195 protein-coding genes, 1 tRNA gene, 1 other RNA gene and 1 pseudogene are annotated in these 219036 nt (G+C 61.2%); 98 read left to right on the plus strand and 100 right to left on the minus strand.

Annotated elements, in window-relative coordinates; all coding sequences use genetic code 11:
• From NAV32_RS06420 to pilG, 6 genes are all read right to left on the minus strand, one after another.
• Positions 1 to 3637, minus strand: a 3637-nt coding sequence (locus NAV32_RS06420; RefSeq protein ID WP_256052154.1) for an Hpt domain-containing protein, incomplete at its 3' end; no start/stop codon positions are given.
• Between the two features lie 11 nt (positions 3638 to 3648).
• On the minus strand, positions 3649 to 4515 hold the full coding sequence (locus tag NAV32_RS06425; protein ID WP_256051973.1) for a CheR family methyltransferase: 867 nt from the start codon (positions 4513 to 4515) through the stop codon (positions 3649 to 3651).
• A gap of 60 nt (positions 4516 to 4575) precedes the next feature.
• A complete protein-coding gene (locus tag NAV32_RS06430) occupies positions 4576 to 6624 on the minus strand; it encodes a methyl-accepting chemotaxis protein (protein WP_256051974.1) in 2049 nt (682 codons plus the stop codon).
• A gap of 76 nt (positions 6625 to 6700) precedes the next feature.
• The gene (locus NAV32_RS06435; protein ID WP_256051975.1) at positions 6701 to 7237 is read right to left on the minus strand and encodes a chemotaxis protein CheW; all 537 of its coding nucleotides are present in this window, start codon (positions 7235 to 7237) and stop codon (positions 6701 to 6703) included.
• Positions 7238 to 7277: 40 nt separating this feature from the next.
• A complete protein-coding gene (gene pilH, locus NAV32_RS06440) occupies positions 7278 to 7643 on the minus strand; it encodes a twitching motility response regulator PilH (RefSeq protein WP_021206021.1) in 366 nt (121 codons plus the stop codon).
• A gap of 44 nt (positions 7644 to 7687) precedes the next feature.
• The gene (gene pilG, locus NAV32_RS06445) at positions 7688 to 8095 is read right to left on the minus strand and encodes a twitching motility response regulator PilG (RefSeq protein ID WP_256051976.1); all 408 of its coding nucleotides are present in this window, start codon (positions 8093 to 8095) and stop codon (positions 7688 to 7690) included.
• 235 nt (positions 8096 to 8330) lie between these two features.
• Here pilG and gshB point away from each other — a divergent pair, with 235 nt between their 5' ends.
• The 7 genes from gshB to NAV32_RS06480 all read left to right on the plus strand — a co-directional run bounded on the left by gshB (position 8331) and on the right by NAV32_RS06480 (position 14213).
• The gene (gene gshB / locus NAV32_RS06450) at positions 8331 to 9281 is read left to right on the plus strand and encodes a glutathione synthase (RefSeq protein ID WP_256051977.1); all 951 of its coding nucleotides are present in this window, start codon (positions 8331 to 8333) and stop codon (positions 9279 to 9281) included.
• A 138-nt stretch (positions 9282 to 9419) separates the two neighbouring features.
• Positions 9420 to 10316, plus strand: a complete 897-nt coding sequence (locus tag NAV32_RS06455) for an energy transducer TonB (protein ID WP_256051978.1) — start codon at positions 9420 to 9422, stop codon at positions 10314 to 10316.
• A gap of 69 nt (positions 10317 to 10385) precedes the next feature.
• Positions 10386 to 10955 carry a YqgE/AlgH family protein gene (locus NAV32_RS06460; protein WP_256052155.1) on the plus strand — a complete coding sequence of 190 codons (570 nt, stop codon included), beginning with the start codon at positions 10386 to 10388 and terminating at the stop codon, positions 10953 to 10955.
• A complete protein-coding gene (gene ruvX, locus NAV32_RS06465) occupies positions 10952 to 11380 on the plus strand; it encodes a Holliday junction resolvase RuvX (protein WP_256051979.1) in 429 nt (142 codons plus the stop codon). Before NAV32_RS06460 ends, ruvX begins: the two co-directional genes overlap by 4 nt.
• A 22-nt stretch (positions 11381 to 11402) precedes the next feature.
• Positions 11403 to 11915, plus strand: coding sequence for a bifunctional pyr operon transcriptional regulator/uracil phosphoribosyltransferase PyrR (pyrR, locus tag NAV32_RS06470; protein WP_256051980.1), 513 nt, complete (start codon positions 11403 to 11405; stop codon positions 11913 to 11915).
• A 10-nt stretch (positions 11916 to 11925) separates the two neighbouring features.
• Complete coding sequence (locus tag NAV32_RS06475; protein WP_256051981.1) at positions 11926 to 12942, plus strand: aspartate carbamoyltransferase catalytic subunit; 1017 nt, start codon at positions 11926 to 11928, stop codon at positions 12940 to 12942.
• The gene (locus NAV32_RS06480) at positions 12942 to 14213 is read left to right on the plus strand and encodes a dihydroorotase (RefSeq protein WP_256051982.1); all 1272 of its coding nucleotides are present in this window, start codon (positions 12942 to 12944) and stop codon (positions 14211 to 14213) included. The genes NAV32_RS06475 and NAV32_RS06480 overlap by 1 nt, the downstream gene beginning before the upstream one ends.
• Positions 14214 to 14259: 46 nt before the next feature.
• On the opposite strand, the gene NAV32_RS06485 is transcribed toward NAV32_RS06480, so the two are convergent.
• Positions 14260 to 14658, minus strand: coding sequence for an NINE protein (locus tag NAV32_RS06485; protein WP_256051983.1), 399 nt, complete (start codon positions 14656 to 14658; stop codon positions 14260 to 14262).
• Between the two features lie 161 nt (positions 14659 to 14819).
• Between NAV32_RS06485 and NAV32_RS06490 the strand changes: the two genes are divergently transcribed.
• Complete coding sequence (locus tag NAV32_RS06490) at positions 14820 to 16028, plus strand: putative DNA modification/repair radical SAM protein (protein WP_256051984.1); 1209 nt, start codon at positions 14820 to 14822, stop codon at positions 16026 to 16028.
• Complete coding sequence (locus NAV32_RS06495; RefSeq protein WP_256051985.1) at positions 16028 to 16861, plus strand: TIGR03915 family putative DNA repair protein; 834 nt, start codon at positions 16028 to 16030, stop codon at positions 16859 to 16861. Before NAV32_RS06490 ends, NAV32_RS06495 begins: the two co-directional genes overlap by 1 nt.
• Here the strand turns inward: NAV32_RS06495 and NAV32_RS06500 are convergent.
• Together NAV32_RS06500 and NAV32_RS06505 are read right to left on the minus strand one after the other, a co-directional pair.
• Positions 16858 to 18003 (minus strand): PilT/PilU family type 4a pilus ATPase, encoded by a 1146-nt coding sequence (locus NAV32_RS06500; protein ID WP_256051986.1) that lies wholly within the window; start codon positions 18001 to 18003, stop codon positions 16858 to 16860. The genes NAV32_RS06495 and NAV32_RS06500 overlap by 4 nt on opposite strands.
• A 74-nt stretch (positions 18004 to 18077) precedes the next feature.
• The gene (locus NAV32_RS06505) at positions 18078 to 19112 is read right to left on the minus strand and encodes a type IV pilus twitching motility protein PilT (protein WP_256051987.1); all 1035 of its coding nucleotides are present in this window, start codon (positions 19110 to 19112) and stop codon (positions 18078 to 18080) included.
• 66 nt (positions 19113 to 19178) lie between these two features.
• On the opposite strand from NAV32_RS06505, the gene NAV32_RS06510 reads away from it, so the two are divergent.
• The 10 genes from NAV32_RS06510 to NAV32_RS06555 all read left to right on the plus strand — a co-directional run bounded on the left by NAV32_RS06510 (position 19179) and on the right by NAV32_RS06555 (position 27745).
• On the plus strand, positions 19179 to 19901 hold the full coding sequence (locus NAV32_RS06510; RefSeq protein ID WP_256051988.1) for a YggS family pyridoxal phosphate-dependent enzyme: 723 nt from the start codon (positions 19179 to 19181) through the stop codon (positions 19899 to 19901).
• A 3-nt stretch (positions 19902 to 19904) separates the two neighbouring features.
• Positions 19905 to 20729 (plus strand): pyrroline-5-carboxylate reductase, encoded by an 825-nt coding sequence (proC, locus tag NAV32_RS06515; protein ID WP_256051989.1) that lies wholly within the window; start codon positions 19905 to 19907, stop codon positions 20727 to 20729.
• Between the two features lie 9 nt (positions 20730 to 20738).
• Positions 20739 to 21329 carry a YggT family protein gene (locus NAV32_RS06520; RefSeq protein WP_256051990.1) on the plus strand — a complete coding sequence of 197 codons (591 nt, stop codon included), beginning with the start codon at positions 20739 to 20741 and terminating at the stop codon, positions 21327 to 21329.
• A 108-nt stretch (positions 21330 to 21437) separates the two neighbouring features.
• Entirely contained in the window at positions 21438 to 23393 is a 1956-nt protein-coding gene (locus NAV32_RS06525) for a dynamin-like GTPase family protein (RefSeq protein ID WP_256052156.1), read from the plus strand.
• Positions 23394 to 23472: 79 nt separating this feature from the next.
• The gene (gene metX / locus NAV32_RS06530; protein WP_256051991.1) at positions 23473 to 24612 is read left to right on the plus strand and encodes a homoserine O-succinyltransferase MetX; all 1140 of its coding nucleotides are present in this window, start codon (positions 23473 to 23475) and stop codon (positions 24610 to 24612) included.
• Between the two features lie 10 nt (positions 24613 to 24622).
• Positions 24623 to 25252, plus strand: coding sequence for a methionine biosynthesis protein MetW (metW, locus tag NAV32_RS06535; RefSeq protein ID WP_256051992.1), 630 nt, complete (start codon positions 24623 to 24625; stop codon positions 25250 to 25252).
• Complete coding sequence (locus tag NAV32_RS06540) at positions 25249 to 25671, plus strand: DUF4426 domain-containing protein (RefSeq protein ID WP_256051993.1); 423 nt, start codon at positions 25249 to 25251, stop codon at positions 25669 to 25671. The genes metW and NAV32_RS06540 overlap by 4 nt, the downstream gene beginning before the upstream one ends.
• Complete coding sequence (rdgB, locus tag NAV32_RS06545; protein ID WP_256051994.1) at positions 25668 to 26264, plus strand: RdgB/HAM1 family non-canonical purine NTP pyrophosphatase; 597 nt, start codon at positions 25668 to 25670, stop codon at positions 26262 to 26264. The genes NAV32_RS06540 and rdgB overlap by 4 nt, the downstream gene beginning before the upstream one ends.
• Complete coding sequence (hemW, locus tag NAV32_RS06550; protein WP_256051995.1) at positions 26261 to 27412, plus strand: radical SAM family heme chaperone HemW; 1152 nt, start codon at positions 26261 to 26263, stop codon at positions 27410 to 27412. The genes rdgB and hemW overlap by 4 nt, the downstream gene beginning before the upstream one ends.
• 9 nt (positions 27413 to 27421) lie before the next feature.
• The gene (locus NAV32_RS06555; protein ID WP_256051996.1) at positions 27422 to 27745 is read left to right on the plus strand and encodes a DUF3392 domain-containing protein; all 324 of its coding nucleotides are present in this window, start codon (positions 27422 to 27424) and stop codon (positions 27743 to 27745) included.
• 114 nt (positions 27746 to 27859) lie between these two features.
• On the opposite strand, the gene trmB is transcribed toward NAV32_RS06555, so the two are convergent.
• The 4 genes from trmB to NAV32_RS06575 all read right to left on the minus strand — a co-directional run bounded on the left by trmB (position 27860) and on the right by NAV32_RS06575 (position 30180).
• Positions 27860 to 28570 carry a tRNA (guanosine(46)-N7)-methyltransferase TrmB gene (gene trmB / locus NAV32_RS06560; RefSeq protein WP_272890184.1) on the minus strand — a complete coding sequence of 237 codons (711 nt, stop codon included), beginning with the start codon at positions 28568 to 28570 and terminating at the stop codon, positions 27860 to 27862.
• A gap of 74 nt (positions 28571 to 28644) precedes the next feature.
• A complete protein-coding gene (locus NAV32_RS06565) occupies positions 28645 to 29439 on the minus strand; it encodes a thiazole synthase (protein ID WP_256051997.1) in 795 nt (264 codons plus the stop codon).
• 83 nt (positions 29440 to 29522) lie between these two features.
• A complete protein-coding gene (gene thiS / locus NAV32_RS06570) occupies positions 29523 to 29723 on the minus strand; it encodes a sulfur carrier protein ThiS (protein WP_256051998.1) in 201 nt (66 codons plus the stop codon).
• 82 nt (positions 29724 to 29805) lie between these two features.
• Positions 29806 to 30180 (minus strand): DUF423 domain-containing protein, encoded by a 375-nt coding sequence (locus NAV32_RS06575; RefSeq protein WP_256051999.1) that lies wholly within the window; start codon positions 30178 to 30180, stop codon positions 29806 to 29808.
• A gap of 68 nt (positions 30181 to 30248) precedes the next feature.
• Here NAV32_RS06575 and mtgA point away from each other — a divergent pair, with 68 nt between their 5' ends.
• From mtgA to NAV32_RS06590, 3 genes are all read left to right on the plus strand, one after another.
• Positions 30249 to 30947 (plus strand): monofunctional biosynthetic peptidoglycan transglycosylase, encoded by a 699-nt coding sequence (mtgA, locus tag NAV32_RS06580; protein ID WP_256052158.1) that lies wholly within the window; start codon positions 30249 to 30251, stop codon positions 30945 to 30947.
• Between the two features lie 165 nt (positions 30948 to 31112).
• Positions 31113 to 33032, plus strand: a complete 1920-nt coding sequence (gene dibA, locus NAV32_RS06585) for a phosphodiesterase DibA (RefSeq protein WP_256052000.1) — start codon at positions 31113 to 31115, stop codon at positions 33030 to 33032.
• A 75-nt stretch (positions 33033 to 33107) separates the two neighbouring features.
• Positions 33108 to 35672 carry a hybrid sensor histidine kinase/response regulator gene (locus NAV32_RS06590; RefSeq protein ID WP_256052001.1) on the plus strand — a complete coding sequence of 855 codons (2565 nt, stop codon included), beginning with the start codon at positions 33108 to 33110 and terminating at the stop codon, positions 35670 to 35672.
• 237 nt (positions 35673 to 35909) lie between these two features.
• Here the strand turns inward: NAV32_RS06590 and rpoH are convergent, their stop codons facing one another.
• The 4 genes from rpoH to ftsY all read right to left on the minus strand — a co-directional run bounded on the left by rpoH (position 35910) and on the right by ftsY (position 39857).
• The gene (gene rpoH, locus NAV32_RS06595) at positions 35910 to 36764 is read right to left on the minus strand and encodes an RNA polymerase sigma factor RpoH (protein ID WP_256052002.1); all 855 of its coding nucleotides are present in this window, start codon (positions 36762 to 36764) and stop codon (positions 35910 to 35912) included.
• Between the two features lie 110 nt (positions 36765 to 36874).
• Positions 36875 to 37897, minus strand: a complete 1023-nt coding sequence (gene ftsX, locus NAV32_RS06600) for a permease-like cell division protein FtsX (protein ID WP_256052003.1) — start codon at positions 37895 to 37897, stop codon at positions 36875 to 36877.
• Positions 37894 to 38565 (minus strand): cell division ATP-binding protein FtsE, encoded by a 672-nt coding sequence (gene ftsE, locus NAV32_RS06605; RefSeq protein ID WP_256052004.1) that lies wholly within the window; start codon positions 38563 to 38565, stop codon positions 37894 to 37896. The genes ftsX and ftsE overlap by 4 nt, the downstream gene beginning before the upstream one ends.
• Positions 38562 to 39857: a signal recognition particle-docking protein FtsY gene (gene ftsY / locus NAV32_RS06610; RefSeq protein WP_256052005.1), complete on the minus strand. Its 1296-nt coding sequence runs from the start codon at positions 39855 to 39857 to the stop codon at positions 38562 to 38564. Before ftsY ends, ftsE begins: the two co-directional genes overlap by 4 nt.
• Before the next feature lie 237 nt (positions 39858 to 40094).
• On the opposite strand from ftsY, the gene NAV32_RS06615 reads away from it, so the two are divergent.
• From NAV32_RS06615 to NAV32_RS06630, 4 genes are all read left to right on the plus strand, one after another.
• Positions 40095 to 41447 (plus strand): M16 family metallopeptidase, encoded by a 1353-nt coding sequence (locus NAV32_RS06615; RefSeq protein ID WP_256052006.1) that lies wholly within the window; start codon positions 40095 to 40097, stop codon positions 41445 to 41447.
• The gene (locus NAV32_RS06620; protein WP_256052007.1) at positions 41440 to 42972 is read left to right on the plus strand and encodes a M16 family metallopeptidase; all 1533 of its coding nucleotides are present in this window, start codon (positions 41440 to 41442) and stop codon (positions 42970 to 42972) included. The genes NAV32_RS06615 and NAV32_RS06620 overlap by 8 nt, the downstream gene beginning before the upstream one ends.
• On the plus strand, positions 42972 to 43571 hold the full coding sequence (gene rsmD / locus NAV32_RS06625) for a 16S rRNA (guanine(966)-N(2))-methyltransferase RsmD (RefSeq protein WP_256052008.1): 600 nt from the start codon (positions 42972 to 42974) through the stop codon (positions 43569 to 43571). Before NAV32_RS06620 ends, rsmD begins: the two co-directional genes overlap by 1 nt.
• 177 nt (positions 43572 to 43748) lie before the next feature.
• The gene (locus NAV32_RS06630) at positions 43749 to 45179 is read left to right on the plus strand and encodes a coniferyl aldehyde dehydrogenase (protein ID WP_256052009.1); all 1431 of its coding nucleotides are present in this window, start codon (positions 43749 to 43751) and stop codon (positions 45177 to 45179) included.
• Positions 45180 to 45235: 56 nt separating this feature from the next.
• Here NAV32_RS06630 and NAV32_RS06635 read toward each other — a convergent pair whose 3' ends face one another.
• The 4 genes from NAV32_RS06635 to NAV32_RS06650 are packed head-to-tail and all read right to left on the minus strand — an operon-like array spanning position 45236 to position 51060.
• The gene (locus NAV32_RS06635; protein WP_256052010.1) at positions 45236 to 46249 is read right to left on the minus strand and encodes an HlyD family secretion protein; all 1014 of its coding nucleotides are present in this window, start codon (positions 46247 to 46249) and stop codon (positions 45236 to 45238) included.
• A gap of 9 nt (positions 46250 to 46258) precedes the next feature.
• Positions 46259 to 48340: a TolC family protein gene (locus NAV32_RS06640; protein ID WP_256052011.1), complete on the minus strand. Its 2082-nt coding sequence runs from the start codon at positions 48338 to 48340 to the stop codon at positions 46259 to 46261.
• Positions 48340 to 49668, minus strand: a complete 1329-nt coding sequence (locus NAV32_RS06645) for a glycosyltransferase family 2 protein (protein ID WP_256052012.1) — start codon at positions 49666 to 49668, stop codon at positions 48340 to 48342. The genes NAV32_RS06640 and NAV32_RS06645 overlap by 1 nt, the downstream gene beginning before the upstream one ends.
• Positions 49669 to 51060 carry a diguanylate cyclase domain-containing protein gene (locus NAV32_RS06650; RefSeq protein WP_256052013.1) on the minus strand — a complete coding sequence of 464 codons (1392 nt, stop codon included), beginning with the start codon at positions 51058 to 51060 and terminating at the stop codon, positions 49669 to 49671.
• Positions 51061 to 51369: 309 nt separating this feature from the next.
• Here NAV32_RS06650 and coaD point away from each other — a divergent pair, with 309 nt between their 5' ends.
• Both coaD and NAV32_RS06660 read left to right on the plus strand, forming a co-directional pair.
• Positions 51370 to 51852 carry a pantetheine-phosphate adenylyltransferase gene (gene coaD / locus NAV32_RS06655; protein WP_256052014.1) on the plus strand — a complete coding sequence of 161 codons (483 nt, stop codon included), beginning with the start codon at positions 51370 to 51372 and terminating at the stop codon, positions 51850 to 51852.
• Positions 51853 to 51955: 103 nt separating this feature from the next.
• A complete protein-coding gene (locus tag NAV32_RS06660) occupies positions 51956 to 52207 on the plus strand; it encodes a YfhL family 4Fe-4S dicluster ferredoxin (RefSeq protein ID WP_021206077.1) in 252 nt (83 codons plus the stop codon).
• A 54-nt stretch (positions 52208 to 52261) separates the two neighbouring features.
• Here NAV32_RS06660 and NAV32_RS06665 read toward each other — a convergent pair whose 3' ends face one another.
• From NAV32_RS06665 to NAV32_RS06700, 8 genes and pseudogenes are all read right to left on the minus strand, one after another.
• The gene (locus tag NAV32_RS06665; RefSeq protein ID WP_256052015.1) at positions 52262 to 54106 is read right to left on the minus strand and encodes a Na/Pi cotransporter family protein; all 1845 of its coding nucleotides are present in this window, start codon (positions 54104 to 54106) and stop codon (positions 52262 to 52264) included.
• A gap of 99 nt (positions 54107 to 54205) precedes the next feature.
• A complete protein-coding gene (locus NAV32_RS06670) occupies positions 54206 to 54547 on the minus strand; it encodes a multidrug transporter (protein WP_256052016.1) in 342 nt (113 codons plus the stop codon).
• 121 nt (positions 54548 to 54668) lie between these two features.
• Positions 54669 to 55481: a bifunctional DNA-formamidopyrimidine glycosylase/DNA-(apurinic or apyrimidinic site) lyase gene (mutM, locus tag NAV32_RS06675; RefSeq protein WP_256052017.1), complete on the minus strand. Its 813-nt coding sequence runs from the start codon at positions 55479 to 55481 to the stop codon at positions 54669 to 54671.
• 78 nt (positions 55482 to 55559) lie between these two features.
• Positions 55560 to 57002 carry a sigma-54-dependent transcriptional regulator gene (locus NAV32_RS06680; RefSeq protein WP_256052018.1) on the minus strand — a complete coding sequence of 481 codons (1443 nt, stop codon included), beginning with the start codon at positions 57000 to 57002 and terminating at the stop codon, positions 55560 to 55562.
• The gene (locus NAV32_RS06685) at positions 57002 to 58570 is read right to left on the minus strand and encodes a phospholipase D-like domain-containing protein (protein WP_256052019.1); all 1569 of its coding nucleotides are present in this window, start codon (positions 58568 to 58570) and stop codon (positions 57002 to 57004) included. The genes NAV32_RS06680 and NAV32_RS06685 overlap by 1 nt, the downstream gene beginning before the upstream one ends.
• The gene (locus tag NAV32_RS06690; RefSeq protein WP_256052020.1) at positions 58570 to 59706 is read right to left on the minus strand and encodes a hypothetical protein; all 1137 of its coding nucleotides are present in this window, start codon (positions 59704 to 59706) and stop codon (positions 58570 to 58572) included. The genes NAV32_RS06685 and NAV32_RS06690 overlap by 1 nt, the downstream gene beginning before the upstream one ends.
• A complete protein-coding gene (locus tag NAV32_RS06695) occupies positions 59703 to 62399 on the minus strand; it encodes an AAA domain-containing protein (RefSeq protein WP_256052021.1) in 2697 nt (898 codons plus the stop codon). Before NAV32_RS06695 ends, NAV32_RS06690 begins: the two co-directional genes overlap by 4 nt.
• Positions 62400 to 62756: 357 nt before the next feature.
• A pseudogene (locus NAV32_RS06700) lies at positions 62757 to 63307 on the minus strand (HDOD domain-containing protein); the annotation flags it as partial.
• Positions 63308 to 63532: 225 nt separating this feature from the next.
• Between NAV32_RS06700 and NAV32_RS06705 the strand changes: the two are divergent.
• The 3 genes from NAV32_RS06705 to NAV32_RS06715 all read left to right on the plus strand — a co-directional run bounded on the left by NAV32_RS06705 (position 63533) and on the right by NAV32_RS06715 (position 68807).
• Entirely contained in the window at positions 63533 to 64729 is a 1197-nt protein-coding gene (locus tag NAV32_RS06705; RefSeq protein ID WP_256052022.1) for a class I SAM-dependent rRNA methyltransferase, read from the plus strand.
• 299 nt (positions 64730 to 65028) lie between these two features.
• On the plus strand, positions 65029 to 66867 hold the full coding sequence (gene ilvD, locus NAV32_RS06710; RefSeq protein ID WP_256052023.1) for a dihydroxy-acid dehydratase: 1839 nt from the start codon (positions 65029 to 65031) through the stop codon (positions 66865 to 66867).
• A gap of 389 nt (positions 66868 to 67256) precedes the next feature.
• Entirely contained in the window at positions 67257 to 68807 is a 1551-nt protein-coding gene (locus tag NAV32_RS06715; protein ID WP_256052024.1) for a nucleobase:cation symporter-2 family protein, read from the plus strand.
• Positions 68808 to 69023: 216 nt separating this feature from the next.
• Here NAV32_RS06715 and NAV32_RS06720 read toward each other — a convergent pair whose 3' ends face one another.
• A complete protein-coding gene (locus NAV32_RS06720; RefSeq protein WP_256052025.1) occupies positions 69024 to 69383 on the minus strand; it encodes a DUF1090 domain-containing protein in 360 nt (119 codons plus the stop codon).
• A gap of 144 nt (positions 69384 to 69527) precedes the next feature.
• Here NAV32_RS06720 and NAV32_RS06725 point away from each other — a divergent pair, with 144 nt between their 5' ends.
• Together NAV32_RS06725 and NAV32_RS06730 are read left to right on the plus strand one after the other, a co-directional pair.
• A complete protein-coding gene (locus NAV32_RS06725; protein WP_256052026.1) occupies positions 69528 to 70910 on the plus strand; it encodes a nucleobase:cation symporter-2 family protein in 1383 nt (460 codons plus the stop codon).
• A 69-nt stretch (positions 70911 to 70979) separates the two neighbouring features.
• On the plus strand, positions 70980 to 71435 hold the full coding sequence (locus tag NAV32_RS06730; RefSeq protein WP_256052027.1) for a metallophosphoesterase family protein: 456 nt from the start codon (positions 70980 to 70982) through the stop codon (positions 71433 to 71435).
• Between the two features lie 12 nt (positions 71436 to 71447).
• Here NAV32_RS06730 and NAV32_RS06735 read toward each other — a convergent pair whose 3' ends face one another.
• Complete coding sequence (locus NAV32_RS06735) at positions 71448 to 71963, minus strand: dihydrofolate reductase (RefSeq protein ID WP_256052028.1); 516 nt, start codon at positions 71961 to 71963, stop codon at positions 71448 to 71450.
• Between the two features lie 104 nt (positions 71964 to 72067).
• Here NAV32_RS06735 and NAV32_RS06740 point away from each other — a divergent pair, with 104 nt between their 5' ends.
• Together NAV32_RS06740 and NAV32_RS06745 are read left to right on the plus strand one after the other, a co-directional pair.
• Positions 72068 to 73462 carry a DUF2868 domain-containing protein gene (locus NAV32_RS06740; protein WP_256052029.1) on the plus strand — a complete coding sequence of 465 codons (1395 nt, stop codon included), beginning with the start codon at positions 72068 to 72070 and terminating at the stop codon, positions 73460 to 73462.
• A gap of 93 nt (positions 73463 to 73555) precedes the next feature.
• Entirely contained in the window at positions 73556 to 74929 is a 1374-nt protein-coding gene (locus NAV32_RS06745) for a GTPase/DUF3482 domain-containing protein (RefSeq protein WP_256052030.1), read from the plus strand.
• Between the two features lie 57 nt (positions 74930 to 74986).
• Here NAV32_RS06745 and phoU read toward each other — a convergent pair whose 3' ends face one another.
• From phoU to NAV32_RS06770, 5 genes are all read right to left on the minus strand, one after another.
• Positions 74987 to 75715, minus strand: coding sequence for a phosphate signaling complex protein PhoU (gene phoU / locus NAV32_RS06750; protein ID WP_256052031.1), 729 nt, complete (start codon positions 75713 to 75715; stop codon positions 74987 to 74989).
• A gap of 140 nt (positions 75716 to 75855) precedes the next feature.
• Entirely contained in the window at positions 75856 to 76683 is an 828-nt protein-coding gene (gene pstB / locus NAV32_RS06755; RefSeq protein WP_256052032.1) for a phosphate ABC transporter ATP-binding protein PstB, read from the minus strand.
• A 102-nt stretch (positions 76684 to 76785) separates the two neighbouring features.
• Positions 76786 to 78456, minus strand: a complete 1671-nt coding sequence (gene pstA, locus NAV32_RS06760; RefSeq protein ID WP_336604860.1) for a phosphate ABC transporter permease PstA — start codon at positions 78454 to 78456, stop codon at positions 76786 to 76788.
• A gap of 63 nt (positions 78457 to 78519) precedes the next feature.
• Positions 78520 to 80796: an ABC transporter permease subunit gene (locus NAV32_RS06765; protein ID WP_256052033.1), complete on the minus strand. Its 2277-nt coding sequence runs from the start codon at positions 80794 to 80796 to the stop codon at positions 78520 to 78522.
• 304 nt (positions 80797 to 81100) lie between these two features.
• Positions 81101 to 82066, minus strand: coding sequence for a PstS family phosphate ABC transporter substrate-binding protein (locus NAV32_RS06770; protein ID WP_256052034.1), 966 nt, complete (start codon positions 82064 to 82066; stop codon positions 81101 to 81103).
• 218 nt (positions 82067 to 82284) lie between these two features.
• Between NAV32_RS06770 and NAV32_RS06775 the strand changes: the two genes are divergently transcribed.
• Positions 82285 to 82686, plus strand: a complete 402-nt coding sequence (locus NAV32_RS06775) for an acyl-CoA thioesterase (protein ID WP_256052035.1) — start codon at positions 82285 to 82287, stop codon at positions 82684 to 82686.
• A 79-nt stretch (positions 82687 to 82765) separates the two neighbouring features.
• Positions 82766 to 83674 carry an AEC family transporter gene (locus NAV32_RS06780; protein ID WP_336604861.1) on the plus strand — a complete coding sequence of 303 codons (909 nt, stop codon included), beginning with the start codon at positions 82766 to 82768 and terminating at the stop codon, positions 83672 to 83674.
• Between the two features lies 1 nt (position 83675).
• Here the strand turns inward: NAV32_RS06780 and NAV32_RS06785 are convergent, their stop codons facing one another.
• The 4 genes from NAV32_RS06785 to recC form a co-directional block, all read right to left on the minus strand.
• Entirely contained in the window at positions 83676 to 84128 is a 453-nt protein-coding gene (locus tag NAV32_RS06785) for a hypothetical protein (RefSeq protein WP_256052037.1), read from the minus strand.
• A gap of 168 nt (positions 84129 to 84296) precedes the next feature.
• On the minus strand, positions 84297 to 86132 hold the full coding sequence (gene recD, locus NAV32_RS06790) for an exodeoxyribonuclease V subunit alpha (RefSeq protein ID WP_256052038.1): 1836 nt from the start codon (positions 86130 to 86132) through the stop codon (positions 84297 to 84299).
• A gap of 169 nt (positions 86133 to 86301) precedes the next feature.
• Positions 86302 to 89847: an exodeoxyribonuclease V subunit beta gene (recB, locus tag NAV32_RS06795; RefSeq protein ID WP_256052039.1), complete on the minus strand. Its 3546-nt coding sequence runs from the start codon at positions 89845 to 89847 to the stop codon at positions 86302 to 86304.
• The gene (gene recC / locus NAV32_RS06800; protein WP_256052040.1) at positions 89844 to 93089 is read right to left on the minus strand and encodes an exodeoxyribonuclease V subunit gamma; all 3246 of its coding nucleotides are present in this window, start codon (positions 93087 to 93089) and stop codon (positions 89844 to 89846) included. The genes recB and recC overlap by 4 nt, the downstream gene beginning before the upstream one ends.
• A gap of 207 nt (positions 93090 to 93296) precedes the next feature.
• On the opposite strand from recC, the gene NAV32_RS06805 reads away from it, so the two are divergent.
• On the plus strand, positions 93297 to 94187 hold the full coding sequence (locus NAV32_RS06805) for a cache domain-containing protein (protein WP_256052041.1): 891 nt from the start codon (positions 93297 to 93299) through the stop codon (positions 94185 to 94187).
• A 65-nt stretch (positions 94188 to 94252) separates the two neighbouring features.
• Here the strand turns inward: NAV32_RS06805 and NAV32_RS06810 are convergent, their stop codons facing one another.
• Together NAV32_RS06810 and NAV32_RS06815 are read right to left on the minus strand one after the other, a co-directional pair.
• The gene (locus tag NAV32_RS06810; protein WP_256052042.1) at positions 94253 to 96802 is read right to left on the minus strand and encodes a TRAP transporter permease; all 2550 of its coding nucleotides are present in this window, start codon (positions 96800 to 96802) and stop codon (positions 94253 to 94255) included.
• Between the two features lie 123 nt (positions 96803 to 96925).
• The gene (locus NAV32_RS06815) at positions 96926 to 97891 is read right to left on the minus strand and encodes a TAXI family TRAP transporter solute-binding subunit (protein WP_256052043.1); all 966 of its coding nucleotides are present in this window, start codon (positions 97889 to 97891) and stop codon (positions 96926 to 96928) included.
• A gap of 506 nt (positions 97892 to 98397) precedes the next feature.
• Here NAV32_RS06815 and NAV32_RS06820 point away from each other — a divergent pair.
• The gene (locus tag NAV32_RS06820) at positions 98398 to 99987 is read left to right on the plus strand and encodes a methyl-accepting chemotaxis protein (RefSeq protein ID WP_256052044.1); all 1590 of its coding nucleotides are present in this window, start codon (positions 98398 to 98400) and stop codon (positions 99985 to 99987) included.
• A gap of 37 nt (positions 99988 to 100024) precedes the next feature.
• Here the strand turns inward: NAV32_RS06820 and NAV32_RS06825 are convergent, their stop codons facing one another.
• The 4 genes from NAV32_RS06825 to NAV32_RS06840 all read right to left on the minus strand — a co-directional run bounded on the left by NAV32_RS06825 (position 100025) and on the right by NAV32_RS06840 (position 102545).
• The gene (locus tag NAV32_RS06825; RefSeq protein WP_256052045.1) at positions 100025 to 101254 is read right to left on the minus strand and encodes a nucleoside recognition domain-containing protein; all 1230 of its coding nucleotides are present in this window, start codon (positions 101252 to 101254) and stop codon (positions 100025 to 100027) included.
• A 191-nt stretch (positions 101255 to 101445) separates the two neighbouring features.
• Positions 101446 to 101616, minus strand: coding sequence for a DUF1328 domain-containing protein (locus NAV32_RS06830; RefSeq protein WP_003282841.1), 171 nt, complete (start codon positions 101614 to 101616; stop codon positions 101446 to 101448).
• A 70-nt stretch (positions 101617 to 101686) separates the two neighbouring features.
• Entirely contained in the window at positions 101687 to 101923 is a 237-nt protein-coding gene (locus tag NAV32_RS06835) for a hypothetical protein (RefSeq protein WP_256052046.1), read from the minus strand.
• 187 nt (positions 101924 to 102110) lie between these two features.
• Positions 102111 to 102545, minus strand: a complete 435-nt coding sequence (locus tag NAV32_RS06840) for a PA2169 family four-helix-bundle protein (protein WP_256052047.1) — start codon at positions 102543 to 102545, stop codon at positions 102111 to 102113.
• 310 nt (positions 102546 to 102855) lie between these two features.
• On the opposite strand from NAV32_RS06840, the gene algB reads away from it, so the two are divergent.
• Positions 102856 to 104202: a sigma-54-dependent response regulator transcription factor AlgB gene (gene algB, locus NAV32_RS06845; RefSeq protein WP_256052048.1), complete on the plus strand. Its 1347-nt coding sequence runs from the start codon at positions 102856 to 102858 to the stop codon at positions 104200 to 104202.
• Entirely contained in the window at positions 104199 to 105986 is a 1788-nt protein-coding gene (locus NAV32_RS06850) for a KinB sensor domain-containing domain (protein ID WP_256052049.1), read from the plus strand. The genes algB and NAV32_RS06850 overlap by 4 nt, the downstream gene beginning before the upstream one ends.
• Positions 105987 to 106019: 33 nt before the next feature.
• Here the strand turns inward: NAV32_RS06850 and NAV32_RS06855 are convergent, their stop codons facing one another.
• The 5 genes from NAV32_RS06855 to NAV32_RS06875 form a co-directional block, all read right to left on the minus strand.
• Positions 106020 to 106796: an N-acetylmuramoyl-L-alanine amidase gene (locus NAV32_RS06855; protein ID WP_256052050.1), complete on the minus strand. Its 777-nt coding sequence runs from the start codon at positions 106794 to 106796 to the stop codon at positions 106020 to 106022.
• Positions 106797 to 106801: 5 nt separating this feature from the next.
• A complete protein-coding gene (locus NAV32_RS06860; protein ID WP_256052051.1) occupies positions 106802 to 108697 on the minus strand; it encodes a GGDEF domain-containing protein in 1896 nt (631 codons plus the stop codon).
• Positions 108694 to 109563, minus strand: a complete 870-nt coding sequence (locus NAV32_RS06865) for an endonuclease/exonuclease/phosphatase family protein (RefSeq protein ID WP_256052052.1) — start codon at positions 109561 to 109563, stop codon at positions 108694 to 108696. The genes NAV32_RS06860 and NAV32_RS06865 overlap by 4 nt, the downstream gene beginning before the upstream one ends.
• 7 nt (positions 109564 to 109570) lie before the next feature.
• Positions 109571 to 110200: a thiol:disulfide interchange protein DsbA/DsbL gene (locus NAV32_RS06870; RefSeq protein WP_256052053.1), complete on the minus strand. Its 630-nt coding sequence runs from the start codon at positions 110198 to 110200 to the stop codon at positions 109571 to 109573.
• A 185-nt stretch (positions 110201 to 110385) separates the two neighbouring features.
• A complete protein-coding gene (locus NAV32_RS06875; protein ID WP_256052054.1) occupies positions 110386 to 111018 on the minus strand; it encodes a c-type cytochrome in 633 nt (210 codons plus the stop codon).
• Between the two features lie 301 nt (positions 111019 to 111319).
• Here NAV32_RS06875 and yihA point away from each other — a divergent pair, with 301 nt between their 5' ends.
• Entirely contained in the window at positions 111320 to 111973 is a 654-nt protein-coding gene (gene yihA, locus NAV32_RS06880; RefSeq protein ID WP_256052055.1) for a ribosome biogenesis GTP-binding protein YihA/YsxC, read from the plus strand.
• A gap of 237 nt (positions 111974 to 112210) precedes the next feature.
• Here the strand turns inward: yihA and gcvP are convergent, their stop codons facing one another.
• The 9 genes from gcvP to NAV32_RS06925 form a co-directional block, all read right to left on the minus strand.
• Entirely contained in the window at positions 112211 to 115087 is a 2877-nt protein-coding gene (gene gcvP / locus NAV32_RS06885) for an aminomethyl-transferring glycine dehydrogenase (protein WP_256052056.1), read from the minus strand.
• Between the two features lie 59 nt (positions 115088 to 115146).
• A complete protein-coding gene (gene gcvH / locus NAV32_RS06890) occupies positions 115147 to 115536 on the minus strand; it encodes a glycine cleavage system protein GcvH (protein ID WP_256052057.1) in 390 nt (129 codons plus the stop codon).
• 65 nt (positions 115537 to 115601) lie between these two features.
• Positions 115602 to 116684 (minus strand): glycine cleavage system aminomethyltransferase GcvT, encoded by a 1083-nt coding sequence (gene gcvT / locus NAV32_RS06895; RefSeq protein WP_256052058.1) that lies wholly within the window; start codon positions 116682 to 116684, stop codon positions 115602 to 115604.
• A gap of 143 nt (positions 116685 to 116827) precedes the next feature.
• The gene (locus tag NAV32_RS06900; RefSeq protein ID WP_256052059.1) at positions 116828 to 118438 is read right to left on the minus strand and encodes an ABC transporter permease subunit; all 1611 of its coding nucleotides are present in this window, start codon (positions 118436 to 118438) and stop codon (positions 116828 to 116830) included.
• 105 nt (positions 118439 to 118543) lie between these two features.
• Complete coding sequence (locus tag NAV32_RS06905) at positions 118544 to 119545, minus strand: extracellular solute-binding protein (protein ID WP_256052060.1); 1002 nt, start codon at positions 119543 to 119545, stop codon at positions 118544 to 118546.
• 106 nt (positions 119546 to 119651) lie between these two features.
• Entirely contained in the window at positions 119652 to 120872 is a 1221-nt protein-coding gene (locus tag NAV32_RS06910) for a 2-octaprenyl-3-methyl-6-methoxy-1,4-benzoquinol hydroxylase (RefSeq protein WP_256052061.1), read from the minus strand.
• A 64-nt stretch (positions 120873 to 120936) separates the two neighbouring features.
• On the minus strand, positions 120937 to 122115 hold the full coding sequence (ubiH, locus tag NAV32_RS06915) for a 2-octaprenyl-6-methoxyphenyl hydroxylase (protein WP_256052062.1): 1179 nt from the start codon (positions 122113 to 122115) through the stop codon (positions 120937 to 120939).
• 3 nt (positions 122116 to 122118) lie between these two features.
• Complete coding sequence (gene pepP, locus NAV32_RS06920; RefSeq protein WP_256052063.1) at positions 122119 to 123450, minus strand: Xaa-Pro aminopeptidase; 1332 nt, start codon at positions 123448 to 123450, stop codon at positions 122119 to 122121.
• 16 nt (positions 123451 to 123466) lie between these two features.
• A complete protein-coding gene (locus NAV32_RS06925; RefSeq protein ID WP_256052064.1) occupies positions 123467 to 124021 on the minus strand; it encodes a YecA family protein in 555 nt (184 codons plus the stop codon).
• A 123-nt stretch (positions 124022 to 124144) separates the two neighbouring features.
• Here NAV32_RS06925 and NAV32_RS06930 point away from each other — a divergent pair, with 123 nt between their 5' ends.
• The 4 genes from NAV32_RS06930 (at position 124145) to NAV32_RS06945 (ending at position 125507) form a co-directional block, all read left to right on the plus strand.
• A complete protein-coding gene (locus NAV32_RS06930; RefSeq protein WP_256052065.1) occupies positions 124145 to 124354 on the plus strand; it encodes a TIGR02449 family protein in 210 nt (69 codons plus the stop codon).
• Positions 124351 to 124662: a cell division protein ZapA gene (locus tag NAV32_RS06935; protein ID WP_256052066.1), complete on the plus strand. Its 312-nt coding sequence runs from the start codon at positions 124351 to 124353 to the stop codon at positions 124660 to 124662. Before NAV32_RS06930 ends, NAV32_RS06935 begins: the two co-directional genes overlap by 4 nt.
• A gap of 33 nt (positions 124663 to 124695) precedes the next feature.
• Positions 124696 to 124874: non-coding RNA, 6S RNA (gene ssrS, locus NAV32_RS06940), on the plus strand.
• Positions 124875 to 124880: 6 nt separating this feature from the next.
• Positions 124881 to 125507, plus strand: coding sequence for a 5-formyltetrahydrofolate cyclo-ligase (locus NAV32_RS06945; protein WP_256052067.1), 627 nt, complete (start codon positions 124881 to 124883; stop codon positions 125505 to 125507).
• A 27-nt stretch (positions 125508 to 125534) separates the two neighbouring features.
• Here the strand turns inward: NAV32_RS06945 and NAV32_RS06950 are convergent, their stop codons facing one another.
• Positions 125535 to 125684, minus strand: coding sequence for a hypothetical protein (locus tag NAV32_RS06950; protein ID WP_256052068.1), 150 nt, complete (start codon positions 125682 to 125684; stop codon positions 125535 to 125537).
• 194 nt (positions 125685 to 125878) lie between these two features.
• Here NAV32_RS06950 and NAV32_RS06955 point away from each other — a divergent pair, with 194 nt between their 5' ends.
• Positions 125879 to 126328, plus strand: coding sequence for an EVE domain-containing protein (locus NAV32_RS06955; RefSeq protein ID WP_256052069.1), 450 nt, complete (start codon positions 125879 to 125881; stop codon positions 126326 to 126328).
• Between the two features lie 17 nt (positions 126329 to 126345).
• On the opposite strand, the gene NAV32_RS06960 is transcribed toward NAV32_RS06955, so the two are convergent.
• Positions 126346 to 126750 carry a flagellar basal body-associated FliL family protein gene (locus NAV32_RS06960; RefSeq protein WP_256052070.1) on the minus strand — a complete coding sequence of 135 codons (405 nt, stop codon included), beginning with the start codon at positions 126748 to 126750 and terminating at the stop codon, positions 126346 to 126348.
• A 163-nt stretch (positions 126751 to 126913) separates the two neighbouring features.
• Between NAV32_RS06960 and NAV32_RS06965 the strand changes: the two genes are divergently transcribed.
• Positions 126914 to 127894, plus strand: coding sequence for an NADPH:quinone oxidoreductase family protein (locus tag NAV32_RS06965; protein WP_256052071.1), 981 nt, complete (start codon positions 126914 to 126916; stop codon positions 127892 to 127894).
• 88 nt (positions 127895 to 127982) lie between these two features.
• Here NAV32_RS06965 and secB read toward each other — a convergent pair whose 3' ends face one another.
• The 3 genes from secB to NAV32_RS06980 form a co-directional block, all read right to left on the minus strand.
• Positions 127983 to 128483 carry a protein-export chaperone SecB gene (gene secB / locus NAV32_RS06970; RefSeq protein ID WP_256052072.1) on the minus strand — a complete coding sequence of 167 codons (501 nt, stop codon included), beginning with the start codon at positions 128481 to 128483 and terminating at the stop codon, positions 127983 to 127985.
• Between the two features lie 101 nt (positions 128484 to 128584).
• Positions 128585 to 128839: a glutaredoxin 3 gene (gene grxC / locus NAV32_RS06975; protein WP_256052073.1), complete on the minus strand. Its 255-nt coding sequence runs from the start codon at positions 128837 to 128839 to the stop codon at positions 128585 to 128587.
• A 2-nt stretch (positions 128840 to 128841) separates the two neighbouring features.
• A complete protein-coding gene (locus tag NAV32_RS06980; RefSeq protein WP_256052074.1) occupies positions 128842 to 129255 on the minus strand; it encodes a rhodanese-like domain-containing protein in 414 nt (137 codons plus the stop codon).
• A 120-nt stretch (positions 129256 to 129375) separates the two neighbouring features.
• On the opposite strand from NAV32_RS06980, the gene gpmI reads away from it, so the two are divergent.
• From gpmI to NAV32_RS07000, 4 genes are all read left to right on the plus strand, one after another.
• On the plus strand, positions 129376 to 130914 hold the full coding sequence (gpmI, locus tag NAV32_RS06985; protein WP_256052075.1) for a 2,3-bisphosphoglycerate-independent phosphoglycerate mutase: 1539 nt from the start codon (positions 129376 to 129378) through the stop codon (positions 130912 to 130914).
• Between the two features lie 135 nt (positions 130915 to 131049).
• On the plus strand, positions 131050 to 132309 hold the full coding sequence (locus NAV32_RS06990) for a murein hydrolase activator EnvC family protein (RefSeq protein WP_256052076.1): 1260 nt from the start codon (positions 131050 to 131052) through the stop codon (positions 132307 to 132309).
• A 39-nt stretch (positions 132310 to 132348) separates the two neighbouring features.
• Positions 132349 to 133686, plus strand: a complete 1338-nt coding sequence (locus NAV32_RS06995; protein WP_256052077.1) for a S41 family peptidase — start codon at positions 132349 to 132351, stop codon at positions 133684 to 133686.
• Positions 133687 to 133688: 2 nt separating this feature from the next.
• Complete coding sequence (locus NAV32_RS07000; RefSeq protein WP_423836420.1) at positions 133689 to 134507, plus strand: divergent polysaccharide deacetylase family protein; 819 nt, start codon at positions 133689 to 133691, stop codon at positions 134505 to 134507.
• A gap of 120 nt (positions 134508 to 134627) precedes the next feature.
• Here the strand turns inward: NAV32_RS07000 and hisF are convergent, their stop codons facing one another.
• The 5 genes from hisF to hisB all read right to left on the minus strand — a co-directional run bounded on the left by hisF (position 134628) and on the right by hisB (position 137766).
• On the minus strand, positions 134628 to 135398 hold the full coding sequence (gene hisF, locus NAV32_RS07005; RefSeq protein WP_256052078.1) for an imidazole glycerol phosphate synthase subunit HisF: 771 nt from the start codon (positions 135396 to 135398) through the stop codon (positions 134628 to 134630).
• Between the two features lie 95 nt (positions 135399 to 135493).
• A complete protein-coding gene (gene hisA / locus NAV32_RS07010; RefSeq protein WP_256052079.1) occupies positions 135494 to 136237 on the minus strand; it encodes a 1-(5-phosphoribosyl)-5-[(5-phosphoribosylamino)methylideneamino]imidazole-4-carboxamide isomerase in 744 nt (247 codons plus the stop codon).
• Between the two features lie 37 nt (positions 136238 to 136274).
• Positions 136275 to 136535, minus strand: a complete 261-nt coding sequence (locus NAV32_RS07015) for a DUF2164 domain-containing protein (protein ID WP_256052080.1) — start codon at positions 136533 to 136535, stop codon at positions 136275 to 136277.
• A complete protein-coding gene (hisH, locus tag NAV32_RS07020; protein ID WP_256052081.1) occupies positions 136535 to 137173 on the minus strand; it encodes an imidazole glycerol phosphate synthase subunit HisH in 639 nt (212 codons plus the stop codon). Before hisH ends, NAV32_RS07015 begins: the two co-directional genes overlap by 1 nt.
• The gene (hisB, locus tag NAV32_RS07025) at positions 137173 to 137766 is read right to left on the minus strand and encodes an imidazoleglycerol-phosphate dehydratase HisB (protein WP_256052082.1); all 594 of its coding nucleotides are present in this window, start codon (positions 137764 to 137766) and stop codon (positions 137173 to 137175) included. The genes hisH and hisB overlap by 1 nt, the downstream gene beginning before the upstream one ends.
• Positions 137767 to 137926: 160 nt before the next feature.
• Between hisB and panM the strand changes: the two genes are divergently transcribed.
• The 7 genes from panM (at position 137927) to NAV32_RS07060 (ending at position 144536) form a co-directional block, all read left to right on the plus strand.
• Positions 137927 to 138325, plus strand: coding sequence for an aspartate 1-decarboxylase autocleavage activator PanM (gene panM, locus NAV32_RS07030; RefSeq protein WP_256052083.1), 399 nt, complete (start codon positions 137927 to 137929; stop codon positions 138323 to 138325).
• 78 nt (positions 138326 to 138403) lie between these two features.
• Positions 138404 to 140623, plus strand: a complete 2220-nt coding sequence (locus NAV32_RS07035; protein WP_256052084.1) for an AsmA family protein — start codon at positions 138404 to 138406, stop codon at positions 140621 to 140623.
• Complete coding sequence (gene mutY, locus NAV32_RS07040) at positions 140620 to 141687, plus strand: A/G-specific adenine glycosylase (RefSeq protein ID WP_256052085.1); 1068 nt, start codon at positions 140620 to 140622, stop codon at positions 141685 to 141687. Before NAV32_RS07035 ends, mutY begins: the two co-directional genes overlap by 4 nt.
• Entirely contained in the window at positions 141684 to 141956 is a 273-nt protein-coding gene (locus tag NAV32_RS07045; protein WP_256052086.1) for an oxidative damage protection protein, read from the plus strand. The genes mutY and NAV32_RS07045 overlap by 4 nt, the downstream gene beginning before the upstream one ends.
• A gap of 155 nt (positions 141957 to 142111) precedes the next feature.
• Positions 142112 to 142187 (plus strand) — tRNA-Phe (locus NAV32_RS07050).
• Between the two features lie 209 nt (positions 142188 to 142396).
• Positions 142397 to 143605 (plus strand): tyrosine-type recombinase/integrase, encoded by a 1209-nt coding sequence (locus NAV32_RS07055; RefSeq protein WP_256052087.1) that lies wholly within the window; start codon positions 142397 to 142399, stop codon positions 143603 to 143605.
• A 103-nt stretch (positions 143606 to 143708) separates the two neighbouring features.
• Positions 143709 to 144536: a hypothetical protein gene (locus NAV32_RS07060; protein WP_256052088.1), complete on the plus strand. Its 828-nt coding sequence runs from the start codon at positions 143709 to 143711 to the stop codon at positions 144534 to 144536.
• Between the two features lie 113 nt (positions 144537 to 144649).
• Here NAV32_RS07060 and NAV32_RS07065 read toward each other — a convergent pair whose 3' ends face one another.
• The 6 genes from NAV32_RS07065 to NAV32_RS07090 all read right to left on the minus strand — a co-directional run bounded on the left by NAV32_RS07065 (position 144650) and on the right by NAV32_RS07090 (position 152557).
• Positions 144650 to 144784 carry a hypothetical protein gene (locus tag NAV32_RS07065; RefSeq protein ID WP_256052161.1) on the minus strand — a complete coding sequence of 45 codons (135 nt, stop codon included), beginning with the start codon at positions 144782 to 144784 and terminating at the stop codon, positions 144650 to 144652.
• Positions 144781 to 146547 carry a hypothetical protein gene (locus NAV32_RS07070; protein ID WP_256052089.1) on the minus strand — a complete coding sequence of 589 codons (1767 nt, stop codon included), beginning with the start codon at positions 146545 to 146547 and terminating at the stop codon, positions 144781 to 144783. The genes NAV32_RS07065 and NAV32_RS07070 overlap by 4 nt, the downstream gene beginning before the upstream one ends.
• Positions 146548 to 146866: 319 nt before the next feature.
• On the minus strand, positions 146867 to 147076 hold the full coding sequence (locus tag NAV32_RS07075; protein WP_256052090.1) for a hypothetical protein: 210 nt from the start codon (positions 147074 to 147076) through the stop codon (positions 146867 to 146869).
• Positions 147073 to 147840 (minus strand): hypothetical protein, encoded by a 768-nt coding sequence (locus NAV32_RS07080; RefSeq protein WP_256052091.1) that lies wholly within the window; start codon positions 147838 to 147840, stop codon positions 147073 to 147075. Before NAV32_RS07080 ends, NAV32_RS07075 begins: the two co-directional genes overlap by 4 nt.
• Complete coding sequence (gene mobF / locus NAV32_RS07085; protein WP_256052092.1) at positions 147840 to 152216, minus strand: MobF family relaxase; 4377 nt, start codon at positions 152214 to 152216, stop codon at positions 147840 to 147842. The genes NAV32_RS07080 and mobF overlap by 1 nt, the downstream gene beginning before the upstream one ends.
• Positions 152216 to 152557: a hypothetical protein gene (locus NAV32_RS07090; RefSeq protein WP_256052093.1), complete on the minus strand. Its 342-nt coding sequence runs from the start codon at positions 152555 to 152557 to the stop codon at positions 152216 to 152218. Before NAV32_RS07090 ends, mobF begins: the two co-directional genes overlap by 1 nt.
• Positions 152558 to 152872: 315 nt before the next feature.
• Here NAV32_RS07090 and NAV32_RS07095 point away from each other — a divergent pair, with 315 nt between their 5' ends.
• From NAV32_RS07095 to NAV32_RS07120, 6 genes are all read left to right on the plus strand, one after another.
• A complete protein-coding gene (locus NAV32_RS07095; RefSeq protein ID WP_017335993.1) occupies positions 152873 to 153373 on the plus strand; it encodes a hypothetical protein in 501 nt (166 codons plus the stop codon).
• Positions 153374 to 153382: 9 nt separating this feature from the next.
• Positions 153383 to 154174: a hypothetical protein gene (locus NAV32_RS07100; protein WP_256052094.1), complete on the plus strand. Its 792-nt coding sequence runs from the start codon at positions 153383 to 153385 to the stop codon at positions 154172 to 154174.
• Complete coding sequence (locus NAV32_RS07105; protein WP_256052095.1) at positions 154171 to 154899, plus strand: hypothetical protein; 729 nt, start codon at positions 154171 to 154173, stop codon at positions 154897 to 154899. The genes NAV32_RS07100 and NAV32_RS07105 overlap by 4 nt, the downstream gene beginning before the upstream one ends.
• A gap of 36 nt (positions 154900 to 154935) precedes the next feature.
• The gene (locus tag NAV32_RS07110; RefSeq protein WP_256052096.1) at positions 154936 to 155475 is read left to right on the plus strand and encodes a hypothetical protein; all 540 of its coding nucleotides are present in this window, start codon (positions 154936 to 154938) and stop codon (positions 155473 to 155475) included.
• A 332-nt stretch (positions 155476 to 155807) separates the two neighbouring features.
• A complete protein-coding gene (locus NAV32_RS07115) occupies positions 155808 to 156191 on the plus strand; it encodes a hypothetical protein (RefSeq protein WP_256052097.1) in 384 nt (127 codons plus the stop codon).
• Between the two features lie 75 nt (positions 156192 to 156266).
• On the plus strand, positions 156267 to 156824 hold the full coding sequence (locus NAV32_RS07120) for a GNAT family N-acetyltransferase (protein WP_256052098.1): 558 nt from the start codon (positions 156267 to 156269) through the stop codon (positions 156822 to 156824).
• Positions 156825 to 156853: 29 nt separating this feature from the next.
• On the opposite strand, the gene NAV32_RS07125 is transcribed toward NAV32_RS07120, so the two are convergent.
• The 9 genes from NAV32_RS07125 to NAV32_RS07165 form a co-directional block, all read right to left on the minus strand.
• On the minus strand, positions 156854 to 157204 hold the full coding sequence (locus NAV32_RS07125) for a histone-like nucleoid-structuring protein, MvaT/MvaU family (RefSeq protein ID WP_256052099.1): 351 nt from the start codon (positions 157202 to 157204) through the stop codon (positions 156854 to 156856).
• A 17-nt stretch (positions 157205 to 157221) separates the two neighbouring features.
• Positions 157222 to 158637, minus strand: a complete 1416-nt coding sequence (locus tag NAV32_RS07130; protein ID WP_256052100.1) for a DUF6035 family protein — start codon at positions 158635 to 158637, stop codon at positions 157222 to 157224.
• Positions 158638 to 158744: 107 nt separating this feature from the next.
• The gene (locus tag NAV32_RS07135) at positions 158745 to 160937 is read right to left on the minus strand and encodes a hypothetical protein (RefSeq protein WP_256052101.1); all 2193 of its coding nucleotides are present in this window, start codon (positions 160935 to 160937) and stop codon (positions 158745 to 158747) included.
• Positions 160930 to 161466, minus strand: coding sequence for a hypothetical protein (locus NAV32_RS07140; protein ID WP_256052102.1), 537 nt, complete (start codon positions 161464 to 161466; stop codon positions 160930 to 160932). The genes NAV32_RS07135 and NAV32_RS07140 overlap by 8 nt, the downstream gene beginning before the upstream one ends.
• Positions 161453 to 161644, minus strand: a complete 192-nt coding sequence (locus NAV32_RS07145) for a hypothetical protein (RefSeq protein ID WP_256052103.1) — start codon at positions 161642 to 161644, stop codon at positions 161453 to 161455. Before NAV32_RS07145 ends, NAV32_RS07140 begins: the two co-directional genes overlap by 14 nt.
• On the minus strand, positions 161634 to 161795 hold the full coding sequence (locus NAV32_RS07150) for a hypothetical protein (RefSeq protein ID WP_256052104.1): 162 nt from the start codon (positions 161793 to 161795) through the stop codon (positions 161634 to 161636). Before NAV32_RS07150 ends, NAV32_RS07145 begins: the two co-directional genes overlap by 11 nt.
• A gap of 298 nt (positions 161796 to 162093) precedes the next feature.
• The gene (locus NAV32_RS07155) at positions 162094 to 162450 is read right to left on the minus strand and encodes a hypothetical protein (RefSeq protein WP_256052105.1); all 357 of its coding nucleotides are present in this window, start codon (positions 162448 to 162450) and stop codon (positions 162094 to 162096) included.
• Positions 162451 to 162464: 14 nt separating this feature from the next.
• A complete protein-coding gene (locus NAV32_RS07160) occupies positions 162465 to 162998 on the minus strand; it encodes a DotI/IcmL family type IV secretion protein (RefSeq protein ID WP_256052106.1) in 534 nt (177 codons plus the stop codon).
• A gap of 1 nt (position 162999) precedes the next feature.
• The gene (locus NAV32_RS07165; protein WP_256052107.1) at positions 163000 to 163428 is read right to left on the minus strand and encodes a hypothetical protein; all 429 of its coding nucleotides are present in this window, start codon (positions 163426 to 163428) and stop codon (positions 163000 to 163002) included.
• 301 nt (positions 163429 to 163729) lie between these two features.
• On the opposite strand from NAV32_RS07165, the gene NAV32_RS07170 reads away from it, so the two are divergent.
• From NAV32_RS07170 to NAV32_RS07180, 3 genes are all read left to right on the plus strand, one after another.
• Complete coding sequence (locus NAV32_RS07170; protein ID WP_256052108.1) at positions 163730 to 164464, plus strand: TraX family protein; 735 nt, start codon at positions 163730 to 163732, stop codon at positions 164462 to 164464.
• 588 nt (positions 164465 to 165052) lie between these two features.
• Positions 165053 to 165253, plus strand: coding sequence for a helix-turn-helix transcriptional regulator (locus NAV32_RS07175; protein WP_193679260.1), 201 nt, complete (start codon positions 165053 to 165055; stop codon positions 165251 to 165253).
• 22 nt (positions 165254 to 165275) lie between these two features.
• Complete coding sequence (locus NAV32_RS07180; RefSeq protein WP_256052109.1) at positions 165276 to 166226, plus strand: plasmid replication initiator TrfA; 951 nt, start codon at positions 165276 to 165278, stop codon at positions 166224 to 166226.
• On the opposite strand, the gene NAV32_RS07185 is transcribed toward NAV32_RS07180, so the two are convergent.
• Complete coding sequence (locus NAV32_RS07185) at positions 166223 to 167548, minus strand: tyrosine-type recombinase/integrase (protein ID WP_256052110.1); 1326 nt, start codon at positions 167546 to 167548, stop codon at positions 166223 to 166225. The two genes, NAV32_RS07180 and NAV32_RS07185, sit on opposite strands and share 4 nt — an antisense overlap.
• A 729-nt stretch (positions 167549 to 168277) precedes the next feature.
• Here NAV32_RS07185 and NAV32_RS07190 point away from each other — a divergent pair.
• The 26 genes from NAV32_RS07190 (at position 168278) to NAV32_RS07315 (ending at position 192832) form a co-directional block, all read left to right on the plus strand.
• The gene (locus NAV32_RS07190; protein WP_256052111.1) at positions 168278 to 169075 is read left to right on the plus strand and encodes a nuclease-related domain-containing protein; all 798 of its coding nucleotides are present in this window, start codon (positions 168278 to 168280) and stop codon (positions 169073 to 169075) included.
• A 139-nt stretch (positions 169076 to 169214) separates the two neighbouring features.
• Positions 169215 to 170276, plus strand: coding sequence for a DUF262 domain-containing protein (locus NAV32_RS07195; protein ID WP_256052112.1), 1062 nt, complete (start codon positions 169215 to 169217; stop codon positions 170274 to 170276).
• A 2-nt stretch (positions 170277 to 170278) separates the two neighbouring features.
• Positions 170279 to 170941 carry an MAE_28990/MAE_18760 family HEPN-like nuclease gene (locus NAV32_RS07200; protein WP_256052113.1) on the plus strand — a complete coding sequence of 221 codons (663 nt, stop codon included), beginning with the start codon at positions 170279 to 170281 and terminating at the stop codon, positions 170939 to 170941.
• A gap of 612 nt (positions 170942 to 171553) precedes the next feature.
• Entirely contained in the window at positions 171554 to 173344 is a 1791-nt protein-coding gene (locus NAV32_RS07205; RefSeq protein WP_256052114.1) for an SLC13 family permease, read from the plus strand.
• 93 nt (positions 173345 to 173437) lie between these two features.
• On the plus strand, positions 173438 to 174715 hold the full coding sequence (locus tag NAV32_RS07210; RefSeq protein WP_256052115.1) for a bifunctional O-acetylhomoserine aminocarboxypropyltransferase/cysteine synthase: 1278 nt from the start codon (positions 173438 to 173440) through the stop codon (positions 174713 to 174715).
• Between the two features lie 125 nt (positions 174716 to 174840).
• Positions 174841 to 175275: a thioredoxin TrxC gene (trxC, locus tag NAV32_RS07215; RefSeq protein ID WP_256052116.1), complete on the plus strand. Its 435-nt coding sequence runs from the start codon at positions 174841 to 174843 to the stop codon at positions 175273 to 175275.
• Positions 175276 to 175476: 201 nt separating this feature from the next.
• A complete protein-coding gene (locus tag NAV32_RS07220; RefSeq protein WP_256052117.1) occupies positions 175477 to 176193 on the plus strand; it encodes a beta-ketoacyl synthase chain length factor in 717 nt (238 codons plus the stop codon).
• Positions 176169 to 176978 (plus strand): lysophospholipid acyltransferase family protein, encoded by an 810-nt coding sequence (locus NAV32_RS07225; RefSeq protein WP_256052118.1) that lies wholly within the window; start codon positions 176169 to 176171, stop codon positions 176976 to 176978. The genes NAV32_RS07220 and NAV32_RS07225 overlap by 25 nt, the downstream gene beginning before the upstream one ends.
• Positions 176959 to 177222, plus strand: coding sequence for a phosphopantetheine-binding protein (locus tag NAV32_RS07230; protein WP_256052119.1), 264 nt, complete (start codon positions 176959 to 176961; stop codon positions 177220 to 177222). The genes NAV32_RS07225 and NAV32_RS07230 overlap by 20 nt, the downstream gene beginning before the upstream one ends.
• Positions 177223 to 177234: 12 nt before the next feature.
• Entirely contained in the window at positions 177235 to 177492 is a 258-nt protein-coding gene (locus NAV32_RS07235; protein WP_256052120.1) for an acyl carrier protein, read from the plus strand.
• Positions 177493 to 177569: 77 nt separating this feature from the next.
• Positions 177570 to 178148 carry a hypothetical protein gene (locus NAV32_RS07240; RefSeq protein ID WP_256052121.1) on the plus strand — a complete coding sequence of 193 codons (579 nt, stop codon included), beginning with the start codon at positions 177570 to 177572 and terminating at the stop codon, positions 178146 to 178148.
• Positions 178145 to 179824, plus strand: coding sequence for an AMP-binding protein (locus NAV32_RS07245; RefSeq protein WP_256052122.1), 1680 nt, complete (start codon positions 178145 to 178147; stop codon positions 179822 to 179824). The genes NAV32_RS07240 and NAV32_RS07245 overlap by 4 nt, the downstream gene beginning before the upstream one ends.
• The gene (locus NAV32_RS07250) at positions 179821 to 180627 is read left to right on the plus strand and encodes a glycosyltransferase family 2 protein (protein ID WP_256052123.1); all 807 of its coding nucleotides are present in this window, start codon (positions 179821 to 179823) and stop codon (positions 180625 to 180627) included. Before NAV32_RS07245 ends, NAV32_RS07250 begins: the two co-directional genes overlap by 4 nt.
• Positions 180624 to 181577, plus strand: a complete 954-nt coding sequence (locus NAV32_RS07255; RefSeq protein ID WP_256052124.1) for a glycosyl transferase — start codon at positions 180624 to 180626, stop codon at positions 181575 to 181577. The genes NAV32_RS07250 and NAV32_RS07255 overlap by 4 nt, the downstream gene beginning before the upstream one ends.
• On the plus strand, positions 181558 to 183102 hold the full coding sequence (locus NAV32_RS07260) for an HAL/PAL/TAL family ammonia-lyase (protein ID WP_256052125.1): 1545 nt from the start codon (positions 181558 to 181560) through the stop codon (positions 183100 to 183102). Before NAV32_RS07255 ends, NAV32_RS07260 begins: the two co-directional genes overlap by 20 nt.
• 95 nt (positions 183103 to 183197) lie before the next feature.
• Positions 183198 to 183623 carry an acyl-CoA thioesterase gene (locus NAV32_RS07265; protein ID WP_256052126.1) on the plus strand — a complete coding sequence of 142 codons (426 nt, stop codon included), beginning with the start codon at positions 183198 to 183200 and terminating at the stop codon, positions 183621 to 183623.
• On the plus strand, positions 183620 to 184228 hold the full coding sequence (locus NAV32_RS07270) for an outer membrane lipoprotein carrier protein LolA (protein ID WP_256052127.1): 609 nt from the start codon (positions 183620 to 183622) through the stop codon (positions 184226 to 184228). The genes NAV32_RS07265 and NAV32_RS07270 overlap by 4 nt, the downstream gene beginning before the upstream one ends.
• On the plus strand, positions 184212 to 186572 hold the full coding sequence (locus tag NAV32_RS07275; RefSeq protein ID WP_256052128.1) for an MMPL family transporter: 2361 nt from the start codon (positions 184212 to 184214) through the stop codon (positions 186570 to 186572). The genes NAV32_RS07270 and NAV32_RS07275 overlap by 17 nt, the downstream gene beginning before the upstream one ends.
• Positions 186559 to 187803, plus strand: a complete 1245-nt coding sequence (locus NAV32_RS07280) for an NAD(P)/FAD-dependent oxidoreductase (protein WP_256052129.1) — start codon at positions 186559 to 186561, stop codon at positions 187801 to 187803. The genes NAV32_RS07275 and NAV32_RS07280 overlap by 14 nt, the downstream gene beginning before the upstream one ends.
• A complete protein-coding gene (locus NAV32_RS07285; protein WP_256052130.1) occupies positions 187790 to 188311 on the plus strand; it encodes a DUF3261 domain-containing protein in 522 nt (173 codons plus the stop codon). Before NAV32_RS07280 ends, NAV32_RS07285 begins: the two co-directional genes overlap by 14 nt.
• Positions 188308 to 189495, plus strand: coding sequence for a beta-ketoacyl-[acyl-carrier-protein] synthase family protein (locus NAV32_RS07290; protein WP_256052131.1), 1188 nt, complete (start codon positions 188308 to 188310; stop codon positions 189493 to 189495). The genes NAV32_RS07285 and NAV32_RS07290 overlap by 4 nt, the downstream gene beginning before the upstream one ends.
• Entirely contained in the window at positions 189492 to 189941 is a 450-nt protein-coding gene (locus NAV32_RS07295; protein ID WP_256052132.1) for a hotdog family protein, read from the plus strand. Before NAV32_RS07290 ends, NAV32_RS07295 begins: the two co-directional genes overlap by 4 nt.
• The gene (fabG, locus tag NAV32_RS07300) at positions 189938 to 190666 is read left to right on the plus strand and encodes a 3-oxoacyl-ACP reductase FabG (RefSeq protein WP_256052133.1); all 729 of its coding nucleotides are present in this window, start codon (positions 189938 to 189940) and stop codon (positions 190664 to 190666) included. The genes NAV32_RS07295 and fabG overlap by 4 nt, the downstream gene beginning before the upstream one ends.
• Entirely contained in the window at positions 190666 to 191892 is a 1227-nt protein-coding gene (locus NAV32_RS07305; RefSeq protein WP_256052134.1) for a beta-ketoacyl-ACP synthase, read from the plus strand. Before fabG ends, NAV32_RS07305 begins: the two co-directional genes overlap by 1 nt.
• A 27-nt stretch (positions 191893 to 191919) precedes the next feature.
• On the plus strand, positions 191920 to 192357 hold the full coding sequence (locus NAV32_RS07310; RefSeq protein WP_256052135.1) for an excinuclease: 438 nt from the start codon (positions 191920 to 191922) through the stop codon (positions 192355 to 192357).
• 178 nt (positions 192358 to 192535) lie between these two features.
• Positions 192536 to 192832: a hypothetical protein gene (locus NAV32_RS07315; RefSeq protein ID WP_256052136.1), complete on the plus strand. Its 297-nt coding sequence runs from the start codon at positions 192536 to 192538 to the stop codon at positions 192830 to 192832.
• Between the two features lie 303 nt (positions 192833 to 193135).
• Here NAV32_RS07315 and hemE read toward each other — a convergent pair whose 3' ends face one another.
• From hemE to NAV32_RS07370, 11 genes are all read right to left on the minus strand, one after another.
• On the minus strand, positions 193136 to 194203 hold the full coding sequence (hemE, locus tag NAV32_RS07320) for a uroporphyrinogen decarboxylase (protein ID WP_256052137.1): 1068 nt from the start codon (positions 194201 to 194203) through the stop codon (positions 193136 to 193138).
• A 208-nt stretch (positions 194204 to 194411) separates the two neighbouring features.
• The gene (locus tag NAV32_RS07325) at positions 194412 to 195830 is read right to left on the minus strand and encodes an FAD-dependent oxidoreductase (RefSeq protein WP_256052138.1); all 1419 of its coding nucleotides are present in this window, start codon (positions 195828 to 195830) and stop codon (positions 194412 to 194414) included.
• Between the two features lie 111 nt (positions 195831 to 195941).
• Complete coding sequence (gene gltB, locus NAV32_RS07330) at positions 195942 to 200390, minus strand: glutamate synthase large subunit (protein WP_256052139.1); 4449 nt, start codon at positions 200388 to 200390, stop codon at positions 195942 to 195944.
• A gap of 170 nt (positions 200391 to 200560) precedes the next feature.
• Entirely contained in the window at positions 200561 to 202123 is a 1563-nt protein-coding gene (locus NAV32_RS07335) for an SPOR domain-containing protein (RefSeq protein ID WP_256052140.1), read from the minus strand.
• Positions 202124 to 202139: 16 nt separating this feature from the next.
• Positions 202140 to 203237 carry a 3-dehydroquinate synthase gene (aroB, locus tag NAV32_RS07340; protein WP_256052141.1) on the minus strand — a complete coding sequence of 366 codons (1098 nt, stop codon included), beginning with the start codon at positions 203235 to 203237 and terminating at the stop codon, positions 202140 to 202142.
• A gap of 25 nt (positions 203238 to 203262) precedes the next feature.
• The gene (aroK, locus tag NAV32_RS07345; RefSeq protein ID WP_256052142.1) at positions 203263 to 203808 is read right to left on the minus strand and encodes a shikimate kinase AroK; all 546 of its coding nucleotides are present in this window, start codon (positions 203806 to 203808) and stop codon (positions 203263 to 203265) included.
• Between the two features lie 7 nt (positions 203809 to 203815).
• Entirely contained in the window at positions 203816 to 205960 is a 2145-nt protein-coding gene (pilQ, locus tag NAV32_RS07350) for a type IV pilus secretin PilQ (RefSeq protein WP_256052143.1), read from the minus strand.
• Positions 205961 to 206013: 53 nt separating this feature from the next.
• Positions 206014 to 206541, minus strand: a complete 528-nt coding sequence (pilP, locus tag NAV32_RS07355; protein WP_256052144.1) for a type 4a pilus biogenesis lipoprotein PilP — start codon at positions 206539 to 206541, stop codon at positions 206014 to 206016.
• Complete coding sequence (gene pilO / locus NAV32_RS07360; RefSeq protein ID WP_256052145.1) at positions 206538 to 207161, minus strand: type 4a pilus biogenesis protein PilO; 624 nt, start codon at positions 207159 to 207161, stop codon at positions 206538 to 206540. Before pilO ends, pilP begins: the two co-directional genes overlap by 4 nt.
• Positions 207158 to 207730: a type 4a pilus biogenesis protein PilN gene (gene pilN / locus NAV32_RS07365; protein ID WP_256052146.1), complete on the minus strand. Its 573-nt coding sequence runs from the start codon at positions 207728 to 207730 to the stop codon at positions 207158 to 207160. Before pilN ends, pilO begins: the two co-directional genes overlap by 4 nt.
• Positions 207730 to 208794 (minus strand): type IV pilus assembly protein PilM, encoded by a 1065-nt coding sequence (locus NAV32_RS07370; protein WP_256052147.1) that lies wholly within the window; start codon positions 208792 to 208794, stop codon positions 207730 to 207732. Before NAV32_RS07370 ends, pilN begins: the two co-directional genes overlap by 1 nt.
• 184 nt (positions 208795 to 208978) lie before the next feature.
• Here NAV32_RS07370 and NAV32_RS07375 point away from each other — a divergent pair, with 184 nt between their 5' ends.
• Positions 208979 to 211417: a penicillin-binding protein 1A gene (locus NAV32_RS07375; RefSeq protein WP_256052148.1), complete on the plus strand. Its 2439-nt coding sequence runs from the start codon at positions 208979 to 208981 to the stop codon at positions 211415 to 211417.
• Positions 211418 to 211562: 145 nt separating this feature from the next.
• On the opposite strand, the gene NAV32_RS07380 is transcribed toward NAV32_RS07375, so the two are convergent.
• The 3 genes from NAV32_RS07380 to rpmE all read right to left on the minus strand — a co-directional run bounded on the left by NAV32_RS07380 (position 211563) and on the right by rpmE (position 214036).
• Positions 211563 to 212831 (minus strand): malic enzyme-like NAD(P)-binding protein, encoded by a 1269-nt coding sequence (locus NAV32_RS07380; RefSeq protein ID WP_256052149.1) that lies wholly within the window; start codon positions 212829 to 212831, stop codon positions 211563 to 211565.
• 171 nt (positions 212832 to 213002) lie between these two features.
• Complete coding sequence (locus NAV32_RS07385; RefSeq protein WP_256052150.1) at positions 213003 to 213800, minus strand: thermonuclease family protein; 798 nt, start codon at positions 213798 to 213800, stop codon at positions 213003 to 213005.
• A 23-nt stretch (positions 213801 to 213823) separates the two neighbouring features.
• Positions 213824 to 214036, minus strand: coding sequence for a 50S ribosomal protein L31 (gene rpmE / locus NAV32_RS07390; protein ID WP_003283472.1), 213 nt, complete (start codon positions 214034 to 214036; stop codon positions 213824 to 213826).
• Positions 214037 to 214263: 227 nt separating this feature from the next.
• On the opposite strand from rpmE, the gene NAV32_RS07395 reads away from it, so the two are divergent.
• The 3 genes from NAV32_RS07395 (at position 214264) to NAV32_RS07405 (ending at position 219017) form a co-directional block, all read left to right on the plus strand.
• On the plus strand, positions 214264 to 216483 hold the full coding sequence (locus tag NAV32_RS07395; protein WP_256052151.1) for a primosomal protein N': 2220 nt from the start codon (positions 214264 to 214266) through the stop codon (positions 216481 to 216483).
• A 125-nt stretch (positions 216484 to 216608) separates the two neighbouring features.
• Entirely contained in the window at positions 216609 to 218348 is a 1740-nt protein-coding gene (gene argS / locus NAV32_RS07400; RefSeq protein WP_256052152.1) for an arginine--tRNA ligase, read from the plus strand.
• Positions 218349 to 219017 (plus strand): SPOR domain-containing protein, encoded by a 669-nt coding sequence (locus tag NAV32_RS07405; protein ID WP_256052153.1) that lies wholly within the window; start codon positions 218349 to 218351, stop codon positions 219015 to 219017. It begins immediately after the preceding gene.
• Positions 219018 to 219036 lie beyond the last annotated feature (19 nt).

Consider the following 219036-nt stretch of genomic DNA (forward strand, 5'->3'; position numbering starts at 1 on the left):
GCGGGGCTTCGGCTTCGGCTTCGGCTTCGGCTTCGGCTTCGGCTTCGGCTTCGGCTTCGGCTTCGGCTTCGGCTTCGGCAGGATCGTCGGCGTCGGCCTCAAGAGCTGCAACATCCTGTGATTTGTCATTGATCGATATGGCATCCGCCTCAGCCAGCAAGGCCTCGAGGCGCGCAACCAGTTCCGGCTGTGCACTGACCTGCAAGCCTGCCGCAACCTGATCCATCATGCCAACCAGGGCTTCATGACCCTGCTCGACATCAGAGAAAAAGCGTTCGCTAACGGCGAGGCGACCATCCTGTACGACCGCGTAAAGGTTGAGCAGCACCTGGCACAGCGCATCGATCTGTGGCAGATCCGCCATCTGCGCGCCCAGCCCAAGGGTGGTCAACTCTTCCAGCAAGGCCGTCAGTTCCTGGCGCTCCGCCGGGTGCTCACGCCAGCTATGCAGAAGATCCTCGGCATCCAGCAGGATGTTCATGCCTTCCGACAGGAACAGCGCAATCATGCCCGGATCCCGGGCCTCGCCCTGATCCGTTTCGCCACGCGCCCCGGCAGCAGCCAAACGCTCCTGATGCAATGCCTGCACCTGGGCGATGAACGCCTCGGCACCCTCGATGGGCGCCAGCGGATCATGGTCCAGATTCTCCAGCCCACGACGCAGCAATTGCTCCGCGGTGTGCAGGAGTTGCGCATCGGCCAGATCCAGGGCAATCAGGTTGGCCTTGAATTCCTTGGCCATTTTCTCCAGCGGCGTGGCAATCTCCGCCATGGGCAGGATGCCTGCCATATGGGCGCTGCCCTTGAGCGTATGAAGGGCACGCTGCAAGTCGTCGGTGACCGGCTGCGGAAGGCGCTGCGCGCAATCGGCCAGAAAATCGACCAGGGTTGTGAGGTGAGCATCCGCCTCGTTACGGAAAATCTCCAGTAACTGCGGGTCCAGCACTTCTTCCAACACGGCCTGCTCCGGCACCGGCGTCTGGACAGACTCGACGCCCGTCGCCGGCGCGCAAGCGACAGGCTGACCCTTGGCAAGCGCATGGGCATCAGCCGCAAGTCGGTCGACATCATCGCGCTGGTGCTGGGTTCTGGCGGCGAATTCTTCGACCAGCTCTGGCATCAGCAGGACCACATCGTCGACGACTTTGCCCACCGACTCACTTGCCTCAATGCTGCGATCGAGGATCCGGTTGAACAGATTTTCCACAGACCACGCCAGCTCACCGATAATCAGCGCACGAACCATGCGCCCGCTGCCCTTGAGCGTGTGGAAGGCGCGGCGCACTTCGGTCAGGGCTTCGTTGTCGTCGTGATTAGCGTGCCAGCGAGGCAGGTACTCGCCAATCGTCTCAAGCACCTCGGCGGCCTCCTCGATGAAGACCTCAAGCAGCTCTTCATCAACCGGCTCCTCATCTTCCGGAGGCGGCAACAGACTCGGAGGAACATCTTGTGCAGGTGGATTGATGGCGATGACGGGAGCGGCCATTACATCATCGAGACTGACTGCCGGCTCGCTGCCTGGCAGAGCCACCACGAGCTCCGGCAAGACGACTTCGGGCATGCCCAGCCCGGTCATCTCGGCTTCGCTCCACTCCATCAAGTAGTCGAGCGACTCCGTGTGTTCCTGCTGCTCCGATTCAGCAACTACAGGCTCGACAGCCGGTGCTTCAGCAAAGGACGGATCCTTTTCGGTATCGACTGTCTGTACCCAGCCATCCAGCCCGTATTCGAGTGTTTCGACGATCCCTGCTTGCGCATCAAGGTCGTCAGCAGGCGCCTGCTCAAGCACCGGAGAGACGATGGCAAAGCTATCTGCAGCCGATTCCAATTCATCGCGGACAGGCACATCGACGGGTGACTCCGGTAGCAGAACTTCTATCTCGTCCAGCGGATTGGCCAGTGCGAAATCTGGCGCGCTGTTTGTCGACTCCAGCTCGAGCGGCATACCAGGCTCGCTCAGCGGATAACCCAGCGCCTCAAGACTCTCCTGTGCCACATCGAGAATCAGGTCGCCCTGGGAGCCGCAGTCTTCGCTTAGGCGTTCCAGGTAGTACTCGACGCTGGTGATTGCATCAGCGAGCATATCCAGACTCTGCCAGTCCGGGATCGCCTGGTGCGCCAGCAATTGTTCCTGAATATAGCGGTTGCAGGCATCCAGCAACGCTGCTGCACGCGCCAGGGGAATCATCGCCAGCCCGCCACGGGACTGAGTCAGCAGCTCAGGTACACGCGCCAGATGTTGGTGATTCCATTGCGAGGCAATGAACTCGATGATGGCGTCCTTGGCCTGCTCGAGCCCGGTACGCGCTTCGCGAATAACCAACTGGTGAATCTGCGCCACATCCGTGGTCGGCAGGTGACTGCCCTCGCCTTGCTCCTCAGAGGTGCCACCGACCATGCCAGCCAACGTCGCCTCGACGTACAGCAACGCACCGGCAACATCCATCAATACGGCGTCGTCCGCTTTCCGCTGACCACGGGCCAAGGCTTCGACCACTTCAATCTGATCGAGAATGATCCGCCGCGGCTGGCCAAAACCCAGCACCGCGAGGGTATCGGCAATCTGCTTGAGAGGTGTCTGCAGCGCGCCGAGATCAGCAATGCCCATACGATCACTGCGCACGAACAGATCCAGACTGTCTTTCACCCGAACAAGCTCTTCGCACAACGCCGCCACTACGGAGCGCATGGCGCCGCGATCCGGACCTGCCAGCTGAGCACGCTCTTCGTCCACGACATTGCTGTCGGGTAGAGCCTCGTCCAGGCTGTACTCGGCCTTGAGTGCCTGAATACGTGCAGACTGAGCAGGCGCCTTGGCGACGTAGAAGAGCAGGTTCTTGGTCAACTCATCAGGGGCGGCCTGGTTGATGCCGTCTGCACCCTGTTCGACGAGACGCTTGAGCTCCTTGTCGACCTGGCGCAGCAGGGTACGAATCGTGGTTCCATGGGCGACCCCACCACTGGCCAGCCCTTCGACCACGCCCGATGCAATCTGCCACAGCGGACCAAGTGGTGCGTCCTTGCAGAGTATCTCCAGGCGTGCGAACACCCGCGCCATATAGCCCAGGTTGGTTGGCAGATCCTGATTACGAATGATCCCGACCAGCGCAACCTGAAGCATCTGTCGCATCTTGCGCAGCAGCGCTGGCAAATCGGCGGTTTGCCGTTGCGCAAGATACTCACCCGAAAGCGCCGGACGACGGGCTGACATATCCGGTGAAAACAGGCTGGTCTCCGACAGCAGCTTCTCACCACGCGCCGCACGCAGGTCATTGAGTAGCGGCAGCACGACCATGGGCAGATCACGACGCGCGCTCTGGATACGGTCAAGGTAGGCCGGCATCTGCAGGATCGCCTGCATCAGCACTTCCAGCGCTTCGGTCTGGCTGGCGACACGCTCCTCCAGCAGGGCGCGTGCGAGCTGCTCCATTTCCTCGGCCAACAGAGCCGCACCATAGAACTCGACCATCTGCAGGGTGCCATGTACCTGATGCACATAGGTCAGGCAGAAGCGCATGCGTGTCGAGTCCTGCGGGTTTTCGACGAACGCTTCCAGGGCCTGCCGCGCCTGCTTCAGCGTTTCGGCAATTTCGCCCTTCACCCATTCCAGAGCGACATAATCGTGCCGATCACCCATAGCGACTCCGCTCATAAACTTTTCCGGGTAAAGGCCAGAACCTGACTATCGGCCATCGGCACCAGCTCCGGGTGCTGCCAGCCAGCCACTTCGCCCACACCGATCACCAGCAACCCCCCAGGCGCCAGGCGCTCGGCCAGGTGGTTGAGGATTTCGCGGCGACGCCAGCGGCGGAAGTAGATCAATAGGTTCTGACAAAAAATGACGTCCATATCGGACATTGGCGCACCGGCCAGCTCCAGCACATTGAGTCTGGCAAAGCACACACGTGCCGCCAGGCTGGGTACCACTTGAAATCGATCATTCGGAATGGGCTGAAAGTAGCGCTCACGTCGCTCCGGCTCCACGTGCTCAAGCCGCCGCCGACCGTAGATGCCATCACGTGACCGGCTTAGGGCGCTAAGGCTGATATCCGTGCCAGTCACGCCATAACAGGTTTCACCGCCTGCGTCAGCCAGTGCTTCATCGGCACAGATCGCCAGCGAATAAGCTTCCTCGCCACTGGAACAACCGACACTCCACAGCGACCACGGCAAGGCTGCATCACGAGACGCCTGGCGCTGCCTGATGTATTCGGAAAGCAGAGCGAACGAAGGAGAGTGACGGAAGAAGCGGGTTTCCTGCACGGTCAGTCGGTCCATCAGGGTCGACCACTCAACAGCGCCACGGGCCCCGGCAGTGACCTTGAGGTAGTAACTGGCGTAATCGGCAACGCCGACTTCTCGCATGCGACTGCTCAGATTGGCCTGCAGAAATGTCCGACGCTGCTCGGAAACCACCATGCCGGAACGCTCTTCGAGCAAGGCCTGCCAATCGCGAAACTCCGCTGATGACATATCGGCCAAGGGTCTCAGTGACCAGTCAACGCTTGGCTGCATGCCCTGCCCCTCACTCATGTACGTCCACGGCGGCCACTAGCGACCGCCGCGCCCCAGTCGTCAGGCCTGATCCTGAGTTTCCGGCAAGGTGAAGCCGGAAACCGAATGGCGCATCTCGTTGGCCATCTTCGCGAGATTACCAATGCTTTTGGCCGTCGCGGTGGTGCCCGAAGAGGTCTGCGAGGTAATTTCCTGAATCACGTTCATGGTGTTGGAAATATGGCCGGCCGAGGACGCCTGCTGCCGAGCGGCGTTGGAAATGTTCTGAATCAGTGCCGCGAGGCTCTTGGATACCTTCTCGATCTCTTCCAGAGCGACACCGGCGTCCTGCGCCAGGCGTGCACCACGGACCACCTCGGAGGTAGTCTGCTCCATCGAAATGACCGCCTCGTTGGTATCGGTCTGAATCGTCTTGACCAGCGCTTCGATCTGCTTGGTTGCAGCGGAGGAGCGCTCAGCAAGACGCTGTACTTCGTCCGCAACCACCGCGAAGCCACGACCTGCGTCACCGGCCATGGAGGCCTGAATCGCGGCGTTCAGTGCGAGAATGTTGGTCTGGTCGGCAATATCGTTGATCAGGCTTACGATGTCGCCAATTTCCTGGGACGACTCACCCAGGCGCTTGATCCGCTTCGAGGTGTCCTGGATCTGCTCACGGATGTTATCCATGCCGGTGATGGTGTTGTGTACGACCTCGTTGCCCTTGTTGGCAATCGCTACGGAGCGTTCCGCTACCGCAGAGGATTCGGCGGCGTTGGCTGATACCTGGTCAATCGATACGGCCATTTCGTTGATGGCCGCAGAGGCGCCGGCAATCTCCTGCGCCTGGTGCTCGGAAGCTTCGGCCAGATGCATCGCGGTGGCCTGGGTTTCCTGAGCGGCACCGGATACCTGAACGGCAGTCTGGTTGATCGTTTCGACCAGATCACGCAGTTGGTCGATGGAGTAGTTGATCGAGTCGGCGATGGCACCGGTGAAGTCTTCGGTCACCGTTGCAGCCACGGTGAGATCACCGTCGGCAAGGTCACCGATTTCGTCGAGCAGACGCAGAATCGCTGTCTGGTTGCGCTCGTTCTTTTCCGCCGTTTCACTCAGTCGGCGACGTGCCTCCTGAACCATAACCAGCCCGATCAGCAGGATCGATGCCAGCGCCAGGGCACCGAGCACATAGCCTGCAAGGGTGTTCATGTAGCGGGCGTCCGCACGCCCCTGCAAGCCCTCGGTCAGCACCGAAGTCTTATCAAGTAGCGTCTGCGAAACTTCAAAGATGCTGTTGGACGATTCACGTACCTGGAACAGTTCCGGCGAGGTTTCCAGAATCTCGTCCACGGAGCCGGAAACAAACTGGAACAGTTCGGAAATCGCACCCAGGCGATCCAGCGCTTCGTCATCGCTGACGCTGGTAATACCCATGGCTTCGTTGCCGTCGACCATCGCATTCAGTACGCGACCGAACAGACTGGCATCACGCCCGAACATGTCGGCTGCCTGAACCGAGTCCTGGTCACCGGAAAGCACCTTGTTTACCGAACCGAGAATACGTTCGGCCAGCAGCGACTGGCGCTGTGCAACAGCAACCTGAGCAGCGGGGGCGCCACCTTCGATCAGGATATCGACCACTTCCTCATATTCCACCTGTAGCTGCGGAATGGTTTCGGCGAGGGTGGCTGCGACCTGATGCAGGGAAAGAACAGTCTGCTCACTGGCCAGAATGGCGTCGGTGTTCTGCCGCAAGGTATCCCAGTCCTGCTGCACTGCAGCAATCTCGTTCTGCAGCGAGCGAGGCACGGCAGGCAGGCCGATACTATCGTCCCCCTGGGACAGATAACCCCAGCGCCGGCTGAAATCGTTGCGCGCATCCTTCAAGGAGTCGAAGGCCTCTGATGTACCTCCAGCCGCTTCCACCGCGTTCTTCGCGATGTGCTGGGAAAGAACTCGCAGCTCGCCCGCGTGTCCGATGTATTCACTGTCGTAATCGGCCTGGGTGCTGACGTAGGCGAAGTTGGCGAACAACAGCACCATCGATACGATCAGGAGAATAAACAGTCCAGCGATCAGCGTATTGCTACGCACGCCGGCAAGCAGCGCATTTGCGTTCATTTTTTTCATTATCCGGCCCCCGCCTGGACCACCCTTCCGTTTCCTTTCAAGTACCAAAAGGCCGGCGCCTGCCGACCCGCCTAAATCAATACGCTACGTCCAGAAATGCCTGATGCGAAGCCAGCGCATGCGGACTGAAGACCAGCCAGGGCTGCTCGCGCTGGAAGACACCATGGATAAAGGGTTGAATCGATGCTTCCACCGGGGGCAACTGTTCGGAAAAGGCATCGACTGGAAAGTGCTGCATACCGAACACCTCGTCGATCGTCAGCCCGGCGAAGACGTCCTGATGATCAACTACCAATACCCGTCGCTGCTTGCGCAATGGCGACAATTCCAGCCCGAAGTATCCACAGAGATCCATGATCGGCAGCAGCCTGCCGCGCACGTTGGCCACACCTTTCACCCAGCTCTTTACGCCGGGCAGAAGCGTGTAACGTGGTTCATGCAATATCTCGCCGACTTCCCCCATCGGCGCGACGAACAACCGCTCACCCATCCGAAACCCGATGCCCGCCCAGGTCTGAACGGCTTCCTGCTGGGAAGGCAGACCGGCTGCAAGCGCCCGGCAGCGTGCATCGATTTCCAGAAGTCGCTGAAACGGTGTAGGCCTATCCGACATGCTGCCACTTCCCTTTATCCGGTTTGCAGATTTGCCAGATCTAGCCCGCAAGGACGGCGTTAAGGGTCTTCAGCAGTGTTGCTTCGTCCACGGGCTTGGTCAGGTAATCCTTGGCCCCCTGACGCTTGCCCCAGACCTTATCGGTTTCCTGATCCTTGGTGGTCACAATGATTACAGGAATGTGACTGGTTTCAGCATCTTTGGTCAGTTGGCGAGTAGCCTGGAAACCATTGAGGCCGGGCATCACGATATCCATGAGAACGGCATCGGGTTTTTCCTGGCGGGCAAGCGCCACACCGTCTGCGCCATTTTCGGCCTTGAGCACGACATGACCATGCTTTTCCAGCATGGCAGTCAGTTTGTACATTTCAGTCGGCGAGTCATCAACAATCAGAACGCGAGCCATGGTTTCTCCGTAGGAAAGGCTTCAGCGGCACACAGGGCCGAACTTCAGGATACTTGCTCTATAGGCGCAAAGTCAGGCACGTGAGCCTTGATCGCACCAAGCAACTCTTCTTTGCTGAACGGCTTGGTAAGGTATTGATCCGACCCCACGATGCGCCCCTTGGCCTTGTCGAACAAGCCATCCTTGGAGGACAGCATAATCACCGGGGTGGACTTGAAGGAACTGTTGTTCTTGATCAGCGCACAGGTCTGATAACCATCAAGCCTGGGCATCATGATATCGACGAATATGATACGCGGGTGGGTGTCCGCTATTTTGGCGAGCGCATCAAAGCCATCCACCGCCGTGATCACATCACAACCTACTTTTTTCAGCAGTGTTTCGGCGGTGCGACGAATCGTTTTCGAATCGTCGATCACCATGACTTTCAAGCCCTCGGTGTGCTGTTCCATTTCGCCCTACCATCGCCTCGGTGAGTCGTAGTTTATCGTTATGTCAGTGCGCTACAGGCCCTGCCATCGATGGGCTGCACCCAATCGCCGGACCTTTTTAGCACACTCCTGATGCCCATGCTATCGACCGGGAAAGGAGCTGAATTTTCCTTGACCCAGCGCACAACCGAAGCCAATCTGCGCCGACATTCCAAGCCCCGCAGCTTCGTACTGCCTTTTCGCCGGAGACCGCCACATGACTGTTCGCGTCGGGATCATCATGGATCCGATTGCGCGGATCGCTTTCAAGAAGGATAGCTCCCTCGCCATGCTGCTGGCTGCCCAGGCCCGCAGCTGGGCACTCTTTTACATGGAGCAGTGCGATCTTTATCAACTGGGCGGCGTAGCCCGCGCACGAATGCGCGCACTGCAGGTGTTTGACGACCCGCAGCACTGGTACGAGACTGGCGAAGAAGTCGATATCCCCCTGGGCGAGCTCGACGTGATCCTGATGCGCAAGGACCCACCCTTCAACGGCGAGTACGTCTACAGCACCTACCTGCTGGAAATGGCCGAGCGCGCAGGAGCATTGGTCGTCAACAGTCCGCAAAGCCTGCGGGACTGCAACGAAAAGTTCTTCGCCACACAGTTCCCGCAATGCACGCCACCGACCCTGGTCAGCCGGCGCTCGGACATTCTCCGCGAGTTCGCCCGCGAGCAGCGTGACGTCATTCTCAAACCCCTGGACGAAATGGGCGGCGCCTCGATCTTCCGCCATCGCGAAGGTGACCCCAATCTCTCGGTGATTCTCGAAACCCTGACCGAACATGGCGCCCGACAGATCATGGCGCAGCGCTATATCCCGGCAATCAAGGACGGCGACAAGCGCATCCTGATGATCGACGGCGAACCCATTCCCTATTGCCTGGCTCGCATCCCTGCCGCTGGCGAAACCCGCGGCAATCTTGCAGCCGGCGGTCGTGGCGTGGCGCAACCGCTGTCAGATCGCGACCGCGAGATCGCAGCCATTGTCGGCCCGGAACTACGACGGCGCGGCCTGCTTTTCGTAGGCCTGGATGTAATCGGCGATTTCCTCACCGAAATCAACATCACCAGTCCGACCTGCATCCGCGAAATCGACAACGCCTTCGATACCCGTATAGGGGATCGCCTGATGGATGCCATTGCGGACAAGCTGCAGCGATGAAACCCGCCCACCGGGTCGGCAAGGCGTGACCGACCCAGCCGCCGCTTTTATGACCGACCTAACAGCTTTGCGCTTGAAGCTTGCGACCGCAGGCGCAAAGTCGGCAGACTGCGCGCACTTCTAAGCGACTGAAATGCGATGAACGCTGCTACACGCCAACCTGTTCCCGTCAGCCCCGGTGTCCGTCCTGCGGACCGCCTCGGCTTTACCCTGTTTATCGCCGCCGTGCTGCATGTCGCGCTAATACTGGGTCTCGGCTTTACCCTGGCCGAGCCCAACCAGATCAGCAAGACACTGGAAATCACCCTTTCGACTTTCAAGAGCGAAGACAAGCCCAAGGAAGCCGATTTCATCGCCCAGGACAACCAGCAGGGCAGTGGCAGCCTGGAGCACAAGGCAGCACCGAAAACCAGCGAACAGGCTCCCTTTCAGGACACTGAAGTACGCAAGGTTTCACCTGCAGCCGCACCGCCGCCCAGCAACCGCAGTGAAACACCGAAAACCGCCGTCGCGACGCGCGCACCGCAACCGGAAAAAACACCGGACAAGCCGCAGAAGAACAAACCGCAACCCCAGAGCCAGCCTGCGCCGACCTTCGACAGCTCGCAGCTGAGCGCCGAGATCGCCAGCCTGGAAGCGCAACTGTCTCAGGATATCCAGCAATACGCCAAGCGCCCGCGTGTCAGCCGCCAGAACACAGCTGCCACCATGCGTGACATCAGCGCCTGGTATCGCGACGAATGGCGCAAGAAGGTCGAGCGTGTCGGCAACCTCAATTACCCTGAAGAAGCGCGACGCCAGCGCATTCATGGCAGCCTGCGGATGCTGGTGGTCGTAGACCGCAACGGCAGCGTGCAGGAGCTGCGGGTACTGGAGTCCTCCGGGCATACCGTCCTAGATGAGGCTGCCATGCGGATTGTCAGGCTCTCGGCCCCCTTCGCGCCCTTCGCCGGGGAACTTGCAAAGCATTTCGACCAGGTGGAAATCATCAGGACCTGGCGTTTTGAGCGCGGCGACCGACTGTCGAGCCAATAAAGCAGTCGCGGGCAGCACGCGGCTTTCATGAAGCTTGAAGCCGCCGCGCCGAAGCCCGAAACTAGCGGCATGAAAAACGTCACCCCCACTTACCTGAAGCATCATTTCCTGATCGCCATGCCGCACATGGGTGACCCTCGTTTTGCCCAGACGCTGATCTATCTGGTCGAACACAATCAGGATGGTGCCATGGGCCTTATCGTCAACCGCCCCAACGGACTGAACCTGGCCGATATCCTCGAACAACTGCGCCCTGATGAGCCGCCGACGACGCTCAGCCGGGCGCTGCCGATCTTTGCCGGCGGCCCGGTGCAGGTCGATCGCGGTTTCGTGCTGCACCCGATTGATGCCCGGTTTCAGGCCACTCTCACACTTGGCACGCTGGGCATGACCACCTCCCAGGACGTACTGTTCGCCATCGCCGACGGCCAGGGCCCGCAGCAGCATCTTATTGCGCTTGGCTATGCGGGCTGGGGGCAGGGCCAGCTTGAAGCGGAGCTGGTGGATAACGCCTGGTTGAGCTGCCCTGCGCAGCCGCACATTCTCTTCGACCTTCCCCATGAGGAGCGCCTGAACGCCGCAGCCGCTTCACTGGGCGTTGATCTCAGCCGGCTCAGCAGCCAGGTCGGTCACGCATGAGTACGCCACGCCTGCTGCTTGGCTTCGACTATGGCACCAAGCAGATCGGCGTCGCCGTCGGCCAGATGATCACCGGCCAGGCTCGAGAGCTTTGCGTACTCAAGGCACGCGATGGCATACCCGACTGGAATCAGATCGAGGCGCTGCTGCGCGAGTGGCAACCCGATGCGCTGGTGGTGGGTCTGCCGCTCAACATGGACGGTACGCCCAGCGAAATGAGCGCCCGCGCGGAGAAGTTCGCCCGGCGTCTCAATGGCCGCTACAACCTGCCCGTGCATACCCACGACGAGCGCCTGACCACCTACGAAGCCAAGGGCGAGCGTCTGCGTGCAGGTCAAAGCAACGGCTTTCGCCAACGCCCGGTGGACGCACTCGCCGCGGCACTTTTACTGGAAGGCTGGCTGACTGCGCAGCCCAAGGCCTGAAACGGCTTTTCAAGGAGAAATCATGACCCTGCCCAATCCCGAACAGCTGCTACCCGAAATGGCCGCCGCGCTTGATCTGCACCTGAGCAGCCACCGCATCGAGCAACCCCGTTTCATCGGCATCCGTACCGGTGGCGTCTGGGTTGCCAAGGCCCTGCTGGCATTGCGTGGCAAGGACGAGGCATTGGGCATTCTCGATGTTTCCTTCTATCGCGACGACTTCACCCAGAACGGCCTGCATCCACAGGTTCGCCCGTCCGAACTGCCCTTCGAGATCGAAGGCCAGCACTTGGTGATCATCGATGACGTGCTGATGAGTGGCCGCACCATCCGTGCCGCGCTCAACGAGCTGTTCGACTATGGCAGGCCCGCCAGTGTCAGCCTGGTCTGCCTGCTAGACCTCAACGCCCGCGAGCTGCCGATCAGGCCGGACGTGGTCGGCGCAACCCTGTCGCTGCCGCCCGAGCAGCGTGTCAAGCTGCTCGGCCCGACGCCACTTGCTCTCGAATACAAGACCCTCGCTTCCGCCAACTGAGACACTTTCGATGACGCCTATCGACGCCAAGCGACCCCTGCAACTGAACGACAACGGTCAGCTGCGCCACTTCCTGTCTCTGGATGGCCTGCCGCGCGAACTGCTGACGGAAATTCTCGACACCGCCGACTCCTTTCTCGAGGTCGGTGCCAGAGCGGTGAAAAAGGTCCCGCTACTGCGCGGCAAGACCGTCTGCAACGTGTTCTTCGAGAACTCCACACGCACACGCACCACCTTCGAACTGGCAGCCAAGCGCTTGTCGGCGGACGTCATCACCCTGAATGTCTCGACCTCCTCGACCAGCAAGGGCGAAACCCTCACCGACACCCTGCGCAACCTTGAGGCCATGGCCGCGGACATGTTCGTCGTGCGCCATGCCGACTCCGGGGCGGCGCACTTCATCGCGGAGCACGTCTGCCCCGACGTCGCGGTGATCAACGGCGGTGACGGACGCCATGCCCACCCAACCCAGGGCATGCTCGACATGCTTACTATCCGCCGCCACAAGGGCGACTTTGAAAAGCTTTCAGTGGCCATCGTCGGCGACATTCTGCATTCGCGCGTGGCGCGCTCAAACATGCTGGCGTTAAAGACCCTGGGTTGCCCGGACATCCGCGTGATCGGCCCGAAAACCCTGCTGCCGGTCGGCCTGGAGCAGTACGGCGTGAGCGTCTACAACGACATGCACGAAGGCCTGCGCGATGTCGACGTGGTGATCATGCTGCGTCTGCAACGCGAGCGCATGCAGGGTGGACGCCTGCCCAGCGAAGGCGAGTTCTATCGCCTCTACGGCCTGACCACACAGCGCATGGCACTGGCCAAACCGGATGCCATCGTCATGCATCCGGGGCCGATTAACCGGGGGGTGGAAATCGAATCGGCCGTGGCCGACTCCGCCCAGTCGGTCATTCTCAATCAGGTCACCTACGGCATTGCCATCCGCATGGCGGTGCTGTCCATGTCGATGAGCGGCCAGAACGCTCAGCGCCAACTCGAAAACGAATACGCTGCCGAGGAGCAGAACTGATGCCAATCGAAGTCCTCGGTGCCCGCCTGATAGACCCGGCCAGCGGTCGCGACGAAATCACTAACCTCTACTGCCGCGACGGCCGGATAGTCGCTATCGGCCAGGCGCCGGCCGACTTCGCACCGGCGCAAAGTATCGATGCCCAGGGACTTGTTGCCGCGCCCGGCCTGGTCGATCTGTCCGTCGCCCTGCGCGAGCCCGGGTACAGCCGCAAGGGCACCATCGCCAGCGAAACCCTGGCTGCCACCGCCGGCGGCATCACCAGCCTGTGCTGCCCGCCGCAGACCCGACCAGTACTGGATACCGCTGCCGTTGCCGAACTGATCCTCGATCGGGCGCGCGAGTCCGGTCATGCCAAGGTCTTTCCCGTCGGCGCGCTGACGCGTGACCTGGCCGGTGAACAGTTGTCGGAACTGGTCGCGCTGCGCGATGCAGGCTGTGTGGCCTTCGGCAACGGCCTGGCGAACATCACCAGCAATCGCAACCTCAGTCGCGCCCTGGAATACGCCGCAACCTTCGACCTCACCATCATCATCCATTCCCAGGACAGCGACCTGGCCGAGGGCGGACTGGCGCACGAAGGCCCAAGTGCGACCTTCCTCGGCCTGGCTGGCATTCCGGAAACCGCAGAAACCATTGCCCTGGCCCGTAACCTGCTGCTGGTGGAGCAGGCCGGTGTACGCGCGCACTTCACCCAACTGACCACCGCACGCGCCGCACAGATGATCGCCGAGGCACAGGCACGCGGTCTGCCGGTCACTGCTGACGTGGCGATGTACCAGCTGATTCTCACCGATGAAGCGCTGCACGGCTTCTCCAGCCTGTATCACGTACAGCCGCCACTGCGCAGCGCCGCGGATCGCGAAGGGCTGCGTCAGGCGGTGAAAAGCGGCGTGATTTCGTCGATCTCCAGCCACCATCAGCCTCACGAAATCGATGCCAAGCAAGCGCCCTTCGGCGAGACGGAGCCGGGCATCAGCAGCGCCGAAATATTGCTGCCGCTGGCCATGACACTGGTGGAAGACGGCTTGCTGGATCTGCCGACGCTGCTGGCACGCCTGAGCAGCGGACCGGCTGCGGCACTGCGCCTCCCGGTCGGACAACTGGGCGTGGGTGCGCCCGCTGATATCGTGCTGTTCGATCCGCACAGCTCAACCCTGGCCGGCGAAACCTGGTACTCGAAGGGTCGCAACTGCCCCTTTATCGGCCACTGCCTGCCGGGTTCGGTGCGCTACACCATCGTGGATGGGCGGGTCAGTTATCGGGCTTGAAGGCTGACGCCCGGAGGCTGCGATTGTCATCCAGCCTCCAGCCTGCTTATCGGCTCTTTTCGGCGTTCCTGATCGACACCTGGGTATTCAGCGTCCAGAAATCGTAGAGCACACCGATGAAAAACAGCCCGCCGCTGCACAGATAGAGGATCCCGGTGATCCACTTGCCCTGGTACATGCGGTGCACGCCGAAGATGCCGAGGAAGGTCAGCAGAATCCAGGCCACGGTGTAGTCGATCGGCCCCGGCTGGAAGCGCAGATCGGCCTCACGATCCATCGACGGGATCAGGAACAGGTCGATGATCCAGCCGATGAAGAACAGGCCCAGAGTGAAGAACCAGAGGGTGCCGGTGATCGGCTTGCCGTAATAGAAACGGTGGGAACCCAGGAAACCGAATATCCACAACAGATAGCCGATTAGAACGCTATGGGTGTTTTGCTGCATCTGAACCTCACTGTCTGGTAGCAGGCCATTGAAACCTCCTGCGTTGTATTGCTGCGCTGATCTTATCTGATCCCGCCCGGTTGCAGCGTTCTGCCGAGCGGGCGCCGCGTTATCGCGCCGCCGTGATACTGTATATGCAAACAGTATCACGGTCTCTTCCCATGCAGTTGATTGATAAACTCAGCGTACTTGCGGACGCCGCGAAGTACGACGTGTCATGCGCCAGCAGCGGCGCACCAAAGCGCAGCTCCCAAGGCCGCAGCGGGCTTGGCGCCACTGACGGCATGGGTATCTGCCATAGCTTCACACCCGACGGCCGCTGCGTGGCCCTGCTGAAGATTCTGCTGACCAACTTCTGCCTGTACGACTGCCAGTACTGCGTGAACCGCCGCTCCAGCGACGTGCCGCGTGCGCGCTTCACACCCGAAGAGGTGGTGACGCTGACGCTGGATTTCTACCGTCGAAACTGCATCAGCGGGTTGTTCCTCAGCTCAGGCATCATCCGCTCGGCGGACTACACCATGGAACAGCTGATTCGCGTGGCAAAACGGCTGCGTGAGGAGCATGAGTTTCGCGGTTATATCCACCTGAAAACCATCCCGGACGCCGACCCGCTGCTGATCGCCGAGGCCGGGCGCTATGCCGACCGGCTCAGCGTCAACATCGAACTGCCCACCGAAAGCAGCCTCATCCGCCTGGCCCCGGAAAAGCAGGTGGTCTCCATCAAACAGACGATGCACTCGATCCACCAAGGCGAGACCGAGGCCCGCGCGGAAAAGCGTGCGCCACGCTTCGCACCCGCTGGCCAGAGCACCCAGATGATCATCGGCGCCGACACCACGGATGACAGCACCATCCTCCACACCGCACAGTCGCTGTACGGGGACTACCGCCTGCGGCGTGTGTATTACTCGGCCTTTAGCCCCATTCCCAACAGCCCGTCCAGCGTGCCCTTCGAAGCGCCGCTGCTGCGCGAACATCGCCTGTACCAGGCCGATTTTCTTATGCGCGGTTACGGTTTCAGTGCCGGCGAACTGCTCAGCGGCCCGGGCAACCTACCTTTGGATATCGACCCGAAGCTCGCCTGGGCGCTGGCCAACCGCGAGCATTTCCCCGTCGACCTGAACCGTGCCGAGCCCTCGCTGATCGCACGCATTCCCGGCATCGGAATACTCAGCGCCAAGCGCCTGGTCGCCCTTCGCCGGCAAAAACGCATCCGCTTTGAAGACCTGACACGGCTGCGCTGCTCACTGGAGAAAGCCAAGCCGTTCGTCATCACCCAGGATTACCGACCGAGCCTGGCGAATCGCGACTCCGCGACCCTGCGCCAGCAACTCAGTGAAGGCCCCCAACAGATGGCGCTGTGGTGATGCGCCAGGTGCGCTTCGACGGCAGCTTCGAGGGCTGGCGCGACACTGCCCGCGCCCTGCTTGGTGAAGGTATTGCACCCCATCAGCTGGAGTGGCTGGCTGGTGACGTCCCGGGCGGCCTGTTCGAACAGTGTGCCGCGCCCGAGCCGACAATCTCGTCATCCCCCATACGCATCCCACGACAATTGCTGGGCGAGTTGGAGAGTGCGGCACGCTTTCGCAGCCATGATCGCTGGAGTCTGCTCTATCGCATTCTCTGGCGAGTCGCCCAAGGTGATCGAGCTGCCCGTCTGGTCGGCGATGTGGATGGCAGCGAACTGCACGCACGGATCAAGGCGGTGCGCCGCGAAGCCCACCATCTGCATGCCTTTGTGCGTTTCAGCCCATCGGGGTCGGACAATGCACCGGACTACGTGGCCTGGTTCGAGCCTGCGCACGACATCCTGCCCAGTGCGGCCCCGCACTTCGCCGAACGAATGGGCCTGCATTCCTGGCTGATCGCAACGCCCGATGATGCGGTGCTATGGGACGGAATGGCCATGCACTATGCCAATCCCTGCCCGCTTGCCTGGCGACAGCTAGCGCAAGGCGCGCAGGACCACGGCACCGAGCTGTGGATGACCTATTACGAAAGCACCTTCAATCCGGCCCGGCTCAACCGCGAAGTGATGCAAAACAATCTGCCGGTGCGCTTCTGGAAGAACCTGCCGGAGGGCTCGCTGATTCCGCAGCTCATGAGCCGCGCCCGCGCCGGAGGCCAGCGCGATGGCCAGGCCGAGCGCGTGGCCAACCGACCAGGCAAGCGTATCGGCCCGCCTCGGCAACCGGACTAGCGGAAGCTGCGCCCCGGATCGTCATCGCTGACTTCCAGTGTCAGACCCTGGGAAACGCTGCTCAGGTGCTCGCTGTCGGTTTCCGAACCCAGCTTGATCATCAGGCGCAGGTCGTTTGAGGAGTCAGCGTGCAGCAGAGCGTCTTCGTAGGTGATTTCGCCCTGCACATAGAGGTTGTACAGCGCCTGGTCAAAAGTCTGCATGCCGAGGTCGGTGGAACGCTTCATCAGGCTCTTGAGCTCATGCACTTCGCCCTTGCGGATCAGGTCGGCGGCCAGTGGCGTGTTGATCAGGACCTCGATTACCGCCCGGCGGCCCTTGCCATCGGGTGTCGGAATCAGTTGCTGGGCGACGATGGCTTTCAGATTCAGCGAGAGGTCCATCCACACCTGATTCTGACGGTCGGCGGGAAAGAAGTTGATGATGCGGTCCAGCGCCTGGTTGGCATTGTTGGCATGCAGCGTGGCCAGGCAGAGGTGTCCGGTCTCGGCGAAAGCCACGGCATAATCCATGGTTTCCCGGGCGCGGATCTCGCCGATGAGGATCACGTCCGGCGCCTGGCGCAGGGTGTTCTTCAGCGCCACTTCGAAGGAGTCGGTGTCGATGCCCACCTCGCGCTGGGTAACGATGCAGCTCTGATGCTGGTGGATGAACTCGATGGGATCTTCGATGGAGATGATGTGGCCGCTTGAATTCCTGTTGCGGTAGCCGACCATCGCCGCCAGCGAGGTGGACTTGCCGGTGCCGGTGGCGCCGACAAAGAGCACCAGCCCACGCTTGGTCATGGCCAGATTCTTGAGGATTTCCGGCAGCTTGAGGTCATCGATGGTGGGGATATTGGTTTCGATGCGGCGTAGCACCATGCCGGCCAGGTTGCGCTGGTAGAACGCACTGACGCGGAAACGACCGATGCCGCGTGCGCTGAGGGCAAAGTTGCATTCGTGGTTTTCGGTGAACTCGCGACGCTGCTGCTCGTTCATTATCGCGTGCACGGTTTCGCGGGTCATTTCCGGTGACATCGGCGTCTTGCTCACGGGCATGATCTTGCCGTTGACCTTGATCGACGGCGGCACGCCGGCAGTAATGAACAGGTCGGAGCCGCCTTTTTCCACCATCAGGCGCAACAGTTTCTCGAATTCCATCGTTGTACTCGCAGTCGTGGCGAAACCGTATCGGGCGGCGCCCCTGGGTGATTGTCAGAACCGTGTCGGATAGATCAGAAGTTTTCCGGCTGCTTGGCCTTCTCCTTGGCGCTGTCACGGGAAATGATGCCCTTGGCGAGCAGGCTCTTGAGGCAGGAATCAAGCGTCTGCATGCCCAGCGAACCACCGGTCTGGATCGAGGAATACATCTGCGCCACCTTGTCTTCGCGGATCAGGTTACGGATCGCCGGGGTGCCAATCATGATTTCGTGAGCCGCCACGCGCCCGCCACCGACCTTTTTCATCAGCGTCTGGGAAATCACCGCCTGCAAGGATTCGGAAAGCATCGAGCGAACCATGGACTTTTCCTCGGCAGGGAACACGTCCACTACACGGTCGATGGTCTTGGCCGCCGAGGTGGTGTGCAGTGTGCCGAATACCAGGTGCCCGGTTTCCGCTGCGGTCAGCGCCAGGCGGATGGTTTCCAGGTCACGCATCTCGCCTACCAGAATAATGTCCGGATCCTCACGCAGGGCCGAGCGCAGCGCTTCGGAGAAGCCCAGGGTGTCACGATGCACTTCGCGCTGGTTGACCAGACACTTCTTCGATTCATGGACGAATTCGATAGGGTCTTCAATGGTGAGGATGTGCTGGTACTTGGTGCTGTTCAGATAATCGAGCATGGCCGCAAGCGTCGTGGACTTGCCCGAGCCGGTGGGGCCGGTGACCAGCACCAGCCCGCGTGGTACATCGGTGATCTTGCGGAAGACCTCGCCCATGCCCAGGTCTTCCATGGTCAGCACCTTGGACGGAATGGTCCGGAACACCGCACCGGAACCGCGATTCTGGTTGAAGGCGTTGACCCGGAAACGCGCGACACCCGGCACCTCGAAGGAGAAGTCGGTTTCCAGAAACTCCTCGAAGTCCTTGCGCTGCTTGTCGTTCATGATGTCGTAGATCAGCGCATGCACCTGCTTGTGGTCCATCGCCGGAAGGTTGATCCGCCGCACATCACCATCAACGCGGATCATCGGCGGCAAACCGGAAGAAAGGTGCAAATCCGACGCACCCTGCTTGGCACTGAAGGCCAGCAGTTCTGTGATATCCATGGGACTCCCCAATTACAAGCAAGCAGGTAGAATGCCGCGCAGACCCTAAGCTGGCGGCGCAGGTAAATGTCCACGATAGCGAAGAATATTGCAAAGGTCGCAACACGTATCCGTGAGGCGGCGCAAGCTGCGGGGCGCGATCCAGACTCGGTCGGGCTGCTGGCTGTCAGCAAGACGCAATCGGCACAAGCCATTCGCGAAGCCCACAGCGCCGGCCTGAACGATTTCGGCGAAAATTATCTGCAGGAAGCCCTGGAAAAACAGGCCGACCTTGCCGACCTTGCCCTCACTTGGCATTTCATCGGCCCCATCCAGTCGAACAAAACCAAGGCCATCGCCGAGCATTTCGACTGGGTGCATTCGGTGGATCGCCTGAAGATCGCTCAGCGCCTGTCGGATCAGCGGCCCGCCGAATTGCCACCACTGAATATCTGCCTGCAGGTCAACGTCAGTCTGGAATCCAGCAAGTCCGGCTGCGCACCACAGGAGGTCGCCGAACTGGTCCGCGCCATCGCCATTCTGCCCAATCTGCGCCTGCGTGGCCTGATGGCCATTCCCGAACCCACCAATGATACCGCCGAGCAACACGCCGCCTTCGCCCGCGTACGCCAGTTGCAGCAGGAACTCGACGCGGAACTGGACACCCTGTCCATGGGCATGAGCCAGGACCTTGAAGCCGCCATCGCCGAAGGTGCCACCTGGGTGCGCATCGGCACTGCCCTGTTCGGCGCCCGCGCTTACCCATCGCATACTGCCAAGACAGCGCCCACGCATGACCAAAGGAAATAACAGATGAGCACTCCCCGGATCGCCTTTATCGGCGGCGGCAACATGGCCGCCAGCCTGATCGGCGGGCTGCGCGCCCAGGGCATCGCTGCCGAAGCCCTTTGCGCCAGCGACCCCGGCGCAGACAGACGCGCCGCACTCGGCACCGAGCATGGCATCGAGACCTTTGCCGACAATGACCAGGCCGTGAACGATGCCGACGTGGTGGTACTGGCGGTCAAGCCACAGGTGATGCAAAGCGTCTGCCGCGAGCTGGCCGGGCATCTGCAAGCGCACCAGCTGATCGTTTCGATTGCCGCCGGCATCAGCTGCGACAGCCTGCAGAACTGGCTCGGCCCGCAGCCTCGCGCCATCGTACGCTGCATGCCCAACACGCCATCGCTGTTGCGCCAGGGCGTCAGCGGCCTGTATGCCAATGGCCAGGTCAGCGCTGAGCAAAAGCAGCAGGCCGAGCAACTGCTGTCCGCGGTCGGACTGGCCTTGTGGCTGGATGACGAAGCGCTGATCGATGCCGTCACGGCGGTTTCCGGCAGCGGCCCGGCGTATTTCTTCCTGCTGATCGAAGCCATGACCGCCGCTGGCGAGCAGCTCGGTCTGCCTCGCGAAACAGCCAACCGATTGACCTTGCACACCGCGCTGGGCGCCGCACGCATGGCCTGCGAAAGCGATATCGAAGCGGCCGAATTACGCCGCCGCGTCACCTCACCGAACGGTACTACCGAAGCGGCGATCAAAGCCTTCCAGGCGGGCGGCTTCGAGGCGCTCGTGCAGCAGGCTCTGAATGCAGCCGCGCAACGCTCGGCCGAACTCGCCGCACAACTGGGCAACTAAGGAACCTTCATGTCACAACTCTCGCAAGCCCTGATCCTCATCATCCAGACACTCGGCAGCCTCTACCTGCTGATCGTACTGCTGCGCTTCATCCTGCAACTGGTACGCGCCGACTTCTACAACCCGCTGAGCCAGTTCATCGTCAAGGTCACGCACCCGCTGCTGCGACCGCTACGCCGGGTGATCCCCAGCATCGGCAGCCTCGACCTGTCCTCGCTGGTGCTGGCGCTTATCGTGCAGATACTGCTGATGGCGACCATCCTGATGCTGACCTACGGCAGCATTGGCAACCCACTGCAGCTTCTGGTCTGGGCCATCATTGGCATCACCGGGCTGTTCCTGAACATCTTCTTCTATGCCCTGATCATCAGCGTAATTCTGTCCTGGGTCGCACCGGGCAGCCACAACCCTGGCGCACAACTGATCAGCCAGATCACCGAGCCGGCACTGGCGCCCTTCCGTCGCCTGCTGCCCAATCTGGGCGGCCTGGATCTTTCGCCGATCTTCGCTTTTCTGGCGATCAAGCTGCTGGAAATGCTGGTGATCAACAACCTGATCGTGATGACCAACATGCCCAACATCCTGCGCGGACTGGTCTGAATGGCTGGCCCTCGATCACCTCTTTTGGGTTTGGGGGCCAGTTCACAGCGACCTGATTGACCTGCACGGGCCGACGGGGATAATCGGCCCATCGCCTTTCAGGAAACGCTGATCATGGAACGACTTGACCGGCAGGTGGATGCCTATGTCACCTGGAAACGCGATCTGATTCGCGAGATCACCCGCTATCGCAGCTGGCTGGTCCACAACCGCCTCAACTCCAGTGCCGTGGATGCGCGCCTGGAGCGCGCCCTCAAACAGCTGCGCACTGACCACATCACCCTGGCCTTCGTTGGCGAATTTTCCCGCGGCAAGACCGAATTGATCAATAGCCTGTTCTTCTCCGGCTACGGTCAGCGCATCCTGCCTTCGCGTGCCGGTCGCACCACCATGTGCCCGACCGAACTGTTTTTCGATCCACGCACGGAACGCTCCTTTATTCGCCTGCTGCCAATCGAATCACGTCTGGAAGACACCAGCATCGCCCAGCTCAAGCGCACGCCCCGATTCTGGCTGAACCTGCCACTGAATCCGGACGATCCTGACGGCATGATCGAAGCCTTCAGCCAGGTAGCGGCAATCAAGTCGATTCCGGTGGAGCAGGCCATTCAGCTCGGCTTTCATCCGGACGCGCTGGAAAGCTCCGATACACCCGGCGAAGTCCTGGTGCCGGCCTGGCGGCATGCCATGGTCAATTTCGACCATCCGTTGCTGCGCCAGGGCCTGCGCATTCTCGATACGCCCGGCCTCAATGCGCTGGGCAGCGAACCGGAACTCACGCTATCGATGTTGCCCAGCGCCCAGGCGATCATCTTCCTGCTGTCGGCCGATGCCGGCGTCACTGCCAGCGACATGGGCATCTGGCAGCAGCATATCCGCCAGCTCGACGACGGCCAGCAACGCCTGTTCGCCGTCCTCAACAAGATCGACGTGCTGTGGGACGACGTCGGCGGCGAAGCCTTCGTGGCGAGTGCCATCGAGCAGATTCGCGCCAACACAGCGCAGCAGCTGGGCATCGCTACCGAGGATGTGCTGCCACTGTCGGCCAAACAGGCCCTGCGTGCCAGAATCCATGACGACTCTGCATTGCTTGAGCGCAGCCGCCTGGCAACACTGGAACAACTGCTCTGCGAGCGCATTCTGGCCCGCAAGGAGCAACTGCTCGAACAGCAGGTGGTGCGCCAGGTCCTGGCGCTGCTGCAGAACAGCCAGAACATCCTCGACCTGCGCCTGAACAAGGTGCGCGAACAGAGCGAGCTGCTCGACAGCCATCGTCAGGACAGCGGTCAGATGCTGCTGGAACTGACCGCCCGCACCCGCCACGACCACAACCAGCACCACAAGCGCCTGCTGCAGCTGAAAACCAATCAGCGACTGTTGCAGCGTCAGGGCGAGCTATTGCGCGCCACTGTACGCGCCGAGCGTCTGGAAGAGCACCTGGCGCGCCTGCACCGCAGCCTGAGTGGCAGCCTGACCACACTGGGCATCAACCTCAGCATTCTGCATTTCTTCCGTTCGGTGGACCAGGATCTGGGCGTACTGGAACAGGAAGCGGCACTGGCCAATAAAATGCTGGTCGCCATCTACAGCCGCCACAACGAAGAAAATCCCCTGCTGGGAGCAGACGCTCCGCTTTTCCAACTGGCCCCCTACCAGCGGGAACTCAAGGACCTGCAGAACAAGGCCGATCAGTTTCGCCTGCAACTCAAGACCCTGCTCACCGAACAGCGCACCCTGACCCGACGTTTCTTCGCCACGCTGGTGCAGGAAGTGATTGCCATGCACCAACGCCTGCGCCAGGAAGCCGAACACTGGGCCGCCGAAGCCCTGATACCGCTCATGCAGCACTCACTGGAGCACAAGCAGCAGCTGGAGACGCATATGCTGCGCCTCAAGAGCCTGGCCCAGGACAACCAGCAAAACAGCCAGCGCAGCCGTCAGCTGGCGCACTACGAGCTCGAACTGCGGCAACAACTGACCCAGGCCGGCGAAATGCTGCGCCTGCTGCGCCGCCCGGCACCCACCCGTCGCCAGGGCAAGGTGGTCAGCATCGTCGCAGGCTGAGCCGGCGTTGCGATTGAGGGTGAATTGAGCCGCGCTAACCTTTAGACTTCGTGCCTTCTTTTCGCAAGAGCCAGGGTCGATGCCCACTGCTATTCCAGCCGATTCCGTTGGTCTGGTGAGTCCGAAGGTCGTGCATTTCGCCGAACCGCTGGCACTCGCCTGCGGCCGCACGCTGCATGACTACCAACTGATCTACGAAACCTACGGCAAACTCAACGCCAGCCGCAGCAATGCCGTGCTGATCTGTCATGCCCTATCCGGCCATCACCATGCTGCCGGCTACCACAGCATGGAAGACCGCAAACCGGGCTGGTGGGATGCCTGCATCGGGCCGGGCAAGGCCATCGATACCAACCGTTTCTTCGTGGTTAGCCTGAATAACCTCGGCGGCTGCAACGGCTCGACCGGCCCCAGCAGTCTCAACCCGCAGACCGGCAAGCCCTACGGTGCGGATTTTCCGGTGGTCACCGTCGAGGACTGGGTTCACAGTCAAGCGCGCCTGGCCGACATGCTCGAAATCACGCAATGGGCGGCAGTAGTGGGCGGCAGCCTGGGCGGCATGCAGGCGCTGCAGTGGACCATCAGCTATCCCGAGCGAATTCGGCACTGCGTGGCAATTGCCTCGGCACCCAAGCTTTCCGCGCAAAATATCGCCTTCAATGAAGTGGCGCGCCAGGCCATCCTCTCGGACCCCGAGTTTCACGGCGGGCATTTCCAAGAGCAGGGCGTGATCCCCCGGCGAGGGCTGATGCTGGCGCGCATGGTCGGCCACATCACCTACCTGTCCGATGACGCCATGGGCACCAAGTTCGGTCGCGGCCTGAAGAGCGAGAAGCTCAACTACGACTTCAACAGCGTTGAGTTTCAGGTCGAAAGCTACCTGCGTTACCAGGGCGAAGAGTTTTCCGGTCGTTTCGATGCCAATACCTACCTGCTGATGACCAAGGCGCTGGATTACTTCGACCCGGCCGCCAACCACGGCGATGACCTGGCCGCAACACTGGCGGGCGCCAAGGCCGACTTCTGCGTGATTTCCTTCACCACCGACTGGCGCTTCTCGCCGGAGCGCTCGCGGGAAATCGTCAAGGCGCTGATGGCTGCACGCAAGAACGTCTGCTACCTGGAAATCGATTCGCCTCAGGGCCACGATGCCTTTCTGATCCCCATCCCGCGCTATCTGCAGGCCTTCAGCAGCTACATGAACCGCATCGTTCTATAAGGAGCTCACCATGCGCGCCGATCTGGATATCATCCAGGACTGGATCCCCGCTGGCAGCCGGGTGCTCGACCTTGGCTGCGGCAATGGCGAGCTGCTGGCCTGGCTGCGCGACCACAAACAGGTCAGCGGCTACGGCCTGGAGATCGACCCCGACAATATCGCCGCCTGTGTCGAAAAAGGCGTCAACGTCATCGAGCAGAACCTGGACCTGGGCCTCGGCAACTTCGCCAGCGACAGCTTCGACATGGTGGTGATGACGCAGGCGCTTCAGGCCGTCCACTACCCCGACCTGCTGATGAAGGAAATGCTGCGCGTCGGTCGTGAATGCATCATCACCTTCCCCAATTTCGGCCACTGGCGCTGCCGCTGGTATCTGGCCAGCAAGGGCCGCATGCCGGTTTCGGAGTTTCTCCCCTACACTTGGTACAACACGCCAAACATCCACTTCTGCACTTTCGAAGACTTCGAGCGACTGTGCCGGGAGCGTGGCGCCAGCGTGCTCGAACGCCTGGCAGTGGACCGCGACCACAAGCATGGCTGGGGTAGCCGCCTGTGGCCGAACCTGCTCGGTGAGATCGGCATCTACCGTGTCACCGGACCGGGCAGACAACCCGTTTCACCTCTGGAGGAAACACCATGAAATCCAGCCTGATCGCACTGCTCGCACTGCTACTGGCGATGCCTGCCTGGGCCGAGCGCAAGCACAGCTTTGGCGAATACGACATCCATTACATCGCCTTCAACTCCGGTTTCCTGCAACCGGAAATCGCCTCCGCAGCCGGCCTGGTGCGCAGCAAGACCCAGGGCGTCCTCAACATTTCCGTGCTCAAGGCCGGCAAGCCGTCCGCGGCGCTGGTCAGCGGCACCGTCAAGAACCTGCTGGGCCAGGATCGCTCCCTGACCTTCAAGCAGCTCAAGGAAGGTGAGGACGCCATCTACTATCTGGCGCAGTTCCCGTTCGACTCGCGCGAAACGCTGCGATTCTCCCTGACCGTGCAGCCCATGGGGGCCGATCCGGTCAGCTTCGACTTCACTCAGGAATTCTTTCCCGACAAATGATGCCTTTCAAAGAACTGGTCCTAGCCAGCCACAACGCCGGCAAGCTCAAAGAGCTGCAGGCCATGCTGGGCGATGCTGTGCACGTGCGCTCAGTGGGCGAATTCAGCGACGTGGAGCCGGAAGAAACCGGCCTGTCGTTCATCGAGAACGCCATCCTCAAGGCACGTAACGCCGCACGTGTGTCCGGCCTGCCGGCGCTGGCCGACGACTCGGGGCTAGCGGTCGATCACCTCGGCGGCGCGCCGGGCATCTACTCGGCGCGCTATGCCGATGGCCAGGGCGATACAGCCAACAACGCCAAGCTGCTGAACGTGCTGAAAGGCGTCCCCGACGCCGAACGCGGCGCCCAGTTCGTCTGCGCGCTGGCGCTGGTCAGGCATGCCGAGGATCCGCTGCCGATCATCTGCGAAGGCCTCTGGCAGGGCCGCATCCTGCATGCACCGCGGGGCGAGCAGGGCTTCGGTTACGACCCGCTGTTCTGGGTACCCGAACGCGAGTGTTCCAGCGCCGAACTCACACCTGTGGACAAGAACCAGCTCAGCCACCGTGCCCGCGCCATGGGGCTGCTCAAGGCGCGGCTGGGGATCGCTTGAAAGCCCCAGGCTTCGAGCTGCCACCTCTGGCGGCCTATATCCATATCCCCTGGTGCGTGCGCAAGTGTCCGTACTGTGACTTCAACTCCCATGCCGCCGGGCCGCAGCTGCCGGAAGACGAGTATGTTGCGGCGCTGCTCGCCGATCTCGATGACGACTTCGATCAGGCCCAGGGTCGGCGACTCAGCTCGATTTTTTTCGGCGGTGGCACACCCAGCCTGTTTTCTGCGCAGGCGCTGGATCGGATTCTTGAAGGGCTGGAGCGGCGCCTTGGCTTTGCCGAGGACATCGAAATCACCCTGGAGGCCAATCCGGGCACCTTCGAGCAGGCCAAGTTCCGTGACTACCGCAGCCTCGGCATCAACCGGCTGTCCATCGGCGTACAGAGCTTCCAAGCGGAGAAACTGAAGACTCTGGGCCGCATCCATGATGGAGGGGAAGCCATCCGCGCCGCCGACATGGCCCGCGCCGCCGGCTTCGAGAACTTCAACCTGGACCTGATGCACGGCCTGCCCGAACAGAGCCTGGAGGATGCACTGAGCGATCTGCGCATTGCCATTGCGCAGAAGCCGACGCACCTGTCCTGGTATCAGCTCACCGTAGAGCCGAATACCGAATTCTGGAGCAAGCCGCCGCAGCTGCCCGAAGACGACACCCTCTGGGACATCCAGGAAGCGGGCCAGGCGCTGCTGGCCGAACAGGGCTACGCGCAGTACGAGACCTCAGCCTACGCACAGCCCGGTCGCCAGGCGCGGCACAACCTCAACTACTGGACCTTTGGCGATTTTATCGGGCTCGGTGCGGGCGCCCACGGCAAGACCAGCCAGCCCGACGGGCAAATTCTGCGCAGCTGGAAAACCCGCCTGCCCAAAGACTATCTCGACCCGACCAAGCGCTTTCGTGCCGGCGAAAAGTCGTTGCAGGCCGAAGAACTGCCCTTTGAATTCCTGATGAATGTGCTGCGCCTCACCGACGGCGTGCCCGCGCTGTTGTTCACTCAGCGCACCGGCTTGCCGCTGCAGCAGTTGGCCCAGGCCCGGCACGAAGCCGAAGCCCGCGGCCTGCTGCTTGCCGACCCGCAACGTCTGGTCGCAACGCCCAGGGGCCAGCTTTTTCTCAATGATTTGCTGCAACTTTTCCTGCCCTAAGGACCCCGCATGGACCTCGTACTTGACCTGATCGCCACCCTGTCGCGCTGGAGCCGCAGCCATCTTTCCGATATTTCCCTGGCAATCATGGCAACGCTTTTCGTGCTGTTCGGGCCGGTGCTGAACACCTGGGTGCAGAGAAACATCGACGGGCTGAACTTCATCCTGCGCACCCTGCTGTTCGTGGTGTTCTGTGCCCTGGTCTACGGCCTCGGCATCATCTATCTGAGCCCCTGGCTGGCCAAGGGCCTGGCACAGTTCAACAACTACACCCTCGCGCCCGTGTTGCTGCTGGTGCTGTTCATCATTGGGGTGGTTGCCGACCGCAATTGACGGTTGCCAGCCACTCACCCTTGGGCCAGCTGACGCCACATACGAAAACGCCCTGCTATTGGCAGGGCGTTCTTCGAGTCAGCAGATCGGGTTGATCGTGACGGAACGTTGTCGTCAGTCGATGCGCTCGAACTTGAGGTCCCAGACGCCATGACCCAAGCGTTCACCACGGCGTTCAAACTTGGTGGTTGGCCGCTCCTGCGGACGTTCGACATACTGCCCGCTTGCGGCCTGATTGCGATAACCCGGCGCGGCGTTCATGACTTCGAGCATGTGCTCGGCATAGGCTTCCCAGTCGGTCGCCATATGCAGCACACCGCCCACCTTCAGCTTGCGCCTCACCAGCTCGGCAAATGCCGGCTGGACGATACGCCGCTTGTGGTGCCGGCTCTTGTGCCAGGGATCGGGGAAAAACAGCAAGACCCGATCCAGGCTCGAATCGGCCACGCAGTCACGTAGCACTTCCAGCGCATCGCAGCTGTAGACACGGATATTCGTCAGGTTCTGCGCCATAACTCCGGACAGCAGCGCGCCCACACCCGGCGAATGCACTTCCACGCCGATGAAATCCTGTTCGGGTGCTGCCGCCGCCATTTCCAGCGTGGAGTGGCCCATGCCAAAACCGATTTCGAAGGTGCGCGGGGCCTGGCGTGCGAAGACCTCGTCGAAATCCCGCAAGCCATCGGCCAGCTCCAGGCCGAAGCGTGGCCAGCCCTGGTCCAGCCCGCGCTGCTGACCTTCGGTCATGCGTCCGGCGCGCATCACAAAGCTTTTGATGGTGCGCATACGCCGTTGACCCTCGGCCGGGGTGGAAATGTCACTCATGAACGAACCTGCGAATAAATGATGGCCGACCGCGCAATCAGGTGATTGCGCAGCGGAAAACGACGGCAATAACGTTAGCGGATCAGCCCTTCCAGCGGCGACGAGGCGCTGGCGTAGAGCTTCTTCGGCATGCGCCCGGCGAGATAGGCCAGACGACCGGCCTCGATGGCATACTTCATCGCCTCGGCCATCAGCACCGGCTTCTGCGCATGGGCAATGGCGCTGTTCATCAGCACCGCCTCGCAGCCCAGCTCCATGGCGATGGTCGCATCGGACGCTGTGCCCACACCAGCATCCACCAGCACCGGCACCTTGGCTTCCTCGAGGATGATGCGCAAGTTGTAGGGGTTGCAGATGCCCAGGCCGGTACCGATCAGCCCGGCCAGTGGCATCACCGCGATGCAGCCCATCTCGGCCAGCTGGCGCGCGATGATCGGGTCGTCACTGGTGTAGACCATGACGTCGAAGCCCTCTTTGACCAACACTTCGGCGGCCTTGAGGGTTTCGATCACATTGGGGAACAGGGTCTTCTGGTCCGCCAGCACTTCCAGCTTGACCAGCGAACGACCATCGAGCAGCTCACGAGCCAGCCGACAGGTGCGCACCGCGTCTTCGGCGTCATAGCAACCGGCGGTGTTGGGCAGGATGGTGTAGCGATCCGGAGAAATGACATCCAGCAGATTGGGTTCACCCGGGTTCTGCCCGATATTGGTGCGGCGCACCGCGACCGTGACGATCTCGGCGCCCGAGGCTTCAATGGCGGCGCGGGTTTCGTCGAGGTCTTTGTATTTGCCAGTGCCCACCAGCAGGCGCGACTGATAGGTGCGACCGGCGAGGGTGAAGGGCTTGTCGTGCGGAACTGGGCTCATGGGGCCATCCTGTTCACGTGATTTAGCTGGAAGTTGCCGCCGCGCGGGGCAGCAGCCGGTAATGGGCGACGCGACGAGCAGCCTTAGCCGCCACCAATGGCATGGACGATTTCCACCTGGTCGCCATCGCTGAGCAGGGTCGTCGCATGCAGGCTGCGCGGCACGATATCGCGATTGAGTTCGACTGCCAGCCGGCGCCCCGTTAGCTCCAGACGCTGCAGCAGATCGGCCACCGACTGACCGTCGGGGAGCGCGTAGCCTTCGCCGTTCAACTGAATCTGCATAGTGCTCGCCACCATTGCCAAGGGGGTCAGCATTCTAGCCTGATCGACCCGAGCCACCCAAACCATTCATCCGCACAGCGGGTCAGCGACGAAGCTTCCAGCCTGCCAGCAGCAGACAAAGCCAGCCCGCCAGAAAGGCCGTGCCGCCCAAGGGCGTGATGATTCCAAGCTTGCCGACACCCGTCAGCGTGAGCAGATACAAGCTGCCGGAAAACAGCAACACGCCCAGCGTGAACAGAGCGCCTGCCGCCACCAACAGCCGACTCGGCGCATGCAACGCAAGCAGGGCAACGCCGAACAACGCCAGCGCATGAATAAGCTGGTAGTGCACCGCCGTCTGGAACACTGCCAGGTAGTCGGCGCTGAGCTGACTTTTCAGGCCATGGGCGGCGAAGGCGCCGAGGGCAACACCGGTGAGCCCGAAAAAGGCTGCCAGCATCAGAAAGGGACGAATCATGGGTGACTTCCGCTCAGGAAATTTCAGCGCCGCTATAATGCCTGCTCTCCCTGGCCACCACCATGCCCATGCTCCGTACCCTGCTGCTGCGTCTTACCAAACTGCTGCTCTTGCTGGCCACGCTTTCCGTGCTGCTGGTCCTTGTGCTGCGCTGGGTGCCACCGCCCTTCACCGCCCTGATGATCGAGCGCAAGCTGGAGTCCTGGCACAGCGGTGAGCACATCGACCTGCAACGCAGCTGGCGACCCCGGACAGAACTGCCGGACGATCTGAAAATGGCCGTCATCGCCGCCGAGGACCAGAAATTTGCCGAGCACTGGGGCTTTGACATCGCCGCCATTCGCGCCGCACTGAACCATAACGAGCGGGGCGGTTCACTGCGCGGGGCCAGCACCCTGAGCCAGCAGGTGGCCAAGAATCTGTTTCTCTGGTCCGGCCGCAGCTGGGCACGCAAGGGGCTGGAGGCCTGGTTCACCGGCTGGATCGAATTGCTGTGGCCCAAGCAGCGCATTCTCGAGGTTTACCTGAACAGCGTGGAATGGGGCAACGGCATCTTCGGCGCCGAGGCGGCGGCGCAGTACCATTTCGGCGTTGCAGCGCCCTATCTTTCGGCCCGTCAGGCCAGCCAGCTGGCGGCAGTGCTGCCAAACCCGCGCGCCTGGAGCGCCGGCCAACCCAGCGCATACGTGAACAATCGCGCCGCCTGGATACGCCAGCAAATGCGACAACTGGGTGGTAACGGTTACCTGAACGGCATGCGAGAATAACCGGCCAAAAAGCCGATCGCTCCCCCGAGCCGCCCTCGTCGATAGAAATGTCGTCTAGACTGCCACTATATCGCTATCGCTCTACGCCCACGCGAACCGCCTGACCCAGGTCACACCCGGTTCAAGATTTCGTTCTCTTCATGTAGTACTCGGTGAGTAAAAGAGATGAATACCCAACTGCGGCGACTCTGCCTGGCCTATCTGACGCTGGCCACCCTCTGGGTACTGCTTGGCGAAGTCCTGCTGCATTCGTTTGACCGGGCTTCGCAGCCCATTTCCATGTTGCAGGTCGGCAAGGGGATGGCCTTCGTCATCTTCAGCACCCTGCTGATGTACGCCCTCGGACGTCACTACCTCGTGCGCCTGGACCGGCATCAGCAAGAACAGAGGGTCATTCGCAGCAGCCTGCGTCAGGCCGAGGCGGTCTTTGCCAGCACCCAGGAAGGTGTATTGATCAGTGACGCCCAGCAACACATCCTGTACGTAAACCCTGCTTTCAGCCGCATTACCGGCTACAACCTGGAAGAGGTTGTGGGACAGACGCCCAAGCTGTTTGCCTCGGGCCAGCACGACGCCAGTTTTTACGGCCAGATGTGGCAGGACCTGCAAGACAAGGGTATGTGGAGCGGCGAAATCTGGAACCGCCGCAAAAGCGGGGAGGTGTACTCACAATGGCAGAACCTGCGGACCATTTGCGACGAACACAACAAGGTCACTCACTACGTGGCGGTTTTTTCGGACTTGTCCGCCCTCAAGCGCTCGCAGGAAGAGCTGGACTATCTCGCCCACTATGACCCCCTGGTCGCCCTGCCCAATCGGCTGCTGTTCAGTGAGCGTGCCAAGCACGATCTGGAACGAGCCAGAATGGACAAGCGCTGTGGTGCGCTGTTGATGATCGACCTCGATCATTTCAAGGATATCAATGAAAGCCTGGGCCACAGCCAGGGCGACACCCTCTTGCTGGCCGTGGCCCGGCGCTTGGGCGTACACCTCGAACAAGGCATGACACTGGCCCGCCTTGGCGGCGACGAGTTTGCGCTGCTCTGCGAACAATGCAACGCCGGTCAGGCAGCTGCGCTGGCGCTGCGTCTGCTCGACAGCCTTGCCCTGCCCTTTCAACTGGGCAGCAACGAGCTCTTCATCACGGCCAGCATCGGCATCGTGCTCTATCCAGACGACATCGAAAATGTCGAACAGTTACTGCGCAATGCCGATTCGGCACTGTTCAAAGCAAAGGGCAGTGGCCGCTCAACCTATGCCTTTTACACACAGGAGCTGACCAGTCAGGCGCAGCAGCGGGTCGAACTGTCCAGCGCGCTGCGTCAGGCCCTCGAACAGAACCAGCTACAGCTGCATTACCAGTCGATCCATAAACTGCAGAACGAGCGCATCATTGGCTTCGAGGCGCTGGTGCGCTGGCGTCACCCGGAGCAAGGGCTGATTTCGCCAGCCAGGTTCATTCCCATCGCCGAGGAAAACGGCCTGATCACCGCCATTGACCGCTGGGTACTTGCCCGCGCCTGCCGGCAGATGCGTCGCTGGCTGGACAGCGGCCTGTCGCTCGACTTCATTGCAGTGAACATTTCCAGCCGAATGTTCAGCCAGGGCGAGCTGGACATTCTCGTTACCGACGCCCTTGCCGAGAGCGGCCTGGAGGCAGGTCGCCTGGAGCTGGAAGTCACCGAAAGCGCCATCATGCAGGACCCTGATGCAGCCATAGAGCAGCTCAGCCGCCTGCGCGCACTGGGCGTGCGTCTGGCCATCGATGACTTCGGTACGGGCCACTCCTCGCTGCTGCGACTCAAGCGCATGAATGTCCACAAGCTGAAGATTGACCAAGGCTTCGTCAAAGGCCTGCCCGGCAGCCGGGAAGATGCCGCAATCACCCGCTCGGTCATTGCCCTGGCGCACAACCTTGACCTGCAAGTCGTCGCAGAAGGCATCGAAACCGCAGAGCAGGCCGACTTTCTGCGGACCCATGGCTGCGACTATGGGCAAGGCTTTGGCTTTTCACGTCCGCAGGAGGCTGCGAAAATCGACTGGCAAGCAACCCTGAGCCGCGAAACCCACTCCAACGGTGCATAATGCCGACATGCACGCAGGCTTGAAGCGTCCTGTGCCTTTCCTACCTTCGCCCCACGAGCGCATGGCAGCGATAGCATGAGCGAAACTGCAACCCTCTACAGCGCCCCCTCAAACCGGGTGCGACAATTCTTGAACTGGCGCAACAGCGTTGCCTGGCTTGTCCTGATATTCACGCTGCTGGTGCAGCTGGTGATCCTGCAGCACCTGCGCAACAACGAAACGCGCGCAGCCAATGCCCAGTTCGAGTTTTTGGTGGAAAAGACCGCCGAAGCCATCAACAAGCGGCTGATCGACCACGAACAGATCCTCTATGGCGCCGCCGGACTGTTCGACACCAGCGGTGACGTTTCACGCGAGCAGTGGCGGCTTTACAACGAGCGCCTGCAACTGGCCGAGCGCTATCCAGGTATTCAGGGCGTCGGTTTCGCCCAGGCGGTCCTGCCGCACCAGCGCCAAGCTCACATCCAGACAGTGCGTGAAGAGGGTTTTACCGACTACGACATCTACCCTTCCGGGGATCGTCCGCTCTACATCCCAATCCTCTATCTCGAACCCTTCGAAGACCGCAATCTCGCCGCATTCGGTTATGACATGTATTCCGAGCCTGTGCGCCAGCAGGCCATGTCGACGGCTGCCGAAACCGGGCAGGCGCGCCTTACCGGCAAGACCAGGCTACGCCAGGAAACCCATGGCGAGGTGCAGGCCGGGGTATTGATGTATGTGCCGGTATACCGGCAGGGTGAGCCTATCGACTCAGCGGAGCAGCGCATGCAGGCACTGCGCGGCTTCGTCTACAGCCCCTACCGGGTAGGCGACCTGATGCGCGGAATTCTCGGCGCGACCGATCCCACGCTCAGCCTGCGCATCTATGCCGGCCCGCATGAGCACAGCGACCAGCTCATCTTTGCCAGCCGCGAACAGCCACACGAACGCCGTCCGCACTACAGCAGAACACTGCACCTTGAACTGTATGGGCAAACCTGGACCCTGCACCTGGAAAGCCTGCCGGAGTTCGACGCCTACTTTCACAACAATGACAGCCTGGTGATCGGCCTCGGGTTCGGCCTGAGCATGCTGCTGTTCTTCCTGACCTCCTCATTGTCGCTGCGCCGCAGCCGCGCCGAGGCACTGGCGCAGCAGATGACCGAACACATCCGCGAGAACAAGCGCGCCCTGCAACTCAGCGAAGAGCGCCTGAGCCTGGCGTTCAAAGGCAGTAATGACGGGTTCTGGGACCTCAATCTGGAAGCCGATACCCTCTACGCCTCCCCACGCGCCTGGCACATGCTGGGCTATCGTCCCGGCGAGCTGCCCTCGGACCTGAAGCTCTGGGAGCGCGTGCTGGTAGCCGACGACCTGCCGCGTGCCAAGGCGCAACTGGCTCAAACCATGCTGTCAGCAGTTGACCACTTCACCACCGAAATGCGCTTTCAGCACAAGAGCGGCAAGATCGTTCCCATGCTGGTACGCGGCTATATCCAGCGTGACCGCAACGGCCAGGCACTGCGCATCAGCGGCACCAGCATGGACCTGACCGAGCACAAGCGCGTCGAACAGATGAAGGATGAATTCGTCTCTACCGTGAGCCACGAACTGCGTACTCCGCTGACATCCATCAGTGGCGCGCTGGGACTGGTGATTGGCGGTGCACTGGGAACGATTCCTGCCAGCCAGCAGCAGATGCTGGAGATCGCACATCGCAACAGTATGCGCCTGGGTTATCTGATCAACGATCTGCTCGACATGGAAAAGATTGCAGCCGGCAAGATGTCCTTCGACATGCGCGAGCACTCGCTTGGCCGTCTGCTTGAGGAAGCCCGGTTCAGCAACCAGGCCTTCGCCACTCACCTTGGGGTGAACTGCGTCCTGCGCAAACCACCCGAAGTACATGTCTGGGTCGATGGAATGCGACTGCAGCAAGTGCTCAGCAACTTCATTTCAAATGCCATCAAGTACACGCCCGAAGGCGGAGAGGTGACGCTGCACTGCAACCTTGCCGATGACACCTGTGTGCGTATCAATGTCACCGACCAGGGGCCGGGCATCCCGCAGGGCTTCAAGTCACGTGTCTTCGAGAAATTCGCCCAGGCAGATGCCTCGGACAGCCGACAGAAGGGTGGCAGCGGCCTGGGGCTGGCGATATCCAAAGAGTTTATCGAGCGCATGGGCGGCAGGGTCGGCTTCGACAGCAGCGAAGGCCAGGGAACGACCTTCTGGTGCGAGCTGCCGCTGGCCGAGCCTTCTTCGTCTGCAACATCGGCGGATCAGTCGATGCTGCGCCTGCTGGTAGTCGAGGATGAACCCGACACGGGCCGCCTGCTGCTGCTTATGCTGCGTGACGCCGGCTATGCCGTTGACCGCGTGCAAAGCCTGCATGCGGCCCGTGAAAAGCTCGCCAGCACGCGGTACGAAGCCATGACCCTCGACATGCACCTGCCGGACGGCAGTGGCCTAGAGTTGATTGAGGAGGTGCGCAAAAATGCCGGGACAAGGAATATGCCGATCATTGTGATATCCGCCGTCAGCCAGTTCGAGCGTCATGACCAGGATGCCGGCATCACCTGGCTGCACAAGCCCATCAGCGCTGCGCAACTGCTGATTGCCCTCACCGACGCTCTGGCTGGCCCCAGGCATCACTGAGCAGCGGCAAGCCTGTAGTTGGATTAATTCAAGCGCTTTTGTGGGAGGGGGCTTGCCCGCGAGCTTTTAGCCGAGAGACGCAAAGCCAATACTTGCGGCCAAGGCCCCTCCTATACAGGGGGCTTTGACCCATAACTGGACATAGCCAATTTATTCGGCCCTACGCCCAAGTTTCTACAGGCACAAAAAAGGCGCTACCGGATAATCCCCGGCAGCGCCTTTTTCACATCGACGATATCAAGCCTGGATAGAACCCTTGAGCTTGTTCATCGCGTTCTTTTCCAGCTGCCGAATACGCTCGGCAGAAACGTTGTACTTGGCAGCCAGGTCATGCAGAGTGGCTTTTTCGTCACTCAGCCAGCGCTGCTGAAGAATATCGCGACTGCGCTCATCCAGCTTTTCCAGTGCAGCGTGCAGGCTGGAATTGGAGCTGTCGCTCCAGTCTGCATCCTCAAGCTGGCGCGCCGGATCGTAGCGATGATCCTCAAGATAATGCGCCGGCGATTGATAGGCGCTGTCATCATCGGCATCCGCCGAGGGGTCGAAGGCCATGTCGTGACCGGTCAGCCGGCTTTCCATCTCGCGCACTTCCCGCGCTTCGACGCCGAGGCTGTCGGCCACACGCTCGACTTCCTCGTCGTTCAGCCAGGCCAGACGCTTTTTCTGGCTGCGCAGGTTGAAGAACAGCTTGCGTTGCGCCTTGGTGGTGGCGACCTTGACGATGCGCCAGTTGCGCAGGACGAATTCGTGAATCTCGGCCTTGATCCAGTGCACCGCGAAGGACACCAGGCGTACGCCCATTTCCGGATTGAAGCGTTTGACCGCCTTCATCAGGCCGACGTTGCCTTCCTGGATCAGGTCGGCCTGAGCCAGGCCGTAGCCCGAATAGCTGCGAGCGATGTGCACGACGAATCGCAGGTGGGCAAGAACCATCTGGCGAGCGGCTTCGAGATCCTGCTGATAGAACAGGCGTCCGGCCAGATCGCGTTCCTGCTCGACCGTTAGCAGCGGAATGCTGTTGACCGTCTGCACATAGGCTTCGAGATTGCCTCCCGGAACCAGCGCGTGAACAGGTTGCAGAGTAGATGTCATGCAGTTCCTCCGATAGTGAAGCTGCAGCAGTTTAACATTGCCCGATAAGACTGCAAGCCTGCGGAAAAGTTCCCTTAAAGACTAAAAACTCTTTTAATAACAAACCGTTATCAGCGTGGCGCCAGCTCTCGCAGGTGCCGCGCCACCGCCAACCAGGCGCCGATATAACCCAGCAGCAAGGCGCCGAGTACCAGTGACAGCGCATCCTCGGTTGGCACGCCGGCCAGCCCGAAATCACTGCCGTAGAGCCCAGCCAGATCCATCACCGCCTCATTCAGCCAGCCAAGACCGTAGGCCAGCAGCAGCCAGGCGATCAGGCCCGCACCGAGACCATAGAGCGCGCCCATATAAAGGAATGGGCGACGCACGTAGCCGTCGGTACCGCCAACCAGCTTGACCACCTCAATCTCGGTGCGGCGATTCTCGATGTGCAAACGGATGGTGTTGCCGATCACCAGCAGCAGGGTCGCGATCAACAGCAGCGTCAGGCCGAAGACAAAGCGGTCGCCCAGCTTGAGAATCGCGGCGAGACGCTCGACCCAGAGCAGATCCAACTGGGCCTGTTCGACGCCTGGGAGCGCTGCCAGCTGCTGGCGCAGCGCTTCGAGTTTTGCCTTGTCAATTTCATGGGGTGTAACCACCACGACACCGGGCAGCGGGTTTTCCGGCAGTTCACGCAGCGCCTCGCCCAGACCCGACAGCAGCTGGAATTCCTCCAGCGCCTGCTCGCGGCTGATCCATTCGGCATCGGACACATCCGGCATCGCCAGGATCTGTTCGCGCAGCGCCTGGCCGGCGTTGGCGTCGGTTTCCAGCTGCATGTAGAGCGAAATCTGCGCCGCACGCTGCCAGGAGCCGCCGAGACGCTCGACGTTATCCAGCAGCAGTGCCAGGCCCATGGGCAGGCTCAGCGCAACAGCCATCACCAGGCAAGTAAAAAAGCTGCCGATCGGCTGCTTGAATAAACGACTGACGCTGTCGACCATGCTCGCGCGATGACTTTCCATCCAGGCATGGAACAGGGTCTTGAAATCCGGCTCGTCGAGACTGCCCTGCGGCCCTTTATTCACCGTTCCGCCCACGCGCTCGGCGGTACCGGGGTTCGATTTTGAGCTTGGTTTGCGATCGCTCATCGAGCAGCCTCCCCGTCACCGATCAGGCGGCCACGCTGCAAAGTGAGCATTCGATGGCGCATGCGGGCGATCAACGCCAGGTCGTGACTGGCGATCAGCACCGTGGTACCGAGGCGGTTGATATCTTCGAACACGCCCATGATTTCTGCCGCCAGCCGCGGGTCGAGGTTGCCGGTAGGCTCATCGGCGAGCAGCAATGCAGGACGATGCACCACGGCGCGGGCGATACCGACGCGCTGCTGCTGGCCGGTAGACAGATCCGAAGGATATTGCAGCGCCTTGTCCTTGAGGCTGACCCGTTCCAGCGCGGTCATCACCCGCTGGCCGATCTCGCGCTTGTTGAGACCGAGGATCTGCAACGGCAACGCGGCGTTGTCGAAAACGGTGCGATCGAACAACAGCTGGTGATTCTGGAACACCACGCCGATCTGCCGACGCAGGAAGGGGATCTGTGCATTGCTGATACGCGACAGGTCCTGGCCGGCCAGCAGCAGCTTGCCGGTGGTAGGCCGCTCCATTGCCAGCAGCAAGCGCAACAGGGTGCTCTTGCCTGCGCCGGAATGACCGGTGACGAAGAGGAATTCGCCACGCTGCACCTGAAAGGAAAGTTCGTGCAACCCGACGTGACCGTTGGAGTAGCGCTTGCCGACCTGTTCAAAGCGAATCATGACGGCGGATTACCTGCGTTCGTTCCTTTCTCGGCGAACAGGGCGCTGACGAAGGCATCCGCCTCGAAGGCGCGCAGATCGTCAATGCCTTCACCGACACCGATATAGCGGATCGGTGTGCCGAACTGCTTGGCCAGGGCGAAGATCACCCCACCTTTGGCCGTACCATCGAGCTTGGTCAACACCAGCCCGGTGAGCTCGACCGCCTGATTGAACTGTTTGGTCTGGTTGATGGCGTTCTGGCCGGTGCCGGCATCGAGCACCAGCAGCACTTCATGGGGTGCGCTGTCATCGAGTTTGCCCATCACCCGGCGGACCTTCTTCAGCTCTTCCATGAGGTTGTCCTTGGTGTGCAGGCGGCCCGCAGTGTCCGCGATCAACACATCGATCCCCCGTGCCTTGGCGGCCTGCACGGCATCGAAGATCACCGAGGCAGAGTCGGCGCCCGTGTGCTGGGCAATAACGGAGATGTTGTTGCGCTCGCCCCATATCTGCAACTGCTCCACCGCCGCCGCACGGAAGGTGTCACCGGCAGCAAGCATGACCTTCTTGCCTTCGAGCTGCAGTTTCTTGGCCAGCTTGCCGATGGTGGTGGTCTTGCCAACACCGTTGACGCCGACCACCAGAATCACGAACGGCTGCTTGCCGGCCTCGATCCGCAGCGGCTGCTCCACCGGCTTGAGCAGGCTCGCCAGCTCTTCCTGCAGCGCCTTGTACAGCGCACCGCTGTCGGCCAGCTCCTTGCGCGATACACGCCGGGCGAGGTTCTGCATGATCGCCGTGGTGGCCTCAACGCCAACGTCCGCGGTCAGCAGACGGGTTTCCAGCTCATCCAGCAGGTCGTCGTCGATAGCCTTCTTGCCCAGAAACAGGCTGGCCATGCCTTCGCCAATACTGGCGCTGGTTTTCGACAGCCCCTGTTTGAGGCGGGCGAAGAAGCCCGGCTTGGCGGGTGCTTCTACCGCAGAGGGGGCCGATTGCGGCTGTACCGGAGCTGCCGGCACCTTCACAGGCGGGACGATCTCGGCTACCGGCTCGGATTCAAGCTGCAATGCGACTTCGGGCTCGATCTCCGTTTCAGTGATCGGCTCGGGCTGCGTGGCCTCGATCTCGGCCAACTGCTCTTCGGCTCGCTCATCGGACTGATCGGCGAACGGCTGGCTGTCTTCCAGCGGCTCGGATGGGAGCGGTTCGGCTGCGGGCGACTGCGGTTTCTTGCGCAGCCAGCCAAACAGACCTTTCTTCTCGCCAGCCTCGGCCGGCGTCTTCTTATCGTCGTTGGAACCAAACATGGAGAAGATTTTCTCAAGAGGGCGAAACGCCAGCAGCCACGCCACCAGCCAGACGGTGGCTATCCTAGCACCGCACAACCGACTGCGCTAAGCGTGGCACTGCGCCTCTGCGTCATATATCGATGCAGTTCTAGCCCGACCCCGCTTTGCCCCGGCCACAATGCCCCAGTACCATGCCACGCATGTTCCCGCCGGCAGCTTCAGGCCGCGGGACTCATTTCCGAGCGAGTCTTCACTATGCCCCCGATGCTACGCCGCGCCGCCCTGCTGTTTGCCGCCGCCCTGTACCTGCCCCAGGCAGTCGCCGAGGCACAGCCCACGCACGAATTCTTTCTCGACAACGGCCTCAAGGTGATCGTCCGCGAGGACCATCGCGCCCCCGTAGTGGTTTCCCAGCTCTGGTACAAGGTCGGTTCCAGCTATGAATCTCCCGGCCAGACCGGGCTGTCACACGCCCTGGAACACATGATGTTCAAGGGCAGCCGGACGCTTTCCGCCGGAGAGGCTTCGCGCATCCTGCGTGAACTCGGCGCGGAGGAAAACGCCTTCACCAGCGATGACTACACCGCCTATTACCAGGTACTCGCCCGTGATCGCCTTGCCGTCGCCTTCGAGCTTGAGGCCGACCGCCTGGCCAGCCTCAAGCTGCCGCCGGACGAAGTTGCCCGCGAAATAGAGGTCATCAAGGAAGAACGCCGGCTGCGCACCGACGACAAGCCCAGCGCCCTGGCTTACGAACGCTTCAAGGCCATGGCCTACCCTGCCAGCGGCTACCACACCCCGACCATCGGCTGGATGGATGACCTCGATCGCATGACCGTCGAGGACCTGCGCGCCTGGTACGAGGCCTGGTACGCCCCCAACAATGCGACCCTGGTGGTGGTGGGTGATGTGACGCTCGATGAAGTGCGCACCCTGGCCGAGCGTTATTTCGGCCCTGTCGAGAAGCGCCCGATCCCCAGCGCCAAGCGCCCGCTGGAACTGGACGAGCCCGGCGAGCGCCGCCTGACCCTGCACCTCAACACCCAGGTGCCGAGCATGATGATGGCCTTCAATACGGCCAGCCTGGCGACCGAGACCGACAACCCCCGGCGAATCCATGCGCTGCGACTGATCACTGCGCTGCTCGACGGCGGCTACAGCGCACGCCTGCCCCGACAACTGGAGCGCGGCGAGGAACTGGTGAGCAGCGCCTCGGCCTGGTACAACGCCCACGCCCGCGGCGACAGCCTGTTCGTCCTCAGCGCGGCGCCCAATACGCAAAAGGGCCGCACTCTGGACGAGGTAGAGGCCGGCCTTTGGGCGCAACTGGAGCAACTCAAGCAAACGCCGCCTACACCCGAGGAACTTGAGCGCGTCCGTGCCCAGGTCATCGCCGGGCTGGTCTACGAGCGTGACTCCATTACCCAGCAGGCCACCACCATTGGCATGCTGGAAACCGTGGGCCTGTCATGGCGGCTGATGGACGAAGAACTCGCTGCGCTGGAAGCAGTAACGCCGGAAGACATCCAGCAGGCCGCCCGCACTTATTTCACCCGCTCGCGCCTGAGCGTGGCCCATGTTCTGCCCGAGGAATCTGGCGATGAGTGATCGCACCTTTATGCGCAGCAGTCTGCTCAGCCTGCTCCTGCTCGGCACCCTCAGCCTGGTCGCCTGTGACAGCGAAACCGGCGATGCTGTCGCCACCATCCCGCCCGCGCAGAACGTCGCAACACCGGTCGAATCAGGCCAGGCAATCGCCCGCGCCGCACAAGGCCAGCCGCGCCTGCAATCGCTGGCCGAACTGGACGACCAGCCGTTGCCGCGCCGCAATCTGGATATTCAGAGCTGGCAGACCGAAGGCGGCGCCAGGGTATTGTTTGTCGAAGCCCGTGAGTTGCCGATGTTCGACCTGCGCCTGACCTTTGCCGCCGGCAGCAGCCAGGACGACGGCGTGCCGGGACTGGCGATGCTGACCAACGCCATGCTCAATGAAGGCATCGCAGGCCGGGACGTCACCGCCATTGCCGAAGGCTTCGAAGATCTGGGGGCGGATTTCGGTAACGGCTCCTACCGCGACATGGCCATCGCCAGCCTGCGCAGCCTGAGCGCAGCGGACAAGCGTCAACCGGCACTGGAACTGTTCAGCCAGGTGGTTGGCCAGCCGAGCTTCCCTGATGATTCGCTGCAACGCATCAAAAACCAGATACTGACCGGCTTCGAGTTCCAGAAGCAGAGCCCCGGCAAGCTGGCCAGCCTGGAGCTATTCAAGCAGCTTTACCAGGAACACCCTTACGCACACCCCAGCGAGGGCACCCCGGAGTCCATCCCGGCCATCGATATCGCCCAGCTGCGCGACTTTCACGCCAGGGCCTACGCTGCCGGCAACGTGGTGATCGCACTGGTCGGCGACCTCAGCCGCGAGGAAGCCGAGGCGATTGCCGCGCAGGTCTCCGCTGCCCTGCCGCAAGGCGCTGCACTGTCTGCGCCGGCAGCCCCGGCCCTACCGCCAGCAACGCGCGAACACCTCGATCATCCGTCCAACCAGACTCACCTGCTGCTGGCTCAACTCGGCATCGAACGTGGCCATCCGGACTACGCTGCGCTCTACCTGGGCAACCAGATCCTCGGCGGCGGCGGTTTCGGCACACGACTGATGGAAGAGGTACGCGAGAAGCGCGGGCTGACTTATGGGGTCTATTCCGGCTTCAGCCCAATGCAGACCAACGGTCCCTTCATGATCAACCTGCAGACCCGTGCCGACATGGCTGAAGGCACGCTGCAACTGGTGCAGCAGCTGGTGAGAGAATTTCTCGAACAAGGCCCGACCGAGGCCGAGCTGGAGCGCAGCAAACGCCAGACTGCCGGTAGTTTTCCGCTGTCCACGGCGAGCAACGCCGATATCGTCGGCCAGCTGGGCAGCATCGGCTTCTACAACCTGCCGCTGACCTATCTGGAGGACTTCATGCAACAGGTCCAGACGCTGTCGGTCGAAGACATCAGGACGGCGATGAACAGGCATCTGAATGCGGACGGTTTCGTCATCGTCACGGCAGGCCCTGAGGTCGAGCAGCAGCCGTTGCCCGCACCCAGCGACAAACCTCTCGAACAACCCAGCGGCGTCCCGGAGCACTGATGGCCAACCCACCCATTCGCCCTTCCGCCCACGGCGGCCAGGGCCAGCTTCGCATCATCGGGGGCGAATGGCGCAGCCGACGCCTCGACTTCCCCAACGCCGAAGGCCTGCGCCCGACACCGGACCGGGTACGCGAAACCCTGTTCAACTGGCTCGCGCCCTACATCTCCGGGGCGCGAGTACTGGACGCCTTCACCGGCAGTGGCGCGCTGTACCTGGAAGCCCTGTCCCGAGGCGCCGGCATGGCACTGGCGCTGGATGTAAATGCCACTGCCATCGCCAGCCTGCGCAAGCATCTGGATACGCTCAAGTGTGGTCAGGGCCAGCTGCTGCAGAGCGACACCCTGCGCTATCTGGAAACCCAGACACCCACGCCCTTTGACCTGGTATTCCTCGACCCGCCATTCAGCAAGAACCTGCTGCAACCGGCGTGCGAGCTACTGGAAAGCAAGGGCTGGCTGGCCAACAACGCCTGGATCTATACCGAAAGCGAAGCCGTGCCTTCCAGCCTCGGCCTGCCCGCCAACTGGCGGCTGCACCGGGAAAAGAAGGCCGGCAACGTCCACTATGCGCTGTGGGAGCGCAGCGGCGAGCAGTAGCAGGTCTGGAACCTCTGAGGCGCAACCGCCCGCCGGGGTAATCACAGGGCAATTCGGTCAGACGATGGGCTCGGCAGGTCAATGCAGTGCTTTTAGCGCCAGCTGGCCGGCAATGGCCTTGGCAGGCTCACCTGCAAGCGAGAACAATGCGGATCACGCCTTCACCGGAATGTCAGCATGCCCGCCACTGCCGCCCATCTGGATCAGACGAACTCCGAGTTCGAGCGCCTGCAGTCGCTGCTCGAACAGCAGCGCCGCGCCTTCCTGGCCGATCCCTATCCGAGCGCGGCAGATCGCGTGCAATGGCTCGACGCCCTGCATCGACTGCTCGCCAGCAACCAACAGGCGATCATCGAAGCCATCAGCGCAGATTTCGGCAATCGCTCGGCGGACGAAACCCGACTGGCGGAAATCATGCCCAGCCTGCACGGCATCGACTACGCCAGACGACGCCTGCGCCGCTGGATGAAGCCTTCGCGGCGCAGCGTTGGGCTGGCCTTTCAGCCCGCCAGCGCGAAGGTGGTGTATCAGCCACTCGGCGTCATCGGCATCATCGTGCCCTGGAATTACCCGCTCTATCTGGCCATCGGTCCGCTGATCGGCGCACTGGCGGCGGGCAACCGGGTGATGCTGAAGATGAGCGAGTCGACCTCGGCCACCGGACTACTGCTGAAGGATTTACTGGCGCAGGTTTTCCCGGAGGATCAGGTAGCCGTGGTGCTTGGTGAGGCGGACGTGGGCATCGCGTTTTCGCGCCTGCCCTTCGATCACCTGCTGTTCACCGGCAGCACCAGCATCGGGCGGCAGGTGATGCGCGCCGCAGCGGAAAACCTCACACCCGTAACTCTTGAGCTGGGCGGCAAGTCACCGGCCATCGTCTCGGCGAACGTGCCGCTGGCCGATGCCGCCGAGCGCATCGCCTTCGGCAAGACGCTCAACGCCGGCCAGACGTGCGTGGCACCCGACTACGTGCTGGTGCCCAGGACGCGGATCGAAGGCTTCATCGAGGCCTATAGCCAGGTCGTCCGCCGCTTCTACCCGCAACTTTCAGACAACCCCGACTACACCTCGATCATTAACCCGCGCCAGCAGGCCCGCCTGCAGGATTATCTGGACGATGCCCAGGCCAGGGGCGCGCGCCTGCTGCCGCTGTTCGAGCAGAGCCAGGACCGGCGCATGCCGCACCATCTGCTGCTGGATGTGAGCGACGAGATGCGGGTGATGCAGGACGAGATCTTCGGCCCGCTACTCCCCATCGTGCCCTACGACAACTTGGAGCAGGCGCTGGCCTACGTCAACGCCCGCCCGCGGCCGCTGGCGCTCTACTATTTCGGCTACGACAAGGCCGAGCAGCAGACCGTGCTCGAACGCACCCATTCTGGCGGCGTTTGCCTCAACGACACGCTGCTGCACGTGGCCCAGGACGACCTGCCCTTCGGCGGCGTCGGCCCGTCCGGCATGGGCCACTACCACGGGCACGAAGGCTTTCTGACCTTCAGCAAGGCCAAGGGCGTATTCATCAAGCAGCGCTTCAATGCCTCACGACTGATCTATCCACCCTATGGCAAGGCGTTGCAGAAGCTGGTCTACAGGCTTTTCATGCGCTAGGCAAAGCGCCTTCAAACGGCCCTTGAAGCCCAAATCGGGTCTGCACAAACCGCTCGCTAGCCGCCCCCGAGACGCCAGGCATGCGGGAAGCGGGCCTTGAGACCGAGACGGTCGATACGCCACGCCTCCGGCAGGTCATCCACCCGTGCCAGCACCCGCAGGCTGCGCTCCGGGGCGCTGAACGGAGGCCGTAACTCGGTCGGCACCTGCGCGGCATTATCTACAGCCTGAACCACCACTGCCGGGCGCTGGCTGCCATCAGGAAAAATCAAGCTCAGAGGCTGACCGACGGCGGCATTGGCTGCATGGCGCGGGTGCAGATAGATCCACACCTGGGCCTCACCCGCGCGCTCCAGACGCAACAGGGGCATGCCGGGGCCAACGTTCTCGCCCGGCGCAACCATGATCTCGCCGACCTTGCCGTCTGCTTCGGCACGCAATTCGAGCCCCTGCAGGCGACTGTCCAGCCAAGCGAGCTCCAGTTCGCGCTGACGCTGGTCCGGGTCAAGGGTCGGCTGACGGCGCTGCTCAAGCTGATAGATGTCGCGCAACCGTGCGTCACGCTGATCGGTCGCTGCCAGCAGCTCACCACGAGTGGCCGCACCGGCCTCGTACAGACGCTGCGTCTGCTCCAGCCGCACCCGTGCGCGCTCAAGCAGAGCCTGCAACAACGCACCCTCGCGCTCCAGCGCCGATCTGTCGTATTCGCTCGGCGCACTCTTTGCGGCCTCCAGCAGAAAACGCCGCGCCCGCCATTCCGGATTATCCAGCCGGACCAGCACATCACCCGCCAGAACGCGCTGGCCCGGCTGCACCAACACCTGCTGCACCTGTGCCCCGTCCCGTGCGCGCAGCTCGCCACCCGGCAGATGCAGCTGTGCGGGGGCTTCGATCAGCCAGAGCGCCAGCATCCAGCGCCCCAGCAGCCATAACAGCGGACTGACCACCGTCAGCAGGATGAGGTACCAGCGCAGCCGGAAAGCCAGGCGTTTGCCGGGCGCATAAAGCACCTGCAACCCCTGCTCCTGAGTCGGCTGCTGTTCCTTGGCGCTGGAAAACTTGATCTTCATGCTCGGTGCTCAATGGGGATAAAAGGACCAGTCCTGCCAATCGATGCCGCCAACGGATACGGCTTGCAAACGCTGCCGCCAGCGCTCGACCTGTGCCTGCAACTGCACATGACCTGTGCCACTCCAGGTTTCCTCTGCAGCCAGTTGCGGTTCCAGGCTCTGTGCCAGGCGGAACCTCAGCGCCGGCCAGCGCCGGGCGATACCTTCGGCCAGCTCGGCGCTGCGCTCGGGGTTGCGCGTATAGATCATCAGGCTCACCTGCTGCACGCCCACCTGTTGCAGGTGACAGGGCACGCAGTACTCGCCGGGGCGCCGCGCAACGAACCAGCGATGGTGACTGGACAGCTCCAGCGGCCAGGGGCTGACGCGCACCACCTGCGCCAGCGTATCCACCCAGTCCTGCAGGCGCTCTCGGGGAACCGGCCAGCCCAGTTGCTCGACTTCCAGATCCAGATGCAGAGCGTCGAACGGCTGCGTCGCCAGTTCGGTCAATAGATCGAGCAGCCCCTGGCGCGGCCCCGGCAAGAGCCACTGCGGATCACCGAGCAGCAGTGCCACCTCCAGCCCGAGTTCGTGTGCCTCATTCAGCGTCAATCTGAGCCCTTCGCGCAGTCGCTCGGGCTGGGCAACCTGCGTGGCGCTGACGCCGAGATAGATGCGCTGCATGCCGGCCTCGCGCAAGGCACTCAATGCCTGGCGCCGGCTCTTTTCATCGAGCAGCTGCCGGCTGTCCCAGACATAGGCGCCTTGACGCCACACCGTCGATTCGACCGACGCCGGCCGTGGCGCATTCGGCAACAGCTCCTGCCAGCCCAGCGTCAGCGGACCGAGCAACGGTGAGCGCTGGTCGCCGTCAACCAGCAGACGCAGCGCCGCATCCTGCAACCAGAGCGCGTGCCATGCCGCGATCAGCCGCAATCCGGCATAGCCGTGTTCGAGCTCCGCCGTCAGCGTGCCCAGGAATGCCTGGTCGATCTGGCTGTCACGACGCAAGCGTTGCTCATGCATGGCCAGGGCCGCCGACTCCAGTTGCTGGCGCGATGCCGACAGCTCTTCGGTGGCCAGCCGCCGTGTCCGCAACGCCTGCGCAAGCCCTTGCGCCAGCTGCTCACGCTCGGCATCCAGCTGCGCCACTGCTGCCTGATAACGCGCCGCGCCAAGATTGTCACGCGCCTGACCGTAGGCCAGCGGATCAAAGGGCGCCGAGAGGCTGATGCTGGCAACCAGGCCATTTCCCGGTTTGCTGCCGCCGTTTCGCTCCTCAAAGCTCTGCGCGATGCTGAAATTCGAGTCGACACCGGCATACCAAGGACTGTCCCGGTTCTGTTCAGCCAACTGCAACTGCTCGCGACGTTCCAGCAAACGCGGATGCGCTTCCAGAGCCTGCAACCATGCATTGAGGGGCTGTACGGTGTCGGCCAGCATTTCGGCCTGTGCCTGATCCTGCGAGCCGACAGCCTGGCCGGACAGGGCCTGCAGGCTGTAGCGGGTTTCATCCAGTACCAGCCGAACTTCTGTACAGCGTCGCTGCAAGGCCTGCCAGCGACCATCCAGCAGTCCGGCTTCGGAGGCCAGCAACCAGCCACCCCGCAAACGCTCCGCCAAATGTTGCCGGGCCTTTTGCGCACCTTCGGCAAGCCCTTCACACCAGCGTTGCTCCTGCTGTGCACGCCACCAGTCGGCGTAGGCACTGCGCAGCGCCAGACGCTGCTGGGCCTGGTACAGAAGACGCCGTGCAGCCTGCTGCTGACGCTCGGCATCCACACTGCGCACCGCTCCCAGCTGTCGGTGCAGGCTGCCCAGCAAGGGGTGACGCAAACCCAGGGCAAGGTCGCGCCCGTAATAGTCGTCACGCAGCTCCTCGGTCACCAGTTCGCGGTAACGTCCGACGCCAGCCGAGGCGAACCATTGCCAGCCAGCCTCGGCCTCACGCTGCTGACGAAGCGCATCCAGCGCGGACATCTCGGCTTCGACGGCACGCAGCGCCGGTGCCGCGACACTGTTGTCGAGCAAGGTCGCCAAGGGCAGCACATCGGCCCGGCAGGTCGCGACCAGCCACGACAGTAGGAAAAACGTACAGAAACGCAGCATCAGAACCTCTTCGCCTTGCGCAACACCCACCAGGGCGCCATTGCCGTTTCCTCATGCCCGCGCCGGATCAGCTCGTTGAGAATCGCCACGGCGCTCCAGCAACGCATGACGAACATGAACAACGGAAACAGCGGCACCGCCCAGCACAGCCGGAGGTCTTCCCGAGGCCGCTCGGACACCATCGCCAACAGCGCAAAATAGGCCAGCAGGGTGTTGGCCAGATAGACCAGATAAACCAGCAGTGCCAGCACCAGAAAGGTCGACAGCGTCAGCGCATACAGCCCGACGAAGAAGTAGCCGAGGATGATGAACGGCAGCACCAGCTGAAAGAAAAACCCGGTCAGCAGCACGACCAGAAAGTTTGGCCAGCCCAGCAGGCGCGGAGTGAAACTGTGCCGATGCTTGCGCACATAGAGGAAGAACAGGTCGCCATCCCAGCGCAGACGCTGCATGAGAAACTGGCGGAATGTCACCGGCGCGTCGGTATGCCCGATGGCGCACGGCTCAAAGGGAATACGCAACGGTCTGCGACCGAAGTAGTTCTTGATACGCAGGGTGAGATCCAGATCCTCGGCGGTGTGGGTGTCCCAACCACCGATCTTTTCGAGAAAGCTGCGACGAAAGGCCCCGAAAGCACCTGAAACATTGTTCACGACGTTCCACTCGCTGAGGCCGATCTTGGCCATCTGGATCGACAGCAGATACTCCAGTGCCTGCATGGCCGTGCTCAGCGAAGCCCGCGCGTTGCGCACCCGCAGGCTGCCGGCGACGGCAGGCACGTCGGGGTCCTGGAAATGCCGGACCACATTGACCAGCATGTCGTTGTCGAACGAGGTATCGCCATCCAGGGCCATGACGATCTCGCCAGTGCTGTATGCCAGCCCTGCGTTCAGTGACGAAACCCGACCTCCACGCTGCCATTTGGCTATCGGGCGCAAAAAGCGGCGCGGGTATAGGCGTGCATCGACACGAAAATCCCGCACGGCCTGCATGGTCGAGTAGTTGAGCGCCGCACCATCGACCACCGGGATCATCTCCACCTCGCCGCGATAGGTTTGCTCGCACAGGCTGAGTAGCGTGGTCTGCACATCGCGGCCTTCGCTGTAGCAAGTAATGATGCAGGACACGCGCGGCAAGTAGCTGTTGCCTTCGGGCACCACGAATGGCTTGCGCACGAACCAGCGCAACACGCCGAACAGGATTACCAGATTGATCGGCACCTCCAGCAGCAGAAATGCCGGAAACAGCATGACCAGCAGGTAGCCCAGGCCATCAGGCTTGTCGAGTTCGCCGAGGATACCCAGCCACTGCAGCCAGAAGCCTTCCATTCAACCCAGCTCCCCGCCCAGTCGCGCCAGCAGCAAGGCCGCATCCTCCTGTTCAAGCAGATCATCCGGCGCGGTGAAGCTTGCCTGCCGCAACTGCAGACGCCCGATATGCTCACTGGCCAGTCGCTCAACGTTGTGAGCCAGCCGCTGGCGCACGACCGCAACGCCCGATGCATCGGTGTGCGGCATCATGATCCAGAGAATCTCCTCACTGACTCGGCTGCAGCGATCCGTGTCGCGCACTGCCTCCTGCAGATGCTCGACCAGACCATCCACCAGCGCATGGCCTCGCAGCTCTCCAAGCTCGCTGATGGTCGCCGCCAGATTGACGAACCGCAGCCCCAGCAATGAAAACGCCGGTTGCTTGTAGCGACGCACCTGCTGCAGCTGCCAGTTGAGCAGCTCATGGAAAGCCTTGCGGGTCAGAAGGTTGAGCTGGCTGAACTGATTGGCCTCAACCGCATTGCTGCCGTATCCCTGACGACAACGCAAACGCCCGGCCTCGGCCAGTCGATAGTTACGCACTTCACGCACGCGCAGCTTGTCCGGAGCATGGGCGAGACCACAGTCCAGACAGCGGGCCTCGATGTCCGCGTCGACAAAGAACGACTGGCAGCTGCGGCAACGGTAATTTTCCAGAGGGCGGTCATAATCGCTGCCAATATGACGCAGGCGGCTGAGGCAGTTAGGACAGAGCAGCAGCCCGTCTTTCAGAAAATGCTCCTGCGGCCCGACATGCCCGCAGGTGAAGCAGTGAAGCGACGGCTGGCGGGCGATTTCCAATGTCTGGCACTCGGGACAGACATCCACATAATTCAGCCGCCCCGAGCCGCAACCGACACACAGGCGCACCCGGTCGAGCAGCTCGGCTTCCTCCAGCCAGCCCTGCTGGGTCATCAACTGCAGCCAGGTAAAGGCGTTTGGTGTCTCATCGTCCCCCAGCGCTTCAAGCAGAGGATAGTGATAATGCTGCGCTACGCTCACACTGCGGACGGCATACACCGCGCTCTGTGGCCGCAACCACAGCCAGGCCAGCACCCGCGCCTCGAACCGCTCAGGCAACGCGCCCCGATTGAACAGTCCAAAACGCTCGTTCCACAGCTGCCACAATGACGCCAGAGCGCCCAGGTCTGACGGCGGAGCGCCATCACCCAGCGCCACACAGCAGGCATCCTGATCCTGGCAGCAATAGATCAGACTGAACCGATAGCGCCGGTCCATACGCAGCGCGCGCAAGGCCTCGCCAGCACGTGCCCCCGGCAAATCCAGCAGCAGAACGTCATACGCAGGAGCATCGCGAAGGTCGGAAAGCGCGGCAAGGCGCTCGACTTCAATCGAGCTATAGGAGGCTTGTGAAACACCCAGCACAGCAATACGTGGCGAAGAGGACATGGCGGCACAACCAGTAGCGCATGGATATCAAAGAGCCACTATTGTATTGCAACGCCTTCTGCAATTCGCCAGATAATCGTCACTTTTTAAATATTTTTATGCGCCACTAAAAAGATAGTCAATTATCCGTCATATCTGGATTGATTCGACTACCCGCCCCGCTATAAGCACCCCCGCGTAGAGCCTGCGCGACTCGTCGCCGGAAAACACACTCGCCACACCATCAGATACCACTTGGCCACTCAGGCTTTACGCTGCCAACACCAAGCCGCTACCATCCACCCCCCACGCATGCGTCAGGACGCCGCGATGAATCGAGTGCTGTATCCGGGAACCTTCGATCCGATCACCATGGGTCATACCGACCTGATCGAACGCGCCTCGCGCCTGTTCGACGAAGTGATCATCGCGATTGCTGCCAGCCCGCACAAGAATCCTCTGCTTCCGCTTGAACAGCGTGTCGCACTGGCCAAGGAAGTCACGGCGCATCTGCCCAACGTCAAGGTACTGGGCTTTTCCACGCTGCTGGCACATTTCGTTGTTGAACAGAAAGCCAATGTGCTTCTGCGCGGGCTGCGGGCGGTTTCGGACTTCGAATACGAGTTCCAGCTGGCCAACATGAATCGCCAGCTGGTACCGGATGTGGAGAGCCTGTTCCTCACCCCGTCCGAGAAGTTCTCCTACATTTCCTCGACCCTGGTACGTGAAATCGCCCGGCTCGATGGCGATGTCTCCAAGTTCGTTCACCCTTCGGTCGTGAAGGCACTGGCGGAACGTTACGCCAGCAAGTGAATCCGCCCGCGACAACCGCAGCGTGCGCCGAGCGGGCTGCTGCGGCAAAATTGGCGCATCGTTCCTGGTAATCTGCGGCCCGCGCCGCCGCTGGAGTTAACAGATGTCCCTGATAATCACCGATGACTGCATCAACTGCGATGTGTGCGAGCCCGAGTGCCCGAACAGCGCCATTTCCCAGGGTGAGGAAATCTACGTCATCGACCCCAACCTGTGTACCGAATGCGTCGGCCACTACGACGAGCCCCAGTGCCAGCAGGTCTGCCCGGTAGACTGCATTCCGCTCGATGCGAACAACGTCGAGAGCAAAGATGAGCTGATGCAGAAGTATCTGATCATTACCGGCAAGGCCTGATCCCGCTCTTGCCGTTTCCGCCTGGAGCGCCTGAAAAGGCACTCCAGTCTCGCGTCAGACGCCCAGAATCAGCGACTCGTCCTGGTCGTCTTCATTTTGCAGCAGTCGCGTCAGCTCCTCCCCCGCACCCAGCAGCAGCGCGTTGCGCAAGCTCTGAATGATGCGGCTGGCATAACCCAGATCGTTCATCAGCGAGCTGGTCTGCAGACCATCGAGTTGTTTGTTGCGCACCGCCATGAAGAGGCGCTTGCGGAACTCGCCATCGAAACCGGCGGCACGGTCATCCAGCCATTGCAGCCGTTCACGCCACAGGGTTTCAGGCAGCTCGGACCGGTGCAGTGCGCGCAACTCGCGCAAGGTCTCCAGCAGGTGGCGACGCAGCTCGACGTAGCTCTTGCGCACGATCGATTCGTCCTGACGCAGGTAGTGACCGAGGTTCTTCTGCAGGTGCTTGGCATCCTTGACCGCATCCACCAGCTGCAGCGAAACGACCTGGCAGTTCATCCAGAACGTCTGATGCGCCTCATCCTGCGGCAAATGCATTCTGCCCATGAAGCTCAACAGGTCGCTGTACACACCCTTGATGTGGCGCTGATAGAGCACATCGGCATCCAGCGCATGGGCATCCGGCGGCGCGTGCAGCAGATGCTCGTCAATAGGCACCGGCTCAAGCTGCTCCACCGGCAGATAGAGCGCATGACAGATCACCTCCATGCTCAGGCGCCCCAGATGACGCAGCTCGCGCGTCACCGCACTGGCGGCGGCATCCACCGAATCCAGCGCTTCCTCTTCGAGGTAACGGGCACGCGTCGAGGTCATCTCCAGTTGTTGTTCGGGAACAACCAGCTCGGCAATCAGAACCTGAGGCTCCTCCGGCTCAGGCAACCAGCGCAGCAGCAGAATGGCCAGGCGTTCCTGCCAGAACCAGAACAGCAACACGCCAAATGCATTGAACAGGGTATGGAACAGGGCCAGTTGCAGCAGGCTGTTGCCGCCCAACCCCACCAGGCCACTCGCCCACAGCACCAGCCAGTTCAGCGGCTGGAGCAAGGCAAACGTCACCAGCGCCGTACCCACGTTGAACAGCACATGCACCAGTGCCAGACGCTGGCCACTTCGATTGCCGCTCAGCGCCCCCACCAGCCCCGTCGTCACGGCAGTACCGACGTTGGCGCCGATGGCGATCGCCAGGCTCTGAGCCAGATCCACCTGACCGCTGGCCAGAGCCGCCAGCGTCAGCATCAGGGTGGCGTGGCTGGACTGCAGCACCATGGTCAGCACGGCTCCCACGGCCACGAACAGCAGTTGCCCGCTCAGGCCGTCGGCCCGGTATTCGGTCAGATCCATGCCGGCACCGAAGGCATCGAAGCCCTCCTTGATGCCGTCGATACCCAGAAAGATAAAGGCAATACCCAGCACGATGCGCCCAGCCGCCCGGCTCTTGGGCCCGTTGAAGCCGGCCAGCACGCCGAACACCAGCAGCGGCAGCGCCAGCGGACTGAGGCTAATGTTCTGTCCGGCCAGGGCCAGCAACCAGATACCGAAGCTGGCACCCAGATTGGCGCCGAACAGAACGGCAATGCCACCCGCCAGCTGGATCAACCCGGTACTGATAAAGGCAATGGTCAGCAGCGAAACCAGCGTGGTGGACTGCAACAGCATGGTGCCGCCGATGCCGAACAACAGCGCCTTGCCGGGTGTCGAGGTGCTTCGCCCCAGCAGCGCTTCCAGCTTGCCGCCGGCAAGCTCACGCAAGCCCTCTTCCAGGCACTGCATGCCGAACAGGAACAGCGCCAGGCCGGCGCAAAGCTGCAACCAGCCCTGGCTGGACCAGAATGACCAGGATAGGACCAGCAACCCAAGAACGGGTATAGAGAGTTTGAGAAATCGACTGGACACGTTTTCCGGCTTCGCTCGCAGATTAAGGGCGACGAAGCCTACGCCAAGCACACGCAGGCCGGAAGCCCTTGCACCCCCGACCTTTGTGGAGCGCGCGGATCAGTCCTGGCGGTTGTAACCGACGCGGGTGCAGCCCAGGCAACGGGCAAAAGCCGCAGCGCCAGGCTCGACCACCAGGGCGTGTCCGGTTTCCTTGATGCCGCCGCCCATGGCAGAGAACGGCAGACTGACAACAAACACACCCGCTCCGATGACGGTTGCAGCAATCAGCAGGGGCCGTGCGATCAGCAGGTCGCCGACGATTGAAAAGGCCTTGGGCGCCTCGACGGTATACATCGGGTCGCCGCTGGCATTCTGGTGCGCCGATTGGGCATGAGCCGGCATCGCCAGCAGGCCGGTAGTCAGAGTCAGGACAACGGCAGTGGAGCGAAACACTTTCATGGTGTGATCCTTCAACTGGGCGAAACGGGGCAGTTTATTGTCGTGCCGGTCACTATAGCAGCGGCCACCGCCTGCTGATCGTGAACGCCGTCAATGCCTGCAGTGTTGATACAGGTCGCGTTTAACGCTGACAGCGGAGGCAATGGACGCTGGCGCGCTGCCCCAGCCGGGTTTCGCGCAGGGTCGAACCACAGGTCTTGCAGAACTCACCGCCTCGTCCGTAAACGAAAAGCTCCTGCTGAAAATAGCCCGGCTTGCCATCGCCACCGACGAAATCGCGCAGCGTGGTGCCTCCGCGCTCGATGGCGTAAGCAAGGATGCGCCTGATTTCCAGCGCCAGTTTCAGATAGCGCGCCCGCGACACCGCACCGGCGGCGCGACGTGGGTCGATGCCGGCGGCGAACAACGCCTCACTGGCGTAGATGTTGCCAACCCCGACCACCACGGCGTTATCCATGATGAACGGCTTGATCGCCATGCTGCGCCCACGCGACAGGCGGAACAGCCGGTCGCCGTCAAAAGCATCACCCAGTGGCTCCGGGCCGAGACTGGCCAACAGCTTGTGGCTGAGCGGGTCGTCGCTCCAGAGCAGCGCACCGAAGCGCCGCGGATCGGTGTAGCGCAGCGCCAGACCCGACTCCAGAACGATATCGACGTGCTCGTGCTTGCCCGCCACAAGCTCGCCGTCCACCAGCCGCAGGCTGCCGGACATCCCCAGATGAGCGATCAGCGTGCCCACTTCGGCCTTGATCAACAGGTACTTGGCCCGTCGCTCGACCGCCTCGATACGCTGGCCGGACAGGCGCACGTCAAGGTCCTCCGGGATCGGCCAGCGCAGCCGCCGCTCACGCACGATCACGCGGCTGACACGCTGGCCGACAAGATGCGGTTCGATACCGCGACGGGTGGTTTCGACTTCAGGAAGTTCGGGCATGGTGGTCACCGGCAGAGATCCGAGGCCGGCAAGCCTGCCGCAGACGGCGCAGGGTGGCAAGCAGGGTGGCAAGCAGGGTCAGGTATCGGTCTCCTGCCCCTGCTTCATATCCTCTCTCAAAGTTTTCTCGTCACAGCCCAGAGCCTTTGCCGCACGCGCCCAAGTGCCGTAATGCTCTTTAGCCCATTGTGCAAGCTGGTGGCGGAACCAGTGAAGGCGCTCCGTGCGCGAACCTTCGCCATATGCAACCTGTGGAGTATCCATGGGGCCAGACTCCAGCCACTCATCCAGCGCACGATCCAACCCGTGTCCAGCATCCCCCGGTGATTGCCAGGCCATGCACAGCAGCGCCAGCTTCTGCAAGTCACGCATGTTGCCGGCCAATGGTTGGCACCGCAGCTCTTGCTGCAACTTCGAAGACCAAGGGGCTTGCTCCGGCAACTCATCAGTCTGGCGCAACTCTTGCCATACCCTGTGCCAGTCATCTTTCAGATCCTCCCGGCACTCGCGCAAAGGGGGCACGGTCACTGTCAGATGGCTCAGCCGGTCGTAAAGATCCGCGTCCAGTCGCTTGCGAAGTTCGGCCTCCGGCAAGTTGGAAGCACAAACCAGCTCGACATCGACACTTTCTTCCCTGTCGCTGCCCAACGGACGGTAACGACGATGCCGATCCTGAAACACCCGCACCAGCTTGCGCTGGATGGTAGCCGGCAGGTCCTGCACCTCATCCAGAAACAGGATGCCCTTGTCAGCCTCTGCCAGCAGCCCGAGGCGCTTGGTAGCCGCTCCGGTAAAGGCCCCCTTGCTGTGGCCGAACAACAGACTCTCAGCCAGAGAGGAATCCAGCCCGCCACAGGGCACAGTAACCACCTTTGCGCGTCCCTTCAGCACAGCAATAAAGGACTCCACCAGGCGGGTCTTGCCAGTGCCTCGCTCGCCAAGGACCAGCAGGGGAGCCCCCGCAACGCCCGCATATCTACGCAGCCGCTCCATGGCTGCCCGTCGCGCGGCGGAACGCGCATCAGGGACATAGGTTGCATCGTCCGGCCTGAGCTGAGCATGGCGCTGGATCTCGCTCAGATAGGTCGAAATCTCGAAGTCCACGGCATCCAGCCGGGTTTCGTTGGCTTCGGAGACAAACTGGGTTGACCACAGCCTGGTATCTGCTGGAAGACGCCCACCGGCATGCAGCAACAGCCAGATGCTGTGCATGGCCGGGGTGCCCGGTGAGAGGTTGATGTGCAGCATTCCCTCCAGCCGGTGGAGCTCCGGAAGCACCTGACTGCACACCTGCCCATACACTTCCCGATGATTCGTCGGATCGACCAATCGTATCCGGATCGCATCGATGCTTGCACCCTGCAGACTGGATGGCGGATCGTCATAGCGGTCGGGCTGCACCAGATACAGCACACGCCCGATTTCCACTCCCCTTTCACCTAGCCGGGTCAAAGCCTGCCTGAGTACATCAATGCCTGCTCGCTGGGCATGCCAGCAAAGCAGTACGCCCTGCTGCTTCATCAGTGCTCTCCCTTGACCACAATCCTGCTGGCCTTGACCTCTACCAGCACCTTGCGGGCTGCCGCCATCTGGCTGGCATCGGTGATGGCGACGACCAGCTCCCCCTGTGGCTGACGATAAACCGGCGGACTGTAGGGCACCTTTGCGGAAGGCTGCCTGTCCTTCTTGCCCTGCTTGCCGGCCTTATCAGACTCCGTCTCGGGCTGCGGTCGGTATTGCTCCTGCGCCCTGGCATGCAGGCGTGGCGCCTTGATGACCCAGTGGTGGTGAACCTCATGCACAGGCTCCTGCAGCGGATCGGATTTCGGTACAGCCGGTTGCCTGGCCTCCAGGAGTTCGGCACTGGCAGCATCCACACTGCCCAAATCGATACCGCGCTTCAGCCGGACATCGACCTCGCGAAGCTCCTTGCCATTCCATAACCTGGCCTTACCACTGACGGCTCCCAGCTGGGCATCCACTTTCAATACCCAGGGCGCAGTCTCGATCCAGCCCTGCAGGCGCTCATGCAACTCGGCAACGCGCCCATCATGCAGGCACAGACCTAGCTCGAATCCCTCGTCAAGGCCATTCTGTTGCAGGTTCGCTGACATCAGCAGTCCCTGCCGGCGATCCGTCCAGATGGCCTTGGCATGCAGCCAGTTGAAGGCATATACGGCGGCACCGGCCTTGGCCAGCGCAATCAGCGCCGGCATGGCTGCAGGACGCACCCGCGCCAGCACGATCACCTGCAAGCCAGCCTGCGCCCTGGCGCACAACAGCTTGACCACCTCGTGCTCGGCATCCCATCCGAAGCTGCTGACGATGATCTGCTCACGAGCCTCGCGAATCAGGCGCACAACCTCCTGGCGCAGAGTATTGCTGCCGGCTGTGGTTGCGACGATGGCTGTCGTAGCTGCAGGGTGTTTCACCTTACCCAGCGGCTTCACGGCCCTGAAACGATCCCTGGGGTCGACCATTTCATGCTCGGCAGACTCCCACATTGCCCAGCGCAGGTAGCTGGCCATTTCCAGCACCTCATCGCGGTGCAACTGCACACCCAGCTCCTCGTTACGCTCCAGCGCCTCCGTGGTGAGGTTGGCAGTCAGCAGCATGCCCTGCGACTCCAGATCCTCGAAGGGGTCGGCAAGCACGACCTTGGCATGGAAATGCGAAGCCGAGCGGAACAGGGCATGACCAGCCAGTCGATTGAGCATGGCCTTGTGCTGTTCCAATACCTTACGCTCGAACTCTCCATCCCCTGCCTCGCGGCCAAGGCGAGCTTCGGAGGCCAGCAGGATGTAAACCCGTACGCCTCGCCCGGCAGCCTCGACAATAGCGTCTTCAATGGTCTGATCGGCCAGCAGGAAGCTGGAAATAACAGCCACATACTCGGCACGCTCCAGCAGAGATACGGCATGGCTGGCCATGACACGCTGGCGACCGGACTCGAACAGGAAGTCTCCCTGCTCAACACGCGAACGCTGGCGACCGGCAGTGATCCAGACTGGTGGTAATTCAACCTCGCGCAGGCTCTCGACGAGGCTGCAGTGCTTTTCCCAGCTGGAAATATCAATCTTGCTGTTCATTACAGGCTCCAGTCTTCAGCGGCCAGCAGGTACCAGTCTTGAGCGGCCTGCCTCTCGGACTCATCATCCAGCACCGCCTGAGCCAGCTCGGCTCGCTCGGGCATGGTCAGATCAAATTCAGTGAATGGGGCTGTGGCCTCCTGCTGCCAGGTGGCAAAACGCTCACAAGTGGCGTAATCCCTGACGCGCTCAATCAACCGCCACTCCGCCCATTCCTCGGCATCCTCAAAAGAGGCTGCCAGCAGTGGCACCTGGCGAATCTCTGTCGCCCTGAACGCCCCCAATCCCTTGAGCTGTGGCTGAGAGATTCGCAATACACGCTGCATCGGCTCACGCTCGCTCGGCTCGGTCTCAGCGAAGCTGACCTGCAGAGCGGACAGAACCTGATCCCAGCTGCCCCATAGTCGCTGCTGCTCCAGCAGTTGCTGCCACGCCTGCGCAGCCGTCAGCCGAGGAGCCGGCAGCACGGTATCCACCGACGCCTGAACGCAACTGCCCTTGAGATGCAGAGTGCCGGCACTGATATCCCAGCTCATCCGCAGCTGACTGTCGGCATCGACCTTTTCGCCCTTCGCCTCCAGCCTGTCGAGTCGCAGGGCGTTGCCTGCAGCGGCAGCAGGTTTGCCTGAGTGACCAATACATCGTTTCAACCAGCCGGGCAGCTCTTCAGGTTGACGCTGCTCCTGGTTGGCCTTGCCCCGCACCTCCTCGCGCGCAGCAGGCTCCCGCCACGGCTCGACCCTCAGCACCGGATAGTCCAGCAATGGATCGTCACTGGCCCAGACTGTCCAGACTCCCGCCTCAGGGATGAATACCTGACCGGACTGCAAGGCCACGCGACCACTGTCGGTCAGGATGTAGCTGCGCTCGTGCTTCTCCAGCAGGCGATAGGCTTCGGCGATCTGCAGCAGCCGCTGACCCACCACCGTGCGGGACTGCTCGTCGAACAGCAGATGACAGGCAATATCTCTGGCATCGGTGCCACGCTCGCCCTGCTCGGCAGCGCGCTGCAGTATGGTCATCAGCTCGGAGCGCTTGCCGGCTTTCGCCACCTCACCGATGACCCGGTAGCACTGCACCTGGATATCCCGCTCCAGCTGGATACGGGGAGTAAAAATGGTGTTGCTCGTTGTCATGAGGCGTTACGCTCGCTGATGTACTTTTCCCAAGGCTCGTCCTTGGCCAATCGGCCAAGCAGGCTGTTTTCGGCCCGCAACATGGCATGACGATCCCCGACGATGATCCGTTGATAGCGTGCCCGGGTGAGCGCCACATTCAGTCGGTTGGGGCTTTCCAGAAAACTGGTCGCATGGCGGCTGGCAATGCTCAGAATGACCAGATCGGCCTCGTGCCCCTGAAATCGATCCACCGTGCACAGCTCTATGGCCAGATACGGTCGCTGCCTGTCGCCACGATGAAAGTGGCGCATCGCATGAGGCTGCTGGCTCCAGCGCCGCAGATGATTGCGCACCTCGCGCTCCTGACCTCGATAGAAGGTGAGCACCGCCACCTCCCAGGGTTGCCCATCCTCCCGCGGGTGCTGCGCTGCCCAGCGCTCGAACTGGCGCAACTCATCGATCACAGCAACCGCTTCATCCCGGTTGGCATTGGCCTGGCCATTGAAGCGCCCCTTCACGTCCAGCCATATCGAACGATGGTCATGGCGCTGAAAACTCCAGGCGCGCTTTGCAGCCATATCCACCGGACTGAATAGTGCCTCGCACCCGTAGACATGCTGGTGCGAGAACTTGGCAATCTCTGGATGCATGCGATGCTGGGTACTCAGCAGCACCTTGCGTTGCGCCAGCGCCTCCTTCGGCAGCCCATCGGTCAGCGCGCTGCCATCCCGCTCCCGTTGCCCCCGGCCAAAACCTTCGCACAGCGACTCCAGAATGGAGGGCAGGGCAATCCGCCGTACTTGCTCGATCTTGTCCTGCGCTTTCTCGACCGAGCCAACAACCCCTTCCACGGGTAGCAGCCGCTGGATCTCATCATTCAGCCGCTGCGCAGTAGTCCGCTTTTGCTGGCCCTCTTCACCTGGCTGTGCGGCAAAACGCTGCTCGTACAATCGTGCCATGCGCCAGCCCAGCTCGTTGGCCCAGTCCGGCAGCGCCTCGCGAGAACAGTCCTGATGACCACGCCAGGCAGATGCCTGACGCTGCATCTGATCCAGTGCAGCCGCCGGGGCACGCACATGGGCAAGATCCAGTGGCAGCTCGACAGAGCGATGCTCCAACTGCTCATGGGTGCCGATGACAATCTCAGCTCGCCACAGCTCGCCAGTGCTCCCCGCATCCGCAAGCGCGACCCCAAGCGCCTGAGCCTGCACCCGATAGCGCTCACTCGCAGTCTCCGTATCCAGGGCTACGGCCATCACACGACGCTTCTTGCCGGAGGGGTGTCCCGCGACAAAGACATCGACGCAGGCATTGCGCGCAGCAGCCTCCGGCATGCAGGCCTGGACATTGACGGCCATTGCGGTGTCGTCCACATAGGGCGACAACTGCTTGGGATCACCGACGATCACCCAGCGCCTGGCCAGCATGGCCGGCACCATGAACTCCTGGAAGGTGGTTTTCGAGGCCTCATCGAGAATCAGCACATCGAACAGCGGCGAAGTACGCGAACTGTCCTTGATGTCCGGATGCTGCAGGATGCCAATGGTGGTGCCACACACCAGATTGGCCGAGTCCAGCACCATGCGCTCAATCGCCGTGTTGCCATGCTGAATGGCATCCAGCAGTTCCTGTTGCGAGCCCGTGCGCGAGCGCTGCCCCTGCAGGGCACGCAACAGCCGCTCACGCTCGGTCTTGATGAAACGCTCCAGCTGCCAGCCACTGGCCTTCTCGGAAACATTACTCCGATCACCCACCCGAACTGGAATCACCAAGTCACGATGGACATTGCGCTCATCCATCAGGCGCTCAAGCACATTGTCCACCGCCACATGGGTAGAGGCGCACAGCAGCACTCGCTTACCCTCTCCAGCCAACTGCAGAATCAGCTCGCAGATCGCCGTGGTCTTGCCTGAGCCCGGAGGCCCCTCCAGCAAGGCGAAATCCGGTGTTTCCATGGCTATCGCCACAAACTCGCGCTGCTCGTCAGTTCCGGGCCGTGCGACATCGGTCAGCACCTTCCAGTCAGCATCGGCGATGTAACGAGGCTCGAAGTCTGGCCAACGGGCATGGCTGGAAGCCTCCAACAGCCTCAGCAATGGGCGCTGCGCAGAGGCAGGCTGGTCCTGCAGCGCCTGCAAGGCATCAATCTGCCGCTTCAGCGTCAGGGTGTTCGGACGCAGCAGGAGCTGGAACCCCGCTTCAGGAAGGCGCTCCAACTGCAACTGGCTGGTTTCCGGATCACGATCCAGCACCCGGATCTGACACTCTCGAGCAAAGGACAGCGTGCCGCCACGCCCCATCCTGAGCGGCTGCCCATCCTCGTCGCAGGCCAACTCAAAAACCTCCCTGACGTTTTCATCCATGAAGTCGCGGAAGGTTGACTCCGGCTCATTGCGCCGATCCTTCGGCTCCTCCAGGGCGACCCAGAACCCAGCATCCGCTACCGGCTTGTGCCTGTTTTGTTTGTTGGCTTGAGCAGTCTTTTTCCGCTCCCGTTCAGGCGCAGAACCGGGAGCCCAGGCCAGTCGCAGTACGGCAGCATCCGTCTCCATGTAGCTCTTGGTGGCAGAGAGGAACTCATAGAAGGGCCTGAGTCCATAGAACGCTCTCTGCATGAGGACATCAGAGCGATGAACCCCCATGTTCCAGTAGTGCAATAAGGCCATGTCGATCTCCATTGGTTTGGCCGCGACCAGACCGTATGTGGTCACTGCCCTCTCAATGTTTCCATAGCGATATACATGCCAACTTATAAACCACTGTTTTAATTGGACTTATATATAAATACACAACCTTGAGCGGGTGTTTCAGCCCAGTTTCGGGTGGTTTCACCCGCATAAAATTTCGCTACAGGCCGCCGATTATATCCCTGGTTCCTGCGCAGCCAACGCTGACCCGTCTGCACGCTGGCCACCGGTGGCGTCTACAGCAACGAGTGGGTGTGACGACCAACCCCTCCCAGCCTGTTTCAGCCGGGCGTCCCGGGCGGTGGCCAGCGGCAAGGCGCTGGCCACCGTCGCGATCAGCAGATACTTGGCGCACCGCTCGACGCGCCCGATACCGCAACACTCGTGGCCCTCCGGCTGCCCGCCCAACACTCGGTGACATGCGCAGATGTGCTCGCACAGCGGCAGCGGCAGCGGCAGCGGCAGCGGCAGCGGCAGCTTCCACGACCTGGCGATATAGCAGCCGACCACCGCATGATTGGTCTTGAACAGCCGGCTCTCGATGCCGATGCTCTTGGCCAGCGTCAAGCAGGTCATGGCGACGTCTTGCGCGGTATCCAAAAACGATAGAGGGCGAGGATGGTATCGTTGCTCATCTCACCCCGGATCGATTGTGCATTGATCAGGTTGATCACCGAATTGCAGCCCAGCAGGTTGACCGCCTGCTGGATGGAGGCGATGCGGTTCGCCAGGCCGAAGAACGGTGAATTGACCGCTTTCAGCAACCCGCCGGCAAGCCTTGGGTCCTGGCTGATCAGCTTGGCCATGGTGCGCAGATCAGGCTCGGGCATGACCTGCTGCATCTGCCGGTCGACCATGATTTGTGGCTGCAGCGGCACACTGATGCCCTGCAGTACGTAGCGGATCTGCTCGTCGGTCAGCTCAGTGGCCATGGTAAGACCCGGCAAAAGCGCGACGACACAAAGCCACAACGAAAAACAAGGGACGGACCTTGTCCAACAACAGGGTCGGATTTCAAGTGAATTGCACCTGCAAGACCTGCATTACACACTAAAGCAGGCCACGCGTGGGCGACGGCGCCTCGTTTTTTCCAGGCTTCCGCTTGTGGCGTGCCGCTTGCCGCTGCTTTAATCGCGCCCTTTACCGGAGCCCCGCCGATGACCCTGCCCAGCCTGCGCCTCAAAGCCAACGCCGATCGCCGCCTGCGCGCCGGTCATCTGTGGGTCTACAGCAACGAGGTGGACACTGCTGCCACGCCGCTCTCCGGTTTTGCTGCTGGCGATCAGGCCATTCTCGAAGCTGCGGGCGGCAAGCCGCTAGGTATCGTCGGGGTGTCACCGAACAACCTGATCTGCGCGCGGCTGCTGTCGCGCGATCTCAAGCACAGCCTGGACAAATCGCTACTGGTGCATCGCATTCAGGTCGCACTGAGCCTGCGCGAGCGCCTGTTCGATCAACCCTGCTACCGCCTGATCTATGGCGACTCCGATCTGCTGCCGGGGCTGGTGGTGGATCGTTTCCACGATCATCTGGTGGTACAGCTGGCCTCGGCGACGATGGAGCGCAACAGGGACGCTGTGCTGGAAGCCCTGGTGCAGGTAATCAAGCCGCGCGGCGTGCTGTGGAAGAACGACTCCGCCGCGCGTGATGCCGAGGGCCTGGAGCGTTATGTCGATACCGCCTTTGGGGTAGTGCCGGAATGGCTCGACCTGGAAGAGAACGGCGTGAAGTTTCAGGCACCGGTACTGCAGGGTCAGAAGACCGGCTGGTTCTACGACCACCGCATGAATCGCGCGCGCCTGGCGCCCTATGTCAAAGGCAAGCGCGTGCTCGACCTGTTCAGCTACATCGGCGGCTGGGGTGTTCAGGCAGCCGTGTTCGGCGCCAGCGAAGTGTTCTGCGTCGACGCCTCGGCCTTTGCCCTCGACGGCGTCGAGCGCAATGCCGCACTCAACGGCGTGGCGGAGAAGATGACCTGCATTGAGGGCGATGTCTTCGAGGCCATGAAGGAGCTGAAGAACTCCGAGGAACGCTTCGACGTGGTCCTCACCGACCCGCCGGCCTTCATCAAGCGCAAGAAGGACCTGAAGAACGGCGAAGCCGCCTACCGCCGCCTCAACGAGGCCGCGATGCGCCTGCTCAACAAGGACGGCATCCTGGTCAGCGCCAGCTGTTCGATGCACTTGCCTGAAGACGACCTGCAAAACATCCTGCTCGGCAGCGCCCGCCATCTGGACCGCAATATCCAGCTGCTCGAACGCGGCGGCCAGGGCCCGGATCATCCAGTGCACCCGGCGATTCCAGAAACCCGCTACATCAAGAGCCTGACCTGCCGGATCCTGCCGAACAGCTGATGACATTGCGGGCGGTGGGTATAAAAAAGCGACATCCCGTGGAAAGCCGTGAAGGTTTTCCACCCCCCTCACACCGATAACCGCAGCATCTGACCATCAGCCTTCCCCACCCCCGCCGCCGCGCGTAGAATCGGGCCATTCCTCGCCACCACCCCGGCGGGCCCGTGAGCCGGGCCGCACGAGCGATATCCGCCTCGTTCCAGCCCCTGCGCCAGCACAGCCACCTGCCGTTGCACGCGGTACAGATGACGCTCACCATAAGCACCACTCGATTAGCCGATCAGCCGCAGGAATCCCTCATGCCCGATTACCGCTCGAAAACCTCCACCCACGGTCGCAACATGGCTGGCGCCCGCGCCCTGTGGCGTGCCACCGGGATGAAGGACGAAGACTTCAAGAAGCCGATCATCGCCATCGCCAACTCCTTCACCCAGTTCGTACCTGGCCACGTGCACCTGAAGGACATGGGCCAGCTGGTCGCCCGCGAGATCGAGAAGGCCGGCGGCGTGGCCAAGGAATTCAACACCATCGCGGTCGATGACGGCATCGCCATGGGCCACGACGGCATGCTCTATTCGCTGCCGAGCCGCGAGATCATTGCCGACTCGGTCGAATACATGGTCAACGCCCACTGCGCCGACGCCATCGTCTGCATCTCCAACTGCGACAAGATCACCCCCGGCATGTTGATGGCCGCCCTGCGCCTGAACATCCCGGTGGTGTTCGTCTCCGGCGGACCGATGGAAGCCGGCAAGACCAAACTGGCAGCCCACGGCCTGGACCTGGTCGACGCTATGGTCGTCGCCGCCGACGACAGCTGTTCGGACGAAACCGTCGCCGAATACGAGCGCAGCGCCTGCCCGACCTGCGGCAGTTGCTCCGGCATGTTCACCGCCAACTCGATGAACTGCCTGATGGAAGCCCTGGGCCTGGCCCTGCCGGGCAACGGTTCGATGCTGGCCACCCACGCCGACCGCGAGCAGCTGTTCCTGCGTGCCGGTCGCGTCGCCGTCGAGCTGTGCAAGCGCTACTACGCTGAAGGCGACGAGTCGGTACTGCCGCGCAACATCGCCAACATCAAGGCGTTCGAGAACGCCATGACCCTGGACATCGCCATGGGCGGCTCCACCAACACCATCCTGCATCTGCTGGCCGCCGCCCAGGAAGGCGAGGTGGACTTCGACCTGCGCGCCATCGACGCGCTGTCGCGCAAGGTGCCGCAACTGTGCAAGGTGGCGCCGAACATCCAGAAGTACCACATGGAAGACGTGCACCGCGCCGGCGGCATCTACTCCATCCTTGGCGAACTGGCCCGTGGCGGCCTGCTGCACACCGACGTGCCCACCGTACACAGCAAGACCCTGGCTGAAGGCATCGCCCAGTGGGACATCACCCAAACCACGGACGAAGCCGTACACACCTTCTTCAAGGCCGGGCCGGCAGGCATCCCGACGCAGACGGCGTTCAGCCAGGCGACCCGTTGGGACAGCCTGGACGACGACCGTGAAAATGGCTGCATCCGCTCCGTCGAACACGCCTATTCCCAGGAAGGCGGCCTGGCCGTGCTCTACGGCAACATCGCCCTGGACGGCTGCGTGGTGAAGACCGCCGGCGTGGACGAGTCCATCCACGTGTTCGAAGGCACGGCAAAGATCTACGAGAGCCAGGACAGCGCCGTGAAGGGCATCCTTGCCGACGAAGTGAAGCCGGGCGATATCGTCATCATTCGCTACGAAGGCCCGAAAGGGGGTCCGGGCATGCAGGAAATGCTTTACCCGACCAGCTACCTGAAATCCAAGGGGCTGGGCGCGGAATGCGCACTGCTCACCGACGGTCGCTTCTCCGGCGGCACCTCGGGCCTGTCCATCGGCCACGCCTCGCCGGAAGCCGCTGCCGGCGGCGCCATCGGTCTGGTGCGTGACGGTGACAAGGTGCTGATCGACATTCCCAACCGCAGCATTCAGCTGCAAGTCAGCGATGAAGAGCTGTCCCACCGCCGCATCGAGCAGGACAAGCTGGGCTGGAAGCCGGCACAACCGCGCGCGCGCAAGGTCTCCACTGCGCTCAAGGCCTACGCCCTGCTCGCCACCAGCGCCGACAAGGGCGCGGTGCGCAACAAGGCGCTGCTGGACGGCTGACCCCAGCTCCCTGCTTCACTCCGGGCCCGGCATATGCCGGGCCCGCTGTTTATGGTCCGGTTCGGCGCCCTGAACTCCAGCACTCCACGGAACAGATTTTCTATCGCCCTTCCCCTGCCAGATTTCCCTGCAAACGGCCCTTACCGGGTCCGCCTTGCGTGCCAGAATGCCCACAGAAACACGCTCTTTCTTTCCTGCATTTCGTCAGAAATCAAAAATAAGCAAAAACTTATTTTTTGAAATTAGCCGACAAACAACACTTTTTAGACAGCAATCACCGCAATTCGCTGAATGTTCTCAACAATCTACAGTGTATACAAAACGCTGGTAAATACACCGCGTTTTTGTCTACATTGTCTGGAACAAGAACAACAGCGAGAAAGCTCACCATGACAGTCTCATCCGCAAGTACCCCTTCGGAGAAGCGTCCAGAGGACGAGAACCTCGGCGTCGGTGCCAACCTGGCCTATGGCCTGCAACATGTGCTGACCATGTACGGAGGCATCGTTGCGGTGCCTCTGATCGTCGGACAGGCAGCGGGTCTGTCGCCCGCCGAAATCGGCCTGCTGATCGCCGCCTCGCTGTTCGCCGGCGGCGCAGCCACCTTGCTGCAGACGCTGGGCCTGCCGTTCTTCGGCTGTCAGCTGCCGCTGGTGCAGGGCGTATCCTTCGCGGGTGTGGCAACCATGATCGCGATCATCGGCAACGACGGCGCTGGCGGCCTGCCGGTGGTGTTCGGCGCGGTGATTGCCGCCTCGCTGATCGGCCTGCTGATCACACCGGTGTTTTCCCGCATCACCAAGTTTTTCCCACCGCTGGTAACCGGGATCGTCATCACTACCATCGGCCTGACCCTGATGCCCGTCGCCGCACGCTGGGCCATGGGCGGTAACAGCCAGGCACCCGACTTCGGCAGCATGGCCAACATCGGCCTGGCAGGCTTCACGCTCGCCTGCGTGCTATTGCTGAGCAAACTCGGCAGCTCCACCATTTCTCGCCTGTCGATTCTCCTGGCCATGGTGATCGGCACCCTGGCCGCAGTGTTCTTCGGCATGGCCGATTTCTCCGGCGTACTGGAAGGCCCGGTGGTGGCCATGCCCTCGCCCCTGCATTTTGGCGCGCCGGTATTCCAGTTTGCGGCGATCCTGTCGATGCTGATCGTGGTCATCGTCACCCTGGTGGAAACCTCCGCCGACATCCTCGCCGTCGGTGAAATCATCGACACCAAGGTCGACTCCAAGCGACTGGGCGACGGCCTGCGGGCAGACATGATCTCCAGCGTGTTCGCCCCGATCTTCGGCTCCTTCACCCAGAGCGCCTTCGCCCAGAACGTAGGCCTGGTGGCCGTCACCGGCATCAAGAGCCGTTACGTGGTGGCCAGCGCCGGCCTGATTCTGGTGACGCTCGGCCTGCTGCCGGTGATGGGTCGCCTGGTAGCCGCCGTCCCCACTGCAGTGCTCGGTGGCGCCGGCGTCGTGCTGTTCGGCACCGTGGCCGCTGCGGGAATCCGCACCCTGGCGCAGGTCGACTACCGCAACAACATGAACCTGATCATCGTCGCCACCTCCATCGGCTTCGGCATGATCCCCATCGCCGCACCGAGCTTCTACCATCACTTCCCCGCCTGGTTCGAGACCATCTTCCACTCCGGCATCAGCTCGGCGGCGATCATGGCAATCCTGCTCAACCTGCTCTTCAATCACCTGACCGCAGGCAACTCGGATCAGCAGTCAGTATTCGCCGCCGCCAGCGAGCGCACCCTGCGCTATCAGGACATCGCCGTGCTGCACGACGGCGACCATTTCCGCGACGGCAAGCTCTTCGATGCCCAAGGCAACGAAGTGCCGGTAGTGAGCAGCGATGATCACGGCGCTTCCTCACGGAAAACTCCGAAGACACCGCGCGCCAAAGTGACAACGGCAGTTCCGAGCAGCGGTTAAGGGTCGACCCCAATCCGACAAAAACCGTGCCCGCCTCATAGAGGCGGGCACGGTTTTATACGGTTCGCGCTGCCGGTACCGTCACGCCGAGCGCCGAAGCCATAGAGGCCGGGTCAAGGGCCGAAGAAGTTCAGCCCGGTAATGCCTTTCACTCAGGAGAAACGCAACCCGAAGGGCTGGGTTGCGTCGAGAACGCAGCAAAACGGGACCAAACACCTAGTCCTTCAATATCTCGCGTAACGCTTCCCTGGCTTCGGCCAGTTTGCGCTCGCGCTTTTCGATCTTCTTCGAATCACCATCACGCAACGCCTCCTGCAGATCGGCTTCACGTTCGCGGACTTCCTCACGCGCTTCGTCGATCTCTTCCTGCCGTTCGGTCTGTAGCCCTTCATCCGTGCAATGCTCGCGAACCTTGCCGAGCGCGGTTTCCAGTCCACCAATGCGTCCGGCATTGCCCTGTTCACGGGCGTGCTCCAGCTGGCGCAGGATGTCTGCCTCCTTGCTGGCACAGCTTTCCTGGGCGTGGGCCAAGCCGGTGACGAGCGACAGCAGTGTTATTGCAACGACAATTTTCATTCGGGGTATCCTCGGCTGGGTTTCGGTGATTGTAGTGCCTGTATCAATGCCGCCGGGTGCGCAATGGGAGCCATGACAGCACCTGCCACTGTCCGCGGCGCATCCTGGTCAGTAGAATCGCGCTCTTTTGCTGAAAGGCCGGCCATGAGCGCTCTCGAGAATCACACCGCCCCCGAAACGCCGGACGAACTGGTCTACGGGCTCAACGACCGTCCGCGCCCCTGGGTCGCCTTCCTCGCCGCGCTGCAGCATCTGCTGGCGATCATCGTGCCCATCGTCACCCCAGGTCTTTTGATCTGTCAGGCCATCGGCGTATCGCCACGCGATACCAATATCATCGTCTCGATGTCGCTGGTGATTTCCGGCATCGCCACCTTCGTGCAGTGCAAGCGCTTCGGTCCGTTCGGTGCAGGGCTGCTGATCGTGCAGGGCACCAGCTTCAATTTCGTTGGCCCGTTGATCGCCGGCGGCGTGTTGATGGTCGGCCAAGGCACGCCGGTGGAAGCGGTGATGGCGGCGATTTTCGGCGTGGTCATCGCAGGTTCCTTCATCGAAATGGGTGTATCGCGCGTCCTGCCGTTCATCAAGCGCCTGATCACACCGCTGGTCACCGGCATCGTGGTGCTGATGATCGGCCTCACCCTGATCAAGGTCGGCCTGATCAGCATGGGCGGTGGCTACGCAGCCATGGGCAACGGCACCTTCGCCAATGGCGAGAATCTGCTGCTGTCCGGCGTGGTGCTGGGCGCCATCGTCGTGCTCAACCGCCTGCCGGTGGTCTGGATGCGCAGCTGCGCCATCGTCATTGCCCTGGCCATCGGCTATGCGCTGGCCGCATACATGGGTCGTCTGGATTTCACCGGCATGCGCGAAGCCGAGCTGTTCCAGGTGCCGATGCCACTGCATTTTGGCCTGGGCTGGTCCTGGAGCCTGTTCATTCCGATGGTAGTGATTTATCTGGTGACCTCGCTGGAGGCCATCGGCGACGTCACCGCCACCAGCAAGATTTCCCGCGAGCCGGTGGAAGGCCCGCTGTGGATGCAACGGATCAAGGGCGGCGTACTGGTCAACGGCGCCAACTCGCTGCTGGCGGGTTTCTTCAATACATTCCCCAGTTCAGTGTTCGCGCAGAACAACGGCATCATCCAGCTCACCGGCATCGCCAGCCGCTACATCGGCATGTGGCTGGCCGCCATGCTGGTCATCCTTGGCCTGTTCCCGGCAGTGGCCGGCGTGCTGCAGGCGGTGCCCGAGCCGGTCCTGGGTGGCGCCGCGCTGGTGATGTTCGGTGCTGTCGCAGCGGCGGGCATCAACATCCTCGCCGGCATCCAGCTGGATCGCCGCGCGCTGTTGATCATTTCGGTATCGCTGGCCCTTGGCCTGGGCTTCTCGCAAGTGCCGGAATTTCTCGCGCACATGCCAGCCGGCCTGCGCAGCGTGCTGGAGTCAGGTGTGGCCACCGGCGGGATCTGCGCGCTGGTGATGAACTGGTTTTTGCCGGAGTCACCTGACCACTCAGAAGCCTGATCGCCAGCGCGGCCAAACCTGGGGCGCTGAGCGCAGTCAAAAAGGCTTTCGCCCCCAAGGCAGACATCCATGCACATCGGCCTGATCTCCGACACCCACGGCTTGCTTCGCCCCGAGGCGCTGGCCGCTTTGCAAGGCTGCGCGCGCATCATTCACGCCGGCGATATTGGCAAGGCGGCGGTGCTGGATGGCTTGAGCGCGCTCGCACCGCTGGATGTGATTCGCGGCAATATCGACACGGCAGACTGGGCACAGGCATTGCCCGAGCGCCTGGACCTGCGCATCGACGGCCTGCGCCTGCATGTGTTGCACGATCTCAAGGAGTTGGACGTCGATCCGGTCGTTGCCGGCATCAATGTGGTGATCGCCGGCCATTCGCACCAGCCGTGCATCGAAAGGCGCGACGGCGTGCTCTATATCAACCCCGGCAGCGCCGGCCCGCGACGCTTCCGGCTGCCCATCAGCGTGGCACTGCTACGACTGGAAGACGGTGATGCCCAGGCCGAACTGATTCGCCTCGACTGAACTGAAAGTCGATCAGCCGCGCTGCCAGGTTTCGAAACGATACGCCGGCGCCTCGCCGGAAGCCGGATGCGCCTGGCTATCGATGCGCTGCCAGCGGGTTTCATCGAACTGTGGGAAAAAGGCATCGCCTTGAGGGCTGGCTTCGATCCGCGTCAGATACAGGCGCTGGGCGCGGTCCAATGCCTGGGTGTAGAGCTGCGCACCGCCGATCAGCATGATCTCGTCCGCACCCTGTTCCCGCGCCCAGGCTTCGGCACGCTGCAAGGCGTCATCCAGGCTGGTAAAGGTTTCCGCACCTTCGAGCTGCAGCCCAGGCTGCCGGCTGACCACCAGATTCAAGCGCCCCGGCAGCGGGCGACCGAGTGAATCCCAGGTCTTGCGACCCATGATGATCGGCTTGCCGAGGGTCATCGCCTTGAAGTGCTTGAGATCCGCCGGCAGATGCCAGGGCATTTTGTTGTCGAGTCCGATGACGTGGTTTTCCGCCAGTGCGGCGATCATCGCGAGGGGAAGAGAGGTCTGATTCATGGTCGCGAGAATAACAGAGGGCCGAAGCGACCGTCAGCGGCGACTTTTCCGCATTGGCCCGGCAGAAGGTATTCTCACAGCTGCTTTCACGACCGAGATAACGTGTGACCGCCCATCTCCCACCAACGCTTACCTCCCTCGACCGCCTCTGGCTGACCGAAGCCGTGCGCCTGCGCGAAGAACATGCCGGTCCGCTGGACGACGACGAGGCCAATCGCAGGGCACGCGCCGAGGGCGGCGAACTGCATCAGCTGATCGAACGCCGCGCACTCTGGCTGGCCCGCCGCGACGGGCTGGTCGAGGCGCTGCAACACTGGCGCCAGGGCGCTCGGCTGGCGGCTTTGGCACTGCTGCTGTTCGCGCTGCTCAGCGGTGCGGGCCTGGCCTGGGCGGCGCTGGGGGACGGGGCACGTCCGGTCAATGTGTTCTGGGCGCTGGGCAGCCTGCTCGGACTGAACCTGCTGATGCTGCTGGGCTGGCTGCTGGGCTTTTTCTTCGCCGGCGACAGCGGCGGCGCGCTGGGCCGGCTATGGCTGTGGCTCAGCGAAAAACTCGCCCGCGATGCACGCGCCGTACAGCTGGCGCCGGCGCTGCTGGCCGTGCTGCAACAGCGCCGACTCGGTCGCTGGCTGCTGGGGCTGAGCGTGCATGGCCTGTGGTCGCTGGCGATGCTCAGTGCTCTGTTGACGCTGCTGGCCCTGCTGGCCACCCGTCGCTACGGCTTTGTCTGGGAAACCACCATCCTCGGTGAAAACGCCTTTGTCGGGCTGACCCAGGGCCTCGGCGCGCTGCCTGCGCTGCTCGGTTTCAGCATGCCGGACATCGGGCAGATTCGCGCCAGCGGAACCCTCGCCAACGACTTCGACAGCGCCCGCCAAAGCTGGGCCGGCTGGCTGGTGGGCGTGGTGCTGATCTACGGCCTGCTGCCGCGCCTGCTGCTCGCGCTGTTCTGCCTGTGGCGCTGGCGTAGCGGACACTCGGCGCTGTGCCTGGATCTGCAACTGCCGGCCTACCGCCTGCTGCGTGAACGCCTGCAACCGGCCAGCGAGCGCCTCGGCATTCAGGATGCAGCACCCGCCCATCTGCATAAGCCCGATAGCGGCATTCAGCCTGTAGAGGGCGAAGGCGCGGTGCTGGTGGCCATCGAACTGGAGCCGAACCGCGACTGGCCGCCCCCACTGCCCAGCGGCATCGCCAATGCCGGTGTGCTGGATGATCGCGAGCAGCGCCGACGCTTGCTTGAACACCTCACGCGGGAGCCTGCACAGCGCCTGCTGATCGCCTGCGATCCACGCCGTTCGCCGGATCGCGGCACCCTGGCGCTGATCGGCGAGCTATCACGCTGCGCTGCCGCCACGCGAATCTGGTTGCTGCCGGCCCCGCCCGGTGGAGTTCTGGACGACAGGCGTCTGCAGGACTGGCAACAGGCGCTGGACACGCTGGGGCTTACACACGGCGATATTGCACCGCTGAGCTGGTTGGAGACGGGCCATGACTGAACGCACTCATTGTAGGGTGGATGTCGCTTTTTACATCCACGGTTGGCAGCGGTGGATGGGTGAAGCGTCATCCACCCTACGGAGGCCCGCACAATGAGCGCGCCCCTGAAACTCGCTCTGGTCGGCCACACCAATGTCGGCAAGACCTCATTGCTGCGCACCCTGACCCGAGATATCGGCTTTGGCGAGGTGTCGCACCGCCCCAGCACCACCCGTCATGTCGAGGGCGCACGCCTGTCGGTGGATGGCCAGCCGCTGCTGGAGCTCTACGACACCCCCGGCCTGGAGGATGCCATCGCCCTGCTCGACCATCTTGAGCGCGTCGAACGCCCTGGCGAGCGCCTGGACGGCCCGGCACGCACCGCACGTTTTCTTGAAGGCAGCGAGGCACGCCAGCGTTTCGAGCAGGAAGCCAAGGTGCTGCGCCAATTACTCGCCAGCGATGCCGGCCTCTACGTGATCGACGCCCGCGAACCGGTGCTGGCCAAGTACAAAGATGAACTGGCAGTGCTCGCCGGCTGCGGCAAGCCGCTGCTGCCGGTGCTCAACTTCGTCGCCCAGCCCGATCACCGTGAAAACGAATGGCGTGAGGCCCTGGCCCGGCTCGGTCTGCATGCACTGGTGCGTTTCGACAGCGTGGCGCCACCTGTCGATGGCGAGCGGCGCCTGTACGAAAGCCTGGCGCTGCTGCTGGAGTCGTCAAGGCCGCAATTGCAGCGATTGGTCGAGGATCACGAAGCTCAGGCTGCCGCACGTCTGGCCGCAGGCAACCAGCTGATCGCCGAGCTGTTGGTGGATGTAGCCGCCTGCCGGCGCAGCGTCACGGCGCAGCCGGAGCTGGAGCGCGGCGCGATACGTGAACTGCACAACGTCGTGCGCGCTCGCGAACAGGCGTGTGTCGAAGCGCTGCTGCGCCTCTACGGCTTTCGCCCGCAGGATGCAGCAGCAGCCGACCTGCCGCTGCTGAACGGACGCTGGGGCGATGACCTGTTCAATCCGGAAACACTGAAGCAGCTAGGCGTAAAAGTCGGTGGCGGCATGGCCGCGGGTGCGGCTGCCGGTGCCGGGGTCGATCTGATGGTGGGCGGCATCACCTTGGGCGCTGCCGCCCTGCTCGGCGCCATCGCCGGCGGCGGTGCGCAGACGGCGCGGCATTACGGCAATCGCCTGCTGGGCAAGCTCAAGGGCCAGCGTGAGCTGACGGTCGATGACAGCGTGCTGCGCCTGCTCGCCCTGCGCCAGCAGCTATTGCTGACAACCCTCGCCGCGCGCGGACACGCCGCACAACAGACCATCGAGCTGGCAATGCCGCAGGCGCAGGGCTGGCGCGACGGCAAACTGCCCGAACCCCTGCAGCGCGCCCGCGCCCGTCCCGAGTGGTCGTCGCTCAACCCCGGCGCACATCTGGAGCAGCGTGAACGACAGGCGTTGCTCGAAGCACTGCAAGCAGAGCTGAGCCATGCCTGAGCCCTGCAGGGTGGAAAATCGCGTTACGGTTTCCCACCCTGCGTTCGATACGACGTCTCAGCGATCCCTGCCGCTTTCCACCTCTTCGGCCATGCGCTTGAGGCCGATATGGCGCACGTCGGTACCGCGAACCAGGTAGATCACCAGTTCGGCGATGTTTCGCGCGTGGTCGCCGATGCGCTCCAGCGAACGCAGCGCCCAGATCACGCTGAGCACGCGGGAGATCGAGCGCGGGTCTTCCATCATGAAGGTGACGAGTTCACGCAGGGCGGTCTTGTATTCGCGGTCGACGGTCTTGTCGTACTGCGCCACTGACAGCGCCAGATCGGCATCGAAGCGGGCGAAGGCGTCCAGCGCCTCACGCACCATCTTGCGCACCTGGTCGCCGATATGACGTACCTCGACATAGCCGCGCGGCGACTCGCCCTCTTCGCACAGCTGGATGGCGCGGCGGGCGATCTTGGTGGCTTCGTCGCCGATGCGTTCAAGGTCGATCACCGACTTGGAGATGCTGATGATCAGCCGCAGGTCGGAAGCCGCTGGCTGGCGACGGGCGAGAATGCGCACGCATTCCTCATCGATGTTGCGCTCCATCTGGTTGATCTGCTCATCGACTTCGCGCACCTGCTCGGCTAGCCCGGAATCGGCCTCGATCAGCGCGGTCACCGCATCGTTGACCTGCTTCTCCACCAGCCCGCCCATGGCCAGCAGGTGACTGCGAATCTCTTCCAGCTCGGTATTGAACTGCTGGGAAATATGTTGGGTGTGGCTGTCTTTACTGATCATCTGTCGAAATCCTCGTAACCGATCGTATTTGGCGATGCATGGTCCTTGGCAGAGCGTGTCGGGCAAGGCGGCGAAGCGCAGACAGTACGATTAGTACGGCAAGCTTCGCCAACGCAGCCCGGCGCGCTATGACATGGCCATCAACCGTAGCGACCGGTGATGTAGTCTTCGGTCTGCTTCTTGGCCGGGTTGGTGAACAGGGTGTCCGTATCGCCATACTCGATCAGTTTGCCCATGTACATGAACGCGGTGTAGTCGGAAACCCGTGCCGCCTGCTGCATGTTGTGGGTCACGATGACGATGGTGTAGCGGGACTTGAGCTCATAGATCAGCTCTTCGACCTTCAGCGAGGAGATCGGGTCCAGCGCCGAGCTGGGTTCGTCCAGCAGCAGCACTTCAGGCTGCACGGCGATGGTGCGGGCGATGACCAGACGCTGCTGCTGACCGCCGGACAGGCCCAGCGCCGACTCGTGCAGACGGTCCTTCACTTCTTCCCACAGCGCCGCACCCTTGAGCGCCCATTCGACGGTCTCGTCGAGCACGCGCTTCTGCTTGATGCCCTGGATGCGCAGGCCGTAGACCACGTTCTCGTAGATGCTCTTGGGAAACGGGTTGGGCTTCTGGAACACCATGCCGACGCGGCGACGCAGGTCGGCCACGTCTTCGCCCTTGCGGTAGATGTTGGTGCCGTCGAGGTTGATGGCGCCCTCGATGCGGCAGCCGTCTACCAGGTCATTCATGCGGTTGAAGCAGCGCAGCAGCGTGGACTTGCCACAGCCCGACGGGCCGATAAAGGCGGTCACGCGCTGCTTGGGGATGTTCATCGCGACGTTGAACAATGCCTGCTTCTGACCGTAATAAAGGTTCAGATCCGGCACCTCGATGGCCACCGGCTCATCGGCCAGACTGAGGCTGCGCTTGTCGCGGCCAAGGGCGGAAATGTCGATGGAATGGGTGTTCGATTGCATGTGTTCGCTCCGTTCGCAGCCTCGGGCTGCAAGCTACAAGCTGCGCGTTCAGGCCGACGCCTCGTTCTTCCCGAGGCTGGCGGCCTGAGCCCGCGGCTTCAATCAATGATCAAGCGCCTTGTACTTCTCGCGCAGATGGTTGCGGATAACGACCGCACTGAGGTTGAGCGTCGCGATCACCAGCACCAGCAGCAGGGCCGTGGCATAGACCAGCGGACGCGCGGCCTCGACGTTGGGGCTCTGGAAGCCGACATCGTAGATATGGAAGCCCAGGTGCATGATCTTCTGATCCAGATGCAGATAAGGGTAGTTGCCATTGAGCGGCAGCGAAGGCGCCAGCTTGACCACGCCCACCAGCATCAGCGGTGCCACTTCGCCGGCGGCGCGGGCCACGGCGAGGATCAGGCCGGTCATCATCGCCGGGCTGGCCATGGGCAGCACCACTTTCCATAGCGTCTCCGACTTGGTCGCGCCGAGCGCCAGCGATCCTTCGCGGATCATCCGCGGAATGCGCGCCAGACCTTCTTCGGTGGCGACGATCACCACCGGCAGCGTGAGAATCGCCAGCGTCAGCGACGCCCACATCAGACCCGGTGTGCCGAACACCGGAGCCGGTGCCGCTTCGGGATAGAAGATCCGGTCCAGCGAGCCGCCCAGCACGTAGACAAAGAAGCCCAGACCGAACACGCCATAGACGATGGAAGGCACGCCCGCGAGGTTGTTCACCGCGATGCGGATGATGCGTGTCAGCAGGCCCTGCTTGGCGTATTCACGCAGGTAGACCGCTGCAATCACGCCGAACGGGGTGACGATCACCGCCATGATGATGGTCATCAGCACGGTGCCGAAGATCGCCGGGAAAATCCCGCCCTCGGTGTTGGCCTCGCGCGGCTCGTCACTGACGAATTCCCAGATCTTGGCTGCGTAGAAGCCGAGCTTCTGCGGCACCGACATGGCGTTCGGCTGATAGGCACGCACCACCTTGCCGAGGCTGATGTCCTGCTCACGCCCATCCAGGGTACGCACGCTGACGCTGTCGCGATTGAAGTCCTGATAAAGGGACATCAGACGGCCTTCCAGCGCCTGGTACCTGCTGTCCCAGTCAGCGCGCTCGGCGTCCAGCTCGGCCTGGGCGGCAGCATCCAGTTTGCCATCCAGTTCCAGCTTGCGTGTCTTCAGCCGCAACCGCTCGAGACCGTGGTTGATGCGTCCGATATCGACTTTTTCCAGTTGGCTGATTTGCCCATGCAACTGGTCGATACGCTGAATACGGCGCTGCAGCTCGGCCCAGGCGGTTTCGCCCTCGGCGACCAGGTTGCCGTTTTCCTTGACGCTGAGCAGTTCGCCATAGAAGTTGCCCCACTCGCGGCGTTCCAGCACGACCAGGTCTGCGGGGGTGCGCTCGTTGCTCAGCCACTCGCCGACGACCCAGGTGAAATCCGCACCGTAGACTTCACGGTTGCCGACCTTGAGCAGCTCGCGGGTCATGAATTCACCGCCCGCTTCGGCCACCGGCAAGCCACTGGCCGCCAGACGCGCACGCGGCACTTCCTCGGCTTGCACACGCTCACCGGCGAGCACGCGAGGCTCGCCGCCGGGCACCTGGTAATCAGCGACGATGACATCCGCCGGCCAGAAATGCGCCATGCCTCGCACTGCGATCACCGACAGCAAGCCCAGGGTCATGATCACCGCGATGGACACCGCACCGGCGTTCATCCAGATCCAGGGAGTGCCGCTCTTGATCCAGTTTGTCAGGGAATCCTTTTTCACGGATCGATACCTTTAACGAAATCTCTTCGCAGCCCATTCGGCTGCATTCTTGCCGATGCCCGCTTACAGGCTGGCGTATTTGCGGCGCAGGCGCTGGCGAATCAGCTCGGCCAACGTGTTCATCACGAAGGTGAAGATCAGCAGCACCATCGCGGCGAGGAACAGCACGCGGTAGTGAGTACCGCCCACTTCCGACTCGGGCATTTCCACCGCGACGTTGGCCGCCAGGGTGCGCATGCCTTCGAAGATGTTGGCTTCCATGATCGGTGTGTTGCCGGTGGCCATCAGCACGATCATGGTTTCACCCACCGCGCGGCCCATGCCGATCATCAGCGCCGAGAAAATACCGGGGCTGGCGGTCAGCAGCACCACGCGGATCAGCGTCTGCCAGGGCGTGGCACCAAGGGCCAGGGAACCCAGGGTAAGGCTCCTGGGCACACTGAACACGGCATCTTCGGCGATCGAATAGATGGTCGGGATCACCGCAAAACCCATCGCCAGGCCGATTACCAGGGCGTTGCGCTGGTCGAAGGGAATGCCCATCTCGTTGGTCAGCCACAGGCGCATGTCGCCGCCGAACCACCAGTTCTCCATGTGACCGCTGACTTCCAGCGAGCCGAAACCCACCAGCAGAATCACCGGAATCAGCATCAGCGCCTCCCAGCCATCCGGCACGCGCAGGCGAATGCTTTCCGGCAGGCGGCTCCAGAGGTAGGCCGCCAACAGGATGCCGAGTGGCATCAGCAGCAACAGGGCGAAGATGCCTGGCAGGTGATTTTCCAGGTAAGGCGCCAGGAACAGGCCAGCGAAGAAGCCGAGGATTACCGTCGGCAGCGCCTCCATCAGCTCGATCACCGGCTTGACCTTGCGGCGCAGTGCCGGGGCCATGAAGTAGGCGGTGTAGAAGGCCGCACAGATGGCCAGCGGAGCCGCCAGCAGCATCGCGTAGAACGCAGCCTTGAGTGTGCCGAACGCCAGCGGGGACAGGCTCAGCTTGGGCTCGAAGTCGGTATTGGCCGAGGTCGACTGCCAGACATAATCAGGTTCGGGATAGCTTTCGTACCAGACTTTGCTCCACAGGGCGCTCCAGGAAATTTCCGGGTGCGGGTTGTCGATCACGAAACGCTGCAACTGGCCATCGGACTCGACCAGCAACCGCGTGGCACGCGGTGACAGAGTGGCAATGGCAGCGCCTTCGGCGACAGACTGTGTGAGCAGGGTGCGGTGCGCGGTGCTGTGGAAAAGGCCCAGGCTGCCGCTGTCGTCCAGCGCAAGAAAGCCCTTGCGACGCTCTTCCGGCAGAATCTGCGTGATGGGGCTGTCGCCCAGCTGGAAGTTGCGCACGTTCTTCAGCTCGGCCTGACCATCAGGACTGCGCACCATGAACCATTGGCCGATGCCACCGTTGGTGTCGCCTACCAGCAGCGAGATGCCGCCCAGCAACGCGGTCACGTTGGTGACTTCGCCTGTGCCGTTCAGCAGCTTGTAACGACCATTGAGCTGCTTGCGGCGCAGATCGAAGACATCCGCATTGGCCTTGCCACTGACGGCATAGAGCCACTGGTGGCGCGGGTCGAGCAACAGCTTGCGGATCGGCTCGTTCACCTGCGGAAGATTCAGGCGCTCCTGCTCGATGCTGCTTTCGCCCGTCAGCAGGTTTTCCGTGGTGGCGATACGCAGGGCATGCAGCGCACTATCGGTGGAGGCGGCGACCAACAGGGTCTTGCCGTTGCGGCTGATGGCGACATGGTCGAGGGCGCCGCCCTGGGCATCAAGCGCCAGAGGCGTCTCGCCGAAGGGATAGTCGATCCGTGGCGAGATGGTCTTCTGGTTGTTCGGGTAGCTGAGCCTGTAGTTGTGCTCCAGCACCAGCGCCTGTCCATTATCCAGGCCCAGCACCAGCAGCCGGCTACCAGGCGTGTCCTGGGCTATGGCGGTGATGCGGGCTTCGGCCGGAAGCGGCAGGCTGATGCTGGCCAGCTCGCGCCCGTCCTTGAGGCCGAAGAAGCGCACCAGGCCATCAGCGCCCAGGCGCATCGCCACCTCGTTCTGCTCCTCGATGGTCAGCAGCAGCGGCTCACCGGCCTTGGCCAGCCAGGCCGGCTGCTGAGCATCGCGTGCGCGCAGCTCGGCGCCCTGGAACATCGGCATCACAACCTGGGCAAGGTAGAAAAAGATCAGGCAAATGGCGCCAAGTACCGCCAGGCCGCCGATGGAGACATACCAACGCGCCAGATGGTCCTTGAGCGCGCGAATGCGCCGTTTACGCTGCAACGCGGGAGTATTGAAGTCCAGCCGTTGCGCATCGGTGTTCGCAGTCATGGGCTCTATATCATTCATCAAGAGGGTTCCTGAGCCGCCGGGCTCTGACAGGCCGTTGAAAACTACCTGCGTTGGCAATACTTCGTTAAAAACAGGCTCGGAATGCTCATTTAGAACACTAAACTCCGCTTCCTCGCCTGTTTTTGCCTCGTCCTGCCTGCCTCGGCTACGTTTTCCAACAGCCTGTGAAGGCGCCTAATCTAATCAAGCCATGTGACAGAAAAATTACAGCACGTAAAAACGACGAAGCCCGCCAGCGCATTTCGCGTGGCGGGCTTCGTGCCGCAGGCCTGACGGCGAGCGCCGTCAGGTCAGCAAGTGCTTACAGGCCCAGTTCCTTCAGAGCCTTGTCAGCCACATTCTTCGGCAGCGGGATGTAGCCATCCTTGACCACAACGTCCTGGCCTTCCTTGGACATCACCAGCTTGATGAACTCGGCATCCAGCGGGCTCAGCGGCTTGTTCGGCGCCTTGTTGACGTAGACGTAGAAGAAGCGTGCCAGCGGGAACTTGCCAGCCAGTGCGTTCTCTTCGTTGGCTTCAAAGGCTTCGCCACCCTTGGACAGCGGCACGGCGCGGACGCTGGAGGTCTTGTAGCCGATGCCCGAGTAGCCAATGGCGTTCAGTGTGCTGGAGATCGACTGCACCACCGAGGCCGAACCCGGCTGTTCGTTGACGTTGGATTTGAAGTCACCCTTGCACAGGGCTTCTTCCTTGAAGTAGCCGTAAGTGCCGGATACCGAGTTACGACCGAACAGCTGGATCGGCTTGCCGGCCCACTCACCGGTCATGCCCAGATCACCCCAGGTCTTGATGTCCTGCTCGCCACCGCACAGACGGGTGCTGGAGAAGATGGCGTCAACCTGCTCGATGTCGAGCGACTTGATCGGGTTGTCCTTGTGCACGAACACCGCCAGGGCGTCGATGGCCACCGGCACTGCTGTGGGCTTATAGCCATACTTTTCTTCGAAGGCCTGGATCTCGTTGTCCTTCATGGGGCGGCTCATCGGGCCCATGTTGGAGGTGCCTTCGGTCAGAGCCGGCGGCGCGGTGGAGGAGCCGGCAGCCTGGATCTGGATATTGACGTTCGGGTAGCTGCGCTTGAACTCTTCAGCCCACAGCGTCATCAGGTTGGCCAGCGAGTCGGAACCGACGCTGGACAGGTTGCCGGAGACACCGGAAGTCTTCTCGTAGCTCGGCAGGGCCGGATCAACAGCCGCAACCGCGCTGGCTGCGCCTACACCAGCGGCTACAAAGGTCAGGGCCGCCATCAAACGATTCAATTTCATACCATGCTCCTAGCAGGGTTGTGTTCGAGTGTGTTGGAACGGGGGCCATTGTCTGCAGGCCGTGTGAACACTCTATGAATCGAATGTGACAATCTGGTGACGGTCAACCTTGATCCTTATTGGTCGCTGCTGTCATATACAGCCGCTATACTCGGCTCCGCCCGCGCTACTGCGGGCCTCTTCGCGCCAGAACAACAACCGCGCCGCGAGCTCAGCCGATGAAAGATTACGAACAGGAAGATCCGATTCCCCAGGGCGACCTGGCCCTGCAACTGACAGCCCTGCCGCGCGAAACCAATGGGTTTGGCGACATCTATGGCGGCTGGCTGGTCTCGCAGATGGACCTGGCCGGCACCGCCATGGCCAGCCGCGTGGCCTCAGGCCGGGTGGCAACCGTCTCCATCGACCGCATGGCCTTCATGGTGCCGGTGGCCGTTGGTGCGCAGCTGTCGTTCTACACCCAGACACTGGATGTGGGCCGCAGCTCGATCCGCATGCTGGTGGAAGTCTGGAGCGACGACCCGGTTTCCAGCGAATGGCGCAAGGTCACCGAAGCAGTATTCGTCTTCGTCGCCATCGACAGCACCGGCCGCACCCGTTCGGTAACGCCCCGCCGCTGATCATCCGCGGCGCAGAACACTTGCGTGCCGCCTGGCGAGCCGCCAGGATTTCGGCAAACCTGCATTGATGGATGTATCCGTGATCGCGCTCCTGCTCGCCCTCTGGCCCCTGTTCGCCCTGATCGTCGCAGGCTACTTCATGCGCCTGCACGGTTTCCCCAACGACGCCTTCTGGCCCGGCGCCGAGCGGATCAACTACTTCATCCTTTTTCCCGCCCTGCTGTTCAGCAGCCTGGCCACCGCGCCGCTGGACAATCCGGCCTTGCCACATTTGGCAGCCGCCGTGCTGTTGGCCCTGGGTCTGGCCTGGCTCGCCCTGCTAATCGCCCGACGCCTGCGCGGCTGGTCGGCAGCACGCTTCGGCGCCATCGCCCAGGGCACCCTGCGCTTCAATACCTATCTGGGCCTTGCAGCCGTCGGCAGCCTGTTCGGTGCTGAAGGTCTGGCGCTGGCGGCGCTGATGCTGGCACTGATGGTGCCGACGGTGAACGTGATGTCGGTCTGGGCACTGACCGCCGAGCGCGGCGTCAGCGTCCGCTCGCTGCTGCTGCCGATCATCAAGAACCCGCTGATTCTCGCTTGCCTGACCGGCGCACTGGTCAACCTGTCCGGCCTCGGCCTGCCCGGCGGAACCGACCGCCTGCTCGGCCTGCTGGCCGCCGCCAGCCTGCCGCTGGGCCTGCTGTGCGTAGGCGCGGCACTGAAGCCCCAGGAACTGGGCGGTGAAGTGCCCGCGCTGGGCTGGAACAGCGCACTGCGCCTGCTGGCCGTGCCGCTGCTGGCTTATGGCGTCGCTCTGACACTCGGGCTGCCTGCAATGGAAACAACAATCCTGGTGCTGTTCTTCGCCCTGCCCACCGCTCCAACCGCCTATGTCCTGACCCGGCAACTGGGCGGTGACAGCCATCTGATGGCCGGCATCATCACCCTGCAGACCCTGCTGGCTGCGGCAAGCCTGCCACTGGTGCTGACGCTGCTGGGCAGCTGATTCAGTGAACCACCTGCGTCTTGAGCAGCCGTACGAGCCCCGCGACCATCATCGCAGCAAAGACCAGCATCACCAGCATCGGCCCCGCATGCCCGACCTGCTCCTGCAAACCAAGCAACCCCTGGCGCACCAGCGCAAGGGTGAGGCGCACACGCCCGTCATCCTCAACCACATAGGCGCCCCGCTCCCACACCTCATACGCTGCCTGTAGCGGCAGCAACGCAAGCGGCAGGACGATCAGGCACAGCCAGTAACCCCCACGCCGCCGCGGCCCCAACAAGCCCCAGGGCCGATAACAGGCATGGATCAGCTGAAAAAAGCAGAACGCGTAATAGCCTGCCAGCACCACCAGAAAGCCACTGCCCCAGCCCGGCGTCACCCAAGCGGCAAAAACTGCGATCCCGACCACCAGCAAACTGAGCAGCGCCCAGGTCGCATAAAAGATGTTTTTCATTTCTGTCCCAAACCGTCGATTCGCGGCAAAGGCGCATCGGAACAGAAATATCCAGGCGAATCATTCAACGACTTCACGGAATTCGTGTTTCTCTACTTAAGAGATACCGTGCATGTGCGCGCTTTTGATACCCATTGACCGAGTTGAGGCTGGTGCAACGAGCCATCCCTAGAACAGCCCAAGCTGCTCTCCCTGCCCGGCACCCTTTTCCACGTCACTGACCTCTGTCTCCCGCTCATTCAATTCCAGCCGCTGCGCCAACCCGGCGGCGCGTTCGGCACGGGTGGTTACGGCTTCCTGCAGGCGCGCCGGAAGGGCCCAGATCTCGACCTTGCTCCGGGCACGGGTGATGCCGGTGTAGAACAGCGAGCGGGTCAGCAGCGGGCCGGGCTGTTCCGGCAGTGCCAGCAGCACCTCATCGAATTCCGAACCCTGGCTTTTGTGGACAGTCATGGCGAAAGCGCTGTCGTGGCTGGGCAGGCGCGCGGGTGCGAAGGCGCGATAGCCTTCGTCACCCTCGAAGTAGACGCGCAGGCCCTGCGCGCTCCTCAAACACAGGCCGATATCGCCATTGAACAGGCCGAGGGCGTAGTCGTTCTGCCGCACCATTACCGCACGTCCCTGATACCAGCGTTCGCGCGCGGCCACCTTGAGCTGGCGCTTGAGTCTTGCTTCCAGCGCTTCGTTGAGGCCAGTGACGCCGAACGCACCTTCCCGCTGGGCGGTCAGGGCGCGAAAGCCGTTGAATGTGGCGAAGGCCGAAGCCGGATCGGCCTGCCGGGCGGCCTGCAGATAGGGTGCGTAGCCCTGTTCGAGGCGTTCGACGAGAGCCGTGGCGTTGGGCGACGGATTCCAGGTCAGATCCGTGCGGTTTTCCTGCAGCAACGCGACGGCGCCCTTGGCATCACCGTCATTGATGCGCCGCGCCAGTTCGCCGATGCCGCTGTCGCCGGCGAAGCGATGGCTGTGGGTCAGCAGCACCACGGCATCACCCAGCCGCGAAAGCGGCGCCTGCTGCGGTACGGGCTGACCGGTGATGCGTTGCAGATCGCGGGCGGCCCGGGCATCGAAGCCGCGCCCTTCGCAGAGTTCGGCGAACACCGCGCCAGCTTCCACCGCCGCCAGCTGATCCTTGTCGCCGAGCAGGATCAGCCGCGCCTTGGGTGGCAAGGCGGCGACCAGCTTGGCCATCAGCGCCAGATCGACCATCGAGGCTTCGTCCACCACCAGTACGTCCAGTGGCAGAGGGTTAGCCGCGTCATGACGCACCCTGGGACTGTCGCCGCGACTGCCGAGCAGCCGGTGCAGGGTGCGCGCCTCGTCGGGCAGCGCCGCCTTGATCGCATCGCTGACCGGCAGGTTGGCCTTGGCGTTGCGGATTGCTTCGGCCATGCGCGCCGCCGCCTTGCCGGTGGGCGCAGCCAGGCCGATGGCCAGACGCTCACTGCCCGGCTGCTCCAGCAGCGCCGCCAGCAGGCGCACCACGGTGGTGGTCTTGCCGGTGCCGGGGCCGCCGGAGATCACCGCCAGCCGTCTGCGTACCGCCTGCGCCGCCGCCAGTCGTTGCCAGTCAGGGTTCTGTTGGTTGAAGGCGAACAGCCGCGCCAGACTGTCGCTCAGTTGCGCTTCGTCCACGGCGGGCACATCCGCGGTACGCGCCAGCAGCTGTCCGGCGAGTTGCTGTTCGTAGGCCTGGTAGCGGGCGAGATACAGGCGATCTGCGTCGAGGATCAACGGCGCGTAGTCGCCCGGCCCACCAACCAGTGACGAGCCCTGGAGTTGTTTGCGCCAGGCATCCAGCGAGGGCAGGCTCGATTCGCGCTCGGGCCAGGGACGCCTGCCGGCGAAGCGCACCAGCGGCAGACAGACGTCGCCCCGGCTCAGCGCCTCGCAGCACAGCGCGGCGGCGATCAATACCGCCTCGGGCGCATCGGGATCCAGGCGCTGCAGGCTGTCGACGAAGGCACGCTCCAGCGGGCCGAGAGGGAGTGCAGCAAGCGTCATGGGCGCACCCTCGCAAAGCAGCCGCGCATAGCCGCGCATCGGCGGGTTACACCCGCCCTACAAAAGCACGCTGTTGCCGAGCGTAGGGCGGGTGCAACCCGCCGGTTGCGCTGGCGGGTTGCCCTGCAGGTGGCCATCGACAGCATCGTAGTGACGCAAGTCAGGCGCATCATTTGCCCTCCTCGAACAGCCGGTCCAGCGCATCGAGCAGTGTGTCATCGGGCCGGGCGTAGTAAACCCCGGCTTCGGGCATGCCGCGCAGGAACAGATAGAAAGCGCCGCCCAGTTGCTCGTCGCGAAAATCGGCCAGACGCTGACGCAGGAAGCGCCGCAACGCGACCAGGTAAATCAGGTATTGCAGGTAATAATGTTCGCCCGCCAGCGTCTGCAGCAGCCGTTCGCCGCCGTAGTAACTGGCGTCCGGGCCGAGCCAGTTGGACTTGTAGTCGGCGATGTACCAGCGGCCGTCATGCTCAAAGGTCAGGTCGATAAAGCCCTTGAGAAAGCCGCGCAGGGTGTCGAACTCCAGGCGTGCCGCCGCCTCGCGCAAGGGCTCGGGCAGGCCACTGGCCGGATCGCTCAGCAGCGCCCGCAACCGCGTCACGTCGAGCTGAAGCACCGGAAAGGTGAAGCTCAGTTCCGGCAAGCGCCGCTCCGGGCGCAGGCTGGCCAAGGTCATTCCCGCACCATCCAGATCGGTATCCAGCACCTGCTGCAGCTGACGACAGGCAACCTCGGCCCATTCGGCTGGCAGTCCATAGGCTTGCAGGCCCGCTTCGACCCGTTCCGCCAGCGCGCCTTTGCCCCGCACCCACTCTTCCAGAATCGCGTGCAGACAGGTGCCGGCGCGCGCACCACGCGGAAAGGCGAAGAAACCACTGCCCGGCTCGGAGGCGTCGGGCATGGCCAGGGCATCACGGTCCGGTGCCTCCATGTGCATCCCGGCGGCCAGACCGGAGAAGCTGCCGATGCGCCAGGCGCTGTAAAGGCTGCGGTTCAGCTGCGACAACTGTCGGGGCGCTGATGCACGGCCCGGCCCTTGGGCACTGCTTTCTCGGGTTTCCAGCGCTACGCAGGCCAGCGTGCCCTCGCTCTCGCTGACCAGACGCTCGATGGCGGTGCGCAGGCTGGCGCAATTCAGATCGGCCAGGTGCGTGCCCAGCTCGGACAGCGGCTGATCGCCAGGCAGGCCGCGACCGTGCAGCAGCCAGGCCAGGGCGCTGGTGTGCAGCCCTTCGTCCGGCAGGCTGCCGTCCTTCTTCGCTTTCGGTAATGCTACCGGTCCCCAGTGCAGCCAGAGTCGATCACGCGCACGGGTCAGCGCCACATAGGCCAGGCGCAGCTGTTCGGCGAAGATTTCCCGGCGCGCGCGCTGCAGGTTTTCCTCCAGTGCATCGCTGCCAAGATCCAGCAGCGGCTGGCCCTGCTCGTCATGGCAGCGGGCGCTGTCGCGGTGCTTGCCCAGCAGCCTGCCGTCCCAGAGGAAGGGGCAGAACACCAGTGGGTATTCCAGACCCTTGCTGGTGTGGATGGTGACGATCTGCACCCGCTCGGCATCGCTTTCCAGTCGCAGCAGCGCATCCTCACCGGCCCCCTCGCTGCCGCATTGGGCGTTGAACCAGCTCAGCAGGGGTTCAAGGCCGGGGCGCAGCAGGCTTTCAGCCTGCAGCAATTCACCGAGATGCAGCAGGTTGGTCAGCCGCCGCTCACCATCGATCCGCGCCAGCAGCCGCTCGGCCACAGCCTGTTCGTCCAGCCAGGCGCGGAACACACGCATGAAGCCCTGCTGCTGCCAGAGCTGGTGGTAACGCTCGGCGGCTTCGCGCTCGGCATCCCACTGCTGCTGATCATCCTGGCAGCGGGCGAGATCGGCGGCGCTGCGACCCAGCAAGCGCGTGGCCAGGGCGTAGCGCAGCAGGCCTTCGCGGCCCGGCTCGGCATAGGCGGCCAGCACGGCAGCCAACTCGCCCGCCTCCTCGCTGCCCCAGACGCTGTCGCGCCCACGCCGCACGCTGGGCACGCCACGCGCGGCCAGCTCATCGGCGATCATCCCGGCCTGGCGATGGTTGGCCACCAGCACGGCGATATCACCGCCCTTGAGCGGCGTGAACTGGCCGTCCTTGTCGAAGCCGGCACGGCCCTCGGCGGCAGCCGCCAGTTGCAGGGCGATGCGTCGGGCGCAGTCACGGGCCGCCAGTTCGGCAGCCGCGCCCTTGGTCAGGGCATCGTCATCGAGCCAGATCAGCGACAGCGGCGCTGCGGCATCCTCTTCATCCAGGCGCAGGGTCGCCCGCGGTTTGTCGGCAGCACCAACCGGCGGATATTGCAGGTCCACCTGGGCAAACGGTTGCGGATGATCGAACAGCAGGTTCAGTGCATCGATCAGTTGCGGCGTCGAACGGTAATTGGTCGGCAGGTTGTAGGGCTGTTCGGCCTGTTCGCGGGCCTGGATATAGGTCGCCAGATCGGCGCCGCGAAAGGCATAGATGGCCTGTTTGGGATCGCCGACAAAACACAGCGAGGCGGTGCTGCCCTTGGCATAGATACGGTCGAAGATGGCGTACTGGATCGGGTCGGTGTCCTGAAACTCATCGATCAGCGCCAGCGGGTAGGTGCTGCGCAGGGAAGCCGCCAGCTCATCGCCCACCGGCCCCTGCAGCGCCTGGTCGAGGCGGTTGAGCAGGTCGTCGAACGCCAGCAGACGCTGCGCCGCCTTGCGCTCGGGCAGCTCCCGATTGAGCCGTTCGAGCAACGCGACCTGCAGCGCGATCAGCCGTTGTTTGCCTGCCGGCAACGCTTCGGCCAGCGCATCACTTAGCGTATCCAGTGCTTCGGCGAGTTCGCACAGCGGCGCTGCGTGGCCCTTCTTGCAGGCCTTACCCAAAGCACGGGCACCGAACTTGAGCAAGCCATCGGGAGCATCGTAGATCGCCGCCGGGTCGGCGAACCAGGCATCCAGCTCGTTCGCCCAAGGCCCGAATTTGATGGTCTTGTGTGTGCTCTGGCTGAGGCCACCGTGGGCGTGCAGCTCGTCTATCCAAACCCGGCCCGTCGCCTGCCAGAGCGCAGCGGCGCGCTGCCAGGCCGGTTCGATCCCCGACAGGTCGACCGCTGCCTGCGGCTCGCTCGGTTCGACCCGCAGGTAGGGCTTGCCCAGATGGCTGCGCAGGCGATTGCGCAGCCACACCGGCGTGATCTTCTGTTTGACCAGAAAGCGTGCCCAGGCCGGGTCGGCATCGGCCAGTTCGCTGCGCCAGGCATCAACCAGCAGCGCGTCGATGATCTCGCGGTCATCGGCGGTCAGTTCGCTGTCGAAATCACCCCCCGCCTCGAAGGCGGCATCCTGCAGGGCGCGCTGACAAAAGCCGTGAATGGTGAAGATCGCCGCCTCGTCAAAACCATGCACCGCCAGCAGCAAGCGCCGCCGCGAGGCCTCGTCGGGGTAGCGGGCATGCAGGCGATTGAGAAAGGCATCCTCACTTGGCGTGCCCTCGTAAACCGCCAGCAGCTCGGCCAGCCGCGCACGAATGCGCTCGCGCAACTCGGCGGTGGCGGCAGTGGTGTAGGTAACCACCAGAATCTGCCCCACCGACAATTGCCGTTCCAGCAACAGGCGGGCATAGAGCGCGGTGAGCGTCCAGGTCTTGCCGGTGCCGGCACTGGCTTCGATCAGCCGGCGACCATCAAAGGGCGAATCGAGCAGATCCAGGCTCATGCGTCGTCCTCTTCATCAGCGGCCAGGGCATCCAGAATCGGCCCGATCAGTTGTTCGGCGAGCGCCTCGAAACGTTCGTCCAGCGGCTCACGGTCGCGGAAGGCCAGGGCATTCCAGGGGTCTTCGCATTCCGCGGCGATGGGGCTGAATTCGCCTCCGAGCCAGGCTTCGCGGGCGCGTTTGCGCGCGGTATCGAGCGGTTCGCTGCCTCGGCTGGGATGGCGCCAGCCTTTGGCGAAGGCATGGCTGCTGCGCGGCAACAACGGCAGCGGTTCACAGATGGCGTCGCGATAGGCCAGTAGCCAGGGCTCCAGCAGCTCGGCGGCGTTCGCCAACGGCCCCAGTTGCCAATCCCCAGTCGGCGACAGCATCAGGCTGTTGCGCTCGATGCCCGGCGTGGCGGACAGGTTGAGCAGCAGATGACGCAACCAGAACGGTGCCAGATCCCATTCGCCGAGGCGACCGAGCTTCCAGCCGAACAAGCCACCCGGCGTGACACCATCGAGCCAGCCGTGGATGCGCACCCCGGCCAGCGTGATATCCACCGGCAGCGGCTCCGGCACCTCACTCGGGCGCAGCTCGAACAGCCGTGGGGCGAAGGCGCGCACCGGGCCACGCAGCTTGCCCCACAGCGCCTGGCCGACCTCGCCGGGCGGCAGCCAGCCGGCGGCGCAGGCCATGCGGCGTTCTTCAGCATCACTCCAGCCGTGCTCCAGCGCTTGCAGCGACAACCGCCGCAGGCCGTTCCATGCGGGCATTTCCAGCTCGAAAGGCTCGTCGCTGGCCAGCGTTTCACGGCTGTCGGCCAACCGCAGGCCGAGACGCTGCTCCAACAGAAAGCGCGACGGATGACGGAAGCACTGCAACAGCTGCGAGGGCTCGATGGTCAGCCAGGCGGCATCCGGTTCGGCCAGCCGGCTGGTGAATGGCGGCGGCAGCTGTGGCGGCTCGGCCAGACGCTGGGCGGCACGGAACCATGAACCCGAGAAGCCGCCGCTGGCGAAATTCCCCGGCGCAAAGGGCTGCAATGGATGGGCGATGCTGATGCGTTCGCTGGCCTTGCCGCCATCAGGTAGAACGGCGGTCAGATCGACGGCTTCCAGCACCTCGCTGAGCAACACCGAGGGCGGCAGCTGGGCATTGTCACGCGGGTCGCGACCCACATAGGAGAGGTACAGGGCGTCACGCGCCGAGAGCAGGGTTTCCAGCAGCAGGTAACGATCATCCAGCCGTCGCGCCCGGTCGCCACGGCGCGGATGACGACCGATCAGATCGAACCCCGACGGCGGCGTGCGGCGTGGAAAGACCCCGTCATCCAGGCCGAGCAGACAGACCAGGCGGAACGGCAGGCTGCGCATCGGCACCATGGTGCAGAAGGTCACCGCGCCGGTGAGAAAACCCGAGGCGCCACCACCCTGTTGCAGCACGGCACTGAGCTGCTGATGCACCAGTTCCAGTTCGATGGGCCGGGTCAGCTCGGCAGCGAGCGCCTGCTCACGCAGCGCGGTGCAGGCCTGGGACAGTACCAGCAGGGTGTCGCCGGCTTCGCGCTCATCGAACAGGCTGTCGATCAGCAGTTGCAGATCATCCGCCCACTCGGCCAGCGGTCGTGGCCGCGCCAGCTGGTCGGCGAGCTGGCCGAGTCGCTCGACGAACGCCACCAGCCGCCCAAGCAACTGCCCGCGCGCGCCTTCCAGGGCATCCAGCGGCCAGTGTTCGCCCAGCAGCGGCGCACGGTCACCAGCCAGCTGCGGCGGTGCGGCAAAGCCCAGCAGCAGGCGGTCCAGCCCCTGGCGCCAGGTGAAGGCCGCCTCATCTGGCAGCCCCAGACGCGCCCGCTGCCCACCATCACGGCCCCAGCGCACGCCGGCCTCGCGCAGCCAGTCGCGCAATAGCGGCAGGTCTTCGCTTTCGATGCCGGCACGACGGGCAATGGCCGGCTGCTCCAGCCAGGCAAGGATTTCCTCGGCGGCGAAGCGGCTTTGCGCCAGCATCAGCAGCTCAAGGAACGCCTCGATCAGCGGCACCTCGGCACGCAGACTGCGGTCAGCCAGGCTGTAGGGGATGCGCGGCACGCCTTCACGGGCGGCAAACACGGCTTCGATAAAGGGTGCGTAGCGTTCGATATCAGGCGTGAGCACCACCACCTGATCCGGGCTCAGGCTCGGGTCGGCGGCGAATCGTGCCAGCAACTGGTCGTGGAGAATTTCCACCTCGCGCAGCGGCGAGTGGGCGATATGCATCTCCAGCGAGCGGTCATCGGCGGCCAGCTGCAAGCGCTCATCCGGGTGGCGCGTGCGCAGGCGCAGGATGTCGTGCTGCAGGGCATGCAGCAGGCTGTTATCGCGCAGGTCTTCGTCGGCGGAATACAGCCCGAACTCCTGGCCGTCGAGGCTGAACAGTGCATCGAAGAAATCGCGACCCTGCTTGCCCAGGCTGGCCAGCAAAGGGTGGCCCACATCCAGATACCAGTCATCGGCGCCGCTGTCAGGCTGGCGCGCCAGCTCGCGGATATCACGGATATCGCCCCAGGCCTCGCGGCTCGGGTTGAGGGCGCAGACCACCACATCAATATGCCGCGCCAGGCCGTCGAGCACACGCAGGTGGTGTGGCGGCAGGCTGCTGATACCAAACACCAGCAGGCGTTCGGGCAGGCCGGACAGCGGCTCGTCGCGGTACAGCCGCTGCAGCAGGTCGCCCAGCAGGCGCGCACGATGCGGGTGGCCATCCTTGGTCAGTTCATGCCAGAGCAGCGCCTGCCAGCCCTCATCGGGGCCGAGCTCGAGAGTTTCGCCGCGCTCCCAGGCGGCCAGCCAGTCGTCGCGGTAGAGCAGGTACTGGTCGAAGGTATCGGCGATCTTCGCTGACAGCGACAGCCGCCGCCGCTCGTCGCCACCGTCCAGGTACTGCGCCAGACGCGGCGTCAGGTCGAGATTGGCCGGTTCACACAGCCAGTCATAGAGGCGCCAGGTCAGGGTTTGCGGAGCGAAGGCCGACTGCTCGGGAAGCTGGCCAAGCGCCGTGCGGCTCAGGTCCCAGACGAAGCGGGCCGGCAGCTGCGTTTCCAGCTGCATGGCGATGCCCTGTTTGCGCGCCAGTTCCAGCGTCAGCCAGCGCCCCATGCCCTGGCTCGGCACCACCACCAGCGCCGGCGCGAAGGGGTCGGCCAACGGCTTGGCCAACAGTGTGGTGGCCAGTTCCCCAAGGGTTTCCAGATCGGGAGCGTGATAGAGGCTGAGCATGGGCGGCGGCTTCGCTGAAATCAGTGCGCAAGGGTAGCAAGAAGCGTTGTGTCAGCGGGCTTGTGATCAGCGCCATGGCAGCCAATAAAAGCGCCCTACTCCTTTCGCACTGCCTTTCCTGTTCTTGCGATCAATACCAATTCTCCTATGGGGCAATAGGATGAATTCAGGTAGTCCCATCACCGGTCTTATGGCCAGGAGCAATCGATGAAATTGAATAACAGGAACCTGCTGATCCTCTCGCTCGGGGCGTTACTGAGTGCTGCGCCGCTCGCCCAGGCCATCGCCGACACTCCCCAGGCCAAGGGTTCGGTCGAGCGCAACGAGGCCCGACAGGCCGGCAACCTGCTGGACCGTGCTGTCGCGCATCTGCAACGCAATGGCCCCGAGCAGTCGCTGGCAGCGTTCAATGACCGCAAGGGCAGCTTTGTCGATGGCGAGTACTACCTGTTCACCCTCGGTCTCGATGGCACCATGCTTTCCAGCAATGGCGCTTCCCGCGCACTGGTCGGCTTGAACGTACTGGACCTCAGGGACGCCGCCGGCAAGCCGTTCATCAGCGAAATCATCGACAAGGCCAGAACCGCCGATAACGGCGTGGTTGCCTATCACTGGCTCAATCCGGTCGACAACAGGGTGGAAAACAAGGTGAGTCAGTACCGTAAGGTCGGCGAGCATATTCTTGCCGTCGGCTATTACATCCCGCGCGCCTCGGCCGAACAGGCACGCAGGATGCTCGACAAGGCTGTTGCGCTGATGAAGCACACGGACGCCGAGCACGCGTTTAAAACCTTCAATGACCCCCAGGGCGGCTTCGTGACCAACGACGAGTATGTCTTCGTCATCGGCCTGGAGGATGGCAAGTACCGGGCCAGCGGAGCTTCACCAAACCTGGTCGGCGTCGACGTGCGCGAAGTCAGCGACGCCGCCGGCACCCCGCTGTTCAAGCAGATGATCGCGCTGGCCAGGGACAAGGGCACCGGGACCGTCGATTACGTCTGGCGCAACCCGGCCACCAATGCCGTGGAGCAGAAGCACACGCTGATCCAGCGCTTCGACGACGTCCTGCTGGGCGTGGGCTATTACTCGCCCAACTGAGTCCGCAGGCCGCAAAGAACAACCCCCGGCAAGCCGGGGGTTGAAGTGCAAAACCTGCAGCGCTGTCAGCGTTTCAACCGCCGCCGCTGCATCCACACGATGATGCCGAACAGCAGAAGCCCCGGAATCCACATCCATTCCTTGGCCCAGCGGTCAGTCGGCGCGCGCACCCTGAGAATCTCCTGATCGAACTCCAGCCCCAGGTCGGCGGCAGTGCTGCCGAAGGCCACGCTGTCGACCAGAACCTTGCCCTCTTCCTGGTATAGCGACAGACCCAGCTTCTCCAGTTTCTGCTCACCGCTCTCGCCATCGGGGATGGCCAGCAGCAGCGTGAACTCGCGCGGATCGCCTACCGCATCCTCGCCACGAATGCGCAGGCGCAACTGGCTGTCGTCATCCACGACCTCCAGCGCCTGGACCAGCTCCGCAGGTGGAATGTTCCGGTAGGGGTCATGCACGATGTCCATCCAGAAGCCGGGACGGAACAGGGTGAAGGCCACCAGCAGCAGCAGCACGCTCTCGTACCAGCGGCTGCGCGTCAGGAAATAGCCCTGGGTGCCGGCGGCGAATATCAGCATGGCGATGGTCGCCACGATGAAGATCAGCACGCCATGCCAGAAGTCCACGTTGATCAGCAGCAGATCGGTATTGAAGATGAACAGGAACGGCAAGGCGACCGTGCGCAGGCTGTAGTAGAACGCCTGGATGCCCGTCTTGATCGGATCACCCTTGGAGACCGCCGCCGCCGCGAACGAGGCCAGCCCCACCGGCGGCGTCACGTCAGCCATGATGCCGAAGTAGAAGACGAACAGATGCACGGCGATCAGCGGCACGATCAGGCCGTTCTGCTGGCCAAGCGCGACCACGACCGGTGCCAACAGGCTGGACACGACGATGTAGTTGGCCGTGGTCGGCAGGCCCATGCCGAGGACCAGACTGAAAATGGCAACCAGCACCAGCATCAGCAGCAGGTTGCCCATCGACAGTATCTCGACCAGATCGGCCAGCACCAGCCCGACGCCTGTCTGCGACACGGCACCGACGATGACGCCCGCGGCAGCAGTGGCGATGCCGATACCGATCATGTTGCGCGCGCCGGCGATCAGGCCTTCACGCAGGTCGACCAGGCCTTCACCAAAGCCGCCATGCACCGCACCGCCATCACCGCGCATCCAGGTCAGCAGCGGACGCTGGGTGAGCAGAATGATCACCAGCATTACCGTACCCCAGAATGCCGACAGGCCGGGTGACAGCCGCTCGATCATCAGGCACCAGACCAGCACCACGACCGGGAGCAGGAAATGCAGGCCCGAGAGCAGCACAGCACGCATCTGCGGCAGCTTGTCCAGCGGCTTGTCCGGGTCTTCCGGGGGCAGCGGCGGATTGCTTGCGGCGACCTTCAGCAAACCCAGATACACCAGAGCCAGCAGCACCCCGATTCCCGGCAGGGCATAGTCGCCCAGCGCAGGCTTCAACCAGCCAAGACCGAAGTACACCGCCAGCGACAAACCCGAGATCAGCGCAGCGCCAAAGGCAAAGCCGGTCAGGCGGCGCAGCCAGGGTTTGGGCTGATGATTGCCGATGGGCTGCATGTCCTGCTTGAGCGCTTCCAGGTGGACGATATAGAGCAGCGCGATATAGGAAATCGCCGCCGGCAGAAAGGCATGCTTGATGATTTCGACATAGGGAATGCCGACATACTCGACCATCAGGAAGGCCGCTGCACCCATCACCGGCGGCATGATCTGGCCATTGACCGAAGAGGCCACTTCCACCGCGCCAGCCTTCTCCTTGGAGAAGCCAACCTTCTTCATCATCGGAATGGTGAAGGTGCCGGTGGTCACCACGTTGGCGATGGACGAACCGGAAATCAGCCCCGTCATACCAGAGGCAACCACGGCTGCCTTGGCCGGCCCGCCACGCAGGTGACCCAGCATGCTGAACGCCAGCTGGATGAAGTAATGGCCGGCGCCGGCGCGGTCAAGCAAAGCCCCGAAGAGTACGAAAAGAAACACGAAACTGGTCGAGACACCCAGCGCAATGCCGAACACACCCTCAGTGGTGATCCACTGGTGATTGGCCATCGCCGTGAAGCTGACGCCGCGGTGCGCCAGCAATCCCGGCATCCAGGGGCCGGCCAGGCTGTAGACGATAAAAATCAGCGCGATGACGGTCAGCGGTGGCCCGAGGACGCGCCGGGTAGCTTCGAGCAGCAGCGGAATGCCGATACAGGCGGTCACCAGATCAGCCGTGGTCAGGCTGCCCGGACGCATGGCCAGGTCCTGATAGAAGATGAACAGATAAGCAGCGCTCGCGGCAGCCACCAGGCTTAACGCGATGTCGATCAGCGGTACGCGATTGCGCGGCGAGCGCTTGAAGGCCGGATAGGCAAGAAACGCCAGCAGCAACGCAAACGCCAGGTGAATGGCTCGGGTTTCGGTGTCGTTGAGTACGCCGAAACGCAGCATGAACGGCAAGGGCGAGGCGATCCAGAGCTGGAACAGCGACCATGCCAGCGCCAGCCCGGCGATGACATGCGCCATCACGCCCTGGGGCAAACGCGCACCGACGTCCTGAGCGATCAGTTCTTCGGTGGAAAGGTGTTTGTCTTGCATGAAGAGAACCTGTTCATTTCAGGTAACGAAAATCGCGAAAACCCGTGGCATGGTGCTCACGGGTTTCCCAGGCGACTGCCGCGACGAAGCGTCACGGCATCGATGCATAGCCTGAAAGGGCGATTACATCCAGCCGCGTTCCTTGTAGTAACGCTCGGCACCTTCATGCAAAGGTGCGGACAGGCCGACCTTGATCATGTCTTCCGGCTTGAGATCCTTGAATGCCGGGTGCAGACGCTGGAAGCGGTCAATGTTCTCGAATACCGACTTGACCAGCTGATAGACCACTTCGGCATCGACCTTGCTGGTGGTGGACAGAACAGCCTTGCCGCCAATGGACTGAGTTGCGCCATCGTTACCCTTGTACAGACCGCCAGGGATCTCGGCCTTGGTGTAGTAGCTCTTCTGCGCCAGCAGTTCGTCGATTTCCGGCCCGGTTATCGGCACCAGCATGGCATCGACGGTGGTGGTGGCTTCCTGGATCGCGCCATTGGGATGACCGACGAAGTAAGTCATGGCATCGATATTGTTGTCGCTCAGAGCGCTGGCCTGCTCGGCCGGCTTGAGTTCAGCAGCCAGGGTGAACACCGATTGGTCCCAGCCTTTCACCTGCATGATCTCGTCGAGCGTGTCACGCTGACCTGAACCGGGGTTGCCGATGTTCACACGCTTGCCCTTGAGATCATCCAGTCCCTTGATGTTGGCATCGCGGCGCGCCAGCACGGTGAAGACTTCGCTCTGCAGCGAAAAGACTGCACGGATATCCTCCATCGCGCCTTCGCTGGTAAAGGGCGCAACGCCCTCCATCGCCTTGTACTGATGGTCCGACTGCATGATGCCGAAATTGAATTCGCCGCTGCGCAGGCCGTTGACGTTGGCCACACCGCCACCGCTGGCCGGCGCGTTGCACTTGAGATTATCGGCATTGCGATTGACGAAGCGGCAGATCGACTGACCGGCCACGTAATAAACGCCGGTCTGGCCACCGGTACCAATGGTGACAAAACGCTCTTGTGCCTGTGCCATGCCGCTCAAACCGGTTCCCGCCAACGCGGCGGAAAATATCCATGCCAAGGATTTGCCTTTCATGGATCCACTCCTTTATTGATTATTTTGGATTGTCTCGCCCCGCCTCGTGAGCCATGGCGATAAGGTCGGAGTCTAGCAGGCCATCAACGTTTTACGACCACCCGATCGACTCCTGATCGCACACTTTTCAGGCGTGAGCTGCATACGCTATCGCCCCCACCTACGCACTATGACTCTGCCATCCAGACTGCCGTTCCCCACGCGGGCGCGGCCCTAAAAGACCACCAAAGTTCACATTCAACACAAATGACGCCATAAATCTGACACCCCGTGACATGAACTGCGCCGATATACGTAAAACCGTCATAAAATTTCTTTAAGTTGAAACAAAAAAAGATGATGATGCGCGTGAAATCGGTGCTGGCTGAAGGCCACCTGCCTGATTCGAGAAGCACAGGCTTCAAAGCAACATCGAATACATAAAAGATCACGCACCCCATTCGGGCCAACGTGTCATGTGAACCGCCTTGCATTCGTCCTCCTCCATCCATGGAAGGTAGCGCAACATGCGAGTAAATCAGCCCGTAAGCGGGCACGAAATCAGCGTCAGCGATAACGCCAATATCCTTTCGACCACCGACCTCAGGGGTCATATCACCTACGCCAACCCGGACTTTATCGAGATCTCCGGTTTCAACGAAGCCGAGTTGCTCGGCCAGCCGCACAACCTGGTCAGACACCCGGACATGCCGGCAGAAGCCTTCAAAGGTCTGTGGCAAAGCGTCCAGGCGGGACATTCCTGGATGGGCGTGGTGAAGAACCGCTGCAAGAACGGTGATCACTACTGGGTCAGCGCCTTTGTCACGCCGATCAGCCGCGACGGCAAGGTAGTCGAGTACCAGTCCGTACGGGTCAAACCGAAACCCGAGCAGATCCGCGCCGCCGAAGCGCTCTATAGCGACTTGCAGAACAAGCGCCGGCCACGCGCCCTGCGCCCCCGCTGGATGCCGGGCTTCTGTGGCAGGGCCAGTCTTCTGGCCGCCCTCGGATCTGCCACTGGTATCGGCGCTGGTGCAATCCTGGGTGGTTTTGCGGTATTGCCCGCACTCCTCAGCGCCGCTGCCGGTGGGCTTTTGGCTGCCGCACTGGTGGCGCAATCGCTGGCACCCCTGCGGGGGCTGGTGGCACAAGCGCGCCAGATCGGCAGCAATCCTTACAGCCAGTGGGTCTACACCGGGCGCAAGGACGAGATTGGTGAAATCGCCTTTGCCATGAAGCTGATGGAAACCGAATCCGGCGCCATGGTCGGTCGCATCACGGACGCCAGCCATCGACTGAACGAAAACGCCAATACATTGCTGGCCGCCATGCAGAGCAGCAGCCAGAGCGCATCACGCCAGCAGCAGGACACCGATCAGGTGGCTACCGCCATCGAGCAGATGGTTGCCAGCGTTCAGGAGGTCGCCAACAGCATGCAGCTCACCGCCGAGGTCACGGCTCGGGCGCACGACGAGTCGGACGCCGGTCGCCAGGTCGTCAGCCGCACTGGCAGCAGCATCAACCGTCTGGCCAATGACATCCAGCAGGCCGCCGTGGCCATTCAGGAGGTCGAGACCCGCAGCCTCGATATCAGCCGCATGCTCGACGTGATTCGCGGTATCGCCGAACAGACCAACCTGCTTGCACTCAACGCAGCGATCGAGGCGGCACGTGCCGGTGAACAGGGTCGGGGCTTCGCGGTAGTGGCCGATGAAGTGCGCGGACTGGCCTCACGCACCACCTCGGCCACCGCCGAGATCCAGACCATGATCGCCACGCTGCAGACAGGCTCGCGACATGCAGTGGACGTCATGCAGCGCAGTCGCGAACAAGCGGAAAACAGCGTCGTCCAAGCCGGCGAGGCAGACCAGGCATTGCAGGACATCAATGCCCGGGTGGGTGAGATCAGCGCCATGGGCGCACGCATCGTCGCCGCCGTGCAGCAGCAAAGCACGGCCAGCGAGGCGATCAATCAGAGTGTCGCCAGCATTCGCCAGAGCACGGACAATCAGGTCGTAACGGGGCTGCAGAGCCAGGAATGTGCAGCTGATGTTGCCTTGCTGGCCGAGCGCATGCAGGGCCTCGCGCTGCAGTTCTGGGGGCGTCGACGCGCCTGAAACAAGGCCTTCCTGCATGGCTGGAAAACACCTTGTTTCAACCGAAGAACCAGTAGCAGACCAGAATCGCCGCCACCACGCCGGCGAAGTCGGCCACCAGCGCACAGCCCACGGCATGCCGTGCACGCTGGAGACCAACCGCACCGAAATAGACGGCCAGCACGTAGAAGGTGGTTTCGGTACTGCCCTGCAGGGTGGCCGCAACCAGTGCCGGGAAGCTGTCGACGCCATGGCTCTGCATGGTTTCGATCAGCATCGCCCGCGCCGCGCTGCCGGAGAACGGCTTGACCAGCGCGGTGGGCATCGCATCGACAAAACGGGTATCCCAGCCGAACGCTTCGACCAGCCAGCGAATGCCATCAAGACCGAACTCCAGTGCGCCAGAGGCGCGCAGGGCGCCAACTGCCACCAGCATGGCGACCAGATAGGGCAGCAGGCTCTTGGCTACATCGAAGCCCTCCTTGGCGCCCTCAACGAAGCTTTCGTACACCTGCACCTTGCGCAACGCGCCCACCACCAGAAAGGTGATGATCAGGCCGAACAGCGTCAGGTTGCCCAGCAGTGACGACAGCTGGGCCAGCGCCACCGATGACAGGCTGGCCAGCAGGCCCATGAAGGCGCCCAGCAGCAGCGCACCCGGGATCAGATAGGCCAACACCACCGGATCCCACAGGCGCAGGCGCTGCATCAACGCCACAGACAGCAGCCCGGCCAGGGTAGAAGCACTGGTGGCGAGCAGAATCGGCAGGAACACCAGAGTCGGGTCCTCAGCCCCCTGCTGCACGCGGTACATGAAGATCGATACCGGCAGCAGCGTCAGGGAGGACGTATTGAGCACCAGAAAGAGAATCTGCGCGTTACTCGCCGTGGTACTTGAAGGATTGAGTTCCTGCAGTGAACGCATGGCCTTGAGGCCGATGGGGGTGGCGGCATTGTCCAGACCCAGGCCGTTGGCAGCGAAGTTCAGCGTGATCAGCCCAAGCGCCGGATGCCCACGTGGAACCTCGGGCATCAACCGGGCAAACAGCGGACCGAGCGCGCGACCCAGCAGCTCGATCAGTCCGGCCTTCTCGGCAATACGCAGAAAACCCAGCCACAGCGTCAAGGTGCCGAACAGCACGACCATGACTTCCACGGCCAGCCTGGCCATGGCGAACAGGCTTTCCACCAGCGCCGCGAACACCGCTGGATCGCCCCCCACCAGCCAACGCAGCAGCGCGGCCAGTGCGGCGATCAGGAAAAAGCCTAGCCAGAGGCCGTTGAGCATGTCGTGTTTCTCCGCAAATCAGCACCGCAGGGATTGCGCGCGATGATAGCGGCGCACAAGGACAACGGCCATGCGCACGGGTATCGACAGTGCATCAGGGAGAAAAACAAGGAACGAGCCAACAGGCCCAGGAAGACGGCCTGTCGGATTACTGCGGGGATTGCAGCCGCCCTTGCGGGCGGCTCATTGCATCAGACACGCGGCCCGCGACCCCGACCGAAGATCAGCGATGCTACAAACAGCACCAGAAAAACCACGAACAGAATCTTGGCGATACCTGTCGCAGTACCTGCGATACCACCGAACCCAAGCACGGCAGCAATGATGGCGATGATCAGGAATGTAATGGCCCAACTCAGCATGGTGTGACTCCTCTTCGGCTCAGAAACATCTTCAGCGAGACCGCCAACTGACGACGGCTGGCTCTACGACTCAGAAAACCCAGCGCTGCCCCGGTTGCAACTGCAGGGCATCACCCCTGTTCGCTGCCGGTCCGGTTTGCACGATTCCTATTGGTTGAGCGTCGTACAGGCGAATTCGTTCCACAGATTCATGGGGTGTCTGGCTGAACGGTTGCGACATGGGCTGTTCGGCACCAATGATCAGCGTGACCACCGCAGCAGCAAGAAACCCTTTACCAACCAGTGAGAAGCGCGCTTGACGATTCATCCTCAACTCCCTCCAGGCATGCGTGCAAACCATCTGCGTTCAGGTGTTGTATTGCAGACCTCATGCCAGCTCGAATAAGTTATTTTTTCTTTATTTATCAAATAGTTATCAAAGCAAATAACAAACCTTCCAACTTATATTGCACGATGACTCAATTGCCTTCGTGCGCTTTGCATGACTGTCTTATCTAGCCCTTCTCGCCATGATTGAGCCGGTGCATACGCTCGTGGCAGGCGCGGATTTTGGGCAGCTCGATGGCCAGCAGCGCACGCACATCAGGCTCTGCGCTTTTCAGCGCATCCTCGAAGGCGGTGAGGATGCGTTCCTCGGTCTGATCCAGCTGATCCACATAGACCGCATCGGCATGGCCAAGCCGCGCCTTGGTGTCGGCGTAGATTTCACGCATTTTTCCGGCCATAGTGCCGCCCTGTGCAGGCTGCTGTTGCTGTGCTGCAACCTTTACCGACAACGCCTGAATAATGTGTGTTTTGGCCTGCGCCATATCACGAAACAGATGCTGCAATTCGACATCCTTCACCTCCTCCATCGCATGCTGGTAGAAGTGCTGGCCGTCGCGCGTTATTTCGATGAGCTCGTTGAGTTGCGTCATGTTCTGGTTCATGGATCCTCCGAATACGAGTGCAGATACGCGGTACACGCGCATCACTTTCGGATTCGCAAGCTGCATGCCAGCTGAAAGATAAAATCTTTGCTATGAAAATCAGAGACTTGCTTTGCCGTTTCGCTTGAAAATGGATTGCACGGTGCGGGAAAGACCCATTTACACCGTGCAACTTGCAAGGCTTTTCGTAGACTAACGCAGGCGTCAGGGTCGCTTGCCGTTTCGTCGCGCCCGCGCCGGAGCCAACAGCTCCGAGCACTTCCACCCGATTAGCCAGGCAGCAACGTGCTGCTGCCTGTCTGGAGCATTCATGGATCAAACGACCGACACCGGTGGCCGCATTCTTCTGGTTGATGACGAAGCCGCCATTCTGCGTACGTTCCGCTACTGCCTGGAGGACCGTGGCTACACCGTGGTGACGGCAGCCAGCGCCGCGCAAGCCGAAGCCGTGCTGCAACGGCAGGTGTTCGATCTGTGCTTTCTGGACCTGCGCCTGGGCGAGGACAACGGCCTCGACGTCCTGCAGCAGATGCGCACCCTCGCGCCCTGGATGCGCGTGGTGATTGTCACCGCGCATTCGGCAGTGGATACCGCGGTGGACGCCATGCAGGCGGGCGCGGCGGATTATCTGGTCAAGCCCTGCAGCCCGGAGCAGTTGCGCCTTTCCGCCGCCAAGCAGCTCGAAGTGCGACAGATGGCGGCGCGCCTGGAAGCGCTGGAAGGCGAAATGCGCAAGCGCAACGATGCGCTGGGCTCGCACAGCCCGGCCATGATGGGTGTGCTGGAGACTGCCCGGCAGGTAGCCGATACCGATGCCAACATCCTGATTCTCGGGGAATCCGGCACCGGCAAGGGTGAAGTGGCGCGGGCGATCCACACCTGGAGCCGGCGCTCGAAAAAAGCCTTCATCACCATCAACTGCCCTTCCCTCTCCGCCGAACTGATGGAAAGCGAGCTCTTCGGGCACAACCGCGGCGCCTTTACCGGCGCCACCGAAAGCACTCTCGGACGGGTCAACCAGGCCGATGGCGGCACGCTGTTTCTCGATGAAATCGGCGATTTTCCCTTGGCCTTGCAGCCAAAGTTGCTTCGTTTCATTCAGGACAAGGAGTATGAGCGGGTCGGTGATCCGGTCACGCGCCGGGCCGATGTGCGCATTCTTGCCGCCACCAACCTGAACCTCGAAGAAATGGTTCGCGAAGGACGTTTCCGCGAGGACCTGCTTTATCGCCTCAACGTCATCACCCTGAACCTGCCGCCCATGCGCGAGCGTCCCGAAGACGTGCTGGCGCTGGCCGAGCGCTTCCTGGCCTTCTTCGTCAAGAACTATGGCCGACCGGCCCGAGGCTTCAGCGACGCCGCCACAGCCGCTCTGAAGAGCTATCGCTGGCCCGGCAACGTGCGCGAGCTGCGCAACGTCGTCGAGCGCGCCAGCATTATCTGTCCGCAGGAAATGATCGAGGTCAGCCACCTGGGCCTGGCCGAGCAGGCCGTTGGCAGTGCGCCGCGCATCGGTGAAGCGATGAGCCTCGAAGCACTGGAAAGGGCGCACATTGCCGGGGTGCTGAGCAGCAGCGACACCCTCGATCAGGCCGCCCGAACACTGGGCATCGATGCCTCCACCCTGTACCGCAAGCGCAAGCAATACGGCCTATGAAACTTCAGATGAAGCTGAGAACCCGGCTGTTTCTGGGTTTTTCGGCGTTGATGACCGTTGCACTGCTGGGGTTGGTGCTGGCACTGGTCAGTGTCGTGCAGATGGCCAAAAGTCAGGAAAAGCTGATTCGCGAAAATTTCGGTGTCATCGAAGTCAACCAGCAACTCCGCCAGGCGCTCGGCAACCACCTGCTTATTCTGGTGCGCGAGCAGCGCAGCGGCGAAGCGCTCGGCGAATCCAGCCGGGCCTTTCAGAGCGCACTGGCCAAGGGACTGGCAGAGGCTTCGCAGGAAAGCGACTATCAGAACTATCAGGCCATCGGCAACGCCTACGCCAACTTCCTCAACGAACTGCAGTCCGGCTCCGCTGCGGATCTGACGCTGCTCGAAGACAATCCGCTGAGCCGCGCCTTCAATCAGGTGCGCGAGCTGATGGTCGCCATGCAGCAGAGCGCTTACGACCAGATCCGCGATACCGAGCTGCGGAGCCGTGAGCGCTCGCAGTTGCTGGCCGGGCTGCTGGGCCTGACCGGTGTTGCGGTACTGCTGATCGGCTTCGTCACCGCGCATGGTTTCGCACGACGCCTGGGCGATCCGATCGAGCAGTTGTCCCGGGTCGCCGATCAGATCGGTCGCGGCGACTTCAACATCAGCCTGCCGGCCACGCCCATCGCGGAACTGTCTACGCTGACCCGGCGCTTCGGCCTGATGGCGCAGGCTCTGCACCAGTTCAAGCAAACCAATGTGGAGGCCCTGATCAACGGTCAACAGCGCCTGCAGGCACTGCTCGACAGTATCGATGACGGTCTGCTCATCATTGACCGTCAGGGTCGGCTGGAGCACGCCAACCCGGTTGCACAGCGCCAGCTGGCCTGGGAAGACGAACACATCGGTTCGACACTGGGCGAGGCGCTTGGCAATCCTGAACTGGACGTGGCGGCACAGCAGGTTCTGGCCGACAGGCCGCTGACCGACCCGCCGCAGGACCTGATCATCGAAGCCGATGGCGAACGCCGGCTGCTGGCATGGCGCATAAGCCCGGTGAATCATCACAATGGCAAGATCAGTGGCGCCGTGATGGTGCTGCACGACGTCACCGATCAGCGCACCTTCGAGCGTGTGCGCAACGAATTCGTGTTGCGCGCCTCGCATGAACTGCGCACCCCCGTGACCGGCATGCAGATGGCCTTCAGCCTGCTGCGCGAGCGCACGCAGCTTCCGCCGAGCAGCCGCGAAGCCGAGCTGTTCGAAACCGTGCATGAAGAGATGCAGCGATTGGTCACCCTGATCAACGACCTGTTGAATTTCTCGCGTTATCAGAGTGGCCAGCAGAAACTCGAACCTGCCCCCTGCGCTCCCGACCGGCTACTCAGCGAGGCCCGTCAGCGCTTCCTGGCCACGGCGGCACAGAACGACATCGAGATTACCCTGGAGCTGCAATCCCCGCTTCCCACGCTGCTGCTCGACCGCCAGCAGATGGAGCGGGTATTCGACAACCTGCTCAGCAACGCGCTGCGCCATACCCCGGACGGCGGCGAGATACGCCTGCTCGCCCGGCACCATGGCGAGCGGGTGATTCTGAGTGTGGAGGACAATGGCGAAGGTATTCCCTACAGCCAGCAGGCACGGATCTTCGAGCCCTTCGTGCAGATCGGTCGTCGCCGCGGCGGCGCCGGCCTGGGTCTGGCGCTGTGCAAGGAAATCGTCCAGCTGCACGGTGGCCGCATCGGCGTGCATTCGCGAATCGGTCACGGGACGATTTTCTACATGGCGCTACCGGTATAACAGGCCGCCCCTGCGCCGGGAATTCAACAGGGATCAGGGCGTCGCGCCCAGCGCCGCCAGGATTGCCGCTGTTTCGGCATCAGGCTCACCATCGAAACGTGCCGGCCGGTATTTCATCTGGAATGCCGCGATAACGTTGCGCGTCTCCGGGTCCAGATGACCATGCTCCGGCACCTTGTAGCCCTGCGCAGCGAGTTGCGTCTGAAACCAGGCTACATCCGGCAATTGCAGTGCATACAGACTGCGCTGTCGGGCCATCACGGCGGCATCCGGCCAGGGCACCAGCCCGGCATCGGCCAGGCGCTTCCAGGGGAACAACGGACCAGGATCGACCTTGCGCTGTGGCGCGATATCGCTGTGGCCGACGACCACGCCGGGCTTGAGTCCGTGGCGTTGCATGATGTCCTTTAGCAGAGCGATGAGGGCATCGATCTGCTCATCCGGGTAGGGATACCAGAGCCGCCCCTGCTCGCCTTCGATATAGCCCCGATTGACCAGTTCGATACCGATAGAGCTGGAGTTGAGCCAGGTCCGCCCCTGCCACTGGCTGTCGCCGGCATGCCAGGCCCGCCGATCCTCATCCACCAGCCGGTAGATGGTCGCCGGTGACTCATCGATCAGATAATGGCTGCTGACGCCATCACCCTTGAGGATATCCAGCGAGCGCGCCAGGTCGCTGGAGGTGTAATGCACCACGATGAACTGCACACGGCTGTCATGCCCCACAGAAGCATGACGCGTATCGATGTGCGGACCGGTGGCGCAGCCCGCCAGCAGCATGGAGAAAGTCAGGGCAATCAGCAGCTTCATCGGTATCAGGCCATTTCGATTCGGTTACGCCCGGCACCTTTCGCCCGGTAGAGCGCGCGGTCGGCACGCTCGAACACCTGTTCTGCGCGCTCCGTCCCGACAAAGGCTGCAAGCCCGCCCGACAGGGTGACCTCGGTGCGCTCACCCTTGAAGTGAAACGGGCAGTTCTGAATGCCTTCACGCAGACTCTCGATCAACCGCTGCCCGGCATCAAGCGGTGTTTCGGGGAGCAGCAGGGCAAATTCCTCACCGCCGAAACGGGCGATAAAATCGGTCTTGCGCAGACGCTTGCGCAGCTCGTTGGCGATAATCTTCAGAACCCGGTCGCCGGCCAAATGACCAAAGCTGTCATTGATACGCTTGAAGTGATCGACATCCAACACGGCCAGCAGCAGCTGCCCGCCGTAGCGCTGCTGCCGCGCGACTTCCATTTCCAGCCGCTCATCCCAGGCTGCCCGGTTGGGCAAGTCGGTCAGCGGATCGCGCAGCGCCCTGTTGCGCTGCTCCTGAATATGCTGTCGCATACCGGTGGCGGCCTGTTCAAGACTCGCGACTCGTTCGACCAGCGTATTCAGGCGCTCACCCACCTGCTTTTCATGCTCGCTGCGCTGGCGCTCATAGACATCGACCGTTTCCAGCAGGCCATCCAGCCTCGCCTGCACGGCCCGCTTGAGACTGGGCAGATCACTGGCTTCGAGCATGCTGCTTTGCAGCCCGCCAACCTGCTGGCGCAACTCCTCATCCAGTGACTGCGCGGCTTCCTTGCTGCGGGCATGCCCGTCATGGGTCGCCCCAAGGCTTTCCTGCATGCTGGCCAGACGCTCGTTAAGCAGCTGCAGATAGCTTTCAAACTCACGCTGCCCCTGGTTCGCCACTGCGATCATCAGTTGCGCCAGGTCGTCCAGGACCGGGACCAGCTCGTACCAGTTCAGGCCACGCTGAATGCGCTCGCGCAGCGCCAGAACCTGCGCCTGCTGCGGCTCGCATTGCTGCAGATCGTCGAGCAGGCCGAACAGCATCGACTCCACGCGCTCGGCAATGGCACTGTAAGCCTGCTCCGGCGTTGCAGGCAGCACATAACCCTCCGCCTCCCCGGCAACGGCAGGCAGATCTGCGGCCTGACTTTCCGCTTGCATCGGCGCAGACGGCTCGCCGGAATCGGCATTGGCCTGCAACTCAAAGACCTCACCGTAATCATGCAGCACCGGCAAGGGCTCAGGATTGGCCGGCAGTTCTTCTTCGCTTGCAAGCCGTTCTGCTCCAAGCGACGGCGTCGTCGCAGGGGCTACTGCGGCTGTTTCCTGCGCAACCTGCGAATCGGCATCGAGGGACTCTGCAACGGCTGTATCCATCACAGCCACAGAAGCGGCGACTTCGGCTTCACGCTGACCGAACAACCTGCCGAACAAACCCACCGCGCGCGGGGCGCCCGCCATTTGCACCGTCAACGCCCGATCCTGCAGTTCGCCCAGCTCACCCAGCAGGCCGGGCAGCTCACGCGACTGCGCCGCACGCGTGCGCACCGTGCGTGCGTAGGCTTTCAAAGGCTTGCGTACTTCACTGGGCAACGGCAGCGCCAGCAGCTGCGCAGTCAGACGCTGAAACCCCTGAGCCAGGCGTTCGATACGCGCCTGCTTGTTACGCTCGGTATCCAGCACGGCACGCTCGAGTCGCGGCACCAGCGACGCCAGGCCATGATCCAGATCATCGTCGCGCAGCACTTCGCGCAGGTCGCGCATGCATTGCTCAATCACGGGGTCTGCACCCTCGACCGCAAAACTGCTGCGCACCAGACTGCGCCGCAACAGATCGAGACGGATATTCCAGCGGGCTTCGAGCTGCTCCTGCTGCTCCAGCGAAGCCAGATATTTTTCCTTCCAGCGTGAAGCTTCGTCGTTCATTTGATCCCATCCACCGGGATTGGCCAGGCATTGCCGTGCAGCGCATCAGGCAGGCGGATCTCCACCGCTACCGGCAGGTGATCGGAGGTCGCCTGCGCCAGCACATCGACACGTTCGAGGGTCAGGCTGGGGCTCAGCAGGATATGGTCCAGGCAGCGCTGCGGTCGCCAGCTGGGGAAGGTCGCCGCGATCTGCGGCGCCTGCAAGCCCAGATCGCGCAATGGCGAGTTCTCCAGCAGATCGCTGGCATGGGTGTTCATGTCGCCCATCAGCACCTGATGGCGATAGCCGCCGATCAACTCGCGGATATAGGCCAGCTGGCGTGTGCGGGCGCCGCCGCCCAGCGCCAGGTGCATGACCACCACGACCAGAGCATCCTCGCCCTCACCGAACTTGAGCAGAATCGCACCACGCCCGGACGGCCCTGGCAGAGGATGATCCTCAAGCCCCTGCGGTTCCAGACGACTGAGCACACCGTTGCTGTGCTGGGCAAAGCGACCAAGGTTACGGTTGAGCTGCTGATACCAGTAAGGAAAGGCCCCGAGCTGGGCCAGATGCTCGACCTGATTGACATAACCGGAGCGCAGGCTGCCGCCATCCGCTTCCTGCAGGGCGACCAGATCGTAATTGCCGAGCAATTCGCCAATACGTTGCAGGTTGCTGGCGCGCCCGGCATGCGGCAGCAAATGCTGCCAACTGCGAGTCAGGTAGTGGTGATAACGCTCGGTACTGATCCCCACCTGAATATTGAAACTGAGCAGACGCAGACGGCCATCGCAGGGCAACCCGCTGGCATCGAGACAGTGCGGGTTGACCCTTGCTTGACCTGGGCCAGCCAGGCGCGGTGAACTCCAGCGACGCAACATGCTGCGCTTACCGGGCTGCGCGTTCTTTTTCAATCAGGAAGTCGGCGACATCCAGCGTACGCTGCGGACCGCCAGCTGAGCCGAGGTCGAAACGATACTTGCCATTGACCACCAGCACCGGCACGCCAGTGATCTGGTACGCCATGCCGAGTTTCTTGGCCTGCTCGGCGCGACTTTTCACACCGAAGGAATTGAAGGCCTTAAGGAATGCATCGCGGTCAACCCCCTTCCCAGCCAGGAAATCCGCCATCTTCTCGGGATTCTCCAGCTTGTTGCCTTCATTGTGATAAGCGCTGAACACGGCATCATGCACGCTCTGCTCGACATTCATCGATTCGAGTGCAAGGAACAGCTGGCCGTGAAGATTCCAGATACCGCCAAACATGGCTGGAATCCGCTTGAAATCCACGTCATCAGGCAACTGCTCGACCCAGGGGTTAATGATGGGCTCGAACTGGTAGCAATGCGGGCAGCCGTACCAGAACAGCTCCACCACCTCGATCTTGCCCGGCTCGGCCACCGGCACCGGCGCCGACAACTCGACATACTCCTTGCCGGCACGAAACTCTTCGGCATGGGCGGACAGGCCGAACAGGCTGGCGATGGCGATGATGGCGCTAAGCATGAATGTGCGCATGTTGACTCCTTGGCTATGAACGACTGGGCGATAGCGCAACAGGCTGCCTCAAAGAGCGCCGGCTAGCCAGCGCCATGTCGCGTCTTTTCAATATCTTGACGCTGATTCTAGACACTCAGAATATAAAAAAGGGCGTTCGGCCAAAGCCTGAACGCCCTTCTTCACAGTCGGGATTGCTACCGCTGTCAGTGCAGGCCCTGAATGTAGCTGGACAGGGCTTCAATGTCCTTGTTGCTCAGCTTGGCTGCAATGCCGCGCATGATCATGGTGTCGCCGTCATTGGTGCGATTGCCTTCGCGGAAATCCACCAGTTGCTTGGCGGTATAGGCCGCATGCTGACCGCCCAGTTGCGGGAAGGCGGCCAGATCGTTGCCAGCGCCGTTCGGTGCATGGCAGCCCGTGCAGGCCGGCATGCCCAGATCCACCTTGCCGCCACGGAAGAGCCTTTCACCGGCTTCGACCAAAGCCGGATCGGCCATGCCGACCGTCCCTTTCTGTCCGGCGAAGTAGGCGGCGATATCGGCAAGATCCTGATCGCTGTAGGGGTCGAGCATGGCGGTCATTTCCAGAACCTTGCGTCCGACGCCCTCAGGGGCACCGGGCGTGCTGCCGACCTTGATGTCCTTCAGCTGCTTGAGCAGATAAGCCTCGCCCTGACCGGCAAGCTTCGGAAAATTGGGTGCAGGGCTATTGCCGTCGGCCCCATGGCAGGCGCCGCAAACGGCAACTTTGCTCTGACCGGCTTCGGCGTCGCCAGCCGCATGGGCCATACCGGTGATGCCAAGGGTCAACAGCAGACTCACGAGTACTTTGTTCATCAGCTCATCCAACTACGGCTAAGGGTTTAAAGGAAAACTTGTCGGCTACCGGCAGCACAGGCTGCGGCACGCTCGTTATGCTTGCATGGTGCCATTGCGCGAATTCACCCCCTGCCGCCCGTTCCCGCAGAAGCGGAAAAACCGGAGCCAGGGCTTCATTTCAGAGCAAAGCGCGCACAAAATCTGCGGCATTATATACTGGCGACCGTGAAACGGAAATGAACCATTGCCGCATCAAGGCCCGTGTGACGTTTCGTCGCCATGCCAGGATGTTGCAGCCCAGCGCCCCACCGGAACCATCATGCTCCCGAAAAATCCGATCCTCGGCCTCTGCCAGCAAGCCACTTTCATGATCAGCGCTGCCAAGGTTGACCAATGCCCGGCCGATGAGGGACTGGAAGTTGCCTTCGCTGGTCGCTCCAACGCGGGCAAGTCCAGCGCGCTGAATACCCTGACTCACGCCAGCCTGGCTCGCACCTCGAAAACCCCTGGCCGTACCCAGTTGCTGAATTTCTTCCGCCTGGATGACGAGCGTCGCCTGGTCGACCTGCCCGGCTACGGCTATGCGAAGGTACCGATTCCGCTCAAGCAGCACTGGCAGCGCCACCTCGAAGCCTACCTCAGCAGCCGCGAAAGCCTGGCCGGCGTGTTCCTGATGATGGACATTCGCCATCCGCTGACCGAGTTCGACCGGATGATGCTCGACTGGTCCGGCGCCAGCGAAATGCCGCTGCATATCCTGCTGACCAAATCCGACAAGCTGGCCTTCGGCGCGGCAAAGACGGCCCTGCTGACGATCCAGCGCGACATCCGCAAGGGCTGGGGCGACGGCGTCAGCGTACAACTGTTCTCCGCACCCAAGCGTCAGGGCGTCGAAGAGGCCCAGCTGAAACTCGCCGAACTGCTGGGAATGCTCGACGACGAGCCTGAAACCGGAAACATAGAAGCGCTTTAGCGAGTCATCTCGGGCAGCCGCGTCGGATTGCGCCTTCGATACCTGGATTACGCCTTCGGCTAATCCAGGCTACGGCCCTGGGGATGCTCGAAGCGAAATAGAGCGTAGGGTGATTACACTCCACCGATCCACCGGGTGGCGACCCACCGGGTGGCGATCCACGGAGTGGCCATCCAGCGGGCAGCGCCACGGTGGATGTAAAAAGCGACATCCACCCTACAACGCATCAAGCGTGGCTCACGCCCGATAATCCCCGACCGGCGCGCAGGCGCAGAACAGGTTGCGATCACCGAACACATTGTCGACGCGGTTCACCGCCGGCCAGTACTTGTGCGCCAGCGCGTGGGCGCTCGGCGTCACCGCTTCAGCGATGCTGTAGGGGCGATCCCAGCCGGCAATCACGTCGGCCAGGGTGTGCGGCGCATTCACCAGGGGGTTGTTGGCTGCCGGCCAGTCACCGCTCTGCACCCGGGCGATTTCGGCACGGATGCTCAGCATGGCCTCGACGAAGCGATCCAGCTCGGCCTTCGACTCACTTTCGGTAGGCTCGATCATCAGCGTGCCAGGCACCGGGAAGGACATGGTCGGCGCGTGGAAGCCGTAGTCCATCAAGCGCTTGGCCACGTCTTCCTCGCTGATACCGGTCTGCGCCTTGAGCGGGCGCAGATCGATGATGCACTCGTGAGCCACGCGGCCGTTGCGGCCGCTGTAAAGCACCGGATAGGCCTCGCCAAGACGCATGGCCAGATAGTTGGCACTGAGGATTGCGACTTCCGTTGCTTCACGCAGCTGCGGGCCCATCATGGCGATGTACATCCAACTGATCGGCAGAATGCTGGCGCTGCCCCAGGGGGCGGCGCTGATCGCGCCATTGCCTGCATCGGGTCCCTGCAACTCCACCACAGGATGATTGGCCACGAAGGGCGCCAGGTGCGCCTTGACGCCAATCGGCCCCATGCCCGGCCCGCCGCCACCATGGGGAATGCAGAAGGTCTTGTGCAGGTTCATGTGCGAAACATCGGCGCCGATATCGGCCGGTCGCGACAGGCCGACCTGGGCATTGAGGTTGGCCCCGTCCATGTACACCTGGCCGCCCTGGGCGTGGATCGCCGCGCAGATTTCGCGGACATTTTCCTCGTACACGCCGTGGGTCGAGGGATAGGTGATCATCAGACAGGCAAGCCGGTCGCCCGCCTCGACAGCCTTGCGCTCAAGATCCTGCAGATCGATGTTGCCGCCCCGGTCGCAATCGACGATTACGACCTGCATGCCGACCATTTGCGCCGTCGCCGGGTTGGTGCCGTGCGCCGATGACGGGATCAGACAGATATCGCGCTGCCCCTGTCCGCAGCTCTGGTGATACTTGCGGATGGCGACCAGCCCGGCGTATTCGCCCTGCGCGCCGGAGTTGGGCTGCATGGAAATCGAATCGAACCCGGTAATGATACAGAGCCAGGCCTCCAGCTCTTCGATCATCAGCCTGTAGCCCTGGGCCTGCTCACGCGGAGCAAAGGGGTGCAGGTTGGCGAATTCCGGCCAGGTGATGGGGATCATCTCGCTGGTGGCGTTGAGTTTCATGGTGCAGGAACCGAGCGGAATCATCGCCTGGTTCAGTGCCAGATCCTTGTTCTCCAGCTGCTTGAGGTAGCGCAGCATCTCGGTTTCACTGTGGTGCGTGTTGAATACCGGATGAGTCAGGTACGGACTGCTGCGATGCAATTCAGGCGGGATGCCACTGGCAATTTCGTCGGCATCCAGCGCGGCGACGTCCAGCCCGTGATCGGCGCCGAGGAAAATCGCCAGCAACTGCTCGACGGTCTTCTCGTTGCAGGTTTCATCGAGGCTAACGCCAAGCCTGCCGCGCCCGAGGATGCGTAGATTGATCCGCGCAGCTGCCGCGCTCTCGATGATGGCTGTCTGCGCACCGCCAACCTCAAGGGTGAGGGTGTCGAAGAAATGCCGATTGAGGCGAACCATGCCCTTGCGTTCCAGCCCGGCAGCCAGCAGCGCCGTCAGCCGATGCACGCGCCGGGCGATGCGCCTGAGCCCTTCGGGACCGTGGTAGACCGCATAGCTGCTGGCGATATTGGCCAGCAGCACCTGCGCCGTGCAGATATTGGAATTGGCCTTCTCACGCCGGATATGCTGCTCGCGGGTCTGCAACGCCATGCGTAGCGCGGTATTGCCGCGAACATCACGAGAAACCCCGATAAGCCGGCCCGGCATGGCGCGCCTGAACTCATCGCGCGTCGCGAAAAAGGCCGCATGTGGGCCGCCATAGCCCATGGGCACGCCGAAGCGCTGGGTCGAACCAAGCACCACGTCGGCGCCCAACTCGCCGGGGGGTGTCAGCAGCAGCAGGCTGAGCGGGTCGGCAGCCACGCATGCCAACGCCTGACCGTCATGCAGCTGCGTGATGACTGGTCGCAGGTCGCGAATCTCACCGTGACTATCGGGATACTGCAGCAGCGCACCGAACAGCGCCTGCCCCTCAATGGCCTCGACGGGGCCAACCACCAACTCGAAGCCAAAACCCTCAGAGCGGGTCCGCATCACCGAAAGCGTCTGCGGATGACAGTTCTCATCGACGAAGAAGCGATTGCTGGCACTCTTCGATACCCGCCGGGCCAGCGCCATGGCTTCGGCAGCAGCGGTGGCCTCGTCCAGCAGCGAGGCATTGGCCAGGTCGAGGCCGGTCAGGTCCATGGTCAGTTGCTGGAAGTTCAGCAGCGCTTCGAGGCGACCCTGGGAAATCTCTGGCTGATACGGGGTGTAGGCGGTGTACCAGCCGGGGTTTTCCAGCAGGTTACGCAGGATCACCGGCGGGGTGATGGTGCCGTGGTAGCCCATGCCGATCAGGCTGGTCCACAGCTGATTCCGCTCGGCATAGCCACGCAGCCGCGCCAGGGCGTCCTGCTCGTCCAGCGCCGGCGGCAGCGCCAGCTCACCTCGCAGGCGGATCGCCGGCGGCACCGTTTCATCGATCAGCTGCTCACGACTGTCCAGCCCGAGTGCTTCCAGCATGGCCTGCTGCTCATGCGCATCGGGACCGATATGGCGGCACAGAAAGGCATCGGACTGCTGAAGCTCGGAAAGGGATGGCATGAACGGCATGGCAGCTACTCTCGAAAAAAGAAAAAGCCCCGACAGTGCGGGGCTTGGTGATTGAGCAATCAGGCTTCGGCGTCGCAGGACGCCTTGTAGGCTTCTGCCGTGAGCAGCGCCTCCAGTTCCGCCGGGGCATCGGGCTGCAGACGGAAGAACCAGCTGCCGTAGGGCTCGTTGTTGACCTGCTCGGGAGAGTCGGCGAGCTGCTCATTGACGGCGATGACCACACCGGAGACAGGCGCGTAGATATCCGAGGCGGCCTTGACTGACTCCACCACGCCGGCCTGCTGACCGGTCTTGAGTTGCTGACCGACCTCCGGCAGCTCCACATAGACCACGTCGCCCAGCGCTTGCTGGGCATGATCGGAAATGCCCACACTGACGCTGCCATCGGCCTCCTGGCGGGCCCATTCATGGCTGGCGGCGTAACGCAGATCGCTGGGTAGGTCGCTCATTCATCTGTCCTCATGGCTGTCGGTGCGGGTCGCGCACAGCTTTGGCGCGAAGCAGTAGGTCGAATTTATACCAGTACTCTGCCGTGGCGCACGAAGGTCGGCTGTACAACGCGCACGGGGTACCATTTGTTGCGAATCTCCACCTCGGCACGTTCAGCGGTATTGGCTGGTACGCGGGCCAGGGCAATGGACTTGCCCAGCGTAGGGGAAAAGCTGCCGCTGGTGATTTCACCCTCGCCGATGCCGCTAACCCGCACCACCTGATGCGCCCGGAGCACGCCGCGCTCTTCGAGCACCAGGCCGACCAGCCGAGGCTGCTCGTTGTGCTCGCGCTGCGCCTGCAGAGCGGCGCGACCGATGAATTCGCGCTCGACCGGCTCCCAGGCGACGGACCAGCCCATGTTTGCCGCCAGCGGTGAAATCTCTTCGTTCATGTCCTGACCGTAAAGATTCAGCCCGGCCTCCAGACGCAAGGTGTCACGGGCGCCGAGGCCGATCGGGGCAATGCCTGCACCGACCAGCTCACTGAAGAAGTCCGGCGCTTCCTCGATCGGAAGAATAACTTCCAGGCCGTCTTCGCCCGTGTAGCCGGTACGCCCGATAAACCAGTCGCCTGCTGTCAGGCCGTAGAAAGGCTTGAGCTCCTGAATCAGGGCGGCACGGCTCTGGGCGACGATATCCATTACCCGCGCCCGCGCCTGCGGCCCCTGGATGGCAAGCATCGCCAGATCGGCGCGCTCCTTTAGCGTGACATCAAACCCCTCGGCCTGAACCTGCAGCCAGGCCATATCCTTGTCGCGCGTACCGGCGTTGAGCACCAGGCGATAGCCCTGCTCGGTCAGGTAAACGATCAGGTCGTCGATGACTCCGCCTGCTTCGTTGAGCATCGCGCTGTAGAGCGCCTTGCCGACTTCTCTCAGGCGCGCCACGTCATTGGCCAGCAGACGCTGCAGGTAGCACCTGGCCTGGGCGCCGGCCACGTCGACGATGGTCATGTGGGAGACGTCGAATACGCCGCAATCACGCCGTACCTGATGGTGTTCCTCCACCTGCGAACCGTAATGCAGCGGCATGTCCCAGCCGCCGAAATCCACCATTTTCGCGCCGAGCGCCAAATGCTGATCATAAAGGGGAGTGCGCTGACCCATGGGTTTCTCCTTCCGGGCAGGTCGCCGAAGCGGCAGAGGTAAAGCCTATAGAAAGCCGTCCAGCCAAAGACATGCGACTTTTGAATGGCGCGCATTGTAGCCCCAAGGTTGTGACAGGTCACGGCGCATGCGACAGCCGCCTTTCACCCTTTGGCCGAGCGCCGGATCAGCAGGATGACCGGCAGCAGGCCGACCAGTACCAGCGTCAGTGCCGGCAGCGCAGCGCGCGCCCATTCGCCTTCGCTGGTCATCTCGAAAATGCGCACTGCCAGGGTGTCCCAGCCGAAGGGTCGCATCAGCAGCGTGGCCGGCATTTCCTTGAGCACATCGACGAACACCAGCAGCGCGGCGCTCAGGGTGCCCGGCAACAGCAGCGGCAGGTAGACCCGAAAGAACAGTGCAGGGCCTCCGACCCCCAGACTGCGCGACGCCTGCGGCAGCGATGGGCGGATGCGTGCCAGGGCATTCTCCAGCGGACCGAACGCCACCGCCATGAAGCGAATCAGATAGGCCAGCAGCAAGGCACCAAGACTGCCAAGCAGGAGGGGTTTGCCAGCACCGCCAAGCCAGGCTGAAAGGGGAATGATCAACTCGCGGTCCAGATAGCTGAAAGCGAGCATGATCGACACTGCCAACACCGATCCGGGCAACGCGTAGCCGAGATTCGCCAGCCCCACAGCCGCCCTGATCGAGCGCACCGGGGCCTGACGCCGCGAAAAGGCCAGCAGCAAGGCCACTGCGACCGTGATCAGCGCCGCCAGTCCACCCAGGTAAAGCGTATGCAGAATCAGCCCGGCGTAGCGCTCATCCAGATCGAAGCGCCCGCGCTGCCAGAGCCAGGCCAGCAACTGCAGCATCGGGATAACGAAGGCACAGAGAAACACCAGCCCACACCAGCAACTGGCTGCAAATGCCTTGAAGCCGCGCAAGTGGTAAAGCGCTGCCGAGCGCGCCCGGTCATTGGCCGGCCTGGCCACGCCACGGGCACGACGCTCGCCGTACAGCACCAGCATCACCGCGAGTAGCAGCAGGCTGGCCAGCTGGGTGGCGCTGGTGAGACTGAAAAAGCCGTACCAGGTCTTGTAGATTGCGGTGGTAAAGGTATCGAAATTGAATACCGAAACCGCGCCGAAGTCGGCCAGGGTTTCCATCAGGGCCAGCGCCAGTCCGGCCCCGATGGCAGGTCGCGCCATCGGCAGCGCCACGCTCCAGAAGGCCTTCCAGGGCGACTGCCCGAGCACCCGCGCAGCCTCCATCAACCCCTTTCCCTGAGCAATGAACGCCGAGCGCGCCAGCAGGTAGACATAGGGATAGAAGACCAACACCAGCACGATGATCACCCCGCCGGTGGAGCGCACACGGGGGAAGCGCACCCCGCTGCCGAACCACTCGCGCGCCAGGGTCTGCACCGGCCCGGCGAAGTCCAGCAGACCGATAAAGACGAATGCCAGCACATAGGCGGGAATCGCGAAGGGCAGCATCAACGCCCAGTCCAGCCAGCGCCGGCCAGGAAATTCGCAGAGTGCTGTCAACCAGGCGAGGCTCACGCCCAGCAGCACCACACCCATCCCGACGCCCAGCACCAGCGTCAGGGTGTTGCCCAGCAGGCGCGGAATCTGGGTATCCCAGAGGTGCGACCATATCTCGGTATCGATGTCGCCCCAACTGAACAGCAGAACACTCAGCGGCAGCAATACCAGCGCAGCGACTGTGAATGTCAGGGGATACCAGCGGCGCTCGACGGGATGGGACACGCAAGCCTCGGAAGCAGAAATGAAAACGCCCCCGGCCAGGCGGGGGCGTTGAGTATAACCGGAGCGGGAAGCTATCGACCTCTGGCTTCAAGCTTCAAGCGGCACTTACCTCCAGCCCGCCCGGTCCATCAGCTTGATGGCTTCAGCCTGGCGCTTACCGGCAACTTCAACAGGGATGGTGTCAGCCTTGAACTCGCCCCACTCGGCCACTTCAGCCGAAGGCTTGACGCTCGAATTGGCCGGGAACTCCATGTTGATGTCGGCAAAGAGGTTCTGCGCCTCGGTAGAGGTCATCCACTCGACCAGCTTGCGGGCAGCGTCGGGATTGGGCGCATGTTTGGTCAGGCCGATCCCGGACAGGTTGACGTGTACGCCACGGTCGCCCTGGTTCGGCCAGAACAGCTTGGCTTTCAGGTCCGGCTTCTGCTTGTGCAGACGGCCGAAATAGTAGGTGTTGACGATACCCACATCACACTGGCCGGCATCGACGGCCTGCACCAGGGCAGTGTCATCGGCGAAAACGTCGGTGGCCAGATTGCCCACCCAACCCTTGATGATTGCCTCGGTCTTCTCTGCACCATGGGTTTCGATCATGGTGGCGGTCAGCGACTGGTTGTAGACCTTTTTGCTGGTACGCAAGCACAGACGGCCATCCCAGCGCTCGTCCGCCAGCGCTTCATAGGTGCTCAGCTCACCCTCTTTGACTCGCTCGGGGGAGTAGACGATGGTCCGGGCACGCAGCGACAGGCCGGTCCAGGCATCACTGGAGGAGCGGTACTGCGCGGGAATGTTGTCCTTGACCTGCTGGGAATTCATCGGCTGAAGGATGCCCATCTGCTCGGCCTGCCAGAGGTTGCCGCCATCGACAGTCAACAGCAGGTCGGCCGGCGTGTTGGCGCCTTCGGCCTTGATGCGCGCCATCAGCGGCGCTTCCTTGTCGGTGATGAACTTGATGTTCACGCCAGTCTTGGCGGTGTAGGCATCGAATACGGGCTTGATCAACTCATCGATGCGTGATGAGTAAACCACTACCTCATCGGCAGCCTGTACGGCGCCGGACAGCGCGGTGAGCGCCAGAGCGGCGAGTAAACCTTTGCGTGCCTGCATGGATCAGCCCCTTGATGACTTGAGAAAAGAGGCTAAATAGTAGTGAATGTCATTTAGTTTCTCAACACGAGAAATTGCGCCAAATCAAGTCAACGCAAGTTTTCGCTCACGGCCTTGCCAGCTCAGGCAGGTCGCCGGTCAACCCCAGCGCCTGCCGCACGAACAGGGCTTTGGCCTGTGGCAGGGCCTCAACACCTTTCAGTCCGGTGTTGCGTAGCCAGCGCAATGGCAGGTTATCGGCCTGGAACAGCCGCTCAAAACTTTCCATTGCCGCCATCATCGCCAGGTTGTGCGGCATGCGCCGACGCTCGAAACGAGCCAGCACACGCAAATCACCGGGCGGCATGCCACGCTTGAGCGCCGCGAGCAGCACCTCGGCCAGCACCGCCGCGTCCAGCAAGCCCAGGTTGACACCCTGACCGGCCAATGGATGGATGGTATGGGCGGCATCGCCGATCAGCGCCAGGCCGGGCTGTACATAGCGTTTGGCATGCCGCTGGCGCAGCGGGATACACAGGCGCGGATCGACCTCCAGTACCTCGCCCAGGCGATGCTCGAAGGCACGCCCGAGGGCCTGGCGAAAACCCTCATCGTCCTGCGCCATCAGCCGCTTTGCCTCAGCCTCGGTAGCCGACCAGACGATGGAGCACCAGTGCTCATCGCCGTCACGCTGCAAAGGCAGAAACGCCAGCGGACCGTCATCCGTGAAGCGCTGCCAGGCCGTACGCTGGTGCGGCTCGGCGCAGCGCACACTGGTGACGATGGCATGGTGCAGGTAGTCCCATTCCCGCGTCTCGCAGCCCGCCAGGCGCCGTACTGCCGAATTCGCGCCATCGGCGGCAACCAGCAGGCCGCTGTGCAGTTGTTGGCCGTCAGCAAGGGTAAGGTGCCAACCGGCTTCATCCTGGCGCAGCCGTTCCAGACGCGCCCCGGCAATCAGCTCCACCGAGCCGCGGGCCTTGAGTGCCTCCAGCAGCGCATCCTGCACCACGCGGTTCTCGACGATATGGCCAAGCATCTCGGCATGTACCGAGGCGGCAGAAAAGTGAATCTGTCCGGTGCCGGAGCCGTCCCACACGCGCATGTCGCTGTAAGGGCTGGCGCGACGCCGGACGATGCCCGGCCAGGCGCCGAGGCGTTCGAGAATCCGCTGGCTCGCCGCCGACAGCGCGCTGACACGCGGCTCGAACGGATCAGACGCCGCAAAGGTCTGCGGTTCAAGCGGCCCGGCATCGATCAGGCGGATATTCAGCCCGCACTCCTGCAGCGCCAGTGCCAGCGTGCTGCCAACCATCCCGGCGCCCACAATGATGAGGTCCGCTTGCATCAATTCTCTCCTGCGAGTGTTCAACGGTCTGCGGCTCGAAAAAATTGCGTCATGCCCTGCGAATTCAGCCTTCTCGCACACCCAGCCCCATGGCCTGGCGTGCAAACCAGTCCTTGGCCGGTGGCAGCAGGTCCAGCGCCAGCAGACCGAGGTTGCGTCCGGTCGTGATCAGGGAGCCAGAGTCACCGAACAGACGCGTCAGCCGATCGGAAAAGCCCACAGTCAGGTGCTGATCCAGACGCTGGCGGCGCTGGTAATCCTGCAACACGCGCAGATCGCCCGGCGCAGCGCTGCTGTTCAGCAAGGTAGTGGCCAGCACCTCGGCATCGCGCAATGACAGGTTGTAGCCCTGCCCGGCAATCGGATGCAGGCTGTGCGCGGCATTGCCCAACACCACCAGACCGGAGCGCACCTGCTCCGTCGCTTCGACCAGCGACAGCGGGTACAGGTGTCGAGCGCCGACCTGCTGGAAGCCGCCCAGGCGATAGCCGAAGGCCTGCTGCAACTCGTCGAGAAACTGCGCTTCGTTCAGCGCCACCAGTCGCGCGGCATCCGCTTCCGAGCGGCTCCAGACCAGTGCACAGCGGTTGTCGCGTACCGGCAGCAGGGCCATGGGGCCATCATCGGTGAAACGCTCGAATGCCTGGCCCCCATGAGATTTGCCCGGGGTCACGTTGGCAATCAACGCAGTCTGCCCATAAGGCGTGCGCCTGACCTCGATGCCGAGCTGTTCGCGCAGCGCAGAGCGACCGCCGTCGGCCAGCACCGCCAGATCGCAATCGAACTGCCGGCCATCGGTCAGCGTCAGTACCCAGCCATCAGGCGTTGGCTGCATGCGCTCGACCTCGGCAGGGCAATGGCGCTGCACCACGTCGTCATCCAGCGCCTGCCACAGGCAATGACCGATCCAGGCGTTTTCCACCACATAGCCCAGCGCCGGCACCTGTTGGGTCTGCGCATCGAGCCGGGTGGCGCCGGCGCGACCGCGGTCGGAAACCTGGATATGAGTGATGGGCTCTGCACGCTCGGCAATCCGCTGCCAGACCCCCAGCCGCTGATAGATCAGCCGCGTGCCGTAGGACAGTGCCGTGGAGCGCGCATCATAACTGGGCTGATATTCGCTGCCCGGCTCGAAGGGCTCAATCAGCAGGATCGTCCAACCGCGCTGCCTGGCGCCCTGCTGCAAAGCCAGTGCAAGACTGGCGCCGACCAGCCCGCCGCCGATGATCGCCAGTACGCTCATGCCTCAGGCCTCCTCACGGGCAGCAGCCATCAACGCCTCGATCTCGGCGACGCGCTTGGGCACGCCGCCGGTGAGAATCTCGCAGCCGGTTTTGCTCACCACCACGTCGTCCTCAATGCGCACACCGATGCCGCGCCATTTCTTGGCCACCAGCAGGTTGTCCGCCGCAATATAAATGCCCGGCTCGACGGTCATTGCCATCCCCGGCTCGAGCACGCGCCATTCACCACCGACCTTGTAGTCACCGACGTCATGCACATCCAGGCCGAGCCAGTGGCCGGCACGGTGCATATAGAAGGGCTTGTAGGCTTCGCTGGCGATCAGCTCATCCACCTCGCCCTGCAACAGGCCCAGCTCCACCAGCCCGGCGGTGATGACCCGCACCGTGGCCTCGTGCGCCTCGTTCCAGTGTTTGCCGGGCGCAATGTGCCTGAAGGCTTCCTCGTTGGCCGCCAGCACCAGCTCGTAGATGGCTTTCTGCTCGGGAGAAAACTTGCCACTGACCGGGAAGGTGCGGGTGATATCGCTGGCGTAGCAGTCAATCTCGCAGCCGGCATCGATCAAAACCAGATCACCGTCCTTGAGCGGCGCATCGTTCTCGCGGTAATGCAGGATGCAGGCGTTGCGACCCGCCGCGACGATGGAACCATAGGCAGGCATCTTCGCCCCGCCCTTGCGGAATTCGTAATCCAGCTCGGCTTCCAGGTGGTACTCGTACAGCCCGGCTCGACTGGCCTGCATGGCGCGGATGTGCGCGCGTGCGGAAATATCCGCCGCATGCTTCATCACCTTCACCTCGTTGGCCGACTTGTACAGACGCAGGTCATGCAACAGATGGTCGAGGGCAACGAATTCGCTCGGGGGCTGCGCACCCTGGCGCGCCTTGGAACGGATAGTCTTGATCCATTCCATCAGCCGGTGGTCGAAGGCCTCATTGGTGCCGATGGCATAGTAGACACGCGAGCGCCCCTCGATCAGGCCGGGGAGGATGTCGTCGATATCGCTGATGGGGAAAGCGTCGTCCGCGCCATATTCGCTGATGGCGCCGTCCTGGCCGGCACGCAGCCCGTCCCACAGCTCACGCTCAGGATCACGCTCGCGGCAGAACAGCACGTATTCTCCGTACTCGCGCCCCGGTATCAGGGCAATCACCGCCTCCGGCTCAGGGAAACCGGAGAGATACTGGAAATCACTGTCCTGCCGGTAGACATGCTCGACGTCGCGATTACGGATATACATCGGCGCCGCCGGCAGGATGGCGATGCTGTTGGGTTCCATCTGCGCCATCAACGCCTTGCGACGGCGGGCATAGTCCGATTTCGGGATGCGGGTCATGGGCGGGAGGTTTTCCTCAATGCAGGGAAGGCTTGGCCGTCGGCGCCAGCGGCTTGGCACACTCGGTGAACAGCAGCAGCGGCGCAACGCGCAGATACTCCATCACTTCCATGTAGTCGCTTTCGCCATCTTCGGACTCTTCCAGGGCACCTTGCACCTGGGCGATGGCCACCATGTCCTGCAGCACTTCCATGGCCTCGCTACTCAGGGCGCGATCACCGGCGATCAACCCGAAGCCGGCAAGGAAGCTCTGGCACCATTGCCCCAGCGCCAGCGCACGCTCGGCCAGCGGAGCCTCGTCCGAAGGCAATAGCAGCACGATGGCAATATCGTCGCCTGCCAGCTCCCCCTTGACCATTTCCTGAAGGCCGATCAGTGCCTGACGCACCGCTTCCTCGGGTTCGCCACCCAGCAACTCGCCGGCATCGAGCAGCCAGGTATCGATATCGAAGCCGGCTCCGGCGCAACTACGGCCCAGCAACAGGCCGTGCAGTTCGGCAGGGGTAACGGTCAGTGGTGTGTTGGCCAGCAATGTGGCGAATGCAGCATACGGCGAATTCTGAATGGGCATTGGCAGCTAGGCGCACGAGGGCGCTAATGTCTAGAATGAAGGCCTCGTATCCTAGCACCGGCGAACGAGCCAAGACCATCGAAGCGAGACTTGCCGGCACTCGCCTCAATCATCGGGAATTCCATGGAAGACGCCGACCTGCAACTGCTGAGCACGCGACTAGAGCAGCTGATCCAGCGCATCGAGCAGTTGAAAGTACAGAATCGCCTGCTTCAGCACAGCGAACAGGCGTGGCGTGAGGAGCGTGCCCAGCTGATTGAAAAGAACGAAATGGCCCGCGTGAAGGTCGAATCCATGATTTCGCGCCTGAAAGCTCTGGAGCAGGACTCATGAACCAGTCGAACACCGTTACCGTGCATATCCTGGACAAGGAATACTGCATCGCCTGTCCCACCGAAGAGCGCAGCAACCTGGAAGGTGCCGCGAGCTATCTGGACCGCAAGATGCGCGAGATTCGCAGCAGCGGGAAAGTGATCGGTGCTGACCGTATTGCGGTCATGGCGGCGCTGAACATTACCCATGAACTGCTGCACAAGCATGACCGCCTGGACGCCGAGGCCAACAGTGCGCGTGAACACGTGCGTACCCTGCTCGAACGCGTCGATAGCGCTCTGGCCGACCCGAATACCTCCGGCAACTGATGAACGGTTCACGGATTGCGTTATAATCCCCGCACCTCCCTGGCATGTTCGCCAGTCGGCGATGACCCTCTCCCGATAAGCAACATCATGGAGGCTACATGTGGTGCTGGTGTGCATGTCCGCCTGACGGAAAGCCTTAAAGTGCCCTGTAGTCGCCACCTTGAACTCTCGGGTTCAAGGGCCTACGCGGGCAGCGGCATGCTGGGGAGTCTTTTTCCATGATCATCGCAGAAGGCCTTTCGCGCCCTGCGCTGCGCCGCTTGCTGCGACATGAGCGCCGCAACCTTTCCCCCACCCAGCAACGTCTCGCCGCACGGCGACTCCATCGTCAGCTGGCACAACATCCCCTGTTCCGCCGCGCACGACATATCGCTCTCTATCTGCCCAACGATGGCGAAATCGATCCTCGACCGCTGCTGCGTGCCGCACAGAAAATGGGCAAGGCTATCTACCTGCCGGTCCTCAACGCCTGGCCGCGAACCCGCATGGTGTTTCAGCGCATTCTGCCGGGCGAACGCCTGAAGCCCAACCGCTTCGGTATCGCCGAGCCGGAATTCTGCCCGGCGCGCCAACAGCCCGTCTGGACGCTGGACCTGCTGCTGATGCCACTGGTGGGGTTCGACGAGCACGGCGGACGCCTGGGCATGGGCGGCGGCTTCTATGATCGCAGCCTGGCGTATCGCTCATGGCGCAAAAAAAGTCACAAACCGACGCTTCTTGGACTTGCCCATGAATGTCAGAAGGTCGATCGCCTGCCATTGGCAAGCTGGGATATTGATTTGCAGGCGGCAGTAACAGACAGATGCTGGCATGTGAAACGGGACAGGACGTCCGGAGAAGCATGACTGGCCGCATCCGTGCGGCCTGACCGATCAGCGCTGGAGTTGTTGCGAATGGCTGAGCGGGATCATGGGCGCCGTATCATCCGAGCGCTCCCATAGCCCCTGAGTATAGCCCGTGGTGACTACGCCCAAACCAAAAATCAGCACCAGGACCCAAACAATATCAGGCTTGCGTTTCATAACAGTTTCGCCTCCCCCTGCCAGGCGAATAGTTTTGCCAAGCCGTATCATTTTAATTTTCAGGCTCGACAACACCAACCTCAAGCGCGGCATTCTCCGCTATGCCTCCATGCAGTGCAAACACGCATCGGAACCGATTGTCGGGGAATTTGCGTTCGAGAACCCTTTGAAGCGAATCACTGAGAGCAAATAACATGCCGTACTGGCTGATGAAGTCTGAACCCGACGAATTCTCCATTCGAGATCTCGAACAACTCGGCCTTGCACGCTGGGATGGCGTGCGCAATTACCAGGCCCGCAATTACCTGCGGGCAATGAATGAAGGCGACCGGTTTTTCTTCTATCACTCCAGTTGCGCAACGCCCGGCATTGCAGGCATCGGCAGCATCGTTCGCGCCGCCTACCCGGACCCTACCGCCGTCGATCCCGAAAGCCCCTACTTCGCCGCCAAAGCCACGGAGACGAACAATCCCTGGAGCGCGGTGGACGTCAGCTTCCTCGAGATTATCCAGCCAGTCCTGACACTATCCCGACTCAAGGCCGAACCGGCGCTTGCACAGATGCCCTTGGTGCACAAAGGCAGCCGGCTCTCCGTGATGCCCGTCAGCGAGGCGCAATGGCAGGCCATTCTGGCCATGCGCTGAGCAGCAATCAGCGCTGCTTATTGAATGATCAGGTTGTTGAACAACAGGTCATCCACCAGAGGCTTGCCCTCTTCCTGAGTAAGCACAGCCTGCACCTGCTCAAGGGCTTCCTTGCGCAGAGCCTCTTTGGCCTCGACACTTCCCAGACTGGCATCGGTCTGCTGGGAAAACAGCATCACCAGCTGATTGCGGATCAACGGCTCATGGTGCTTGACCCTGGCTTCGGCCTCGCTGGTGCCGATGCGCAAGGCAACATCCGCCTTGTAATACTTCAATTTCCCATCCGCGCCGTAGTTACCCACCAACGCAGGCACCAGGGTGTAGTAGATGGCTTTGGTCGCCGCCGTATCGGTTGCGGATTTTTCGGCCAGAGCCGGCGCGGCCAGACCAAGAGCCAGACAGAAAGCAAGAATGCGCGTCACGAGACAACTCCAGGGAAAACGGGCACCAGCATAACCACTACCAGGCGCAGACCCAAGTCCGGCCTGTTATGTATCACCATCACGCCAGGCCATGCTCATTGCACCTGCAGGTCAGCCTTCTAGACTGCTCGGAACAATGCCCCCAAAACAAAAAGGAAGCCTGATGAAAGCCGTTCTCTGCAAAGCCTTTGGCCCAGCCGAAAACCTCGCCGTTGAAGAAATCGATGGCCCTACGATCAAAAAAGGTGAGGTACTGCTCGACGTGCATGCAGCCGGGGTCAACTTTCCGGACACACTCATCATCGAAGGCAAATATCAGTTCAAGCCCCCCTTTCCCTTTTCACCGGGTGGCGAGGCAGCAGGCGTGGTGGCCGCAGTGGGCGAAAGCATCACTCACCTGAAGGCCGGCGACCGGGTCATGGCGCTCACTGGTTGGGGCAGCTTTGCCGAACAGGTCGCAGTGCCTGGCCAGAATGCATTGCCCATGCCTGCCAACATGGATTTCACCACCGCTGCAGCCTTCGGCATGACCTACGGCACCTCGATGCACGCACTGACGCAGCGCGCCAACCTGCAGCCCGGCGAAACCCTGCTGGTACTCGGCGCCTCAGGTGGTGTCGGGCTGGCAGCAGTGGAGATCGGCAAGGCCATGGGCGCCCGGGTGATTGCGGCAGCCTCGAGCGCCGAAAAACTGGAGGTCGCCCGTAACGCCGGCGCCGACGAACTCATCAACTACACCGAATCCAGCCTGCGGGAACGCCTCAAGGAACTCACCAATGGTCAGGGCGCGGACGTGATCTACGACCCGGTCGGCGGCACACTTTTCGAGGAAGCCTTTCGCAGCATTGCCTGGAACGGTCGCATGCTGGTGGTGGGATTTGCAGCGGGTGGTGACATTCCCACGCTGCCGGCCAACCTGCCCCTGCTCAAGGGAGCCTCGCTGGTAGGCGTATTCTGGGGCGCATTCGCCCAGCGTCAGCCACAGGACAATGCCGCCAATTTCAGACAACTGTTTGCCTGGTACGCCGAGGGCAAACTCAAGCCCCTGGTCTCACAAACCTTTGCCCTCGAACAGGCCGGACAGGCAATCAATACGCTCGGACAGCGCAAGGCCGTGGGCAAACTGGTGGTGAAGGTGCGCTAGCGAAAAGCGAGGTGGATCAGGCCTACCGATCCACCCGCGGGGAAGAGTGGATGCAGAAAGCTACATTCCACCCTCCCCGCCGTGCTTATCAGTGAGCAGTAGCCGGAGCTGCGCCACCAGCGGCCTGCTGGATACGCTGCAGTTCCTGGGCGTAAAGCGCATCGAAGTTCACTGGCGCCAGCATCAGAGCCGGGAAAGAGCCTCGCGTGACCAGACTATCCAGCGCTTCGCGCGCGTAAGGGAACAGGATATTCGGGCAGAAGGCCCCCAGCGTGTGGCTCATGGCCTGAGGCTCAAGACCTTTGATCAGGAATATCCCGGCCTGCTGGACTTCGGCGATAAAGGCGACTTCTTCACCCGTCTTCACAGTGACCGAGAGGGTCAGCACCACTTCGTGAAAATCACCTTCCAGCGCCTTCTGCCGGGTGTTCAGATCCAGCGCAACACTGGGATTCCATTCCTGGCGGAAGATCTCGGGACTTTTTGGCGCCTCGAAGGAAAGGTCACGAACGTAGATGCGCTGCAGGGAAAACTGTGCGCCCTGCTCTTCCTGAGCGGCGGCTGCGCCGTTGTTTGCTTGTTCAGTCATGTGAAAGCCTTCTCGCTGTGCATGTTGTATTGGATTCCCCTGCCCGGATGCGGCATCCGGGCAACCCTGTCAGGCCGTTGAAAACCGCCTGCTCTGGCAGATCAGCCCTGAAGCATCGCATCCAGCCGCCCCGCACGCTCCAGGGCGTGCAGCTCATCACAGCCACCGACGTGCCTGTCACCGATCCATATCTGCGGCACCGAAGTGCGCCCGGCCTTGCTCGCCATTTCGGCGCGCAGCGCAGGCTTCCCATCCACGGAAATTTCGCGGAAGGCAACGCCCTTACGCTCCAGCAGGCTCTTGGCCCGCACACAGAAGGGGCACCAGGCGGTGGTATAGATGAGAACTTCAGGCATGTTTACTTGACCACTGGCAGATTCTCGCCGCGCCAGCTGGACATCCCCCCGGACAGCTTGGCGGCAGTAAAGCCTGCCTTCTTCAGCTCACGGCAGACCGTTCCGGCGTGCTGGCCCATGGCATCGACGACAACGATCGTCCTGGCCTTGTGCTTTTCCAGCTCGCTCAATCGGCTGACCAATTTTTCGTGAGGAATGTTCAATGAATCGACGATATGGCCGGCATCGAACTCCTTCTTGCCACGTACGTCCAACACCACGCCTTCGTCACGATTGACCAGCGCTGTCAATTCTCGGCTGCCCAGACTCTTGCCGCCCTTTTGCGTTTCAGTGATCGCAAGCAGAACGAGCAATGCCAGGAAGATGCTGACAAGTACAAAGTTGTTGGAGACAAATTCAATCAGGTTAGCGACCATCTACAAGGTTCCCGGAGGGTAAAATCCCGGCAGTATACACAGCCCCCTTTGCCGGCTGAACCCTGCCAATCGTGTAGAATTGCCGCCCTTATTCGCGCCCTCGTGCAAGGAGCCAGATAAATGCCCGCCGCGCCCAAACCCCTGGTACTGATCATCCTCGATGGCTTCGGACACAGTGACAGCCCCGAATACAACGCCATCCATGCGGCCAGCACACCGATTTACGACCAGCTGCGCGCCACCCGCCCGCACGGGTTGATCTCCGGCAGCGGCATGGATGTCGGACTACCTGACGGGCAGATGGGCAACTCGGAAGTCGGCCACATGAACCTCGGCGCGGGCCGCGTGGTGTATCAGGATTTCACCCGCGTGACCAAATCCATCCGTGACGGCGACTTCTTCACCAACCCGGCCATCTGCGCCGCCGTGGACAAGGCCGCAGGCAACGGCAAGGCCGTGCACATTCTCGGCCTGCTTTCGGACGGCGGCGTGCACAGCCATCAGGATCACCTGGTAGCCATGGCCGAACTGGCGGCCAAGCGCGGCGCCGAAAAGATCTACCTGCATGCCTTCCTCGACGGTCGCGACACGCCCCCCAAGAGCGCGCAGAGCTCCATCGAACTGCTGCAAGCCACGTTCACCCGCCTGGGCAAAGGCCGCATCGCCAGCCTGATCGGTCGTTATTTCGCCATGGACCGCGACAACCGCTGGGATCGCGTACAGCAAGCCTATGAACTGATCGTCAACGGCAAGGCCGAATACCAGTCCGATTACGCAGTGGACGGCCTGATCGCCGCCTACGAGCGCGGCGAAAGCGACGAGTTCGTCAAAGCCACCTCCATCGGCGAGGCGGTACGCGTGGAAGACGGCGATGCCGTGGTGTTCATGAACTTCCGTGCCGACCGCGCCCGCGAGCTGACCCGCGCCTTCGTCGAACCGGGCTTCAAGGAATTCCAGCCTACGCGCACACCGCAACTGGCCGGCTTCGTCATGCTCACCCAGTACGCCGCGAGTATTCCAGCCCCCGCCGCCTACGCCCCCGAGGCCCTGACCAACGTGCTTGGGGAGTACCTGGCCAACAACGGCAAAACCCAATTGCGCATTGCCGAGACCGAGAAATACGCCCACGTCACCTTCTTTTTTTCCGGCGGTCGCGAAGAGCCATTCGCGGGCGAAGAGCGCATCCTGATCCCGTCGCCGCAAGTCGCCACCTATGACCTGCAACCGGAAATGAGCGCCCCCGAAGTCACCGACCGCATTGTCGATGCCATCGAAAACCAGCGCTTCGACGTCATCATCGTCAACTATGCCAACGGTGACATGGTCGGCCACACCGGCGTATTCGAGGCAGCCGTCAAGGCAGTGGAATGCCTGGACAAGTGCGTTGGTCGAATTGTCGAAGCGCTGGACAGGGTCGGCGGCGAGGCGCTGATCACTGCCGATCACGGCAACGTCGAGCAGATGGAAGACGTCATGACCGGCCAGGCGCATACCGCACATACCTGCGAGCCGGTGCCCTTTATCTATGTTGGCAAGCGCAAGGTCAGCATCCGCGAGGGCGCTGTGCTCGCCGACGTCGCACCGACAATGCTGACCCTGCTGGGGCTGCCGGTTCCGGCCGAGATGAGCGGACGCTCGATTGTCGAACTGAAAGGATGAAATTGCAGGGCATTTGAAACCCGCCGCTGCGGTATGCCGTCATGTACGCTTGGCGCGTTGCAACCCGCCCTACAGCTTGTGGCCGTTTTTTTAGGCATACTACGGCGGTCGTTGATCTCTCGGTTACGCCAGCCAATGCCCCGTTTAATTCTCGCCTTCGCGTTTTTCTGCCTGCTCGGCCCTGCCGTGGCGGATGAGCGTGCAGCAGCACGCCAGCAGATAGAAGCCGCCCGCAAGGACGTCGCCGAATTGCAGAAGTTGCTCAAGCAGATCGAGCAGGAAAAGTCTGCCGTGCACAAGCAGCTGCAGACCACCGAAAGCGAAATGGGCACGCTGGAAAAGCAGGTGGACTCGCTGCAGCAGGAAATCGACCGCAGCGAAGCCGAACTGGAGCGTCTCAACGAAGAAAAAACCACCCTCGAAGGCGCCCGCATCGAACAGCAGCGATTGATCGGCATCCAGGCCCGCGCCGCCTATCAGAGTGGTCGCCAGGAATACCTCAAACTGCTGCTCAACCAGCAGAACCCGGAAAAATTCAGCCGCTCCCTGACCTACTACGACTACCTGAGCAAAGCGCGCTTCGAGCAGCTCGAACACTTCAACGAAACCCTGCGGCAACTGGCAACCGTTGAAGCCGGTATCGAGCAGCAGCAGGCAACTCTGAGCAAGCAGCAGGACGGCCTGAAGCAGCGTCAAGTCCAGCTTGCCGAAGTTCGCAAACAGCGCCAGCAGACCCTGGCCAAACTGGACAGAGACTTGTCCAGCCGCGACAGCAAGCTCAAGGCTCGCCAGCAGGAACAGGCGCAGCTCGAGCGCGTACTCAAGACCATCGAGGAAACCCTGGCGCGCCAGGCCCGCGAGGCCGAGGAGCAGCGCCAGCGCGCCCTGGCCCTCGCGCGCGAAGAACAGATGCGCCAGCAGCCATCAGGCACGGCAGCCTCGACAACCTCAGGCCCGTTCGTTTCCAGTGCCGGCGCGAGCTTCGGCGGCCCTTTTGCCAATGCCAAGGGCAAGCTGCCCTGGCCGGTCGATGGACGTCTGGTCGCCGGCTACGGCACTCCTCGCGGCGGCGACGCTCGAACCAAATGGGACGGCGTCCTGATCGGCGCCGCTATCGGCACCCAGGTACGCGCCGTGCATGGTGGTCGCGTGGTGTTCGCCGACTGGCTGCGTGGCGCCGGACTGCTGGTGATTCTCGACCACGGCAACGGCTATCTGAGCCTGTACGGGCATAATCAAAGCCTGTTGCGCGACGCCGGTGAAATCGTCAAGGCCGGAGATCCCATTGCCACTGTAGGCAACAGTGGCGGGCAGGAAGCCGCTGCACTGTATTTCGCCATTCGTCAGCAGGGTCGCCCTAGCGATCCAGCGCAATGGTGTCGCGCACAAGGCTAGCCAAGTCACCGAATGCGTTCTCACAACCGGAGTTCGACAATGCTTCACCCGCGCCGTTTTGCCCGCCCTTCAACGCTGCTCCTGGCCATATTGCTGGGCATTCATGGCAGCGCCTGGGCTCAGCAGCCACCGGCCGATATGGCGCCTGTGCCTGAGGATCGAGGCGTGTCAGCTACCAAGGCACCGCTGCCACTCGAAGAGCTGCGCACCTTTGCCGAGGTGCTGGACCGGATCAAAGCCGCCTATGTCGAGCCTGTGGATGACAAGACTCTGCTGGAAAATGCCATCAAGGGCATGCTGAGCAATCTCGATCCTCATTCGGCCTACCTCGAACCCGAGGCCTTCGCCGAACTGCAGGAAAGCACCAGCGGCGAGTTCGGCGGCCTGGGCATCGAAGTGGGCGTTGAAGACGGCTTTATCAAGGTGGTCTCGCCCATCGATGACACACCGGCATCCAAGGCCGGCATCGAGGCGGGCGACCTGATCGTGAAAATCGACGGCAAACCAACCAAGGGTCTCTCGATGATCGAGGCAGTGGGCATGATGCGTGGCAAGCCCGGCAGCGATATCAACCTGTCGCTGGTTCGCGAGGGCGGCAAACCCTTCGACGTCAAACTGACCCGCGCCATCATCCGCGTCACCAGCGTCAAGAGCCAGTTGCTCGAACCCGGCTACGGCTATCTGCGCGTCACCCAGTTCCAGGTCAACACGGGCACCGAAGTGGGCAAGGCCCTGGCGCGGCTGCGCAAGGAAAACGGCAAGAAACTCAACGGCCTGGTGCTGGACCTGCGCAACAATCCGGGCGGCGTACTGCAGGCTGCCGTGGAAGTCTCCGATCACTTTCTTACCGAAGGCCTGATCGTTTACACCAAGGGGCGCATCGCCAATTCGGAGCTGCGTTTCAACGCCGACCCGGCGGATGCCAGCGAAGGTGTCTCGCTGGTGGTTCTGATCAATGGCGGCAGCGCTTCGGCTTCGGAGATCGTCGCCGGCGCCCTGCAGGATCAGAAACGCGCGGTGGTAATGGGCACCGACAGCTTCGGCAAGGGTTCGGTACAGACCGTTCTGCCGCTGAACAATGACAGCGCGCTCAAGCTCACCACTGCGCTCTACTACACACCAAACGGTCGCTCCATCCAGGCTCAGGGCATCGAGCCGGACATCGAAGTCACCCGCGCCAAACTGACCCGCGAACAGGCCTCCGAAAGCCTTCGCGAAGCTGATCTGACTGGCCACCTGGGCAACGGCAATGGCGGCCCGGACCGCCCCAGCGGCAGCAAGGCAGGCAGCGACTCACCACGCCCGCAGGACGAGGATTACCAGCTCGGTCAGGCGCTCAACCTGCTCAAGGGACTGAACCTCACACGCGGCAAATAAGGGTGCTTCGCGCATCCTTGTGGCTGCTGGCCAGCCTGTTTTCGCTGCTGTGCCACGCCGGGGCGCCGCTCAATGAGGCGCCCGACCAGAAGCCTCGATTGGCACTGATCATCGACGATCTGGGCCAGAACCCTATGAGAGATGAGCGCGTACTGGCACTTCCAGGCCCGGTCGCCCTCGCCATTCTGCCGGACAGCCGCCATGCCTCTGTGCTTTCACAGCGCGCCCATGTTGCCGGCAAGACCGTCATGCTGCATCTGCCGATGGCGCCCGCAGGCGGCCCCTACGCCTGGCGTCCAGGGCTCCCTCAGAGCGAACTGCATGACAGGCTCGACAGCGCCCTGAAGGCAGTTCCACACGCCAGCGGGGTGAACAACCATATGGGCAGCCAGATGACCGATCAGGCGCACCCTATGGCTGTGCTCATGGCGACACTGCAGCAGCGTCACCTGTTCTTTCTCGACAGCCGTACCAACCCGCAAACCCTTGCGGCAGCAACCGCTCAGCGCGCCGGGCTGGCGAGCCTGTCACGGGACATCTTTCTCGATGACGACCCCAGCCCGGAGGCCGTCGCCCGGCAGTTCGCCGCCGCGATCGAACTGGCCCGCAGGCAAGGCTCGGTGGTGATCATCGGACATCCCCACGCCAGCACCCTGGCGCTGCTGGAGCGCGAGCTGCCACGCCTGCAGGACGCAGGTATCGAATGGGTAGACGTCGCCCAGATGATCGCCACGCGCGGCAACCGCGCCATGGTTGCCCATGGCCGTGGAGGCATCTATCAGGCTGTTGAAAACCTGCCCGCGCTGACCATTCACCGGTAGAAACAGCTGCCGCAAGCGGAATGCTGGACGGCCTGGACATGGCAAATAAAAAGCTTCGTGGCTGAAGCCACAGGAACAGCATTGGCCCTGTGCGACATCAGTCGCGAAGCTCTTGCCGGCTCAGCGCATCACGATGCCGCAACTGGCCATATAGGCCTTGGCTTCCGGCACGGTGTATTCGCCAAAATGGAAGATGCTGGCAGCCAGTACCGCATCGGCCTTGCCTTCCAGGACGCCGTCGGCCAGATGCTGCAGATTGCCGACACCACCGGAGGCAATCACCGGAATGCACAACGCCTCGCTGATGGCGCGGGTGACACCCAGGTCGTAACCACTCTTGACGCCATCCTGATCCATGCTGGTCAGCAGAATCTCGCCGGCGCCGAGTGCTTCCATCTTCTTTGCCCACTCCACTGCATCCAGCCCGGTGGGCTTGCGTCCGCCATGGGTGAAGATTTCCCAGCGCCCCGCTTCGCCAGGAGCGGAAACCTTCTTGGCGTCGATAGCGACGACGATGCACTGTGAGCCGAAGCGCTGCGCGGCCTCACCGACGAACTCGGGGTTGAACACCGCAGCCGTATTGATCGACACCTTGTCGGCGCCGGCATTGAGCAGGTTGCGGATGTCCTGCACGTTGCGCACGCCACCGCCGACAGTCAGCGGAATGAACACCTGACTGGCCATGCGCTCAACGGTGTGCAGGGTGGTGTCGCGGTTGTCGACGCTGGCAGTGATGTCGAGAAAGGTGATCTCGTCTGCACCCTGCTCATCGTAGCGACGGGCGATTTCCACCGGGTCACCGGCGTCGCGGATATTCTCGAACTTGACGCCCTTGACCACGCGACCGTTGTCCACGTCGAGGCAAGGGATGATGCGTTTGGCGAGGGCCATGGCCGATCTCTCTCGTAGGGTGGACAACCGCGCAGCGTTGTCCACCATTTCACCGGATGCACGGTGGACAAGCGAAGCGTTGTCCACCCTACGGCTTATTCGTCTTTGTACTTGAGGTCGCAAAGCGCCTGCGCCTCGGCCACGTCGAGCGTGCCTTCGTAGATCGCCCGCCCAGTGATGGCGCCGACGATTCCGCGGGTGTTGGTGTCGAGCAGCTTCTGGATGTCGCCGATGTTGTGGATGCCGCCGGAGGCGATCACGGGAATACGGCTGGCGTTGGCCAGCGCTACCGTCGCTTCGACGTTGCAGCCCTGCATCATCCCGTCCTTGGCGATGTCGGTATAGACGATCGCCGAGACACCATCGGCCTCGAAGCGGCGCGCCAGATCCACCGCCTGCACGCTGCTCACTTCGGCCCAGCCATCGGTGGCTACGAAACCATCCTTGGCATCCAGGCCGACGATGACCTTGCCCGGGAAGGCCTTGCAGGCTTCGGTGACAAACTCCGGCTGCTTGACCGCCTTGGTGCCGATAATCACGTAGCTGACGCCAGCACGCACGTAATGCTCGATGGTCTCCAGCGAACGGATGCCGCCACCGATCTGGATCGGCAGGTTCGGATAGCGCCTGGCAATCGCGGTGACCACCTCGCCATTGACCGGCTGACCTTCGAAGGCGCCGTTCAGATCGACCAGGTGCAGACGACGGCAACCACCTTCAACCCACCTGGCAGCCATCGCCACCGGGTCATCGGAGAATACCGTGGCGTCATCCATCAGCCCCTGACGCAGACGCACGCAGGCGCCGTCCTTGAGATCGATCGCGGGAATAATCAGCATGGCTCGAAACCTGTTCAAATCGGATATCGGTTAAAGGTCAGCTCTTTTCGAGCGCCCACAAGTCGCTTTCGATGCTTTCAAACCGTTCTTTCAGGTGTGTCTGCACGTCGAAAATCGCCTTGTTGTAATACAGCGGAGCAATCTCACGGGCGAACAGATCGAGCACTTCCTGCGCCTCGAAGGAGCCGAGCTCCAATTCGAAACGGTCTTCCAGAAAGCGCTTGATGACCTGCTGGGCAGTCTGCTCCTGAGCGCAATCCAGCGTCAGGACCGGCGCCTTGAGCTTCGCCCGGCTCATTACCAGCGGCCATCCCAGGCGGCGAAGTTCTGCAGCAGCTGCAGGCCATGGGTGTGGCTCTTCTCGGGATGGAACTGCACGGCGAAGCGCGAGCCGTCGGCCAGCGCGGCAGCGAAGTCCTTGCCGTAATGGCCGCGACCGACCACATGACGCGGATTGCCGGCCTCGATGTAGTAGCTGTGTACGAAGTAGAAGCGACCCATGTCCGGGATACTGTGCCAGAGCGGGTGATCCACAGCCTGCCTGACCTCGTTCCAGCCCATGTGCGGCACCTTGAGGCGCTCGCCGTCTTCCTGCAGATCCTTGCCGAAGAAGCGCACCTGACCGGGGAACAGGCCGATACAGTCGACGCCGTCGTTTTCTTCGCTGTGCTCCATCAGCGCCTGCATGCCGACGCAGATACCGAGGAACGGGCGGTCGACGCTGACTTCACGCACCAGCTCATCGAAGCCCAGGCGGCGAATCTCGGCCATGCAGTCGCGGATCGCGCCGACGCCTGGGAACACCACGCGGTCGGCTTCACGGATGACCTGCGCATCGCTGGTCACCAGTACCTTGCCGGCGCCGACATGCTCAAGCGCCTTGGCAACCGAATGCAGATTGCCCATGCCGTAATCGATGACGGCAACTGTCTGCATTACAGGCAACCCTTGGTCGAAGGCATCTGGCCGGCCATGCGTTCGTCCAGCGTCAGTGCCATGCGCAGCGCACGACCGAAGGCCTTGAACACCGTCTCGATCTGGTGGTGGGTGTTGGTGCCGCGCAAGGTGTCGATGTGCAGCGTCACCAGCGCGTGGTTGACGAAGCCCTGGAAGAATTCCTGGAACAGGTCGACGTCGAAGCCGCCGACGGTGGCGCGGGTATAGGGCACGTTCATGGTCAGGCCGGGGCGACCGGAGAAGTCGATCACCACGCGCGACAGAGCTTCGTCCAGCGGCACATAGGCGTGGCCGTAGCGAGTCATGCCCTTCTTGTCACCAATCGCCTTGGCGAAGGCCTGGCCGAGGGTAATGCCGACATCCTCGACAGTGTGGTGGTCATCGATATGCAGGTCGCCCTTGCACTCGATGTCCAGATCGATCAGACCATGACGGGCGATCTGATCGAGCATATGTTCGAGAAAAGGCACGCCTATGGCGAAGCGGGCCTTGCCGGTGCCATCCAGATTGATGGTGGCCTTGACCTGGGTCTCCAGGGTGTTGCGCTCTACGCAAGCCGTACGTTCGGACATCAACAGCTCCGCTGATCGTGCAAAAAAAGATCGGCATTATAGGCCCAAATCCCGCAACTGGGCTATGTGCCCTGCGCCATCGAAAGCGGCCAGCGCCGTGCGATTGAAAGCCGCCAGGGTTATGCTTGCCGCCATCCTCCGAGAACGCCACCAGGTCAGCATGCCCGTATTCGTCGAAACCCTCACCGAACCCAGCCAGCAAGACCTTGTGGACCTGGCCAAGATCTTCGCCGACGCTCCCGCCTGGCTGCTGGCGCCCCACCCGGACGCCGAGGCGCTGATCCAGGCCGCGCTGGCCGATGGCAGCCTGATTGCCGGCCGCTTCAATGACCGCCTGCTTGGCGCGGCCCTGTTGCGGCGCGACTCACAGCGCTGGCAACTGTCACACCTGTGCGTACGCAAAATCACCCGCCGCAGAGGGGTCGGCAAACGCATCATCGACGAGGCGCGGCGCATGGCAGCCGAAGCGGGACGGGAGCTTTATCTTGCCGCACCACCCGAACAGCTCGAAACCCAGGCCCTGGCAGCGCGCATGCACCTGACCCTGGTGCCGCTCTGAGGGGCTTGCTCCCGCCGTAGCTACTGCCCGCGGCGCTATACTCGTCACCTTTACAGAACACCAACGAAGGACGCGTCCATGAAAGCGATCAGCAAAATCCTGGGCCTGGTAATTCTCGGATTGCTTCTGCTATTCGTCGCACTGGGCTTCGCCCTGACTCATCTGTTCGACCCTAACGACTACAAGGACGAAATCCGCGAGCTGGCCCGCAGCAAGGCCGGCCTCGAACTGGATATCCGTGGCGATATCGGCTGGAGCCTCTTCCCCTGGCTGGGACTGGAGCTGCACGACACCACCCTGGCTAGCGCCAGCACACCACAACAGCCGTTTGCCGATCTGCGCATGCTTGGCCTTTCCGTTCGCGTGCTGCCCCTGTTGAGTCGCGAAGTACAGATGAGCGACATCACGCTCAACGGCCTCAACCTGACCTTGGCGCGCGACGAAAGCGGCAAGGGCAACTGGGAAGGCGTGGGCCAGCCCGCCCAACAACAGGTACAACCTGAGGCAGAACCGACAGCGCCCACCACCGAAACAGAAGCACAAACCAGACCTGGCAAGACCAGCCGCCCTCTGCGACTCGATATCGACAGCCTCAGCATCAAGGATGCCCGGGTGTCCTACCACGATGCGCAGAGCGGCCAGCAATACAGCGCCGAGGGCATTGAGCTGACAACCGGCGCCATCCGTGAAGGCGAATCCATCCCGCTCAAGCTCAACGCCTTTTTCGGCAGCAACAAGCCGGTGATGCGTGCCCGCACCGAGTTGCAGGGATCGCTGCGCTTCGACAACACACTGCAGCGCTATCAATTCGAAGACCTGCGCCTGACCGGCGAAGCGTCCGGCGAGCCCCTGCAGGGCAAAACCCTGAGCTTCAGCGCACAGGGGCAACTGCTGGCGGATCTGGCCGCAGACGTGGCCGAATGGAGCAGCCTCAAGTTCACCGCCAACCAACTGCGCGGCCTTGGCGAGCTGAAGGCCAGCAACCTGCAGGAGCAGCCAGCGATCAGCGGCACCCTGTCCGTCGCGCCCTTCAACCTGCGTGAGTTTCTCGACAGCGTCGGGCAGCAGCTGCCGGCCATGGCCGACGGCAACGCCCTGAGCAAGGCCGAACTGATCACGCGCCTGAACGCCACGAGCAACAGCCTGAGCCTCGAAGCGCTCACCCTGAAACTGGACGACAGCACCTTCACCGGCCAGCTCGGCATCAGCGACTTCGCCAGACAGGCACTGCGTGTGGACCTCAAGGGTGATCGTCTCGACCTTGACCGCTACCTGGCGCCACCCGCGAAGGACGAGCAGGCCGAGGCTCGCCAGAGCGAAGTAAAAGCCACCGAAACGGTCGCCGTCGGCAGCGGCACCACGCCCCTGCCGGAAAAACCGACCCAGCAGGCCTGGAGCGAAGCTTCCATACTTCCCATCGCGACCCTGCGCACCCTTGATACGCGGATAAATCTCGCCATTGGCAGCCTTACCGCGATGCAGCTGCCACTGGACAACTTCAGCCTCAAGGCCCGCACCAGCGGTGGTCTGTTGACGCTGGAAAACTTCAAAAGCGGTCTTTACAACGGTCAAATGGAAGCCACGGCCAGCCTTGATGCGAGGCCGGACATCCCTCTGCTGAGCGCGCAGACACGCATCGCGCATGTGCCTGTCGAGCACTTGCTGCAAAGCCAGGGCGAACAGGTGGTGGTCAAGGGCCTGCTCAATCTGGACAGCGACATCCGCACCCAGGGCAACAGCGAGAAGGCTTGGATCGACAACCTCAACGGCAAGGTCGGCTTTGTCCTCGACAACGGCATCCTTGTCGATGCCAACCTCGAACAACAGCTGTGCCGCGCCATCGCCACACTCAACCGTAAACCGCTGACCAGCGAGCCACGCAGCAAGGACACGCCGTTTCGCGAACTCAAGGGCAACCTGACCCTGCGCAACGGCGTAGCCAGTAACCCCGACCTCAAGGTCAGCATTCCCGGTCTGACGGTGAACGGCAACGGCGATGTCGATCTGCGCGTACTCGGCATGGACTACCGCATCGGCATCCTTATCGAAGGCGACAAGGGCGCCATGCCTGATCCGGCCTGCGCAGTCAACGAACGCTACGTAGGGGTCGAATGGCCATTGCGCTGCCGTGGCCCGCTGGAGCTGGGCGCCAAGGCCTGCCGCTTCGACAATGACGCCCTGGGCAAAGTCGCCGCCCGGCTGGCCGGCGAAAAACTCAGCGAAAAACTCGAAGAGAAGCTGGGCGACAAGGTCAGTCCGGACCTGAAAGACGCAATCAAGGGCCTGTTCAAGCGATGACTCCGGAGCAGTTCGGCGCGGCAGTCCTCGACTGGTACGACCACCATGGCCGCAAGGACCTTCCCTGGCAGCAGGGCATCACGCCCTACCGCGTGTGGGTCTCGGAAATCATGCTGCAGCAGACCCAGGTCAGCACCGTGCTCGGCTACTTCGACCGCTTCATGACTGCCCTGCCCAGCGTCGAAGCACTGGCCGCCGCCGCCGAAGATGAAGTGCTGCACCTGTGGACCGGTCTGGGTTACTACAGCCGCGCCCGCAACCTGCACAAGACCGCCAGGCTGATCGTCGCCGAGCATGGCGGCGTATTCCCGCAGGACGTGAACAAACTCACCGAGCTGCCCGGTATTGGTCGCTCCACCGCCGGCGCCATCGCCAGCCTGAGCATGGGCCTGCGCGCGCCGATCCTCGATGGCAACGTCAAGCGTGTGCTGGCACGTTACGTCGCTCAGGACGGCTATCCGGGCGAGCCGAAAGTCGCCAGACAACTGTGGGAAGTCGCCGAGCGACTCACGCCGCGGCAGCACGTCAATCATTACACCCAGGCAATGATGGATCTCGGCGCCACGCTCTGCACCCGCAGCAAGCCCAGCTGCCTGCTGTGCCCATTGAAGAACGGCTGCCGTGCTCATCTGCTGGGTCGCGAAACCGACTTCCCGGTACCCAAGCCGCGCAAGACCCTGCCACGCAAACGCACCCTGATGCCGCTGCTGGCCAACCATGAAGGCGCCATTCTGCTCTACCGCCGCCCTTCCAGCGGCCTCTGGGGCGGTCTCTGGAGCCTGCCGGAGCTGGATGATCTGACCGCCCTCGACCCGCTGGCGGAACGCCATGCACTGACCTTGCAGGAGCGCCGTGAACTGCCCGGCCTGACCCACACCTTCAGCCATTTCCAGCTGAGCATCGAGCCCTGGCTGATCAGGGTAGAATCGCCTATCGGTGCCGTGGCCGAGGCCGACTGGCTCTGGTATAACCTCGCCACCCCGCCGCGCCTGGGGCTTGCCGCCCCGGTGAAGACGCTGCTCAAGCGCGCCGCCGCCGAACTGAACGCAGGAGAGATGTCATGACTCGCACCGTAAACTGCCGCAAATACAAAGAAGAACTCCCCGCCCTCGACCGTCCACCCTATCCGGGAGCAAAAGGCGAAGACATCTACAACAACGTCTCCAAAAAAGCCTGGGACGACTGGCAGAAACACCAGACCATGCTGATCAACGAACGCCGCCTGAACATGATGAACGCCGAGGACCGCAAATTCCTGCAGGGCGAAATGGACAAGTTCTTCTCAGGCGAAGACTACGCCAAGGCCGACGGCTACGTGCCACCCAGCGAATAAGCCCTGACAACCCAAAGTGCCCCGACCGGGGCGCTTTGGGTTCGCGCAAAATCCACCGCCTGACCCTCATGCAACGCTAAACGCCCGCCCCCGCTAAATATTTTCCTTTCCACGCTTGACAGTCAAAAGCCAAATCCGTCTAATAGCGCCCCGTTGCCCAGGTAGCTCAGTCGGTAGAGCAGGGGATTGAAAATCCCCGTGTCGGCGGTTCGATTCCGTCCCTGGGCACCACCTTTCGCTTTCAGGTGGTGTCAAAACCACCCGAAAGCCCACAAGAAGCCCGCCTCGTGCGGGCTTTTTGTTGTCTGCACTTCCCTACCCTTCCCTTGTAAGCCCAAACAATTGTGCGTAGATTCGTGAGTAGAGCCGGTTCGGTCTAAAAATCTACTCACAGCGACACAATGGGGCGCCCGAATGGCGCGGCTTGCGAGGGAATTGCAATGGCCTTATCCGATACCACCATCCGCACCGCCAAGCCGAAGGAAAAGCTTTACCGGCTGACGGACGCCAACGGGTTATGCCTGGAAGTGGCGCCAACCGGCTCCAAGCTGTGGCGCTATCGCTACCGCTTCGATGGCAAGGCAAAGATGCTGGCGCTTGGCACCTATCCTGCCGTCACGCTCCAGAAGGCCCGCCAGAAGCGCGACGAGGCACGCCAGCTGCTAACCGAGGGCACCGACCCCGGCGAGCAGAGAAAAGCCGCCAGACAAGCGCAACGGGCCGATGGCGTGACATTCGAGACGCTGGCGCGGGAGTGGTACGCCCACCGTGCGCCACGCTGGGCCGAAAGCACGGCCTACAAAGCCAAGCTGTATTTGGAAAACGATCTGATACCCGGCATCGGTGCCCGCCCGGTCAAAGCCGTCACCCGCCCGGAACTGGTCGAACTCGTGCGCAAGGTCGAAGCGCGGGGCACCCTGAATGCCGCTGGCAAGATTCGCCAGTGGCTACACCAGATATTCCGCTTCGGTCTGGCCAGCGGCGTAGTCGAAGCCAACCCCGCCACCGATCTGGACGTAGTAGCCGCACCGCCAAAAGCTACCCGGCACCATCCGCACGTTGCCTTTGCCGAACTGCCCGAGCTGCTGGGCAAGATCGAATCGACCACACTCAATACCCTAACCCGCTGCGCCATCCGCCTGCTGGTGCTGACGGCCGTTCGCCCTGGTGAGCTGCGCCAGGCGCCGTGGTCGGAGTTCGATCTGGACGGCGCCACCTGGACCATTCCGAAAGCGCGGATGAAAGCCCGCCGCCCGCATGTGGTGCCCCTGCCCCATCAAGCCGTCGCCATCCTGCGCCAGCTCAAGGAAATCACGGGCGATTACCCGCTAGTGTTTGCAGGCCAGCAAAACCCCGACCGGCCAATGAGCGAGAACACGATTAATAAGGCGCTGCGCCTGATGGGCTACGAAGGGCGCCAGACCGGCCACGGCTTCCGCCACTTGCTAAGCACCGAACTCAACGGACGCGGCTATAACCGCGACTGGATCGAACGCCAGCTAGCACACGGCGACAACGACGAAATCCGCGACACCTACAACCACGCCACCTACCTGGAGCAGCGCCGGGAAATGATGCAGGCCTGGGCTGATTCGATCGAGGCGCTGTGTGCTGGCGCCAATGTGGTGAGCATCAAGCGCAAGGCTTAACGGTTTTTGGCTGGCCTAGCTCGACGGAGCGAAAAGCGGATTTCCCACCCGCCTGACCAGCCGATTTATTAAGGAAAGTGGGAGCGCCTGGGAGGGCGAGAAGATGGAAAGGGTGTACCGCCTATTGTCATGGCTGCGGATTGAAGATGCAGCGCATTGGTTGAGCTCGCTCACCAACACCACGATTTCCCAAGGGGACCTGCGACGACTGACCCTTTCTGGACAATGTGCTGTTTACATCCAGACGCTGGGCTTAAAAGGCACATCGGTGGGCGATGATTTTTTGGAGAAAGAGGTAATCGGCCTCGGCTTCCAGCGGGTAGTTGGCAGCGCCACCTTACGGGAAGCGGACGAAGAGAACGGTGTTACCGAGAGGCGCCGTTTAAGCCTAGATGGTGAGTGGTATGAGCCGGACCCAAGCGATTGCGATGCCGCGCTGAGACATGGCTGTGGTTATTGGGAGGTGGTTACAGAACGGAAAAAAGGATTTGCGATGATGTTTAAACCTGCCGACATACAAGCGTTGGCAGCCAAGATTTTAGAGATGCCAGAACTCCCGAAGATGCATGATTTTGCAGCATTGAGGCTGCAATTGGAGCAGGAGCGCACCGCGCGCGAAGCTGCTGAAGCGGAGCTGCTAACGCACCGCATCGAGGCTGGCAAGAAAAACCTAGATGACATGCGACACATGCTTATGCATGACCACAAAGAGTTCTCCGAAATGCAGCGACGGGCAGAGCAGGCCGAAATGATGGCGGCAGCGCTGGATAAACAACTAACCGAACAAGCCGAACAAAAACAATTGAATGAAAGGGCATTTAAGGAGATGGCTAGGCAGTTGAGGAACCTCCACGACCGCCACCCTCTTCCCAGGCATCAGTCAGCTCGACATAGAACTCGGGGCCACCTGGTACAACTAGGGCGAGACTGATTAGCTTGCAGGTGTAGCGGTTCAGATTAGTGAATTCGGTGTCCAAGTAGATCCGGTGTGTCGTCATCCGAGGTTGCTCCGTTGAGCTATGCACCGTGCATAAGTCTTCGCCATCATTCCAATACGCTTTCAGCCAGAATCGGAAATTCACCTGTTTGGAGCCAATGTATGGTGGCTGATGGTTGCCGCCGCTCATCGCCGATCCACCGACCTGCCGTCATTGAATCGTCCGACAGCAAACGGCTCATCCCTCGCTCTTTTCTTGGTCTCCGAAGAGCAGACTCCCAGTACACCAAACGGCGTGGCCGAAATTGCTGATCAACTGCTCACCCTGCCGCAGATAAGACGCCGTGGTGTCGATGCCGGCGAGCTTGAGGGCTTCGCCGATCTTCGAGCTCGTAGGGTGCGCGTCGCCAACACGCATGTCGTAAGCGCCAGCGATAGCAGCAAAGACCTCACGCGCGCGCGCCTCTCCGACCTTATGGGCCAAGATACTTTGCAGCAGCTTGTTAGAGCCCAGTTTTTCCTTGTCAGGGTGGTCGGACAGCTTTCGAAGAGAGCGAACGTCGAGTCGATCTGAGAAGATGCGAACGAGCTCCTTGGCCAGCCGCAGGAGCGAAGTCTGATCTTTGCTCGAAAAACGAGAGACATGCTGCATCGACGTGTCATCGTCAATCTCGTGCGAGAACAGCGACACTCCGAATGCCTTGCGGAACTCGGCTTCTAGCAACCGCATGCACCCAAATAGCAACTCTTCCACGGCATGGGTGCCTGCCGGCTGCGCTTTGACCTGCGAGGCTAGAAGTTCGGCGCTGACCTTGCCCTCCGGCGCGACGTTACTCGCGGCCCAGACGAACTGCTCCCAAGCGGGCAGCCTGGCGATATCGTAGGCGTAGACGGTGATGAGCTCCGAGGCGTTGATCCCGAAATGGATCGAGTACCCCGAGGTTGAGTTGATCGCGCCGGTTTCAGCCGTGTACCACTTCAGGGAGAAGCCTCGATGCGTCAGGAGCTCGGTGACCACGGAAGGGCGGAACCAGATCCACCGTCCGATGTCTTCGTCATTGAGCTCGGCCGAGAATTTGCGCGAGCCATCGGTGTCGACGATGAAGTGCGGCAGGTTCTGATCTTGGTCCCCGCGAACTCGGATGCTCTTGCCCTGGTGTTCGATCCACTCGTCTCGCCAGAACTCGCCTTCGACACGCACTCCAAGATAGCCGCTTCGATGGCCCTTAGAGCTCTCTGAGGCTGTGTTGTCGTCCGCTTCGGGGCCCATGATGGGCGCGTCTTCCTCCTCGTCGACGTCAGTACGCCACATTCGGAATAACGCCCAACTACCGCCGAACACGGCGTCCAGCTCCTTGATGCGCAACTCGTATCTTCCGCCTTCACGCTGCTCTTGGATCTCGTTCAGGCCTGCATAGGGACTGTCCTTGAGGCTGGCGACGTTCTCGACACGCTGACGGTAATAGGACAGACGGAGGGACAGGCCGCGAGCGGCCAGGTAATCCATGAGGAATTCCCGCTTGATCTCGATCAGGCGATGGCTACCATCGCTGCCCACCGTCTCCCTTGCGACCACGACAAAGTCTTCTTCCGGCCTAACCCAGTTCGGCCCCTCCTTAATCAGGCCAAGCGCGACCACCAAATCCGGATTTAGAATCCACTGCCGGCCTCCGACCACGGGCTGCGGATGCTCGAAAACGAGGTTGATCCCGATAGGCTCCTTGTCGTTGTACTGATACTCATCGATCGGCGAGTAATTGCCGTCCGAGTAGGCATACGGCGCAACGGTATGCCCGATGCCAATGTCGCTCCAACTCAAGCGCTCGGCGAGCTCGTGATGCTGCTTGGGAAAGGCGACGGAGCCACAGGCGAATACGTCCCCGACATACCCCACTTCCTTCACGTTGCCCTTCTCGTCATTTAGCGACGCACGCAGGGGGATCCAGGTCGCCCGCGAAAACGGACGCCGAATTTCAGAGGTTTGAAGAATCCAGGCTTCGGTCATAGATCGGTTCTCTAAGTGATCTCGGCAGCCGCTACTTTAATCCAGCTATGACTGATCAGGTTGAGTTCAAATAGGAGGGTTCCAGTGACCTATGCACCGTGCATAGGTGGGCCACATACCGCTTCGCCGACTCCGAGTTGACGCCTGTCCGCGAGCCCAATACCCTAACCGACAAGAATAACCCCCACGCCTCGGGCCGGCCTGCCGGCACTGCGCACCAGGGGGTTAGTTTTTTCCGCGGGACATGCTTTGGGAGCCGCATCGGTTTTCGCCGTATCTGTCATGTCGCCCAGCCCCGCATCTCCTAAGCAGAGGCAATCTATTTGTCGATGGCATTAGCCATCGGATGAGCAAGCGCCTCGGTCACTCCCCCGGCTATTTCTGCGAGTACGTCGACAATGCGGATCTGCTCGCGGGGATCATTCGGCGCTACTGACCTAGCGATGGCAGCTGGATTAGCCAGCACGACTTGGAGAGCATCAAGGTCATTTTCGTTGAGATCGAGATTCAAGGTGATTCGGCGCGTCATGGTCTTTCCTTGTCTAGGAGATCGTACATTGGCCAGATGAGAATGCCGGTGGCCATCGCCTCGGCAAGTTCCTGAGCGTTCTCCGACCAACTAAAAATTTCGACAGTGATCTCGACACATTCGCTGGCCTCCTGCGCGGCGATTGCCAGAGCAACGCACTGCATAGCAGGCAGTGACCGCTCACTGAAAACCGCTAAGCTCCAACCAGGCTCATGCCCAAATCCCAATGGCACAGGGACGATGTAGGCCTCAACGATTGCGGCGTCTACTGTCACAGCTTCGAGGCCTCGCAGGAATGGTGCGGCCAGAGGATCGCCGCCGCTGTCCTGGAGTCGGCGCAGCTCAATTTCGTGGCGGTGGATCTGTAGATCGCGCATCTGCTGCGCGAGCAGACTTCCTTGATCAGAAATTGCCCAGAGCGTCCTAGTGTTGAGATGTTTTTCGCAGCGCGTGCGGTGCCAGCCGGCCGGGAGGCCGTTTTTCAGTCCGTCGTAACACAATTCGCCGCTGTCACCGCAAATCTCGCAGATGCGCAGTGAGCGCTGTTCAATTTCGCGCAGCGCCGCGCGCTGTTCCGGTGTGCTACGTGCCAGCTCGATTCGTAGAGCTCCGGCATCTTCACGGACCGACATAATCTCGCTGTCTCCGATGATGGCCATCGCCTCTCGGACTAGAGTCAGCCAGCCACGACCGGCATATAGGCGAACATCGGCAGCAAGTTTTGCGGCTGGCAGGTCGCAGGCGCTGATATAAAAATTGACCATCACATGGTCCTCCCCAGCTCTCTGATTTCCTCAATGCCCTCCCGGACAACCGACTGTTGAGCGGCAACCGCCTGTTGGGTTATCGCCTGCTGCTCCCTATGCGGAGAGGCCTGAACCGGCTTGATCTGATGACGCTGCAGCAGGTCGTTTGGATCCTCGCCCTCAGACATTTTGTAATCATCACGACGGTCAGCGACCTGAAGGCAGGGGGCTTGCTCAGCAAGAAGTTGCTTAAGGGCTTCGGTATGTCGGCTGCCTGCCTCATCGCGGTCATACACGAGATCGACGTGCCGGGCACCAGTACGGCTGGCCAGGCCGCGCAGTGCACGGGCAGTGTCCTCAGCAGGGTTCCCGCCCGAACTGACGTAGAGAGTCAGGGCGCGCTGCTGAGGGGTATCCATCTGGTAAAGGCTGAGGGCGTCGAGTCCGCCCTCGGAAACTTTGATTCGCTCAGGTTTGGCGCAGCTCGGGTTTGCCACGTAAACACCCCGCTCCGACTTTGAGTAAAGGGCCGGGCCTTCTTTCTTACGCTCGAAGCCTGTGAACTTCCCGTCCGCGCGGACGTGAGGGAAAACGGCGTTGCCGTGCCGATCAGTGCGCGACTTGGTTTCCGCGAGGGTCTGCTCGGAGATGCCCCGAGCGAGCAAGAATTGGTTCGGCTCTGCCAAGGTACGCTGGTACTGGCGGAAAGCCTCTGCACGTCGAACCTCAGCCTTCAGGACCTCTGCCTGGCGCTGCTTCTCGATACGCGCTTCGCGCTCGGCCGCACTCATGCCCTGGTAGCGAGCCCCAGCGTCGAAGCCCTTATTAAAGGCCAGCTTGCGCAGTTCATCGCGGGTCTCCAAAAAGCTCTGCCCGGTGGCGTGCTGGTGGAGGTGGAAGACGTCACCCCCAAGGCCAGAGCCCATTCCGGCCTTGGTCGCAACCCAGCTCGGCTCACCTTTGACGTTGGGCTTGAGGGTGATCTCACGCATGGGATCGGCCTTATCCATGGCCTTGCTTTCCATCCGTACGCGGGAGCCTGACCCGCTGACCTTGACGTAGCCAAGACGCTCAGCGTGCTCGCGAAGATCAACCCGATCGCGGATCGCTTGGGTTTCGCGCTGCTGCTCGGCCCGGGTCCAAACGCGACGCTGTTTTGGCATGTTGGCACCTACTTCGGTGCCGGCGCCGTGCCGTCGCATTCCAGCAGTAGCTCGTCCACCAGGACGTGCATGATTTTGCAGAACACTCTCACGTCCCCGCCCGCTGTTTGGTGCCAGAGTGCTTTCGGACAGTTTGCGCAGGCCGTTTCGGGGATTGGACCTCGCAGAGAAGCGAGGGTCTTCGATCTCGTGATGGGTGAATTCTCCGGCTCGCTCTGCGGCGGTAAGCTCACGGAGTCGCTCGGGGTCTCGCTCTCGTTCGGCTCGGAATAGTCCAGCGACGGAGGCAACGGATCGCTCATTTTCGATGTCCTGCTTTGGGGTTGGGGGTAAAGGCAAAGGCTCAGCCAGCAGCGCGACGCGCTTGGCATCGGCCGGCAATTCGTAAGGTTTCCCGGGTTTCTGGCGGGTGTCGGTCGGCTGATCGATTAAAGTGGTAACCGCGAATCCGCGGGCAACGGACAAATCATGGTCGGCCTGGGTGGCTGGCATGACCTGGATCTCGGGCGATTTTTTGGGCTCGGCCTTCGGCTCGGTCGGGTACTCGAAGCGCTCGCCTGCTTTCTCCAGTAGATCCTTGGTACTCGGCTGCTGGGCCTTGATCGGCTGATCTTCGTAAAGGCCGGCTTCAGCGTTGGCGCGGATCAGGGCGCGGAACTCTTTATCGGCGTCCAGGGCGCAACGTTTGCTCTTGAAGCCTTCGGTGTTGCGCGCGAGGGTATCGAGCGAATCCTGGTCGTTATCGGTATAGAAGCTGCAGGCGTAGCGCGAGCGGGTGTAAGCGACGTACGCGAGGCGTCGATCAGTGGAGTCTGAGGTCAGGTAGAAAGCACGATCGACCGTGAGCCCCTGGGACTTGTGCACAGTCATCGCGTAGGCGTGATCAATCGAGGCGTAGTCGGACAAATTCCAGCTGACCTCCTCCTTGGTTCGATCGAGGCGTGCGGTGATCTTGGTGTCGTAGATGGGTTCACCGTTATCGTCGGTGCCGGTCTGCACTCTTTCGATCGCCGTAAGATTGGCGCGGTCGCCGTTGTAGACAGGTTCGCCGTCGAGCTTCTGATTTTTGCGCAGCATGATCCGGTCACCCGGCACCAGATCGAGGTCTGCGTAATCGCCTCGTCCAGTCTCGACCGGAATTCGGATTTGCTGGGCTTTGTCCAACTCTCCGATCTCGAACCGGTGATCGCGGATCTTGTTGTTCAGAGAACGAACGGACTGGTTACGGTCAGCCAGCAGCAGGATTTCTTGCCAGTCGGTGCCTTCTGAGCGAGCCTGCAGGGCATCGCGGATAATCAGATCGAGCGGCTTATCCTTGGTGCCTTCGGCCGGTATTTTCAGCAGGCCGCGAGCCTTCATCATATCCAGGGCGTCAGGGCCGCCCTGCTCTGCCGGCCCCTCGAACCAGGCCTGGGAGATCGAGCGGTCTGCGGGGTCTTTCTGGCGAGCAATCTGGACCAGTTCGGCGCAGCCGACCTCCTCGGTGAGCATGTCCAGACTGGATGCCGAGCCGACAGCCTCAAGCTGCCGGCCGTCACCGACCAGGATGAGTTTTGCGCCTGCTGTTTCGCAGAACCCAGCCAACTTGTGAAGAGTGCGCAGATCCGCAAGGCCGGCTTCGTCGCAGATGATCACGTCGCTAGCCTTGAGCTTTTCGCGGTACTGCGGATTATCGTTTTCGAGACGCATCAGAAGCGAATGGATGGTGCGCGCCTGTATTCCTGCGGAGTTCTGAAGCTCAGCTGCAGCCGCCCCAGATGGCGCCAGGCCGATGACACGGTTACCGGCAGCCTCATACGCCTCGCGAAGCGCGGACAGACTGACGGACTTGCCCGTGCCCGCAGCGCCCTGGATGACCTGGAAACGGGCACCGGAAGTACAGAGTCGAACGACTGCGCGCTGTTCATCGCGCATCGGGTAACCCTTATCGCGCTCGATACGCGCAATGGCCATCTCCACATCAAGCTGCTTGAGCGTGAAGCGCGCCTCAGGCCGCTGAGCAGCATGGGCGTAAGCCTGCAGCTCACCTTCAAGCTGGCGGTAGGTTTCAGTCGTGAATTCACGGAAGCGGCCTTCCTGGGGGAGTTCGACAATACCGAGTTGGCGGATAAGCGCAGATTCAATTGCCGGGATAGCAGGCTCGCCGCCATGCAAAATGGCTAGCTGTGCGGCTGCTCGGTCGAGGGCGTGCTCACCAAAAACTGAGGAGTTACGGAATACGAGCTGCTCCGCGAATAGGCGAGTTTCTGGGCTCAGGTCACCGCGCTGCAAATCCTGGTGGAGGTTGCTGAGCTGCTCGCGCCATTCAGCGCGTAGTTCGTCTGAGTCACGCTCCTTCTTTCCCTCGCGTGTGCGCTTAGCTGCGCCGCGCGCTGAATCAGCGCCACTGGCGCCCATCTCATCGAGTGCCTTGAGTATCTCGATGCGGCGAGTGGAAAACTCCAACACGGTTTCGCGGGAGATGCCTGCCACGCGCAGACCGTTGCGCTCTAAGTCGACTTCAAAGTACTTCGCGAGCTGAGGGATATCACGGCTCAGAGCATGGGCCAGGTAGCAGTCCCAAAGCGCTGCCAGTTCGGCTTGCCTTTTATAAAGTTCACCGCCATCTAACGGGCGCCACTGCCCATCAATGCCAAGACAGGCGTTCGGGATCTCAACGTGAACGTGGAGGTGCGGCTCCTGGTTGCGGTTGGTGAAGTGTAAATAGCTGGCAGCCATGGCCTTGCCGACGTAACGGTCTACCCCTTGGGCGCCGAGCCGATACCCGAAGTATCCCTGCGCTTCGGCATACTCAAAGGCGCGGCGCGACGCCTCCATCATCGCTCGCTCGAAAATGATCTGCTGCTCGCGTGGCAGTGAGGCGTAGACAAGGGAAAGAGTCTTGTCGGCATTGAAGCTCGTGGAATACCCGGCCAAACCAGTTCCGCGCTTAAGTTCTCCAAGGCGACGCTTAGGCACGTACGACTCGCCTGTACGTGGATTCGTGCCGGCCATCAGTGCAGCGTAGTCCCCATCCTGCGGAGTGATTCCCAGCCCCATTGCCTGGGCACCCTGACCGAGGTACTCGGTCAGCAGCGTGTCGTTTCCGGGCATGTGGTAGTAATCCTCACCCCCGGTAGACAGCACATGATCGTGCTCGTCGTCGAGAATCCGCCCCTCGCCCCGCTCGAAATAGTTCGCCCGCGCACCGATATCGCCGCCGGTGAATTTGTCGATAGTGAAGATCGCCATCACGCCTCCTCGGCGAACAGAGCTTTGAGCTGCTCAGCCACCGCGCGTTGCGCTCCGAGCCGGCTCGCGTGCGCGATCCGGGGCCCCAGAAGGGCGAAGGCGGATTCGATTTCGGAGCGGATTGCGATTGCTGCGTCCGGCTCCAGGGCGACGGTTTTGGCGTCGTGCAAAGCAAGATCCCCCCGGACCAGGGCGGCAAGATCTGAGGTCGGAACAGCCTCCAGGATCGCCTGAAGAACGCCTGATTTCGGCACACGAAGATCGCGGGCAAGGCGCTCGAAGGCAGCCTGCGCCGCCTCACTCACCATGCTTTGCGTGTGGTTTTTACGCTCGAAACTCATCGCCATCTTCCCCTTCAGGGGGTGGCTACTACCGCTTTAGTAGTCCACCGATTTCGTTCTCTGCCCGGCTGGCTGGGCTGACACGACTGCACCTCGCGAAGCGAGTGCAGCCGTGTTCAAACCTCCCTCTTAAAACTACAGAATCTTTATAGAATATCAACAATATTTTGTTGATCTATTTTCTTCTTTTGCTATCTTTATAGAAACGCGATAGCGTTAATCAAGCATCCTGATAGCTATAGAGGCATCACGCAGGAATCTTTAGAGATTCTCGATAGAATCTATGCGTACCTTTGTACTTACAGGAGAAACCCAATGTTCAAGCGCCCCGAAGACGAAGAAGACATCAATGCATACCTGCGCGAGATGGCAGAGGAGGAAAAGGCGGTGACAGACCGGCTACGGGCTCTAATCGCGCAAAAGAAGGCAGAGGCCCTTGAAGGGACGGACTCCGCACGTACTCGTGGGCACGCGACTCGTGTGCTCCGACCGCGAATAGCAGAGCTGAGATCCATGATGCTGCTGGGGCTATCGATTAAAGAGATGCTCGATCTGCTGGAGCAGGCAGGCGTAATGGTCAGCTATCACAGCTTGCGCACCTTCCTAAAAAAGCATCTCCCGGCAGAGTACCGCGAGTGTATGGCCATCGGATCGTCGAAAGGCATCAACCCTTACTCCGGAGAAGAGCAATACCCAGACGCTCAATTTGAAACCCAGCCTACAACACAGGCACCGGCCGCCGCGGAACAGGCGAAACCTGAAAACGTGAACTCGCTCATCGAGCAGGTGCTCGGGCGAAAAGACCACTCAAGTTAGGAGTAACCCATGATTCGAATTCTCTGCACCTCGACCAAAGGTGGCGTCGGCAAATCCACCATCGCCCAGCAAGTGGCCACAACATATCTTCTGGACCGCGAGGGCACTGGTACGCTGATTGAGCTCGACGACCAGAACGTCGATTCGCGCTGGATGAACAGCTCGAAGATCGAATCACGCCAGATCATTGTTGACGGCGATGCCGGCTTTGCCGTCCTCGACCTTTTCGAGGAGTTCGCCGGTAAATCTTTCGTGCTCGACATCGGTAACCAGACTGCGGAGGCGGCGCTTGCCGCCATGGGCCGAAATGGCCTTCTAGGCCGGTTCGATCTGATCCTGGTTCCTGTCAAGGACGTGGGTCAGGACGTAGAGAATGCGAAGCGCACAATCAACAAAATCCGTGAAGATGAGCCCTCCGCAAAAATTGTTCTGGTTCTCAACGGGCTTAGCCGCAAGACCCAAGACCCGAACGACCGCCGCATCCGGGCTCTGTACGGTGACGTTTTCGACCTCGGCGAAGATCTCGATGTACCGGTCCTCATCATGCCCGGCGTCGAGGGTTACGGCTTGTCGCGTAATTTCGGCAAAACCCTGCCAGAAATTGCCGACGGCGCCGATGATCTGATTGCTCAACTCCGAGAAAAAAGCCTGACCCTCGATCGTAAGGGGAACGGCAAGGAAGCTCGCCGCTGCATGGTGCTGGTCGAGGTAGTGGCGATCGCGAAAGAAGCCAGCACCTGGATAAAGCAACTGCATTGCAAGTTCGACGAGCTCCGGGGAGCCGACCAGGAGGCCGCATGAGCCTGGGCGAGGACAGCATCCAGAGCATTTTCGACCTGGTGAACGAGCTGCGAACGCTGATCGTCCGCCTCGACGGCACACCTACACAACCTGGTGTGATTGCTGAAACCGGGCAGCTCACTCGCTCGATCGCGGCTGCAGTCGAACACATGGGGGAACTGGCCGAACGCTTTGCGGCCGCAGCCGATCTGCATGCCCAACTTGGCAATCTGCCGGCGCAATTGCTACGGCCGGACGAGTGTGAGAGCTTTCGCGGATCGGTGCGCGAGGCGATGACCAGCGAGCTCGCATCCGCAGTCGAGTCAGCCCGGGAACGAGCAGCGGAGGCTGGTGTTTCCATCGCCATCAACGATCTTAGAGAGTTGATTAACGAGGCGATGAAAAAAGCAGAATCCGAAGTTTTTGGTGCGGAAGGCTCCAGGGCAGATCTGTTTTACAAGCTGAAAAAGTCCGAGTCAGAGATCAAGCGCCTCACGATCCTGATTGAGAAATTGTCGGGTGATCTACAGCGCATCTCGTCGTTACACAGGGGCGAGCTGAATGACCGCGAAGACAAGACCCTGGGGCTGCTCGCGGCTGCGCACCAAAGCGGCCGAAACTGGTCAGTGACCTGTCTCTTGATCGGGCTACTTTTAGGCGGCGTGTTCGGATCCGGATACCTCGCACCAAAGTTTCAGGCGTGGGCAGCAGAGCTGATCTACAAACCGATTCATCAAGGGCGCTAATAACGCCGAAACCACTACAACGTAGAGGACTGTCGCATGAGCTCTCATAGCGATGACGAAGATTCTTGCGCCCGGGAAAAGCGCGTGACGGATGCGGCCGCGGCTCTAGCCGCAGCTTTCGTTGGTCCTGCGGGGGCAAGCCCTCTCCAGGAATGCATGCCTGGACTGTTCGACGTGCCATTTCAGTCGAGGGATCTAGACGATTTCGGCGGGCTTTACGACTTAAAGCAGCCAGGCCAAGCGGTCCTATATGTCGGGCTGATTGCGGCTGACTACCGTATTGCTCGGCTTGAAACAGATAACCGGGCTCTGCGCGCCGCTCTTGCGAGCGGGGATGCGCTGAACGAAAGCAGCCTCACGCTTTTTCCGGGACTTGGGAGTTTCATGGATGCAATGAATTCGGACATGAAACAAGTAAGTATGACGGGTCTAATGCCCCAGCTAAGGCATTTTGAGCAACGTGTTCGAAACTCAGATACGCGGGCAAAAATTGCTGATGCAGGACGCGCCCTGCAACTTGAAAGCGCGCGGATTGCAGCTGCAAAGGCTACAGAAGCGGAGCGAAGAGTTGGCTGACGAGAGCGGCAACTCTCGCCAGCCGATCCGCGGCGGAAAACACGAAAGGAAGAGACCACATGGTAGAACACTGGTTCCGGTCCATTAGGAGCGTCGCGACTAAGCTGCGCCCAGCGCGCGCCCACTGGGCCTCCTCATGTCCGCTTCGCGGGCTTTAGAAGGGAACGGCGCGGGTCGGATTCGAGTTGACGCACGGCAACGTGCCCAATAGTCTGTGAGCAAGAATAACCCCCACGCCTCGGGCCGGCATTGTCGGTACTGCGCACCAGGGGGTTAGTTTTTTCTGCCCTACCTCTCCTCGATCGCGTACTTGGTCAATATAAGGACAAGCAATGCAAGCACTGGATGAACTGCGACTTCGGCCCCCGGTAACAGCAGACGAGATGGCACGCATAGAGGGCAGCCTGCCCACATACATACTGATTGAGGGTGTTATCAATTCGCTGGCTGAGGCGGAACTGAGAAAGGGTCAGGGCGTATTTGAGAAACTCGGCCGGCAATTGGGTCTCGTTAGATCCCAGCCTAACTGGGAAGGCTGGGATGGCTGGGGAGCTGGACGTCAACTTAAATGCGCTGCTTTGCAACACGCCGGATGGATCTATGACGAAAGCCATCTCCCATACCAGCAGGCAGCACAGGCGTATGAAAAAGTCCGACAGGTATTGCTTTCGCCGGAGTGCCGTTCCGCTGAGGACTTACTGAAGCTGCTCCGATAGGCGATAACCATCCCACTCATTCGCAGCCGGATCGAAAATCCTCGATAAAATCCATCTATATTAGGGACGGGGGAGATGATCATTTTTGATCCCCTTCGCGATTTTTTCCACCGACGCCAAGCCACCAAGCTGACCGAGCAAGCCTTGGCCGTCCAGCTGGTGATCGAGCGCTCCGAATCTCTACGCGGCAACTTCGTTTTTCCGGGCCCCGACATCACGGTCGCAATCCAGCTAGATGGTCAGCACGTGGGTCGGGTCAATTACGGTGTGAGCCCGCTCAACGACCGGGTGTACATCAGCGACTTTCATATTAGCCCCGCACATCGCCGACGCGGTATCGGCTTGGCCGCGCTCTGGCGGCTGTGGTGCCAGTACCTAGTGCCATTGACCCCCATGCACGAGGTTGGAACCTCCACTGAGTTTTGGGCTAAGGTGCGCAAGCGATTCGCCGGAGCCGGTGCCAAACTCACACGTGACATTCGCACCTCTGACCAAGATGCTGAACAGCAGCGCTGGCTGCATCTGGTACCGGAGCCTGAGCATGAACGGCTAATTCGGGAACTAGAGGCATCCCCGGAATGGCCATCCATCAAGGCCGAACTGAAGATGAGGGAAAACAACAAAGGGCGCTAAATGCGCCCTTTGTCTTGTAGCTCTATAACTTATTGCAGCCAGGAGTCCACAGCTTCAACTCCGTACTGCTCCCGCCAAGCCTTCAGTACTTTGTGATTACCGCCCTTTGTCTCGACGACTTCACCTGTGTTGGGATTCTTGTAGACCTTAATTTGGCGCTGACGGCGTTGCACCACAACGGCAGGAGTGGAGCGAGGGGAAGGGTCAAGGATGTTAATCACATCTCTCAAGCTCATCCCGTACTCAGCTAACAGTGCCCGCAGTTTTTCCTCGAACTGAATTTCTTTTTTCAGTTCAGCATCATTTTTCAGTGCATCCAGTTGCTGCAACTGCGCTGCAAGTTGAGCCTCAAGACGTTTGAATTCTGCAAGCTTACTCATGTAACCCCCGAACTTTATTAGCTACTCCAACAGGAGACGCCCAATTTATCAGATATCTTCGGCAAAATAAAAGCTATAGCCTCGTCAAAGAACGTCGCCTGCGCATAAGCCGGATCCTTAACTACCATTGCTTGCCTAATAGTTATTTTCCTTTTTCGCCATGTACCTTTACGATCCTGCGCCGCCAATAAATCATCCATCTCATAATAGTGAATCGCAAGACCAAAAGGCCTGAGGAATTTTTTATATGAAGTAAAAGCCAAATTAGTAACTTCCAATAGAGTCTTAAACTTATAACCTACGGACTTGCCATACTTCACACTAAGCATTAAGGCAATCACCCCGTAAAATGGCATACTCCAGTGGCTATTTGGTAAAGCCCCAACAAAACCCACGCTTCGCATCTCGCTCTTAAGAGCCATCCACTCCGAATCAACCTCGTCATCTTCAGAGTCGTATTTTAATTCGTCACGCAACCAGAAAGACTCGAAGCGTTCGCGCAAAGTCTCTCGCTGTCGGAAAATCTCATCTGCAATACGCTGCGAGTTCATCTCACTCAGACGAGACTCATAGTCAAAATGATATACCCGCTGAAGCTCGACATCAAAATTCAGCTCGTCGAAAAAGACTTGATCACAACGCCATTCATGCACAAGCAGCCCATACTTATATGAAGGCAGTGGATACCAGCAATCCAGTGAAAATCTTTTATCTTTCTGGGAACGAAGCAATGTTTCGCCACTCACGACAAAGACATTCATATTGTTGTTACAGAAGATATCTTCCTCTGCACGCCTAGTCTGAGAAGGATCGAAAGATTGAAAAACCCATATTAATGAACCACCTTCAGCGCGATAGAACTCCCGCCGCTCGACAATTACGCTAAGAAACGTTGTCGACAACTGAATTTCAAATGCAAACTTACGCCCATTCATTTCAACCTGAACATCAGGCTTTCGCCAGGACGCCAGCTCCAAGAAATTACTGGATCGCCAAACTTTTTCTAAGCGTGGACTGGAGAAATTCGGATCCGCGGTTATGCTATCACGAACAATTTCTTTAAGGCGCTGATGAGCGTAGCTCTCCTTAGCCCCATTATATTTAGCAGCCAGAATTTGATCTGGGGTTAGCTTATTCTTTGTATTTACCGGGCAGCCACGATTCTCTTGCTCTGGCATATGCCTGAAGTAATATTTTCGATCTGTATGGCAAACCAGCTGGACGGCCGCACCACATAACTCACAAGCAAGCCATGGACTTTCTGGATCTACTAGATATCTTCGGCGGAGTTCATTTCTGGCTTTTACAACCTCCCTGTCATGCCTGCAGACAAACGATTGCAGATCAATTGACAGACCTGTATCCAAATCGATGATCTCAGTGAGCTTCTGAGTTTCTGTAAGCTCGGCAATCTCAGAGATAACAGTAGTCAATAGCGCTCTCCATCATCCATGCATGATGCGTACTGCGCTCATAGTAGCTTTTTGAGTTCGAGCTATCACTGCAAAAAGGCCCCGCAGAGCGGGGCCTGGTATTAATACTATCCGCCACCCTGTGGTGGATTCGGGTTGCGAGACGGAGCAACAGCTCGACTTATCGCCCCAGTCAGTACCTGGCGCGCACTAGTCGACAAGCCGCCCATTAGGTTTTGAGGCGCATTCTCGTACGGGTTCAAGCCAGGCTCGGAGAACGAGATCATGTTGAGCACTGTGCGCGGGAACGTCGTGATCAGCTGGGCACTGGTCACCACAACATTCCAACTCAGCAGAATGATCACCACGACCAGGAGCAAACCGCCAATCAAGATCCCGCCAAGGCTTTCGAGGGGGCGTCCGACTTCAGCAGTGCCCGGGTCGAACATGCCCCAAAGGCCCATAGCGAGGGCCTGGACCATTGCCAAGCCAATCGCACTGATCACGATCGCAGCAGCCAGGCCGCCGACCGCCAGTGCCGGGTAAAGCCCTATGAAAATCAGAGCGTTCCACCCTTTCGCAGACATCTGAGACGTGTGCTCTTCACCTTTCGGTGCCGCGAAACCAGCGCTCCAGAGCGTCACGCCGAAAAATGCTGTAGCCACAGCTACAAGCCAGCTGATCGCACCCATCAACCCATAAACAGCGAAAAGCAACGGCATTACATAGCCGAGGATCCCGCCGGCAATGATCATCACCCCCCCGATGGACTTCGGCAGAGCCCCATCAGTGAGCGATTTAAGCCCTGGAATGTACTGCGCAATCGTCCCGCCCGCGAAAAACCCGATACCAGTGCCAACCAGCGAACGACCCCAGGACGCGATTGTGTGGATGTTTTGAACACTCGGCCCGGTAGTTTCTTTAAGAATGTCCAGGCTAAAAACACGGGCTAGCAACGACTTTTCAGTACTGCCAGTATTTCCAGGCTGAATCTGGGAAAGAGTTTCTTGTTCAACAACTTTTGACAGAACTTCACCACCCGTCATTGCTGAGAGCGAAGACTTCGGCATCATTTTGCTAGTCGCACCCTCGGCATAGCTAGCTGCACGGCTAAAGTCGCTCGCAGCGCGCAGGACGAAAGTTCCACCCAGCATCCAGCCCCAATTTTTCACTTCATCGAAATAGGGCTCTGCACGTTGTGCTTGATCGTCAGCAAGCGTATTAGCAATCGTCATCTCAACGGTTTTGCTGTACCAATCTGCAGTCTGAGCAGTCCAACTAATAGACTCTTCGAAATATTCCTTATGCTCAGCTTGCGTTACACCGCCGTCTTGAAGAGATTTGGCGTAGTTAAGCGCATGGGCTACAAGTTGAACCCATATCTGCCGCTGCGCTGCTGCAATTCCCGCTTCAATAGAGGCCGAATTATTGGCTTTTACCTGAGCATACTCGTCTGAACATGTCATCGAACTCATCCAACCGAGCTGGCAAAACCAACCTTCCGTTTCGAGTTCACGATCAATAGTGCCGTCTACCGCATCGGAGTCGACCAGGCCGTTAACTCCGAGAGTCATCTCGCGAGCCAGATTGTCAGTCGGAGCAATTAACGGAATCTGCAGCGATCGGCCTGCGACACTGAGAAAAGCTTCGGCTGCTTGCGACTGTGCATCGCCAGAGCCGGCTGGGTGAGTGTTGCCATAAACTTCGTTCCAACGGTTGCGCAGAGCTACTAGTGCGAGCTGTTCTCCTGTGAGGCCGGCAACGATTTTTTCTTCACTCGGATCCCTGAAAACTGCAAACCCGGCCAGTTGCGCAGCTGACAACTTCCAGGAGTTGAGCATATCTAGAGCAACTCCAGGATCCACTTCGACACGGAATTGGGGATCGCTAAACAGGTTGTGCCGGTGCATCAGCTCGAAAGCATCGTGCTGCATCGTGTCGCCGAATTCGGCAGCCATTTTTGAAACGCCTGCGATCAGAGCGTGACCTGTTGTCAGGGTAATCGGGACTCCACCTGCGCTTGAGACCGGGACAACTGGAGCAACGAGGATCAACGCGACCACTACTCGCAGCGGGTAGAAAAAGGCCTCGTTGCCATCTTTCGCGCCGAAAAAGTTCCCGTTGTTTTTCAGGCGGAAAATTCCCAAGAACATCGCCCAAGACGCCAGCACGCCGAACATCAGCAGGCCGGTTTGTGAAAAAGCCGCAGCGAAAATGGTTAGGGGAGTTACGTCTTGAGCTACTACCTGCGAAACATCAGAACTATCAAAAATCCAACGCCCAAACATCCAAGCAAGCACAAGCTGGGAGAAGCTATTCATTATAAGTCTCCAGGCGAACTTTATAGTCTTTTGGTAGTGTTCGACCAATCAACAGAGTCGGATTCCTCAAGGTTTCTTTAAAGAACTTCATAACCGGCGGGGCGGCTTGGGTATATGCCATGTTCAGGCGGTATGCATTCTGAAAAAGGATCATAAGAACCAGATTAATGAAAACGAGATTTGCAAAAATCATCATTGACCCAGCATCGATATTCGATAGCAAGTTACCCACAACCAAACTGAGCCCCATAACTAAAAGCAGATTAGTGAACAGCGCAATCTTGTACTTGAGTCGCACACTTTCAGTTGTTACTTCGTACTGACGACACATGTCGTTCCATAGAGCTTTATCGTCAAGTTCTGCCAGCGTCTTGGCTTCTTTAGCCTCCCGGCGAATTTCTTGAACAGCATTCCATATCCCGCGTAGAAAATTAATAGGAAGGCTGACCGAGGTCTTAACTTCACGAACAGCGGTCTTCGTTTGCGCATAGCCGGTCAAATAGGCAGCAGCAGTTTTAATCTTGATCATTATTAACCTCGGGCGTGTAAATAGGTGGGACGGGAGTTTCAGGCTCACTGAGCTTAGATTGTGAAACAGGGTCAACACGATTGATAACATCGCGCCCCGGCATTACTAATCCGAAATAAATGATCAAACCAATGCCGATAGCGCGAGGGATTTTCACCTGGGCTTCTTTAAGCAGCATCTTTAATCTCCCGACTTAGTATCTGTTCAACAGTCACCGCCAGAGCTGCAATGACATGCGCGTCATGCTCACAGCTCGGCGGAAGCTCTACGGCTTTAACTTGAATCTCGCGCAAAGCGGCAAGAGCGCGCTGGACATCTGGCAGTGACATAAATATATCCATTTCATAATTAGCCTTAATCCACAACTTAATAATAAACGCCTCCCGCACGCCTATCTAATTGCATTTACCTAAAATCGCAAATGCTTTTGCAATTGCGAGAGCATATAAAATTAACGAATAACGAATATTCTCGAATCCACCTACGACAACTTGATTAACTCTAACTATCGCCCACAAAAAAGCCCCTCGTAAGGGGCTTTAGTGATTAGCACTGAATTTAGTACTTGCGCATTATTCCGGTTACTTCGTTGAAAAACTCATGAGGATTCTCGCCATGAGTATCGGCCTACTTCTTCGCCACATATGCCTTCCAGGCGCCATCGCTGTACACGAATCTGAATCCTTCCGAACTTGCAGTGCGACGGCGATAGCCGCCAAAATTGTCAATCGGTCGAATCTTCTCAACACCGTCCACGACAAGCGACAGATAGCCTGTGTCAGGGTTATTTTCTTCATTCCAAAATGTGAGCTCGATTCGTTTAGCTTTCGGAGTGCCGATTGCTTCCTCCAAATACTGTGAGGCCTTCTCGCTGTAAACAGCGTCAGTAGTGGCCGCTTTAGGCATGACCTTATTAACGTCAGTTTCACCACAACCCACCAGGGCGAATAGTGCCAGCACTACTAGGGAAAATTTGATTTTCATATTGTTAGTCCTTTTTATTTATCAGCTTTAAAGCGGATCGCGTTTATCGCGTACCCACTAGGCCTGTCGTTTTGGCGAATCCGTATAACATCAGTTTCAATATATCCTCTCATGGCCCTAGCCACATCACCGTTGAAAACAACTTGCACAGGAGTGCTTATTGTCGCGGTGTAGCGTTTCCAACCTAAATTTTTCCCAATTGCCTTAACATCTTCACTAAGAATCTGTCCTGCCTCGACATTGGCTGAAAGAACAAGGCGGTCTTTCGAGCTCTTAAGCTGATCCATGATCGATAGGTGCGGCGCTTTAGCGCGCTGCAAGTTTTCTCGCCAACCGATGTAGGCCTTGTCTGTCAAACATGCCAAATGTAGATCTTGAAGCTGTCGTATATATGAGCCGTAGTTCAACTCGAATGCTTGCACCACACACTTCTGATTGAACTCCAGCAGCGGGATCGGATGAGGCCTTGGCTTGTCGCTCGCCGCCTCAGCCTGGGCGGTGGTCAGCAGGATCACCCAGGTTGCCAGAGCTACTTTTAAACGATTCATATCAGCAGCGCTCACTGATGAAAACCAATGCGTCATTAATTGATGCGAAACTACCCCAGTCCGTGGGGCGATCCCAGGCGCCGCCATCTAGACAGCGGACAATGTATCTAGTACCAGACGGGACTTCACGGGTCTCGATGTACGGGCGACACAACCACCGCTCAAGTTCCTCTGAAGATCGCGTACTAATATCTTTATTACCAAAATTTGGTGGAGGAGCCGGATTGATCAGCACTCCATCCTCAACTTTCTCTGCGTAAAAGACAGACCCGGACTCTTGAAAGGTAAACCGACTAAGTGGACGGGTAGCTGAGTTTTTGATCTCTACCTGACATTGAATTTCGCTTAAGAAATGGTGAGCACGCTCACGCATTATCTCCAGTTCATTCAGATCCAGTTGATCCAGTACAACATCGTCAAAGAAATTCATAACCCGCTCCTGTTAGTCGAATGAATGGAACAAGGCGTTCCGAAGGGCCAGATTTAACTAGCGTCATTCTGAGAAACAGCGGGCATCCGACAGGACATTTCTTTTTATTGCCGCTGCCTCCTCATCGCTGCTCAAAGAGGCATTGGTACGCAGGCTTTGCTGCGCGAACTCCACGATTAAATTATGGCAACAGGAGACAAGCCCTGCAAGTAAAAAAGATGCGCGAGCAATGAGATTTATATATCATAAATAAACAGCCAATATACTTTACATGCATCATACATTTGAACCTGGTATTCCAATGAAAATTTTCGAACGAGATAACTCAATTGATCTTATAAAGTGGATCGCACTGATCACCATGATTATTGATCACTCCTGGTACATTCTGACGCCTGACTTACAAGAGCCATTTCGCTGGATGCGGACAATTGGACGCCTTGCATTTCCGCTCTTCTGCCTCGTAATCGCTGCTAATGTTTATCGGCAGCCGATAGGATACTCAGGCGGATTGAAATATCTCGGCGGTATTCTTCTATTTGCACTTATTAGCCAGCAACCTTATTCGAGATTTTTCGAGGGAGATTATTTAAATATCCTCTTCACCTTAGGTCTTGGACTTGTTATCACCCAGGCGGTACACCATCGGTCACCATCACTGATCACTGCTGGCGTCACTGCGCTTGCCGTAGCAGCAGTTTACAGACCAATCCTGAGCTACGGCCTAGCCGGCGTACTCCTGCCTGTCGTTCTTCTTACTGCTCTTCACGCACGCGAGCTTGAAACCCGAGTCGCCACCTGGTCGCTTGCCGCTCTGATAACAGCTATTGCAAACGCAGGCGCCGGGATCCTGATCATGTCGGATCTGCCGGCCAGGGCACAGGCCGGTATCTGCGCCGCTGCACTGGCGCCGCTGCTCGGCCTGGCGCTACTGCAAGTCCACGTGCAGTCGATCAGGCCGGTCGGCAGCTGGATGTACCCTCTTTATCCGATTCATATGCTGCTACTCAGCTCATTATCACTAGCCTGGATCTGATGCGGCGAAGCCGCCACACAGGTTCTCAACCCGTCCCCTTCCCTTCTGGGGGCTTCTCGCGCCGTAGGCGCATTCAAGCGGAGGCAGAGCCTCTGCGCTTTCTACCTGCTTCTTATGTAAATACATGTAATACATGTAAGTGAAGCGAAACTGCTCTGTAGCCCTAGTACCGCAAGGCCTCCAGAAATTCATCGGCGCAGCTAGTACGAGTCTCGGCGCAGCTAGTACGAATCGTCAAAGCTGATTGGCGCAATTGGTACGAGCCCTGTGGATAAGCAAGTGCAGCCCTTTGAAATAAGGGCTTTCCAGTGTATCTGGATCGATTTTTAGGGCTAGCGCAAAGCTAAGCGCTTTCGCAGCTAGTACGAGCCCTGTGAATAACATCCATTAGGTCATATTTTTTACAAAACCCGACGAATGGTAGCGCTTTATAAAAATCAACAAGTTACGGAAAGAGGCCCTTATTAAAGTTTTACTCACGCAATTCCGATAATAAAACATTAAGAATTTAAATAATTAAGCACTCATTGACTGTGCTTCTCGGACTAGCAAAATGGACTTAGAACCAGGCAGTTCCGAGAGATATTCATGAAAAACCAAAAACGACAGCCGCTTTCCACCATCGCAGAAATCTGCGAATACCTGCACATCGGGAAGACAACTTTTTACCGCCTTTCCGCCACTCCTGGCTTTCCTGAGGCCATTCGCTTTAACCAGCGAGTAGTTCGCTACGATCTTGCAAAAGTGATCGACTTTATCAAGTCAGACACTCTAAAAGAATCAGCCTGATTTTTTTTGGACGCTATCCGTCATGACTAATCTAGGTGGCGCACACGCTAAAGAGTTGAAGTCGAGCAAGGCCGCTAACTCGGCCTTCAAAATACTTCAAAGCCATACTGATAGACTGGCCTCGAACAGTGAGCTTTGCAGGGACTTGCTCAAAGAGCTTGAGACTGGGCTATTACCGCCGCTTCCAGAGATCATCACAGTACCCTCTTTGCCCCAACGAGCTTCAGCGATGCCAACGGCCTGGGTGCGTACGTCGCTATTTGTTAATCAGCCACAAACAAAAGCCAAATTTCTAATAAACCAAGTTCTAGAAAGCTACGACACTATCAGTATCGAATATACTGGTGAGCAGCTTAATATGTTTGACAATGACGTATATATTGAAATCATACGTCTAGCTCAAGGTCGTGCACCGGGCGAAAAAATACTATTCAACAGGCACTCCCTTTTACGCGCCCTAGGAATATCTGGAGGGAAGAAGAACTATGAGGCCCTGCATAAGTCCCTGCAAAAGCTCAAGGGCAACACTATCAAAATAACAAAATTTAAGACTGGCTACGATGCATTCAGTCTAATCGACCAATTATCCTGGGACGAGGAAGTTGGTTGCTGGCGGTTCTCGATAGGCGATATTGTTATTGATATGCTCAGCACTGAGCTTTCTTACATTGACCTTGATATTCGCCAGAACCTGACAACCCCCTTGTCGAAGTACCTACAGAATTACATGTCGGCCGGGCTGCCGGGTGAACGCGAGGTAAAAGTCGATAATCTGATGAGATTAAGTGGCACCACTAGCCAGCTTAAAGATTTCCTCGGAAAGGGAAGAGGTCTCACTAAGGCTCTGGATGAATTGAAAGCAGCTGGATTCCTTGTCAGCTACGCCATTCATAAAAACAAGAACGGCGAGCATATTGTCAGATGGAACCGCAGTGCTCACCAAAACTCCAAGCGCCACGCAAGCGCTTACTAGCCGAGCACTTTACTAAGAGCCGCTTCGAAACCAGCCATTGCTTTTAGCTTCTCGGGTAAGTAGGCCTCCGGATTATTGCGATAGTGCTGTCCAACCACTCCAGTCTGGCCGTGAGACTGCAACAGGTCACTCTGACGATCATCTACACCATTACGCTGCATCAACTGCGCGCATGTGCGGCGTAAATCACGAGGCGTAAAGTGTGGAATCTGTTCACCATCGATTTTCCCATGCTTTGATTCAAGCCAGTCTCGGATTGCGTGAGAGAAGCTGGTAGTGGCGAATGGCTTCTTCCCATAACTTGACCACGGCCATTCGAAACCTCCTGTGATCGGCTCAATCTGCTCAAGCAGCTCTATAGCCCGGTCAGTCAGGGGCACCAGGTGAACTCGTTCGATCTCCCCTCGCCCTTTTCTATCGACCACGCGAAGGAGCCGCTTTTCTTTGTCGTAGCTTGACCATGGCTCTCGCGCAACCTGTTCTATCCGCTGCCCTCCTAGAGCGATGACGAACTGGAATAGACGGCTGATAACTGGACCGATACCGTCGGTTTCGATGATCGTCGACCAGAAATGCTTCAGCTCGCTATCAGAAAGCGCCCGGGTGCCAGGCTTGCTTGTGCTGGGAACTAGAACAGCGTCGACTGGATTCGAATCAATCGAGTAGTTTTTGCTGCTGGATCGGCCAAGTGAATGCTCAGCGGTCATCCCATACTGAAACGCGGCTCGCAGGAACGAACGTACTTTATCGGCCTGCCTCGTCGCGCCTCTGTTCCAGATCGTTTCCAGGACTTGCCGAATATGCTGCGGCCGAATCTCTGAGGCACGAAGTGACAATACTTGAGGGTGCGCCTCTAGGAGATCGACCTTCAAGATGCGCTCATACTCCCGGACTTGGTCATCGCGTACCTTGCCCTGCCGGCCCTCGATGTACTCACGAAACAGTTCTTCGAAGGAGCCCTGGACCCGCAGCGCATGGATCTCACGCTCGCGCTCAATCCGTGCTAATTCAGCCTGATTCTCTAGATCCTGCAGATGTGCTCGCACATCACCATGGTCGACCGCCACCTTTGCTAACTCGCGCGCTCGTTCTCTGATCTCAGGCAGAGTCAGACCAACACCTCGGGCGTTTAGCTTGCAGACCCCAATCTTGATTAAGCAATCTTTGCCTTCCAAGCGATAGCGATAGAATGCCATCGGTGGTGACTCGCTCTGGCGTTTGAAAATCAGTGACCCCATGCCTCGACCAGGCAGGCTTTCTGTCAGCTTTCCACCGCCAGGCTTCATTCCCCTGAGTTTTTGTTCGTTAACTGTACCGACCATTTTTGCCAGTCCCCAGAAGTCCCCGTTTCAGTCCCCACTTTACGCAGGTCTCAACGGTACTAACTGAAACCATACGGCACAAGAAAAACCTCTTTAGCCAGCAAATACAGTGCACAAGCAATCCGAACGGAACCATCAGATTCTATGAGGAACTACTAACCACCTCCCTCATAATCCTTTGGTCCACGGTTCGAGTCCGTGTGGGCCCACCATATGAAACAAAGAGTTAGGCCAGCCCGTGCGCTGGCCTTTTTCTTTTCTGGCTTCGAAAAAATATTTTTGGTCACCGTATTGGTCACCACTTCAAAAAGCTTGGCGCTCTCCCTCTGCCAACAGGGACATGCCCAGTACAGGGAAACTCGCCCCCCCCTCGCTCATGAGCCGCACCGCATTGAGAGGTGGACTGAGCAGCCAGCAAGCCGCCCCGCACTTTCGTGGCTTGGATACCGCCATCGAAAAAGCCGGCTTCTCAGGGCCGCGCAAACCAGAGCCAAGCCGAGAGGTGCTTGGCCGCTCTGAGTTGCTGGCAAAAAAGCGCTCAACGTATAACGCAGGGCCAACGGCTGTAGATCACTCCCCCAGCAACCGTGCGCTGCGACACCACAATGAGCCGATTAGCCGGGCTATTCGGCTCACGAAACGAGCCGAATACAGCCGTTAAATATCATCGTGCCATCACGCCAGATTTCGGTACTATCCGGTTAACTACGGATTACCGAAGGTCAGGAAATGGACTTCACCCCGATCATCGCCCAAGTCTGGGGCATGCTGGCTTGGTTTATCCCAGGCGTATTGCTGATCGGCCTGCTCAAGTCGCCTTGGGCCAAGGGTCATATTGGCGAACTCCTGGTACGGCTGTTTGCCCATTGGCAGCTGGATAAGCAGACCTACCGCCGCCTGCACAACGTCACCCTGAACACCCCAGACGGCACCACGCAGATCGACCACGTACTCCTCTCGCCCTACGGCCTCTTCGTGCTGGAAACGAAGAACATGAGCGGCTGGATTTTCGGCAGCGAGAAGCAGGCGCAGTGGACGCAGAAGCTTTACAAGCGCACGTTCAAATTCCAGAACCCGCTACGCCAGAACTACAAGCATCTCAAAGCACTGGAAGCCACCCTTGGCGTTAATCCCGAGCACCTGCACTCGGTCATCACCTTCGTCGGCGGCAGCACCTTCAAAACCGAAGTACCGGCCAACGTCACCCAGGGCATCGGCTTTATCCGCTATATCAAGTCATTCCAGCAGCAGGTATTCAGCGAGTCTGAAGTCGACTCCATGCTGCAAGCCCTGCAAACCGGCCGCCGCGCGCCGACGCTCGCCACCCACCGCGAGCATGTGCAAAACCTCAAACGCCGGAGTGATCCGACTGCTGAGCGGCAGTGCCCTAAATGCGGCAGCGCTCTGCGGATCCGTACCGTGAAATCGGGAGCGAAAACTGGGCAGCAGTTTTGGGGATGCTCGGGGTTTCCTAAGTGCAGAACCATGCATAGCCTTTGGGGTGCTGAAGAGAACAGGAAATCGTAACCTGCACTTATCACTACCCAGAATAGAGAAACAAGAGCCCCATGCAATAGCAGCACTATTGAGCATAGCGAACAATAAATTAAAAAAGCCATAAGCAACGTCATAAAAACACAACCCGTAAAATCAAAAGGGACAAATAATGAGCGACGTCGAAAACCAAATAATCGAACTCAAGAAGACTGTCGCTTATGACAGCAAAGATTACACAATTGAAATCCTGGTAAAAAAATACATCGACGGGATTGATGAAAATCAGAACGAGATATATGTGCCAGATTACCAAAGAGAATTCGTTTGGGATGACGCACGGCAATCTCGACTAATCGAGTCAATCGTATTAGGCCTACCGATCCCGCCAATTTTCGTTGCGGAAAATAAAGACGGACGCCTTGAAATAGTAGACGGATCACAGAGAGTTAGAACCTTAAGTGCGTTCCTTAGTGACAACCTTAAACTAGAGGGCCTTGATAAGGTCACTATGCTAAACGGCATGACCTTTAAAGACCTCGACGTATCCAGAAAGAGAAAATTCAACAACACAACATTCACAGTTATCGTACTTTCCGAGAGCGCTACAGACGAGGTAAAGAACGATCTTTTTGAGCGAATTAACAAAGGAAGTGATATTTTGCGCGGAATGGAGACGCGCAAAGGAATTTATAGAGGCGCCTTTACTGACTTTATATATCAGGAGTGCGCAACTCACCCCGAGTTCAGGCAGTCAATCAAACTGTCGAAAACCGTTAGAAAACGACAAGAATATGAAGAACTGGTACTCCGATTCTTTGCATTAGTAGATACTTACCCAAAGTATTCTGAATTTTCTCGCAGCGTAAGTAAAGCTTTAGATAAGTACATGGCTGAGAAGCGAGACAGCTTTAGCGATGAAGAAAAATCAGAAAAACTTAAAAGCTTCAACGCCATGGTTGATTTTGTAATCAATAACTTTGAACATGGATTCCTCAAAGGAGCAGGAAAAGACGCTTCACGAATCTTCTTTGAAGCGATTTCGGTAGGCTGCCATCTTGCACTGCAAGAATCCCCACAACTAACTCTTAGAAAGAAAATCGATGTGCAATACTGGTTGCGGGAACGCGAATTTAACAGATCAGTCAATGGCGACTACAGAACACACTCTGCCGAAAATCTACAAACGAGAATCCACTACGTCAAAGATCATGTACTTTCTCTGCAGGCCTGACCATGAGAGGCGTTATTGCTGACCTTAAAGACAGAGAGTACTCAATTAATCGCTTACTAGAACACGTCGAAGAAATTTCAGAGATGCGCGGCAGAGTAGACATAACAGTAGTTCTTAAATCTAGCGTTTTCATTGCAATATATAACAACATCGAAGCTACAGCATATGCCGCTGTTGAACGAATTCATGAATCAGCATCCCACCTACGCTACGAAGAGCTTGCCGACCCCTTTAAAATAAAAATGTTAAAATACTCATTCGGAAAGTTATCTGCAGCCCACATGACCGATCCTCAAAAGACTCACGCAGAAGAAAATAAGATTAAATTATCGCAACTGACCTTCCCAAACTTAACCGATTACCTTCGAAGACAATCGCTGTTCTCCGGAAATATTGATGCTAGAAAGTTAAATGTGACTGGAATATCTTACGGACTTCCAAAGCTAACCTTCCCAAAAGCGGACGCAGAGAGAATGCTGTGGGTGAAGAACAAACGTAATAAAATTGCTCATGGAGAACAGTCCATGTCTGATGGAGGGCAAGGCATTAAGACTGCGGACTTGAGATGTGCTTTTGCTTCCGTAAGTAGAACTCTTCGCCATTTCATCTCTGAAGTGGAAGTTCTTCTATGCACTGAGGCGTTCAAAGCCAACCAGAGAACGTGATATCTCTTTTCTCCTACACTTGTAAGAGACTGGGGGCGGACAACGGTTACAGGAAATTAAATCTGGCCTCCCCTAGCGCCATCCACCGCCGCATCAAACCTGAGCACGCACTAGCCACAATTCATCTACGTGGCTAGGCTTCCGATAGAACATCAGAACATGACCGTTTCGCGGTACAAAAAACGGTACACCAGCGGTACAGTGCCCAGCTTCTACCCATTTCGCCAAATTACGCTCAACACCAGTAACCACGCTACTTTCAGCTAACTGTACCTGCGCTAAGCTACGCACGATTTCACTAGGCTTGCAGCCTTTCTAGGCAACTCATAATCCTTTGGTCCACGGTTCGAGTCCGTGTGGGCCTACCACCTTCAAAGCCGCGCACTGCGCGGCTTTTGTCGTTTTTGCCGGGTGCTGAATGGCGCATGCGTTACCCGGATAGCGATTACCACGACGCGCCAAGCCACAGCGAGAAATGCTTTCCTGTTTTGCTAATAACCAAATCGCATATAAACATCATTAAAGGTTTCTGGACTCTCTAAGTCACGCCCTCTATCGTGCGCGGCGGGTCGCCTGTGCGGCTCGCTGGTTGTCGCACGCTTAAGGAAATCCATGCTCCCTGAATCGCTGCAGCTTTATTTCGTCTGCGCCTTGCTGGTCTGGGTGCTGGTGGCTTTTGTGCGCGAGAGCTGGAGCCCGGATATCGTGGCGGCGATTGCCGTGGCGGTGCTGATTGGGGCGCAGTTGCTGGCGCCTGCCGAGGTATTGGGGGTGCTGTCGAATTCGGCGCCGGTAACCATCGCCTGCATGTTCGTGATTTCCGCAGCGCTGGAGCGAACCGGCTGCATCGATGCACTGGGCAATTGGCTGGGCGATCTGGTGGGTACCAGCCCGACCCGCGTGCTGGCGGGGCTGACCATCACCGCGCTGGTGATTTCCGCCTTTCTCAACAATACCCCGGTGGTGGCAATCCTTACGCCCGTGGCCATTTCGCTGGCCAGGCGCGCCGGCACTACGCCGTCGAAGCTGCTGATTCCGCTGTCCTACGCAACGATTCTTGGCGGCACGCTGACGATGATCGGCACCTCGACCAACATTCTGGTGGATGGTGTTGCGCGCAAGGCGGGGCTGGAGCCCTTCGGCATGTTCGAGATCACCGGCGCCGGAGCCGTGCTCTGTGCGGTCGGCATGCTCTACATGCTGACCCTGGGCAAGCGCCTGCTGCCCGAGCGCGACACGCTCTCAAAGCTGCTTGGCCCACGCCTGGACCGCACCTTCATGACCGAGCTGCGGGTGCCGCAAAGTTCGCCGATGATCGGCAAGAGCATCAGCGAAGCCAATCTCAACGGTGGCAGCGGCTTGCAGGTACTGCAGATCAATCGCGGCAGCAATCTGTTCAGCCGCCCGGAACATGCGTTCACGTTGCAGGCCGGGGATCTGCTGATCATTCACGGACAGGTCAAGGATGTGGTCGAGCTGCGCGGCAGCGGCCACCTTGCCTTCAATCGCGGCGATGCCTTTGAAACCATCAGCAGCGAAGACGTGACGCTGGTCGAGGCCATCGTCGGTCGTGATTCGCGCTTCAGCCACCGTCCCATGCGCGACCTCGATCTGTCGGCACGCTATGGCATCAACGTACTGGCGGTGCATCGCCAGGATGAGAACATTCAGGGCAACTTCGACGACTTCGAGTTGCAGTTCGGCGACGTCATGCTGGTGGAAGGCTCATCACCGCAGATCAAGCGCTTTGCTGACAACGGCGGGCTGATCAGCCTGAACATCGTGCAGGAACGCGCATTCCGCCGCGACAAGGCGCCGCTGGCGATCATCACCACCATGGCCGTGATGCTGCTGGCCGCGATTGGCGTCATGCCCATCGAGGGGCTGGCGATCATCGGTGCGGTCACCGTGCTGGCGACCCGCTGCCTGGATGTCGAGGATGCCTACAAGGCCGTGGACTGGAAAATCCTCAGCCTGATCTTCGGCATGCTCGCCATCAGCGTGGCCATGGACAAGGTCGGGCTGGTCGAGCTGATCGTCTCCAGCGTGGTGAACCTGACGCCCTGGGCCGGGCCACTGTTCATGCTGTCGTTCCTTTATCTGTTCACCTCGACGCTGACCGAGATGCTGTCCAACAATGCCGTCGCGGTGCTGGTCACGCCCATCGCCATTGGCCTGGCGCAGCAGCTGGGCGTCGATCCGCGTGCGTTCGTGGTGGCGGTGATGTTCGCCGCCAGTGCCAGTTTCGCAACGCCCATCGGCTACCAGACCAACACCTTCGTCTACACCGCCGGCGGCTATCGCTTCACCGATTTCCTCAAGGTCGGGATTCCGCTGAACCTGCTGCTCTGGATCACGGCAACGTTGGTGATTCCGTGGTTCTGGCCGCTGGTGCCGGTGTAAGCGCTGGTAGTCGCAACGCTTGCCGCAGATCATTGACCGGACCTGCGATTGATTTCATGCTCGCGGCCTTTCCGACAAGAATAAGGAACGCGCATGAAACTGGAAACCCTGGCCATCCATGCCGGCTACAGCCCCGACCCGACCACCAAGGCTGTGGCGGTGCCGATCTACCAGACCACCTCCTACGCCTTCGACAGCACCCAGCATGGCGCCGATCTGTTCGACCTGAAGGTGCCGGGCAACATCTATACGCGCATCATGAACCCCACCAACGACGTGCTGGAACAGCGTGTCGCGGCGCTGGAAGGTGGTGTGGCAGCGCTGGCGGTGGCCTCGGGCATGGCAGCGATCACCTACGCAATCCAGACCATCGCCGAAGTCGGTGACAACATCGTCTCGGTGGCCAAGCTCTACGGCGGCACCTACAACCTGTTCGCCCATACCCTGCCGCGCCAGGGCATCGAGGTGCGTTTCGCGCCGCATGACGACATCGCCGCGCTGGAAGCCCTGATCGACGGCAACACCAAGGCGGTGTTCTGCGAGTCCATCGGCAACCCGGCGGGCAACATCATCGATATCCAGGCCCTGGCCGACGCCGCGCACCGGCATGGCGTGCCGCTGATCGTTGACAATACCGTGGCCACGCCGATCCTTTGCCGCCCCTTCGAGCATGGCGCCGATATCGTCGTGCACTCGCTGACCAAGTACATGGGCGGCCACGGCACCAGCATCGGCGGCATCGTGGTGGATTCCGGCAAGTTCCCCTGGGCCGAGAACAAGGAGCGCTTCGCGCTGCTCAACACGCCGGATGTCTCCTACCACGGCGTCACCTATACCGAAGCGTTCGGCCCGGCGGCCTTTATTGGTCGCTGCCGCGTGGTGCCGCTGCGCAACATGGGCGCGGCGCTGTCGCCGTTCAACGCCTTCCTGATCCTGCAGGGTCTGGAAACCCTGGCACTGCGCATGGAACGCCACTGCGAAAATGCACTGAAAGTCGCCGGCTATCTGCAGCAGCATCCGCAGGTGGAATGGGTCAGGTACGCCGGCCTGGCGGATCATCCCGAGCATGCACTGGCGCAGCGTTACACCGGCGGCAAGCCCGCCTCGATCCTGTCCTTCGGCATCAAGGGCGGCTTCGATGCCGGCGCGCGCTTTATCGATGCACTCAATCTGGTGGTGCGTCTGGTGAACATCGGCGATGCCAAGTCGCTGGCCTGCCATCCGGCTTCGACCACGCATCGCCAGCTCAACGATGAAGAGCTGGAAAAAGCCGGCGTACCCCGTGACATGGTGCGGCTGTCCATCGGCATCGAGCATATCGACGACATCCTTGCCGACCTGTCCCAGGCGCTGGAAGCCTCCAAGGGCTGACCGACTGCTGGATGAATGGAGGCGGTCTGAGTTCTTCCATCGGCAACCTCCAGTTCAAGGCGGCATGGCCTTGAGATTCACTCGCCTGCCGCCATCTATAGCAGACGCCTCACTGGAGCACGCCCATGACCGATTCGCTCGTCGTCCCCTGCGCGCACTGCGCCGGGCTCAACCGCATACCCACGGACCGCCTCGGCCAACAACCACGCTGCGGGCGCTGCAAGACCGAAGTACTGCTGGCGAAGCCCTTCGACGTCAACCAGAGCAATTTCACGCAACAGATAAAAGGCGATCTTCCGCTGTTGCTGGATGTCTGGGCCAGTTGGTGCGGCCCTTGCCGCAGCTTCGCCCCGACCTTTGAGCAGGCTGCCGCTCAACTCCTGGGTCGCTGCCGGCTGGCCAAGCTGGACAGCGAGGCCAACCAGCAGCTTTCCGGCCAGCTGGGCATCCGCTCGATACCCAGCCTGATCCTGTTCAGAGATGGCCGTGAAGTGGCACGCCAGAACGGCGCAATGCCACTGCCACAGCTGCTGGCCTGGCTCGCGCAGCAGGGTATCTGAGGCTCCCCCGCCAAAAAGCGCCAACAAGGCACCGATTCAAATAGAAAGTTCCACCAGACGGCCCACCTCCCATCCGCAGCGTTTGCCTCGCGGGGATAGCGAACGGATAATGCCCGCACTTTTATGCTGCATTTACCAACAGTCGCCATTCATGGACCGATACGCCAATAACAAGAACTGCCGAGGCACTAGGTATCTACCGTGATTCAATTCGATATCGATCAATGGCAGGCCTGGGCTCCGGGTCTGGCCAGTATTGACGATTGGGCGATCTGGGCTCGCGACCCGCGTTGCCCCCAAAACGACCACGAGCCGGACGTCAGCTTTCTGCCGGCCATGCAGCGCCGCCGTCTGAGCCGCCTGGCGCGCATGGCGTTCGCGGTCGCCACGCCGCTGGCGCAAGGCCAACCACCGATGCCTCTGGTGTACGCCTCGCGCCACGGTGAAACACCGCGCACCTTCGCCATTCTCAACGATCTCGCGCGCAAAGAAGCCCTTTCCCCCACGCAGTTCAGCCTTTCGGTTCACAACGCCATCATCGGCCTGTGGTCGATCCAGCAGGGCGACAACAGCGAAATGACCGCGCTGGCCGCCGAAGGCGACGGGCTGGAACACGCCATCCTCGAAGCCGGCCTGTTGCTGGCCGAGGGCGCACCCTCGGTGCTGGTGGTGGTCGCCGAAGACCAGCCTCCCGCCGCCTACAAACCCTGGATCGACGATGTCGACTTTCCTTATGCCGTGGCGCTGCGTCTTACGCCCGGCCAGCGCTGGCGGCTGAGCCTCGAAGCCGACCATGCAGAACACCCGCCCACCCGTTGGCCACACGCCCTGGAACTGATCCGCATGCTGATCGACCAGCAGCCCCTCCGTCAGCATCAATGGAAGACACGTCGATGGACCTGGCAGCAGACACGCTGAACAATCGCCCCAGCCCGCCCTGGTTGTGGCGACTGATCGCCACCGGCCTGTCCTTCATGCTGTTCGGCCTTGGCGGGCTCGTGCTGCGGCTGATCGTGTTCCCCCTGCTCGCCCTGCTGCCCGGCGACGCCACGCGCCATCGCCTGCGCGCGCGCCAGACCATCAGCCGGCTGTTCTGGCTGTTCGTCCAGTTCATGTATCGCAGCGGCGTGCTGACCTACCAGGTGGAGGGAGTCGAACGCCTGGGCCGCCCCGGCCAGTTGGTGATCGCCAATCACCCTTCGCTGATCGATGTGGTGGTGCTGATTTCGCTGATCCGCGACGCCAACTGCGTGGTCAAGCAAAGCCTCTGGGACAATCCCTTTACCCGTGGCCCGATCCGCGCTGCGCAATACATCAGCAACAACGGCAGCGCAGAGATGCTCGACGAAGCCGCCGGGGCGCTGCAGCAGGGCCAGACGCTGATTATCTTCCCCGAAGGCACCCGCACCACGCCGGGCCAGGCGCCGCAGTTTCACCGGGGCGCTGCCGCCATCGCCCTGCGTGGCGCGCAGCGGGTTACACCTGTGGTGATCAGCGTGACGCCGACAACCCTGACCAAGGCCGAGCCCTGGTACCGCATTCCGTCACGGCGATTTCATTTTCACTTGCGGGTCGGCGATGATATCGACCCGCAGACGTTCGCCAGCCGAGGCTCCCTGCCAATCGCCTCGCGGCAACTCAACGACCATCTGCACCGACACTTCATAAAGGAGCTCGCACTCGATGAGCAAACTACAGCTTGAAATCAAGCACCTGATCATTGATGCACTGGGTCTGGAAGACCTCACGCCGGATGACATCGCTGCCGACCAACCGCTGTTCGGGGAGGGACTGGGCCTGGACTCGGTGGATGCACTGGAGCTGGGGCTGGCTATCCAGAAGCGCTTCGGCATCAAGATCGACGCCGACGCCAAGGACACCCGCAAGCACTTCGCAAGCGTCGACAGCCTGGCTGACTACGTCAGTGCCAACCGCGCCGTCGCCTGAGGAGGTCATTACGTGAACAGCCATAACGAGATTTTCCTGACCCTGCGCGATGCGCTGGTCGAACTCTTCGAGCTGGAGCCTGAGCGCATCAGCCTGGAGGCCAATCTGTATCAGGATCTGGAAATCGACAGCATCGATGCCGTTGATCTGATCGACCATATCAAGCGCCAGACCGGCAAGAAGATTGCCGCCGAGGAATTCAAATCGGTGCGCACCGTCGGCGATGTGGTCGAAGCAGTCTATCGACTGATGAATCCGCAAACGGCCTGAGCCCTGCCCTCGGCATACCCACGCAGCGCTGATCGAGCGGTGCGTGATGACAGGCGCCAGTCGAATCGGAAGATGCGATGCAAGCAACCCCTGCAACAGGCAAGGCCAACACCCGCCGGCTGCTTGGCTTCGGCCTGTTGCTGGTTGGTCTCGCCTATCCGTTCATCGTCTATCTGGGCATGGAGCGGCTGTCACCGCAGCTGTTCGCCGCGTTGCTCGGCACGCTCTGGCTGGCACGTGCACTCAGCGGTCGACAGGACCCGCTGAGCTACACCGTCACGATTGCCGCCTTGCTGTTCTGCCTGGCGCTGGCCCTGACCGACAGCAGCGCTCTGCTGCTGGGCTATCCGATTCTGATCAATCTGGCGCTGCTCGGCCTGTTCGCCGGCAGCCTCTGCTCCGGCATGCCGATCATCGAACGCCTGGCACGTCTGCAGGAACCCGAGCTGCCACCCGCCGCCGTACGCTATACGCGCAAAGTGACTTGGGTGTGGGTGGGCTTCTTCACAGTCAACGCAAGCATCGCCACCGGCCTTGCACTCTGGGCGCCGCTGGCCTGGTGGACCCTGTATACCGGGCTGATCGCCTATCTGCTGATGGGGTTGCTGTTCGCCGGTGAATGGCTGGTCCGCCAGCGCGTAAGGAAAGCGACATGAACTGGATTGCCCTGGAACAACTGCTCAACCAGACGCCGAACGAGCGCCCGGTCACGCTGCAACCGGCGCTCGATCATGCCGGGCTGCGCCTGCAGGCTCTGCGCCTGGCGGCGGGCTTGCAGGCCCGCGGCGTTCGCCGTATCGCGGTGCATCTTGAAGATGCCGCCGAGCTGGCTGTCGCCCTGCTGGGCGCCTGGCGTGCCGGCGTGACGGTGCTGTTGCCCGCCGATCTGCAACCCGCCAGCCGTGCGCGCCTGCAAGACCAGGCTGAACTCTGGCTGACCGACCGCGAAGGCGATATTCGCCTGGACGAGCTTTTCGCCGAACCGCTCGACGGCGCCGCACTGGACCTCGACCAGTGCCGCCTGGTGCTCTGCACCTCCGGCTCCAGTGGCGAGCCCAAGCTGATCGACAAGCGCCTGCGCCAGCTTGCGAACGAAACGCAGATCCTCGAAGCGCAATGGGGCGCCGAGCTGGGCGAGGCCTGCATCATCGGCAGCGTGGTGGCGCAGCACATCTACGGTCTGCTGTTCCGCGTACTCTGGCCGCTGTGCGCCGGGCGCGTGTTTCTGCGCCGCGCCCTGCCGTTTCCCGAGGATATCCAGCTGGCCAGCCGCGCCCAGGCACAGTTCTGCTGGGTCGCCAGCCCGGCGCTGCTCAAGCGCATGGGCGACAACCTCGACTGGCCGGCGCTGCGCAGCGTACGCCGGGTGTTTTCCTCTGGCGGCCCCCTGCCCGCCGAAGCCGCGACGCGTCTGCAGCAGCATCTGGGCCAGGCCCCGACGGAAATCTACGGCAGCTCGGAGACCGGCGGCATTGCCTGGCGCCAGGGCGGCACGCTCTGGCAGCCTTTCGCCGGCGTCGAACTGGGCCAGGACGAACAGGCCGCACTGCGCATCGCCTCACCCTGCCTGCCCTCCGGCCATGTCGAGCAGACCGCCGATGCCGCACGCATCGAGGCCGATGGCCGCTTCGAGTTGCTGGGCCGGCTGGACCGCATCGTCAAACTGGAAGAAAAACGCATCTCCCTGCCCATGCTGGAAAAGGCGCTGGCCGAACATCCCTTCGTCAGTGAAGCGCGCTTTGCCGTGATCGAGGAAAGCCGCGCCTACCTGGCCGCCCTGGTTGCACTCAGCGACGACGGCCTGCATGCCCTGCGCAATGGTGGCCGGCGCACGCTGACCGATACGCTGCGCAAGCACCTGGCCGCGCACTGCGAAGCACTGGCGCTGCCGCGCCGCTGGCGACTGGTGCGACAACTGCCATGCAATGCCCAGGGCAAGCTGCCCCAGGCGCAGCTCGACGCCCTGCTGCAGGCACCGCGCACCCTGCAACCGGAACGCCTGGGCGTCACCGGCAGCGATGGCGAATGGCAACTGGAACTTGAGATTCCGGCGGATCTGGCCCATTTCAGCGGTCATTTCCCGCAGACGCCGGTACTGCCCGGCGTGGTGCAGATCGACTGGGCCATGAGCCTGGCCCGTGAACTGATTGCAACACTGCCGCCCTGCTTTCGCGGCATGGAAGTGCTCAAATTCCAACAACTGGCCCGTCCCGGCGACCGCCTGCAACTGACGCTGCGCTTCGACCAGGAACGCAGCAAACTGCATTTCACCTACCGAAACGGCGAGGCCGCCTGCTCGTCGGGCCGCATTCTGCTGGGACAACCGACATGAGCAGCCTCACCCCGCCGGCACAGCAGCCCGCCGTGCAACAGCACCAGCTGGCGCTGTCCATCGAGGATGAGTTCAGACCCTGCGCCGTGGTGCCGGTTTACAACCACGAACGCAGCCTGCCCACGGTCGTCGCTGCACTGCTTGCCGAAGAGCTGCCATGCATTCTGATCGATGATGCATCCAGCCCCGAGGCCGCGCGGGTGATCGACGAGCTGGCCAAGCATCCGTCCGTGTATCTGGTGCGCCATCGCGACAACCAGGGCAAGGGCGCGGCGGTCACCAGCGGCCTGCGTGAAGCCGCTCAGCGGGAGTTCACCCACGCCCTGCAGGTGGATGCCGACGGTCAGCACGACCTCAGCGGCCTGGGACTGTTTCTCGACCGAGCCTGCCAAGCGCCCGAAGCACTGATCTGCGGCTACCCGCAATACGACGCCAGCGTGCCCAAGAGTCGGCTTTACGGACGCTATCTCACCCATGTCTGGGTCTGGATCAACACCCTGTCGCTGTCGATCCGCGATTCCATGTGCGGTTTCCGCGTCTACCCGCTGGCGCCGACGCTGGCGCTGCTCGATTCGGTGGAACTGGGCAAGCGCATGGACTTCGACACCGAAATCCTGGTGCGCCTGCACTGGCGTGAACAACCCATGGTCTGGCTGCCCACACACGTGTACTACCCGGACAACGGCGTCTCGCACTTTCGCCTGTGGCGCGACAACCTGCTGATCTCGCGTATGCACGCACGGCTGTTCGGCGGCATGTTGCTGCGCGCGCCAGAACTGCTCTGGCGGCGGTGGCGCGCATGAGCCAGTCTTCGGGTCGCAGCGCACACTGGGCCGCCCAACGCGAGCGCGGCAGCTTCGCCCTGATGAAGCTCACCGTGCGCGTGGTGCGCCTGCTGGGCCGGCGCGCCATGACGCCGCTGCTGTACCTGATCGTGCTGTACTTCTACCTGTTTGGCCGCAACGCCCGCCAGAGCGCCTGGACTTACCAGCGCAACCTGGCGAACTGGAGCGGCCGTGCCGACCTGGTGCCGAGCAGTAGCTCGGTCTATGGGCAGTTCATGGCCTTTGCCGATGCGTTGCTGGACAAGGTGGACGTCTGGGGCGGGCGAATCAGTTTCGATCAGCTGGAAGTGGACGACCCCCACGGCATTCGCCCACTGATCTGGAACGGCGGCCAGCGCGGGCAGATGCTGGTAGGCGCGCACCTGGGCAACCTGGAAGTCTGCCGCGCCATGGCCGAGATCGGCGGCAAAGTGAAGATGAACATCCTCGTCCACACCCGGCACGCCGAGCGTTTCAATCGTCTGCTGGAAGAATCGGGGGCGAACAACCTGCGCCTATTCCAGGTCAGCGAACTGGACCCGGCGGCCATGCTGGAACTATCGCGACGACTGGACGCCGGAGAATGGCTGGCGATTGCCGGTGACCGCGTCCCGCTGCACGGCGCACGCACCGCCACCGCAGATTTCCTCGGCCAGCCGGCAGCCTTCCCCCAAGGGCCTTGGCTGCTGGCCGGACTGCTGGAATGTCCGGTCAACCTGCTGTTCTGCCTGAAGCACGGCAACCGCTACCGGATACACCTGCAGCCCTTCGCCGAACGTATCGAGTGGCGCCGCCGCGAGCGCGACGCCATCGTCGCGCAATGGGTGCAGCGTTATGCCGACGCACTGGCGGCACGTTGCCTGGAGGCGCCGCTGCAATGGTTCAATTTCTATCCTTTCTGGAATACCCATGACCAACGCGACACCTGAGCCCGTCATCTTTGGCGAAAACCACCTGAGCATCGAGGATGTGCTGGCCGTAGCCGAGCGCCGCGTGCCCGTACAGCTGCAGGCCGACTCGGCGTTTCGCCAGCACATTGCCCGCGGCGCGCAGTTTCTCGACACCCTGCTCGACCGCGAAGGCGTGATCTATGGCGTGACCACCGGCTACGGCGACTCCTGCGTGGTGGCGGTGCCGCTGCATCAGGTCGAGGCGCTGCCGCAGCACCTGTTCACCTTTCACGGCTGCGGCTTGGGCAAGCTGCTGGACGCCGAGGCGACCCGCGCCGTACTGGCGGCACGCCTGCGTTCGCTGACCCACGGCATGTCCGGCGTGCGTATCGAACTGCTGGATCGCATGCAGGCCTTCCTCGAACACGACGTCCTGCCGCTGATTCCCGAAGAGGGTTCGGTGGGCGCCAGCGGCGACCTGACGCCGCTGTCCTACGTTGCCGCCACCCTGGCCGGTGAGCGCGAGGTGCTCTACCAGGGCCAACGCTGCAGCGCCGCCGAAGTGCATCGGAAGCTGAACTGGACGCCACTAACCCTGCGTCCCAAGGAAGCCCTGGCGCTGATGAACGGCACCGCCGTGATGACCGGCCTGGCCTGCCTGGCCTATGCCCGCGCCGATTACCTGCTCAAGCTGGCCACGCGCATCACCGCGCTCAACGTGGTGGCGCTGGAAGGCAACCCCGAGCATTTCGACGAGCGCCTGTTCGCCGCCAAGCCGCACCCCGGCCAGAACCAGGTCGCCGCCTGGATTCGCCAGGACCTGGCCATCGACGCGCCGACCGCGCCGCTGCATCGCCTGCAGGACCGCTATTCCATCCGCTGCGCGCCGCATGTGCTCGGCGTGCTGGCCGACAGCCTGGGTCTGCTGCGCCAGTTCATCGAGACCGAGCTGAACAGCGCCAACGACAACCCCATCATCGATGCGGAAAACGAGCGCGTGCTGCACGGCGGGCACTTCTACGGCGGGCATATCGCCTTCGCCATGGACAGCCTGAAGAACCTGGTGGGCAACGTCGCCGACCTGCTCGACCGCCAGCTCGCACTGCTGGTCGATACCCGCTACAACCACGGCTTGCCGAGCAACCTGTCCGGTGCGCCGGCGGAAACCGCGATGATCAACCACGGCTTCAAGGCGGTGCAGATCGGCGCCAGCGCCTGGACTGCCGAAGCCCTGAAAAACACCATGCCGGCCAGCGTCTTCTCGCGCTCCACCGAATGCCACAACCAGGACAAGGTCAGCATGGGCACCATCGCCGCGCGCGACGCCCTGCGCAGCCTGGAGCTGACCGAGCAAGTGGCCGCGGCCACGCTGATCGCCGCCAACCAGGGTGTCTGGCTGCGCCAGCGCGATGCCACGGCACGTCCGCTACCGGCGCCACTGGCCGACATGCAGACCAAGCTCGGCGAGGATTTCCCGCCGCTGATCGAGGATCGCGCGCTGGAAGGCGAACTGCGCCTGTGCCTGCAGCGCATCCGCGCCCGCTACTGGAGGCTGTATGACTGACCGTCAGTTGCGTGAAAGCGAGCCATGCTCGCGATGCTTTTTCGCGGAGCCGTTCGCGGGCATGGCCCGCTCCTACACCTGTCTGGAGGCTCGCCATGCGTAAGACTGGGGTACTGCAAGCCGAGGTGGAAATCCAGGTGCCCTTCTTCGATGTTGATTCGATGGATGTGGTCTGGCACGGCCATTACATAAAGTACTTCGAAGTAGCACGCTGCGCGCTGCTCGAGCGCATCGGCCACAACTACCTGCAGATGCGTGACGCCGGCTATGCCTGGCCGGTGATCGACGTGCAGTTGCGCTATATGCGCGGAGCCCGATTCAACCAGCGCATTCTGGTGCGGGCCGACCTAGTGGAATGGGAGAACCGCCTGAAGATCAATTACCTGATCAGCGATGCCGAGACCGGCGAGCGCATGACCCGCGGCAGTACGGTGCAGGTGGCGGTGGAGATCGCCAGCCGCGAAATGCAGCTGGCCTCCCCGAAGGTCTTTATCGAAGCTGTCGAGAAGGCGCTGGCATGATCCGCGCCATTGCACGGATGTTCCTGGCGTTGTGCCTGCTGCCACTGCTGGCCACGAGCGCGCACGCCTTCGACCTGGCGCAGCTGAGCCAGCAGTTGCGCGAGCCCGCGGTGATCCGCGGCCAGTTCGTTCAGGAAAAGCACCTGCGCGCCCTGCCCCTGCCGCTGGTCAGCCGTGGCCAGTTCGTGCTGGCCCGCGACCACGGCCTGCTCTGGCTGCTGCAGGCACCCTTGCAGCAGGATTACCGCATCACCGATTCGGGCATCGCCCAGCGCACGGACAGCGGCTGGGAAGCTGCCGGCCAACACGGCACAACGAAACGCCAGAACGAGCTGTTTCTGGCGGTACTCGGCGGCGATACCCAGGCCCTGCAACGCGACTTCGAACTCGACCTGCAGGGCAGCAGCGATGCCTGGACGCTGACCCTCACCCCGCGCGCGAAACTTCTGCAGCAGATTTTCACCGCCATCCATATCCAGGGCAGCGCCACCACCGAACGTATCGAGCTGCTGGAACCCCAGGGCGACAGCACCCTGTTACTGCTGGAAAGCGCCCAGATCGATGATCAGTTGAGCCCGGTCGAGCAGCATGACTTCTCCTACTGACGAGGCGCTCAGGCTGCCACGCCTGATTCCCATCCTGTTCGCCGTCGCCCTGCTCGGCCTGGTAGGCCTGACCACCTGGCAATGGCGCGATGGCCCGCCAGTCACCGCCAACCTGCTGCAATTGCTGCCCAGCGGTGCACCGGGCGAACTGGAGCAGTTGGCTGAAAAGCGCATGCAGGAGCCGCTGAACCGCGACCTGATGCTGCTGGTACAGCATACCGACGAAGCCAGCGCCACCGCATTGGCTAGCGAGATTACCGATACGCTGACGGCGAGCGGCCTTTTCGCCCAGGTGCGGCGTTCCGTAGAGGCCGATCTCTCGGCAATTCGCCAACAGTTGCTCGAGCAACGTCTGGCGCTGCTCGACACGGCCAGTCGCGAGGCGCTGATTGCCGGGCCCGAGGTCTTCGTCCAGCAGCGTCTGCAACGCCTGTACAACCCCTTCGAAGGCAGCGGGCTGGTGCCCGTCGAGCACGACTGGTTCGGCATCGCCGACATGGCGCAGCGACAGCTGCCGCAACCGGGCAATGTCCGCGCCGGACCGGACGGGCAACTGTTGGCTGAATACCAGGGCCAGCGCTGGATCGTCATCCATGCGCAGACCCACGGCGATGCGTTCGACGAGCGTCTGCCCCTGCAGGTCGAGCAGTTGGTGGAGGATGCCCGCCTGCAAGTCGAAACCGCCAAGGGCGAACTGCTTGCTTCTGGCGGGCTGCTCCATGCTGCCCACGGGCAGCGTCAGGCTCGGGAAGAAGCCAGCCTGATCGGCAGTCTTTCCCTGCTCGCCACCCTCGCCCTGCTGCTCCTGCTGTTCCGCACCCCGCGCGTGCTGTTGGCCGTGCTGCCGGTGGCGGTGGGCGCGCTCAGCGGTGCGGCGGCCTGTATCGCGCTGTTTGGCCAGATCCATGTGCTGACGCTGGTGCTGGGCGCAAGCCTGGTGGGTGTGAGCATCGACTTTCCACTGCACTACCTGTCCAAAAGCTGGACCCTGCAACCCTGGAACGGCCATCTGGCGCTGCGCCTGACACTGCCTGGGCTGGTGCTGGCGCTGCTGACCAACGTCATCGGTTACCTGGCGATGGCCTTCACGCCCTTTCCGGCGCTGAGCCAGGTGGCGGTGTTTTCCGCCGCCGGGCTGACCGGAGCCTTCGCCTGCGCTACCTGCCTGCTGCCCTGGCTGCTGCGCGCGCCGCTGCAACCCTGGCCGGCGCCACTGGGCTGGGCCGAACGCGGCCTGCGTCTGCGCCAGGCATTACTGGGTCGCATCGCCACACCCTGGCTGCTAGGCGTCTTCGTCCTGTACTGCGCCTTCGGCGTGCCGCAAGTCTCGTTCACCGATGACCTGCGCCAGTGGGTCAGCCGCGCCCCGGCCTTGCAGGAGCAGGCCCAGCGCATCGGTGAGATCAGTGGCTTCCAGCCCACCAGCCAGTATTTCCTGGTCCGTGCGGCAACGGCTGACGAGCTGCTGGCCAGCCAGGAAGCCCTGAGCAGCCGCCTCAATGAGCAGGTTGCCGAAGGCAGACTCGCAGGCTACCTGGCACTCAGCCAGATCGCTGCACCGGCCACTGCGCAGAAGAATCTGCAACTGGCCCTGCCGCATCTGCTCGAAGCCAGCGCGCCGCTGCTGGCGCTGGGTGTCGACCCCGAGCGGCTTGAGGCAGAACTGTTGACGTTGCAGACACAGCCGATTGCCGAACTGGAGCAGGTGCTGGCCGGTCCGCTGGGCGAGCCCTGGCGCCCGCTCTGGCTGGGCAGTCAGGCCGATGGCTCCGTCGCCGGCCTGGTCAGCCTGCAGGGGCTTGGTGACAGTGCTGCCCTGACCGGGCTGACCGAAGGCCTGGACGGTATCAGCCTGATCGACCGCCCCGCCGAACTGAATCGCCTGTTCGCCGAAACCAAGGCCCAGGCCGCCACCCTCAAACTGATTGCCGCCGGGCTGATTCTCGTCCTGCTCTGTCTGCCCTTCGGCTGGCGTGGCGCCGCACGCTGTCTGGCTGTGCCGCTGCTGGCCGCCCTCGGCAGCCTGGCAAGCCTCGGCTGGCTGGGCCAGTCGCTGACCCTGTTCGGCCTGTTCGGCCTGCTGCTGGTCACGGCCATCGGTGTCGACTACGCGATCCTGATGCGCGAGCAGGTTGGTGGTGCCGCCGTGAGTCTGCTCGGTACACTGCTGGCCGCCGTCACGACCTGGCTCTCCTTCGGCCTGCTGGCGCTTTCCAGCACGCCGGCAGTGAGCAATTTCGGCCTGGCCGTGAGCCTTGGCCTGCTGTTCAGTTTTCTGCTGGCTCCCTGGGCCAACCCATCGCAACCCCACTCTCAGGCAAGGAGGCCTCATGGCACCGCTTGATTCGCAACAACGTGAAGTCGTGATTATCGGCGCCGGCCCTTCCGGCGCCATCGCCGGCGCGCTGCTCAAGCGCAAGGGCCATGAGGTGCTGATCCTGGAGCGCCAGCGCTTCCCGCGCTTCTCCATCGGCGAGAGCCTGCTGTCGCATTGCCTGGATTTCATCGAGGAAGCGGGCATGCTCGAAGCGGTCCAGGCCGCCGGCTTCCAAACCAAGCACGGCGCGGCCTTTGGCTGGGGCGAGCGTTACACCGAATTCGATTTTCGCGACAAGTTCACCGAGGGCCACGGCAGCACCTATCAGGTGCAGCGTGCCGATTTCGACAAACTGCTGGCCGACCAGGCCGAATTGCAGGGGGTGGAAATCCGCTATGAGGAAGAGATCATCGCGACGGACTTTTCCGGCACCCGCCCGCGCCTGCATGTGCGTCGCAGCGACGGCAGCGAATACACCGTCGAAAGCGCTTTCGTACTCGACGCCAGCGGCTATGGCCGGGTGCTACCGCGCCTGCTGGATCTGGAGGCGCCGTCCAGCTTCCCGGTGCGCCGTGCGGTGTTCACCCATATCCAGGACAACATCGACGACCCGCAATTCGACCGCAACAAGATCCTCATCACCACCCATCCCGAGCTGCGTGATGTCTGGTACTGGACCATTCCCTTCAGCAACGGTCGCTGCTCCCTCGGTGTGGTCGCCAGCGCCGAGCGCTACGCAGATCGCCCGCTGGATCTGGACGCCTGCCTCAAGGAGTTCGTCCATGAAGCACCGAACCTCAGACGCATCCTGAAGAACGCCGAGTGGGATACCCCGGCACGGCTGATCGGCGGCTACTCGGCCAACGTCAAGGCGCTCCACGGCCCCGGCTTCGCCCTGCTGGGTAATGCGGCGGAATTCCTCGACCCGGTGTTCTCCTCCGGCGTGACCATCGCCATGCGTTCGTCGAGCATGGCTGCCGCCACGCTGCATCGTCAGCTTTCGGGCGAAACGGTGGATTGGGAAACCGAGTTCGCCATCCCGCTCAAGCGCGGCGTGGATACCTTCCGGACCTATGTGGAGGGTTGGTACGATTGCAGCTTCCAGGACGTCATCTACTACGAACACGCCCAGCCGGAAATCCGCCGGATGATCAGCTCGATTCTCGCCGGCTATGCCTGGGACGAAAAAAATCCTTATGTTGCCGAATCCAAGCGCCGCCTGCGGGTACTGGCCGAACTGTGCCGTGGCGAGCAATAAGCCCTTTACGCTCGCCTGGCTAGCGCTGCTGCTTCTGCTGAGCGGCTGCGCCAGCCAGTTGCCACTGCCCAGTGAACAGCCGCACCTGCAATTGCCGTTGCAGCTGCATATTCAGGCACGCAACGCCAGCGGCAGCCATGACCAGCTGCTGGTGATCCAGCAGGAACAGCAGGCCCTGCGCTGGACACTGCTGACCCCGCTGGGCGTGCCGGTCGCGCGGCAGCTGCTGATCGATGGTCGCTGGCAGGCGGATGGCCTGCTGCCCCCCAACGCCCAGGCCCGCGAACTCTTCGCCGCGCTGCTGTTCGCGCTGACCCCCGATGAGCAGCTCGACCGTCTCTACGCCGGGCAGCGCTGGAGCAGGCAGCAGCACGCACGACGCTTGGAGGCAGGCGGATCAGCCTCCTGGCACATACGCTATCGACAGGACGGCAGTTTCCAACTCGACGTGGGCCCGCGGCTGACCTATGGTGTCGCCCCCCTCGACAACGGAGCCCAGAGCCGATGAGCGCCTACCTGAACGCCCTCGGTGTGATCTGCTGCCTGGGTCGCGGCAAGGCCGACGTGGCCCGACGACTGCTGGCGGGTGATGGCTCAGGCATGTGCTTCTATCCAGACCCGGTAGCCGGGCGCAGGCTGCCGGTCGGCGCAGTACGTGATGAGCTGCCGCCTCTGGAGAATGCCGCGCTGCGCGATTCGACACGCAACAATCGCCTGCTGCTGGCCGCCGCCGAGGAAATCCAGGAGGACATCGCCGAGGCCATCGCCCGCTTCGGTCCTGCGCGGATTGGCGTGGTGCTCGGCACCAGCACTACCGGCATCCAGGAAGCCTCCCAGGGCATTGCCGGCCTGGTACGCGATGGGCGGCTACCGCCGAGCTATCACTACGGCCATCAGGAACTCTCGGCCCCGGCGAGCTTTCTCAGTGACCGCCTGGGGCTCGCCGGCCCGAGCTACTCCATCTCCACCGCCTGCACCTCCGGCGCGCGTGCGCTACAGAGCGCCAAGCGCCTGCTGGACGCGGGCATCTGTGACGCGGTGCTGTGTGGCGGTGTCGATACCCTTTGCGATCTGACCTTGCAGGGTTTCAGCGCTCTGGAGGCCACCAGTACGCGGATCTGCAATCCGTTTTCGGTCAACCGCGACGGCATCAATATCGGCGAGGCGGCGGCGCTGTTTCTGATGACTCGCGAACCCGCCCCCATCGCGCTGCTCGGCGCCGGCGCCAGTTCCGACGCCCATCACATATCCGCGCCCGACCCCGAGGGCCGCGGCGCCATCGAGGCGATGCACAAGGCACTGAGCAGCGCCGGAACCCCCCTGCAAGGCATCGGCTATCTCAACCTGCACGGCACCGCTACGGCGCATAACGACGCCATGGAAAGCCGCGCCGTCGCGGCGGTGTTCCCAGGCGGCGTGCCCTGCTCGTCGAGCAAGCCGCTCACCGGCCACACGCTGGGCGCTGCCGGGGCACTGGAAGCGGCCTTCTGCTGGCTAAGCCTTTCGCCTTTCAATACCGATCAGCTGTTGCCACCCCACCTCTGGGACGGCCAGCAGGACCCCGACCTGCCACCGCTGCAACTGGTCGCTGCCGGCACACCGCTGGCCTCCGACCGCCCACGGCGGATGATGAGCAACTCCTTCGCCTTTGGCGGCAACAACATCAGCCTGATCCTGGGAGAGGCGCCATGATCGCCTGGCCGGTCGCCGAACTGCTGCCTCACGCCGGTGACATGATCCTGCTGGATGCCGTCGAGTCGTTCGATGACGACAGTGTGGTGACCTGCCTGCAAGTGCGGCCCGGCCTGCTGAGCCAGGCGGATGGCAGCCTGCCGGCCTGGGTCGGTGTCGAAATCATGGCGCAGAGTGTCGCGGCCTTCGCCGGTTGCCAGGGACGTCTGGCCGGTTTGCCGGTGGAGCTGGGTTTCCTGCTTGGCACCCGCAGTTACCAGTGCAACGTCGAAGCCTTCCCGCTCGGCAGCGAACTACGGATTCGCGCCATCCGCTCGTTGCAGGATGACAGCGGCATGGGCGTGTTCGAATGCCATCTCGACGGCCCCGGCATCCATGCCGAAGCCCGTCTCAACGTATTCCGCCCGCCTGAAGTGGCGCGCTATCTGGAAGAAACCCGTTCATGAGTGAAACCATCCTCGTCACCGGCTCCAGCCGTGGCATCGGTCGCGCCATCGCCTTGCGTCTGGCCCAGAGCGGCTACGACCTTGTTCTGCACTGCCGCTCGCGGCGTGATGAAGCCGAAACCGTGCAGGCGCAGATTCACGCGCTGGGCCGCAAGGCGCGCATCCTGCAGTTCGACATCGCTGACCGCGCCGCCTGCCGCGAGCAGCTGGAGGCTGACATCGAGGCGCACGGCGCCTATTACGGCGTAGTCTGCAACGCCGGCCTGACGCGCGACGGCGCTTTTCCGGCACTGACCGACGAGGACTGGGATCTGGTGCTGCGAACCAACCTCGATGGCTTCTACAATGTGCTGCAACCCCTGACCATGCCGATGGTCCGCCGTCGCCAGCCGGGCCGCATCGTCTGCATCACTTCCGTTTCGGGGATGATCGGTAACCGCGGCCAGGTCAACTACAGTGCCTCCAAGGCCGGCGTGATCGGTGCGGCCAAGGCGCTGGCGGTGGAACTGGGCAAACGACGCATCACGGTCAATTGTGTTGCGCCAGGGCTGATCGATACCGACATGCTCGACGAAGACCTGCCCATCGAGGAGATGCTCAAGATGATTCCCGCACAACGCATGGGCACGCCCGATGAAGTCGCCGCTGCGGTCAACTTCCTGGTATCAGCGGAGGCCGGCTATATCACCCGTCAGGTGCTGGCGGTCAATGGCGGGCTGTGCTGATGAAACGCGTGGTTGTCACCGGCATGGCCGGCATCACCTCCCTGGGCAGTGACTGGGCCAGTATCGAAGCCAACTTCAGTGCCAACCGCAGCGGCATCCGCCGTATGGACGAGTGGGATCGCTTCACCGAACTCAATACGCGACTGGCCGGGCCTGTGGATGATTTCGCCGTACCCGCCCACTGGACGCGCAAACAGCTGCGCAGCATGGGGCGCGTCTCGCGCCTGTCGGTGAAAGCCGCCGAGCAGGCACTGCTGCATGCGGGCCTGCTCGATGACAGCAGCATCCGCGACGGACGCATGGGGGTCGCCTGCGGCTCGTCCACCGGCAGCACCGAAGAGATCAAGGCATTCGGCAACATGCTGCTCAACTCGGTCGCCGACGGGCTGAATGCCAACTCCTACATCCGCATGATGCCGCACACCACGGCGGCCAATATCAGCATCTTCTTCGGTCTCACCGGCCGGGTGATCCCCACGTCCAGCGCCTGCACCAGCGGCAGCCAGGGCATCGGCTACGCCTATGAGGCAATCAGGTTCGGACGTCTGCCGATGATGCTGGCCGGTGGTGCAGAAGAACTCTGCGCCACCGAAGCCATGGTCTTCGATGCGCTCTACGCCACCAGCCTGAAGAACGACGCGCCGCATACTTCACCGCGCCCCTACGACAGCGGACGCGACGGTCTGGTGATCGGCGAAGGTGCCGGCATGCTGGTGCTCGAAGAGCTGGAACACGCCCTGGCGCGCGGCGCCACCATTCATGCCGAGCTGGTGGGCTTCGGCAGCAATGCCGACGGCTGTCACGCGACCAAGCCGGAGCAACTGACCATGCGCCGCGCCATGGAGCTGGCGCTGGAAGATGCCGGACTCGCACCGGATGCCATCGGCTACGTCAACGGCCACGGCACCGCCACCGATCAGGGTGACATCGCCGAAACCCTGGCGACCCAGGCGCTGTTCGGCTCGCGTATGCCGATCAGTTCGCAGAAGAGTTATCTCGGCCACACGCTGGGCGCCTGCGGCGCGCTGGAGTCCTGGTTCAGCATCGAAATGATGAATCGGGATCACTATATTCATACGCTCAACCTCGACAGCATCGACCCGCGCTGTGGCGAGCTGGACTATGTGGTCGGCGCACCGCGCACCATGCAGCACGAGTACGTGATGAACAACAATTTCGCCTTCGGCGGGATCAATACCTCACTGATCTTCCGCCGCTGGGCCTAGTCGCTCAAACACCGCAAGGAGAATGCAATGAAAAAGACCACATGGATCGGCGCGGCACTCGTGCTCTGCGCCCTGCCAGGCCTCAGTCAGGCGCGCGACACCACCCACTATCTGCCCTTCGATGAAGCAGTGGCCGAAGCCACTGCGGCAGGCAGGCTGGATGGCAGCGTGAAGTTCTATCTCGCCAAGCGTCCGGCGGGTGCGCAGATCGTGCGCAGCGGCGTGACCACCAGCAAGAAGACCAATGCCTTCAACAAGACCGACGAAGCTGCCTGCAGCTGGGCCTTGCAGTCCGCTCTGATCGGTATGGAAAAGTCAGCCAAGGCCGCCGGTGCCAACGCCGTAGTGGACATCGTCAGCAACTACAAGCACGTCGAGTACAAGGACAGCAGCAAGTACGAGTGCCACGCCGGTGCTGTCATGGCAGGCGTCGCCCTCAAGGCGAACTTTGCCAAGGTGAAATAAGCAGCGAATCAGCGGCGCAGGGTGGATGCCAAAAGCGACATCCACCCTTGCTTCGACCAAGCGACCGCGCTTCAGCTCCAACCGTCGGGCAGCCCTCCAGGCAGGTCGGCAACCCCCGAACGAACACGTGAACCTGTGAGTCAACAGAGCAGAACCCAAATCCCTTTTGGAGGACTGCATGTTCGGAAACAAACCGTCCCACACGTTCGAAGTGAACTACATCTTCCAGAATGATCCGCGCGCGCAGATCATGGAGTTGGACGAAGACCGCCTTTCCCAGGGCGATGCGGCACGGCGACTGATCGAACATCACAATGCCGATGCCGAGAACAGCCTGGTCATGCCCGATGCACAAGCCGGCGAAACCGAATTGCTGCGGCAGGCCGAGGTGGTGGGGATTACCGACATTCGCGTAACCAAGCTGATTCATGAAGATGAATCAAGCGGCGCGCCAGGGCATTACCAGCAGCCCTGAGCCAAGCTGCAGAGAAAGAGTTACGGGTTGGTAAAGCACACCCTCCTCTGGCCGATGCCGTAAAAGCTTCGCGCCGAGGGCTGCGCTCCCACAGGTCGCGGTTAATGCACTGCTTCGTGGGCAGCGCGAGCCCGCGCCGAATGTGGCGAGGGCTTCATGGGCCTCACGTGTTTGCAGCGACCATCAGAGACGTAGCCTGAAAAGGATGTCCTTATGGACGACCTGTGGCGGCGCACCCGGTGGATCGCCACCCGGTGGATCGATAAAGCGTGATCCACCCTACGTCAGCTCCAGTCTTGGTGCTTATTGATGGTATTGCGCAGACAGCTCGTGCACCGCTGCGAAGAAGGCCTTGGCGTTTTCAGGGTCGACTTCAGGGGTGATGCCGTGTCCGAGATTGAACACATGTCCGGCACCATGCCCGTAGGCAGCCAGAATGCGCGCAACCTCGGCGCGGATCGCCGCCGGGCTTGAGTAAAGTACCGCCGGGTCCATGTTGCCCTGCAGCGCAACCTTGTTGCCCACCCGTGTACGGGCGCTGCCGATGTTGCAGGTCCAGTCCAGGCCCAGCGCTTCGGCGCCGGAAGCAGCCATGGACTCAAGCCACAGACCGCCGCCCTTGGTAAACAGGATCACCGGCACGCGACGACCGTCGTGCTCGCGGATCAGGCCGTCGACAATCTTCTGCATATAGGCCAGCGAGAACTCCGGGTAAGCGGCGTCAGACAGGCTGCCGCCCCAGGAGTCGAAGATCTGCACCGCCTGCGCCCCAGCCAGGATCTGCCCGTTGAGGTAGGTGACGACCGATTGCGCCAGCTTGTCCAGCAGCGCGTGCATGGCCTGCGGGTTGTCATACAGCATGGCCTTGGACTTGCGAAAATCCTTCGACGAGCCGCCTTCGACCATATAGGTGGCCAGGGTCCAGGGACTGCCGGAGAAGCCGATCAGCGGCACACGACCATTGAGCTCGCGACGGATGGTGCGCACCGCATCCATCACGTAACCCAGATCTTTCTCCGGGTCCGGAACGGGCAGCGCCTCGATATCGGCCAGACTGCTGATCTTCTTCCTGAAACGCGGACCTTCGCCGGTCTCGAAATACAGCCCCTGGCCCATGGCATCAGGGATGGTGAGGATGTCAGAGAAGAGAATCGCCGCATCGATCTGCGGATAGCGGTCCAGCGGCTGGATAGTGACCTCGCAGGCCAGCTCCGGATTCTTCATCAAACTGACGAAGTCTCCAGCCTTGGCACGAGTGGCGCGATATTCGGGCAGGTAGCGCCCGGCCTGGCGCATCATCCACACCGGGGTGACGTCTACAGGCTGCTTGAGCAGGGCACGAAGGAAGCGATCATTCTTCAAGGCAGTCATGTCTGGGTTCCAGCAGAAAAGTGCCGTGCATTGTCGCAAAGCCCATGACAAAAGGCACGGCAGGGGCCGCGCCTTTTATTTCGTGGCTTGATTCAGGTCAGATGACTGCGGCAAGCGTAGGGTGGATATCGCTCTTTATATCCACCGCGGCTCCGCTCGGTGGATCGCCACCCGGTGGATCGATGAAGCGCGGTCCACCCTCCGAAGATCAGACTTCCAGATAATCCAGAATCCCTTCGGCTGCCTGGCGCCCTTCGAAGATCGCAGTGACCACCAGGTCCGAGCCACGCACCATGTCGCCACCCGCAAAGATCTTCGGGTTGCTGGTCTGGTGCTTGAATGTGCCCATTTCCGGAGCAATCACCCGACCCTGGCTGTCGGTCTGGATTTCCTGAACACCGAACCAGTCAGCCGGGCTGGGACGGAAGCCGAAGGCAATCAGCACCGCATCCGCCGGGATGATCTGTTCGGAACCGGGAATCGGCTCGGGACTGCGGCGACCTTTTGCGTCCGGCTCACCCAGGCGGGTTTCCACCACCTTGACGCCCTCGACCTTGCCTTCACCGACGATGGCGATGGGCTGACGGTTGAAGAGAAACTTCACGCCCTCTTCCTTGGCGTTCTTCACCTCACGACGCGAGCCGGGCATGTTGGCCGCATCACGGCGGTAGGCGCAGGTGACACTCCTGGCGCCCTGGCGGATGGAGGTGCGGTTGCAGTCCATGGCGGTGTCACCGCCGCCGAGCACTACCACCTGCTTGCCTTTCATCTCGATAAAGTCTTCCGGTGACTTTTCGAAACCCAGGTTGCGATTGACGCTGGAAATCAGGAAATCCAGCGCATCATGCACCCCCGGCAGGTCTTCACCGGGGAAGCCGCCCTTCATGTAGGTGTAGGTGCCCATGCCCATGAACACCGCATCGTAGTCGGCCAGCAACTGCTCGATGCTGATGTCCTTGCCCACTTCGGTATTGAGACGGAACTCGATACCCATGCCGCCGAAGATTTCGCGACGCCGGCTGAGCACGCTCTTCTCCAGCTTGAACTCGGGGATGCCAAAGGTCAGCAGGCCGCCGATTTCCGGGTTCCTGTCGAATACCACCGGAGCCACGCCGTTGCGTACCAGCACATCGGCACAGCCCAGGCCCGCCGGGCCAGCACCGATGATGGCGACCTTCTTGCCGGTCGGCTTGACCTTGGACATGTCCGGTCGCCAGCCCATGGCGAAGGCGGTGTCGGCAATGTACTTCTCGACCGAGCCGATGGTGACGGCACCGAAGCCGTCATTCAGCGTGCAGGCGCCTTCGCACAGTCGATCCTGCGGACAGACGCGGCCGCAGACTTCCGGCAGCGTGTTGGTCTGATGAGCCAGCTCGGCGGCAGCGAGGATGTTGCCCTCGGACACCAGCTTGAGCCAGTTGGGGATGTAATTGTGGACCGGGCACTTCCATTCGCAATAGGGATTGCCACAACCCAGGCAGCGATGGGCCTGCTCGCAGGCCTGCTGCGGCTTGAAGGGTTCGTAGATCTCCACGAACTCTTTCTTGCGCTGGCGCAGCAACTTCTTCTTCGGATCCTTGCGCCCGACCTCGATGAACTGGAAGTCGTTATTCAGACGTTCAGTCATTTCATAAACCTCTCAACAGCAGCGGCAAGCCTCAAGCTGCAAGCCGCAGGACGATCACGGAGCCGCGCCTCACGGCACTGGTGGCCTGAGGCTCGCGGCTTGAAGCTGCTTTTATTGCGGGTTGGCGCGTGTGCTCGACAACAGGCTCTCCAGGTTGGCCGCCTTGGGCTTGACCAACCAGAAGCGGCGCAGGTAGTCGTCCAGATCTTCCAGCAGTTCGGCGCCCCACTCGCTCCCGGTTTCCGCCACGTATTCACGCAGGACGCTCTGCAGATGGCTGCGATAAGCCTCCATCGCCTCGCCGGTGATCCGCTGCAGGTTGACCAGCTCGTTGTTCACCCGGTCAATGAAACTGTTGTCCATGTCCAGCACGTAGGCGAAGCCACCGGTCATGCCGGAACCGAAGTTGTGCCCGGTCTTGCCCAGCACGCAGACGAAACCACCGGTCATGTATTCACAGCAGTGGTCGCCTGTGCCTTCCACCACCGTATGGGCGCCCGAGTTGCGCACCGCGAAACGTTCACCCGCCGTGCCTGCCGCGAACAGCTTGCCGCCAGTGGCGCCATACAGACAGGTATTACCCACAATGGCCGAATCCTTCGAGCGGAAGCTACTACCTTTCGGCGGAGTCACTACCAGCTTGCCGCCGGTCATGCCCTTGCCGACGTAGTCATTGGCGTCGCCTTCGAGGTACAGGTTCAGGCCGCCGGCATTCCAGACGCCGAAGCTCTGGCCCGCAGTGCCCTTGAAGCGGAAGGTGATGGGGGCATCCTTCATGCCCTGGTTGCCGTGCAGACGGGCAATCTCGCCGGATACACGCGCACCGATGGAGCGGTCGCAGTTGCAGATTTCCAGCTCGAATTCACCACCGCTCTTGTTCTCGATGGCAGCACGCGCCAGCTCGACCATGCGCTCGGCCAGGAAGCCCTGATCAAAGGGCGGGTTTTTCTCGACCTGACAGTACTGCGGCTTGTCTGCCGGAATGTGGTCACTGCCCAGCAAGGGCGTAAGATCCAGATGCGCCTGCTTGGAAGATTCGCCCGGCAGGATTTCCAGCAGATCGGTCCGCCCGATCAGCTCCTGCAGACTGCTCACACCGAGCCTGGCCAGCCATTCACGGGTCTCAAGGGCGACGAAGGTGAAGAAATTCACCACCATATCGACCGTCCCAATGAAGTGATCCTTGCGCAGCTGGTCATTCTGGGTAGCAACGCCGGTGGCGCAGTTGTTCAGGTGGCAGATACGCAGGTATTTACAGCCCAGGGCAATCATCGGCGCGGTGCCGAAACCGAAGCTCTCGGCACCGAGAATCGCCGCTTTGACCACATCGAGGCCGGTCTTCAAGCCACCATCGGTCTGCACCCGCACCTTGCCGCGCAGATCGTTGCCACGCAGGGTCTGATGAGTCTCGGCCAGGCCAAGCTCCCAGGGCGAACCGGCGTAACGGATCGAACTCAATGGCGAGGCGCCTGTGCCGCCGTCGTAACCGGAGATGGTGATCAGGTCAGCATAGGCCTTGGCCACGCCGGCAGCGATGGTACCCACGCCCGGCTCAGCCACCAGCTTCACCGATACCAGCGCCCGGGGATTGACCTGCTTGAGGTCGAAGATCAGCTGGGCCAGGTCCTCGATGGAGTAGATATCATGGTGCGGCGGCGGAGAAATCAACGTCACACCCGGCACCGCATAACGCAGTCTGGCGATCAGACCGTTGACCTTGCCGCCGGGCAGCTGGCCACCCTCACCGGGCTTGGCACCCTGGGCTACCTTGATCTGCAGCACCTCGGCGTTGACCAGATATTCGGGCGTCACACCAAAACGACCGGTGGCCACCTGCTTGATCTTCGAGCTGCGCTCGGTGCCGTAGCGTGCCGGATCCTCGCCGCCCTCACCCGAGTTCGAGCGCGCGCCGATGCGGTTCATCGCCGCTGCAATGGCTTCGTGGGCCTCCGGAGACAGCGCGCCAAGGGAGATGCCGGCCGAATCGAAGCGCTTGAGAATCTGCTCCAGCGGCTCGACATCCTCAAGGGCCAGGGGACGCTCGGCTTCGTTCAGCCTGAGCAGGTCGCGCAGCATGGACACTGGACGCAGATCGACCAGCGCCGTGTATTCCTTGAACAGGCCATAGTCGCCACTCTGCACAGCCTTCTGCAATGCACCGACCACGTCGGGGTTGTAAGCATGGTATTCGCCACCGTGGACGAATTTGAGCAGGCCGCCTTGCTGGATCGGCTTTCGCACGTTCCAGGCCTCGCCTGCCAGCGCCCGTTGCTCGGCCTGCAGATCGACAAAGCGGGCGCCCTTGATACGACTGGCCACGCCACGGAAGCTCAACTCCACCACCTCATCGGCCAGACCCACCGCCTCGAACAGCTGGGCGCCGCGATAGGAGGTGATGGTGGAAATACCCATCTTCGAGATGATTTTCAGCAGGCCCTTGGAGATGCCCTTGCGGTAGTGCTTGAACACTTCGTAGAGGTCGCCGAGGACTTCGCCAGTGCGGATCAGGTCACCCAGCACCTCGTAGGCGAGGAACGGATAGACCGCCGTGGCGCCGAAGCCGATCAGCACGGCGAAATGATGCGGATCACGTGCGGTGGCGGTCTCGACCAGGATATTGCAGTCACAACGCAGTCCGGTCTCGATCAGTCGATGGTGCACCGCGCCCACGGCCAGCGCAGCGTGTGCCGGCAACTTGCCCGGCGCAATTTGGCGGTCGCTGAGCACCAGCAACACCTTGCCATCACGCACCGCCGCTTCAGCCTGATCGGCGATAGCGCGCACCGCCGCTTCGAGGCCCAGCGACTCATCGTAGTTGAGGTCGATCAGCTGACGCTCGAACCCTGGACGATCGAGATCCATGATGGTCCGCCACTTCGCCGGTGAAATGACCGGCGTAGTCAGAATCGCGCGGTTGGCATGATCAGCGGTTTCCTCGAAGACGTTACGCTCGGCGCCCAGGCAGGTTTCCAGGGACATCACGATAGCTTCGCGCAGCGGGTCGATTGGCGGATTGGTGACCTGGGCAAACTGCTGACGGAAATAATCGTAGGGCGAGCGCACCCGGCGCGAAAGCACCGCCATGGGCGTGTCGTCACCCATGGAGCCGACCGCCTCCTGGCCCTGCTCGGCCAGTGGGCGCAGTACCTGGTCACGCTCCTCGAAGGTGACCTGGAACATCTTCATGTACTGCTTGAGCTGGTCCGCATCGTAGAAGGCCGAGCCGTGGTCATTGTCGTCCAGGGTCGACTGAATGCGCAGCGCATACTGGCGCAGCCACTTCTTGTAGGGGTGCTGCGACTTGAGATGACTGTCGATGTCGTCGGTATGCAGGATCTGCCCCGTGTGGGTATCCACGGCGAGGATCTGACCCGGCCCGACACGACCCTTGGCGATGACGTCTTCGGGCTTGTAATCCCAGACGCCAACTTCCGAGGCCAGGGTGATGTAGCCGTTGGTGGTGGTGACCCAGCGCGCCGGACGCAGGCCGTTGCGGTCGAGCAGGCAGATCGCGTGACGACCATCGGTGAGTACGACACCCGCGGGGCCGTCCCAGGCCTCCATGTGCATGGAGTTGTACTCATAGAAGGCGCGCAGATCCGGGTCCATGGTTTCCATGTTCTGCCAGGCCGGCGGAATGATCATGCGCAGGCTGCGGAACAGGTCCATACCTCCGGTGACCAGCAGTTCCAGCATATTGTCCATGCTGGATGAGTCCGAACCGCTGCGATTGATCAGCGGATCGAGCGCCTGCAGATCCGGCAGCAACTCGTTGGCGAATTTCAGGCGGCGCGCCTGAGCCCAGTTGCGGTTGCCGGTGATGGTATTGATCTCGCCGTTGTGGGCGAGAAAGCGGAACGGCTGTGCCAGCGGCCATTGCGGCATGGTGTTGGTGGAAAAGCGCTGGTGAAAGACGCAGATGGCCGTAGCCAGACGCTCGTCACCCAGATCCGGATAGAACTGGGCCAGATCGGCGGGCATCATCAGGCCTTTGTAGATGATGTCCTTGTCGGAGAAGCTGCAGACGTAGAACTGCTTGTCGTCGGCCAGGGCCACCTCGGCAAGGCGGCGGGCCATGAACAGACGGATGCCGAAGTCGCGCTCGGCCAGGCCTTCACCAGTCACGAACACCTGCGCGATGCGCGGCAGGCGCTCCAGAGCCAGGCGGCCCAGTACCGATGTATCCACCGGCACCTCGCGCCAACCCACCAGTGTCAGCCCTTGCGCGGCAAGTTGCTCGTTGAAACAGGCTCGGGCGGCGTCAGCCCTGATCGGGTCCTGATTCAGGAAGATCATGCCAACCGCATAAAGTGCCGGCAGCTCAGCATCGAAGTGCTGACGAGCCATGGCCCGCAGGAAGGCATCCGGCTTCTGCATCAGCAACCCGCACCCATCGCCGGTCTTGCCATCGGCGTTGATGCCGCCGCGGTGGGTCATGCAGGTCAGTGATTGAATGGCCGTCTGGAGCAGGTGATGGCTTGCTTCACCCTGCATATGGGCGATCAGGCCGAAGCCACAGTTATCCTTGAACTCTTCAGGACGAAACAGACCTGCTCTCATAGGCGCTCCAGCTAAATACGTTGTAAATCAACCCCTTACCGGCCATGCGGAGCGACGCCCCAAGATGGACGCAAGCAAAGGGGGAGCAGTTTACAAAGCGAGCTAGAACGACACAATTATTTTTTGCAAGCCCCAAAAAGGTGCATTGCGCACTTTTTTGGGGCGTTTATTTAACGCAAACGACTGATTTCCTGTTGCACGCTGGAGAAATTTCGTATCCAGGGTTTTCCGGCCTGCAGGGCTGGCGGCAAGGTTTTGATTGCCTGGGTCGCCGCATTGCGACTGGAAAAGCTCCCAAGCGTGACGACATAAAGCGGCTTGCCTTCATGCAGCTTGGTGAAGTAGCGGTAGTCGCTGCCATATTGCTTCACCAGCGCTTTGGCATTGCCTTCGTTGCGGGTGCCAAGAATCTGTACCAGATAGTTACCCGCAGGCTGACCGGCATACCAGGCCGCTGCCGGAGTGGCAGCAGCCGGCGCGGGGGCTGCTGCGGCGACCGGCCGCGCAGGCTCGCGTGGAGCTGGAGCTGGAGCTGGAGCTGGAGCTGGAGCTGGAGCTGGAGCTACAGGCTGGGGTGCAGCCGTGGATGGCGCAACAGCACTGGCAGTCCCCGCGGGCTGCTCGACACGGTCACGAGGCTGTTCAGCGACTGGCGCAGGAACAGTCGGCGGAGCCTCCTGAAGCGGAAAGTCTTCGATATCAGCACTGCCGGCGGCAGCAAGAGGCTCCCGGACAAGTGGCGTCTGCGGCTCCGGGCTGGTCGCTGGCAGTGATGACTCTTCAGACTCGCCAGTTCCAGGCGTGCCTTGCGCAGGTACAGGCTCCACAGCTCCGGTACCAAGTGGCAGGCTTGTGGTGGCCGGCGCCGCGGGTTGCTCATCAACCCCATCGCGCATGATGAACAGCGCAATGGCGACAATACAGAGGACGGCCAGCAATGCCAGCAGGTGCTTTATAGGCAGCGGAAACCAGCCATTCGACTTTCTTTTTGCCCTGGAATGGTGCATCGCATCAATCAATTCTTCTCGCGCAGCCTGATTTATTCCTCCGGGCCAGCCACCAGATTGCTCATGAATGCGCATAATCTGCTCTTCGGTCAGGCATTCCAGCCCACTACCGGCACCTTCAAGGCGCAACGAGAGGTATTCCCTGGTTTCATCTTCTTCATAAGGCTGAAGGGCAATGGCGTGGAAACGCTCTTCGCCATCCACAAGAGCTTCCAGCCGCGCCAACAAGGACTCTTCACCGAATAGGAAGACATGTGGTCGGCCTTCCGGGCTGCCTTCCGCGAGTCGCAACAAGGTCTCCACCGCTGCACCCGTCAGCCGCTCGGCATCATCGACCAGCAGGTAGATTTCCTGCCCGGTCAGTGCCAGCTGGATAATCTGCGCCATGATCGAGTCGAAGTCGGCACGCGCGCTGCCGAGCGCCTGGGCGATCTGCTGCAGGACGAGATTCGAATCCATGGTGGACTGCGGCGTGACCACCACGCTCTGGACCGACTGCTTGTTGCTGCTCGCAACCAGCGCCTGACGCACCAGGGTCTTGCCGCTCCCTTCAGGCCCTGTGACCACCAGCAACAGCTGGCTGTAACGAGCGAGGTGATGCAACTGCCCCAACACCGGCTTGCGCTGGGCAGGGAAAAACTTGAAACCGGGCACGCGAGCAGCAAAGGGGTCATGACTGAACCCGTAATGGCTCAGGAGCGAATCGTCAGCAGACAAACTGGTCATGAAAAGTCTCTCAGGTTCACGGCTGTTGCGTCAGGACGGCATAGTCGACGCGCAATGTGGCGTCCAGCGCTTCGCGAGGGAAGTCACCAGTCACTACGGCTTCGCCCAGCCGCTTGAGCAATACCAGGCGTAACTGGCCGTCGAGCACCTTCTTGTCGACCGCCATGTGCCGCAGGAAGTCATCCGGCGTCATATCGCCTGGCGGCACGACGGGCAAGCCGGCACGCACAAGCAGCCGCACGCAGCGATCTCGCTCGTCGGCGGAAATCCAGCCAAGCTGGCGTGACATTTCCAGCGCCATCACAGTGCCGGCCGCTACCGCTTCGCCATGCAGCCAGACACCGTAGCCCTGATGGGTTTCGATGGCATGGCCGAAGGTATGTCCAAGATTGAGCGTCGCACGGACCCCCGATTCACGCTCGTCCGCACCGACTACCGCCGCCTTGGCGGCACAGGAACGTCGTATGGCCTCGGTAAGTGCAGCCTGGTCGAGCGCCCTCAACCTGTCGATATTGACTTCAAGCCAGCTCAGAAAGGGTTCATCGCAGATCAGCCCGTACTTGATCACTTCGGCCAGACCTGCCGACAGCTCCCGTGCCGGCAGTGTCGCCAGCGTGGACGTATCGATCAGCACCAGCTGCGGCTGGTAGAAAGCACCAATCATGTTCTTGCCCAGAGGATGATTGATGCCGGTCTTGCCACCCACCGAGGAATCGACCTGGGATAAAAGAGTTGTTGGCATCTGGATGAAATCAACGCCACGCTGATAGCTGGCCGCCGCGAATCCGGCCATATCGCCCACCACGCCGCCACCCAGGGCAATGATTGTGGTATTGCGATCATGTCTGGCAGACAGCAGGCCATCGAAGATCGTCTGCAGCGTTTCCCAGTTCTTGTAAGCCTCGCCGTCGGGCAGAACCACTGGCGTGACGGCATAACCTGCGAGGCTCTGCATCAGTCGCTCTAAGTAAAGTGGAGCAACGGTGTCGTTGGTGACAATGGCCACCTGCTTGCCACGAATATGAGGGGACAACAGCTCGCCGCGCTCGATGAGCTGTTCGCCTATAAGGATCGGATAGCTACGCTCGCCAAGATCGACATCTAGAGTCTGCATGTAGGCCCCCGTGGATTAAAGGGGGTTAGGATAGCGCAGATTCGTCGGGGCTTTCACGGGACACAAGCGCCCTGAGCTGTTCAAGTATTTCACCGACCACCAGACGCGGAGGACGCTCATCGGTCTCAACGGTGATGTCCGCAATTTCCCGGTACAGAGGGTCTCGTACAGCCATCAAATCAACCAGCACTTGCCGAGGATTGGGCGTCTGCAACAGCGGACGATTTCGATCTCGCGAAGTACGGTCAAGCTGCTGCTCGACCGATGTGCAGAGGTAGATGACCTGCCCGCCTTCACGCAACGCCTGACGGTTGTCCTCTCGCAGGACCGCACCACCGCCAGTAGCCAGAACGATGCCCTGCATCTGGCACAGCTCGGCGATCGCAGCGTGCTCCCGCTCGCGAAAGCCCTGCTCACCCTCGACATCGAATATCAGCGGAATGCTGGCACCCGTGCGCTTCTCGATTTCCTTGTCGGAATCACGAAACGCCAGACGCAACTCCTTGGCAAGCAAACGCCCGATGGTGCTTTTGCCAGCACCCATCGGGCCTACGAGGATGATATTGGGCATTACTTGGTTAACGACTGGCCTGAATCGCCTGATTATTCATGATCCTCGGCGTGATGAATACCAGCAGTTCGGATTTTCGATCCTGGACCAGATCACGACGGAATATCCGACCTACGAAAGGCAGATCCCCCAGGAACGGTACCTTGTCCACCGATTTGCTTTGCGTATTGGAGAACACGCCGCCAATCACGATGGTTTCGCCGTCAGTAACCAGCACCTTGGCATTCACCTCATTCTTGCGTATGGCCGGGATACCACCGGTGCTCGCTGCTTGCGAAAAGTCCGGCTCATCCTTGGTGACTTTGACTTCCATGATAATGCGGTTATCCGGCGTGATCTGCGGCGTTACTTCCAGCGACAACGCTGCCTCCTTGAACGAGGTACTGGTTGCACCACTGGAGCTGGCTTCCTGATAAGGCACTTCCGAGCCTTTAAGGATTTTGGCTGTTTCCTTGTCTGCGGTGACAACCTTCGGCTGCGACACCACCTCACCGTTACCCGTTTTCTCCATAGCGGAAAGCTGCAGATCAAGGATGGCGTTATTGGTCACGAAACCCAGACCGATCCCTGAAGTTGCGCCAATTGCGCCCATATCAACAAACGGCGTATTCAGTGGAGTTTCACGAATGCCGGGGAAACGGCCTACTTGTTGAGAGGGTACGTAACCGTCGTCTCCAGGACTGCCGCTTGCATTCGGATCGTCAGCCACACCTAGCTGACCATTCTTACCCCAGGCATTCCACTTGTCACCCGCCCACAGGTTCCCACCCCAGCGCACACCGAGGCTCTTGTCGTAATCCACGTTGGCTTCGACGATACGCGCCTCGATCATGACCTGACGTACCGGGATATCCAGTTGCGCCACAATACGACGCAGCTCGTCGAGTCGCTCCTGGGTCTGGTAGGCAATGATGTTGTTGGTGCGGTCGTCAACAGCGATGGAGCCACGATCCTCGCTGGCGCCATCCTTGTCAGTAACAGACTGGAACAGCCGAGCGATGTCGGTTGCCTTGGCATAGTTGACCTGGACCACTTCGCGGCGCAGCGGCGCAAGCTCGGCGATTTGGCGCTGTGACTCCAGCTCTTGCCGCTCACGCGCGGCAATCTCGTCAGCAGGCGCTACCAGCAAGACATTACCGACCTGGCGCTTGTCGAGGCCTTTGGTCTTGAGCACCAGATCCAGCGCCTGATCCCAAGGCACGTTCTGCAGGCGCAGGGTAATGTTGCCGCTTACCGTGTCACTGGCCACCAGGTTGAGATCAGTGAAGTCAGCGATCAGCTGAAGCACCGAGCGCACATCGATATCCTGGAAGTTCAGCGACAGCTTTTCACCAGAATAGGCAAAATGCTCGGCCTTGCGCTGCTCTGCCTCGGCTTCACTCAGCGGCTTGATGCTGATGGTGAGCTTGTCATCGGTCTGGTAGGCGAGGTAGTCGTAACGGCCGGTTGGCTCGATGGCAATGGTGGCGCCGCCGGACCCGCTGGTCGAGTCGACAAATTTGACCGGCGTGGCGAAGTCCTGCACATCGAGCCGTACGCGCAAGGCTTCCGGCAGTTGTGTCTTGGCAAAGGAGACGCGGATCTTGCCGCCCTGCTCCTCGATATTCGGGCTGATCGATGGGTCCGACAGCGTTATGACAACATTGCCGGCCCCATCTTCGCCTCGACGGAAGTCGATATTGCTGATGGCCTTGCCTGCCACCGGGCGCTCGACCGGCGCGGTGCCGACCACAGGCTGTTCAGGTACGGGGGCAGCCACAGGCGCTGGCGCGCCACCCTCGCCCAGCAGAACGAATAGGTTATTGCCATCTACGCGCGTCGAATAAGGCACCAGAGAGGTGAGGTTGACGATCAACCGAGTACGCCCCTGCGCCTCGACAACGGTCACGCTGCGCGCATTGCCGACGCCCAACTCACGATTTTTGGCACCGAGCTTGCTCGATACGCCTGGCAGATCAAGAGCGATACGCGCGGGCTGATCAAGCGTGTAGCCGCGAGGGGCAGCCACGGGTTCGTCGAATCCCAGCTTGAGTTCGACCTTGTCACCCGGGAGCGAGGCCACATCAATGGTATTGAGATTCGCAGCCAGCAACGCGGGCGAAATGAGCGCTGCCAGCAGGGACAAGCCGAGACGAGAGAGGGAGGTATTCATAAAAGGCTTCCGTTGTGCAGACCGGTATAGGTTTTCCATTTGTTGCCCCGAACTCAGGAGCGCTCTTTCAAGGTCAGGCTACGCGGGCGCTCCAGCCACCCACCCTCTCCGTCAGGAACGATTTCAAGCACATCCACCTCGGCCTCGCTGATCTCGACGATACGCCCATGGTTGCGCCCCAGATAATCACCGACCTTGACCCGGTGAACCCCGTCACCACCTCTTATCAAGGCGTACATGCCCGCATCATTGGTCAACGTACCGACCATGATGAAGTTTTCGATGTTGAATTCTTCCAAGAACTGCTTGATGCGCGTCTCATCCGGCTGAATATCCTTCGAGCCTTTCTGACGCTGCGTCAGATCGATCTTCATCGGCGGCTGAAAAGGATGACGCAGGGAGGCCGCGCTATAGGTAAATGCCTCGTATGGCAGGAATGCCGGCAGCGGCTCGATGGTTCCCTTGGGCTTGGCCCGGACCTCATCCATATAGCGCCGCAAATCATCAAAATCCGTACTGACCCCGCAGCCGCCCAGCAATGCCAGACTCAAACCCAGCGCAACAATTCGGGCTCCATTCATTTCTGCAGCCCCTTGTCGTTATAGCGATAGGTTTTGGCCAGAATACTCATGCGCAGCCTGGAAGCAGATTCCTTGCTGTCAGGCTTGATCTCGAAGTCATGTAGCGTGACGATTCGTGGCAGGCTCGATACACCGCTGACGAAGGTCGCGAGATCGTGATAGGAACCAACAACCTTTATCTGTATCGGCAGCTCGATATAAAACTGCTGGACGACTTCCGGCTGCAGCTTAATCTCCTCGAATTCCAGCCCGCTTCCCAGCCCAGTGCGGGTGATGTCCTCAAGCAGGCCTGGCACCTCGGTATCACTGGGCAACTGACGCAGCAAGGCACCGAACGAGGCTTCCATCTCGACCATCTGTTCTTTATAGGCTTCCAGGTTCGCAGCCTGGAAAGCCTTCGAGGAAAACTGCTGCTTGAGCGTTTCTTCCTGCGCTCTTTGTTGCTCCAGGCTGGCCTGCATGTCACTGAGGTAGAAGTAATAACCCCCACCCAGCACCAGAGCCAGCAGCAAAATACCGGCAATGACCTTGACTGCTGCCGGCCAGGAACCGAGGTTATTCAGGTCCAGATCAGACAGATCGACGCTGCGCAGGCTCTCCATGGAGCTTGCCAGACTCATGGCTTGCCTCCTTCGACAGCAGCAGTCGGCTGTGTTTGCTGAACGGTAAGCTGGAAGACATTTTCCTGATCTACAGCACCGGCAGTGACGGCCTTCACTTCGTTCAGGTTCGGGGCCTCAAGCCATTCCGAGCCATCTAGATTGCGCATCAGGTTGGAAACCCGATTGTTGGATTCCGCTGCGCCGACAATAGCGATGTTCTTGCCTGTCATTTTCAAGCCTGTGAAATACACACCATCGGGCAGGGTCCTCACCAACTGGTCGAACACTCGGCCAATAATGGGACGGTTACCCTGCAGGTCCTGAATGATCTTCATACGCTCAAGCAATTGCTGCCGACGCTCTCGCAATTCCTTGATCTCGGAAATTCGCGCATCAAGCACTGCAATTTCCTTGCGAACAAAATCATTGCGCGCGTTCTGCTGCTCGATGGAGCTGGTCAGATATTGACCGGCAAGAAATACCAGGCCCCCACCTACGAGCAGCACGCCCATGAGTGAGACCAGAAAGCGCTGCTTGCGCTCTTCACGAAGCTGTTCACGCCAGGGCAGAAGGTTGATCTGAGCCATCAGTCGAAACTCCTCAACGCCAACCCGCAGGCAATCATCAGGGAAGGCGCATCGCTGGCCAGTGCACCCGCATTGACCTTGCTGCTCAGGGCCATGTCGGCAAAGGGATTGGCAACCAGGGTCTGCGTTCCGATTTTCTGCTGGATCAGTCGATCCAGCCCAGGGATGGAAGCAGTACCGCCAGCCAGCAGGATGTAATCGACATCGTGGAATTGCCCTGCAGCGAAGAAGAACTGCAGCGAGCGCGACACCTGTTGCACAACAGCATCCTTGAACGGCTGCAACACTTCGCTGTCGTAGTCATCCGGGAGACCACCCTGCTTCTTGGCCAGGCCGGCCTCTTCCATGGACAGGCCATAACGACGCTGAATTTCCTCGGTGAGCTGGCGCCCGCCAAAAAGCTGTTCGCGCGTATAGATGGTGCGACCATTATGCAGAACGCTCAACGTAGTCATGGTTGCACCAATATCCACAAGCGCGACGGTAAGTTCGTCGTGGCCACTGCCAAGTTGCGATGCCAGCAACCCATAAGAGCGCTCCAGGGCATAGGCTTCAACGTCGACGACCTTGGCAGTCAGGCCGGCAAGGGCAAGGGCCGCCTCGCGGATTTCCACATTTTCCTTTCGGCACGCTGCCAGCAGCACTTCCACGCGACCCGGCGAGCGAGCAGCAGGCCCTTGCACCTCAAAGTCGATGGCTACTTCTTCGAGCGGATAGGGAATGTACTGGTCTGCTTCGATTTTCAGCTGGTTTTCCAGCTCGTCGTCGTTCAGACCGGCTTCCATTTCGATGCTTTTGGTAATAACGGCAGAGCCGGAAACTGCAACAGCCGCAGACTTGACCCCAGTCTTGGCCTTGGTCAGCAAACGGCCCAGCGCCTGCCCCACCCCTTCCAGCTCAGCGATGTTCTTTTCCACCACAGCATTGGGCGGCAGAGGCTCGACCGCATAGGACTCGACCCGATAGCGGGAGCCCGAACGGCTTAATTCGATGAGCTTAACGGAGGTCGAACTGATATCGATCCCAAGCAGCGTGTTCGCTTTCTTCGTGAAGAGCCCTAGCACGGCCGATTTCCTATCTTATCCGCTACTTACGGATTAATTATGTTTATCCACATTAGATAACAGCCTTGACAGAAGCGCAAATGGCTCCCCAGTAGAAAAACCGCTTATAATGTGAACGGCTTTTCCTTTCAGCATCGTCTGCGGCTTACACCCCATTTCCCCACCCTGGATTCAACTAACCCCGATGCGTTTTCTGAAGTTTTTCCTTTGGTCGTGCCTGGCTATTTTCTGCGGACTTCTGCTCAGTCTCAGCGGCGCGTTCCTCTACCTCAGTCCCAACCTGCCTTCCGTAGATTCGCTACGCAGCATACAGCTGCAGATACCGCTGCGTATCTACAGCAGCGATGACAAGCTGATTTCCGAATACGGCGAAATGCGTCGCTCCCCCATTGCCTTCAATGAAATCCCCAGGGATTTCATTGAAGCCCTGCTGGCTGCCGAAGACGACAATTTCGCGAATCATTATGGCGTCGAAGTTTCCAGCCTGATGCGCGCTGCCACGCAATTATTGAAAAGCGGCCAGATTCAGACTGGCGGCAGCACCATTACCATGCAGGTTGCGAAGAATTACTTCCTCACAAGTGAGCGAAGCTTCTCACGCAAAATCAACGAAATCCTTCTTGCCCTCCAGATCGAGCGCGAGCTGAGCAAGGACGAGATTTTCGAGTTGTACGTCAACAAGATCTATCTGGGCCATCGTGCTTACGGCATCGAAGCTGCTGCACATGTCTACTATGGAAAATCGATCAGTGAACTGAGCCTGGCGCAGATGGCCATGATCGCCGGGCTGCCAAAGGCCCCGTCCGCATTCAACCCGCTAACCAATCCTGCCCGGGCCAAGGAAAGACGCGACTGGATTCTGGGCCGCATGTACCGACTCGGTACCATTGACGACGCCCGCTACCAGCAAGCGCTGGCAGAGGTCGTGGATGCCTCCTATCACGGCGCATCACCGGAACTCGACGCACCCTATATCGCCGAAATGGCGCGCGCGGAAATGGTTGGCCGCTTCGGCAGCGACGCCTACACCGAAGGCTTTCGCGTCTATACGACCGCAACCAGCAAGCGACAGATAGCCGCCAACGAGGCGCTCATCGAAGGCCTGATCGAGTATGACCAGCGCCACGGCTATCGCGGCCCTGAAGCCAGGCTGGCCGGAACCGGACCTGAAGGCTGGCTGCAGGAACTGAATCGCTACCGAGGCCTGTCGGGAATGCTGCCCGCCGTTGTCAGCCATGTGGGCAAGGATTCGATCAGCGTGATGCTGCGTGACGGCAGCGAACGCAACGTCCACTGGGACAGCATGAAATGGGCTCGCCCGTTCATCAACACCAACAGCCTGGGCCCACAACCCAAGAGCCCGGCCGATGTGGTCGCAATCGGAGACGTCATCCGCATTCGGTTTGTCGAGAGCGTCGCGCTGTTCAGCCAGATACCCCAGGCCCAGGCCGCACTGGTATCTCTGGACCCCACCGATGGTTCCATTGAAGCGCTGGTCGGGGGCTTCTCCTTCGGGCAAAGCAACTACAATCGGGCCATACAGGCGAAGCGCCAGCCAGGCTCCAGTTTCAAACCTTTTGTTTACAGTGCAGCGCTGGATGCGGGCTTTACCGCCGCAACACTGGTCAACGACTCCCCCATCGTCTTCGTCGAAGAAGGCATGGATCGCGTCTGGCGCCCCAAGAATGACAACAACACCTTTCTAGGACCAATCCGCCTGCGTGAAGCCCTGTACAAGTCGCGCAACCTGGTCTCTATTCGCCTGCTGCAAACCCTCGGCATGGGTTACACCATCGACTATATAGAGCGCTTCGGCTTCAAGCCTGAAGACCTTCCGGCAAACCTGTCGCTGGCGCTTGGCACGGCCACCCTGACGCCGATGGAGATCACCGTCGGCTGGACCGCCTTCGCCAATGGCGGCTACAAGATCGAGCCCTATCTGATCGAACGCATCGAAGACCGGGACGGCAAGGTGGTATTCACCGCGAACCCGCGGCGAGTACCTGTAAATGACCAACCATCGCCGCTGGACGACGAAGCCGGCGTCGAGACCTTCGCCCAGAGCGACAAGCCGCTCGATGGCAACTTCGATCTGGCAGAACAGCCACGGCTGTACGCCGAACGGATCATCGACGAACGCACCGCCTACATCATGACCAGCATGCTGCAAGACGTCATCAAGCGCGGGACGGGCCGCAGAGCCCTGGCGATGGGCCGTGATGATATTGCCGGCAAGACCGGCACCACCAACGAATCCAAGGACAGCTGGTTTTCCGGCTACAACGCCGACATCGTAACGTCCGTCTGGGCGGGTTTCGATCAGCCGCAAACCCTGGGCCGACGCGAATACGGCGGCACCGTGGCACTGCCAATCTGGATGAAATACATGAGTTCGGTACTCGAAGGCATGCCCGAACACGCCCCCGCCGAGCCGGCCGGGATTCTCGCGCTGCGTATCGACCCTGCCAGCGGACGCGCCGCTCCTCCTGGAACTCCGGATGCTTACTTCGAACTGTTCCGCAGCGAAGATTCGCCACCGGACATGGGCGAACTGGAACCCGGCAGCTCGGCGCCTGGTAGCCCGCTACCAGCCAGTGAAGCGGCGCCCATGGACCTGTTCTGACGACGCCGGATACCGCGACAAAAAGCCCACGCAGTATTTCACCAAGGAAATTCGCAGCCATAAAAAACCCGAAACTCCTGAGAGTTTCGGGTTTTTATTTACGCTGCGCCGCGACAACAACCGATGGCAGGTGCCGCGCCGGCAGTCAGCCGCCGAATACGTCCGCTACAGACTTGAGCGGATAGTTCGCAGGGTAAGGCAGGGTCGCCACGCCACTGTCGATCGCAGCTCTCGCCACAGCATCAGACACCAGAGTGATCAGACGCGGATCCATCGGCTTCGGAATGATGTACTCACGACCGAACGCCAGGTCGCACAGACCATAGGCAGCGCAGACCTCCTCGGGCACCGGCAGCTTGGCCAGATCGCGCAAGGCGTGGGCCGCGGCGATCTTCATCTCTTCGTTGATGCGCGTAGCACGAACGTCCAGCGCGCCGCGGAAGATGAACGGGAAGCCCAACACGTTGTTGACCTGGTTCGGGTAGTCCGAACGACCGGTGGCCATGATCACGTCGGAGCGGGTTGCATGGGCCAGTTCCGGACTGATCTCCGGATCAGGGTTGGAGCAGGCAAAGACAATCGGGTTCGGCGCCATGCGCTTGAGGCCTTCCGGCGTCAGCAGGTTGGCACCGGACAGGCCGACGAAGACGTCCGCGCCGTCGAGCGCATCATCCAGGGTGCGCTTGTCGGTTTCATGGGCGAACACGGCCTTGTACTGATTCAGATCGTCACGCCCGGCATGGATCACGCCCTTGCGATCGATCATGAAAATGTTCTCGATCTGCGCACCCATGCTGACCAGCAGCTTCATGCAGGAAGTTGCCGCTGCACCCGCGCCCAGGCAGACAATTTTCGCTTCTTCCAGGGTCTTGCCGGCGATCTCCAGAGCATTGAGCATGCCTGCCGCGGTCACGATGGCGGTACCGTGCTGGTCATCGTGGAATACCGGGATGTCGCATTGCTCGATCAGCGCCCGCTCGATCTCGAAACACTCCGGGGCCTTGATGTCTTCAAGATTGATGCCACCGAAGGTAATGGAGATGCGCTTGACCGTATCGATAAAGGCCTGGGGGCTTTCCGCATCGACTTCGATGTCGAATACATCCACACCGGCAAAGCGCTTGAACAGCACGCCTTTGCCTTCCATAACGGGCTTGGATGCCAGCGGTCCGAGATTGCCCAGCCCGAGAATGGCAGTGCCATCGGAAATCACTGCCACCAGGTTGCCTTTGCCGGTATAGCGGTAAGCCAGCTCGGGGTCGCGCGCGATTTCCCGCACAGGCTCGGCCACACCAGGGCTATAGGCCAGCGCCAGGTCGCGAGCGGTGGAAGTAGGCTTGGTCAGCTCGACACTCAGCTTTCCCGGACGGGGTTGCGAATGGTATTCGAGCGCGGCGGTTTTTAGGTCAGTCATTGGGCATTTCCGCTTGTTTTACTGGGACAGACAGGCGGTCGAGGATACGCCAAGATCAAGCGCCCTCACAAGTCGACAGGATCGCTGCCTGTCAAGGGTTCGACCTACGACTTTAAGCTGACACCCCGACCGGCTGCTGCCGCTTCGCCGCGAAACATGCGGGACATCGCCTCAGCGCACAGGCTGGAGCATTGCAGGATGACTGATCTTGATCAGCCAGCGCGCCTGGCGCGACAGATCCGCACGCCCCTTGCGGTCGATTACCCAGCCCCGTGCCTCAACCTCTCGTCCCGGCAGGCCGGCCAGTAATTCCTGATCAAAGCTTTTCACTGCTTGCTGGGGAATCTGCAACACCAAAGGGCCTTCAAGCTCCAGCCAGAGGCCGCTGCGGTTTTTCTCCAACCGCTCTACACGCGCCCTGACCACGGCAAAGCCACCCCGACGCACCCGCTCTGCAGCAATTACCGGCGAGCGCTGCCAGAGCCCGCTGCCGGCATCACGCGCGCGCTGCTCGGCACGCAGATGACAGTCGGCCAGCACCGTGTTCGGCGCAATGGCCACGAAGTAGCCCAAGCCCTCGACGAGCAATGCGGCCTCGAGATTCGCGCCCCGGTGATCGAATGCGTGGGCAAGCACCCGACCGTAATGATCTCGCCCCTGCTGCCCGGGACGAAGACCTATGCGACCGTCACTGGCATCGACCAGCACCTGTAAGCGTCGCTTCGCAGCCTGCGCGTAGGGTTCGGCCTTGCGCCCCTTGCGACCCAGCTCGGGCGCATTCAGGCCGATCAGACGCACACTGCGGCCATCACGCAGGCGCAGGGTGTCACCATCGATAACGGTCGCCACATCCGCTCGGGACAGCGGGCCTGTAGCGGAGCACAGTGCCTGGGCCTGCAGGCTGAACAGCACGAAAACGAAAAAGGCGCCCACCAGGGACGCCTTTTTCAGATGTTCGGAAAACCGCATCGGGCTTCCGTCTCGGCAACTGCTTACTTGGCGCCGAACACACCGAAACGCTGCTTGAAGCGGTCGATACGGCCGCCGGTATCCAGCACTTTCTGCTTGCCGGTGTAGAACGGGTGGCACTCGGAGCAGACGTCGATGCTCAGGTTCTTGGCCAGCGTGGAGCGAGTCTTGATGACGTTGCCGCAGCTGCAAGTGGCTTCGATTTCAACGTAGTTTGGATGGATATCGGCTTTCATGGAAAATCCTCAGGGACTTGTGCCGCCACCCGACCCTATGTCGAGTACCGCACGGAAGGGCGCGAATAATACCAGAGCGCAAAGCCGATGCAAGCGCAAGCCGTCGCTTGTGAAACCGGCACGCGCACATGCAGCCGATGCGAAAGCCGATCTGCACACGCCTTTTAACAGGGGCTTTCCGCCTAGCGGATCGTTTACCATCGCCCTTCGCCGTCAAGGACTTCCGCGTGCCTCCCATACTTCGCCTTGCACTGCCTTCACCCCTGCGCAGTCTCTTCGATTATCGACCGCCCACCGGCGTGCCCTATTCAGCACTGCAGCCAGGGGTGCGGCTGCGAGTGCCCTTTGGTCGCCGCGAAGTGGTAGGCGTGCTGATTGAAGTCGCCTCGCACAGCGAGGTACCGGAAGCCAAACTCAAACCCGCGCTGGAACTGCTCGACAGCACGCCCCCCCTGCCGCCTGCGCTGTTCAAGCTGTGCCTGTGGACCGCCCAGTATTATCAGCACAGCCTTGGCGACACCTTCAGCTGGGCCTTGCCGGTGCTGCTGCGCCAGGGCGAGCCAGCCGAAGCACGCCAGGAACGCTTCTGGCATGCCGCCGCAGGTGCTCGACCGGACGACCCACGCCTGAGCCGGGCGCCGCGCCAGCGTGACGCACTGAAAACCATCGCCCAGCACCCAAAGGGTGTCGCCCACTCGCTGCTGAGCCAGTTGCAGCTGAGCAAGGACAGCCTCGATCAACTGCTGCAAAAGGGCCTGCTGCACATCGAGACGCGGCGCATACACCAGACACAGCAGCATCAGGGCAGCTGGCTGCTGCAACCGGAACTGCCGCTCAATCAGGAACAGCGAGCCGCTTTTGAAGCCATTCGCGCAGGGCTGGGCGACTTTCAGGCCTTCCTCCTTGCGGGCGTCACCGGCAGCGGCAAAACCGAGGTCTACCTGCAACTGATCCACCAGATGCTCAAGGCCGGCAAACAGTCGCTGGTGCTGATCCCTGAAATCAACCTCGGTCCGCAGACACTGGCGCGCTTCGAGAAACGCTTCAACGCCCGCATTGCCCTCTTGCATTCCAGCATCAATGATCGTGAGCGGCTGGATGCCTGGCTGGCGGCCCGCGACGGCGAAGCGGACATCATCATCGGCACGCGCTCGGCGCTGTTCACACCGATGAAGAATCCGGGGCTGATCATCCTCGACGAGGAGCACGACGCGTCCTATAAACAGCAGGAAGGCCTGCGCTATCACGCCCGCGACCTGGCGATCGTCCGGGCTCGCCAGGAGAATTTACCCGTGGTGCTGGGTTCGGCGACGCCCTCGCTGGAAAGCCTGCACAACGCCCATATCGGTCGCTATGCCCTGCTCAGGCTGACGCAGCGCGCCGGCGGCGCACAGGCGCCGCGGTTTCTGCGACTGGACGTAAAAAGCCGCCCCCTGGACTCAGGCATCTCGGGGCCGCTGCAACAGGCCATGGCCCAGACGCTTGCTGCCGGCCAGCAGGTATTGGTCTTCCTCAACCGCCGCGGCTTCGCCCCATCCCTGCTCTGTCACGACTGCGGCTGGCTCAGCCAGTGCCCGCGCTGCGATGCACGCATGACCCTGCATCAGCGACACAACGAACTGCGCTGTCACCATTGCGGGCATGCCGAGCGCCCTCCGCTGAACTGTCCGCAATGCAACAAAGTCGACTTGCGGCCTGTTGGCGCTGGCACCGAGCGCGCCGAGGAAAGGCTCGGCATCCTCTTTCCGGACGTCCCGGTGCTGCGCATCGACCGTGACAGCACCTCGCGCAAGGGTTCGATGGAGCAACTGCTGGGAGTGATCAACCGCGGCGAGCCCTGCCTGCTGGTGGGTACCCAGATGCTCGCCAAGGGGCATCACTTTCCGCGCGTCACCCTGGTGGCCATTCTCGACGCCGATGGCGGGTTGTTCTCCGCGGACTTCCGCGCCAGCGAGCGCATGGCGCAACTGATCGTGCAGGTTGCCGGGCGTGCGGGGCGTGCCGAAGAACCCGGCAAGGTGATCATTCAGACCCACCTCGCCGACCATCCGCTGCTGGTACAGCTGACCGAACAGGGCTATTTCGCCTTCGCCGAGCAGGCCTTGAGCGAGCGCCGCGCTGCCGGCCTGCCGCCGTTCAGCCATCTGGCGCTGCTGCGTGCCGAAGCCCAGAAGCCGGGCCAGGCCGAAGACTTCCTCGATCAGGCCTGCAGCCAGGCAGAACAGCTACTGACAGAGCTTGGACTGACCGGCATCGAACTGCTGGGGCCAGTGCCGGCGCCCATGGAGCGGCGGGCAGGACGATATCGTGCACAGCTGCTGCTGCAAGGCAGCGCCCGCGCGCCCCTGCATCGGCTGATGAACGCCTGGCTGCCACGGGTCGAACAGCTGCCCGGCAGCCGTGCGGTGCGCTGGTCGCTGGATATCGATCCGATTGATCTGTTCTAGCGGGCGGCTGTCCAGCCTGCAGCGCTCCTGTTCGACGCTTGCCTTCCCCCCTGTGGCCTGTAACTTGGCGCTACCCCTATAATGCGCAGTTTTCGACCAACGCCTCCGGGCCAACCGAGCAGACGATGAAAGACAGTATTCGCCACCTGATTCAGCAAGCCCTGATCCGCCTCACCGCCGAAGGCGTGCTGCCGGAAGGACTGACGCCCGCAATTCAGGTGGAGAACACACGCGACAAGACCCACGGCGACTTCGCCAGCAATATCGCCATGATGCTGGCCAAGCCTGCCGGAATGAAGCCGCGCGACCTGGCCCAGAAGCTGATCGATGCATTGCCCGCCGACACCGCCATCAGCAAGGTGGAAATCGCCGGACCGGGGTTTCTCAACTTTTTCCAGAACAGCGCGGCGCTGGCCGGGCGCCTGGAAGCTGTGCTGACTGACAGTCGGCTCGGGGTCCGCAAGACAACCCCTGCGCAGCGCGTCGTGGTCGACCTGTCTTCTCCCAATCTGGCCAAGGAAATGCATGTCGGCCACCTGCGCTCAACCATCATCGGCGATGCCGTAGGCCGTGTGCTGGAGTTCCTGGGCGATACGGTGATCCGCCAGAACCATGTCGGCGACTGGGGCACGCAGTTCGGCATGCTGCTGGCCTATCTGGAAGAAAACCCGGCGTCCGCCGAAACCGAGCTGTCGGACCTCGAACAGTTCTACCGCGCCGCCAAACAGCGCTTCGACGACTCCGCCGCCTTCGCTGATCGCGCTCGCGAGCTGGTCGTCAGCCTGCAGGCCGGGAACGACGAATGCCTGCGCCTCTGGGCGCGCTTCAACGAGATCTCCCTGTCGCACTGCCAGAAGCTCTACGACCGCCTCAACGTCAAGCTGACCCCGAATGACGTAAAGGGCGAGAGCGCCTACAACGCCGAGCTGCCGCAGATCGTTGACGACCTTCAAGCCAAAGGGCTTCTCAGCGAGAGCGACGGAGCGAAGTGTGTCTTCCTCGACGAATTCAAGAATGCCGAAGGCAATCCGCTGCCGGTGATCGTGCAGAAGGCCGGTGGAGGCTATCTTTATGCCACCACCGACCTGGCCGCCATGCGCTATCGCAGCCAGCAGCTGAAGGCCGACCGCGTGCTGTATTTCGTCGATCAGCGCCAGGCCCTGCACTTCCAGATGGCTTTTGAAGCGGCGCGACGCGCCCACTTCGTGCATGACGGCATGCAGCTGGAGCACATGGGCTTTGGCACCATGAACGGCGCCGACGGACGTCCCTTCAAGACCCGTGATGGCGGCACCGTAAAACTTGTCGACCTGCTCGATGAAGCCGAACAACGTGCCTACACCTTGGTAAAAAGCAAGAATCCGGACCTGGACGAGGCCGAACTGCGCACCATCGCCCGCGCCGTAGGCATCGGAGCGGTCAAATACGCCGACCTGTCCAAGCACCGCACCAGTGACTACCGCTTCAACTTCGAGCTGATGCTGAGCTTTGAAGGCAACACCGCGCCCTACCTGCTGTATGCCTACACCCGCGTATCCAGCGTATTCCGCAAGCTGGGCAAAGGCATCGACGAAATCGCCGGGCATATCCAGCTGGATACGGAGCAGGAGTTGACCCTGGCGGCCCGGCTCGCACAGTTCGGCGAAACACTGAACAACGTCGGCGAAAAAGGCGAACCGCACCTGCTGTGCAGCTACCTGTACGATCTGGCCGGGCTGTTCTCCAGCTTCTACGAACACTGCCCGATCCTCACCGCCGAGAACGAAGCCGTGAAACAGAGCCGCCTGCGGCTGGCCGCCCTGACCGGCAAGACACTCAAGCAGGGCCTGGAGCTGCTCGGCCTGGAAACCCTGGAGCGAATGTAAGTGGCAGCAAGGAAAAAACCGGCGCCCAAGCGCGGCGCGAGCCGCTATCAGGCTCCCGCGAAGAAACCGGTTCCCGGCTGGGTATGGCTTGTCTGCGGCCTGGTGATTGGGGGCTTCATCGTGTTTCTGATGAATCTGGAACCCGGCGGAGACGAGATCAAGCGCAACAAGGAAACGCCCAAGCCGACCAGCCGCGAGCAACCCAAGGGCAGCGACCCGGCAGGTCAGGTGCCGAAACCCAAATATGATTTCTACACGCTGCTGCCTGAGTCGGAAGTCATTCTGCCTCCCGAGACCAAACAGCCGGAACCGCCGCCAAGCAAGCCGGTGACGCCGGAAGAAGCGGCGAAGATTGATGAAGCCAGGGCCCAGGCTGCGCTCAACGGCGAAGTACCACCGCCACCGCCAACCGTTGCCAAGGCAGCCGCCGTGCAATTCTTCCTGCAGGCCGGCTCGTTCCGCCAGCAGGCCGAGGCTGACCGGGTTCGCGCACAGATCATCCTGCTCGGGCAGGACGTGCGGGTGGAAAGCGTACGGGTCCGCGACGAGCCCTGGTACCGCGTGCTGGTCGGCCCCTACAGCAGTCGCGAGCAACTGAACGCGGCGCAGAAGACCCTGGCCAATAGCGGCTACAAGAACCTGCTGCTGCAACAGCGGCAGGTACGCTGAAACGAAAACGCCGGGCTAG

Origin of the sequence: Stutzerimonas stutzeri, assembly GCF_024448695.1 — a bacterium.
GTDB lineage: Bacteria > Pseudomonadota > Gammaproteobacteria > Pseudomonadales > Pseudomonadaceae > Stutzerimonas > Stutzerimonas stutzeri_T.

Excerpts from the sequence above, each read along its gene's own strand:
- NAV32_RS06425 (WP_256051973.1), bottom strand. The coding sequence starts at position 4,515 with ATGCAGCCAAGCGTTGACTGGTCACTGAGACCCTTGGCCGATATGTCA.
- NAV32_RS06430 (WP_256051974.1), bottom strand. The coding sequence starts at position 6,624 with ATGAAAAAAATGAACGCAAATGCGCTGCTTGCCGGCGTGCGTAGCAAT.
- NAV32_RS06435 (WP_256051975.1), bottom strand. The coding sequence starts at position 7,237 with ATGTCGGATAGGCCTACACCGTTTCAGCGACTTCTGGAAATCGATGCA.
- pilH (WP_021206021.1), bottom strand. The coding sequence starts at position 7,643 with ATGGCTCGCGTTCTGATTGTTGATGACTCGCCGACTGAAATGTACAAA.
- pilG (WP_256051976.1), bottom strand. The coding sequence starts at position 8,095 with ATGGAACAGCACACCGAGGGCTTGAAAGTCATGGTGATCGACGATTCG.
- gshB (WP_256051977.1), top strand. The coding sequence starts at position 8,331 with ATGACTGTTCGCGTCGGGATCATCATGGATCCGATTGCGCGGATCGCT.
- NAV32_RS06455 (WP_256051978.1), top strand. The coding sequence starts at position 9,420 with ATGAACGCTGCTACACGCCAACCTGTTCCCGTCAGCCCCGGTGTCCGT.
- NAV32_RS06460 (WP_256052155.1), top strand. The coding sequence starts at position 10,386 with ATGAAAAACGTCACCCCCACTTACCTGAAGCATCATTTCCTGATCGCC.
- ruvX (WP_256051979.1), top strand. The coding sequence starts at position 10,952 with ATGAGTACGCCACGCCTGCTGCTTGGCTTCGACTATGGCACCAAGCAG.
- pyrR (WP_256051980.1), top strand. The coding sequence starts at position 11,403 with ATGACCCTGCCCAATCCCGAACAGCTGCTACCCGAAATGGCCGCCGCG.
- NAV32_RS06475 (WP_256051981.1), top strand. The coding sequence starts at position 11,926 with ATGACGCCTATCGACGCCAAGCGACCCCTGCAACTGAACGACAACGGT.
- NAV32_RS06480 (WP_256051982.1), top strand. The coding sequence starts at position 12,942 with ATGCCAATCGAAGTCCTCGGTGCCCGCCTGATAGACCCGGCCAGCGGT.
- NAV32_RS06485 (WP_256051983.1), bottom strand. The coding sequence starts at position 14,658 with ATGCAGCAAAACACCCATAGCGTTCTAATCGGCTATCTGTTGTGGATA.
- NAV32_RS06490 (WP_256051984.1), top strand. The coding sequence starts at position 14,820 with ATGCAGTTGATTGATAAACTCAGCGTACTTGCGGACGCCGCGAAGTAC.
- NAV32_RS06495 (WP_256051985.1), top strand. The coding sequence starts at position 16,028 with ATGCGCCAGGTGCGCTTCGACGGCAGCTTCGAGGGCTGGCGCGACACT.
- NAV32_RS06500 (WP_256051986.1), bottom strand. The coding sequence starts at position 18,003 with ATGGAATTCGAGAAACTGTTGCGCCTGATGGTGGAAAAAGGCGGCTCC.
- NAV32_RS06505 (WP_256051987.1), bottom strand. The coding sequence starts at position 19,112 with ATGGATATCACAGAACTGCTGGCCTTCAGTGCCAAGCAGGGTGCGTCG.
- NAV32_RS06510 (WP_256051988.1), top strand. The coding sequence starts at position 19,179 with ATGTCCACGATAGCGAAGAATATTGCAAAGGTCGCAACACGTATCCGT.
- proC (WP_256051989.1), top strand. The coding sequence starts at position 19,905 with ATGAGCACTCCCCGGATCGCCTTTATCGGCGGCGGCAACATGGCCGCC.
- NAV32_RS06520 (WP_256051990.1), top strand. The coding sequence starts at position 20,739 with ATGTCACAACTCTCGCAAGCCCTGATCCTCATCATCCAGACACTCGGC.
- metX (WP_256051991.1), top strand. The coding sequence starts at position 23,473 with ATGCCCACTGCTATTCCAGCCGATTCCGTTGGTCTGGTGAGTCCGAAG.
- metW (WP_256051992.1), top strand. The coding sequence starts at position 24,623 with ATGCGCGCCGATCTGGATATCATCCAGGACTGGATCCCCGCTGGCAGC.
- NAV32_RS06540 (WP_256051993.1), top strand. The coding sequence starts at position 25,249 with ATGAAATCCAGCCTGATCGCACTGCTCGCACTGCTACTGGCGATGCCT.
- rdgB (WP_256051994.1), top strand. The coding sequence starts at position 25,668 with ATGATGCCTTTCAAAGAACTGGTCCTAGCCAGCCACAACGCCGGCAAG.
- NAV32_RS06555 (WP_256051996.1), top strand. The coding sequence starts at position 27,422 with ATGGACCTCGTACTTGACCTGATCGCCACCCTGTCGCGCTGGAGCCGC.
- trmB (WP_272890184.1), bottom strand. The coding sequence starts at position 28,570 with ATGAGTGACATTTCCACCCCGGCCGAGGGTCAACGGCGTATGCGCACC.
- NAV32_RS06565 (WP_256051997.1), bottom strand. The coding sequence starts at position 29,439 with ATGAGCCCAGTTCCGCACGACAAGCCCTTCACCCTCGCCGGTCGCACC.
- thiS (WP_256051998.1), bottom strand. The coding sequence starts at position 29,723 with ATGCAGATTCAGTTGAACGGCGAAGGCTACGCGCTCCCCGACGGTCAG.
- NAV32_RS06575 (WP_256051999.1), bottom strand. The coding sequence starts at position 30,180 with ATGATTCGTCCCTTTCTGATGCTGGCAGCCTTTTTCGGGCTCACCGGT.
- mtgA (WP_256052158.1), top strand. The coding sequence starts at position 30,249 with ATGCTCCGTACCCTGCTGCTGCGTCTTACCAAACTGCTGCTCTTGCTG.
- dibA (WP_256052000.1), top strand. The coding sequence starts at position 31,113 with ATGAATACCCAACTGCGGCGACTCTGCCTGGCCTATCTGACGCTGGCC.
- NAV32_RS06590 (WP_256052001.1), top strand. The coding sequence starts at position 33,108 with ATGAGCGAAACTGCAACCCTCTACAGCGCCCCCTCAAACCGGGTGCGA.
- rpoH (WP_256052002.1), bottom strand. The coding sequence starts at position 36,764 with ATGACATCTACTCTGCAACCTGTTCACGCGCTGGTTCCGGGAGGCAAT.
- ftsX (WP_256052003.1), bottom strand. The coding sequence starts at position 37,897 with ATGAGCGATCGCAAACCAAGCTCAAAATCGAACCCCGGTACCGCCGAG.
- ftsE (WP_256052004.1), bottom strand. The coding sequence starts at position 38,565 with ATGATTCGCTTTGAACAGGTCGGCAAGCGCTACTCCAACGGTCACGTC.
- ftsY (WP_256052005.1), bottom strand. The coding sequence starts at position 39,857 with ATGTTTGGTTCCAACGACGATAAGAAGACGCCGGCCGAGGCTGGCGAG.
- NAV32_RS06615 (WP_256052006.1), top strand. The coding sequence starts at position 40,095 with ATGCCCCCGATGCTACGCCGCGCCGCCCTGCTGTTTGCCGCCGCCCTG.
- NAV32_RS06620 (WP_256052007.1), top strand. The coding sequence starts at position 41,440 with ATGAGTGATCGCACCTTTATGCGCAGCAGTCTGCTCAGCCTGCTCCTG.
- rsmD (WP_256052008.1), top strand. The coding sequence starts at position 42,972 with ATGGCCAACCCACCCATTCGCCCTTCCGCCCACGGCGGCCAGGGCCAG.
- NAV32_RS06630 (WP_256052009.1), top strand. The coding sequence starts at position 43,749 with ATGCCCGCCACTGCCGCCCATCTGGATCAGACGAACTCCGAGTTCGAG.
- NAV32_RS06635 (WP_256052010.1), bottom strand. The coding sequence starts at position 46,249 with ATGAAGATCAAGTTTTCCAGCGCCAAGGAACAGCAGCCGACTCAGGAG.
- NAV32_RS06640 (WP_256052011.1), bottom strand. The coding sequence starts at position 48,340 with ATGCTGCGTTTCTGTACGTTTTTCCTACTGTCGTGGCTGGTCGCGACC.
- NAV32_RS06645 (WP_256052012.1), bottom strand. The coding sequence starts at position 49,668 with ATGGAAGGCTTCTGGCTGCAGTGGCTGGGTATCCTCGGCGAACTCGAC.
- NAV32_RS06650 (WP_256052013.1), bottom strand. The coding sequence starts at position 51,060 with ATGTCCTCTTCGCCACGTATTGCTGTGCTGGGTGTTTCACAAGCCTCC.
- coaD (WP_256052014.1), top strand. The coding sequence starts at position 51,370 with ATGAATCGAGTGCTGTATCCGGGAACCTTCGATCCGATCACCATGGGT.
- NAV32_RS06660 (WP_021206077.1), top strand. The coding sequence starts at position 51,956 with ATGTCCCTGATAATCACCGATGACTGCATCAACTGCGATGTGTGCGAG.
- NAV32_RS06670 (WP_256052016.1), bottom strand. The coding sequence starts at position 54,547 with ATGAAAGTGTTTCGCTCCACTGCCGTTGTCCTGACTCTGACTACCGGC.
- mutM (WP_256052017.1), bottom strand. The coding sequence starts at position 55,481 with ATGCCCGAACTTCCTGAAGTCGAAACCACCCGTCGCGGTATCGAACCG.
- NAV32_RS06680 (WP_256052018.1), bottom strand. The coding sequence starts at position 57,002 with ATGAAGCAGCAGGGCGTACTGCTTTGCTGGCATGCCCAGCGAGCAGGC.
- NAV32_RS06685 (WP_256052019.1), bottom strand. The coding sequence starts at position 58,570 with ATGAACAGCAAGATTGATATTTCCAGCTGGGAAAAGCACTGCAGCCTC.
- NAV32_RS06690 (WP_256052020.1), bottom strand. The coding sequence starts at position 59,706 with ATGACAACGAGCAACACCATTTTTACTCCCCGTATCCAGCTGGAGCGG.
- NAV32_RS06705 (WP_256052022.1), top strand. The coding sequence starts at position 63,533 with ATGACCCTGCCCAGCCTGCGCCTCAAAGCCAACGCCGATCGCCGCCTG.
- ilvD (WP_256052023.1), top strand. The coding sequence starts at position 65,029 with ATGCCCGATTACCGCTCGAAAACCTCCACCCACGGTCGCAACATGGCT.
- NAV32_RS06715 (WP_256052024.1), top strand. The coding sequence starts at position 67,257 with ATGACAGTCTCATCCGCAAGTACCCCTTCGGAGAAGCGTCCAGAGGAC.
- NAV32_RS06720 (WP_256052025.1), bottom strand. The coding sequence starts at position 69,383 with ATGAAAATTGTCGTTGCAATAACACTGCTGTCGCTCGTCACCGGCTTG.
- NAV32_RS06725 (WP_256052026.1), top strand. The coding sequence starts at position 69,528 with ATGAGCGCTCTCGAGAATCACACCGCCCCCGAAACGCCGGACGAACTG.
- NAV32_RS06730 (WP_256052027.1), top strand. The coding sequence starts at position 70,980 with ATGCACATCGGCCTGATCTCCGACACCCACGGCTTGCTTCGCCCCGAG.
- NAV32_RS06735 (WP_256052028.1), bottom strand. The coding sequence starts at position 71,963 with ATGAATCAGACCTCTCTTCCCCTCGCGATGATCGCCGCACTGGCGGAA.
- NAV32_RS06745 (WP_256052030.1), top strand. The coding sequence starts at position 73,556 with ATGAGCGCGCCCCTGAAACTCGCTCTGGTCGGCCACACCAATGTCGGC.
- phoU (WP_256052031.1), bottom strand. The coding sequence starts at position 75,715 with ATGATCAGTAAAGACAGCCACACCCAACATATTTCCCAGCAGTTCAAT.
- pstB (WP_256052032.1), bottom strand. The coding sequence starts at position 76,683 with ATGCAATCGAACACCCATTCCATCGACATTTCCGCCCTTGGCCGCGAC.
- NAV32_RS06765 (WP_256052033.1), bottom strand. The coding sequence starts at position 80,796 with ATGAATGATATAGAGCCCATGACTGCGAACACCGATGCGCAACGGCTG.
- NAV32_RS06770 (WP_256052034.1), bottom strand. The coding sequence starts at position 82,066 with ATGAAATTGAATCGTTTGATGGCGGCCCTGACCTTTGTAGCCGCTGGT.
- NAV32_RS06775 (WP_256052035.1), top strand. The coding sequence starts at position 82,285 with ATGAAAGATTACGAACAGGAAGATCCGATTCCCCAGGGCGACCTGGCC.
- NAV32_RS06785 (WP_256052037.1), bottom strand. The coding sequence starts at position 84,128 with ATGAAAAACATCTTTTATGCGACCTGGGCGCTGCTCAGTTTGCTGGTG.
- recD (WP_256052038.1), bottom strand. The coding sequence starts at position 86,132 with ATGACGCTTGCTGCACTCCCTCTCGGCCCGCTGGAGCGTGCCTTCGTC.
- recB (WP_256052039.1), bottom strand. The coding sequence starts at position 89,847 with ATGAGCCTGGATCTGCTCGATTCGCCCTTTGATGGTCGCCGGCTGATC.
- recC (WP_256052040.1), bottom strand. The coding sequence starts at position 93,089 with ATGCTCAGCCTCTATCACGCTCCCGATCTGGAAACCCTTGGGGAACTG.
- NAV32_RS06805 (WP_256052041.1), top strand. The coding sequence starts at position 93,297 with ATGAAATTGAATAACAGGAACCTGCTGATCCTCTCGCTCGGGGCGTTA.
- NAV32_RS06810 (WP_256052042.1), bottom strand. The coding sequence starts at position 96,802 with ATGCAAGACAAACACCTTTCCACCGAAGAACTGATCGCTCAGGACGTC.
- NAV32_RS06815 (WP_256052043.1), bottom strand. The coding sequence starts at position 97,891 with ATGAAAGGCAAATCCTTGGCATGGATATTTTCCGCCGCGTTGGCGGGA.
- NAV32_RS06820 (WP_256052044.1), top strand. The coding sequence starts at position 98,398 with ATGCGAGTAAATCAGCCCGTAAGCGGGCACGAAATCAGCGTCAGCGAT.
- NAV32_RS06825 (WP_256052045.1), bottom strand. The coding sequence starts at position 101,254 with ATGCTCAACGGCCTCTGGCTAGGCTTTTTCCTGATCGCCGCACTGGCC.
- NAV32_RS06830 (WP_003282841.1), bottom strand. The coding sequence starts at position 101,616 with ATGCTGAGTTGGGCCATTACATTCCTGATCATCGCCATCATTGCTGCC.
- NAV32_RS06835 (WP_256052046.1), bottom strand. The coding sequence starts at position 101,923 with ATGAATCGTCAAGCGCGCTTCTCACTGGTTGGTAAAGGGTTTCTTGCT.
- NAV32_RS06840 (WP_256052047.1), bottom strand. The coding sequence starts at position 102,545 with ATGAACCAGAACATGACGCAACTCAACGAGCTCATCGAAATAACGCGC.
- algB (WP_256052048.1), top strand. The coding sequence starts at position 102,856 with ATGGATCAAACGACCGACACCGGTGGCCGCATTCTTCTGGTTGATGAC.
- NAV32_RS06850 (WP_256052049.1), top strand. The coding sequence starts at position 104,199 with ATGAAACTTCAGATGAAGCTGAGAACCCGGCTGTTTCTGGGTTTTTCG.
- NAV32_RS06855 (WP_256052050.1), bottom strand. The coding sequence starts at position 106,796 with ATGAAGCTGCTGATTGCCCTGACTTTCTCCATGCTGCTGGCGGGCTGC.
- NAV32_RS06860 (WP_256052051.1), bottom strand. The coding sequence starts at position 108,697 with ATGAACGACGAAGCTTCACGCTGGAAGGAAAAATATCTGGCTTCGCTG.
- NAV32_RS06865 (WP_256052052.1), bottom strand. The coding sequence starts at position 109,563 with ATGTTGCGTCGCTGGAGTTCACCGCGCCTGGCTGGCCCAGGTCAAGCA.
- NAV32_RS06870 (WP_256052053.1), bottom strand. The coding sequence starts at position 110,200 with ATGCGCACATTCATGCTTAGCGCCATCATCGCCATCGCCAGCCTGTTC.
- NAV32_RS06875 (WP_256052054.1), bottom strand. The coding sequence starts at position 111,018 with ATGAACAAAGTACTCGTGAGTCTGCTGTTGACCCTTGGCATCACCGGT.
- yihA (WP_256052055.1), top strand. The coding sequence starts at position 111,320 with ATGCTCCCGAAAAATCCGATCCTCGGCCTCTGCCAGCAAGCCACTTTC.
- gcvP (WP_256052056.1), bottom strand. The coding sequence starts at position 115,087 with ATGCCGTTCATGCCATCCCTTTCCGAGCTTCAGCAGTCCGATGCCTTT.
- gcvH (WP_256052057.1), bottom strand. The coding sequence starts at position 115,536 with ATGAGCGACCTACCCAGCGATCTGCGTTACGCCGCCAGCCATGAATGG.
- gcvT (WP_256052058.1), bottom strand. The coding sequence starts at position 116,684 with ATGGGTCAGCGCACTCCCCTTTATGATCAGCATTTGGCGCTCGGCGCG.
- NAV32_RS06905 (WP_256052060.1), bottom strand. The coding sequence starts at position 119,545 with ATGCAGGCACGCAAAGGTTTACTCGCCGCTCTGGCGCTCACCGCGCTG.
- NAV32_RS06910 (WP_256052061.1), bottom strand. The coding sequence starts at position 120,872 with ATGCAAGCGGACCTCATCATTGTGGGCGCCGGGATGGTTGGCAGCACG.
- ubiH (WP_256052062.1), bottom strand. The coding sequence starts at position 122,115 with ATGAGCGTACTGGCGATCATCGGCGGCGGGCTGGTCGGCGCCAGTCTT.
- pepP (WP_256052063.1), bottom strand. The coding sequence starts at position 123,450 with ATGACCCGCATCCCGAAATCGGACTATGCCCGCCGTCGCAAGGCGTTG.
- NAV32_RS06925 (WP_256052064.1), bottom strand. The coding sequence starts at position 124,021 with ATGCCCATTCAGAATTCGCCGTATGCTGCATTCGCCACATTGCTGGCC.
- NAV32_RS06930 (WP_256052065.1), top strand. The coding sequence starts at position 124,145 with ATGGAAGACGCCGACCTGCAACTGCTGAGCACGCGACTAGAGCAGCTG.
- NAV32_RS06935 (WP_256052066.1), top strand. The coding sequence starts at position 124,351 with ATGAACCAGTCGAACACCGTTACCGTGCATATCCTGGACAAGGAATAC.
- NAV32_RS06945 (WP_256052067.1), top strand. The coding sequence starts at position 124,881 with ATGATCATCGCAGAAGGCCTTTCGCGCCCTGCGCTGCGCCGCTTGCTG.
- NAV32_RS06950 (WP_256052068.1), bottom strand. The coding sequence starts at position 125,684 with ATGAAACGCAAGCCTGATATTGTTTGGGTCCTGGTGCTGATTTTTGGT.
- NAV32_RS06955 (WP_256052069.1), top strand. The coding sequence starts at position 125,879 with ATGCCGTACTGGCTGATGAAGTCTGAACCCGACGAATTCTCCATTCGA.
- NAV32_RS06965 (WP_256052071.1), top strand. The coding sequence starts at position 126,914 with ATGAAAGCCGTTCTCTGCAAAGCCTTTGGCCCAGCCGAAAACCTCGCC.
- secB (WP_256052072.1), bottom strand. The coding sequence starts at position 128,483 with ATGACTGAACAAGCAAACAACGGCGCAGCCGCCGCTCAGGAAGAGCAG.
- grxC (WP_256052073.1), bottom strand. The coding sequence starts at position 128,839 with ATGCCTGAAGTTCTCATCTATACCACCGCCTGGTGCCCCTTCTGTGTG.
- NAV32_RS06980 (WP_256052074.1), bottom strand. The coding sequence starts at position 129,255 with ATGGTCGCTAACCTGATTGAATTTGTCTCCAACAACTTTGTACTTGTC.
- gpmI (WP_256052075.1), top strand. The coding sequence starts at position 129,376 with ATGCCCGCCGCGCCCAAACCCCTGGTACTGATCATCCTCGATGGCTTC.
- NAV32_RS06990 (WP_256052076.1), top strand. The coding sequence starts at position 131,050 with ATGCCCCGTTTAATTCTCGCCTTCGCGTTTTTCTGCCTGCTCGGCCCT.
- NAV32_RS06995 (WP_256052077.1), top strand. The coding sequence starts at position 132,349 with ATGCTTCACCCGCGCCGTTTTGCCCGCCCTTCAACGCTGCTCCTGGCC.
- hisF (WP_256052078.1), bottom strand. The coding sequence starts at position 135,398 with ATGGCCCTCGCCAAACGCATCATCCCTTGCCTCGACGTGGACAACGGT.
- hisA (WP_256052079.1), bottom strand. The coding sequence starts at position 136,237 with ATGCTGATTATTCCCGCGATCGATCTCAAGGACGGCGCCTGCGTGCGT.
- NAV32_RS07015 (WP_256052080.1), bottom strand. The coding sequence starts at position 136,535 with ATGAGCCGGGCGAAGCTCAAGGCGCCGGTCCTGACGCTGGATTGCGCT.
- hisH (WP_256052081.1), bottom strand. The coding sequence starts at position 137,173 with ATGCAGACAGTTGCCGTCATCGATTACGGCATGGGCAATCTGCATTCG.
- hisB (WP_256052082.1), bottom strand. The coding sequence starts at position 137,766 with ATGTCCGAACGTACGGCTTGCGTAGAGCGCAACACCCTGGAGACCCAG.
- panM (WP_256052083.1), top strand. The coding sequence starts at position 137,927 with ATGCCCGTATTCGTCGAAACCCTCACCGAACCCAGCCAGCAAGACCTT.
- NAV32_RS07035 (WP_256052084.1), top strand. The coding sequence starts at position 138,404 with ATGAAAGCGATCAGCAAAATCCTGGGCCTGGTAATTCTCGGATTGCTT.
- mutY (WP_256052085.1), top strand. The coding sequence starts at position 140,620 with ATGACTCCGGAGCAGTTCGGCGCGGCAGTCCTCGACTGGTACGACCAC.
- NAV32_RS07045 (WP_256052086.1), top strand. The coding sequence starts at position 141,684 with ATGACTCGCACCGTAAACTGCCGCAAATACAAAGAAGAACTCCCCGCC.
- NAV32_RS07055 (WP_256052087.1), top strand. The coding sequence starts at position 142,397 with ATGGCCTTATCCGATACCACCATCCGCACCGCCAAGCCGAAGGAAAAG.
- NAV32_RS07060 (WP_256052088.1), top strand. The coding sequence starts at position 143,709 with ATGGAAAGGGTGTACCGCCTATTGTCATGGCTGCGGATTGAAGATGCA.
- NAV32_RS07065 (WP_256052161.1), bottom strand. The coding sequence starts at position 144,784 with ATGAGCCGTTTGCTGTCGGACGATTCAATGACGGCAGGTCGGTGGATC.
- NAV32_RS07070 (WP_256052089.1), bottom strand. The coding sequence starts at position 146,547 with ATGACCGAAGCCTGGATTCTTCAAACCTCTGAAATTCGGCGTCCGTTT.
- NAV32_RS07075 (WP_256052090.1), bottom strand. The coding sequence starts at position 147,076 with ATGACGCGCCGAATCACCTTGAATCTCGATCTCAACGAAAATGACCTT.
- NAV32_RS07080 (WP_256052091.1), bottom strand. The coding sequence starts at position 147,840 with ATGGTCAATTTTTATATCAGCGCCTGCGACCTGCCAGCCGCAAAACTT.
- mobF (WP_256052092.1), bottom strand. The coding sequence starts at position 152,216 with ATGGCGATCTTCACTATCGACAAATTCACCGGCGGCGATATCGGTGCG.
- NAV32_RS07090 (WP_256052093.1), bottom strand. The coding sequence starts at position 152,557 with ATGAGTTTCGAGCGTAAAAACCACACGCAAAGCATGGTGAGTGAGGCG.
- NAV32_RS07095 (WP_017335993.1), top strand. The coding sequence starts at position 152,873 with ATGTTCAAGCGCCCCGAAGACGAAGAAGACATCAATGCATACCTGCGC.
- NAV32_RS07100 (WP_256052094.1), top strand. The coding sequence starts at position 153,383 with ATGATTCGAATTCTCTGCACCTCGACCAAAGGTGGCGTCGGCAAATCC.
- NAV32_RS07105 (WP_256052095.1), top strand. The coding sequence starts at position 154,171 with ATGAGCCTGGGCGAGGACAGCATCCAGAGCATTTTCGACCTGGTGAAC.
- NAV32_RS07110 (WP_256052096.1), top strand. The coding sequence starts at position 154,936 with ATGAGCTCTCATAGCGATGACGAAGATTCTTGCGCCCGGGAAAAGCGC.
- NAV32_RS07115 (WP_256052097.1), top strand. The coding sequence starts at position 155,808 with ATGCAAGCACTGGATGAACTGCGACTTCGGCCCCCGGTAACAGCAGAC.
- NAV32_RS07120 (WP_256052098.1), top strand. The coding sequence starts at position 156,267 with ATGATCATTTTTGATCCCCTTCGCGATTTTTTCCACCGACGCCAAGCC.
- NAV32_RS07125 (WP_256052099.1), bottom strand. The coding sequence starts at position 157,204 with ATGAGTAAGCTTGCAGAATTCAAACGTCTTGAGGCTCAACTTGCAGCG.
- NAV32_RS07135 (WP_256052101.1), bottom strand. The coding sequence starts at position 160,937 with ATGAATAGCTTCTCCCAGCTTGTGCTTGCTTGGATGTTTGGGCGTTGG.
- NAV32_RS07140 (WP_256052102.1), bottom strand. The coding sequence starts at position 161,466 with ATGATCAAGATTAAAACTGCTGCTGCCTATTTGACCGGCTATGCGCAA.
- NAV32_RS07145 (WP_256052103.1), bottom strand. The coding sequence starts at position 161,644 with ATGCTGCTTAAAGAAGCCCAGGTGAAAATCCCTCGCGCTATCGGCATT.
- NAV32_RS07150 (WP_256052104.1), bottom strand. The coding sequence starts at position 161,795 with ATGTCACTGCCAGATGTCCAGCGCGCTCTTGCCGCTTTGCGCGAGATT.
- NAV32_RS07155 (WP_256052105.1), bottom strand. The coding sequence starts at position 162,450 with ATGAAAATCAAATTTTCCCTAGTAGTGCTGGCACTATTCGCCCTGGTG.
- NAV32_RS07160 (WP_256052106.1), bottom strand. The coding sequence starts at position 162,998 with ATGAATCGTTTAAAAGTAGCTCTGGCAACCTGGGTGATCCTGCTGACC.
- NAV32_RS07165 (WP_256052107.1), bottom strand. The coding sequence starts at position 163,428 with ATGAATTTCTTTGACGATGTTGTACTGGATCAACTGGATCTGAATGAA.
- NAV32_RS07170 (WP_256052108.1), top strand. The coding sequence starts at position 163,730 with ATGAAAATTTTCGAACGAGATAACTCAATTGATCTTATAAAGTGGATC.
- NAV32_RS07175 (WP_193679260.1), top strand. The coding sequence starts at position 165,053 with ATGAAAAACCAAAAACGACAGCCGCTTTCCACCATCGCAGAAATCTGC.
- NAV32_RS07180 (WP_256052109.1), top strand. The coding sequence starts at position 165,276 with ATGACTAATCTAGGTGGCGCACACGCTAAAGAGTTGAAGTCGAGCAAG.
- NAV32_RS07185 (WP_256052110.1), bottom strand. The coding sequence starts at position 167,548 with ATGGTCGGTACAGTTAACGAACAAAAACTCAGGGGAATGAAGCCTGGC.
- NAV32_RS07190 (WP_256052111.1), top strand. The coding sequence starts at position 168,278 with ATGGACTTCACCCCGATCATCGCCCAAGTCTGGGGCATGCTGGCTTGG.
- NAV32_RS07195 (WP_256052112.1), top strand. The coding sequence starts at position 169,215 with ATGAGCGACGTCGAAAACCAAATAATCGAACTCAAGAAGACTGTCGCT.
- NAV32_RS07200 (WP_256052113.1), top strand. The coding sequence starts at position 170,279 with ATGAGAGGCGTTATTGCTGACCTTAAAGACAGAGAGTACTCAATTAAT.
- NAV32_RS07205 (WP_256052114.1), top strand. The coding sequence starts at position 171,554 with ATGCTCCCTGAATCGCTGCAGCTTTATTTCGTCTGCGCCTTGCTGGTC.
- NAV32_RS07210 (WP_256052115.1), top strand. The coding sequence starts at position 173,438 with ATGAAACTGGAAACCCTGGCCATCCATGCCGGCTACAGCCCCGACCCG.
- trxC (WP_256052116.1), top strand. The coding sequence starts at position 174,841 with ATGACCGATTCGCTCGTCGTCCCCTGCGCGCACTGCGCCGGGCTCAAC.
- NAV32_RS07225 (WP_256052118.1), top strand. The coding sequence starts at position 176,169 with ATGGACCTGGCAGCAGACACGCTGAACAATCGCCCCAGCCCGCCCTGG.
- NAV32_RS07230 (WP_256052119.1), top strand. The coding sequence starts at position 176,959 with ATGAGCAAACTACAGCTTGAAATCAAGCACCTGATCATTGATGCACTG.
- NAV32_RS07240 (WP_256052121.1), top strand. The coding sequence starts at position 177,570 with ATGCAAGCAACCCCTGCAACAGGCAAGGCCAACACCCGCCGGCTGCTT.
- NAV32_RS07245 (WP_256052122.1), top strand. The coding sequence starts at position 178,145 with ATGAACTGGATTGCCCTGGAACAACTGCTCAACCAGACGCCGAACGAG.
- NAV32_RS07250 (WP_256052123.1), top strand. The coding sequence starts at position 179,821 with ATGAGCAGCCTCACCCCGCCGGCACAGCAGCCCGCCGTGCAACAGCAC.
- NAV32_RS07255 (WP_256052124.1), top strand. The coding sequence starts at position 180,624 with ATGAGCCAGTCTTCGGGTCGCAGCGCACACTGGGCCGCCCAACGCGAG.
- NAV32_RS07260 (WP_256052125.1), top strand. The coding sequence starts at position 181,558 with ATGACCAACGCGACACCTGAGCCCGTCATCTTTGGCGAAAACCACCTG.
- NAV32_RS07265 (WP_256052126.1), top strand. The coding sequence starts at position 183,198 with ATGCGTAAGACTGGGGTACTGCAAGCCGAGGTGGAAATCCAGGTGCCC.
- NAV32_RS07270 (WP_256052127.1), top strand. The coding sequence starts at position 183,620 with ATGATCCGCGCCATTGCACGGATGTTCCTGGCGTTGTGCCTGCTGCCA.
- NAV32_RS07275 (WP_256052128.1), top strand. The coding sequence starts at position 184,212 with ATGACTTCTCCTACTGACGAGGCGCTCAGGCTGCCACGCCTGATTCCC.
- NAV32_RS07280 (WP_256052129.1), top strand. The coding sequence starts at position 186,559 with ATGGCACCGCTTGATTCGCAACAACGTGAAGTCGTGATTATCGGCGCC.
- NAV32_RS07290 (WP_256052131.1), top strand. The coding sequence starts at position 188,308 with ATGAGCGCCTACCTGAACGCCCTCGGTGTGATCTGCTGCCTGGGTCGC.
- NAV32_RS07295 (WP_256052132.1), top strand. The coding sequence starts at position 189,492 with ATGATCGCCTGGCCGGTCGCCGAACTGCTGCCTCACGCCGGTGACATG.
- fabG (WP_256052133.1), top strand. The coding sequence starts at position 189,938 with ATGAGTGAAACCATCCTCGTCACCGGCTCCAGCCGTGGCATCGGTCGC.
- NAV32_RS07305 (WP_256052134.1), top strand. The coding sequence starts at position 190,666 with ATGAAACGCGTGGTTGTCACCGGCATGGCCGGCATCACCTCCCTGGGC.
- NAV32_RS07310 (WP_256052135.1), top strand. The coding sequence starts at position 191,920 with ATGAAAAAGACCACATGGATCGGCGCGGCACTCGTGCTCTGCGCCCTG.
- NAV32_RS07315 (WP_256052136.1), top strand. The coding sequence starts at position 192,536 with ATGTTCGGAAACAAACCGTCCCACACGTTCGAAGTGAACTACATCTTC.
- hemE (WP_256052137.1), bottom strand. The coding sequence starts at position 194,203 with ATGACTGCCTTGAAGAATGATCGCTTCCTTCGTGCCCTGCTCAAGCAG.
- NAV32_RS07325 (WP_256052138.1), bottom strand. The coding sequence starts at position 195,830 with ATGACTGAACGTCTGAATAACGACTTCCAGTTCATCGAGGTCGGGCGC.
- gltB (WP_256052139.1), bottom strand. The coding sequence starts at position 200,390 with ATGAGAGCAGGTCTGTTTCGTCCTGAAGAGTTCAAGGATAACTGTGGC.
- NAV32_RS07335 (WP_256052140.1), bottom strand. The coding sequence starts at position 202,123 with ATGACCAGTTTGTCTGCTGACGATTCGCTCCTGAGCCATTACGGGTTC.
- aroB (WP_256052141.1), bottom strand. The coding sequence starts at position 203,237 with ATGCAGACTCTAGATGTCGATCTTGGCGAGCGTAGCTATCCGATCCTT.
- aroK (WP_256052142.1), bottom strand. The coding sequence starts at position 203,808 with ATGCCCAATATCATCCTCGTAGGCCCGATGGGTGCTGGCAAAAGCACC.
- pilQ (WP_256052143.1), bottom strand. The coding sequence starts at position 205,960 with ATGAATACCTCCCTCTCTCGTCTCGGCTTGTCCCTGCTGGCAGCGCTC.
- pilP (WP_256052144.1), bottom strand. The coding sequence starts at position 206,541 with ATGAATGGAGCCCGAATTGTTGCGCTGGGTTTGAGTCTGGCATTGCTG.
- pilO (WP_256052145.1), bottom strand. The coding sequence starts at position 207,161 with ATGAGTCTGGCAAGCTCCATGGAGAGCCTGCGCAGCGTCGATCTGTCT.
- pilN (WP_256052146.1), bottom strand. The coding sequence starts at position 207,730 with ATGGCTCAGATCAACCTTCTGCCCTGGCGTGAACAGCTTCGTGAAGAG.
- NAV32_RS07375 (WP_256052148.1), top strand. The coding sequence starts at position 208,979 with ATGCGTTTTCTGAAGTTTTTCCTTTGGTCGTGCCTGGCTATTTTCTGC.
- NAV32_RS07380 (WP_256052149.1), bottom strand. The coding sequence starts at position 212,831 with ATGACTGACCTAAAAACCGCCGCGCTCGAATACCATTCGCAACCCCGT.
- NAV32_RS07385 (WP_256052150.1), bottom strand. The coding sequence starts at position 213,800 with ATGCGGTTTTCCGAACATCTGAAAAAGGCGTCCCTGGTGGGCGCCTTT.
- rpmE (WP_003283472.1), bottom strand. The coding sequence starts at position 214,036 with ATGAAAGCCGATATCCATCCAAACTACGTTGAAATCGAAGCCACTTGC.
- argS (WP_256052152.1), top strand. The coding sequence starts at position 216,609 with ATGAAAGACAGTATTCGCCACCTGATTCAGCAAGCCCTGATCCGCCTC.